Annotated in this window: 201 protein-coding genes, 9 tRNA genes, 6 rRNA genes and 1 pseudogene (1 of these 217 cut by a window edge); 86 read left to right on the forward strand and 131 right to left on the reverse strand. The window is 52.7% G+C overall.

Annotated elements, in window-relative coordinates; translation table 11 throughout:
* Positions 1-95 precede the first annotated feature (95 nt).
* Positions 96-1,496 carry a Si-specific NAD(P)(+) transhydrogenase gene (sthA, locus tag HV311_RS23790; protein ID WP_016155291.1) on the forward strand — a complete coding sequence of 467 codons (1,401 nt, stop codon included), beginning with the start codon at positions 96-98 and terminating at the stop codon, positions 1,494-1,496.
* Here the strand turns inward: sthA and oxyR are convergent.
* Positions 1,479-2,396, reverse strand: a complete 918-nt coding sequence (oxyR, locus tag HV311_RS23795; RefSeq protein WP_003028858.1) for a DNA-binding transcriptional regulator OxyR — start codon at positions 2,394-2,396, stop codon at positions 1,479-1,481. The genes sthA and oxyR overlap by 18 nt on opposite strands.
* A gap of 482 nt (positions 2,397-2,878) precedes the next feature.
* On the opposite strand from oxyR, the gene HV311_RS23800 reads away from it, so the two are divergent.
* Entirely contained in the window at positions 2,879-5,323 is a 2,445-nt protein-coding gene (locus tag HV311_RS23800) for a glycosyl hydrolase family 18 protein (protein ID WP_137379705.1), read from the forward strand.
* 55 nt (positions 5,324-5,378) lie between these two features.
* Here HV311_RS23800 and argH read toward each other — a convergent pair whose 3' ends face one another.
* The 3 genes from argH to argC all read right to left on the reverse strand — a co-directional run bounded on the left by argH (position 5,379) and on the right by argC (position 8,657).
* Positions 5,379-6,752 (reverse strand): argininosuccinate lyase, encoded by a 1,374-nt coding sequence (gene argH, locus HV311_RS23805; protein ID WP_049040576.1) that lies wholly within the window; start codon positions 6,750-6,752, stop codon positions 5,379-5,381.
* A 116-nt stretch (positions 6,753-6,868) separates the two neighbouring features.
* Entirely contained in the window at positions 6,869-7,642 is a 774-nt protein-coding gene (gene argB, locus HV311_RS23810; RefSeq protein WP_016155288.1) for an acetylglutamate kinase, read from the reverse strand.
* Between the two features lie 10 nt (positions 7,643-7,652).
* Positions 7,653-8,657 (reverse strand): N-acetyl-gamma-glutamyl-phosphate reductase, encoded by a 1,005-nt coding sequence (gene argC, locus HV311_RS23815; RefSeq protein ID WP_016155287.1) that lies wholly within the window; start codon positions 8,655-8,657, stop codon positions 7,653-7,655.
* Between the two features lie 155 nt (positions 8,658-8,812).
* Between argC and argE the strand changes: the two genes are divergently transcribed.
* The 4 genes from argE (at position 8,813) to HV311_RS23835 (ending at position 15,848) form a co-directional block, all read left to right on the forward strand.
* Positions 8,813-9,964 carry an acetylornithine deacetylase gene (gene argE, locus HV311_RS23820; RefSeq protein WP_016155286.1) on the forward strand — a complete coding sequence of 384 codons (1,152 nt, stop codon included), beginning with the start codon at positions 8,813-8,815 and terminating at the stop codon, positions 9,962-9,964.
* 342 nt (positions 9,965-10,306) lie between these two features.
* Positions 10,307-12,958 carry a phosphoenolpyruvate carboxylase gene (gene ppc / locus HV311_RS23825; RefSeq protein WP_016157932.1) on the forward strand — a complete coding sequence of 884 codons (2,652 nt, stop codon included), beginning with the start codon at positions 10,307-10,309 and terminating at the stop codon, positions 12,956-12,958.
* Positions 12,959-13,167: 209 nt separating this feature from the next.
* Complete coding sequence (locus HV311_RS23830; protein WP_047497602.1) at positions 13,168-14,901, forward strand: phosphoethanolamine transferase CptA; 1,734 nt, start codon at positions 13,168-13,170, stop codon at positions 14,899-14,901.
* An 86-nt stretch (positions 14,902-14,987) separates the two neighbouring features.
* Positions 14,988-15,848, forward strand: coding sequence for a helix-turn-helix transcriptional regulator (locus tag HV311_RS23835; protein ID WP_032947284.1), 861 nt, complete (start codon positions 14,988-14,990; stop codon positions 15,846-15,848).
* Here HV311_RS23835 and HV311_RS23840 read toward each other — a convergent pair.
* The 5 genes from HV311_RS23840 to HV311_RS23860 all read right to left on the reverse strand — a co-directional run bounded on the left by HV311_RS23840 (position 15,835) and on the right by HV311_RS23860 (position 20,852).
* Positions 15,835-16,191, reverse strand: coding sequence for a PTS fructose-like transporter subunit IIB (locus HV311_RS23840; RefSeq protein WP_016155282.1), 357 nt, complete (start codon positions 16,189-16,191; stop codon positions 15,835-15,837). The genes HV311_RS23835 and HV311_RS23840 overlap by 14 nt on opposite strands.
* 1 nt (position 16,192) lies before the next feature.
* Positions 16,193-17,071 carry a [formate-C-acetyltransferase]-activating enzyme gene (locus HV311_RS23845; protein ID WP_046276410.1) on the reverse strand — a complete coding sequence of 293 codons (879 nt, stop codon included), beginning with the start codon at positions 17,069-17,071 and terminating at the stop codon, positions 16,193-16,195.
* Entirely contained in the window at positions 17,037-19,334 is a 2,298-nt protein-coding gene (locus tag HV311_RS23850) for a formate C-acetyltransferase (RefSeq protein WP_053388898.1), read from the reverse strand. Before HV311_RS23850 ends, HV311_RS23845 begins: the two co-directional genes overlap by 35 nt.
* Before the next feature lie 103 nt (positions 19,335-19,437).
* Positions 19,438-19,758: a PTS fructose-like transporter subunit IIB gene (locus HV311_RS23855; RefSeq protein WP_016155279.1), complete on the reverse strand. Its 321-nt coding sequence runs from the start codon at positions 19,756-19,758 to the stop codon at positions 19,438-19,440.
* A 14-nt stretch (positions 19,759-19,772) separates the two neighbouring features.
* On the reverse strand, positions 19,773-20,852 hold the full coding sequence (locus HV311_RS23860; RefSeq protein WP_191220541.1) for a PTS fructose transporter subunit EIIC: 1,080 nt from the start codon (positions 20,850-20,852) through the stop codon (positions 19,773-19,775).
* Positions 20,853-21,160: 308 nt separating this feature from the next.
* Between HV311_RS23860 and ptsP the strand changes: the two genes are divergently transcribed.
* From ptsP to gldA, 3 genes are read left to right on the forward strand one after another with little or no spacing between them, the layout of a single operon-like run.
* Entirely contained in the window at positions 21,161-23,662 is a 2,502-nt protein-coding gene (gene ptsP / locus HV311_RS23865) for a phosphoenolpyruvate--protein phosphotransferase (RefSeq protein ID WP_191221220.1), read from the forward strand.
* A gap of 15 nt (positions 23,663-23,677) precedes the next feature.
* Positions 23,678-24,340, forward strand: coding sequence for a fructose-6-phosphate aldolase (gene fsa / locus HV311_RS23870; RefSeq protein ID WP_019077903.1), 663 nt, complete (start codon positions 23,678-23,680; stop codon positions 24,338-24,340).
* Positions 24,341-24,352: 12 nt separating this feature from the next.
* Positions 24,353-25,456 carry a bifunctional L-1,2-propanediol dehydrogenase/glycerol dehydrogenase gene (gene gldA, locus HV311_RS23875; RefSeq protein ID WP_016155275.1) on the forward strand — a complete coding sequence of 368 codons (1,104 nt, stop codon included), beginning with the start codon at positions 24,353-24,355 and terminating at the stop codon, positions 25,454-25,456.
* 84 nt (positions 25,457-25,540) lie between these two features.
* Here the strand turns inward: gldA and katG are convergent, their stop codons facing one another.
* The 3 genes from katG to HV311_RS23890 form a co-directional block, all read right to left on the reverse strand.
* Positions 25,541-27,721 (reverse strand): catalase/peroxidase HPI, encoded by a 2,181-nt coding sequence (gene katG / locus HV311_RS23880; protein ID WP_016155274.1) that lies wholly within the window; start codon positions 27,719-27,721, stop codon positions 25,541-25,543.
* A gap of 168 nt (positions 27,722-27,889) precedes the next feature.
* Positions 27,890-28,777: a methylenetetrahydrofolate reductase gene (gene metF, locus HV311_RS23885; protein WP_016155273.1), complete on the reverse strand. Its 888-nt coding sequence runs from the start codon at positions 28,775-28,777 to the stop codon at positions 27,890-27,892.
* 157 nt (positions 28,778-28,934) lie between these two features.
* The gene (locus tag HV311_RS23890) at positions 28,935-29,843 is read right to left on the reverse strand and encodes a LysR family transcriptional regulator (protein ID WP_191220542.1); all 909 of its coding nucleotides are present in this window, start codon (positions 29,841-29,843) and stop codon (positions 28,935-28,937) included.
* A gap of 88 nt (positions 29,844-29,931) precedes the next feature.
* Between HV311_RS23890 and HV311_RS23895 the strand changes: the two genes are divergently transcribed.
* The gene (locus HV311_RS23895; RefSeq protein WP_191220543.1) at positions 29,932-30,309 is read left to right on the forward strand and encodes a carboxymuconolactone decarboxylase family protein; all 378 of its coding nucleotides are present in this window, start codon (positions 29,932-29,934) and stop codon (positions 30,307-30,309) included.
* A gap of 37 nt (positions 30,310-30,346) precedes the next feature.
* On the opposite strand, the gene HV311_RS23900 is transcribed toward HV311_RS23895, so the two are convergent.
* On the reverse strand, positions 30,347-31,903 hold the full coding sequence (locus HV311_RS23900) for a bifunctional metallophosphatase/5'-nucleotidase (RefSeq protein ID WP_137351777.1): 1,557 nt from the start codon (positions 31,901-31,903) through the stop codon (positions 30,347-30,349).
* A gap of 133 nt (positions 31,904-32,036) precedes the next feature.
* Here HV311_RS23900 and HV311_RS23905 point away from each other — a divergent pair, with 133 nt between their 5' ends.
* Positions 32,037-33,212: a cytoplasmic protein gene (locus HV311_RS23905; protein ID WP_191220544.1), complete on the forward strand. Its 1,176-nt coding sequence runs from the start codon at positions 32,037-32,039 to the stop codon at positions 33,210-33,212.
* Here the strand turns inward: HV311_RS23905 and metL are convergent.
* Together metL and metB are read right to left on the reverse strand one after the other, a co-directional pair.
* Positions 33,187-35,619 carry a bifunctional aspartate kinase/homoserine dehydrogenase II gene (gene metL / locus HV311_RS23910; protein ID WP_191220545.1) on the reverse strand — a complete coding sequence of 811 codons (2,433 nt, stop codon included), beginning with the start codon at positions 35,617-35,619 and terminating at the stop codon, positions 33,187-33,189. The genes HV311_RS23905 and metL overlap by 26 nt on opposite strands.
* Before the next feature lie 2 nt (positions 35,620-35,621).
* On the reverse strand, positions 35,622-36,782 hold the full coding sequence (gene metB, locus HV311_RS23915) for a cystathionine gamma-synthase (protein WP_016155267.1): 1,161 nt from the start codon (positions 36,780-36,782) through the stop codon (positions 35,622-35,624).
* Positions 36,783-37,047: 265 nt separating this feature from the next.
* Between metB and metJ the strand changes: the two genes are divergently transcribed.
* Positions 37,048-37,365 (forward strand): met regulon transcriptional regulator MetJ, encoded by a 318-nt coding sequence (gene metJ / locus HV311_RS23920; protein ID WP_003825168.1) that lies wholly within the window; start codon positions 37,048-37,050, stop codon positions 37,363-37,365.
* A gap of 53 nt (positions 37,366-37,418) precedes the next feature.
* Here the strand turns inward: metJ and HV311_RS23925 are convergent, their stop codons facing one another.
* The 3 genes from HV311_RS23925 to rpmE form a co-directional block, all read right to left on the reverse strand.
* Complete coding sequence (locus HV311_RS23925; RefSeq protein ID WP_131347343.1) at positions 37,419-38,843, reverse strand: MFS transporter; 1,425 nt, start codon at positions 38,841-38,843, stop codon at positions 37,419-37,421.
* Between the two features lie 87 nt (positions 38,844-38,930).
* Complete coding sequence (locus HV311_RS23930) at positions 38,931-39,611, reverse strand: oligogalacturonate-specific porin KdgM family protein (protein WP_047497584.1); 681 nt, start codon at positions 39,609-39,611, stop codon at positions 38,931-38,933.
* Between the two features lie 339 nt (positions 39,612-39,950).
* The gene (rpmE, locus tag HV311_RS23935; RefSeq protein ID WP_008787040.1) at positions 39,951-40,163 is read right to left on the reverse strand and encodes a 50S ribosomal protein L31; all 213 of its coding nucleotides are present in this window, start codon (positions 40,161-40,163) and stop codon (positions 39,951-39,953) included.
* Between the two features lie 257 nt (positions 40,164-40,420).
* Here rpmE and priA point away from each other — a divergent pair, with 257 nt between their 5' ends.
* From priA to rraA, 7 genes are all read left to right on the forward strand, one after another.
* A complete protein-coding gene (priA, locus tag HV311_RS23940) occupies positions 40,421-42,619 on the forward strand; it encodes a primosomal protein N' (RefSeq protein WP_016155264.1) in 2,199 nt (732 codons plus the stop codon).
* 156 nt (positions 42,620-42,775) lie between these two features.
* A complete protein-coding gene (gene cytR / locus HV311_RS23945; RefSeq protein ID WP_191220546.1) occupies positions 42,776-43,801 on the forward strand; it encodes a DNA-binding transcriptional regulator CytR in 1,026 nt (341 codons plus the stop codon).
* Between the two features lie 93 nt (positions 43,802-43,894).
* On the forward strand, positions 43,895-44,869 hold the full coding sequence (ftsN, locus tag HV311_RS23950) for a cell division protein FtsN (RefSeq protein ID WP_072034356.1): 975 nt from the start codon (positions 43,895-43,897) through the stop codon (positions 44,867-44,869).
* A gap of 91 nt (positions 44,870-44,960) precedes the next feature.
* Complete coding sequence (gene hslV, locus HV311_RS23955; RefSeq protein WP_003028805.1) at positions 44,961-45,491, forward strand: ATP-dependent protease subunit HslV; 531 nt, start codon at positions 44,961-44,963, stop codon at positions 45,489-45,491.
* A 9-nt stretch (positions 45,492-45,500) separates the two neighbouring features.
* Positions 45,501-46,832, forward strand: a complete 1,332-nt coding sequence (gene hslU, locus HV311_RS23960) for an HslU--HslV peptidase ATPase subunit (protein WP_003028803.1) — start codon at positions 45,501-45,503, stop codon at positions 46,830-46,832.
* Between the two features lie 67 nt (positions 46,833-46,899).
* Positions 46,900-47,829 (forward strand): 1,4-dihydroxy-2-naphthoate polyprenyltransferase, encoded by a 930-nt coding sequence (gene menA, locus HV311_RS23965; protein ID WP_016157915.1) that lies wholly within the window; start codon positions 46,900-46,902, stop codon positions 47,827-47,829.
* Positions 47,830-47,921: 92 nt separating this feature from the next.
* Complete coding sequence (gene rraA / locus HV311_RS23970; protein ID WP_008787034.1) at positions 47,922-48,407, forward strand: ribonuclease E activity regulator RraA; 486 nt, start codon at positions 47,922-47,924, stop codon at positions 48,405-48,407.
* A 42-nt stretch (positions 48,408-48,449) separates the two neighbouring features.
* Here the strand turns inward: rraA and HV311_RS23975 are convergent, their stop codons facing one another.
* The 3 genes from HV311_RS23975 to zapB form a co-directional block, all read right to left on the reverse strand.
* On the reverse strand, positions 48,450-48,839 hold the full coding sequence (locus tag HV311_RS23975) for a hypothetical protein (protein WP_094761942.1): 390 nt from the start codon (positions 48,837-48,839) through the stop codon (positions 48,450-48,452).
* Between the two features lie 43 nt (positions 48,840-48,882).
* Positions 48,883-49,260, reverse strand: coding sequence for a hypothetical protein (locus HV311_RS23980; RefSeq protein ID WP_223307973.1), 378 nt, complete (start codon positions 49,258-49,260; stop codon positions 48,883-48,885).
* Positions 49,261-49,352: 92 nt separating this feature from the next.
* On the reverse strand, positions 49,353-49,598 hold the full coding sequence (gene zapB / locus HV311_RS23985) for a septal ring assembly protein ZapB (protein WP_019077914.1): 246 nt from the start codon (positions 49,596-49,598) through the stop codon (positions 49,353-49,355).
* 428 nt (positions 49,599-50,026) lie between these two features.
* On the opposite strand from zapB, the gene HV311_RS23990 reads away from it, so the two are divergent.
* From HV311_RS23990 to fpr, 4 genes are all read left to right on the forward strand, one after another.
* Positions 50,027-50,872: an MIP/aquaporin family protein gene (locus HV311_RS23990; RefSeq protein WP_016155255.1), complete on the forward strand. Its 846-nt coding sequence runs from the start codon at positions 50,027-50,029 to the stop codon at positions 50,870-50,872.
* Positions 50,873-50,894: 22 nt separating this feature from the next.
* Positions 50,895-52,403 (forward strand): glycerol kinase GlpK, encoded by a 1,509-nt coding sequence (gene glpK, locus HV311_RS23995; protein WP_016155254.1) that lies wholly within the window; start codon positions 50,895-50,897, stop codon positions 52,401-52,403.
* Positions 52,404-52,538: 135 nt separating this feature from the next.
* On the forward strand, positions 52,539-53,549 hold the full coding sequence (gene glpX, locus HV311_RS24000) for a class II fructose-bisphosphatase (RefSeq protein WP_016155253.1): 1,011 nt from the start codon (positions 52,539-52,541) through the stop codon (positions 53,547-53,549).
* A 95-nt stretch (positions 53,550-53,644) separates the two neighbouring features.
* Positions 53,645-54,391 carry a ferredoxin--NADP(+) reductase gene (gene fpr / locus HV311_RS24005; RefSeq protein ID WP_016157907.1) on the forward strand — a complete coding sequence of 249 codons (747 nt, stop codon included), beginning with the start codon at positions 53,645-53,647 and terminating at the stop codon, positions 54,389-54,391.
* Positions 54,392-54,429: 38 nt separating this feature from the next.
* On the opposite strand, the gene HV311_RS24010 is transcribed toward fpr, so the two are convergent.
* Positions 54,430-54,861 carry a DUF805 domain-containing protein gene (locus HV311_RS24010; protein WP_191220547.1) on the reverse strand — a complete coding sequence of 144 codons (432 nt, stop codon included), beginning with the start codon at positions 54,859-54,861 and terminating at the stop codon, positions 54,430-54,432.
* A gap of 100 nt (positions 54,862-54,961) precedes the next feature.
* Here HV311_RS24010 and HV311_RS24015 point away from each other — a divergent pair, with 100 nt between their 5' ends.
* Both HV311_RS24015 and tpiA read left to right on the forward strand, forming a co-directional pair.
* Positions 54,962-55,558, forward strand: coding sequence for a YiiQ family protein (locus HV311_RS24015; protein WP_016155250.1), 597 nt, complete (start codon positions 54,962-54,964; stop codon positions 55,556-55,558).
* 111 nt (positions 55,559-55,669) lie between these two features.
* Positions 55,670-56,437 carry a triose-phosphate isomerase gene (tpiA, locus tag HV311_RS24020; RefSeq protein WP_003028783.1) on the forward strand — a complete coding sequence of 256 codons (768 nt, stop codon included), beginning with the start codon at positions 55,670-55,672 and terminating at the stop codon, positions 56,435-56,437.
* 81 nt (positions 56,438-56,518) lie between these two features.
* Here the strand turns inward: tpiA and HV311_RS24025 are convergent, their stop codons facing one another.
* The 6 genes from HV311_RS24025 to cpxP all read right to left on the reverse strand — a co-directional run bounded on the left by HV311_RS24025 (position 56,519) and on the right by cpxP (position 62,645).
* The gene (locus HV311_RS24025; protein ID WP_191220548.1) at positions 56,519-57,823 is read right to left on the reverse strand and encodes an SLC13 family permease; all 1,305 of its coding nucleotides are present in this window, start codon (positions 57,821-57,823) and stop codon (positions 56,519-56,521) included.
* 73 nt (positions 57,824-57,896) lie between these two features.
* Positions 57,897-58,646, reverse strand: coding sequence for a CDP-diacylglycerol diphosphatase (locus tag HV311_RS24030; protein ID WP_019077918.1), 750 nt, complete (start codon positions 58,644-58,646; stop codon positions 57,897-57,899).
* A gap of 104 nt (positions 58,647-58,750) precedes the next feature.
* Positions 58,751-59,740 (reverse strand): sulfate/thiosulfate ABC transporter substrate-binding protein Sbp, encoded by a 990-nt coding sequence (gene sbp / locus HV311_RS24035; protein ID WP_016155247.1) that lies wholly within the window; start codon positions 59,738-59,740, stop codon positions 58,751-58,753.
* A gap of 206 nt (positions 59,741-59,946) precedes the next feature.
* Complete coding sequence (gene pfkA, locus HV311_RS24040; protein ID WP_003028778.1) at positions 59,947-60,909, reverse strand: 6-phosphofructokinase; 963 nt, start codon at positions 60,907-60,909, stop codon at positions 59,947-59,949.
* Between the two features lie 185 nt (positions 60,910-61,094).
* Positions 61,095-61,997: a CDF family cation-efflux transporter FieF gene (fieF, locus tag HV311_RS24045; RefSeq protein WP_016155246.1), complete on the reverse strand. Its 903-nt coding sequence runs from the start codon at positions 61,995-61,997 to the stop codon at positions 61,095-61,097.
* 147 nt (positions 61,998-62,144) lie between these two features.
* Positions 62,145-62,645, reverse strand: a complete 501-nt coding sequence (gene cpxP / locus HV311_RS24050) for a cell-envelope stress modulator CpxP (RefSeq protein ID WP_016155211.1) — start codon at positions 62,643-62,645, stop codon at positions 62,145-62,147.
* A 150-nt stretch (positions 62,646-62,795) separates the two neighbouring features.
* Here cpxP and cpxR point away from each other — a divergent pair, with 150 nt between their 5' ends.
* Both cpxR and cpxA read left to right on the forward strand, forming a co-directional pair.
* On the forward strand, positions 62,796-63,494 hold the full coding sequence (cpxR, locus tag HV311_RS24055) for an envelope stress response regulator transcription factor CpxR (RefSeq protein WP_006686193.1): 699 nt from the start codon (positions 62,796-62,798) through the stop codon (positions 63,492-63,494).
* Positions 63,491-64,864 (forward strand): envelope stress sensor histidine kinase CpxA, encoded by a 1,374-nt coding sequence (gene cpxA / locus HV311_RS24060; protein ID WP_016155210.1) that lies wholly within the window; start codon positions 63,491-63,493, stop codon positions 64,862-64,864. The genes cpxR and cpxA overlap by 4 nt, the downstream gene beginning before the upstream one ends.
* Before the next feature lie 40 nt (positions 64,865-64,904).
* Here cpxA and HV311_RS24065 read toward each other — a convergent pair whose 3' ends face one another.
* From HV311_RS24065 to yiiM, 4 genes are all read right to left on the reverse strand, one after another.
* The gene (locus HV311_RS24065) at positions 64,905-66,155 is read right to left on the reverse strand and encodes an MFS transporter (RefSeq protein ID WP_029139693.1); all 1,251 of its coding nucleotides are present in this window, start codon (positions 66,153-66,155) and stop codon (positions 64,905-64,907) included.
* A 118-nt stretch (positions 66,156-66,273) separates the two neighbouring features.
* Positions 66,274-67,230, reverse strand: a complete 957-nt coding sequence (locus HV311_RS24070; RefSeq protein WP_169330456.1) for a sugar phosphate isomerase/epimerase family protein — start codon at positions 67,228-67,230, stop codon at positions 66,274-66,276.
* 8 nt (positions 67,231-67,238) lie between these two features.
* Complete coding sequence (locus HV311_RS24075) at positions 67,239-67,943, reverse strand: GntR family transcriptional regulator (RefSeq protein WP_019077919.1); 705 nt, start codon at positions 67,941-67,943, stop codon at positions 67,239-67,241.
* A 229-nt stretch (positions 67,944-68,172) separates the two neighbouring features.
* A complete protein-coding gene (gene yiiM, locus HV311_RS24080) occupies positions 68,173-68,847 on the reverse strand; it encodes a 6-hydroxyaminopurine reductase (RefSeq protein WP_191220549.1) in 675 nt (224 codons plus the stop codon).
* 152 nt (positions 68,848-68,999) lie between these two features.
* Between yiiM and HV311_RS24085 the strand changes: the two genes are divergently transcribed.
* Entirely contained in the window at positions 69,000-69,896 is an 897-nt protein-coding gene (locus HV311_RS24085; RefSeq protein WP_016155205.1) for a dihydrodipicolinate synthase family protein, read from the forward strand.
* Positions 69,897-69,937: 41 nt separating this feature from the next.
* Here the strand turns inward: HV311_RS24085 and kdgT are convergent, their stop codons facing one another.
* Positions 69,938-70,921 (reverse strand): 2-keto-3-deoxygluconate transporter, encoded by a 984-nt coding sequence (kdgT, locus tag HV311_RS24090; RefSeq protein ID WP_016155204.1) that lies wholly within the window; start codon positions 70,919-70,921, stop codon positions 69,938-69,940.
* Positions 70,922-71,156: 235 nt separating this feature from the next.
* Positions 71,157-71,777 (reverse strand): superoxide dismutase [Mn], encoded by a 621-nt coding sequence (sodA, locus tag HV311_RS24095; RefSeq protein ID WP_181633038.1) that lies wholly within the window; start codon positions 71,775-71,777, stop codon positions 71,157-71,159.
* A 255-nt stretch (positions 71,778-72,032) separates the two neighbouring features.
* On the opposite strand from sodA, the gene HV311_RS24100 reads away from it, so the two are divergent.
* Together HV311_RS24100 and rhaT are read left to right on the forward strand one after the other, a co-directional pair.
* Positions 72,033-73,454: an L-fucose/L-arabinose isomerase family protein gene (locus tag HV311_RS24100; RefSeq protein WP_191220550.1), complete on the forward strand. Its 1,422-nt coding sequence runs from the start codon at positions 72,033-72,035 to the stop codon at positions 73,452-73,454.
* A 201-nt stretch (positions 73,455-73,655) separates the two neighbouring features.
* Positions 73,656-74,690, forward strand: coding sequence for an L-rhamnose/proton symporter RhaT (gene rhaT / locus HV311_RS24105; RefSeq protein ID WP_016157897.1), 1,035 nt, complete (start codon positions 73,656-73,658; stop codon positions 74,688-74,690).
* Here rhaT and rhaR read toward each other — a convergent pair.
* Both rhaR and rhaS read right to left on the reverse strand, forming a co-directional pair.
* Complete coding sequence (gene rhaR / locus HV311_RS24110) at positions 74,687-75,535, reverse strand: HTH-type transcriptional activator RhaR (RefSeq protein ID WP_016155201.1); 849 nt, start codon at positions 75,533-75,535, stop codon at positions 74,687-74,689. The genes rhaT and rhaR overlap by 4 nt on opposite strands.
* Before the next feature lie 105 nt (positions 75,536-75,640).
* Entirely contained in the window at positions 75,641-76,489 is an 849-nt protein-coding gene (gene rhaS / locus HV311_RS24115; protein ID WP_016157890.1) for an HTH-type transcriptional activator RhaS, read from the reverse strand.
* 300 nt (positions 76,490-76,789) lie between these two features.
* Between rhaS and rhaB the strand changes: the two genes are divergently transcribed.
* The 5 genes from rhaB to rhaM all read left to right on the forward strand — a co-directional run bounded on the left by rhaB (position 76,790) and on the right by rhaM (position 82,072).
* Positions 76,790-78,259 carry a rhamnulokinase gene (gene rhaB, locus HV311_RS24120; RefSeq protein WP_016155199.1) on the forward strand — a complete coding sequence of 490 codons (1,470 nt, stop codon included), beginning with the start codon at positions 76,790-76,792 and terminating at the stop codon, positions 78,257-78,259.
* Entirely contained in the window at positions 78,256-79,515 is a 1,260-nt protein-coding gene (gene rhaA, locus HV311_RS24125) for an L-rhamnose isomerase (RefSeq protein ID WP_019077926.1), read from the forward strand. The genes rhaB and rhaA overlap by 4 nt, the downstream gene beginning before the upstream one ends.
* Before the next feature lie 143 nt (positions 79,516-79,658).
* Positions 79,659-80,486, forward strand: coding sequence for a rhamnulose-1-phosphate aldolase (gene rhaD / locus HV311_RS24130; RefSeq protein WP_016155197.1), 828 nt, complete (start codon positions 79,659-79,661; stop codon positions 80,484-80,486).
* A gap of 126 nt (positions 80,487-80,612) precedes the next feature.
* On the forward strand, positions 80,613-81,761 hold the full coding sequence (gene fucO, locus HV311_RS24135; RefSeq protein ID WP_047415603.1) for a lactaldehyde reductase: 1,149 nt from the start codon (positions 80,613-80,615) through the stop codon (positions 81,759-81,761).
* Positions 81,758-82,072 (forward strand): L-rhamnose mutarotase, encoded by a 315-nt coding sequence (gene rhaM / locus HV311_RS24140; protein WP_191220551.1) that lies wholly within the window; start codon positions 81,758-81,760, stop codon positions 82,070-82,072. Before fucO ends, rhaM begins: the two co-directional genes overlap by 4 nt.
* Positions 82,073-82,363: 291 nt before the next feature.
* On the opposite strand, the gene HV311_RS24145 is transcribed toward rhaM, so the two are convergent.
* Together HV311_RS24145 and HV311_RS24150 are read right to left on the reverse strand one after the other, a co-directional pair.
* Positions 82,364-83,761: a carbohydrate porin gene (locus HV311_RS24145; RefSeq protein WP_191220552.1), complete on the reverse strand. Its 1,398-nt coding sequence runs from the start codon at positions 83,759-83,761 to the stop codon at positions 82,364-82,366.
* Positions 83,762-84,097: 336 nt separating this feature from the next.
* Positions 84,098-84,646: a helix-turn-helix domain-containing protein gene (locus HV311_RS24150; protein WP_016155192.1), complete on the reverse strand. Its 549-nt coding sequence runs from the start codon at positions 84,644-84,646 to the stop codon at positions 84,098-84,100.
* A gap of 101 nt (positions 84,647-84,747) precedes the next feature.
* Between HV311_RS24150 and HV311_RS24155 the strand changes: the two genes are divergently transcribed.
* The 6 genes from HV311_RS24155 to HV311_RS24180 all read left to right on the forward strand — a co-directional run bounded on the left by HV311_RS24155 (position 84,748) and on the right by HV311_RS24180 (position 90,620).
* Positions 84,748-85,407, forward strand: coding sequence for an AzlC family ABC transporter permease (locus HV311_RS24155; protein ID WP_016155191.1), 660 nt, complete (start codon positions 84,748-84,750; stop codon positions 85,405-85,407).
* Complete coding sequence (locus HV311_RS24160; protein ID WP_016157884.1) at positions 85,407-85,730, forward strand: AzlD domain-containing protein; 324 nt, start codon at positions 85,407-85,409, stop codon at positions 85,728-85,730. Before HV311_RS24155 ends, HV311_RS24160 begins: the two co-directional genes overlap by 1 nt.
* 182 nt (positions 85,731-85,912) lie before the next feature.
* A complete protein-coding gene (locus tag HV311_RS24165; RefSeq protein ID WP_016157883.1) occupies positions 85,913-86,359 on the forward strand; it encodes a PTS fructose transporter subunit IIA in 447 nt (148 codons plus the stop codon).
* 10 nt (positions 86,360-86,369) lie between these two features.
* Positions 86,370-87,815: a PTS fructose-like transporter subunit IIBC gene (locus tag HV311_RS24170; protein ID WP_047357775.1), complete on the forward strand. Its 1,446-nt coding sequence runs from the start codon at positions 86,370-86,372 to the stop codon at positions 87,813-87,815.
* On the forward strand, positions 87,805-88,875 hold the full coding sequence (locus tag HV311_RS24175) for an aminopeptidase (RefSeq protein WP_191220553.1): 1,071 nt from the start codon (positions 87,805-87,807) through the stop codon (positions 88,873-88,875). The genes HV311_RS24170 and HV311_RS24175 overlap by 11 nt, the downstream gene beginning before the upstream one ends.
* Complete coding sequence (locus HV311_RS24180) at positions 88,875-90,620, forward strand: putative frv operon regulatory protein (protein ID WP_104651897.1); 1,746 nt, start codon at positions 88,875-88,877, stop codon at positions 90,618-90,620. Before HV311_RS24175 ends, HV311_RS24180 begins: the two co-directional genes overlap by 1 nt.
* Positions 90,621-90,676: 56 nt before the next feature.
* On the opposite strand, the gene HV311_RS24185 is transcribed toward HV311_RS24180, so the two are convergent.
* Complete coding sequence (locus HV311_RS24185; protein WP_003825262.1) at positions 90,677-90,889, reverse strand: DUF1471 domain-containing protein; 213 nt, start codon at positions 90,887-90,889, stop codon at positions 90,677-90,679.
* Positions 90,890-91,017: 128 nt separating this feature from the next.
* Positions 91,018-91,854: a formate dehydrogenase accessory sulfurtransferase FdhD gene (fdhD, locus tag HV311_RS24190; protein WP_049040549.1), complete on the reverse strand. Its 837-nt coding sequence runs from the start codon at positions 91,852-91,854 to the stop codon at positions 91,018-91,020.
* A gap of 194 nt (positions 91,855-92,048) precedes the next feature.
* Here fdhD and fdnG point away from each other — a divergent pair, with 194 nt between their 5' ends.
* From fdnG to fdhE, 4 genes are read left to right on the forward strand one after another with little or no spacing between them, the layout of a single operon-like run.
* Positions 92,049-95,099 carry a formate dehydrogenase-N subunit alpha gene (gene fdnG, locus HV311_RS24195; RefSeq protein WP_087121869.1) on the forward strand — a complete coding sequence of 1,017 codons (3,051 nt, stop codon included), beginning with the start codon at positions 92,049-92,051 and terminating at the stop codon, positions 95,097-95,099.
* Positions 95,100-95,111: 12 nt separating this feature from the next.
* A complete protein-coding gene (fdoH, locus tag HV311_RS24200) occupies positions 95,112-96,014 on the forward strand; it encodes a formate dehydrogenase O subunit beta (protein WP_003028691.1) in 903 nt (300 codons plus the stop codon).
* Positions 96,011-96,646, forward strand: a complete 636-nt coding sequence (gene fdoI / locus HV311_RS24205) for a formate dehydrogenase cytochrome b556 subunit (protein ID WP_003028686.1) — start codon at positions 96,011-96,013, stop codon at positions 96,644-96,646. The genes fdoH and fdoI overlap by 4 nt, the downstream gene beginning before the upstream one ends.
* Complete coding sequence (fdhE, locus tag HV311_RS24210) at positions 96,643-97,572, forward strand: formate dehydrogenase accessory protein FdhE (RefSeq protein WP_003028685.1); 930 nt, start codon at positions 96,643-96,645, stop codon at positions 97,570-97,572. The genes fdoI and fdhE overlap by 4 nt, the downstream gene beginning before the upstream one ends.
* Positions 97,573-97,608: 36 nt before the next feature.
* Here fdhE and HV311_RS24215 read toward each other — a convergent pair whose 3' ends face one another.
* Positions 97,609-97,983 (reverse strand): type II toxin-antitoxin system VapC family toxin, encoded by a 375-nt coding sequence (locus HV311_RS24215; RefSeq protein WP_016155182.1) that lies wholly within the window; start codon positions 97,981-97,983, stop codon positions 97,609-97,611.
* Positions 97,983-98,225 carry a CopG family transcriptional regulator gene (locus HV311_RS24220; RefSeq protein WP_016155181.1) on the reverse strand — a complete coding sequence of 81 codons (243 nt, stop codon included), beginning with the start codon at positions 98,223-98,225 and terminating at the stop codon, positions 97,983-97,985. The genes HV311_RS24215 and HV311_RS24220 overlap by 1 nt, the downstream gene beginning before the upstream one ends.
* A 204-nt stretch (positions 98,226-98,429) precedes the next feature.
* Here HV311_RS24220 and HV311_RS24225 point away from each other — a divergent pair, with 204 nt between their 5' ends.
* The 3 genes from HV311_RS24225 to HV311_RS24235 all read left to right on the forward strand — a co-directional run bounded on the left by HV311_RS24225 (position 98,430) and on the right by HV311_RS24235 (position 99,925).
* A complete protein-coding gene (locus HV311_RS24225) occupies positions 98,430-99,338 on the forward strand; it encodes an alpha/beta hydrolase (protein ID WP_181626727.1) in 909 nt (302 codons plus the stop codon).
* Between the two features lie 64 nt (positions 99,339-99,402).
* Positions 99,403-99,645, forward strand: a complete 243-nt coding sequence (locus tag HV311_RS24230) for a type II toxin-antitoxin system ParD family antitoxin (protein ID WP_016155179.1) — start codon at positions 99,403-99,405, stop codon at positions 99,643-99,645.
* Entirely contained in the window at positions 99,638-99,925 is a 288-nt protein-coding gene (locus HV311_RS24235) for a type II toxin-antitoxin system RelE/ParE family toxin (protein ID WP_181626728.1), read from the forward strand. Before HV311_RS24230 ends, HV311_RS24235 begins: the two co-directional genes overlap by 8 nt.
* A 5-nt stretch (positions 99,926-99,930) precedes the next feature.
* On the opposite strand, the gene fabY is transcribed toward HV311_RS24235, so the two are convergent.
* The 6 genes from fabY to HV311_RS24265 form a co-directional block, all read right to left on the reverse strand.
* The gene (gene fabY / locus HV311_RS24240) at positions 99,931-100,872 is read right to left on the reverse strand and encodes a fatty acid biosynthesis protein FabY (RefSeq protein WP_003825286.1); all 942 of its coding nucleotides are present in this window, start codon (positions 100,870-100,872) and stop codon (positions 99,931-99,933) included.
* A 44-nt stretch (positions 100,873-100,916) separates the two neighbouring features.
* Complete coding sequence (gene dtd, locus HV311_RS24245; RefSeq protein WP_003028671.1) at positions 100,917-101,354, reverse strand: D-aminoacyl-tRNA deacylase; 438 nt, start codon at positions 101,352-101,354, stop codon at positions 100,917-100,919.
* Positions 101,351-102,223: a virulence factor BrkB family protein gene (locus HV311_RS24250; RefSeq protein WP_019077938.1), complete on the reverse strand. Its 873-nt coding sequence runs from the start codon at positions 102,221-102,223 to the stop codon at positions 101,351-101,353. The genes dtd and HV311_RS24250 overlap by 4 nt, the downstream gene beginning before the upstream one ends.
* The gene (gene yihX, locus HV311_RS24255) at positions 102,217-102,816 is read right to left on the reverse strand and encodes a glucose-1-phosphatase (RefSeq protein WP_016157873.1); all 600 of its coding nucleotides are present in this window, start codon (positions 102,814-102,816) and stop codon (positions 102,217-102,219) included. Before yihX ends, HV311_RS24250 begins: the two co-directional genes overlap by 7 nt.
* 104 nt (positions 102,817-102,920) lie before the next feature.
* Positions 102,921-103,724, reverse strand: coding sequence for a DeoR/GlpR family DNA-binding transcription regulator (locus HV311_RS24260; RefSeq protein ID WP_016155173.1), 804 nt, complete (start codon positions 103,722-103,724; stop codon positions 102,921-102,923).
* Positions 103,725-103,757: 33 nt separating this feature from the next.
* On the reverse strand, positions 103,758-104,654 hold the full coding sequence (locus tag HV311_RS24265; protein ID WP_104651901.1) for a sugar kinase: 897 nt from the start codon (positions 104,652-104,654) through the stop codon (positions 103,758-103,760).
* A gap of 166 nt (positions 104,655-104,820) precedes the next feature.
* On the opposite strand from HV311_RS24265, the gene yihU reads away from it, so the two are divergent.
* The 8 genes from yihU to ompL all read left to right on the forward strand — a co-directional run bounded on the left by yihU (position 104,821) and on the right by ompL (position 114,498).
* Positions 104,821-105,711, forward strand: coding sequence for a sulfolactaldehyde 3-reductase (yihU, locus tag HV311_RS24270; protein ID WP_103928801.1), 891 nt, complete (start codon positions 104,821-104,823; stop codon positions 105,709-105,711).
* Between the two features lie 19 nt (positions 105,712-105,730).
* A complete protein-coding gene (yihT, locus tag HV311_RS24275) occupies positions 105,731-106,606 on the forward strand; it encodes a sulfofructosephosphate aldolase (RefSeq protein WP_049282318.1) in 876 nt (291 codons plus the stop codon).
* A gap of 12 nt (positions 106,607-106,618) precedes the next feature.
* Entirely contained in the window at positions 106,619-107,860 is a 1,242-nt protein-coding gene (gene yihS, locus HV311_RS24280; protein WP_016155169.1) for a sulfoquinovose isomerase, read from the forward strand.
* Between the two features lie 18 nt (positions 107,861-107,878).
* The gene (locus HV311_RS24285; RefSeq protein ID WP_191220554.1) at positions 107,879-108,754 is read left to right on the forward strand and encodes an aldose-1-epimerase; all 876 of its coding nucleotides are present in this window, start codon (positions 107,879-107,881) and stop codon (positions 108,752-108,754) included.
* Between the two features lie 52 nt (positions 108,755-108,806).
* Positions 108,807-110,843 carry an alpha-glucosidase gene (locus HV311_RS24290; RefSeq protein WP_191220555.1) on the forward strand — a complete coding sequence of 679 codons (2,037 nt, stop codon included), beginning with the start codon at positions 108,807-108,809 and terminating at the stop codon, positions 110,841-110,843.
* Positions 110,844-110,888: 45 nt separating this feature from the next.
* A complete protein-coding gene (locus HV311_RS24295; RefSeq protein WP_016155166.1) occupies positions 110,889-112,271 on the forward strand; it encodes an MFS transporter in 1,383 nt (460 codons plus the stop codon).
* A 46-nt stretch (positions 112,272-112,317) separates the two neighbouring features.
* Positions 112,318-113,739: an MFS transporter gene (locus HV311_RS24300; protein WP_169330468.1), complete on the forward strand. Its 1,422-nt coding sequence runs from the start codon at positions 112,318-112,320 to the stop codon at positions 113,737-113,739.
* Positions 113,740-113,805: 66 nt separating this feature from the next.
* Positions 113,806-114,498, forward strand: coding sequence for a porin OmpL (gene ompL / locus HV311_RS24305; protein ID WP_191220556.1), 693 nt, complete (start codon positions 113,806-113,808; stop codon positions 114,496-114,498).
* A 69-nt stretch (positions 114,499-114,567) separates the two neighbouring features.
* Here the strand turns inward: ompL and typA are convergent, their stop codons facing one another.
* Positions 114,568-116,391, reverse strand: coding sequence for a ribosome-dependent GTPase TypA (gene typA, locus HV311_RS24310; RefSeq protein WP_008786988.1), 1,824 nt, complete (start codon positions 116,389-116,391; stop codon positions 114,568-114,570).
* A 380-nt stretch (positions 116,392-116,771) separates the two neighbouring features.
* On the opposite strand from typA, the gene glnA reads away from it, so the two are divergent.
* The 4 genes from glnA to HV311_RS24330 all read left to right on the forward strand — a co-directional run bounded on the left by glnA (position 116,772) and on the right by HV311_RS24330 (position 121,078).
* Positions 116,772-118,181: a glutamate--ammonia ligase gene (gene glnA / locus HV311_RS24315; RefSeq protein ID WP_003028638.1), complete on the forward strand. Its 1,410-nt coding sequence runs from the start codon at positions 116,772-116,774 to the stop codon at positions 118,179-118,181.
* Positions 118,182-118,384: 203 nt separating this feature from the next.
* A complete protein-coding gene (gene glnL, locus HV311_RS24320) occupies positions 118,385-119,434 on the forward strand; it encodes a nitrogen regulation protein NR(II) (protein WP_016155163.1) in 1,050 nt (349 codons plus the stop codon).
* Positions 119,435-119,445: 11 nt separating this feature from the next.
* Positions 119,446-120,855 (forward strand): nitrogen regulation protein NR(I), encoded by a 1,410-nt coding sequence (glnG, locus tag HV311_RS24325; RefSeq protein ID WP_047357802.1) that lies wholly within the window; start codon positions 119,446-119,448, stop codon positions 120,853-120,855.
* 112 nt (positions 120,856-120,967) lie between these two features.
* On the forward strand, positions 120,968-121,078 hold the full coding sequence (locus HV311_RS24330; RefSeq protein ID WP_003028631.1) for a YshB family small membrane protein: 111 nt from the start codon (positions 120,968-120,970) through the stop codon (positions 121,076-121,078).
* Positions 121,079-121,165: 87 nt separating this feature from the next.
* Here HV311_RS24330 and hemN read toward each other — a convergent pair whose 3' ends face one another.
* From hemN to HV311_RS24345, 3 genes and pseudogenes are all read right to left on the reverse strand, one after another.
* On the reverse strand, positions 121,166-122,539 hold the full coding sequence (gene hemN / locus HV311_RS24335; RefSeq protein WP_080861134.1) for an oxygen-independent coproporphyrinogen III oxidase: 1,374 nt from the start codon (positions 122,537-122,539) through the stop codon (positions 121,166-121,168).
* A 188-nt stretch (positions 122,540-122,727) separates the two neighbouring features.
* The gene (yihI, locus tag HV311_RS24340) at positions 122,728-123,237 is read right to left on the reverse strand and encodes a Der GTPase-activating protein YihI (protein ID WP_019077947.1); all 510 of its coding nucleotides are present in this window, start codon (positions 123,235-123,237) and stop codon (positions 122,728-122,730) included.
* 105 nt (positions 123,238-123,342) lie between these two features.
* Positions 123,343-123,591, reverse strand: a pseudogene (locus HV311_RS24345) (hypothetical protein).
* 209 nt (positions 123,592-123,800) lie between these two features.
* Between HV311_RS24345 and yihA the strand changes: the two are divergent.
* Positions 123,801-124,433 (forward strand): ribosome biogenesis GTP-binding protein YihA/YsxC, encoded by a 633-nt coding sequence (gene yihA / locus HV311_RS24350; protein ID WP_005121851.1) that lies wholly within the window; start codon positions 123,801-123,803, stop codon positions 124,431-124,433.
* A 119-nt stretch (positions 124,434-124,552) separates the two neighbouring features.
* Here the strand turns inward: yihA and HV311_RS28350 are convergent, their stop codons facing one another.
* The 3 genes from HV311_RS28350 to HV311_RS28125 form a co-directional block, all read right to left on the reverse strand.
* Entirely contained in the window at positions 124,553-124,600 is a 48-nt protein-coding gene (locus HV311_RS28350; protein ID WP_071892919.1) for a spot 42 RNA, inhibition of DNA synthesis, read from the reverse strand.
* A gap of 166 nt (positions 124,601-124,766) precedes the next feature.
* Complete coding sequence (gene polA / locus HV311_RS24355) at positions 124,767-127,553, reverse strand: DNA polymerase I (RefSeq protein ID WP_049282323.1); 2,787 nt, start codon at positions 127,551-127,553, stop codon at positions 124,767-124,769.
* A gap of 215 nt (positions 127,554-127,768) precedes the next feature.
* Positions 127,769-128,104 (reverse strand): hypothetical protein, encoded by a 336-nt coding sequence (locus HV311_RS28125; RefSeq protein WP_223870189.1) that lies wholly within the window; start codon positions 128,102-128,104, stop codon positions 127,769-127,771.
* Between HV311_RS28125 and HV311_RS24360 the strand changes: the two genes are divergently transcribed.
* Positions 127,998-128,858, forward strand: a complete 861-nt coding sequence (locus HV311_RS24360; protein WP_243428990.1) for an acyltransferase — start codon at positions 127,998-128,000, stop codon at positions 128,856-128,858. The two genes, HV311_RS28125 and HV311_RS24360, sit on opposite strands and share 107 nt — an antisense overlap.
* Positions 128,859-128,871: 13 nt before the next feature.
* Here the strand turns inward: HV311_RS24360 and dsbA are convergent, their stop codons facing one another.
* From dsbA to HV311_RS24375, 3 genes are all read right to left on the reverse strand, one after another.
* Complete coding sequence (gene dsbA / locus HV311_RS24365) at positions 128,872-129,495, reverse strand: thiol:disulfide interchange protein DsbA (protein WP_016155156.1); 624 nt, start codon at positions 129,493-129,495, stop codon at positions 128,872-128,874.
* A 16-nt stretch (positions 129,496-129,511) separates the two neighbouring features.
* Complete coding sequence (locus HV311_RS24370) at positions 129,512-130,498, reverse strand: serine/threonine protein kinase (RefSeq protein WP_103848140.1); 987 nt, start codon at positions 130,496-130,498, stop codon at positions 129,512-129,514.
* A gap of 76 nt (positions 130,499-130,574) precedes the next feature.
* On the reverse strand, positions 130,575-130,844 hold the full coding sequence (locus HV311_RS24375) for a YihD family protein (protein WP_003028616.1): 270 nt from the start codon (positions 130,842-130,844) through the stop codon (positions 130,575-130,577).
* A gap of 126 nt (positions 130,845-130,970) precedes the next feature.
* Here HV311_RS24375 and mobA point away from each other — a divergent pair, with 126 nt between their 5' ends.
* Together mobA and mobB are read left to right on the forward strand one after the other, a co-directional pair.
* The gene (gene mobA / locus HV311_RS24380) at positions 130,971-131,498 is read left to right on the forward strand and encodes a molybdenum cofactor guanylyltransferase MobA (protein ID WP_233619727.1); all 528 of its coding nucleotides are present in this window, start codon (positions 130,971-130,973) and stop codon (positions 131,496-131,498) included.
* On the forward strand, positions 131,480-131,998 hold the full coding sequence (mobB, locus tag HV311_RS24385) for a molybdopterin-guanine dinucleotide biosynthesis protein MobB (protein ID WP_191220557.1): 519 nt from the start codon (positions 131,480-131,482) through the stop codon (positions 131,996-131,998). The genes mobA and mobB overlap by 19 nt, the downstream gene beginning before the upstream one ends.
* 121 nt (positions 131,999-132,119) lie before the next feature.
* Here the strand turns inward: mobB and rrf (HV311_RS24390) are convergent.
* From rrf (HV311_RS24390) to pepQ, 9 genes are all read right to left on the reverse strand, one after another.
* A 5S ribosomal RNA gene (gene rrf / locus HV311_RS24390) occupies positions 132,120-132,235 on the reverse strand.
* Positions 132,236-132,330: 95 nt separating this feature from the next.
* Positions 132,331-135,237: ribosomal RNA gene (locus tag HV311_RS24395) — 23S ribosomal RNA — on the reverse strand.
* Positions 135,238-135,445: 208 nt separating this feature from the next.
* Positions 135,446-135,521, reverse strand: a tRNA-Ala gene (locus tag HV311_RS24400).
* Between the two features lie 108 nt (positions 135,522-135,629).
* Positions 135,630-135,706, reverse strand: a tRNA-Ile gene (locus HV311_RS24405).
* 71 nt (positions 135,707-135,777) lie between these two features.
* Positions 135,778-137,319, reverse strand: a 16S ribosomal RNA gene (locus HV311_RS24410).
* The 16S, 23S and 5S rRNA genes sit together here with 2 tRNA genes alongside, the layout of an rRNA operon.
* Before the next feature lie 374 nt (positions 137,320-137,693).
* On the reverse strand, positions 137,694-138,239 hold the full coding sequence (gene hemG / locus HV311_RS24415) for a menaquinone-dependent protoporphyrinogen IX dehydrogenase (RefSeq protein ID WP_016155152.1): 546 nt from the start codon (positions 138,237-138,239) through the stop codon (positions 137,694-137,696).
* Between the two features lie 11 nt (positions 138,240-138,250).
* Positions 138,251-139,702, reverse strand: a complete 1,452-nt coding sequence (trkH, locus tag HV311_RS24420) for a Trk system potassium transporter TrkH (protein WP_003017848.1) — start codon at positions 139,700-139,702, stop codon at positions 138,251-138,253.
* Positions 139,703-139,740: 38 nt separating this feature from the next.
* Positions 139,741-140,355: an IMPACT family protein gene (locus tag HV311_RS24425; RefSeq protein ID WP_047358737.1), complete on the reverse strand. Its 615-nt coding sequence runs from the start codon at positions 140,353-140,355 to the stop codon at positions 139,741-139,743.
* On the reverse strand, positions 140,355-141,686 hold the full coding sequence (gene pepQ / locus HV311_RS24430; RefSeq protein ID WP_016155150.1) for a Xaa-Pro dipeptidase: 1,332 nt from the start codon (positions 141,684-141,686) through the stop codon (positions 140,355-140,357). Before pepQ ends, HV311_RS24425 begins: the two co-directional genes overlap by 1 nt.
* A 189-nt stretch (positions 141,687-141,875) precedes the next feature.
* On the opposite strand from pepQ, the gene fadB reads away from it, so the two are divergent.
* Complete coding sequence (gene fadB, locus HV311_RS24435; protein ID WP_191220558.1) at positions 141,876-144,065, forward strand: fatty acid oxidation complex subunit alpha FadB; 2,190 nt, start codon at positions 141,876-141,878, stop codon at positions 144,063-144,065.
* 9 nt (positions 144,066-144,074) lie between these two features.
* Positions 144,075-145,238, forward strand: a complete 1,164-nt coding sequence (gene fadA / locus HV311_RS24440; RefSeq protein WP_016155148.1) for an acetyl-CoA C-acyltransferase FadA — start codon at positions 144,075-144,077, stop codon at positions 145,236-145,238.
* A 213-nt stretch (positions 145,239-145,451) separates the two neighbouring features.
* On the opposite strand, the gene HV311_RS24445 is transcribed toward fadA, so the two are convergent.
* The 4 genes from HV311_RS24445 to ubiD all read right to left on the reverse strand — a co-directional run bounded on the left by HV311_RS24445 (position 145,452) and on the right by ubiD (position 149,823).
* Positions 145,452-146,432: a LacI family DNA-binding transcriptional regulator gene (locus HV311_RS24445; RefSeq protein ID WP_016155147.1), complete on the reverse strand. Its 981-nt coding sequence runs from the start codon at positions 146,430-146,432 to the stop codon at positions 145,452-145,454.
* 7 nt (positions 146,433-146,439) lie between these two features.
* A complete protein-coding gene (locus tag HV311_RS24450) occupies positions 146,440-147,354 on the reverse strand; it encodes an ROK family protein (RefSeq protein WP_191220559.1) in 915 nt (304 codons plus the stop codon).
* A gap of 233 nt (positions 147,355-147,587) precedes the next feature.
* A complete protein-coding gene (fre, locus tag HV311_RS24455; protein WP_191220560.1) occupies positions 147,588-148,289 on the reverse strand; it encodes an NAD(P)H-flavin reductase in 702 nt (233 codons plus the stop codon).
* A 40-nt stretch (positions 148,290-148,329) separates the two neighbouring features.
* Positions 148,330-149,823, reverse strand: coding sequence for a 4-hydroxy-3-polyprenylbenzoate decarboxylase (gene ubiD, locus HV311_RS24460; protein ID WP_016155145.1), 1,494 nt, complete (start codon positions 149,821-149,823; stop codon positions 148,330-148,332).
* A gap of 204 nt (positions 149,824-150,027) precedes the next feature.
* On the opposite strand from ubiD, the gene rfaH reads away from it, so the two are divergent.
* A complete protein-coding gene (gene rfaH / locus HV311_RS24465; protein ID WP_047358740.1) occupies positions 150,028-150,516 on the forward strand; it encodes a transcription/translation regulatory transformer protein RfaH in 489 nt (162 codons plus the stop codon).
* A 5-nt stretch (positions 150,517-150,521) separates the two neighbouring features.
* Here the strand turns inward: rfaH and tatD are convergent, their stop codons facing one another.
* The 9 genes from tatD to udp form a co-directional block, all read right to left on the reverse strand.
* Positions 150,522-151,304, reverse strand: coding sequence for a 3'-5' ssDNA/RNA exonuclease TatD (tatD, locus tag HV311_RS24470; RefSeq protein WP_191220561.1), 783 nt, complete (start codon positions 151,302-151,304; stop codon positions 150,522-150,524).
* A gap of 41 nt (positions 151,305-151,345) precedes the next feature.
* Positions 151,346-152,137, reverse strand: a complete 792-nt coding sequence (tatC, locus tag HV311_RS24475; RefSeq protein WP_016155142.1) for a Sec-independent protein translocase subunit TatC — start codon at positions 152,135-152,137, stop codon at positions 151,346-151,348.
* Between the two features lie 2 nt (positions 152,138-152,139).
* Complete coding sequence (gene tatB, locus HV311_RS24480; RefSeq protein WP_016155141.1) at positions 152,140-152,688, reverse strand: Sec-independent protein translocase protein TatB; 549 nt, start codon at positions 152,686-152,688, stop codon at positions 152,140-152,142.
* A gap of 3 nt (positions 152,689-152,691) precedes the next feature.
* Positions 152,692-152,946: a Sec-independent protein translocase subunit TatA gene (gene tatA / locus HV311_RS24485; RefSeq protein WP_003017888.1), complete on the reverse strand. Its 255-nt coding sequence runs from the start codon at positions 152,944-152,946 to the stop codon at positions 152,692-152,694.
* Positions 152,947-153,024: 78 nt separating this feature from the next.
* Entirely contained in the window at positions 153,025-154,665 is a 1,641-nt protein-coding gene (ubiB, locus tag HV311_RS24490; protein ID WP_191220562.1) for a ubiquinone biosynthesis regulatory protein kinase UbiB, read from the reverse strand.
* On the reverse strand, positions 154,662-155,267 hold the full coding sequence (ubiJ, locus tag HV311_RS24495) for a ubiquinone biosynthesis protein UbiJ (protein WP_080860406.1): 606 nt from the start codon (positions 155,265-155,267) through the stop codon (positions 154,662-154,664). The genes ubiB and ubiJ overlap by 4 nt, the downstream gene beginning before the upstream one ends.
* A 13-nt stretch (positions 155,268-155,280) precedes the next feature.
* Positions 155,281-156,036 (reverse strand): bifunctional demethylmenaquinone methyltransferase/2-methoxy-6-polyprenyl-1,4-benzoquinol methylase UbiE, encoded by a 756-nt coding sequence (gene ubiE / locus HV311_RS24500; RefSeq protein ID WP_003017897.1) that lies wholly within the window; start codon positions 156,034-156,036, stop codon positions 155,281-155,283.
* A 94-nt stretch (positions 156,037-156,130) separates the two neighbouring features.
* The gene (gene rmuC / locus HV311_RS24505) at positions 156,131-157,561 is read right to left on the reverse strand and encodes a DNA recombination protein RmuC (RefSeq protein WP_019078423.1); all 1,431 of its coding nucleotides are present in this window, start codon (positions 157,559-157,561) and stop codon (positions 156,131-156,133) included.
* 140 nt (positions 157,562-157,701) lie between these two features.
* Positions 157,702-158,463: a uridine phosphorylase gene (gene udp, locus HV311_RS24510; protein ID WP_006686084.1), complete on the reverse strand. Its 762-nt coding sequence runs from the start codon at positions 158,461-158,463 to the stop codon at positions 157,702-157,704.
* A 265-nt stretch (positions 158,464-158,728) separates the two neighbouring features.
* On the opposite strand from udp, the gene HV311_RS24515 reads away from it, so the two are divergent.
* On the forward strand, positions 158,729-159,535 hold the full coding sequence (locus tag HV311_RS24515; protein WP_191220563.1) for a dienelactone hydrolase family protein: 807 nt from the start codon (positions 158,729-158,731) through the stop codon (positions 159,533-159,535).
* 102 nt (positions 159,536-159,637) lie between these two features.
* On the opposite strand, the gene metE is transcribed toward HV311_RS24515, so the two are convergent.
* A complete protein-coding gene (gene metE, locus HV311_RS24520) occupies positions 159,638-161,899 on the reverse strand; it encodes a 5-methyltetrahydropteroyltriglutamate--homocysteine S-methyltransferase (protein WP_047499558.1) in 2,262 nt (753 codons plus the stop codon).
* Positions 161,900-162,133: 234 nt separating this feature from the next.
* Between metE and metR the strand changes: the two genes are divergently transcribed.
* Positions 162,134-163,087 carry an HTH-type transcriptional regulator MetR gene (gene metR / locus HV311_RS24525; protein WP_191220564.1) on the forward strand — a complete coding sequence of 318 codons (954 nt, stop codon included), beginning with the start codon at positions 162,134-162,136 and terminating at the stop codon, positions 163,085-163,087.
* On the opposite strand, the gene HV311_RS24530 is transcribed toward metR, so the two are convergent.
* The 3 genes from HV311_RS24530 to pldB form a co-directional block, all read right to left on the reverse strand.
* Positions 162,975-163,874, reverse strand: coding sequence for a carboxylate/amino acid/amine transporter (locus HV311_RS24530; protein ID WP_047358745.1), 900 nt, complete (start codon positions 163,872-163,874; stop codon positions 162,975-162,977). The two genes, metR and HV311_RS24530, sit on opposite strands and share 113 nt — an antisense overlap.
* Positions 163,875-163,954: 80 nt before the next feature.
* Positions 163,955-164,755, reverse strand: a complete 801-nt coding sequence (gene yigL, locus HV311_RS24535; RefSeq protein WP_008787091.1) for a sugar/pyridoxal phosphate phosphatase YigL — start codon at positions 164,753-164,755, stop codon at positions 163,955-163,957.
* Positions 164,756-164,770: 15 nt separating this feature from the next.
* Positions 164,771-165,787, reverse strand: a complete 1,017-nt coding sequence (pldB, locus tag HV311_RS24540) for a lysophospholipase L2 (protein ID WP_003017911.1) — start codon at positions 165,785-165,787, stop codon at positions 164,771-164,773.
* Positions 165,788-165,897: 110 nt separating this feature from the next.
* Between pldB and rhtB the strand changes: the two genes are divergently transcribed.
* Entirely contained in the window at positions 165,898-166,518 is a 621-nt protein-coding gene (gene rhtB, locus HV311_RS24545) for a homoserine/homoserine lactone efflux protein (protein ID WP_191220565.1), read from the forward strand.
* Positions 166,519-166,562: 44 nt separating this feature from the next.
* Here rhtB and rhtC read toward each other — a convergent pair whose 3' ends face one another.
* The 3 genes from rhtC to pldA form a co-directional block, all read right to left on the reverse strand.
* The gene (gene rhtC / locus HV311_RS24550) at positions 166,563-167,183 is read right to left on the reverse strand and encodes a threonine export protein RhtC (RefSeq protein ID WP_016155134.1); all 621 of its coding nucleotides are present in this window, start codon (positions 167,181-167,183) and stop codon (positions 166,563-166,565) included.
* 64 nt (positions 167,184-167,247) lie between these two features.
* Entirely contained in the window at positions 167,248-169,077 is a 1,830-nt protein-coding gene (gene recQ / locus HV311_RS24555) for an ATP-dependent DNA helicase RecQ (protein ID WP_191220566.1), read from the reverse strand.
* Between the two features lie 88 nt (positions 169,078-169,165).
* Positions 169,166-170,035, reverse strand: a complete 870-nt coding sequence (pldA, locus tag HV311_RS24560; RefSeq protein WP_016157849.1) for a phospholipase A — start codon at positions 170,033-170,035, stop codon at positions 169,166-169,168.
* A 165-nt stretch (positions 170,036-170,200) separates the two neighbouring features.
* Here pldA and yigI point away from each other — a divergent pair, with 165 nt between their 5' ends.
* Entirely contained in the window at positions 170,201-170,668 is a 468-nt protein-coding gene (gene yigI, locus HV311_RS24565; protein ID WP_003017917.1) for an acyl-CoA thioesterase YigI, read from the forward strand.
* 51 nt (positions 170,669-170,719) lie between these two features.
* Complete coding sequence (rarD, locus tag HV311_RS24570; protein ID WP_016155131.1) at positions 170,720-171,613, forward strand: EamA family transporter RarD; 894 nt, start codon at positions 170,720-170,722, stop codon at positions 171,611-171,613.
* Positions 171,614-171,654: 41 nt separating this feature from the next.
* On the opposite strand, the gene corA is transcribed toward rarD, so the two are convergent.
* The 8 genes from corA to lptM all read right to left on the reverse strand — a co-directional run bounded on the left by corA (position 171,655) and on the right by lptM (position 178,728).
* Positions 171,655-172,605 (reverse strand): magnesium/cobalt transporter CorA, encoded by a 951-nt coding sequence (gene corA, locus HV311_RS24575; RefSeq protein ID WP_003017920.1) that lies wholly within the window; start codon positions 172,603-172,605, stop codon positions 171,655-171,657.
* A gap of 154 nt (positions 172,606-172,759) precedes the next feature.
* Positions 172,760-172,816: a YsgD/CorL family protein gene (gene ysgD, locus HV311_RS27905; protein ID WP_212723238.1), complete on the reverse strand. Its 57-nt coding sequence runs from the start codon at positions 172,814-172,816 to the stop codon at positions 172,760-172,762.
* A 265-nt stretch (positions 172,817-173,081) separates the two neighbouring features.
* Entirely contained in the window at positions 173,082-175,244 is a 2,163-nt protein-coding gene (uvrD, locus tag HV311_RS24580; protein ID WP_003828957.1) for a DNA helicase II, read from the reverse strand.
* 88 nt (positions 175,245-175,332) lie between these two features.
* Positions 175,333-176,049 (reverse strand): 5-amino-6-(5-phospho-D-ribitylamino)uracil phosphatase YigB, encoded by a 717-nt coding sequence (yigB, locus tag HV311_RS24585; protein ID WP_016155129.1) that lies wholly within the window; start codon positions 176,047-176,049, stop codon positions 175,333-175,335.
* On the reverse strand, positions 176,049-176,951 hold the full coding sequence (gene xerC / locus HV311_RS24590; RefSeq protein WP_049040600.1) for a tyrosine recombinase XerC: 903 nt from the start codon (positions 176,949-176,951) through the stop codon (positions 176,049-176,051). Before xerC ends, yigB begins: the two co-directional genes overlap by 1 nt.
* Positions 176,948-177,655, reverse strand: coding sequence for a DUF484 domain-containing protein (locus HV311_RS24595; RefSeq protein ID WP_032932189.1), 708 nt, complete (start codon positions 177,653-177,655; stop codon positions 176,948-176,950). The genes xerC and HV311_RS24595 overlap by 4 nt, the downstream gene beginning before the upstream one ends.
* On the reverse strand, positions 177,652-178,476 hold the full coding sequence (dapF, locus tag HV311_RS24600) for a diaminopimelate epimerase (protein ID WP_016155126.1): 825 nt from the start codon (positions 178,474-178,476) through the stop codon (positions 177,652-177,654). The genes HV311_RS24595 and dapF overlap by 4 nt, the downstream gene beginning before the upstream one ends.
* Positions 178,477-178,524: 48 nt before the next feature.
* Entirely contained in the window at positions 178,525-178,728 is a 204-nt protein-coding gene (gene lptM / locus HV311_RS24605; RefSeq protein ID WP_003017937.1) for an LPS translocon maturation chaperone LptM, read from the reverse strand.
* A 138-nt stretch (positions 178,729-178,866) separates the two neighbouring features.
* Between lptM and cyaY the strand changes: the two genes are divergently transcribed.
* Positions 178,867-179,187, forward strand: coding sequence for an iron donor protein CyaY (gene cyaY, locus HV311_RS24610; protein WP_003828967.1), 321 nt, complete (start codon positions 178,867-178,869; stop codon positions 179,185-179,187).
* Between the two features lie 40 nt (positions 179,188-179,227).
* On the opposite strand, the gene cyaA is transcribed toward cyaY, so the two are convergent.
* On the reverse strand, positions 179,228-181,774 hold the full coding sequence (gene cyaA / locus HV311_RS24615; RefSeq protein ID WP_047499563.1) for a class I adenylate cyclase: 2,547 nt from the start codon (positions 181,772-181,774) through the stop codon (positions 179,228-179,230).
* Between the two features lie 395 nt (positions 181,775-182,169).
* On the opposite strand from cyaA, the gene hemC reads away from it, so the two are divergent.
* The 4 genes from hemC to hemY are packed head-to-tail and all read left to right on the forward strand — an operon-like array spanning position 182,170 to position 186,247.
* Entirely contained in the window at positions 182,170-183,111 is a 942-nt protein-coding gene (gene hemC / locus HV311_RS24620) for a hydroxymethylbilane synthase (RefSeq protein ID WP_191220567.1), read from the forward strand.
* The gene (gene hemD, locus HV311_RS24625; protein WP_016155122.1) at positions 183,108-183,848 is read left to right on the forward strand and encodes a uroporphyrinogen-III synthase; all 741 of its coding nucleotides are present in this window, start codon (positions 183,108-183,110) and stop codon (positions 183,846-183,848) included. Before hemC ends, hemD begins: the two co-directional genes overlap by 4 nt.
* A 21-nt stretch (positions 183,849-183,869) precedes the next feature.
* On the forward strand, positions 183,870-185,045 hold the full coding sequence (gene hemX, locus HV311_RS24630) for a uroporphyrinogen-III C-methyltransferase (RefSeq protein WP_080860387.1): 1,176 nt from the start codon (positions 183,870-183,872) through the stop codon (positions 185,043-185,045).
* 2 nt (positions 185,046-185,047) lie between these two features.
* Positions 185,048-186,247: a protoheme IX biogenesis protein HemY gene (gene hemY, locus HV311_RS24635; protein ID WP_016155120.1), complete on the forward strand. Its 1,200-nt coding sequence runs from the start codon at positions 185,048-185,050 to the stop codon at positions 186,245-186,247.
* Positions 186,248-186,706: 459 nt separating this feature from the next.
* On the opposite strand, the gene HV311_RS24640 is transcribed toward hemY, so the two are convergent.
* The 18 genes from HV311_RS24640 to trxA form a co-directional block, all read right to left on the reverse strand.
* A tRNA-Pro gene (locus HV311_RS24640) sits at positions 186,707-186,783 on the reverse strand.
* Between the two features lie 41 nt (positions 186,784-186,824).
* Positions 186,825-186,910, reverse strand: a tRNA-Leu gene (locus HV311_RS24645).
* A gap of 20 nt (positions 186,911-186,930) precedes the next feature.
* A tRNA-His gene (locus tag HV311_RS24650) sits at positions 186,931-187,006 on the reverse strand.
* Between the two features lie 56 nt (positions 187,007-187,062).
* Positions 187,063-187,139 (reverse strand) — tRNA-Arg (locus HV311_RS24655).
* 102 nt (positions 187,140-187,241) lie between these two features.
* A complete protein-coding gene (gene thrP / locus HV311_RS24660) occupies positions 187,242-188,627 on the reverse strand; it encodes a bifunctional threonine/serine APC transporter ThrP (RefSeq protein ID WP_016155119.1) in 1,386 nt (461 codons plus the stop codon).
* Between the two features lie 278 nt (positions 188,628-188,905).
* On the reverse strand, positions 188,906-189,646 hold the full coding sequence (gene wecG, locus HV311_RS24665; protein WP_101701053.1) for a lipopolysaccharide N-acetylmannosaminouronosyltransferase: 741 nt from the start codon (positions 189,644-189,646) through the stop codon (positions 188,906-188,908).
* Positions 189,646-191,001, reverse strand: a complete 1,356-nt coding sequence (gene wzyE / locus HV311_RS24670) for an ECA oligosaccharide polymerase (protein ID WP_016155117.1) — start codon at positions 190,999-191,001, stop codon at positions 189,646-189,648. Before wzyE ends, wecG begins: the two co-directional genes overlap by 1 nt.
* Positions 190,998-192,077 (reverse strand): TDP-N-acetylfucosamine:lipid II N-acetylfucosaminyltransferase, encoded by a 1,080-nt coding sequence (locus HV311_RS24675; protein WP_191220568.1) that lies wholly within the window; start codon positions 192,075-192,077, stop codon positions 190,998-191,000. The genes wzyE and HV311_RS24675 overlap by 4 nt, the downstream gene beginning before the upstream one ends.
* Positions 192,074-193,324 carry a lipid III flippase WzxE gene (gene wzxE / locus HV311_RS24680; RefSeq protein WP_019078442.1) on the reverse strand — a complete coding sequence of 417 codons (1,251 nt, stop codon included), beginning with the start codon at positions 193,322-193,324 and terminating at the stop codon, positions 192,074-192,076. The genes HV311_RS24675 and wzxE overlap by 4 nt, the downstream gene beginning before the upstream one ends.
* A 1-nt stretch (position 193,325) precedes the next feature.
* On the reverse strand, positions 193,326-194,456 hold the full coding sequence (gene rffA / locus HV311_RS24685; RefSeq protein WP_191220569.1) for a dTDP-4-amino-4,6-dideoxygalactose transaminase: 1,131 nt from the start codon (positions 194,454-194,456) through the stop codon (positions 193,326-193,328).
* 4 nt (positions 194,457-194,460) lie between these two features.
* Entirely contained in the window at positions 194,461-195,138 is a 678-nt protein-coding gene (rffC, locus tag HV311_RS24690) for a dTDP-4-amino-4,6-dideoxy-D-galactose acyltransferase (protein ID WP_191220570.1), read from the reverse strand.
* Positions 195,135-196,397 (reverse strand): UDP-N-acetyl-D-mannosamine dehydrogenase, encoded by a 1,263-nt coding sequence (wecC, locus tag HV311_RS24695; RefSeq protein WP_191220571.1) that lies wholly within the window; start codon positions 196,395-196,397, stop codon positions 195,135-195,137. Before wecC ends, rffC begins: the two co-directional genes overlap by 4 nt.
* Positions 196,394-197,524, reverse strand: coding sequence for a non-hydrolyzing UDP-N-acetylglucosamine 2-epimerase (gene wecB / locus HV311_RS24700; RefSeq protein ID WP_029139774.1), 1,131 nt, complete (start codon positions 197,522-197,524; stop codon positions 196,394-196,396). Before wecB ends, wecC begins: the two co-directional genes overlap by 4 nt.
* Before the next feature lie 55 nt (positions 197,525-197,579).
* A complete protein-coding gene (gene wzzE, locus HV311_RS24705; RefSeq protein ID WP_016155108.1) occupies positions 197,580-198,626 on the reverse strand; it encodes an ECA polysaccharide chain length modulation protein in 1,047 nt (348 codons plus the stop codon).
* A 12-nt stretch (positions 198,627-198,638) separates the two neighbouring features.
* Positions 198,639-199,742 carry a UDP-N-acetylglucosamine--undecaprenyl-phosphate N-acetylglucosaminephosphotransferase gene (gene wecA / locus HV311_RS24710; RefSeq protein ID WP_016155107.1) on the reverse strand — a complete coding sequence of 368 codons (1,104 nt, stop codon included), beginning with the start codon at positions 199,740-199,742 and terminating at the stop codon, positions 198,639-198,641.
* A 239-nt stretch (positions 199,743-199,981) separates the two neighbouring features.
* Positions 199,982-201,241, reverse strand: coding sequence for a transcription termination factor Rho (rho, locus tag HV311_RS24715; protein ID WP_002437993.1), 1,260 nt, complete (start codon positions 201,239-201,241; stop codon positions 199,982-199,984).
* Between the two features lie 87 nt (positions 201,242-201,328).
* Entirely contained in the window at positions 201,329-201,448 is a 120-nt protein-coding gene (locus HV311_RS24720; protein WP_191221221.1) for a rho operon leader peptide, read from the reverse strand.
* Positions 201,449-201,578: 130 nt separating this feature from the next.
* A complete protein-coding gene (gene trxA, locus HV311_RS24725; RefSeq protein WP_001280776.1) occupies positions 201,579-201,908 on the reverse strand; it encodes a thioredoxin TrxA in 330 nt (109 codons plus the stop codon).
* 143 nt (positions 201,909-202,051) lie between these two features.
* Between trxA and rhlB the strand changes: the two genes are divergently transcribed.
* Together rhlB and gppA are read left to right on the forward strand one after the other, a co-directional pair.
* Entirely contained in the window at positions 202,052-203,320 is a 1,269-nt protein-coding gene (gene rhlB, locus HV311_RS24730; protein ID WP_003829013.1) for an ATP-dependent RNA helicase RhlB, read from the forward strand.
* Positions 203,321-203,328: 8 nt separating this feature from the next.
* Positions 203,329-204,813, forward strand: a complete 1,485-nt coding sequence (gene gppA, locus HV311_RS24735) for a guanosine-5'-triphosphate,3'-diphosphate diphosphatase (RefSeq protein WP_191220572.1) — start codon at positions 203,329-203,331, stop codon at positions 204,811-204,813.
* A 47-nt stretch (positions 204,814-204,860) separates the two neighbouring features.
* Here the strand turns inward: gppA and rep are convergent, their stop codons facing one another.
* Entirely contained in the window at positions 204,861-206,882 is a 2,022-nt protein-coding gene (gene rep / locus HV311_RS24740) for a DNA helicase Rep (protein WP_181546981.1), read from the reverse strand.
* Between the two features lie 145 nt (positions 206,883-207,027).
* On the opposite strand from rep, the gene ppiC reads away from it, so the two are divergent.
* Positions 207,028-207,309 (forward strand): peptidylprolyl isomerase PpiC, encoded by a 282-nt coding sequence (gene ppiC, locus HV311_RS24745; RefSeq protein WP_191220573.1) that lies wholly within the window; start codon positions 207,028-207,030, stop codon positions 207,307-207,309.
* A 54-nt stretch (positions 207,310-207,363) separates the two neighbouring features.
* Here the strand turns inward: ppiC and ilvC are convergent, their stop codons facing one another.
* The gene (ilvC, locus tag HV311_RS24750) at positions 207,364-208,839 is read right to left on the reverse strand and encodes a ketol-acid reductoisomerase (RefSeq protein ID WP_003844614.1); all 1,476 of its coding nucleotides are present in this window, start codon (positions 208,837-208,839) and stop codon (positions 207,364-207,366) included.
* A 152-nt stretch (positions 208,840-208,991) separates the two neighbouring features.
* Here ilvC and ilvY point away from each other — a divergent pair, with 152 nt between their 5' ends.
* Both ilvY and fabV read left to right on the forward strand, forming a co-directional pair.
* The gene (gene ilvY / locus HV311_RS24755) at positions 208,992-209,894 is read left to right on the forward strand and encodes an HTH-type transcriptional activator IlvY (protein ID WP_016155102.1); all 903 of its coding nucleotides are present in this window, start codon (positions 208,992-208,994) and stop codon (positions 209,892-209,894) included.
* Positions 209,895-210,069: 175 nt separating this feature from the next.
* The gene (fabV, locus tag HV311_RS24760; RefSeq protein WP_016155101.1) at positions 210,070-211,263 is read left to right on the forward strand and encodes an enoyl-ACP reductase FabV; all 1,194 of its coding nucleotides are present in this window, start codon (positions 210,070-210,072) and stop codon (positions 211,261-211,263) included.
* 63 nt (positions 211,264-211,326) lie between these two features.
* On the opposite strand, the gene ilvA is transcribed toward fabV, so the two are convergent.
* From ilvA to ilvL, 6 genes are all read right to left on the reverse strand, one after another.
* Positions 211,327-212,871, reverse strand: a complete 1,545-nt coding sequence (gene ilvA, locus HV311_RS24765) for a threonine ammonia-lyase, biosynthetic (protein ID WP_016157833.1) — start codon at positions 212,869-212,871, stop codon at positions 211,327-211,329.
* A gap of 5 nt (positions 212,872-212,876) precedes the next feature.
* Entirely contained in the window at positions 212,877-214,727 is a 1,851-nt protein-coding gene (ilvD, locus tag HV311_RS24770) for a dihydroxy-acid dehydratase (RefSeq protein WP_191220574.1), read from the reverse strand.
* Between the two features lie 157 nt (positions 214,728-214,884).
* The gene (locus HV311_RS24775; RefSeq protein WP_003829030.1) at positions 214,885-215,814 is read right to left on the reverse strand and encodes a branched-chain amino acid transaminase; all 930 of its coding nucleotides are present in this window, start codon (positions 215,812-215,814) and stop codon (positions 214,885-214,887) included.
* A gap of 17 nt (positions 215,815-215,831) precedes the next feature.
* The gene (gene ilvM / locus HV311_RS24780) at positions 215,832-216,095 is read right to left on the reverse strand and encodes an acetolactate synthase 2 small subunit (protein ID WP_003018017.1); all 264 of its coding nucleotides are present in this window, start codon (positions 216,093-216,095) and stop codon (positions 215,832-215,834) included.
* The gene (gene ilvG, locus HV311_RS24785) at positions 216,092-217,738 is read right to left on the reverse strand and encodes an acetolactate synthase 2 catalytic subunit (RefSeq protein WP_016157831.1); all 1,647 of its coding nucleotides are present in this window, start codon (positions 217,736-217,738) and stop codon (positions 216,092-216,094) included. Before ilvG ends, ilvM begins: the two co-directional genes overlap by 4 nt.
* Before the next feature lie 139 nt (positions 217,739-217,877).
* Positions 217,878-217,976, reverse strand: a complete 99-nt coding sequence (gene ilvL, locus HV311_RS24790; protein ID WP_001311244.1) for an ilv operon leader peptide — start codon at positions 217,974-217,976, stop codon at positions 217,878-217,880.
* 353 nt (positions 217,977-218,329) lie between these two features.
* Here ilvL and HV311_RS24795 point away from each other — a divergent pair, with 353 nt between their 5' ends.
* Positions 218,330-219,850, forward strand: a complete 1,521-nt coding sequence (locus HV311_RS24795; RefSeq protein ID WP_142418359.1) for a YifB family Mg chelatase-like AAA ATPase — start codon at positions 218,330-218,332, stop codon at positions 219,848-219,850.
* A 25-nt stretch (positions 219,851-219,875) separates the two neighbouring features.
* Here the strand turns inward: HV311_RS24795 and maoP are convergent, their stop codons facing one another.
* Positions 219,876-220,214, reverse strand: a complete 339-nt coding sequence (gene maoP, locus HV311_RS24800) for a macrodomain Ori organization protein MaoP (protein ID WP_003018025.1) — start codon at positions 220,212-220,214, stop codon at positions 219,876-219,878.
* A 106-nt stretch (positions 220,215-220,320) separates the two neighbouring features.
* Between maoP and hdfR the strand changes: the two genes are divergently transcribed.
* The gene (gene hdfR, locus HV311_RS24805) at positions 220,321-221,166 is read left to right on the forward strand and encodes an HTH-type transcriptional regulator HdfR (RefSeq protein ID WP_191220575.1); all 846 of its coding nucleotides are present in this window, start codon (positions 220,321-220,323) and stop codon (positions 221,164-221,166) included.
* Positions 221,167-221,266: 100 nt separating this feature from the next.
* On the opposite strand, the gene HV311_RS24810 is transcribed toward hdfR, so the two are convergent.
* The 6 genes from HV311_RS24810 to HV311_RS24835 all read right to left on the reverse strand — a co-directional run bounded on the left by HV311_RS24810 (position 221,267) and on the right by HV311_RS24835 (position 226,566).
* A tRNA-Trp gene (locus HV311_RS24810) sits at positions 221,267-221,342 on the reverse strand.
* Positions 221,343-221,394: 52 nt separating this feature from the next.
* A tRNA-Asp gene (locus HV311_RS24815) sits at positions 221,395-221,471 on the reverse strand.
* A gap of 55 nt (positions 221,472-221,526) precedes the next feature.
* A 5S ribosomal RNA gene (gene rrf, locus HV311_RS24820) occupies positions 221,527-221,642 on the reverse strand.
* 95 nt (positions 221,643-221,737) lie between these two features.
* Positions 221,738-224,644: ribosomal RNA gene (locus HV311_RS24825) — 23S ribosomal RNA — on the reverse strand.
* A 219-nt stretch (positions 224,645-224,863) separates the two neighbouring features.
* A tRNA-Glu gene (locus HV311_RS24830) sits at positions 224,864-224,939 on the reverse strand.
* A gap of 85 nt (positions 224,940-225,024) precedes the next feature.
* Positions 225,025-226,566: ribosomal RNA gene (locus tag HV311_RS24835) — 16S ribosomal RNA — on the reverse strand.
* Between the two features lie 477 nt (positions 226,567-227,043).
* On the opposite strand from HV311_RS24835, the gene HV311_RS24840 reads away from it, so the two are divergent.
* Both HV311_RS24840 and mdtD read left to right on the forward strand, forming a co-directional pair.
* On the forward strand, positions 227,044-227,748 hold the full coding sequence (locus HV311_RS24840; protein WP_016157828.1) for a FadR/GntR family transcriptional regulator: 705 nt from the start codon (positions 227,044-227,046) through the stop codon (positions 227,746-227,748).
* A 1-nt stretch (position 227,749) separates the two neighbouring features.
* A complete protein-coding gene (gene mdtD, locus HV311_RS24845; RefSeq protein WP_191220576.1) occupies positions 227,750-229,177 on the forward strand; it encodes a multidrug transporter subunit MdtD in 1,428 nt (475 codons plus the stop codon).
* On the opposite strand, the gene rbsR is transcribed toward mdtD, so the two are convergent.
* Both rbsR and rbsK read right to left on the reverse strand, forming a co-directional pair.
* Positions 229,143-230,135, reverse strand: coding sequence for a ribose operon transcriptional repressor RbsR (rbsR, locus tag HV311_RS24850; protein ID WP_016155093.1), 993 nt, complete (start codon positions 230,133-230,135; stop codon positions 229,143-229,145). The two genes, mdtD and rbsR, sit on opposite strands and share 35 nt — an antisense overlap.
* A gap of 3 nt (positions 230,136-230,138) precedes the next feature.
* Positions 230,139-230,686: the 3' portion of a ribokinase gene (rbsK, locus tag HV311_RS24855; RefSeq protein ID WP_016157826.1), read on the reverse strand. It continues 382 nt past the right edge of the window; 548 of the gene's 930 nt are visible here — the last part of the coding sequence; its start codon lies beyond the right edge, outside the window; the stop codon is at positions 230,139-230,141.

Genomic DNA, 230,686 nt, shown 5'->3' on the forward strand with positions numbered 1-230,686 from the left:
TCGAGTTCGCAAAAAAGCACAACGATAATTGGGTTATCCCGACAACGATGTTACTATTCTGTTGCTTTTATGTATAAGAACAGGTAAGCCTGACCATGTCACATTCCTACGATTACGATGCAATAGTAATAGGTTCCGGTCCCGGCGGCGAAGGCGCTGCAATGGGTCTGGTTAAGCAAGGAGCGCGCGTCGCGGTGATTGAGCGCTATCATAACGTCGGCGGAGGCTGTACCCACTGGGGGACCATCCCGTCGAAAGCCCTCCGCCACGCCGTCAGCCGTATTATTGAATTCAATCAGAACCCACTTTACAGCGACCACTCCCGACTCCTTCGTTCTTCTTTCGCCGATATTCTCAACCACGCTGATAACGTTATTAATCAGCAAACGCGTATGCGGCAAGGATTTTACGAGCGCAACCACTGTGAAATTTTGCAGGGAAATGCCCGTTTTGTTGATGAACACACACTCGCCCTTGAATGCCACGACGGCACGGTGGAAACGCTGACCGCGGATAAGTTCATCATCGCCTGTGGTTCACGCCCCTATCATCCGGTGGATGTCGACTTTTCCCATCCCCGGGTTTATGACAGCGACTCTATCCTGAGCCTGCACCATGAACCCCGCCATGTTTTGATTTATGGCGCGGGAGTAATTGGCTGCGAATATGCGTCGATCTTCCGTGGAATGGACGTCAAAGTCGATTTAATCAACACCCGCGATCGTCTGCTTGCGTTCCTCGATCAAGAGATGTCCGACTCGCTCTCTTACCACTTCTGGAACAGCGGTGTGGTCATTCGCCACAACGAAGAGTACGAGAAGATTGAAGGTTGCGATGACGGCGTCATCATGCATCTGAAATCCGGTAAGAAACTGAAAGCCGACTGCCTGTTGTACGCCAATGGCCGTACCGGTAATACCGATTCGCTGGCGCTGGAAAATATTGGGCTGAAAACCGACAGCCGCGGGCAGTTGAAGGTCAACAGCATGTACCAGACGGCGCTGCCGCACGTGTATGCCGTAGGAGATGTGATCGGCTATCCGAGTCTGGCATCGGCGGCCTACGATCAGGGACGCATTGCCGCCCAGGCATTGGTAAAAGGCGAAGCTACCGCGCATCTGATCGAAGATATCCCGACCGGGATTTATACCATTCCGGAAATCAGCTCCGTCGGTAAAACCGAGCAGCAGCTCACGGCCATGAAAGTTCCATACGAGGTTGGCCGCGCCCAGTTTAAACATCTGGCACGTGCGCAAATCGTGGGTATGAGTGTCGGAACGCTGAAGATCCTGTTCCATCGCGAAACAAAAGAGATTCTGGGGATCCACTGCTTTGGGGAACGCGCGGCCGAAATTATTCACATCGGTCAGGCGATAATGGAGCAAAAAGGTGGTGGTAACACCATCGAATACTTCGTTAACACCACCTTTAACTACCCAACCATGGCGGAAGCCTATCGGGTAGCAGCGCTAAATGGCTTAAACCGCCTGTTTTAACGCACTGTCGAAATGGCCATCCATTGACCCACGGATGGCCTCTGCCAGCTGTTCATAACGGCTGCGCAGCGGCGAACCTGGACGATACACCAAGCCAATCGTACGGCGCGGTTCAGGCTTGATGCAGGGCAGATAGACAACGCCATCACGCTTACGCTCCGGCGGCACGGCCAGCGCAGGCAGTAAGGTAATACCGCTGCCTGCCGCCACCATGTTACGCAGCGTTTCCAGACTGGTCGCCCGGAAATGGGTATCCTCATCGGCACCCGCTTCAAAGCAGAAGCCCATCGCCTGATCGCGCAGGCAGTGGCCATCCTCTAGCATCAGCAGTTTCTCACCCGCCAGATCGGACATCGGCACACAGTCGCGGTTTGCCCATGGGTGATCTTCATAGATCGCCAGCAGCATAGGCTCATCAAATAACGGTACTTCGATGAACGCCTCACTCTCTTTCACCAGCGCCAGAATGACGCAGTCGAGCTTACCGCTATCCAGTTGCGCCAACAGCTGATGCGTCTGTGCCTCATGGAGATACATTTCCAGTTTTGGGAAGGTCTGGTGCAACATAGGAATAATATGCGGCAGCAGGTATGGCCCCACCGTTGGGATCAAACCAATATGCAGCGGTCCAGACATTGTCTCGCCTTGTTGGCTTGCCATCTCCTTGAGCACTTTGACCTCGCGCAGCACGGTGCGCGCCTGATCCACCAGCAGTAAACCTGCCTGAGTGAACAGTACTTTGCGACTCGTACGCTCCAGCAGCATGACGCCAAGCTCATCTTCCAGCTTGCGGATCTGTCCGCTCAGCGTTGGCTGACTAACGTGACAGGAGTCTGCCGCTCGTCGGAAGTGACGATGTTCGGCTAGCGCCACCAGGTATTCAAGATCACGAATATTCATTATTCATCCTCCATCGCCACGATAGTTCGTAGCGATAGGTAGAATAGCAACGAACGATTATCCCTATCAAGCTTTCTGTTTAATAATGCACCACAGAAACGGAACGGTACCCCTTTAACCCTTGAAGCTACTGTCCGTTTTGAGAGTTTCTCTCATACTCGAAATAACTAAAGCCAACGTGAACTTTTGCGGACCTTGAGTCCGCATTTTTTTTGCGCCCGGCGCGAATACATTCAAAAAAATATATACAAAATATAAATTACATATTCTAATCCGATTATTTAAATTAAAACCATATTAAATTAAAATAATCAAAAACATTTTGTATCATTTATATATTTGACGCCCTGTCAGGTTCATAAATAATAACCGCGCGATATTCAATATATGGCAAATCGCAAGAACACTCGTTTCTTCGCCACTCTAATTATTTAGAGTATATCCACCCATATTTTTCTAATATTTATCGAATGGAATCTTTTATGAAACTCAATACTATTTCGCGATATTTTCTCGCGGCAGGCCTGATGTCGTGCGCCGCAAACGCATTCGCTCTGGAAGCCTGGAGCGGTCAGGCAGGTGGAAACACCATTGAAGTTATTTTTGACAGTAAAGTTTATAGTAACCGCTGGTATGTAAATGCCGATAATTGCCCACAGGGCGCGTCCGCTGAAAACTGGGATAATCCGTGGGGTTATGTGCGCGATGCCACAAAAGCGGAAATAGACCAATACGGCAACCCAACGACCTGTGATGCGGGCAGCGCCACGCCGGTCGCCCACGACGCCTTCAGCGCCGAAAAAGATTATGCCGAAGATGATATTGTCGTTTATAAGGATGTGACATATGAAGCGGCAATCCCTGTTCCGGCTTATTCCTTTACCCCAGGTGCCGACAATCCGTGGAAACTCTATACGCCAGTCCCCGACTGGCGTTCCAGCCAGGTTTACAACAAAGGGGATGAGGTCAAAGTTGACGGCCAGTCTTATGAAGCACTGTACTATACCGTTGGCGAAAATCCTTCCATTGCAGGTAACCAGAACCCGACCGGCACCAATGGCCGCCCGTGGAAACCGTTAGGCCCAACGGTCGAATTCACCCAGGAACAATTTAGGAATGCCCCTCAGCTCAACTCCATTGCGCTTTACGAACCCGGCAAACTGGTGTACTACAAGGGAATGCCTTTTGTCGCTCAGACGAAAGTCAAAGGCGTTATGCCGTATGATAAAAACCCATGGGCAATTTATACCAACTGGACTGGCACCAAAGAGCGCGTAGGGACGCCGAAGAATCCGTGGCCTGCCCACGTTTATGCACCATACGTCGACTTTAGCCTGAACAGCATTCCGGATCTGGCGAAACTGGCGAAAGAGCAAAACATTACCCACTTCACCATGGCGTTTGTCGTCGCGAAAAGTGGCGAGCAGTGCATCCCAACCTGGGGTACGGCCTATAATCTGCAGGATTACTCACAGTACAGCAAAATAAAAGCGCTGCGTGAAGCCGGTGGCGATGTGATGGTTTCCATTGGCGGAGCGAATAACTCCCCGCTGGCGGCTGCCTGTAAAAATGTGAAAGACCTGCAAAAACTCTACTACGACATTGTTGATAACCTGAACCTGAACGTGCTGGATTTTGACATCGAAGGCACATGGGTGGCCGATCAGGATTCCATCGATCGCCGCAACCAGGCAGTAAAAGAGGTTCAGGCTCAGTGGAAAGAGGAAGGTCGCAAAGTCGGTATCTGGTACACCCTGCCGATTCTGCCGACCGGTCTGACGGCTGAAGGTCTGTATGTGCTGGAAAATGCGCGCCATGTCGGCGTTGAGCTGGCTGGTATTAACGTAATGACCATGGACTACGGTAATGCCGTCTGCCAGTCAGACGGTACCGAAGGGCAGAACATCCACGGTAAATGCGCCACGTCCGCCATCGACAACATGTTCACCCAGTTGAAAAAAATCTGGCCAGAGAAATCTGACAAAGAGATCAACGCCATGATGGGCACCACCCCGATGATCGGTTACAACGATGTACAGGGCGAAGTGTTCTATCTGTCCGATGCGAAACTGGTGATGGACGACGCGAAAAAACGCAACCTCGGCATGATTGGCGCGTGGTCGATGACGCGCGATCAGCCGGGCGTGGCGAAGCAGGTCAGCCCGGAGCACAGCGGCATGACCGCACAGCAGGCACCGATGTACGCATACAGCCAGGTATTTGCGCCGTTTACGCATGATAATTCCGCAGATGAAGCGTCTACCGATCTTGCCGGTGATGTGAAAGCGGTTTATATCGATGTTTTTGATGGTCAGCAGCGCATCAATGTAAATTTCGATACCAGCAAGCTGAGCGGCAGTAACAGTTACTCGGTAGATGTGGATGGTAAATATGCCTTCTCTACCTCTGGCAACAGTGTCTACTACAGCTACCGTTCTAACTACGGTACGCAAAGCACGGTACGGACCGGTGGCATGTCCTACATGTTAGCGCCAGGAAAAGTGATCACCGTTAAACGTACCAATCCGAATCCTGAAGTCCTGGCACAGCTCACTGTGACGAGGGATATGCAGGAAGGTAACAATCCGGTCAAGGATGCCGGTGAAGTGAAATCGTTGACGGTTAAAAAAATCAACGGCGTACCGAATGTGGTTGTTGATTTTGACGCCAAAGCGCTGGGCTGGAAAGCAGCGAACGGTTCTGCGTGGGTCGTGAAAGTGATGGGCGACGCGAAAAACGGTAACTACATCTTCAGTTGTGACAACGGTAAATGCTATTACAGCTCTGTCAAAGCAGCAGGAGATATCACCACGGTAACGTCTGATGAAAGAGACATCTCCGAAGGTGAAACCATTGTCGTTGAACGTGTTACACCGAATCCGGCAACCGTCGCCAAACTGGTTGTTACGAAAGATATGCTGAAATAATCCTTTTCGCATAAAGTCAGAACCCCGTCAGCTCACAGCGACGGGGTTCTTTTTTTTACACCAGCCGCGCCTTCGCGTAGTCGATCGCCTGCGCCACCTGCTGTGGCGACACGCCGCCTTTCGCCGCACGTTTATCCAGGCACGATTGCAACGAGAGGATTGGATAAACGTCATCGCCAATCACCTGACTGAACTTTTGTAAGTCAGCAAGCGACAGCGCTTCCAGCGGTTTGCCCTGACGAATCGCCTCGACCACCGTCTCACCCACAATATGGTGTGCTTCGCGGAACGGGACGCCTTTTGCTACCAGATAATCCGCCAACTCGGTGGCGTTAGCATAACCCTGCTGCGCCGCTTCCTGACAACGCGGACGTTTCACCTGAATGCCATCCAGCACCAGCGCAGCCATATGCAGACAGTCCAGCCAGGTGTCGAGCGCATCGAACAGCCCTTCTTTGTCTTCCTGCATATCTTTGTTGTATGCCAGCGGGAGACCTTTTAAGGTCATCATCATGCCGGTCAGCGCACCCTGCACGCGACCGCATTTGCCACGGATCAGCTCCAGCGCATCCGGGTTTTTCTTCTGCGGCATCAGAGATGAACCCGAAGTTACACGATCGGACAGCTCGACAAAGCCCGCTTCGCCGGTATTAAAGAAAATCAGGTCTTCAGCAAAACGCGACAGGTGCACCATGCCGATAGAAGCGTTGGAGAGTAACTCCAACACGTGGTCACGGTCAGAAACACTGTCCAGACTGTTACGCGTCGCCGAGGCAAAGCCCAGCCAACCGGCCAGCTGCTCGCGATCGATTTCATACGCCGTACCCGCCAGCGCGCCGCAGCCCAGTGGACTGACGTCCAGGCGCTTGAGCGAATCCTGCAGACGACTCTCGTCACGCGCCAACATTTCGACATAGGCCAGACACCAATGAGCAAACGTCACCGGCTGCGCACGTTGCAGGTGGGTGTAACCCGGCATAACGGCGTCCTGGTTATTCTCTGCCGTCACCACCAGCGCACTTTGCAGCTGACGGTTGGCCGACAGTAATTCAATAACCGTGTCTTTACACCACAGTTTAAGATCGGTCGCGACCTGGTCATTACGGCTACGTCCGGTATGCAGTTTTTTACCAAGCTGGCCGACTTTATCAATCAGCTTACCTTCCACCCAGCTATGAATATCTTCGGCATCGCTTTGCAGGATCTGCTGCGGATTAACGCGAACCTCTTCCAGCAGAGTGTTCAGCGCCTCTTCCAATTGCAGCTGTTCATCGGCAGTTAGTACGCCGACCGTTACCAGCGCTTTAGACCAGGCCACAGAGCCGACAATATCCTGTTCTGCCAGGCGGTAGTCAAAACGCAACGAGTCGTTGAACTGTTTGAACCGCTGATCTGCTGCCTGTGTAAAACGCCCACCCCAAAGTGCCATAACTTGCTTCCTTAATATCTTGAATATCAACGCCGGATGGCGCTTAGCTTATCCGGCGTACAGGTTCGGTTCACGTAGGCCCGATAAGGCATAACCGCCATCGGGTACAAAATAGTTTACGCTAAAATCCGCGTGCCAATTGGCATGCCGTTAAACAGCGCCGGAAGTTGCTCGGCATGACGCCAGGAGGCAATATCCACAGGGCGACCCAGCGTGCGCGCGGCATCCAACGCCGCATTGACCTTCACGATCATGCCGTCAGTAATAATACCTTGTTCAATCAGTTGTTCCGCTTTCGCGGCGGTCATTTCGGCAATACGCTGGCCTTTTCCATCCAGAATACCGCTTACGTCAGAGAGCAGGATCAGATCCGCACCCAGCGTTGCCGCCAGCGCCGTTGCCGCCTGATCGGCATTAACGTTCATCAGCAGTCCGTCTTCAGTAACGCCAATGGAGCTAACTACCGGCAGAAAACCGCCTTCCAGCAGTGTGTTAATCAGCTTAGGCGAACCCGGCTGCGCCAGTCCAACATGACCCAGCGCTTTATCGAGCGGCGTCACTTTTACGCTGTCGCCATCACCAAGATACAGACCCACTGATGCGATGTGGTGCTTTTTCGCCCAGGCCAGTAAGGTTTTATTCGCTGTTCCCGCCAGGGCGCCGGTAATAATGTCAATTTGATCGGCTGGCGTGACGCGCAGACCATTTTTCTTTTTCACCGGCAGGTTCAGCTGCTTCATCAGATCGTCAACCACGCAGCCGCCACCGTGCACAATGACCAGCGGTCGCTGATGCGACTCACGATAATTCACCAGTGCGGTAAACAGACGCTCCAGCGCCTCTTCGCTATCCAGTAAAACGCCGCCCAGCTTGATAATTAATGGATTCATCGTTGCACCCTTAAATAAGAGACTGCGTTTCAGCAAAGCCAAAACGAATATTTGCGCACTGCATCGCCTGTGCCGCCGCGCCTTTCAATAAGTTGTCTTCAGTTGCCACCACGATCAGGTGCTCACCCTGTACGGCAAACCCGATATCACAGAACGGTAAGCCAACCACGTTCTTCAGCGCCGGAACGCCTTTGTCATACAGACGCACCAGTGGCTTATCGCCATACGCCTGTTGCAACGTTTGAGCCACTTGCGCATGGGTTACGCCCGCTTGCAAACGGCAGGTGATGGTTTCCAGAATTCCGCGTGGGAAGTTGCCCAGATGCGGGGTGAAGATCACCTCCGCACCAAGGTGAGTAGCGATTTCCGGCTGATGGCGATGGGTAAACACGCCATACGGCTGCAGGCTCACCTCACAAAAGCTGTTGGAAATAGCCGCCTTACGTCCCGCGCCGCTCACGCCGCTGGTGGCGTTAATTACCGGCCACTGGCTGAGATCCAGCAGCCCGGCATCAATCAGTGGTTTCAGTGACAGCTGCGCCGCCGTCGGGTAGCAACCCGGCACGGCAATCAGATTCGCGTCTTTCAGTTGGTCTGCGCTCCACTCCGCCAGTCCATAAACCGCCTGCTCCAGCAGGTCGGGATGCTGATGGGTAAAGCCGTAATATTTTTCATAGAACGCGCCGTCGTTTACGCGAAACGCGCCCGAGAGGTCAAACACCACGCATCCTGCCTGCAAAAACTGCGGGGCCAGGTCATGGCTCACCTCATGTGCCGTTGCGAGGAACACAACGTCCACCCCTGCGCTAAACTCGCTGATATCTGACATTGGCTGTAACGGTAAATCGACAATGCCTTTCAACTGCGGATGCAAATCGGAGATTAATTTTCCTGCATCATTGCTTTGCGCTGAGACGGTCAAAGCGGTTATGGTCATATCAGGATGGCGATTTACATAGGTCACAAGCTCTGCGCCGGCATAGCCACTGGCGCCCACAATCAGCGTATTCAACATCGGGGCTGCTCACCTTCTTAGATTCTGTTGCCAGATATAAGCCTTTATCACCTCACCTTACACTTGGTGGGTTTTATTACGCTCAACGTTAATGTATTTTTATTCACAAATACTGCATGAATATTGATACTATCATGACCCGAGGTGTGTCAACAATGAAAAACAATTTACCGCCATTTATCGAGATATACCGCGCTCTGATTGCCATGCCGTCGATTAGCGCCACCGAAGAAGCGCTCGACCAAAGTAATGCAGGTTTAATCACTCTGCTGGCGGGCTGGTTCAAAGATTTAGGCTTTAATGTGGAGGTCCAGCCGGTTCCCGACACGCGCAATAAATTCAATATGCTGGCAAGCATTGGACAGGGAGCCGGTGGTTTGTTGTTGGCGGGCCATACCGATACCGTCCCCTTTGACGACGGACGCTGGACACGCGATCCGTTCACCCTGACCGAGCATGACAATAAGCTCTACGGTCTGGGTACGGCGGATATGAAAGGCTTCTTCGCCTTTATCCTCGACGCGCTGCGTGACGTCGACGTCACTCAACTGAAAAAGCCCCTGTACATTCTGGCCACTGCCGATGAAGAGACCAGCATGGCGGGAGCGCGTTATTTCTCTGAAACCACCGCTTTACGCCCGGACTGCGCGATCATTGGCGAACCCACTTCTTTGCAACCTGTCCGCGCGCACAAAGGTCATATCTCTAATGCGATTCGCATTTTGGGACAATCGGGTCACTCGAGCGATCCGGCTCGTGGCGTGAATGCCATTGAACTGATGCATGATGCCATCGGCCATATCATGAATCTGCGCGATGACCTGAAAGAGCGCTATCACCATGATGCTTTTACCGTCCCGTATCCGACGTTAAATTTGGGTCACATCCACGGCGGCGACGCTGCTAACCGAATCTGCGCCTGCTGCGAGCTGCATATGGATATTCGCCCACTGCCCGGCATGACGCTTAACGATCTCAATGGCTTACTTAACGACGCGCTGGCCCCGGTCAGCGAGCGCTGGCCGGGTCGCCTGACGGTGTCGGAGCTGCATCCGCCAATTCCAGGCTATGAGTGCCCACCGGATCATCAACTGGTACAAGTGGTTGAGAAACTGCTGGGCGCACAGACTGAGGTGGTGAACTACTGCACCGAAGCGCCGTTTATCCAGACGCTTTGCCCGACGCTGGTGTTAGGGCCTGGCTCCATTAATCAGGCGCATCAGCCAGATGAGTATCTGGAAACTCGTTTTATTAAGCCAACCCGCGAATTGATCACCCAGGTTGTGCATCATTTCTGCTGGCATTAACCGCTTATCGCCTCGCTAACCCTTTAGTGGTAAGCGAGGTAATTTATTAACATTTCCATAAGCAAAGCTTATTTGATTCGATGTGAATTAAATAACGTAAATTCCCGTCATTTTTCGTTTGCTGAACCGATTTCGCAGTAATTGACGTCACGACTTTTACGTGGCTTTATAAAAGACGGCTAACATACAAAGTCCGAGAGATTTCGTGTCACAGCAAGGCGGCAAGCGAGCTCATACCAGGAGCTTACATAAGTAAGTGACCGGGTGGGCAAGCGCAGCCAACGCCGATGTCGCGCGAAAGATACAGGACGCATAAATTAAAGATGGGGTGTCTGGGTTAATATGAACGAACAATATTCCGCGTTGCGTAGTAATGTCAGTATGCTCGGCAAAGTGCTGGGGGAGACCATCAAGGATGCGCTGGGAGAGAACATTCTTGACCGCGTAGAAACAATCCGTAAGTTGTCCAAATCATCCCGCGCCGGCAATGAAGTCAATCGCCAGGAGCTGCTCACTACGCTGCAAAACCTGTCTAACGACGAGCTGCTGCCGGTTGCCCGCGCGTTTAGCCAGTTTCTGAACCTGGCCAACACCGCCGAGCAGTACCACAGCATTTCGCCAAAAGGCGAAGCAGCCAGCAACCCGGAAGTGATTGCTCGCACTCTACGTAAACTGAAAGAGCAGCCCAACCTCGATGAAGCCACCATCAAAAAAGCCGTCGAATCTCTCTCCCTGGAGCTGGTTCTCACTGCCCACCCGACCGAGATCACCCGCCGTACGCTGATCCATAAAATGGGTGAAGTGAACGCCTGTCTCAAGCAACTTGATAACAAAGACCTCGTCGATTACGAGCGCCATCAGCTGATGCGCCGTCTGCGCCAGTTGATTGCCCAGTCCTGGCATACGGATGAAATCCGCAAGCTGCGCCCAAGCCCGGTTGATGAAGCCAAATGGGGCTTCGCGGTGGTTGAAAATAGCCTGTGGGAAGGCGTACCAAACTATCTGCGCGAGCTGAACGAACAACTGGAAGAGCATCTGGGCTATAAGCTGCCCGTTGATTTTGTCCCGGTTCGCTTTACCTCCTGGATGGGCGGCGACCGCGATGGCAACCCGAACGTAACGGCGGATATCACCCGTCACGTGCTGCTACTCAGCCGCTGGAAAGCGACCGATCTGTTCCTGAAAGACATTCAGTTTCTGATTTCTGAGCTGTCGATGGTGGATGCCACACCGGAACTGTTGGCGCTGGTGGGCGAAGAAGGCGCAGCAGAACCTTACCGTTATCTGATGAAAACCCTGCGTTCACGTCTGATGGCAACCCAGGCCTGGCTGGAAGCCCGTCTGAAAGGCGAGAAATTACCGAAACCTGCGGGACTTCTCACCCAAAACGAACAGCTCTGGGACCCGCTATATGCGTGCTATCAGTCTCTGCAGGCCTGTGGCATGGGCATTATCGCCAATGGCGAATTGCTCGACACCCTACGCCGCGTGAAATGTTTCGGCGTACCGCTGGTACGTATTGATATTCGTCAGGAAAGCACCCGTCATACTGAAGCCCTTGGCGAACTGACCCGTTATCTGGGCATTGGCGACTACGAAAACTGGTCGGAAGCGGATAAACAGGCTTTCCTGATCCGCGAGCTGAACTCCAAGCGTCCGCTGCTCCCACGTAACTGGGAGCCGAGCAACGACACCCGCGAAGTGCTCGACACCTGCCGGGTCATTGCCGAAGCCCCGTATGGCTCTATTGCCGCCTATGTTATCTCAATGGCGAAAACGCCATCGGATGTACTGGCCGTACATCTGCTACTGAAAGAAGCCGGTATCGGTTTTGCTATGCCGGTTGCCCCGCTGTTTGAAACGCTGGACGACCTCAACAACGCCGATGACGTCATGTCCCAACTCCTGAACATTGACTGGTACCGTGGCTTTATTCAGGGCAAACAGATGGTCATGATTGGCTACTCTGACTCCGCAAAAGATGCAGGCGTGATGGCGGCCTCCTGGGCGCAATATCAGGCGCAGGACGCGTTGATCAAAACCTGCGAAAAAGCCGGTATCGAACTGACGCTGTTCCACGGTCGCGGTGGCTCCATTGGTCGCGGTGGCGCGCCTGCGCATGCGGCGCTGCTTTCTCAACCACCAGGCAGCCTGAAAGGCGGTCTGCGCGTGACAGAACAAGGGGAGATGATCCGCTTTAAGTACGGCCTGCCGGAAGTGACCATCAGCAGCCTGTCGCTGTATACCGCAGCAATTCTGGAAGCCAACCTGTTACCGCCGCCAGAGCCGAAAGATAACTGGCGTCATATCATGGATGAGCTTTCTGATATTTCTTGTGAGCTATATCGTGGATATGTACGTGAAAACAAAGACTTCGTCCCTTACTTCCGCTCCGCAACGCCAGAGCAGGAACTGGGTAAATTACCGCTCGGTTCACGTCCGGCAAAACGCCGCCCAACCGGCGGGGTAGAGTCTCTGCGCGCCATTCCGTGGATTTTTGCCTGGACGCAGAACCGCCTGATGCTCCCGGCGTGGCTGGGTGCAGGCACCGCACTGCAAAAAGTGGTTGAAGACGGTAAGCAAAGCGAACTCGAAGCAATGTGCCGCGACTGGCCATTCTTCTCCACACGTCTTGGCATGCTGGAAATGGTTTTCGCCAAAGCAGATCTGTGGCTGGCAGAATACTACGATCAGCGCCTGGTCAAAAAAGAGCTGTGGCCGCTGGGTGAAGAGCTGCGTCAGCGCCTGGAAGCCGATATCGATGTCGTGCTGGCGATTGCCAACGACTCACATTTGATGGCCGACCTGCCGTGGATTGCCGAGTCCATTCAGTTAAGAAATATTTATACTGACCCGCTGAATGTCTTACAGGCTGAGCTGTTACACCGCTCACGCCTGGCGGAAGAGCAAGGCAATGCACCGGATCCGCGCGTTGAACAAGCGCTGATGGTGACAATCGCTGGTGTCGCAGCCGGCATGCGTAATACAGGCTAACGTCCCCCCTCGTCGCCTTCGTGCTATTGTACGAAGGCGACAACAAAAACTGCTGTCATAACCGCTTCTTTTTCAATATATTCCCGCCTGAATATATTCACATTGTGAATATATCAACAGCAAAACACGATCCTAAGATCGTGATGCTTAAGTTCCTCTTAATATTAAGTCGCTACTCTTGGCGCTACGATTAAAGACAGGCTCACATTATGCAATCCTTACAACTCCAGTCTAAACCTAAATTTAGCTGGAAAGCCCTGGGTTGGGCGCTCCTCTATTTTTGGTTTTTTTCCACTTTACTCCAGGTCGTTATTTGTTTAACCGGATATAGCGGAACTAATGGATTACGCGACTCCTTGCTATTCAGTTCGCTGTGGTTGATCCCGGTATTTTTATTTCCAAACCGTATCCGTATTATTGCTGCCGTCATTGGCATGGTGCTATGGGCGGCCTCGCTGGCTGCTCTGAGCTATTACGTCATCTACGGACAAGAGTTCTCGCAAAGCGTTCTGTATGTGATGTTTGAAACCAATGCGAACGAAGCCAGCGAATATCTCAGCCAGTATTTCAGCCTAAAAATTGTTCTTATCGCCCTGGCCTATACGGCTATCGCTATTCTGCTGTGGACGCGTCTGCGCCCTGTTCATATTCCATCGCCCTGGCGCTATCTGGTGTCGTTTGCGTTGTTATACGGTTTGATTCTGCATCCGATAGCCGTTAACACTTTCATCAAACACAAGCCGTTTGAAAAAACGGTAAATGGTCTCGCCTCACGTATGGAGCCCGCCGCACCGTGGCAATTCATCTCCGGGTATTATCAGTACCGTCAGCAGTTGACCTCACTCAATAGCCTGCTGAATGAGAACAATGCCCTACCGCCGCTGGCTAACTTCAAAGATAACTCCGGCGATGCCCCACGTACGCTGGTGCTGGTCATTGGCGAGTCAACGCAGCGTGGTCGCATGAGCCTGTATGGTTACCCGCGCGAAACGACGCCAGAACTGGATGCCTTGCATAAATCCGATCCTAACTTCACCGTATTCAATAATGTCGTGACCTCACGTCCGTACACCATTGAAATCCTGCAACAGGCGCTGACCTTCGCCAACGAGAAGAATCCGGACCTGTACCTGACTCAACCGTCTCTGATGAATATGATGAAACAGGCAGGTTATAAAACCTTCTGGATCACCAATCAGCAGACGATGACGGCTCGCAACACCATGCTGACCGTGTTCTCTAAGCAGACGGATAAGCAGTTCTATATGAATCAGCAGCGTACGCAAAGTGCGCGCGAATATGACAGCAATGTGCTGGCGCCATTTAAAGAAGTACTGGCCGACCCGGCACCAAAAAAGTTCATCATCGTGCACCTGCTGGGTACGCATATTAAGTACAAATTCCGCTATCCGGATGGTCAGGGTAAATTCGATAACAATGTCGACCATGTTCCCCCCGGCCTGGATGATGATGAGCTGGAAGCATACAACGATTACGACAGCGCGAATGTCTACAATGACCATATCATTGCCAGTCTGATCAAAGACTATAAAGCGACAGATCCGAACGGCTTCCTGCTCTACTTCTCCGATCACGGGGAGGAGGTATACGATACGCCACCGCATAAAACGCAGGGTCGTAATGAAGACAACCCGACGCGCCATATGTATACGGTACCGTTCCTGCTGTGGACCTCTGAAAAATGGCAGGCTGCACACCCGCGTGACTTCTCACAGGATGTGAATCGTAAATACAGCAGCTCAGAGCTTATCCACACCTGGTCTGATTTAGCGGGATTCACCTACGACGGTTTCGATCCGACCCGATCCATTACCAGCCCGCAGTTCAAAGAGACGACCCGCTGGATTGGCAATCCGTACAAAAAGAATGCCCTGATTGATTACGATAGCCTGCCGTACGGCGATCAAATCGGTAATCAGTAATACTCGTATCGGCCACTCTTAAAGAGTGGCCTTTTTTTATGATGGCGGTTACTGTTTCCCCTGTCTGCTGCCTGCAAGGGATTAACATGTATCACGACGTCAGCCATCTTCTCTCCCGCCTGATTAACGGCCCCACGCCGCTGCGCCAGGTTTATTTTGCCAGCACCAGTAGCTCAACGCCGGAGTTGGCGTATCAGGTCGATTTTCCCCGGCTGGAAATTGTGCTGGAAGGTGAGTTCACCGATAACGGAGTTGCTGGCGCATCCGCGACGTTACTGCCTTGCGATGTGCTATTCGTTCCGGCTGGCGGCTGGAACTTTCCGCAGTGGCTCACACCGGTCACCACGCTCAGCATTCTGTTCGGCAAACAGCAACTGGGTTTCAGCATCGTCCAGTGGGACGGCAAGCAGTATCAAAATCTTACCCGCCAGCACGTTGCGCGACGTGGGCCACGAATTGGCTCTTTCCTGCTGCAAACGCTCAATGAAATGCAGATGCAACCGCAGGAGCAACAAACCGCCAGGCTAATCGTTGCGAGCTTACTGAGCCACTGCCGCGATCTGCTGGGCAGCCAGATCCAGACCGCATCACGCAGTCAGGCGCTTTTCGAAGCCATTCGCGACTATATTGATGAACGCTACGCTTCGCCGCTCACCCGAGAATCCGTCGCGCAGGCGTTTTACATCTCACCCAATTACCTCTCCCACCTGTTTCAAAAAACGGGCGCTATCGGGTTTAACGAATACCTGAATCACACGCGACTGGAACACGCGAAAACGCTGCTGAAGGGTTATGAGCTGAAGATCAAAGAAGTGGCGCATACCTGTGGGTTTGTTGACAGCAACTATTTCTGCCGCCTGTTTCGCAAAAATACCGAACGTTCGCCGTCAGAATATCGTCGGCAATACCACAGCCAACTGACGGAGATAAAAGCTAATCCAAAGTAAGATGTGTGTGCTGTGGTGCAGAAAGCAGCTTTCGCACGGCGCTCATCACCCGCTGCGGCTCACGCAGAAATGCGCTAATGCCCGACTGGACGTATCGGCTCTGCGTAAATCGCTCTGCTCCTGCCAGTTCAATATCGGTAATGAGCAACACCGCATCAGCACGGTTAATATCCTCTTCCGTCAGGCGATTTTCGGTACCCAACGCGCCCTGAGTTTCAATCTTGATGCTCCATTTCTCCTGCTGGCAGAGTTTCTCCAGCCGTTCAGCGGCCATATAAGTATGGGCCACGCCGCTTACGCACGCGGTGACAGCAACCAGATATCGTACAGGTGCGATGGCCATACTATCCTCCTACTGTTACCTGAAATCCGGCGCATTCTGCCATCTTACGTATAAAACCTATCTCTTGCGCCGACGGGACGGGCACTTCTTTCATCGACCAGGGTAATCCGAGCAGGTTGTATTTCGGTTCGCCATATTGATGAAACGGTAGCAGGTGTACCTGCTTTATGCCTAATGATGACAACAGCGTCAACGCCTGCTGCGTGTTCTCTACATTCATCGTAAAGCCCGGAATCAGCGGCAGGCGAGGAATGACATTAACCCCTTCAGCGACCATTAGTCGTAAATTCGCCAGCACGCGCGGCAGGTTCATATTAATGGTCTCACGCGCCAAATGGACATCCATAATTTTGAGGTCAAACAGCACCTCATCGCACTCTCTTGCCAGCGATAACAAACGACTGGCTGGCGCATCGCCAGCCGTTTCAATCGCGCAGCGAACATCCCAGCGCCGCAGACGTTGCAGGAATCGTACGGCAAAGGGCGCTTGCATCAGCACTTCACCACCGGAAAGCGTCACCCCCCCGCCAGAGGTGCGAAAGAAAATATCATCTTTCATCACTTCACGTTCCAGCTCGTCCAGCGAGATATCACGACCGATACGTTCAAACGCACCGGAGGGACACTCATCAGCATCACGTAGACAGGGTGTACAGTGCAGGCATTTACTCTCCCGCCGTACTGTTTCAATTCGTGGGGAGAGAGATTCAGGGTTGGCGCACCACGGGCAGGTATGCGGACAACCTTTAAAGAAGACTACCGTACGAATACCTTGTCCATCATTCAGTGAGTAACGCTGAATATTAAATATACGCGCGACGTCCTCGCCACGTGGGTCAATAACCTCACAGCTGATGCGCGGTGCGGCGAATGATGTCATCCTGGATCTCCTTCGACAGCTCGACAAAGAAGGCGCTGTAACCCGCCACGCGCACCACCAGCCCGGCGAAATCTTGTGGGCGCAGCTGCGCTTCTCGCAATGTGTCGGCATTCACCACGTTAAACTGGATGTGCTGGAGCTTGAGCTGGGTAAATGCCCGCAGAAAATCCGCCAGCTTGCGTAAACCAGCCTCACCTTCCAGTGTGGCTGGCGTAAACTTCACGTTCAGCAAAGTCCCATTGGAAAGCAACGTGTTATCCAGCTTGCTGACCGATTTCAATACCGCCGTCGGCCCTTGCATATCCTGCCCCAGCATCGGCGACAGCCCTCCGTCCGCCAACTGTTCCCCGGCGAAGCGACCATCTGGTGTCGCTCCGACGACCGAACCCAGCGGCACGTGCGCAGAGACAGTATATGAACCCGGCGTAAATTGCCCGCCGCGTGGATTCTGGTATTTCTCTACCTCTTTGCAGTAATGACGCAGCAGTTCGGCGCTGATGTTATCTACATCATCAATATCGTTGCCGTATTTTTCGAAGCGGTTAATCAGCCTGGCGCGAATTTTCTCGCCTTCCGGGGTAGCAAAGTTGTCTTTTAGCACCGATAAAAGTTCGTCAAAAGTTAAGCGCTGTTGTTCAAATACCAGTCCATTGAGCGCATGCAGCGAATCACTCAGGTTCGCAATGCCGATCCCCTGTACGCCGGAGAAGTTATAACGCGCGCCGCCGTCGGTAATATCACACCCTTTATCCAGGCAATCGCTAATAAACGAGGAGAGCAGCGGCACCGGCGCCCAGTCGCGATGACCGATATCGCAGATATTACTGCCTTCGACCATCAACGTAATGTAGTGGCTGATTTTGGCACGAATATGCTTCAACAGGTCTTCGTACGTCAGCGCGCGATTGCCTTCGTTCTCATGCAGGCAGATTTCCATTACTTTCAGCAGATTAAACATGGCGATGTCGTGCAAACCGTATGTTCTGCCTGGAATAGACAGCTCGACACAGCCGACTACCGCGTAATCTCGCGCATCTTCCAGCGAGACGCCACGGTTAAGAAATGCAGGCACCACCACTTCATCATTAAAGATTTGCGGGATGCCGGTCCCGAGGCGAATGGTCTGTGCCGTTTTCATCAGGAACGGCGTATCGATCAACGCGTTCGTGCGCACACCGAGATTTGGTTGCGGCAGTTGTACGCTCTGATAAGCATCAAGACAGAGAAACGACAGTACGTTTACCGCACTACGACCATTTTCCGTCAATCCCCCAAGCAGTGCGGTGTAACCCGTTGGGAAGCCAGCGAAATAACGCGCGCTGCTGGTGGATCGCAGCAGTACAATGTCATTGCATTTCACCCATAGCGATTCAAGGATTTCTTTTAAGAATGCAGGATCTTCTCCCTGCGTCAGCGAGGTCTGATAAAACGGCAGCATATACTGGTCGAAGCGTCCGAGTGAGAGCGAACTGGCGTTGGACTCATATTGCAAAATAATGTTCATGTACCAGAACAGCTGACATGCTTGCCAGAAGGTTTGCGGCTTATGCTGGGCGTTATGCCGGGAGTTTTCCGCAATCGTCAGCAATTCCTGACGTCGCTGCGCATCCGGGCAGTTTTCCGCCATTTGTTCTGCCAGCAGGGCGTAACGCAGAATGTGGCTTTGCGAAGCCTCAAGCAGCAACAGAGCAGCCTGATAAAAGTGGTTATCCGGCTGCTGCAGACAATGCGCCCGCATCTGCGCTACCAGTTCGCCAAGCCCGAGATTCAACAGGCGCGGATAATCAATAATGATATGCCCCTGACCTTTATCCGTCTGGTTAACGCTAAAAATCTGCGTACGGACAGCGGCTTTTACCTCATCGGTCATCTGACCGTTGATGAAATCTTTCATCGACCGCTTTTCCCAGTACGGATACAGCACATCGCGATAGAGATGTTTATCCTCTTCGCTGATGTCAAAACGGTCCTGCGGACGGGTTGGAAACTGCTCCAGCTCGTTGAGCAGCCAGTAAGGATCCATTTCCGGCGACATTATGCCCGCCCGCGGTTTAACGGTACGGTTCCCGGCTATCAGTTCCTCATCACGAATCGATATTTCAACGTGCTCAAGAATATATGCGGTGGCTTTCGCCCGCCGCAGAATAACCGGCTCTCCCTCCGTCTGCTGGTGGCTGGCGGTATATAGCAGCGCACGCTCAAGCGAAATTTCGCGGTTATTCTGAAACAGAGCGTTTTTTAAACGTTGGATACGGTTAGTCATGAGGAACTCCTGTAGAAAAACTGATGCCAGATGGCGCTGTGCTTATCTGGCCTACGTATCAGTAGGCCGGATAAGTCGAAACCACCCTCCGGCAAACAAACCGTTATGCGGTTTGCGCAAGGTGTGCGCCAATCTTGTTCATGATTGCGTCGGCACGTTTCACTGCATCGCTGATGTTGACACGAACGATAGTTTTGCCCGCAAAACGCTCTTCAAACTTAATACCAATGTCTTTGGTCAGAATGACCATGTCGGCTTCTGCCACATCCGCCGCGGTCAGTTCGTTTTCCAGACCGATCGACCCCTGAGTCTCAACCTTTACTTCCCACCCCTTGGCTTTAGCGGCGCTTTCCAGCGCTTCGGCGGCCATATAGGTGTGGGCAACGCCAGAAGGACATGCAGTTACTGCGATAATCTTGGTCATGACTCATTCCTCACTTAATTCATTTCAAAATCTAAATCCAGGTCGTCTTCTTTCTGGTCGACCTGAGACACTTTTTTCCGCGCCAGACTTTTCAGTACGTTAACGCACACAGCGGTCACTACAGCCCCCACGGCAACCGCCGCGATATAACCCATTTTTCCTTCCACGACCGGCAGAACAATCAGCCCGCCCCAGCCGGCATAACACTGCGCACCAAACAGCGCGGCGGTTACCGTGCCGCAGGCCGAACCCACCATAATGGATGGGATAACGCGCAGCGGATCGGCGGCAGCAAAAGGAATTGCGCCTTCCGTTACGCCAACGCAGCCCATCACCAGCGCGGCTTTACCGGCTTCACGTTCTTCAGAAGAGAAATTCTTACGACCAATCAGCGTCGCCAAACCTAAGCCCAGCGGCGGCACGCAGATCCCTACCGCGGCGATTGCCACCACGGTATAAACACCCTGTGCCACGCAAATCAGCATGAAGGCGTAGGCAACTTTGTTAATCGGCCCACCCATATCGAAGGCCAACATCAGTCCCATAATTACCGCCAGCAGCATGATGCTGCCCTGCTGCATACCCTGCAGCCACTCGGTCAGGCTAGTGGTTAACGCACCAACGGGTTCTCCCAGGCCCCACATCATGATGCCTGCGGTGATAAAGGTGCCGACAATAGGAATAACGAAGATAGGCATTACCGATCGCAACACCTTATGTACGGGGATCTTCTTCAGATAATGGACGACGATACCGCCAATAATCCCGGCAATTAGCGCGCCGAAAAAACCTGCGCCGAAGCTGTTTCCCACCCATGCGCCAATCGCACAAGGAGCGAGAGCAGAACGTTCAGCAATGGAATAACCAATGTAAGCGGCAAGGAATGGCACCATCAACGTCAGCCCTGCGACACCAATATCAAACAGTTTCTTGAGATTAGGATCGGTCGCCGCATCCGGTACCGCGCCCTTGCCATACAACATGACGGAGACCGCCAGCAAAATTCCACCCGCGACTACGAAGGGGATCATATGCGAAACACCCGTCATCAGGTGCTGACGGGTGTTTTTCAGGATTTGTACCAACTCTTTCATAAGTCGCTCCCAGGCTGCCTAAAGCCCATATCCATAAACTTGTTGCGGAAAACAATAGGCAATCCGACGCGGCGCAAACAGTGGATAAAAAGGCCATTTGCTGGACTTTTGTAATGTCAGCGCAAAAATGCGATCCGCCTCATAACTTGTAGTTTCTCGGAATTTATAGAGGACATGCTGACTTGTGAGGGATATCTCACTTTGATGGTTACATTACATTTATCCAGTTTTTGGCAGATTTGTCAGATGGCAGGTTCAGGCATTGCCCTTTTATCCTGTAGCGAGAAATCGTTATGGGAGATGAGGCTATGGCCCTGATTGTGGAATTTACCTGTGAGCTGCCCAATGGCGTACATGCGCGCCCGGCAAGTCACATAGAAACGCAGTGCAACACCTTTACTTCGCACATTGAGTGGCACAACCTGCGTACCGAACGTAGGGGTAACGCCAAGAGCGCATTGGCGCTGATTGGCACCGATACTCTGGCAGGTGATAGCTGCCAGTTGCTGATTTCCGGTGCAGATGAACAGGCAGCCCACAAGCATTTAACCCAATGGTTACGTAATGAATTTCCACACTGCGATGCACCGCTAGCGGAAGCCAAAAGCAACGAGCTGGAGCCACTTCCTGCATCCCTCACCAATCTAAACCCACAGCTTTTTCGCGCTCGCACCGTCTGCAGCGGCAGTGCGGAAGGCGTTCTGAGTCTGCTCTCTTCGCTGGATCTCAACGCACTTAACAATCTCCCGTCCGCTAAAGATATTGAAACCGAGCAGGCGACACTGGATAACGGCTTAACGCTGCTGATGAAGAATATTGCGTTTCGGTTACTCGACAGCGACGGCGCAACCAGTGCGATTCTGGAAGCACACCGCTCGCTGGCAAGCGACCTCTCACTGCGTCAGCACTTGCTCGCTGGAGTATCTCGCGGGTTAAGCTGCGCCCAGGCGATTGTCGAAAGTGTCGGACATTTTTGTGATGAATTCGCCCGCTCCAGCAGCCCTTATTTACAGGAACGTGCGCTGGATGTGCGCGATGTCTGCTTCCAGCTTCTGCAGCAAATTTATGGAGAGCAGCGTTTCCCTGCGCCGGGAAAACTAACCCAGCCTACAGTCTGTATGGCGAACGAGCTCACACCGAGCCAGTTCCTCGAACTGGACAAAACATTGCTGAAAGGCTTGCTGTTAAAAAGCGGCGGTACCACTTCACACACGGTGATTCTCGCCCGGTCATTCAACATTCCTACGCTGGTTGGCGTGGATATTGAATCCTTAATGCCATGGCTGCAGCAAACGGTTTATATCGATGGTAACGCAGGAGCGGTCATTGTTGCCCCTGATGAATCCGTCGTACGTTACTACCAGCAGGAAGCCCGTATCCAGGATGCCATTCGAGAACAACAACGTATCTGGCTGACCCAGGAGGCGCGCACGGGTGATGGCATCCGCATGGAAGTCGCCGCCAACATCGCCCATTCCGTGGAAGCGCAAGCAGCCTTTGGCAACGGTGCGGAAGCGGTTGGCCTGTTCCGCACGGAAATGCTGTATATGGACCGTACCTGCGCCCCGGATGAGAACGAACTATACAACATTTTCTGCCAGGCGCTGGAGCCCGCGCAGGGACGCAGCATCATTGTGCGCACCATGGATATCGGTGGTGATAAACCCGTTGATTACCTGAATATTCCTGCCGAAGCCAACCCGTTCCTTGGTTATCGCGCGGTGCGTATCTATGAAGAATACGCCGCTTTGTTTACCACACAACTGCGATCGATCCTGCGCGCATCAGCGCACGGTAGCCTGAAAATCATGATCCCAATGATCTCCTCTATGGAAGAGATCCTGTGGGTCAAAGAGAAGCTGGCCGAAGCTAAACAGCAACTGCGTACTGAACACATCCCGTTTGATGAGAAGATCCCGCTCGGTATCATGCTGGAGGTTCCGTCGGTGATGTTCATCATCGATCAATGCTGCGAAGAAATTGATTTCTTTAGTATTGGCAGTAATGACCTGACGCAATACCTGCTGGCGGTCGACCGCGACAACGCCAAAGTTACCCGCCATTACAACAGCCTGAATCCAGCCTTCTTGCGCGCACTGGATTACGCCGTACAGGCGGTACATCGTCAGGGGAAATGGATTGGCCTGTGCGGCGAACTTGGCGCTAAAGGTTCAGTACTACCGCTGCTTGTGGGACTGGGTCTGGACGAGATCAGCATGAGCGCTCCCTCCATTCCCGCCGCCAAAGCGCGGATGGCGCAACTTGACAGCCGCGCCTGCCGTCAGTTGCTGAATCAAGCAATGGCGTGTCGAACGTCGCTGGAGGTCGAACATCTGCTGGCCCAGTTCCGCATGACTCAACAGGATACCCCTCTGGTTACCGCCGAGTGCATCACGCTGGATAGCGACTGGCGTAGTAAAGAGGAGGTCATCAAAGGGATGACCGACAACCTCCTGCTGGCAGGTCGTTGCCGCTATCCGCGTAAACTGGAAGCCGATCTGTGGGCGCGCGAAGCGGTCTTCTCTACCGGATTAGGTTTTAGCTTCGCCATTCCACACAGCAAATCAGAACATATTGAGCAGTCCACTATTAGCGTAGCGCGCCTGCAAGCGCCGGTACGTTGGGGTGATGATGATGCGCAGTTCATTATTATGCTGACGCTCAACAAACACGCCGCTGGCGACCAGCATATGCGTATTTTCTCGCGTCTGGCACGGCGCATTATGCATGAAGAATTCCGTAACTCGCTGGTTAACGCCGCCTCTGCCGACGCTATCGCCAGCCTGCTGCAACATGAACTTGAACTTTAAAGAGGGTGTTTTTGTATGGAACTTTACCTTGATACTGCCAACGTCGCGGAAGTCGAACGTCTGGCACGCATCTTCCCTATCGCGGGTGTCACCACCAACCCAAGCATTGTGGCAGCAAACAAAGAATCCATCTGGGATGTGCTGCCGCGCCTGCAAAACGCCATTGGCGAAGAGGGCATTCTGTTTGCCCAAACCATGAGCCGCGACGCACAAGGCATGGTGGAGGAAGCCAAACGTCTGAGCAACGCGGTCCCCGGTCTGGTGGTAAAAATCCCGGTGACATCCGAAGGTCTGGCCGCGATCAAGATGCTGAAAAAAGAGGGCATCACCACGCTGGGAACCGCCGTGTACAGTGCCTCTCAGGGGCTGCTGGCAGCGCTGGCGGGGGCGAAATATATCGCACCTTACGTTAACCGTATTGACGCGCAGGGCGGCGACGGAATTCGCACGGTACAAGAACTGCAAACGTTACTGGAACTGCATGCGCCCAACAGCATGGTACTGGCAGCCAGCTTTAAAACCCCTCGTCAGGCGCTGGATTGCTTACTGGCAGGATGCGAAGCAATCACCCTGCCATTAGACGTAGCGCAACAAATGCTCAATACCCCTGCGGTAGAGTCAGCAATAGAGAAGTTTGAACATGACTGGAACAATACATTTGGTCACATCAACCTGTGAGGGAAATAAAGTATGGATCGCATTATTCAATCACCTGGTAAGTACATCCAGGGTGCCGATGTTATTACCCGTCTTGGCAACTACCTCAAACCACTGGCAGAGCGCTGGCTGGTCGTTGGGGACAAGTTTGTCTTAGGCTTTGCCCAGGGCGCACTGGAAAAAAGCTTCCAGGATGCCGGACTGGCGCTGGAGATTGCACCGTTTGGCGGCGAGTGTTCACAAAACGAAATCGACCGTCTGCGCGGCGTGGCAGAAAAAGCGCAATGTGGCGCAGTACTTGGTATTGGCGGCGGTAAAACGCTGGATACCGCCAAAGCGCTGGCGCACTTTATGGGCGTGCCTGTCGCCATTGCGCCAACCATCGCCTCTACCGATGCACCGTGCAGCGCGCTGTCCGTTATTTACACCGATGCCGGTGAATTCGATCGCTATTTGCTGCTGCCCAATAACCCGGACAGGGTCATTGTTGATACCAAAATTGTCGCGGGCGCACCGGCGCGTCTGTTAGCCGCGGGCATCGGCGATGCGTTGGCGACCTGGTTCGAAGCGCGCGCCTGTTCACGCAGCGGCGCAACCACCATGGCGGGCGGTCAGTGCACTCAGGCGGCGCTGGCGCTGGCTGAGCTGTGCTTTAATACGCTGATAGAAGAAGGTGAAAAAGCGATGCTGGCTGCCGAGCAGCACGTGGTAACGCCTGCGCTGGAGCGCGTTATTGAAGCCAACACCTATCTGAGCGGCGTCGGTTTTGAAAGCGGCGGTCTGGCGGCGGCGCACGCCATCCATAACGGTCTGACGGCAATCCCGGATGCGCATCACTATTACCACGGCGAGAAAGTGGCTTTCGGCACGCTGACGCAACTGGTCCTGGAAAATGCGCCGGTCGATGAAATTGAAACCGTTGCGGCGCTGTGTCATTCCGTTGGCCTGCCGATTACCCTGGCGCAACTGGACATCAAACAGGATATTCCGGCGAAAATGCGCATTGTGGCTGAAGCTGCCTGTGCCGAAGGCGAAACCATCCACAACATGCCTGGCGGCGCAACGCCGGACCAGGTGTATGCCGCCCTGCTGGTGGCTGACCAGTACGGTCAACGTTACCTGCAAGAGTGGGAATAACCGGCCAATAAAAATCCCCGCAATTGCGGGGATTTTTTGTTCATACTATGCCGGACCCGCACAAGCGACATCCGGCATGGTCTGTTACAGCAGATCGAAACGATCCAGGTTCATCACTTTCACCCATGCGGCAACGAAATCTCTCACGAACTTCTCGTGAGCATCGCTGCAGGCATAAACTTCAGCCACTGCGCGCAGTACAGAGTTAGAACCAAACACCAGATCGGCGCGAGTTGCGGTGTATTTTACTTCGCCGCTCGAACGGTCACGACCTTCAAACAGCTCTTGTGACTCATCAACCGCCTTCCACTCATGACGCATATCCAGCAGATTGACGAAGAAGTCAGTGCTGAGTACGCCAGGGCGATCGGTAAAGACGCCGTGCTGGCTACCATCAAAGTTGGTGCCCAGTACGCGCATACCGCCCACCAGCACGGTCATTTCCGGTGCGGTTAGCGTCAACTGCTGCGCTTTGTCGATCAGCAGCGACTCGGTGGTCGACACGTCAGGACGAGCGCGGTAGTTACGGAAACCATCGGCAATCGGCTCAAGCAGTTCAAACATCTCAATATCCGTTTGATCCTGACGCGCATCCACACGACCCGGCGCAAAAGGTACCTTGATGCTGACACCCGCAGCGCTAGCCGCCTGCTCGATACCGACAACACCGGCCAGCACGATAATATCGGCCAACGAGGCAGTATGGGCAGACTTATAAATACCTTCCAGCACAGGCAGAACGCGTGCCGCAGTGGCATTCACATCCCAGCCGCGTTGTGGGTCCAGCGCCAGACGCGCACCGTTAGCGCCGCCACGTTTATCCCCGCCACGGAAAGTCGATGCCGAAGCCCACGCTACCGATACCAGTTCGCCCACGGACAGTCCGGAAGCAGCGATGGTCGCCTTCAGCTTCAGGATATCTTCTTCGCTTGGGTTGAAGAACGCATGCGGCAGCGGGTCTTGCCAAATCAGATCTTCTTTTGGCACTTCCGGGCCAATGTAACGCGATTTTGGCCCCATATCGCGGTGCGTCAGTTTAAACCACGCACGGGCAAACGCTTCGTTGAACGCTTGCGGATCGTTCAGGAAACGGCGAGAGATCTTTTCGAACTCAGGATCGAAACGCAGCGTCAGGTCGGTAACCAGCATCGTCGGCTTGCGTTTTTTCGACGGATCAAACGGATCGGGAATAATTTCTGGCGCGTCAACCGCTTCAAACTGAATCGCGCCTGCCGGACTGCGAGTCTGCACCCACTCATATTTGAACAGGTTCTCGAAGAAATAATTGCTCCATTGGGTAGGCGTCTGCGTCCACACCACTTCCAGACCGGAAGTAATTGCATCCGCGCCCGCGCCACTACCGTAGCTGCTGGCCCAGCCCAGGCCCTGCGCTTCAATCGGTGCGGATTCTGGATCGGCGCCAACGTGCGATGCCGCTGCTGCGCCGTGGGTTTTGCCCAACGTATGACCGCCGCCAATCAGCGCCACGGTTTCTTCGTCGTTCATCCCCATGTTACCGAAGGTCGCGCGAATAGCCGCTGCCGCAGAAAGCGGTTCGCCGCTATGGTCCGGCCCTTCCGGGTTCACATAAATAAGGCCCATTTCGGTGGCGCCCAGCGGCGCTTTTGCCAGCTCTTCCGGGTGACGGTGAGTCAGCCAGGCTTTTTCATCACCCCAGTTTACGTCGAGATCCGGTTCCCAGACATCTTCACGACCGGCACCAAAGCCAAAGGTACGGAAACCTGAGTTTTCCAGCGCCACGTTACCCGCGAGGATAAACAGGTCGGCCCAGGAAATTTTCTGACCATATTTCTGCTTGATTGGCCACAGCAGACGACGCGCTTTATCCAGGCTGACGTTGTCCGGCCAGGAGTTCAGTGGTGCAAAACGCTGCTGTCCGCGACCCGCTCCACCGCGTCCATCGATAGAGCGATAGGTTCCCGCGCCGTGCCATGCCATGCGGATAAACAATCCGGCATAGGTTCCCCAGTCAGCGGGCCACCACGGTTGAGATTCGGACAGAAGGGCTCTGAGATCCCCTTTCAGGGCAGAATAGTCGAGTTTACTAAACTCTTTGCGGTAGTCGAAGTCCTCACCCAGCGGGTTCGAACGGTTGGAATGTTGGTTTAAAAGATCAACGCGGAGTTGATTTGGCCACCAGTCGCGGTTATTCGTTCCTGCTCCCGCGCTCTGATCGTGACCGCCTTGATGAAAAGGACACTTACCGGCAGTTGATGCGTTTTGGCTATCGTCGGACATGCTCATCTATATGCTCCCTTTACAGTGTTCTGACTACGATATACACCACCAGAGATAAGATATAGTCGAAATAACCCACAGATTCGATAGCTAATTCCTTTTATATTTTAAGTTGCAGAGATGTAGATCAAAATGATCAACAAAAAGCCCTCCGTAGAGGGCTGGGGCATCTGTTTAGTTAGGTCTTACACCCAGTGTGTGACAAATAGCGTAGCTCATCTCGGCACGGTTGAGGGTATAGAAGTGAAAATCTTTCACCCCTTCGCGACTGAGAATTTTCACCATATCCATGGCGATATTCGCGCCCACCAGCTTGCGGGTTTCCGCGTCATCATCAAGACCATCAAACATGGTCGACATCCACGCAGGAATGCGGACGTTGGTCATGTCAGCAAATTTTTTCGCCTGCTTAAAGTTAGATACCGGCAGGATGCCCGGAATAATTTCCACATCGATTCCCGCAGACACGCAGCGATCGCGAAAGCGCAGATAGCTTTCTACATCGAAGAAAAACTGGGTGATCGCGCGGTTTGCACCGGCATCAACCTTACGCTTCAGGTTCAGCAAATCCGCCTGAGCGCTTTTCGCTTCCGGGTGCACTTCCGGGTAAGCCGCAACGGAGATATCGAAGTCTGCAACGTCTTTCAGCAGAGTCACCAGGTCGGAAGCATACATATCCGGTTTACCGCTTCCCGGCGGCAGATCACCGCGCAGGGCAACAATATGACGAATACCGTTATGCCAGTAGTCCTGAGCAATGGTACGCAGCTCATCACGGGTCGCATCAATGCATGTCAGGTGCGGGACCGCTTCAAGACCAGTGCGATCCTTAATGCCTTTAATAATGCTATGCGTACGGTCGCGCTCACCAGAGTTTGCACCGTAAGTAACTGAAACAAACTTCGGCTTCAGGCTGCTCAGGCGATCGATGGAGTTCCACAGGGTTTGCTCCATTTCACTGGTGCGCGGCGGGAAAAACTCAAACGAAACGTTAATCTGACCCTGCACTTCTGCCAGGCTCTGATTCAGGGCTTCCCGCTGGTTGGCGTGAAAAAAGCTCATACCTTACCTCATCAATCTTTTGTCGTTATATGTTGTGTTGTGAACTGCTATACGTTTAGACGTCTAGATGTAAAAATGACGGAAAAGCATGCTGGCGTCAACACAAAAATCATCGTTAAAGGTGAGGAATACTCAGCCAACGTGAAAAAAATTCACATCAGCTTGAAATGGTGAGAGATTGCGTCGCGACCGTCTGTAGCCACTCTACTTTTGTTACGTTCTCAGGCAGCGTCGCTAACCCCATGCTAAGCCGCAATTCTGTATCAGTAAGCGGAAGGAAGATCACGCCCTGACGCTGGATAGCGGAAAAGGAGGCCGGAACCAGGCTCAGACCGTCACCCTGCGCGATCCGTGCCAGCAGCACATCATGTTCCATCGGCTCCTCAATAAGGGCAGGAGAGTAACCGGCACGACGAAAAATGTGTCGAGTGTAATCAAAAAAAGCAGGGTTACGTTCACGTTTGAACCAGAACAGCGGTCGGTGGTTCAGCGACGTTAACGAGAGCGAAGGCAGAGCCGCCTCTGGCCAGAGCGCGGGTAATGCGGCAATCATCGATTCTTGCCAGCCGAGCGGCGTGACGCTAAGACCCGAATTCTCAAGCGGTAGCGCCACCAGCGCTGCATCCAGTTTTCCCCGACGCACCTGACGCGCCAGTTCAGGCGAACCATGACGGACAATATGTAGCTTCTGTACACGCGTAGCAAGCTGCGACTCAAGCGCCGCAAAAACGCCCTGCTCAAACGCCGTACTTAGCCCTAAGCGCAGAGATTGCTCTCCCGTCTTCGCTATCTGACTCAACGCCGCCCAGGTTTTATCCTGTAGCGCCAATAGCGGGCGCACGATTTCAAGTACGCGCTGGCCGTCCTCCGTCAGCGTAAGTCCACGGGTATGACGGACAAAAAGCGTCACCCCCAGGCGCTCTTCAAGCTGGCGAATGTGGCGACTCAGCGGCGGCTGCGACATAAATAAACGCAGCGCCGCTCGACTCATGTTGTTCTCTTCCGCCACCACGGAAAAATAGCGTAGAAGGCGGATATCCAGAGAGTGCAAAGGCGATGTTGTCATACCGAAAAGGTATCACGGAAACGGTATTACCCCAATCATTCCGCACGCTCTATCCTCATGCCGTACACGAACTCACGAGGTGATTATCATGGATTCAGAACGCTATTTAACCGGTCAGAGAATGCTGCAACAGGTTGATGGAAAAGGCGGAGATGCGGTAGTCGAAAGTCTGCAGGATATTGCGCCAGACTTCGCCCAATACCTGATTGAATTTCCTTTTGGCGACATCTATTCAAGGCCGGGGCTGGATTTACGCAGTAGAGAAATTGCCACCGTCGCCGCGCTCACCGCCATGGGTAACGCCGCACCGCAGCTTAAGGTACACATCGCCGCCGCGCTGCACGTTGGCTTAACGCAGGAAGAGATTATTGAAGTGATGATGCAGATGGCTGTTTATGCGGGATTCCCGGCAACACTCAACGGTTTGTTCGCTGCAAAAGAGGTGTTTGCCTCCCACAGAGGTTAAAACAAAGGCCAGCGGAATATCTGCTGGCCTGACCTCACTACGGTTTCACATCTTCCACACGCATGCCTTTGAGTTGCTCATCCGTCAGCGTATTTCCCGCTTTGAAATAATCAACGACCGCATTAGAGACATAGTAACCGCCGGATGTGTTACGCGCTTTACCTTCAGTAAATGTCGTGAAACCATCACCGCCGTCCGCCAGGAAGCTATTGGTGGCAATGTGATAAACCGTGGCATCCTCAATGGGTTTGCCGTTTAACGTCAATACGCTAACCCGCTGACCAACCGGTTTACTGCTGTCATACTTCATCTCCAGTCCTTTGGACACCTGCAATACACCGTTGCTTAAACCCGCGCCGTGCTCCATCAGGCTACGTAACTGCTTCCCGGTGAGATCCATGGTTGCCAGCTCATTCGGGAACGGGAAGGTGCTAATGACTGCGCCCATGGTGATGACTCCAGCAGGGATTTCATTCCGGATGCCGCCCGAGTTAGTGAGCGCTAACTGGGTATCTTTACCCGCCGCAACCAGCAACGCATCTGCCGCCAGATTTCCCAGCGAAGAAGATTCACCGTAAGCACGCGTCAGCTCAACCGGCGCGTTGGCAACCGTCTGCTGCACCACTTTATCGAGCTTTTTATTCCAGCCATCAATGACCTGTTTCGTCTGCGGGTCTGGCTGCCACTCATCAGCAAAAATGGTTTTCAGCTCGAAGTTCTTCACGGTAAATTGATGCGGTTTTTGCTGGTAATCCAGCACCAGTTTACCCACATCAATGCCGCCGCTGTCGGTAGACAGAATCAGGGTGTTACCTACTTTAATCGGCTCCGGCGTGCCCACATGCGCATGACCGGTGATCAGGATGTCCAGCCCCTGCACCTGGCCTGCGGTCTGGATGTCTTTATCCAGCGCACGGCGTACATCGGTGCCCCCCAGACTGGACTGACGCGCTGGCGTGCCTTCATGGATCAGCGCCACGGTGAGATCGACTTTGCCTTTCAGCTCATCAATATAGCGTTGCAACCACTTCACTTCATCCCGCGCCTCGATCCCGACACGTGTCGCAGCGGAAACCGTATCATCAAAAGCAAACACGCCGTGCAGGCCAATCACGCCAATCTTCACGCCATCTTTTTCAATAATGGTGTAAGGCTTATCCCAGAACATTTTGCTGCTGTTTTGGTAAAAGATGTTGCCCTGCACGATCGGAAACTTTGCCTGGCTCAGCTGCAGCAGCGTATTGTCCCAACCGTGATCGAATTCATGATTACCCATGGTGACAGCGTCAAAATTCATGGTGTTCATGATATCGATAATCGCCTTCCCCTTGGTCAGGCTGCTGATATATGGCCCGGTAAAATAGTCGCCAGCATCCAAAAACCAGGTGGCGCTATTTTTCGCTTTCTCCTGCTTCACCATCGCCGAGATATTGGCCCAACCGCCAATATCTCGTGTGCCATTGGCAATCCATGGCACTTTATAAGGTTCGACATGGGCATGGAGATCGTTGGTATAAATAATCGTGACATCTTTGGCACTCGCCCAGAGCGGCAAAGATACCAGAACACCGACAGCAAGCATTTTTAGCTTCATAACCAATCCCTTTCAGTCATATAAAGATTCGCTACGTTACGTTCTGAAAGGTTTTTTTATGTGAGAAAACTCACATCCATCGGTGATAGTTGCAGGCCAAAATCAATGACCATTAAAAATCGTTGGTAACAGGATGACGTCACTGTTCACTATCAATTGTTGCAAATCCTTTGGCTGCAAAAATCTGGGGCTGGCGAGTTCAGCTGATTACAGCTGGCCAGAATATCGGCTGGGTTATGCCGCACTGCATTGTCGGGCATGCGGCAGCCTTCCACCGCTGTTTGATGAGGAACAGTTCCGTTGCTGGTTGTCGGCATATTTAGCGGATTTTGCCGCTAATCGTGGTCAGTTTTGCCCATGTTGCTACCAACGAGAAATCATCCGCTATGGGCATAATCCCCAGGGCAGCCAGCGCGTCCAGTGCCGAAACTGCAAAAAAGTGTGGACACCAAAGCAGGCGCCTCCCACCAGCATCGTTTTGCCAGAACAAATAGCGACGATTCCCTTGCTCGTCCCTTTTCAGGGCGTTAGAGCAGGCCAGCAACTCTATGTATTACTCTCTTTTGACGCTATTCGCGGCAATGTTCTGCATATTTCCAGCAACTTCACGCCGCACACTGCCGGCATATCATTGCTTTACCGCTGGCGTGGCACCGCTGAGCCAACAGTCATTCACGACGATATCATTGAGCGAGTGAGTCAGCGGGAAACCCAGTTTTTACGCCGCAGCCAGTTTGATGAAATCCAGTACGGCAGCGCCATACTCAAACGGAACGCCAGCGGCGCGATTTTACGCCCGGTCATTACTGCCCATGGGCATTTCCGCCTGCTGAGCCATCTGTGGCCAGAGGTAAAAACCCATATTATTGCCCACGAATGCTTCCTGCGCGGCGCAGCGATTACCGCATGGGCGGAACAGTTTCGCCATCATCGCGCCTCGCTGTGGTTTATTGATGAAGAAATGAATAGCGATCAGCGCACGCTGCCCTGGCAATTGCTGGGTAAAACGTATCAGGGATGGTGGCGAAATCAGTGGCAAATCTGGCAACGAGGCGATATGCGTAAAATGGTGTGTTTGTTAACGCAGGGGCGGGTTGAAGAAAGCGCGTCAATAACCCTGGCGGCAAGCCATCATTTTCTCGCCTGGTTGCGGCAACAGACAGAATTTCAGCAAAGTACCCGTTACTCTGCCCATTCGGTGTTTCAGGCGATAAGGTCGCTGGCAGATAAATACAACGCCCTCATTGAGGGCGATGTTTACACATGTTATCCGGCAACAAAAACTACAGCAGTTGCGCCAGGCGGTTGATATCAGACTGAATCGCCCCGGCGGTCACGTCGCGGCCCGCCCCCGGTCCACGAATGACCAGCGGGTTATCACGATACCAACGGCTTTCAATGGCGAACACGTTATCGCACGGCAGTAGTGCCGCCAGCGGGTGCTCAGGGCGTACCGCTTCAACGCCAACGCGTGCCTTACCGTTAGCGTCAAAACGCGCCACATAGCGTAGCACCAATCCCATTTCACGTGCCGCTTCCAGGCGTTGCACCATCTGCTCGTTCAGCTCATCGCCATTTTCAAAGAAATGGTCAATAGAACCTGCTTCACAGTGCGCAGGCACCAGCGACTCTACGCGCACCTGGTCCGGTTCAATGTCGTAACCCGCTTCACGCGCCAGAATCACCAGCTTGCGCATCACATCTTTGCCGGAAAGATCCACGCGCGGATCAGGTTCAGTCAGACCCTGCTGCCACGCCTGATCCACCAGATCGGTGAACGGGACCGTGCCATCAAATTGCAGGAACAACCACGACAACGTGCCGGAGAAGATCCCACTGATCGACAGAATAGTATCTCCGCTATCAATCAGATCGCGCACGGTATGGTTGATCGGCAAGCCTGCGCCGACGGTGGCGTTATACAGCCAGTGACGACCGGTTTTTTCAAAGGCGTCATGAATCTGGCGGTAATTATTACTGCTGCTCGCCCCCGCCAGCTTGTTGGCGCTGATAACGTGGAAGCCATGACTGGCGAAATCCAGATACTGCTCCGCCAACTGCTCGCTGGCAGTGACGTCCAGCACCACTAAATCATCATACGGGTGGGCACGCATCCACAGGAACAATGACTCTTCATCCTGTTCTACCGCCTCGTCATCGAAGAAGGCCAACGCGCGACTGGCATCCAGCCCTTCGTAATTCAGCAGGCTACGGCGACTATCAACCACTCCTGCCAGCACGAACTCTAATCCGGTACGCGCCGAGAGCGTGCTCTGCTCGCGGGCAAACAGCTCCAGCCAGCGCGACCCAATGTTACCTTTGCCGAACAGCACCAGACCAATGCGTTTTTCCGCGCGGAAGGTTGACTGGTGCAGACCCTGAATCAGGCTCTCCGTTGGCCCGGTACGCAATACGGCGACCAGGCTAATGCCCTCTTCCGACTGCCAGGTGAATTCGACCGGCTGACCTTTCAGCTGTTGCCAAAAGCGATGGCAGTGCAGCGGGTTACGGGTGACGCCCGCCCCAACCATCGCCACCAGCGCCAGCCCCTGGCGCAGACGCAGTTCGCCCGGCAGGCCAGCTTCATCCAGAATTTTCAGTGCGCCATCAGCGACTTCGGAGGTATAGCAAAATTGCAGCAACTGGCGGTCAGGATGCACACCCACTGCCAGCGGACGCACCTGGGTGCGTTTTAAAATCTGATCAATCTCTTTATAGGCCAGTTTAAAGTCCTGGCCAGTGGGAACCTGAAACTCAATCAGGCAAACGTCGTCATGGCTGGTCACAATACGTGCCCCGGTACCGGAAGCCAGCACGCGTTCAATACGCGTCGATCCCTGCTCCGGCGTATAGCTACAACGCAACTGGAGATCGATATCGCTGCCGGAAACCGGCTGGAGGGTGCGGGCATGGAGAACCGGAGCCGCCAGACGCGCCAGCTCGCTGGCTTCATCCAGACGCAGCAGCGGCAGCAGACAGGCATCTTTTACTTTACGCGGATCCGCGCTGTAAACCCCGGCCACATCGCTCCAGATGGTTACGCGGGAAACCCCCGCCAACGCGCCAACCTGCGTCGCCGAGTAGTCAGAGCCGTTACGCCCCAGCAGTACCGTCTCACCGGCGTTGCTGCGGCTAATGAAACCGGTAACGACCAGGCGTTTGCCCGGATGCTGCGCCAGCAGTTGCTGCAGCAATGGGTAAGAAAGACCTTCATCCACCTGCGGCTGAGCGCCGCGCTCGGCACGTAAAAAATCGCGCGCATCCAGCCAGGCTGACTTCAGCCCCTGTTGGTTAAGGACGGCAGACATCAAACGCGCCGACCACACCTCGCCATGCCCGACGACTTCAGCATAGACGGCATCATTCACGCCGCTGTCGAGTAACCCAGCCAGACGCTCCAGATCGTGAATAAACGCGCCGATCAGCCCATCCGCCACCTCAGGAGGTAACAAACCGCTGATAAGCTCACTCTGATAACGACGTAACGCCTGTTGAACCTGATGCGCAGACAGACGATCGGTCTGGCTTAATTTTAGCCAGCTAATCAACTGGTTAGTGGTACTGCCTGCGGCTGAAACAACCATCATGTCATCAGGCTGCGAGTACTCCGCCATAATGCCTGCGACACGCAGATAACATTTCACATCAGCCAGACTACTACCACCAAATTTGTGCAGTTGACGACCCTTCGTCCCTGCCTGCGCAATCACACTCATGTTTACCCCTTGTTTGCAGCCCGGAAGCCATTTTCCAGGTCGGCAATTAAATCTTCGCCATCTTCAATACCGGTGGAGATACGCAACAGCGTTTCCGAAATTCCGGCAGCAGCGCGCGCTTCTGGCGCCATTCCCGCGTGTGTCATGGTTGCGGCATGGGAGATCAGACTTTCAACGCCCCCTAACGATTCCGCCAGCGTAAACAATGACAACCCGCCGAGGAAGCGACGCAGCGTTTGCTCATCACCATCCAGCTCAAAACTCAACATCGCGCCAAACCCTTTTTGCTGACGCGCGGCAATCTCATGGCCCTGATTATCCGGCAATGACGGGTGATACAATTTTTTCACCAGCGGCTGAGTTTGCAGATAATCCACAATCGCCTGAGCATTACGTTGCGCCACCTCCATACGAGGTGACAAAGTACGCAGGCCGCGCAACAGCAGATAACTATCAAACGCGCCGCCGGTCACACCAATATTATTCGCCCACCATGCCAGTTCAGTGACCATTTCAGGATCTTTTGCTATCACCACACCAGCCACTACGTCGGAGTGACCGTTTAAATATTTCGTGCATGAATGCAACACCAGATCGGCGCCTAATGCCAGTGGATTTTGCAGTGCCGGGCTTAAAAAAGTGTTGTCCACCACGCTGACCGCACCAGCCTCGCGCGCCAGCTGGCAGATTTTCGCGATATCCACCACGCGCAGCAGCGGGTTGCTTGGGCTTTCTACCAGCACCAGCTTCGGTTTTTCTGCCAGTGCCGCCTGCAACGCCTGCTCATCTCCTTGATCGACAAACAGTACGCGATAACAGCCACGCTTTGCCAGGCTGTCAAACAGACGATAGCTTCCGCCGTAGCAGTCGTGCGGTGCGACCAGCAGATCGCCAGGCTTGAGGAATACCGTAGTCACCAGATGAATCGCCGACATGCCGGTATTGGTCAGTACTGCCCCCGCCCCACCTTCCAGTTCCGCCAGCGCACGCTGAACGACATCACGCGTTGGGTTACCGCGACGCGAATAGTCATGGGCGCGAGGCTCATTAAAACCGGTAAAGTTATAGGTGCTGGAGAGGTGGATCGGCGGGACAACGCAACCGTACTGTTCGTCGTCATTTAACCCGCTACGCACTGCGATGGTGGCCTGTTTACGCGTCATATTGAGGAGATCCTGGCTGAGTCGGTGAAAAGTCAGACACCAGAGTAATCATAGTTACGATAGCCGTCAATACATCTGGACATCTAAACTTCTTTGCGTATAGATTGAGCAAACCGGAAATAGCCGTTAAAATTATATGCATTAGCGTACATCTGCGTCGGCTTACTTCGTGTCAGGGCCACGCCACTACGATAAACTACGCGCAATTATGGTCCGGGCTCAGGTTCTGGCCTCAATATTAATGACAAAGAGGATTAGGTATCTCATGGCTGAATGGAGCGGCGAATATATCAGCCCATACGCTGAGCACGGTAAGAAGAGTGAGCAAGTCAAAAAAATTACGGTTTCCATTCCTCTGAAGGTGTTAAAAATCCTTACCGATGAACGCACGCGTCGTCAGGTTAACAACCTGCGTCACGCCACCAACAGCGAACTGCTGTGTGAAGCGTTTCTGCATGCTTTTACCGGGCAACCATTACCCAACGATGACGACCTGCGTAAAGAGCGCAGCGATGAAATCCCGGAAGAAGCAAAGGTAATCATGCGTGAACTGGGTATCAACCCGGAAACGTGGGAATACTGATTTTTCAAGACAGATGAGAAAAGGCGGGATTACTCCCGCCGCTTCTCACTACGTTACTTACTGATACCATTAAGCTTATTCAATGTTTCTTCCATTTTGAGCGTCTCTTTACGGTTCAATGGATAGAAATAAATCAGAATGACCGCTGCCAAAAACAGGCATAAAGCCGGTAACAGATTCGCCATCGTATAGATGTTTTCCTGCACAATGCTGGTTTGCACAGCGCCGCCCGTTGACGAAGATTGATAACCAATGATGGCCAGCATAAAGCCGCCAATAGCCCCAGCGCACGCCTGGCCAACCTTGCGGGCGAAGAAGTTCACGCCATAGACGGTCCCATCTTCACGATCTCCGGTGACATACTGGTGATAATCACACACATCGGTCATAAACGCCCAAATCATCAGGTTGAATAACCCGGCTCCCAGCGTCGCCAGGAACAGGAAAACCAAATAAACCTTCGCGTCGGTAATGTGGGTGAAGTACATAATCACATACATGGCTACCGCAAAGAGCAGCGCGCCTACGCTGGCTTCTTTCTTACCAAAGCGCTTCGTGAGCCAGGATGCTGAGGGTGCCAGCAAAACCAGAGAGCCAAAGGTGAAGAGCAATGCAACGGACATGGCCTCTTTGTTATGGAAATAGTCATTAAACAGGTAAGTCATGTTGGTACCAGACAACCCCTGATTAATCACAATCAGCAGATCCACAACCACTAAAACAATTAGCGCTTTATTGCGTATCAGCCCCTTTAGCAGCACAGAAACCGGCATGCTCTCTTTTCTTTCCACCCGCACGCGTTCCGTCGTTAACTGACAGGTCAACGTTAAAAAGATAAACCCCAGCACAGAACAACCAATGGCAATCCAGAAGAAATGCTGCCCAGAGATCACCTGGCTTCCGTCCACCAGAGTGGTGTACATCAGGATCGGAATAAAAAAGCCGGTTGTCCCGCCACCGATGGCGGACCCAACGCTGCGCCAGGTTGACAGCGATACGCGATCTTCCGGATTCGAGCTAATCGCCGCAGACATGGCGCCATACGGAATACTCACTGTCGATAACAGCGAACCGTAAATAAAATAGGAACAGCAGATGTAGATAATTTTCGCCGTATAAGAAAAATCATGCACAAACGGCAGGAACAGAACGACCGCAATGATGCAAAACGGGTACTTCATGCGGCGCACCCAGGGGTTAAATCGCCCATGAGCCGTCAGTTTAGAGGTATCACATAAGCGCCCTACGCCAACGTCGACAAACGCATCAAAGAGTTTGGTCACAAAATAGAGTGAACCAACAATAACACCGGAAATACCGAGTACGTTGGTGTAATAAATCATTAAAAAACTATTTACCAGTCCAAGAATAAAACAGGTTCCGAGGTCACCACATAAATAACCGAATTTATCTCTTAATCCGAAAGGCCTGACGGCAATATTTTGATTGCTTCCGATCATTGTTCCATCATTAGACATGATGTTAACTCCTTAGACACATTATTCACGCAAACTATGCGTATACCGATGCTCAGCGTAATAAATCGATACGAAGTGTATTAACGGTCAGAAGTTATAACCGAGACCAACGCGATAGCGGGTCTGACGATCGTCTGTGGTTGTGGTGTTATACCCCGAGGAAACGTTACCCACCTCAACAAATGGAACCCATGAGCCTATTTTATACGCCACACGGAAGTTATATTCGTAATCGTCTTTTCGGTTGTTATATAAATCTTCGCTATCGGCAATTTTATAAATACCGTTCAGCTCAAACATCCAGTCATTGATGTTATAACCGAGCCATGCTTCCGGACGATAGACCATGCGGTCATCCTTGCCGTCAGTGTTTCTGCGCATGTACTCCTGACGATAGCGGAACGCGGTCCACCAATGGTCATTGATGTTATACTGCACGCGAATATAAGGCTTATAAATCGCGATGTTATCGCCCGTTTCGAGCGCAATACCCGTCTGCCAGACAAGGTCATTCCAGGTGAACTGGTAGCTTGCCGTATACTCGTTGCCATTACTTTCCATATTATTCCACGCATCATTAGATTGCGTATTTTCGGAACGTGAAATGGCCTCGACTGCGACACCAAAACCAGTAGCAAAACGATGCGACATATAAACACGGTCGTAATTACGACCATCATCATAATATTCATGTCGATAATCAACATAACCCGCTTGCGCGGCCGCAGAGAATAATGAAATCAGTAATAACGCGGATTTAAATTTCATGACCATCCCTCTTCACACTAAATCTAGGAAATTGCCCATCTCGCTCCGTCCATAAATGAAGAAACGATGAAGGAATAAGAATAATTTTATATTTCCACGAAAGTGTATTTTAGAAAGAAGGAAGAAACCTTTGGTATTTTGCCAAAGATTGGCATAAGTGGCAAAAACAAGAAGATAAAAAGGACGCAGATCACCAGTTGAAACATTTTATCGTAAAAATAAAAACGCTGTTTTATTTATTGAATAAAAGACATTATTCAATACATCAATACGAATTTCAGTCTGCAGGCGCAGATACAAAAAAAGCGCCATAAGGCGCTTTTTTCTGACAGCTGAAACTTACTTGCTGCCTGGGATGCTGAAACGCTTGTTGAAGCGATCAACACGGCCACCGGTAGCAACATCACGCTGCTTGCCAGTATAGAACGGGTGGCACTGACCGCACACGTCCAGGTTCAGATCGTGACCGACGGTAGAGCGGATTTTCATGACGTTACCGCAAGAGCAGTTTGCAGTAATTTCTTCGTATTTCGGGTGAATATCTTTTTTCATGGGAAAACCTCGGTTTAAGGCCGCGTCGCTCTTCCAGCCCTAACGCCAGACACCACGCGATGTTAATTATTCCCCGTCACCTTTCACGCTGCATCAACAGCCTGAAACTCTCGGGTAATGGTCATTGTTTGACGCAATCAATTTGCATCAAAGGCGGCGAATCATACAGAAATTAACCTGCTCATGCAAACTGATCCGCATTCTACCCTTCACTAATGTGTATACTAACCCGCCAGATTTCAAGTCAGGATGATTCAATGCCCGTTGCGCACGTTGCCTTACCCGTTCCGCTACCTCGCACCTTTGACTACCTTCTGCCAGAAGGCATGAGCGCCAAAGCTGGGTGTCGTGTACGCGTGCCCTTTGGCAAGCAACAGGAGCGCGTGGGCATCGTTTTATCCGTCAGCGAGCACAGCGAACTGCCGCTGAGCGAATTGAAAGCCGTTCTCGAAGTGCTGGACAGCGAGCCGGTTTATTCGACCTCCGTCTGGCGTCTGCTGCTGTGGGCGGCTGACTATTACCATCACCCTATCGGCGACGTACTGTTTCATGCCCTGCCGATTCTGCTGCGCCAGGGACGCCCGGCGACAAACGCGCCCATATGGTACTGGTTTGCCACTGAAGAAGGTCAGGTTATTGATCTCAACAGCCTGAAGCGCTCTCCCAAGCAACAGCAGGCGCTGGCTGCGCTACGCCAGGGAAAAATCTGGCGCGACCAGGTGGCTGAGCTCGAATTTAATGACGCCGCATTACAGGCGCTGCGGAAAAAAGGGTTGTGCGATCTGGCGAGTGAAACGCCTGGTTTTAGCGACTGGCGTACCCACTACGCGGTTTCCGGTGAGCGTCTTCGACTGAACACCGAGCAAGCCACCGCCGTCGGAGCAATTCACAGCGCCGCGGACAGTTTTAGCGCCTGGCTATTAGCGGGCGTGACGGGCTCAGGCAAAACAGAGGTCTATCTAAGCGTACTGGAAAATGTCCTGGCCCAGGGCAAGCAGGCGCTGGTGATGGTGCCGGAGATTGGCCTGACGCCGCAAACTATTGCCCGTTTTCGCGAACGCTTCAATGCGCCAGTCGAAGTCCTGCACTCCGGTTTGAACGACAGCGAACGTCTTTCGGCCTGGTTGAAAGCAAAAAATGGCGAAGCGGCGATTGTTATCGGCACGCGCTCGTCGCTGTTTACACCGTTTAAAAATCTCGGCGTGATTGTCATCGACGAAGAGCACGACAGCTCTTATAAACAGCAGGAAGGCTGGCGCTATCATGCGCGCGATCTCGCGGTTTATCGCGCCCACAGCGAGCAAATCCCGATTATTCTCGGCTCAGCCACTCCGGCTCTGGAAACGCTGTGCAACGTGCGACAGAAAAAATATCGCATGCTGCGCCTGACGCGCCGTGCCGGAAATGCGCGCCCCGCCACTCAGCACGTGCTGGATCTCAAAGGTCAGCAGGTGCAGGCCGGACTCGCCCCTGCGCTTATCACCCGTATGCGTCAGCACCTGCAGGCGGATAACCAGGTGATTCTGTTTTTGAACCGCCGGGGCTTTGCTCCTGCGCTGCTGTGCCATGACTGCGGCTGGATTGCCGAATGTCCGCGCTGCGATCACTACTACACGCTGCATCAGGCACAGCACCATTTACGCTGCCACCACTGCGACAGCCAGCGCCCAATACCACGTCAGTGCCCTTCCTGCGGCTCAACGCATATGGTTCCGGTTGGACTCGGCACCGAACAGCTTGAGCAGGCTCTGGCCCCTTTTTTCCCCGGCGTGCCAATCTCACGCATCGATCGCGACACCACCAGCCGTAAAGGGTCGCTGGAGCAGCATCTGGCGGAAGTACATCGCGGCGGCGCACGAATTCTGATCGGCACGCAAATGCTGGCCAAGGGCCACCACTTCCCGGACGTCACCCTGGTGGCGCTTCTGGACGTTGACGGCGCGCTGTTCTCTGCAGATTTCCGGTCGGCAGAACGCTTCGCCCAGCTTTACACGCAGGTCTCCGGGCGAGCAGGACGCGCCGGGAAACAGGGCGAAGTGGTGCTACAAACGCACCATCCTGAACATCCGCTGCTGCAAACTTTGCTGTACAAAGGTTATGACGCGTTTGCCGAGCAGGCGCTGGCCGAGCGACAAACGCTCCAGCTTCCACCGTGGACCAGCCATGTGATCGTGCGGGCAGAAGATCATAACAACCAGCATGCGCCTATGTTCTTACAACAGTTGCGAAATCTGATCCAGGCCAGTCCGCTTGCCGATGACAAACTGTGGGTGCTCGGCCCGGTTCCCGCCCTGGCACCCAAGCGCGGCGGTCGCTATCGCTGGCAAATTTTGTTGCAACATCCGTCGCGAATTCGCCTGCAGCATATCGTCAGCGGCACGCTGGCGCTGATCAATACGTTACCCGATGCACGTAAGGTTAAATGGGTGCTGGATGTCGATCCCATCGAGGGATAATCCCTCACGATGCGAGGCGGATCGTAAAATTAAAGATCCATCACACTTTTTATGAAAATTCTGTAACCGCTTCCATTAACTATCTGATAAAAATGTTTCAGATGAAGGCTATTCAAGGACGAGTCTGTGCCAGCAGCTCTCTGGCGAGGAGAAAGAGTGAAACCGAATAAGCAGGTTGCCGCCGCTACGATGAAAGATGTTGCTCTGAAGGCGAAAGTCTCAACGGCAACCGTATCCCGCGCATTAATGAACCCGGACAAAGTCTCGCAGTCAACCCGTAACAAGGTTGAACAGGCAGCGCTGGAAGTGGGATATTTACCCCAATCAATGGGACGCAACGTTAAGCGTAATGAATCACGTACCATTCTGGTGATTGTGCCGGATATCTGCGATCCGTTTTTTAGCGAAGTGATTCGCGGCATAGAAGTGACCGCCGCTGAGCAGGGATATCTGGTGCTTATCGGCGACTGCGCCCACCAGAATCAGCAGGAAAAGACCTTCCTCAACCTCATTATCACCAAACAGATCGATGGCATGGTGCTGCTCAGTTCGCGCCTGCCGTTTGATGCCAGCGTGGAAGAGCAGCGCAACTTGCCGCCTATGGTCATGTCCAACGAGTTCGCGCCAGAGCTGGAACTCCCCACCGTGCACATTGATAACCTCACCGCCGCCTTCAACGCGATGAACTATCTGCTGGAATTGGGGCATAAACGCATTGGCTGTATCGCCGGACCAGAGGATATGCCGCTGTGCCATTACCGTCTGCAAGGTTACGTTCAGGCATTGCGCCGCAGTGGAATTACGGTCGATCCGCATTTCATCGCGCGCGGTGACTTTACCTATGAAGCGGGAGCCAATGCGCTTAAGCAGCTCCTTGAGCTTCCACAGCCACCTACTGCGGTCATTTGCCACAGCGATGTCATGGCGCTGGGGGCACTCTCTTACGCCAAACGTCAGGGTCTGAAGGTACCTGACGATTTATCCATCATTGGCTTTGATAATATTTCGCTCACGGAATTTTGTGATCCACCCCTGACAACCGTCGCACAGCCGCGTTTCGATATCGGACGTGAAGCTATGCTGTTACTGCTCGATCAATTACAAGGTCAGAACGTCAGCAGTGGCTCACGTTTACTGGACTGCGAGCTTATTATTCGGGGCACTACCCGGGCACTGACGTAAAGTAAAGTGCTTTCGGACTCCCCTGTCTGGTCAAAGGCCCGCCGCTTAAGTAACATGGCGGGCTGACGAACGAATAAATACAGCGAAACGATAGTGGCACAACGAGATTATGTACGTCGCGGCCAACCGGCACCTTCGCGGCGCAAGAAGAGCACATCACGGAAAAAACAACGCAATACGCCTGCGGTATCGCCCGCTATGGTTGCTATTGCTGCAGCCGTACTCGTGACCTTTATCGGTGGTCTGTACTTCATTACGCATCACAAGAAAGAAGAGTCCGAAACGCTGCAAAACCAGAAAGTCACCGGTAATGGCATCCCGCCAAAACCGGAAGAGCGCTGGCGATACATCAAAGAGCTGGAAAGCCGTCAGCCTGGCGTACGTGCGCCTACCGAACCGTCTGCAGGCGGCGAGGTACTGAACGCCGATCAGCTTACCAATGAGCAGCGCCAGTTGTTGGCGCAAATGCAGGCCGATATGCGCCAACAGCCAACGCAGCTCAACGAAGTACCATGGAACGAACAAACTGCTGAACAACGCCAGCAAACGCTGCAGCGTCAGCGTCAGGTGCAACAGCAGCAGTGGAATAACACCCAACAGCAGGCTCAACAGCCGCGCCAACGGGTAACGGAACAGCCGTACCAGCAGCAGCAAACGCGTACTGCGCAAGCCGCACCGGTACAGCAGCCGAAGGCGCAGCCAAAACCGGCGGCACAACAGCCGTATCAGGATCTACTGCAAACACCTGCGCATACCACCGCCGCTCAGCCGAAAACGCAGCCGGCCGCGCCGATAACAAATGAAACGCAGCCGCCAAAACAAACGGCGGAGAAAAAAGATGAACGCCGCTGGATGGTACAGTGCGGCTCATTTAAAGGCGCTGAGCAGGCAGAAACCGTGCGCGCGCAGTTGGCTTTTGAAGGCTTCAACTCACGTATTACCACCAATAACGGCTGGAATCGCGTGGTCATTGGTCCGGTCAAAGGCAAAGAGAATGCCGACAACACCATCAGCCGCCTGAAAGTTGCTGGTCACACAAACTGCATTCGACTCGCCACTGGGGGTTGAAACCCCCAAAATCCCCCCCATCTATACTTGCATTACGCCCCGCATACTGCGCGGGGCCTGTGTTTTGCATTTGTAACCAAGGGGTCTGCTCGTGACAACAATAGTAAGCGTACGCCGTAACGGCCATGTGGTAATCGCCGGTGATGGTCAGGCCACACTGGGTAACACCGTAATGAAAGGCAACGTGAAGAAAGTCCGCCGTCTGTACAACGACAAAGTCATCGCGGGCTTTGCGGGCGGTACTGCGGATGCATTCACGCTGTTTGAACTGTTTGAACGCAAGCTGGAAATGCACCAGGGTCACCTGGTGAAAGCTGCCGTTGAACTGGCAAAAGACTGGCGTACCGACCGTATGCTGCGCAAACTCGAAGCGCTGCTGGCCGTTGCGGATGAAACTGCATCACTCATCATCACCGGTAACGGCGACGTCATCCAGCCAGAAAACGATCTGATTGCCATCGGCTCCGGCGGTCCCTACGCCCAGGCTGCTGCACGCGCTCTGCTGGAAAACACCGAGCTTGGCGCACGCGAGATTGCTGAGAAAGCGTTGGATATTGCAGGGGATATCTGCATTTATACCAACCACTTCCATACCATCGAAGAATTGAACTCCAAAGCGTAAGGATCCCCCATGTCTGAAATGACCCCACGCGAAATTGTCAGCGAACTGAACAAACACATCATCGGCCAGGACAACGCTAAGCGTTCCGTGGCGATTGCCCTGCGTAACCGCTGGCGCCGCATGCAGCTCAACGAAGAGCTGCGCCATGAAGTTACGCCGAAAAACATTCTGATGATTGGCCCAACCGGCGTCGGTAAAACCGAAATCGCCCGTCGTCTGGCAAAACTGGCCAACGCACCGTTCATCAAAGTTGAAGCAACGAAATTCACCGAAGTCGGCTATGTTGGTAAAGAAGTTGACTCTATCATCCGTGATCTGACCGATGCTGCCATCAAAATGGTCCGCGTTCAGGCCATCGAGAAAAACCGCTTCCGTGCCGAAGAGATGGCGGAAGAGCGCATTCTCGACGTGCTGATCCCACCGGCTAAAAATAACTGGGGACAGTCAGAGCAGCCGCAGGAACCTTCTGCAGCGCGTCAGGCGTTCCGTAAAAAACTGCGTGAAGGCCAGCTGGATGATAAAGAGATCGAAATCGATCTCGCGGCCGCACCGATGGGCGTTGAAATCATGGCGCCTCCGGGAATGGAAGAGATGACCAGCCAGCTACAGTCCATGTTCCAGAACCTGGGCGGTCAGAAGCAAAAACCGCGTAAGCTGAAAATCAAAGACGCGATGAAGCTGCTGATTGAAGAAGAAGCGGCCAAACTGGTGAATCCGGAAGAGCTGAAACAGGAAGCTATCGACGCCGTTGAGCAACACGGAATCGTGTTTATCGACGAAATCGACAAAATCTGTAAGCGCGGCGAATCCTCCGGCCCGGACGTGTCCCGTGAAGGCGTACAGCGTGACCTGCTGCCGCTGGTTGAAGGCTGCACGGTCTCCACCAAACACGGTATGGTGAAAACAGACCACATTCTGTTTATCGCCTCTGGCGCATTCCAGGTAGCGAAACCGTCTGACCTGATCCCGGAACTGCAGGGTCGTCTGCCGATTCGTGTCGAGCTGCAGGCGCTGACCACCAGCGATTTTGAGCGTATCCTTACCGAACCGAATGCCTCCATCACCGTCCAGTACAAAGCGCTGATGGCGACCGAAGGTGTGGACATCAACTTCACCGAATCGGGCATTAAACGCATTGCCGAAGCGGCCTGGCAGGTCAATGAAACCACCGAAAACATCGGTGCACGTCGTCTGCATACCGTTCTCGAGCGTCTGATGGAAGATATTTCCTATGATGCGAGCGATTTAAACGGCCAAAGCATCACAATTGATGCCGAATATGTGAGCAAACATCTGGATGCGCTGGTCGCAGATGAAGATCTGAGCCGTTTTATCCTATAATCGCGTTCAATGCATTTTCATCACTGTTGATGGGGCTGATAAAGCCCCATTTTTATTGGCGCTAAATATGACTGAACAACAAAAAATTAGCCGCTCACAAGCCTGGCTGGAAAGTTTACGACCTAAGACCTTACCGCTCGCCTTCGCGGCGATCATCGTCGGTACGGCATTAGCATGGTGGCAAGGATACTTCGATCCGCTGGTTGCTCTGTTGGCATTGATTACGGCAGGACTGCTGCAAATTCTGTCCAACCTCGCTAACGACTATGGCGATGCCGTCAAAGGCAGCGACAAGCCCGACCGCATTGGACCGCTGCGCGGTATGCAAAAAGGGGTTATCACCCAACAGCAGATGAAGCGTGCGCTGATCGTCACCGTGGTGTTGATCTGTCTGTCGGGTCTGGCCCTGGTTGCTGTGGCCTGTCACACGCTGGCGGATTTTGTCGGTTTCCTGGTACTTGGGGGCCTGTCGATTATCGCGGCGATCACCTACACCGTGGGTAATCGCCCTTACGGATATATCGGTCTGGGCGATATTTCCGTGCTGGTATTCTTTGGCTGGCTTAGCGTGATGGGAAGCTGGTATCTGCAGGCGCATACGCTGATTCCGGCGCTGATTCTGCCTGCCACCGCCTGTGGCCTGCTGGCAACTGCCGTGCTCAACGTCAACAACCTGCGCGATATCAACAGCGACAGAGAGAACGGCAAGAACACGCTGGTAGTACGTTTAGGTGCCGTCAATGCCCGCCGCTACCATGCCTGCCTGCTGATGGGGACGCTGGTTTGTCTGGCGCTGTTTAACCTGTTTTCGCTACAAAGTCTGTGGGGATGGCTGTTTATCCTTGCCGCTCCGCTGCTTTTCAAACAGGCGCGTTACGTGATGCGCGAAATGGATCCTGCGGCAATGCGTCCGATGCTGGAACGCACCGTAAAAGCGGCGCTATTAACTAACTTGCTGTTTGTCGTTGGAATTTTCTTAAGTCAGTGGTCTCTTTAACTGACAAATATCAATTAACAATTGATGATTTTGCCAACAGTACACATAGCGCGATATACTAAAAATTCTCGCAGCAACTGAACGTTAAGCCTATGAAATACGATACATCCGAGCTTTGTGACATCTATCAGGAAGATGTCAACGTCGTGGAACCGCTGTTCTCTAACTTTGGAGGACGGTCGTCGTTTGGCGGACAAATCATCACGGTAAAATGTTTCGAGGACAACGGGTTGCTGTACGATCTGCTCGAACAAAATGGCCGTGGTCGCATTCTGCTGGTCGATGGCGGCGGTTCTGTCCGTCGTGCGCTGGTCGATGCCGAACTGGCACGACTGGCCGTACAGAATGAATGGGAAGGTCTGGTCATCTACGGCTCAGTCCGCCAGGTAGACGATCTGGAAGAACTGGATATCGGCATTCAGGCGATTGCCGCAATTCCGGTAGGTGCTTCAGGAGAAGGTATTGGGGAAAGCGATGTGCGCGTCAACTTTGGCGGCGTGACATTCTTCTCGGGCGACCACCTGTACGCCGACAACACCGGGATAATCCTCTCCGAAGACCCGCTCGATATCGAGTAAGTGAAAAAGGCCATCAGCAAGTTTGATGGCCTTTTATTTTCTTCATTCATCCGATTTGTAGTGAATGACCTTAACATCATAATTCCCAGCTCTTGCTTCAACAACGACACTCATCATCTCGCGACTTGCAGGATAAGATTCAACGTATGCGTTTAATTTTTCTTCTGCTCTGTGAATATCATTCTTAGGTATCCCCGTAAAAACTATTTCACTGCGTTGAAGATGGCTACCCTCATCTGTATGGCTTACAAAAAACCAGTCGCTGGATACCCTTGGAACCTGTTTAATCAATTTCGGCGTTAATAACTGATAAATTAATAAATCATGCTGCGTATAACATTTTTTTGTAAAGACACTCACCATGAAATAACAATAAAGCAGCGCAAAAAAAAGCATAGATGCAATAATAACACCTAATCGTCGAAACGTCATATACGGCGTTCCCGAACATAATTTGGATTCACAACTGGTTTTATTACATCCATAAATAAGTGTAAGGCCAAAAATCCTGTAAGGATTCGAAACGATGTGACGTACTCAAGAATATAGATAAAGCAATACCTTGCAGAATTCGCTCCTGCAATCCTCGTCGCACCATGAATCTACGATATATACCAGTATTAATATTTAGACCGTGAATGCTTTTAGACATACTTTGATGGTAATTTACTTCATAAAATTCACTATCACCACCACGAGGTCTTGTCATTTCAAACCATAATTTTTCAGCGCCTGCCGGATTAGCGTGGCCTAAATCAATCCACCCTAGATTATCTGTATAGATAAGACCATATCTAATATCTCTGGTGATAAATCGATCCGAATTATCAATAATATCGTTTCTTTTTGTCATATCGTATTCTTTGAAATTTGAGAATTACGATATCCTAAAGTCTACATAGTAAAAAGGCATCCATTATGGATGCCTTTTTAAAGAAATCAGAATTAGACTTCTTCCATACGCCCCAACAGGGCATGCAGACGATCCTGCCAGCCGTTCTGCTGTTCTTTCAGGTTGTTGTTCTCACGCTCCAGCTCTTCACGCTGCTGCTGTGCAGACTGAACTTCCTGCGACAGTGAGTTGTTCTTTTCTTTCAGCTCTTCGATTTCCATCTGCAACAGCGTGATGGTATCAATCGCCTGCTGTACTTTTGCTTCCAGTTTCTCAAACACTTCTAATGACATCGTCATACCTCTCCTGAATTGCAAGGCGTTGATGGATAAAAATCCTCGTCCCGATAACCGGCGACGCCTTAATAAAAACGAGCGCACTCTACTTAACACCGATTGTATGAAGCCGCGTCATCCCTGTCCAGCGGCATCCCGCGCAGATTGCGGTTTGCAACACTTTTCGTCTTTCTCCTGGTGACATTACTATCATAACTCTTAAGTGTTAACGAATTGATCATTGAAATGATTCAGCTCACACTATTTTTGTATAACAAATACCGCGAAATGGCGCGATAACGCTCATTTTGTTGATGGAGTACACACATTTCAATTTCGATATTTCTCGTTTTTGAGCGTTAACGATAAATTAACAGTGTGCCTACCGGCTCCGGGGATGTCAGTGACCTTCTCGCATACAATAAACATTAAACTCTCTTCAGGATCCGATTATGAGTCAAACATCAACCTTAAAAGGCCAGTGCATTGCTGAATTCCTCGGTACCGGGTTGTTGATTTTCTTCGGTGTGGGATGTGTCGCTGCACTCAAAGTTGCTGGGGCTACTTTTGGTCAGTGGGAAATCAGTATCATCTGGGGTCTGGGGGTAGCGATGGCTATCTATCTGACCGCAGGCGTTTCTGGTGCACACCTGAATCCAGCGGTAACCATCGCACTCTGGCTGTTCGCCTGTTTTGATAAACGCAAAGTTGCTCCTTTTATTATTTCGCAAATTGCCGGCGCCTTTTGCGCAGCGGCACTGGTTTACGGGCTTTATTACAATCTTTTCATCGATTTCGAACAAACTAACCATATCGTGCGCGGCAGTACCGAGAGCCTGGGTCTGGCAGGTACTTTCTCGACCTATCCGAACCCGCATATCAATTTTGTGCAGGCCTTCGCGGTTGAAATGGTCATTACCGCTATTCTAATGGGGCTGATTCTGGCTCTGACCGACGATGGTAACGGTGTACCTCGTGGTCCGCTGGCACCACTGCTGATCGGCTTGTTGATTGCCGTTATTGGTGCTTCCATGGGTCCGCTGACAGGTTTTGCGATGAACCCGGCACGTGACTTCGGACCGAAACTCTTCGCCTGGATGGCCGGATGGGGTGAGATTGCCTTCACGGGTGGTCGTGATATCCCTTACTTCCTGGTCCCGGTGTTTGGCCCGATTACCGGCGCGATTTTAGGCGCATGGGCATATCGCAAACTGATTGGTCGCCATTTACCGTGCGATGTCTGCGCGATTGAAGAGAAAGACGTTGCGACCAACACTCAACAAAAAGCTTCGCAGTAATGTGACTACGGGACAAATAATCATGACTGAAAAAAAATATATCGTTGCGCTCGACCAGGGCACCACCAGCTCCCGCGCGGTCGTAATGGACCACGATGCGAATATCGTTAGCGTTTCACAGCGCGAATTCGAGCAAATCTACCCGAAAGCAGGTTGGGTAGAACATGACCCAATGGAAATTTGGGCGACCCAAAGCTCCACGCTGGTAGAAGTTCTGGCGAAAGCCGATATCAGTTCCGATGAAATTGCAGCGATCGGTATTACCAACCAGCGTGAAACCACCATCGTCTGGGAGCGTGAGACCGGTAAACCTATCTATAACGCAATTGTGTGGCAGTGTCGTCGTACCGCGGATATCTGCGAAAAGCTCAAGCGCGACGGAATGGAAGAGTACATCCGTAATAACACGGGTCTGGTAATTGACCCGTACTTTTCCGGTACTAAAGTGAAGTGGATCCTCGACCACGTGGAAGGCTCACGTGAGCGCGCTCGTCGCGGCGAACTGCTGTTCGGTACGGTAGACACCTGGCTTATCTGGAAAATGACGCAGGGACGCGTACACGTAACGGATTACACCAACGCCTCTCGTACCATGCTGTTCAACATCCACTCCCTGGACTGGGATGACACGATGCTGGATGCGCTGGATATTCCGCGTGCAATGCTGCCAGAAGTGCGTCGTTCTTCTGAAGTGTACGGCCAGACCAACATCGGTGGTAAAGGCGGCATTCGTATTCCTATCTCCGGTATTGCCGGTGACCAGCAGGCCGCTCTGTTTGGCCAGCTGTGCGTGAAGGAAGGGATGGCGAAAAACACTTACGGTACCGGCTGCTTCATGCTGATGAACACTGGCGAGAAAGCCGTTAAGTCCGAAAATGGACTACTGACCACCATCGCCTGTGGACCGACCGGGGAAGTGAACTACGCGCTGGAAGGTGCGGTATTTATGGCTGGCGCATCCATCCAGTGGCTGCGCGATGAAATGAAACTCATCAGCGATGCATTCGACTCTGAATATTTCGCCACCAAAGTGAAAGATACCAACGGCGTGTACGTCGTTCCGGCATTTACAGGCCTTGGCGCACCGTACTGGGACCCGTATGCACGCGGAGCCATCTTCGGCCTGACCCGTGGCGTAAACTCCAACCACATCATCCGCGCAACGCTTGAGTCTATCGCTTACCAGACCCGTGACGTACTGGAAGCGATGCAGGCTGATTCCGGTATTCGCCTGCACGCCCTGCGCGTTGATGGCGGTGCGGTCGCCAACAACTTCCTGATGCAGTTCCAGTCCGATATTCTCGGCACGCGTGTTGAGCGCCCGGAAGTCCGCGAAGTCACCGCATTGGGTGCGGCTTACCTTGCCGGTCTGGCAGTAGGTTTCTGGCAGAATCTGGATGAACTGCAGGAGAAAGCGGTCATCGAGCGTGAATTCCGCCCGGGCATCGAAACCACCGAGCGTAATTTCCGTTACAGCGGCTGGAAAAAAGCGGTCAAACGCGCCATGGCGTGGGAAGATCACGACGAGTAATTCGTCATTGCCGGATGGCACCTTTACCTTGTCCGGCAATATCTTCGTGCGGGGGCAACCCCGCACACACATCAATAATCTAGCCCCCTCCCCTGTGCTACACTTCGCGCCATTCCTTTCAGCTACGAGTTTGCAATGAGACGAGAACTTGCCATTGAATTTTCACGCGTGACCGAAGCGGCCGCGCTGGCTGGCTATAAATGGCTGGGCCGCGGCGATAAAAATACCGCTGATGGCGCGGCGGTGAACGCCATGCGTATTATGCTCAACCAGGTCAACATCGACGGCACCATCGTGATTGGCGAGGGTGAGATTGATGAAGCGCCGATGCTGTTTATCGGCGAGAAAGTCGGAACCGGCCACGGTGATGCGGTCGACATCGCCGTCGATCCTATCGAAGGCACGCGTATGACGGCAATGGGCCAGGCGAATGCGCTGGCGGTGCTGGCTGTAGGCGATAAAGGCTGTTTCCTGAACGCGCCAGACATGTACATGGAAAAGCTGATTGTCGGCCCTGGCGCAAAAGGGTCCATCGACCTGAACCTGTCACTGGAAACCAACCTACGAAACATTGCAGCCGCGCTGAACAAACCACTGAGTGACCTGACCGTCACCATCCTGGCAAAACCACGCCATGACGAGGTTATTGCAGAGATGGCGAAACTGGGCGTGCGCGTCTTCGCCATTCCTGACGGCGACGTTGCGGCCTCGATTCTGACCTGTATGCCAGACAGCGAAGTTGACGTGCTGTACGGTATTGGCGGCGCTCCGGAAGGCGTGGTTTCCGCGGCCGTCATCCGCGCGCTGGACGGCGACATGCAGGGCCGCCTGCTGGCGCGCCATGACGTCAAAGGCGATAGCGAAGAGAACCGTCGTATTGGCGAACAGGAACTGGCCCGCTGCACCGCGATGGGCATTGAAGCGGGCAAAGCGCTGCGTCTGGATGAAATGGCGCGCAGCGACAACGTCATTTTCTCCGCTACCGGCATCACCAAAGGCGATCTGCTGGAAGGGATTAGCCGTAAAGGCAATATCGCAACCACCGAAACGCTGTTGATCCGCGGCAAATCACGCACGATCCGCCGCATTCAGTCGATTCACTACCTCGATCGCAAAGATCCCGATGTGCAGGCGCACATCCTGTAATTGATTTGATCAATAGAGCCTTCCAGCCCATCCGGGCTGGAAATCTTTCGTCCAACGAACGAAGATAAGGCAATCAAAGCAGACAGGAGAAAACCATGGCAGATTGGGTAACAGGCAAAGTCACAAAGGTGCAGAACTGGACCGATGCCCTGTTTAGTTTGACCGTGCGAGCTCCGGTTCTTCCTTTCACTGCAGGTCAGTTCACCAAGCTTGGCCTTGAGATCGACGGTGAGCGCGTCCAGCGCGCCTATTCCTACGTGAATGCGCCCGATAACCCCGACTTAGAATTTTATCTGGTGACGGTTCCCGACGGCAAACTCAGCCCTCAACTGGCGGCGCTAAAGCCTGGCGATGAAGTTCAGGTGGTGAGTGAGGCCGCTGGTTTCTTCGTGCTGGATGAAGTCCCTGATTGCGAAACGCTATGGATGCTGGCAACCGGCACGGCTATCGGCCCGTATTTGTCGATTCTGCAACTAGGCAAAGATCTGGGTCGCTTTAAAAATCTGGTGCTGGTCCACGCCGCACGCTATGCCGCCGATTTGAGCTACCTGCCATTGATGCAGGCGCTGGAAAAGCGCTACGAAGGTAAATTACGCATCCAGACGGTTGTTAGCCGTGAGACAGCCGTAGATTCGCTGACCGGGCGTGTACCGGCGCTGATTGAAAGCGGTGAACTGGAAAAGGCGGTAGGGCTGCCAATGGATAAAGAAACCAGCCATGTGATGTTGTGCGGAAATCCACAAATGGTACGCGACACGCAGCAACTGCTGAAAGAGACCCGGCAGATGACCAAACACCTGCGCCGTCGACCGGGCCATATGACTGCTGAACACTACTGGTGAGGGTTGCCGGGAGGCGCTTGCGCTTCTCCGGTCGACAACTACTGGCGCTCGGCTTTGTACTTTACGTCCTGCGTATCCTTACCATATTTATTTTCGTCCTGGGTGCCAATGAACGCGCCCAGATCGATGAGCATGCCGACCAGAATGAGCGTCGGAACAAAGCGACCAACCGCCCATTGCCAGACGCCGGGTAACACCGCCCAATTTCCGGCCAGCAGCATCCACGCCAAAATCATCAGCAGCGCCCACGCTCCAGAACGTCCCCGATCGTGCAGGCGTTTTACCGTCACTGCCGCCGTCGGCCATAGCAGACAAACCAGACAAAATGCCGCAGTCTGAATATCGAGTAATTGCTTGCTCGCCAGCGAGAACAGAACCAGCATTCCGACGATCCACAGACCTATCCAAATCCAGAAATCACGGCGCCCGATGCGCCCTTTAAATGAGAATAACCACTGCTGTATGGTCATGTAAGTTCCTTTATTATTACCTTCCAGAACAGTTTACCCTTTTGACAAGCCCGACAGTTACCGTTTTAATCGTGAGCAGTCATAACGAAAGGTACGATTGATGAAGCAAGGATTTACACTGTTTTTATTATTGTTTTCAGCCTTCACCGCGAGCGTTGCGGCACGGGCGGAAGAGCCATCGACGGCAACCACGGCCCCCTATTTACTGGCGGGTGCGCCGACCTTTGACCTGTCGATTAGCCAGTTTCGCGAAAACTTTAATACGCAGAATCCGAAGCTTATCCTGAATGAGTTCCGCGCCATCGACAGCAGCCGCGATCGGGCAAACCTCACCCGCGCGGCCAGTAAAATCAATGAAAACCTGTATGCGTCCTCCGCCCTTGAGCGCGGCACGCTAAAAATCAAAAGTATGCAGATAACCTGGTTGCCGATTCAGGGACCAGAACAAAAGGCGGCCAAAGCGAAAGCGCTGGAATACATGACCGCCGTCATTCGTACCGTCGCGCCGCTACTGACGAAAGAGCAGAGCCAGAAAAAGCTGCAAAAACTGCTCGCTGCCGGCAAAGGTAAACACTATTACGCCGAAACAGAAGGCGCAATTCGCTATGTTGTGGCAGATAACGGTGAAAAAGGGCTGACCTTCGCTGTTGAACCGATTAAGCTGGCACTATCAGAAAGTCTTGAGAAGGCGAATTGATGACAAAAAGCAAAGCCTTTCCGCAGACGAATCTCTATACTGTTTCACAGACCATGCTGCCCTGACGGGCGGCCATATTCCTTAATTCGCTGACAAGCGTGGAGAAATGAAATGCGACATCCTTTAGTGATGGGTAACTGGAAACTGAACGGCAGCCGCCACATGGTAAACGAACTGGTTGCTAATCTGCGTAAAGAACTGGCTGGCGTTGCTGGCTGTGCAGTAGCAATTGCTCCGCCGGAAATGTATATCGACCTGGCGAAACACGCCGCCGCCGGTAGCCACATTATCCTGGGCGCGCAGAACGTTGACCTGAACCTGTCTGGCGCATTTACCGGTGAAACAAGCGCTGAAATGCTGAAAGATATCGGCGCGCAGTACATCATTATCGGTCACTCTGAACGTCGTACTTACCACAAAGAGTCTGACGAGCTGATCGCTAAAAAATTCGCCGTGCTGAAAGAACAAGGTCTGACTCCGGTTCTGTGCATCGGTGAAACCGAAGCAGAAAACGAAGCGGGCAAAACTGAAGAAGTCTGTGCACGTCAGATCGACGCCGTTCTGAAAACTCAGGGCGCGGCAGCATTCGAAGGCGTCGTTATCGCTTACGAACCAGTATGGGCTATCGGTACCGGTAAATCTGCTACTCCTGCTCAGGCTCAGGCTGTTCACAAATTCATTCGTGACCACATTGCTAAAGCTGACGCGAAAATCGCTGAACAAGTTATCATCCAGTACGGCGGTTCCGTAAACGCAGCGAACGCAGCAGAACTGTTCGCTCAGCCGGATATCGATGGCGCGTTGGTTGGCGGTGCTTCTCTGAAAGCAGATGCCTTCGCGGTCATCGTTAAAGCAGCAGAAGCGGCTAAACAGGCGTAATGCTGTTGAGGCGGGTAGCGCTTCGCTGACCCGACCTCCAAGACTGTAGGCCCGGTAAGCGTTAGCGCTACCGGGCTTTTTTTACAACTTACCCAACACGCTAAACCACAGATAATCCAGCGGCAGAAGAAGCAGATATGTTGCCGTCGCCAGCGCGATACACAGCAGCATCCCCGCCCTCGCAGGCACTTTCCCAAGCGCCATCGCCACCACAATCGGCGAAGCCTGATACGGCAGTAGCGGTGTGGAATACCCCAATACCTGAATCATAATTACCGACAGCAGCGGGAACCCAGTCGCATCGGCAAAACTTTGCGCCAGAGTGGTATACAGCGCCGGAACGCCGTTCGCCGTCATAATAAAATTGAGTGCGGTGGTAATGCCGGTCAGCGCGAGAAAGCTGGTAAATGGTTTTTCCGCATCCAGCGGCATCACCTGTAACAGCACCTCGCCCACTGCATTGCCAATGCCGGTCTGGGTAACGGTAATTGCCAACCCCAGAATCCCCGCCACGTAAATGCAGGTCCTGATATTTACCCCGGAGGAAAACTCGTCGCCATTGATAAAACCCACCCGTGGTAGCAGCGTGATAACCGCCGCCGCCAGCCCGGTCCACGCAGGCCCTATACCGTGCCAGCTTTCACTTACCCACAGCAGCAGCACCACTGCTAGCATCCAGGCCAGGCGTTTTTCATCCCGGCTCATTGGTTCCGCTGGCGTGAGATCGCGCGGTGCGTGGGGCTTGCCAGGGAACAGCCAGCAGATAAGCATGATGAGCACCGCGCCTTTAAGCCAGCCCAGAACCGGCGTATGCAGCAGCAAATAGGGAAGATAATTGAGGTGGATGCCGTAAGAGCCTTCCGCCGCGCCGCTCATTACCAGATTTGGCACGTTAGCGGGTAAAATCGTCGCGGAAAGCTGGAACGTCCCAAACCCGACGGCCAGCGCCAGACCATACCAGGCGCGCGTACCCTCGTTAATTCCGGCACGCTTCGCCATTGCAGCAACAATCGGCATCAGCAGCGCAATACGCCCCATATTGGACGGCATCACAAACGCCAGCGCGTAACTGAGCAGCACCACGCTCGCCACCATTAACGGCCAGGAATCGGTCAATCGCGATGACAGCGCTCTCGCCGCCCTGTCCGCCAGCCCCGTTTTGCGAATCGCGATACCCAGCACAAAACCACTAAAGACCAGCCAGAATGCCGAAGACGCAAACCCGCCAAAGATCACATCCGCAGGTGCGATTTTGGCAACCATTGCCACGGCAAAGAACAGCAGCGCCGTTATAAACTCCGGCAGTAGCGACGTCGCCCAGAGCAGGATAGTAATGCCAACCACCAGAGAGGGGATAAACAGAGGGTGTGTAAGCCAGAGCGACATGCCTGTCTCCTGTTGTTTTTTTCAACAAGAATACGGGGACAGACATGCGGAGTAAATGCCAGATTAGGTGGGGTTAACGCAGAATATCACATTGATGATCCTGAATTTCCTCAGCGGAGGCGAGATTGAGCGACAACAGATTGCGCTGGGTCGCCAGCAGGACAAAGGACTCATCGCTCTGACGCACCATCGCCAGCGCATAGCTGCCCATGTGCTCACGCGCATCCGGCACCTCTTCTGCCAGCATCATAAACGGGCTGCGTTGCGCCAGTTCATTTTCCGTGACGCGACGCGCCAGATATTCATGACCGCGCAGCCCACCCGGTAATGGCAGCCAACGAGTGCTGATTTTCGCCAGATTGTCATCCAGCTGTTTTCTGACATCGGTTCGCAGGCAGGAGATATGAATATGCAGATGATTTTGCGTACGCCCGCTACGCGAGTTAATGGTCAGCGATACCGCTTTGTCAGGGATTTCCTGACCGTATTTTTGGCTCATAAAGCTGCGCGCCTGCCAGGCCAGCCAGAAAAAGTTCGGCGTACCTGATTTCAGCAGCAACGGGCTTTCCGTTCCGTTGATACGCCAGGTCGGCATCAACAGGTATTGCAGTGGGCCGTTACGATCTTTGAACACCACATATCCGGCATCCGGCTTCACTTCGGCGCACGGCGTGGGATCCTGCTGCTGCAACTGGTGCGGCAGGCATTGCTGAAGAACAATCTGGCGTAATGCGTCCGGGTTACCGGTGAATTTCCAGTACCCGATACCTGCAGCAGCGGCGACTACAATCACCGCCAGTAAAAGATAGCCTGCTTTTTTCATTACGCGTTCCCTGTATCTCATTGAAGGGCAAGAGTAACGCAAAACCATGACAAATAAAAAACCCGGTCGCGTTATGCCACCGGGTCGGTAAATCACAGACTTATTTAGCGCTTGCTGATCTGGTCAAACGTACCACCGTTAGAGAAGTGCTCTTTCTGCGCTTTCGTCCAGCCGCCAAACTCTTCGTCGATGGTGAACAGTTTCAGCTTCGGAAATGCATTTTCGTATTTCTTCGCAACGTCTGCATCACGCGGACGATAGTAGTTTTTCGCTGCAATTTCCTGACCTTCCGGAGAATAGAGATATTTCAGGTAGGCTTCCGCCACCGTTTTGGTGTCTTTCTTTTCCACGACTTTGTCGACCACGGAAACGGTCGGTTCCGCGAGGATAGATTCACTCGGCGTCACTATCTCGAATTTGTCTTTGCCCAGCTCGTTTGTCGCCAGCAGGGCTTCGTTTTCCCAGGCGATCAGCACATCACCGATACCGCGTTCAACGAAGGTATTGGTTGAGCCACGCGCACCGGAGTCCAGCACTTCAACATTCTTATACAGGGCCTTCACGAAGTCTTGTGCCTTGGCCTGATCGTTGTTGTTGTGGTGCAAGGCGTAGCCCCATGCCGCCAGATAGTTCCAGCGTGCGCCACCTGAGCTTTTCGGGTTTGGTGTAATGACCGACACGCCTGGTTTGATCAGATCGTTCCAGTCATGAATTTGTTTGGGGTTGCCTTTGCGGACCAGGAAAACGATGGTGGAGGTGTATGGCGCGGAGTTATCCGGCAGACGCTTAATCCAGTTTTTATCGATACGACCACGTTCAGCAATGGCATCCACATCGTAAGCCAGCGCCAGCGTCACGACATCGGCTTCAATGCCGTTAATGACGGAGGTCGCTTGTTTACCCGAACCGCCGTGCGACTGGCGGATCACGACGTTGTCGCCCGTTTCCTGCTTCCAGTGCGCGCTGAAGGCCTTATTGTACTGCTCGTACAGTTCACGCGTTGGATCGTACGATACGTTAAGTAACTGAATATCCTTTGCCAGAACGCTGGTCGATGCCAGCAATAATGTTAACCCTACGCCCCATTTGTTCATCGCCCAGCTCTCTTATGTGGTGTTGTGATGAGCAAAGCGTGCCAGAAAGGTATCCAAACATTAAAGAATAAAAAAAGATTTGCTATAACTTGGGGGAATAAATGCGGGGAATTGTGCCGAATGGTGGTTAGCGGCTCATCAGGCCTACAAGTCTTTACAACCTGTAGGCCTGATGCGCTTAGCGCCATCAGGCGCGGAAAAAACAATCAGTACAGTTTTTTCGCGCAGTCCAGCCAGTCACCTTTGAACGGACGCTTCATGTTTTCAATCGCGTCGATGATGTCGTGGTGAACCAGTTGCTCGTTCTGAATACCTACACAGCGACCGCCGTGACCTGCCAACAGCAGTTCAATGGCATATGCGCCCATACGGGACGCCAGGATACGGTCGTAAGGCACCGGAGAACCACCACGCTGGATGTGACCCAGTACGGTTGAGCGCGTTTCACGACCCGTTTCTTTCTCGATGTAATGCGCCAGTTCGTCAACGTCACACATGTGCTCAGTGATCGCCACAATCGCGTGTTTTTTACCTTTCGCGATGCCTGCTTTGATTTCAGCAACCAGATCGTCACGACTGAATTCCACTTCCGGAACCACCACGAACTCACAGCCGCCAGCAATGGCAGCCGCCAGGGTCAGATCGCCACAGTAGCGGCCCATCACTTCAACGATGGAAATACGCTGGTGAGAAGAAGAGGTATCACGCAGACGGTCAATCGCTTCGACTACGGTACCCAGAGCGGTGAAATAACCGATGGTGTAGTCGGTGCCTTTGATATCGTTGTCGATAGTGCCCGGCAGACCGATGCATGGGAAGCCCATTTCAGTCAGGCGTTTTGCCCCCATGTATGAACCGTCACCACCGATAACAACCAGTGCGTCAATGCCACGCTTTTTCAGGTTTTCGATAGCCACGGCACGCACGTTTTCGTCGCGGAATTCCGGGAAGCGGGCAGAACCGAGGAATGTACCGCCACGGTTGATCATGTCGGACACGCTGTAGCGGTCAAGTTGAACCATACGGTCTTCATACAAACCCAGGTAGCCATCATGGATCCCCATGACTTCCAGCCCTTCCGTCAACGCTGCACGTACAACACCACGGATTGCTGCGTTCATGCCCGGCGCATCACCGCCGCTTGTCAACACACCGATTTTCTTAATCATGACTACCTCTGAACTTTGGAATGCAAAATGAAATCTGCTGCCGGAAGTCGATTCCGCATATCGAAACGATCCAACGAATATGCAGATAGTATAACAATCACTTCCTGCTGAATTGATTCAGGTCAGGCCAAATGGTGGTAATTTATACACAAAATGCTGGCCCGGTTCACTTTTTTTACAACGAATTATAAAAGCTCAAACATCTTGCCTTCCTTGGGTACGACCGAACAGGGATCCTGATGAATGATGACATCCGATCCCGGGAAACGCCGTAAAATTGCCTGCTCTACCTGTTCAGCCACTAAATGCGCCTGAACGAGCGGCAGATTATCTTCCATTTCCAAATGAATCTGAATAAAGCGGGTCGGCCCTGACTGCCGCGTGCGAAGATCGTGAGCGCCGCTGACTCCAGGCCATGACGTCACAATATCAATAATTTCCTGACGTTCTTCATCGGGTAAAGCGCGATCCAGCAAAGACTGTACCGCCTCATAACCCATGCGTAATGCACTATATAAAATATAGATGCCAATCCCGAGCGCAAACAAGGCATCTGCGCGATGCCAGCCGTACCATGCCAGCCCAAGCGCCACGAGAATCGCACCGTTCATCATAACATCAGACTGATAATGAAGCATATCCGCCCTAACGGCCTGACTTTGCGTGCGCTTCACCACCCAGCGCTGAAACGAGACCAGAATGATTGTACACACTAACGCAATGATGGTGACAACCACCCCGACGCCAGGATCTTTCATTGGCGTGGGTTGAATGAGATGCTGAATCCCGGTCAGGAATAAAAACAGCGCCGAACCGGAAATAAACATGCTTTGCGCCAGCGCCGCCAGCGATTCTGCTTTTCCGTGTCCGAACGTATGTTCATCATCGGCCGGTTGCAAAGAATAGCGCACCACCAACAGGTTGGTTAACGACGCGGCGATGTCCACCAAAGAATCCACCAGCGCAGCCAGAATACTGACCGATCCGGTGTACCACCACGCAAAAATCTTGATCAAAAGTAACAGCGATGCCATCACGGTCGCCGCGATTGCCGCCCGGCTAACCAGCCGCCCATAGGTTTGATTCATAAACACTCCTGCCAGGATATGCCGCTAGTATAACGGATGAAGTAAAACAGTCAGGCAATAACCGAGTGACAAATTTTGGGCAAAAAAAACCCCCACATCATGTGGGGGAAGACAGGGATGGTGTCTATGGCAAGGAAAACAGGGTTACTACTGGGAACGTGAGTTGCTACTACTCAATAAATTCAACGATGAGCTTTTTTTCCAGTGCGCTACGTCGCGCAGTTGCTCCATTCGTTGTTCATGTCTCTCATTTAAAACCGCTTGCTGCTCGGGCGTTAACAGGCGATACATCTGGTTGCGAACCTTGGCTATTTCAACCTGGCGGGCAACCTGTTCTTGCGCCATTCTTTCTGCCTGAGCGCGCACAGCGCGTTCATCAAATTTCTCTGCGGTGACAAGGCGATGCATTGTCTCCATTTCGCTAACATTAACAGGAGGCTGTTCGTGTCTTGCCTGCTGCATTAAATCTCGCATCTGTTGACGTTGATGTTCGGTTAAACTGATACCGTCGAACATGTGGCTCTGAACGCTGCGTTGCGCGGAGCCTTCACCCAGGTGCCAGTGATCGCCTGTGACGACTTCAGCTGCATGGCTTAAAGTACTCAGTGCCAGCGTTGAGGCCATGACGGCAGCGGTAACTTTGCCCATCACTTGCTCCCAAAATCTTTTCTGTCGCGATTCAACGAGAGACAGTTTACGATTCGGGCTGCAAACATGCGTCAGGGGGTGTAAAACAACGTAAAGTCATAGATTAGCGACGCCTGATGACGTAATTTCTGCCTCGGAGGTACGTAAACAATGAATAAAATCCTGTTAGTTGATGATGACCGAGAGCTGACTTCCCTGTTAAAGGAGTTGCTCGAAATGGAAGGTTTCGATGTGCTGGTTGCCTATGATGGGGAACAGGCGCTTGAGCTTCTGGATGACAGCATCGATTTACTTTTGCTCGACGTCATGATGCCGAAGAAAAATGGCATTGATACGCTGAAAGCACTTCGTCAGACACACCAGACACCCGTAATCATGCTGACCGCTCGCGGCAGCGAATTGGATCGCGTACTTGGCCTTGAGCTGGGCGCGGACGACTATTTACCCAAACCGTTTAACGACCGTGAACTGGTCGCGCGCATCCGCGCTATTTTGCGTCGCTCACACTGGAGCGAACAGCAGCAGAACAGCGACAACGGTTCGCCCACTCTGGAAGTGGATGCGTTAAGCCTTAATCCGGGTCGCCAGGAAGCCAGCTTTGACGGGCAAACCCTGGAGTTAACCGGCACCGAATTCACCCTGCTCTATTTGCTGGCACAGCATCTCGGTCAGGTGGTTTCGCGTGAACACCTGAGCCAGGAAGTGCTGGGCAAACGCCTGACACCTTTCGATCGCGCGATCGACATGCATATCTCGAACCTGCGTCGTAAGCTGCCAGAACGTAAAGACGGACACCCGTGGTTTAAAACCCTGCGCGGTCGCGGCTACCTGATGGTCTCCGCTTCATGATAGGGAGCTTAACCGCACGCATCTTTGCCATCTTCTGGTTGACGCTGGCACTGGTGTTGATGTTGGTACTGATGTTACCCAAGCTTGATTCACGCCAGATGACCGAGCTACTGGACAGCGAGCAGCGCCAGGGGTTGATGATTGAGCAACACGTTGAAGCTGAACTGGCGAACGATCCACCCAACGATTTGATGTGGTGGCGTCGCTTGTTTCGGGCGATAGACAAGTGGGCGCCGCCAGGACAGCGGTTATTGCTTGTTACGACGGAAGGACGCGTGATCGGCGCAGAACGCAACGAAATGCAGATCATTCGTAACTTTATTGGTCAGGCCGATAACGCCGACCATCCGCAAAAGAAAAAATACGGTCGCGTTGAGATGGTCGGGCCTTTCTCCGTCAGAGACGGCGAAGATAACTACCAGCTGTATCTCATTCGACCTGCCAGCAGCTCACAATCTGACTTTATCAATCTGTTGTTCGACCGACCGCTGTTGTTGCTGATTGTCACCATGTTAGTCAGCTCTCCGCTACTGCTCTGGCTTGCCTGGAGCCTGGCGAAACCGGCGCGTAAGTTGAAAAACGCGGCAGATGAAGTGGCCCAGGGCAACCTGCGTCAGCATCCGGAACTGGAAGCCGGTCCGCAGGAATTTCTGGCGGCAGGCGCCAGCTTTAACCAGATGGTGACGGCGCTGGAGCGAATGATGACCTCGCAGCAACGCCTGCTGTCGGACATCTCTCACGAGTTGAGAACGCCGTTGACGCGTCTGCAGTTGGGCACCGCGCTGCTGCGCCGTCGTAGCGGTGAAAGCAAAGAGCTGGAGCGTATTGAAACAGAAGCGCATCGGCTGGACAGCATGATCAACGACCTGCTGGTGATGTCACGCAATCAGCAGAAAAACGCGCTGGTCAGTGAAACGGTGAAAGCCAATCAGCTGTGGGGCGAAGTGCTGGATAACGCCGCCTTTGAAGCCGAGCAGATGGGTAAATCACTCACGGTGAATTTCCCGCCGGGCCCGTGGCCGCTGTACGGCAACCCAAATGCGCTGGAAAGCGCGCTGGAAAACATTGTGCGCAATGCCCTGCGTTATTCACACACGCAGATTGAAGTTGGCTTCGCGGTGGATATCGACGGGATTACCATCACCGTAGACGACGATGGCCCGGGCGTTAGCCCTGAAGACAGAGAACAGATTTTCCGTCCGTTCTATCGTACCGATGAGGCGCGCGATCGCGAGTCTGGCGGAACAGGTCTGGGTCTGGCGATTGTTGAAACCGCAATCCAACAGCATCGTGGCTGGGTGAAGGCCGAAGACAGCCCGCTGGGTGGTTTGCGGCTGGTAATTTGGTTGCCGCTGTATAAACGCGCTTAACAGGCTTCCCCGGTAACATCGTACCGGGGAAGTTCTCACATTATGCTGCCACAGTCGCAGCCGCTAGCTTTTGCTTTTTAATCCGCTTCACCAGAATGGTCGAACAGATAAAGCCCATTAAGCTGAACGCAATCATCACGCTAAAGACATAGTTATAGCCCGTGATGCCGCTATTGGTATCCAGTAAATAACCGTATAACGTATACGCAAACATGGCGGGCATATAACCGATGATACAGCCAAATGCCATCGCCGAACCGGCATATTCACGCGGGGTACCAATCTCATCCATTGGTGCAAAGAAAATGGCGCGCTGTGAGAAAATAATCGCCCCAAATCCTAGCGTCGCCGCCATACCGATATACACATTCATCGTTTGATGTGGCAACAGCATAAAAACAACCATAGCAGCAGCAGAGATCAGAAACGTCCACTTCAGGTAAACCGTAGGTGATTTAGCAACCTTATCCGCCAGCAGCCCACCAATCGGCCCTCCCACCATTTTCAATGCATACTGGTTGATGATGCCGTACGCGCCGACGAGCGCTACCGGCAGCATGTAGATATCTTTTAAGAATGGGATGAAGTAAGTCAGGCCACAGTACGCGGCGTAAACGAAGAAAATCCCTAAAGAAGCCAGCCAGACGTTAGGGCAGGACAACACATGTTTGATACCCTTTAAGACTTCCATGTTGGCACTGGTTTTCTCGCCGCCTTTCACTTTGTCATCATCGACAATAAAGTAAGTGAGAACGCCCGCAGCCAGCGTAATTAGCGTATAAAACAGCAGTCCAGCCTGCATCCCCGCTTTACCTTCACCAAACTGGACGAAAACAAACAGAGCGCCAGAAGCGACGATAACATCCACCACGCCGCGTCCTGCTTCTAAAAAGCCAAACATGCGCCCTTGTTCTTCTTGCGTACCTAGCAGACGCACAGCTTTCAGTAACACCGGCCAATAAACCACATCGGCAAAGAACGCCATTGCGGCAAAGCAAATAAGATAACCGGTAAATGACGGTAGCGTCGCCAAATATAAACCGCATAGCCCAACACCAATCAGACCAAATGGTAATAATATTTTCTTGGAATAACGGTCTGCGATATAGAGCGACAGAAAAAGCCCGGTTGTCTGAACAATCGTATAAACGGTAAAACTTAAACCAATTTGCGTATTGGTTAAACCCCAGTCACTTTGCATTGGCACATAGAAAACGTCTTTCATACTTGAAAGTTTGAATATTGTGCCGCCGCCTAAAATTAAAAAACAGAGCCTTGCCCATTTGTTCATGAACATAATTAAACCCTCATTGCTTGTTGAGAGAAATATTTAAATTAAATCATATAACTAATAAATTAAGAGAGTTATTTTCATAACCCTTTTCGCATTTAATAATATTTAAAGAAGTTTATTTATTACTTGTGAACTTGTCGCATAAATCACGGATATACTTTATTTGAGCAAGAGCATGTTCTTTTTCCTGCGCCAGTCGCGCATCAATCATGTCACTGTCGGGCAGCGGCGTATAGCTTGCATCGCGCCATGGGATCCAGGGATTATCACCTTCATCATCAAAACGAAATGCCGGGGCATAATATTCAACTTCCTCTTCCAGACCAAAAGCATTTACTTGCGGTTTATCCTCACCTAAAAGTAATAATGCCTTAAGCATCTCTTCCATTGGTAAATCACCGTATCCTGAACGACAAGCCTCATGCCCCCAGCCTTTACCTTCTTTAATAATTTTTGCGTCTTTGATATGCACCTGAGTGATTAGAGGGGACATAACTTCTAACGCAGAAAGCGGCTGCTCATTGGCGTTAATCATGTTGCCAAAATCAAACAGAATAGAGAGATTCTTCATTCCACTATTATTAACCAGCGTCACCAGTTCATGGCCTTGCAGATCTTCATGCTGTTCGATAGTAAAGCTTAGTCCGCAATCGTCATACTGAGACAACCACGCAATATCATTGGCAATCTTTGCCATGACATCGTTGAGATGTCCTTCATAGCGGGGGTAGAAACGTACTGAAGTTGCGCCAGTTGTCACAGCAATACGGATCGCATCCGTCAATGTCGCCTTGTCCGATGCGCTCGTTTCAATATGTACATCGAGGTTATATTTTTTGGCCTTTTCTTTAAAATCGTGCAACTGCCGATCGTTTAGTTTCTGCAGCGATTGGGACTCACCATCCTCAACATGTATTTTCACTCCCTTTAATTGTTGCTGATGCGCAATATCCAGAAGATCGCCCGGAAGGACTCTCTCATAGCGCATATTCAGATGAAAGGCATAAGCATGTAGGTACAGTGGTATATTTCTCGCACGTTCAGCGAGAAGTTCTTGGTTGCATTTTCCCATTATTTTTCTCATTCATCACGAATAACAAGTTCCACAGATTCAAGTCGCCAGTATTCAAAATCAACCTGAACCACTTTTTTGTCTCGGGTAGCCCGATGTTTTTCTACTAAAATTCCATAAGTATTAGGCGCAACGCCCAACTCTTTGCAGGCCACTTCTGGCATATTGACCGGTTTAAAAATCATTTCTTTGATATTTAAAGCATGACCAAACGCATCTTCCCAGACGCTGGCAAAAGACTGATTGCCCAATTTGTTAATGAATCCTGGCGCAACATCAGCATCAATATAGGACTCATGGTAAAACACTTTATGCGAATCAAGACCACACCAACCGGTAACTAAATAGCGATCACCGGAGGAGAGAAAAACATCATCAACATGGTGCGGAACCGTCGCAATCGTTTCTTTGGTTAAATAACCCCAAAAAGGCTTGCGCCCCTGAGCACAGGCTTCAGCATTAAAGCTGGAAAGTGATTTGGGATTATAAATAAATCGCTTCGATGAAATAAACCAACCACTGCGGTTCTTTCGGAAGATACGCGCATCGATCTCAAGCTCAATCAGAACCTGACGTAAGGTCATGCGCTTCGCATCCAGCAACTCACATAACTCTCTCTCCGAAGGCAATTTAGAGCCCGCTGGCAAATTATTCTCGTTTAACCAGCTTTCAAAGCGCTCTCTAAGCACATCAACATTGTTTTTCTTTTTCATCTTACTCATCTGGTTTAAACCAATTTAAAGCTAAGATATTTGAGTGCAGGAAATACTCAAGTTTTTTTTCAACGCAGAGTTTCTTTTTGTGGGCCAGGTATCAAGAATGGACTGAAAACATGGCGTGACAGGCAGGTTTTTTTAACCTGCCTTAGTATGCAGAGATAAGAACCACGAGAGAGGCAAATCAGGTGTTACCACCTGATTTAATTGCATGGTCAGAATGTCTTTATTTTCCCCACAAACGTCGGGAATTGTCTTCGATCTTGCCGCTTAAACGACGCTTTTGCATCGTTCTGGTCCAGCTTTTCGATAACCCGGCAGCCGAGAGTAAACGGTGATATTGTGAGTCATCAAACGGCATATGCCAGGCAATGGCAATCGCCTCCCGCACGCTGACGTCGCTGACGCGTGAAGCCAGGATCAACGGCGCGTCCGCCGACACCTGACCTGGAGCGATGACGCTGCACAGCCAGCCCGTCTTGCCTGCCTCCTGCATCTGGCTGGCCATATCGCTGATGCCAAAATGGAAATTCAGCTTAAAACACGGCGAGCGCGGCTGCGTGACCTGAATCAGCGCATCTCCCCACAGGAAAATGTCGCCAATGAATACATTCTCTTCCGTTAGCCCCTGAGTAGAGAGATTCTCGCCAAACGCGGGCGCGACAAAGCGCTCTGCCTGCTCCGGAAACTCTTGTCTCCAGTGCTGATAGTGTTCACGCGGATAGTGGCACAGCGCGCGATCCGGCCCACCGTGAATTTTCGTTTCCGCCTGTTCATCACCCGTCAGCCCCAGTTCGGTCAGCGTCAGCTCGCCGTCAACCTGGACCTTAGCAATCGCGCTGGGACGGCTTCCCGTGTAGTCCCGAACCTTGCCTGTAAAAACATCGACCGGATATCGCATCTGTTCCCTCTCCCGATAAATTTCCCCCATTACACCACATTTATTTTACCCCAGTCGCTCAAAATGAGAGCACGGTTCACATGAAACTTAGGGACACATGCTATCAATGTAATCTGGTTTTGAAACATCATTTCAAATAAGGAGTCAACAACGTGACTGGTCAATCGCAATTTGCTGGCGTCTGGTGTCCTTCCATTACGCCAATGGATAATGACGGCAAGATCGATCTTAACGGTCTGAGCCAGCATCTCAAACGCCTTACCGAGGCCAAAATCGACGTGATTTTGCTGATGGGTAGCATCGGGGAATTTGCCTCCTTTACGCTCGAAGAAAAGCTGTTACTGATCCGCGAGGCCCGCGCTATGAGCTCGCTGAAGATGGTCGCCAACGTCTCATCCACCTGCCAGAATGATGTGCTGTTGATGGCGCAGGAAGCGTATCGCGCCGATTACGATGCCGTGATGATCCTGCCGCCTTACTACTATGGGCAAACGGCAAAACAGCTGCTGAGCTACTTCCGTCAGTTGGGGCAGAAGCTCAGCGGCAAATGGTTTGCCTATAACTTTCCAGCGCGCACTGGCTGCGATTTAACGCCCGAACTGGTTGCCACCCTCGCCGCCGAGTTCCCCAACTTCGCAGGCATTAAAGATACCGTCGACTGCCAGTCCCATACTCGCAGTATGATCCAGACCACCCGCGCCGTACGGGAGGATTTTGCCGTGTTGTCCGGCTATGACGAATACTACATTCCTAACCTGCTGGCAGGCGGCGCGGGGGTGATTTCAGGATTAAACAACGTCATGCCTGAACTGTTTGTCAGCGCACGGGAAGCATTTAAACAGGGCGACCTGACAGCACTTCGCGACATTCAGGACCAGATTGGCACCTACATGTCCATCTACGCCATCGGCGAAGATTTCGTCACCACCATCAAAACCGTGGTATCGCGTAAGTTTGGCTATTGCACCGGCGTGTCACGAAATGCCGGCGGAGAGTTGAACGAGGGTGAGTGTCGGACCATCGATGAGGTATTTGTCGTCAAAGCGTAAATCGTTAAGCCGGATGGAACAGACCATCCGGCAAAAGAGGCTTACTTCACGGCGCTACGAATATCAATTTCCGCCGCCCTGGCTTTTACTCTTTTCGACCAGATGGAAGTGATAATCGGCACCAGAATGGAGGTCACAATCACCGACGTGGCGACAAGGGAAGTTGCTGCCGGCGCCATCGGTTTAAATGCCGGAACCATTTCAGCAATCAGCACTGGCGTAGCGACCGCCGCACCAGCTGAGCTGGAGGCCGCAATCCCCGCTGTGCCATCGCCGCCGCCAATCAGTTTATCGGCGATAATCAATGGAATACCGGTAATGATAATTACCGCCACGCCCAGCAAAATACCCAGTACACCGGTCTGCGCAATCACGCTCAAATCAATGGTGTTACCAAGCGCGAAGGCAAAGAAAGGAATCAACGTCTGCACCGCTTTGCTGAAGAATTCCCGCAGCTCAGGGTCCAGATTCCCCAGCGCAAAGCCAATCAGGAACGGTAATACGGCCCCGACAAACACGTGTGGTTCAAACGAAGCGATCCCGGCGGTTCCCAGAATCACCATAGTCATCAGCGGGCCAGACTCCAGCGACATTAGGACAAACGCCCCGGCCTCTTCTTTGGTGCCGTACTGCTGCATAATCGAGGCATACAGCCCGCCGTTGGTCATATCCATGGCGGCCACCAGCGCCAGCGTAGACAAGCCGGCGAAGAAACCAACTTCTACACCATGTTCCGGCAGAATACGTGAAGCAATCGCCGCGACCACCCACGCTACCAGGATCTTGGTTATGACCAGCGTACCCGATTTACGCAGTACGGTACCGGTAGCGCTTAGCTTGATCGACGCCCCCATACAAAAGAACCAGACCGCCAGAATAGGCACCGTACCGGTGATCATACCGTTGGTAAAGGAGCCGAAGTATTTCCCGGCGCCGGGGGAAAAGGTGTGACACAACGCGCCCAGAAAAAGCGGCACCAGCATCATGCCGCCTGGGATTTTCTCTATCGTTCGTTTGATCTGCATTTCCATCACCTGTAGACATAAAAATGGGGCAATTTTTATGGGCGATTGCATCTTGCTTATGAGATGCGCCCGTCTTGATGAAACGAAGATAGACATTCATAGAGACTATAAAAGTGATCTCACTCGCATAATAAAACCTTGTTTCAATTTAATTGGATCATTGTTTTTATATTGATTTTGATCACAAAAAAACCCCCACAAGCATCGCTTGCAGGGGCTTATCAAAGCGTAGAACTTATTTTTTCGCTGCGAAACGCGCGGCAGCTTCGTCCCAGTTCACCACGTTCCAGAACTCTTTGATGTAGTCCGGACGGCGGTTCTGGAATTTCAGGTAGTAAGCGTGTTCCCAAACGTCCAGGCCCACGATCGGGAAGCCGGAAGCGCCAGAGATAGCTTCACCCATCAGCGGGGAATCCTGGTTAGCAGTGGAAACAACAGCCAGTTTGTCACCTTTCAGAACCAGCCACGCCCAGCCGGAACCAAAACGGGTTGCTGCAGCTTTTTCAAATTCAGCTTTGAAGTTGTCCACGGAGCCGAAGTCACGTTCGATAGCCGTTTTCAGGTCGCCCTGCAGCGTAGTACCGGTTTTCAGACCTTTCCAGAACAGGCTGTGGTTAGCGTGGCCGCCCGCGTTGTTACGCAGTACGGTTTTCTTGTCTGCTGGCAGTTGATCCAGTTTGGTGATCAGCTCTTCAACAGGCAGGCTCGCGAATTCAGGCAAGCTTTCCAGCGCAGCGTTCGCGTTGTTTACGTAAGCCTGGTGGTGTTTGGTATGGTGGATTTCCATCGTCTGCTTATCAAAGTGCGGTTCAAGGGCATCATAAGCGTACGGCAGGGATGGCAGTGTATAACTCATAATCATCTCCAGTATTGTCGGGCGGCCAGTGTTAACGCCGCGTAAGCAGTTGGGTCATTATAGTTAATTAAATGATATTGAAAATGATTATCAATGCCGTACTTTTTACATGGCTATTATGAGGTAAAAGTGTGAGCATCACTGGGAAAATCAGGCTGATTTTGCCAATCTGAGTAGAAAATAGGCAGCGACATGAAGGACATGGGAGATAAAGCACGACATAGTCTGAAAATTATCTCACAAGGAAATATTGCTATGTCTGTCAACATCGCCCTTTTTGGTATCGGCCTCGACACATACTGGCCCCAGTTTACAGGCCTGGAGTCACGTCTTCAGGGCTATCTGCAATCAATTGATGATCGCCTGACGGCGCAACAAGCCAGCGTGATTAATGGCGGCCTGATTGATAACGTCGATAAAGCCGATGCCCTTATCAGACGGTTGCAGCAACAGCCGGTCGATGCTGTCTGTCTTTACATCAGCACCTATGCGCTCAGCTCAACGGTGCTACCGCTTGTGCAGAGTATCAATAAACCGGTCATTATTCTGGCCCTACAGCCAGAGCCAGGGCTGCCTTATTCAACAATCCGTCAAATTCCCGATCGTGGAGGTCGTACTGGAGAGTGGCTGGCGCACTGTCAGGCCTGCAGCGCACCCGAACTGGCAAACGTGTTTAACCGTGCAAATATCCGCTTTCAGTTGATTGTTGGCGCATTACAGGGCGATGAGTATGTCTGGCAACAAACGGCGCAGTGGCTACAGGCACTTAACGCTCGTCAAATGCTGGCAAATTGTCAGGTCGGCGTCCTCGGGCACTATTATGACGGCATGGTAGACGTTTACAGCAATATGACGAACTTGTCCGCCAAAATGGGCGTACGCTTTAAGCCATTGGAAATGTGTGAGTTGGCGGAATATCGCGAGCAGGTCAGCGAGGCAGACCTCAACGCCAAACGACAGGAAATGCACCGTGTACTTCAGTTGGATGCGGCATGCGAACCTGCAGAGCTCAACCGCGCACTCACCACTGCCTGCGCCATGGATAAACTAATTGCCCAGAATAAACTCGGTGCACTAGCCTATTACTATGAAGGCCGTAACGGCAACGCTTACGAGAACATCATCACCTCAATCATTCTCGGCAACACGCTGCTTACCCACCGTGGTATTCCCGTAGCGGGAGAATATGAAATCAAAAATGTGCTGGCGATGAAAATTCAGCAACTTCTGGGGGCTGGCGGTTCATTCTCAGAACCATATGGCATTGAATTTAATGATGATGCTGTTTTGTGGGGACATGACGGTCCGGCACACCCGCTGATGGCGGATGGTCCGGTGAGTCTGGTGCCGCTGCCGGTTTATCATGGTAAACCCGGTAAAGGTGTATCTATCCAGATGACCGTAAAATCAGGTCCGGTGACCTTTCTTTCGGTAATTGAAGATGCCGAAAACGGGGTGCGTTTACAGTATGCCGAAGGTGAAGCTGTACCAGGTGAAGTCCTGGATATAGGCAACACCAATAGCCGCTATCGCTTCCCGTTATCAGCTCGCGAGTTCACCACGCAATGGTGTATGGGCGGCCCAGCTCATCATTGCAGCATTGGCCTGGGACACCATGGCGAGGCACTGGAAAAACTCGCCTGGCTACTGGGTATTCAGGCAGTAAGAATTTGCTAATCCTCTATATTTCCGCCCTTCTCAAAAAAGAGGGGCGGAGCCGCATTTGTGATCAATATCCCTTTCATCCCCTGAATTTTGCCAGCATTACTGATCACACGGCAGCATGCTGAAGGTTAATCTATTGCTCACTCTTTAGACTTTTGAACATCAAAACGGGTGTTTTCATCCTGCCAAATCGATAATTCAAAAGGAAACAGAATGGGTAACGCAATTACGATGGGGATAATATGGCATCTTATCGGTGCCGCTAGTGCCGCTTGTTTCTATGCCCCTTTTAAAAAGGTACAACACTGGTCCTGGGAAACCATGTGGTCTATAGGTGGTTTTGTTTCATGGCTGATCCTTCCCTGGCTCGTCAGCGCGATCCTTCTGCCGGACTTCTGGGCCTATTACAGTTCATTCAGTGCGTCCACCCTGCTGCCGGTATTTTTATTCGGTGCCATGTGGGGGATTGGTAATATCAACTATGGCCTGACTATGCGCTATCTCGGTATGTCGATGGGGATCGGGATCGCTATCGGCATTACGCTAATTGTTGGTACCTTAATGACGCCAATCATTGCCGGTAAATTTGACGTGCTCATTGGCACACCAGGCGGACGTATGACCCTGCTCGGCGTGCTGGTCGCCCTGATCGGAGTGGCGATTGTCACCCGCGCCGGACAGTTAAAAGAGCGCAAGATGGGCATCAAAGCCGAAGAGTTCAATCTGAAAAAAGGTCTGATACTGGCGGTGATGTGCGGCTTTTTCTCCGCGGGGATGTCCTTTGCCATGGATGCGGCTAAACCAATGCACGAAGCCGCTGCAACACTCGGTATCGACCCGCTGTATGTCGCCCTGCCAAGCTATGTAGTCATCATGGGCGGTGGTGCGGTGATCAATCTGGGATACTGCTTCATTCGTCTGGCAAAAATGAAAAACCTGTCAGTAAAGGCCGACTTCTCTTTAGCAAAACCGCTGATTATCAGCAATATCCTGTTTTCGGCGCTTGCTGGCCTGATGTGGTATCTCCAGTTCTTCTTTTACGCCTGGGGCCATGCCAAAATTCCAGCACAGTATGACTACATGAGCTGGATGCTGCACATGAGCTTCTACGTCCTGTGCGGCGGTATCGTGGGCCTGATCATGAAAGAGTGGAGCAATGCAGGGAGACGTCCGGTCAGCGTGCTAAGTCTTGGCTGCGTAGTGATCATTGTCGCAGCAAACATTGTTGGTCTGGGAATGGCCAGCTAATCATGTTGGGTACTGAGATGACGCCACTGGCTCGGCGTCATCCCGGTTTCGCGCGTGAATACCACCGAAAAGTAGTTACTATCCTCAAAGCCGCAGCGCATGGAAATCTCACTAATCATCAACCGACTATGCTTGAGCAGATACTGTGCATGGCACACCCGCACCTGGCGCTGATACTGGTTGATAGTCATCCCGGTCTGGCTACGGAACTGCTGGCGCAAAACGCGTTCGCTGCACCGTTCACGCTCGCAAAACGTATCCAGTTCGAACGCATGCTCATGGCTACCGGCTAACGCGGTGATCAGTTTATCCAGCAGCGTTTCACTTGACGTCGCCGGGAGCGTATCCGTGGCATAACGATGACGTTTAAGGTGAGTTACCAGTTGACCAAACAGCAGCTCAGCCATGGTAAAGGCCTGCGCATCGCGCTGATTACTTTCATGCTCAAGCTGGCTTATCACCTGTCTGGCCTGGGTCATGCCAACGCTGCCAAGTCGCCAGTGCGGCTGCCTCGGCGTACCGTCAAATCCGGGGATCGCCCCTTGCCAGTCAACATTCAGCGTTAACCGCTCCGGGCAGTAGATGATATTTTGCAACACAAGGTCGTTAACGGAGGTGTAGGAGTGTTTATCTTCGGCGCGAATATAAAACAGATCGCCACGGGTTATCCGGTACGGACGATCGTTAAGGACATGCAGACCATTGCCGCGCCAGACCAGAACCAGCTCGCAAAACTCGTGGGTATGCTCAGCAAAGACATCCTGCGGATAACGATCGGCCACGGCGACAGCCTGCTGCTCATGCGCAAAAAAGTCTGATTTCAAAAGAACCAGATGATTCGCCATCACATCACCTCAACCTGTACGCTTGCCGGATAAGCGCAGCGCATCCGGCATGAAAGGGTATGATTATCAGCAAACGGACGGTAAAAAACGTTGATAGCTTTCGCGTTACTGAAGGCTGCTTCCCGCTATAAGGTCACGCCCCTGACGAATATCGCGTGGCGACCACTCGAACTCACGGCGAAAAAGCGTCGAAAAGTGGTTACTGTCACCGAAACCGCAGAGATAAGCGATATCAGTCACGCTGTCATCACTGTGGCGGAGCAGATGTCGGGCTTTAATCAGTCGCAGACGGTTAAGGTAGCGCTGCGGCGTCAATCCTGTTTGCTGTTTAAGCTGGCGATGCAGAGTGCGTAAAGAGAGCGAAAACTTCTCGGCCAGCGCCTCCCAACACACCTCTTCGGCAAAGTTATCCTCCAGCCATGCCATCAAAAGGTTAAGCCGCGCATCGTTATCGGTCGCCGCTTCCATCAGGCTGCTTTTACGTAGCAGTACCAGCAACTGCATAAACAAGATCTCGCGATTTGCCGCCGTGGGCGTATCCATCTCCTCGCCGAGCGTCTCCATCTGCCCCACCAGGTGACGAACCTGCTGCAGTACGCCCTGGTTTACGCGCCAGTGGGAGGGATACTGCCCATTTTGTTCCTGAGGCAAAAGCTGATTCAGCCCGGCCAGAAATTGAAACGCATCCGGAGAGCGATACAAAACATTGGTCAGACACAGATTGTCAGTATGTTCATATAAATGCCTGTCATGATCGCGGACGAAACACACCGTACCGCCGCTGATGGTGTAAGGCTGTCCGTTAAACACATGGATCCCCGTTCCATGTTCGACCACCACAATTTCATGAAAATCATGATGATGTTCAGGAAACGCGGGCTGAGGAAGCCGCGGTTCAATAGCCACAGGCGCTTTACCTGTCGGAAAAAAATCCACGCAATGCAGTACGGTCATGACGGCTCCCCCTGATTAACGAATATGGCTGAATAGTAATTAAGGGTTCCTACCCTCACCTTAATTTTTTGACGCCAAAGTGCGTAAACACGGTTAATTCTTCAAGAAATGGCGGGAAAGATCGGGAAATGCGGAAGGCGTCACATCCGCCAAAATCCGCGCTATTAGTGGAAACTGTGAACAACATCACGTTCACCTTTGCCATGTTGCCAGCCGCTAATTGGGGCTGTCACTGTCAAGAAGGTACGCTTTATTCGGGGTTCTTAGACTGAGTGCAATAAAACTCAGAAGGACCTCGCCATGACTTTTCGCCATTGTGTCGCTGTCGATCTCGGCGCATCCAGTGGGCGCGTAATGCTCGCACGTTACGACAGTAAACACCGCACCCTGACGCTGCGTGAAATCCACCGCTTCGTTAACTGTCTGCAAAAAACGGACGGTTTTGACACCTGGGACATCGACAGCCTGGAAAACGACATTCGCCTTGGCCTGAAAAAAGTCTGTGATGAAGGCATTCGGATAGACAGCATTGGCATTGATACCTGGGGCGTGGATTACGTATTGATCGATAACGCCGGCCAACGTGTTGGTCTGCCGGTCTCTTACCGTGACAGCCGCACGACCGGCATTATGTCACAGGCGATGGCGCAGCCAGGTAAAGGTGAAATCTACCGCCGTAGCGGCATTCAGTTTCTGCCGTTTAACACTTTGTATCAGCTACGTGCGCTGGTTGAACAGCAGCCAGAACTGCTTGCGCAGGTGGCACATGCCCTGCTGATCCCCGACTACTTCAGCTTTCGCCTGACCGGCAAATTGAACTGGGAATACACCAACGCCACCACCACCCAGTTAGTCAATATCAACACCGACGACTGGGATGACACGCTGCTGGCGTGGACCGGGGCAGACAAAGCCTGGTTTGGTCGCCCGACGCATCCGGGGAACGTCATTGGTCACTGGATTTGCCCGCAGAAAAACCAAATTCCGGTTGTGGCCGTCGCCAGTCACGACACCGCCAGCGCGGTCATCGCTTCACCGCTGGCCGATAAAAATAGTGCGTATCTCTCTTCCGGTACCTGGTCGCTGATGGGCTTTGAGAGCAGAACGCCGTATACCAACGATGCGGCGCTGGCGGCGAACATCACCAACGAAGGGGGCGCGGAAGGGCGCTACCGCGTACTGAAAAACATCATGGGACTGTGGCTGCTCCAGCGCGTTTTAAAAGAGCGCCAGATTACCGACCTGCCAACGCTTATTGCCCAAACGCAAGCGCTGCCGGCCTGCCAATTCCTGATTAACCCGAACGACGATCGCTTTATCAACCCCGACGATATGAGCGCGGAAATTCAGGCGGCCTGTCGTGAATCGGGTCAACCCGTTCCCCAGCAAAACGCCGAACTGGCGCGCTGTATCTTCGACAGCCTGGCATTGCTATACGCTGACATTCTGCAAGAACTGGCACAACTGCGTGGTGCAGCATTTAGCCAACTGCACATCGTTGGCGGCGGCTGCCAGAACGCCCTACTGAACCAGCTGTGCGCGGATGCCTGCGGTATTCGCGTGATGTCCGGGCCGATTGAGGCCTCCACGCTCGGCAATATTGGCATCCAGTTGATGACGCTGGACGAGCTTAACAACGTCGATGATTTCCGTCAGGTGGTGCGTGCCAACTACGACCTGACCACCTTCATTCCAAATCCTGAAAGTGAAATTGCCCGCTACCAGGCGCAGTTTCCATCACTACGACAGACAAAGGAGCTTTGCGCATGACCACTCAACTTGAACAAGCCTGGGAACTGGCAAAACTGCGTTTCGCCGCGGTAGGCATTGATGTCGAGGCGGCCTTACGCCAGCTCGATCGTCTGCCGGTCTCCATGCACTGCTGGCAAGGCGATGATGTCGCCGGTTTCGAGAATCCGGAAGGCTCGCTCACAGGCGGTATTCAGGCTACCGGCAACTATCCGGGCAAAGCGCGTAACGCCACCGAACTGCGCGCCGATCTGGAGCAGGCGCTGAGCCTGATCCCTGGTCCAAAACGTCTGAATTTGCACGCGATCTATCTGGAGTCCGATACGCCGGTTGCCCGCGACCAAATCAAACCTGAACATTTTAAAAACTGGGTTGAGTGGGCGAAAGCAAACCAGTTAGGGCTGGATTTCAACCCCTCCTGCTTCTCTCACCCGCTGAGCGCCGACGGCTTCACGCTGGCCCACGCCGATGACACCATTCGCCAGTTTTGGATTGACCACTGCAAAGCCAGCCGTCGCGTCTCAGCGTATTTTGGCGAGCAGTTGGGTACGCCATCGGTGATGAATATCTGGATCCCGGATGGCATGAAAGACATTACCGTTGACCGGTTAGCGCCGCGCCAACGTCTGCTTGAAGCACTGGATGAAGTGATCAGCGAAAAACTCGACCCGGCGCACCATATCGACGCCGTCGAGAGCAAGCTGTTTGGCATCGGCGCCGAAAGCTACACCGTGGGCTCCAACGAGTTCTATATGGGTTACGCCACCAGCCGTCAGACCGCGCTGTGCCTGGATGCGGGTCACTTCCATCCGACTGAAGTGATTTCCGACAAAATCTCCGCCGCCATGCTGTACGTACCGCGTCTGCTGCTGCACGTCAGCCGTCCGGTGCGCTGGGACAGCGATCACGTGGTGCTGCTGGATGATGAAACGCAGGCGATTGCCAGCGAGATCGTTCGCCACAACCTGTTCGACCGCGTACACATCGGCCTCGACTTCTTCGACGCCTCTATTAACCGCATCGCCGCGTGGGTTATCGGCACCCGCAATATGAAAAAAGCCCTGCTGCGCGCGCTGTTAGAACCGACCGAACAACTGCGTCAGCTTGAAGCCAGCGGCGACTACACCGCACGTCTGGCCTTGCTGGAAGAGCAAAAATCGCTGCCGTGGCAGGCCGTGTGGGAGATGTACTGCCAGCGTCACGACACGCCAGCAGGAAGTCAGTGGCTGGACAGCGTGCGCGCCTATGAGAAAGAGATTTTGAGCAAACGTAGCTAACCGTGACACCAGGCTTACAGGCCGGATAAGACGCCCCACGTCGCTATCCGGCAATGAATGAAAGACGATTGCCGGATGGATCTTCACTTATCCGGCCTACGTAAGACCCGATAACGATCGGGCAATCAACAGGATCACCGAATATGCAAAACATGACTAATTCCTGGTTCGTCCAGGGGATGATCAAAGCCACTTCCGACGCGTGGCTGAAAGGCTGGGACGAACGTAACGGCGGCAACCTGACGCTGCGTCTGGATGAGGCTGATATTGCGCCATTTAGCGCCGATTTCCACGAAAAACCGCGCTATATCGCGCTAAGTCAGCCAATGCCTTTGCTGGCGAACACGCCGTTTATCGTCACCGGTTCCGGTAAATTTTTCCGTAACGTTCAGCTCGATCCCGCGGCAAATTTGGGCGTGGTGAAAGTAGACAGCGACGGCGCGGGCTACCACATCCTTTGGGGCCTGACCCACGAAGCGGTGCCAACCTCCGAGTTGCCGGCTCACTTCCTCTCCCATTGCGAGCGTATTAAAGCGACGAACGGCAAAGACCGCGTGATCATGCACTGCCATGCTACCAACCTGATCGCCCTGACCTACGTGCTGGAAAACAACACCCCGCTGATTACCCGCAAACTGTGGGAAGGCAGCACCGAGTGTCTGGTGGTGTTCCCGGATGGCGTCGGCATTCTGCCGTGGATGGTGCCGGGTACGGATGAAATCGGCCAGGCAACCGCCGAGGAAATGCAGAAACACTCGCTGGTACTGTGGCCGTTCCACGGCGTGTTCGGCAGCGGCCCCTCCCTCGACGAAGCATTTGGCTTGATAGATACCGCAGAAAAATCCGCCGAAGTTTTAGTCAAAATATATTCGATGGGCGGTATGAAGCAGACCATCACACGTGAAGAGCTGGTAGCACTGGCTAAACGCTTTGGCGTGACTCCGCTGGCCAGCGCCGTAGAGCTGTACTGATACCTGCCAACTCAACGCCGGATGCGGCTTCGCTTTATCCGGCCTACATGACGATGCACGTTTCACCGTCGGCCCGATAAGCGTAATGCCATCGGGCACCAGGGATTTTTTTTAAGGAGAATAGTGATGAGCTTTATGTTGGCACTGCCAAAAATTAGCCTGCATGGCGCCGGCGCGATTGCCGATATGGTGAATCTCGTGGCGAATAAACAATGGGGCAAAGCGCTGATCGTCACCGATGGTCAACTGGTGAAGCTGGGCCTGCTGGATAGCCTGTTTGCCGCACTGGATGAACATCAAATGTCTTACCACCTGTTTGATGAGGTGTTCCCGAATCCGACAGAAGAGCTGGTACAGAAAGGTTTTACGGCATATCAGGGGGCAGAATGTGACTACATTATCGCCTTCGGCGGCGGCAGCCCGATCGATACCGCCAAAGCGGTGAAGATCCTGACCGCCAACCCTGGCCCTTCTACCGCTTACTCCGGCGTGGGCAAAGTGAAAAATGCGGGCGTGCCGCTGGTTGCCATCAATACCACTGCTGGTACAGCAGCAGAGATGACCAGCAACGCGGTCATTATCGACTCTGCCCGCAAGGTCAAAGAGGTGATCATCGACCCGAACATCATCCCGGATATCGCCGTGGATGACGCCAGCGTGATGCTGGAAATCCCAGCCTCCGTTACCGCCGCAACCGGCATGGACGCCCTGACTCACGCGGTGGAAGCCTATGTTTCCGTTGGCGCGCATCCGCTCACCGACGCCAACGCCCTGGAAGCAATTCGCCTGATCAACCTGTGGCTGCCGAAAGCGGTCGACGATGGTTATAACCTCGAAGCCCGCGAACAAATGGCGTTTGGTCAGTACCTCGCAGGGATGGCGTTTAACAGCGCCGGTCTTGGACTGGTTCATGCGCTGGCACACCAGCCAGGCGCGACCCACAACCTGCCGCACGGCGTCTGCAACGCCATCCTGCTGCCGATCATCGAAAACTTTAACCGCCCTAACGCCGTGGCGCGTTTTGCCCGAGTGGCGCAGGCGATGGGAGTGGACACCCGCGGGATGAGCGACGAAGCGGCAAGCATGGAGGCCATCACCGCGATTCGTGCCCTGAGCAAGCGTGTAGGTATTCCGGCTGGTTTTAGTTCCCTTGGCGTGACGAAAGAGGATATTGAAGGCTGGCTGGATAAAGCGTTGGCCGATCCATGCGCGCCGTGTAACCCGCGCACTGCCAGCCGCGATGAGGTCCGCGAGCTGTATCTGGAGGCGTTATGATCCGCAAGGCCTTTGTGATGCAGGTGAATGCCGACGCGCACGTTGAGTATCAACGTCGGCACAATCCCATCTGGCCAGAACTGGAAGCGGTGCTGAAAGAGCACGGTGCCCATCACTACGCGATTTATCTCGATCAGGAACGCAACCTGCTGTTCGCCACCGTCGAGATTGAGTCAGAGGCGCGCTGGAACGCCGTTGCCAGCACCGATGTTTGCCAGCGTTGGTGGAAGCATATGCGTGATGTAATGCCGGCAAACCCGGACAACAGCCCGGTCAGCGCTGAGCTAAAAGAAGTGTTTTATCTGCCTTAACCGCTCTGTTTCCTCCCCTGACGGGGGAGGAAACTTTTTTCTCCCGTTAGCAGCATTGCGTTCGTTTTGTCATCCACGCCATTTCCCCACGACCCGGCACCTGCTCAGGCTTGCCAATGCTGAAAGTCTCCGGCGTCACCAAACTGGAAGATGGGACGGCATTTAACTACTCGTGTAGCTACAACCGCGCCGACAAGTTCAAAATCAAAAATAACTGGGTGGGGAAATAAAAGCCTGATGACCAGGCTATAAGAAAAAAGCGCCTGAATCCAGGCGCCTGAGAACGGAAAATCAGAAGAAGTATTTGAAGCGGAGACGCGCGCCGTAACGGTCGTCGTCGTCGGTATAATTCTCCGGATTGCTGTTATCGCTGTTAATCATCGAATAATAAGCGCCGAGATAAATATTAAAGTTCTGCATATCCATCACGTTCGGAATTAAATAAGACGCGTGAATGGTATGAATATCGTAAGTGCCCTCATTGTAGAACCAGTCATTATCATCGTGATCGATCAGACCGTTAAATTCGTCGATCTTGTTATGAGCATAGATATAGCCCAGTTCAAAGCGCTTCCACAGAACGTTGGCCGCCGCCGTAAAGTCTTTTTCGTTATCCGCATCGAGATAAGCGGTATTCAGGTTAAACACCAGGCCATTTTCCGGATCGGCTTTCAGACCGTTCCAGGTCATCGTCATACCGTAACCGGTACGATCGGACTGATCGACAAAGTTGCCCTGAGCATCGGTATATCCATAGGCGTTATTGATAACGTTCGATTCCATGGCCGCAGAAATCGTCAGCGCATCCACCGGTGTCCAGGCGACGACCGGGCGCAGATAAGCCACGTTTTTCTCCTGCGACATTTCACGACCATGATAGCGGCTATCCTGATAAAGCGAGGTACCATCTTCCAGCAGGGTATTTAACTCGAAATACCAGTTATCGAGCTGTTTGCTCATCAGGAAGCTGCCGCCGGAATCTGAACGGCCACGACCTTCTTTCATCATGTAGATGTAGCCGCTACCGTCATCATACAAATCGTTGGCGGTATGCCCTGAATGCTCAACAAAGGTATCCTGATTCAGCGGGAACATATCGTAAGCTTCGAAACGACCGACTTTTACTTTCCAGTCATTTTCCTGACCGAAGAAGAAAGCGGCGACATCAAGATTGACCGAACCCGTCATGTCAGCCAGCGGTTGCGCTGAAAAACCGGCGAAATAGCCGTTATCCAGCTTACGCATACCGTCAAAGCCCAGCAGGATACGTCCGTTCAGATCCCAGCGTTCATTGGTTGGGTCGCCCACATTCGAATTGGTTGCCGCCAGCACGCCTTTGTTGCTTTCCGCATCCATGTTGAATTCCACGTCGCCGTAGATTTTCAGATCGCCATAGCCGGAGAGCACCAGGTTAGGGGTGGTGGCGTTCTTTTTGGTCTCTTGTGCGGGCGTAGTGCCGTTGACTGGCGTATTTCCCTGAGCAACTTTAATTTCCTGGATCTCCGCAGCCTGCTGTACCTGCAATTGCTGCACCTGATTTTCCGCTTTTGCCGCGCGGTTTTCCGCAGCTTCCAGCCGAGCCTCCAGTTGTTCGAGCCGCTGTTCCAGAGTCATTTTTTGCGTTTTAGCAAAGCCATTATTTGCCACTAATAATAGACCTATTGCTAAAGCTAACGTCGATTTCTTCATTATTTGCTTTCCTTGAAATAAAGATCGTCCAACGTCTTCCGACCGGAAGACGCGCAACATGCAAATCCAAAAAATATTTTTATAGGTAATACGATACCGATGACTGAAATAAATTCAGAACATTAAAACGTGGCACCAGTGCAGGCTAATATTTATTATCATACTGATTTTATTATGTGTAACGTAGATATAATTAAGAATGTGAGGGATATAACAATAGTGCTGAAATTAACGAAAAATAATAAAAACAATTTTATATGAATAACAATAAAATATAATTAAAAATAATAAAGGCGCGAACGACAATCGCCGCGCCTTTATTTAATAAGCGTTCAATTAACTCTGCTCAGAAACCAGAATCGCCTGAGTGTCAGGCTCCAGTGCTTTAAAGATATGCGCTTGATCGGCAGGGTAACAAATATAATCGCCCTCACCTAACTCCTCCGGCGCTTCCGTCAATCCCACCATCGCCTTACCCTGCGTTACGATAATATGTTCAACCGATCCCGGTGGATGCGGTTGTGAAATACGATCCGCGCCCGGCTGCGTCAGCAGCAGATAGATATCCCGCCGCGCACCCGGTGGGCAGGCGGCCAGTAAAATGGCCTGATAGTGGGCCTGCTCAGCCACGACTTTTGTCCCTTCGCCGCGGCGAATCACCTGCGTTTTTTGCTCCTGCGGTTCCAGCAGGCGCGCAAAGGGAATATCTAACGCCACACACAGCGACCAGAGCGTTTCCAGGCTAGGATTTCCATTGCCCGCTTCCAATTGCGAGAGTGTCGATTTTGCAATCCCCGCGCGACGGGCAATCTCCGCCAGCGACAAACCGGTGCGCTGACGTTCACGCACCAGACTTTTCGCGATCATACTGATGGGCTGGGTCATTCACGACTCCATGTTTTTTATATCGAACGAATTGTTCGACTTGTAAAGCCAATTGGTCGCGTTCATTATAATGGAAACTCGTTCGATATGGCTAAAACGGTATGAAACATTATTTTTCCAGTCTCAAAGGCGACACGATAAAAGCAATATTTTTAGTCTGTCTGGCCGTCGGTGTAGTCGGCATGTCATACGGCTCGCTGGCGATGGCCTACGGCTTCCCGCTGTGGGTACCGTTTGTACTCTCTATTACTGTGCTGGCGGGCGCGTCCGAGTTTATGTTTATCGGCATTATCGCCAGCGGTGGTAATCCACTGGCGGCTGCGGCTGCGGGTTTACTGGTTAACGCCCGACACGTGCCGTTCGGCGTCACCGTGCGCGATCTGGTGGGCACCCGAGCTGCCAGTTTCCTCGGCTGTCATATTATGAACGACGAAAGCGTAGTCTTTGGCCTGTCGCAAAAAACGCCTGAGCAACGTAAAGCCGCCTACTGGCTGTGCGGTCTGGGCGTCGCAATTTTCTGGCCTGTTGGCACCCTGATCGGCGCAGGCGTCGGCAAACTGCTCCCTGCCCCGGAAACCATCGGTCTGGATGCCGTCTTCCCTGCCATTCTGCTGGCTCTGGTCGTCCCGGCATTCAAAAACCGCACTACGCTGATTCGTGCCTGTAGCGGCGCCACGTTGTCGCTTGCCGCCATTCCCTTTGCGCCGGTCGGTTTACCGGTTTTGCTCTCACTCTTTGGCTTACTGACGAGGAAAAAATAATGGGCAACATGACGCTGTTTATCGTCGGTATCGCCATGTTATCTGTGGGAACGTATTTAATGCGTTTAGGGGGAGCTAAGCTTGGAAGCCGTTTAGCGTTCTCAGAACGCTCGCAGGCGCTGCTTTCCGACGCCGCAACGGTATTACTGTTCTCTGTTGCGCTGGCGACCACCTTTTACGAAGGCGAACACTTTGCCGGGATGGCGCGCGTACTCGGCGTGGCTTTTGCGGTATTTCTCGCCTGGCGTAAGATGCCGCTGATCGTGGTGATCGTTGCCGCCGCAGTGGTAACCGCGCTGTTACGAATGGTGGGCATACACTAAGAATATAATTACCCTGGCGAAATATTCATCAGGGTAATCACCTGTAGCGTTATGTGTTTTACCCCACAAAACCAGGCGCTAACTCTGCCTCAAATTGTCACTTCCCGCTGACATATTGCTGCTCATCTCTTCACCATCTCACCGTTAAAATCAAATCAAACAGTTTTTAACGGAGTCCCACCATGACAGCCCTTACAGCTAACTGCATTGACCTGAATATTCAGGGGAATAGCGTTTATGCCATCCTCAAGCAACTGGCGAATATGGCGCTTCAAAATGGCTACGTCTCTGACCGCAGCGCCTTCCTGCAAACGCTGCTGATACGCGAAAAGCTGCATTCCACCGGCTTTGGTTCGGGCATTGCCGTCCCACACGGTAAAAGCGTCTGTATCACACGCCCCTTCGTCTTGTTCGCACGCAAATCAGAAAAAGTGGACTGGAAAGCCAGCGACGGCGAGGACGTTAACTGCTGGATCTGCCTCGGCGTGCCACAAACGGGCGAGGACGATCAGGTCAAAATTATCGGCACCCTGTGCCGCAAAATTATCCATCAAGATTTCATCAACCAACTGAAGCAAGGCGACACCGACCAGGTGCTCGCCCTGCTCAATCAGACCTTAACCTCATAAGGAAGCGGCTATGGAGTCATCCTTGCGTTTAGTGGCGATTACCAACTGTCCGGCGGGTATCGCCCACACTTATATGGTGGCAGAAGCGCTGGAGCAAAAAGCGCGCTCGCTCGGCCATACGATTAAAGTCGAAACCCAGGGCTCAAGCGGCGTCGAAAACCGACTGACCAGTGAAGAAATTGCCGCTGCCGATTACGTTATTCTGGCTACAGGTCGCGGCCTGAGCGGTGAAGACCGGGCGCGTTTCGCCGGGAAAAAAGTCTATGAAATAGCCATTTCCCAGGCGCTGAAAAATATCGACCTGATTTTTACGCAGTTACCGACTCATTCACAACTTTTTGCCACTGATAGCAGCGTGAAGCTGGGAAAACAGGAGGTCCAGCACGGTAGCGTGATGAGCCACCTGATGGCTGGCGTTTCCGCCGCGCTGCCGTTTGTTATTGGCGGCGGTATTCTGGTTGCCATCGCTAATATGCTGGTGCAGTTCGGTTTGCCCTATGCCGATATGTCGAAAGGTGCGCCGTCGTTCACCTGGGTTGTTGAATCCATCGGCTATCTGGGCTTCACCTTTATGATCCCCATTATGGGGGCATACATCGCGTGGTCGATTGCCGATAAGCCCGCTTTTGCCCCGGCGTTTCTGGTGTGTTACCTGGCGAACGATAAAGGTCTACTCGGCACCCAGTCCGGCGCGGGGTTTCTCGGCGCGGTCGTACTCGGGCTGGCAATTGGCTACTTTGTGCTTTGGTTTCGCAAGGTTCGGCTCGGCAAAGCGTTGCAGCCGCTGCTCGGCTCCATGCTGATCCCGTTTGTCACTTTGCTGGTGTTTGGCGTCCTGACTTATTACGTCATCGGCCCGGTGATGTCCGACATCATGGGAGGCCTGCTGCACTTCCTGAACACCATTCCACCATCAATGAAAATGGGCGCAGCCTTCCTCGTTGGCGCAATGCTGGCATTTGATATGGGCGGGCCAATCAATAAAACGGCCTGGTTCTTCTGCTTCTCACTGCTGGAAAAACATATCTATGACTGGTACGCCATCGTCGGCGTGGTGGCGCTGATGCCGCCCGTCGCGGCAGGTATCGCTACCTATTTAGCGCCAAAACTGTTTACCCAGCAGGAGAAGGCCGCCGCCAGCAGTGCGATTGTGGTGGGGGCCACCGTCGCTACCGAACCGGCAATCCCCTATGCGCTGGCCGCGCCGCTGCCGATGATTACCGCCAATACGCTCTCCGGTGGTATTACCGGCATGCTGGTCATCGCCTTTGGAATCAAACGTCTCGCGCCAGGTTTAGGTATCTTTGATCCGCTGATTGGCCTGATGTCTCCGGTGGGGTCATTTTATCTGGTGCTGGCTATCGGTCTGGCACTGAACATTTCGTTAATTATCATCCTGAAAGGATTGTGGCTGAAACGTAAAGCCGCACAGCAGGAGCTTGCCCATGAACATTGAGTTACTTCAGCAGTTATGCGAAGCCAGCGCCGTCAGCGGTGATGAGCACGAAGTTCGCACTCTTCTCATTAATGCGCTGGATTCCAGCGTCGATGAAATCACTTTTGACGGCCTCGGCAGCTTTGTCGCACGCAAAGGCAACCGTGGGCCGAAGGTTGCCATCGTCGGTCACATGGATGAAGTGGGCTTTATGGTCACACATATCGACGAAAGCGGCTTTTTGCGCTTCACCACAATTGGCGGTTGGTGGAGCCAGTCGATGCTGAACCACCGGGTCGCCATCCGTACCCGCAAGGGCGTTAAAATCCCTGGCATAATCGGCTCCGTAGCACCGCACGCCTTAACGGAAAAGCAGAAACAGCAACCTCTGACATTTGACGAAATGTTCATCGATATTGGTGCCAACAGCCGCGAAGAAGTAGAAAACCGCGGAATTGCGATCGGTGATTTCGTTAGCCCGGAAGCCAATTTCGCTCGCTGGGGCGAAGATAAGATCGTCGGCAAAGCGCTGGATAATCGCGTCGGCTGCGCCCTGATGGCCGAGCTTTTACAAACCGTGAATAACCCTGAAATTACCCTGTACGGCGTGGGCAGCGTGGAAGAAGAAGTGGGTCTACGCGGGGCGCAAACCTCAGCGGAGCATATCAAGCCCGATGTGGTGATCGTGCTGGATACTGCGGTTGCGGGCGATGTGCCCGGAATCGACGGCATTAAATACCCACTCAAGCTTGGCGAGGGCCCAGGGTTGATGCTGTTCGATAAGCGCTATTTCCCTAATCAGCAGTTGGTTGCCACATTAAAAGCGTGTGCAGAAAACAGCGGTGCGTCATTGCAGTTTTGCACCATGAAAACCGGGGCGACGGACGGTGGACGCTATAACGTTATGGGCGGCGGTCGTCCGGTGGCGGCACTATGCCTGCCGACTCGCTATCTCCACGCCAACAGCGGCATGATTTCCGCATCGGATTACGACGCGCTGTTTACGCTGGTGCGCGAACTGCTCATCTCGCTGTCGACCGAAAAGGTCCGCGCGTTTACTGACTTTCGCCGGGAGAGTTAATGCTTTCGGAACGCCAGTTAAAATTGGTGGATCTTCTTGAACAGCAGCCGTGTTTGCTGGGCGACCTGGCGCGGCAAACTGGCGTTTCAGGCAGAACCATCCTGCGCGATATTGACTACCTCAATTTTACCCTCAGCGGTAAGGCCCGCATTCAGCCCGGCGGCAGTGCGGGCTATCAGTTGGAAATTGTCGACAGACGCGGTTATTTTCAGCTTCTGCAACGCCATGATAATGATGACCGGTTGCTGGCCTTTCTTCTGCTCAATACCTTTACACCGCGTGTACAGCTGGCTTCGGCGCTCAATTTACCTGAAACCTGGGTGGCCGATCGTCTCCCACGGTTGAAGCAGCGCTATGAGCGGGCCTTTTGTCTTGCCAGCCGCCCGGGCGTCGGTCATTTCATTGATGAACCAGAAGAAAAGCGCATTATCCTGTTGGCGAATCTGCTTAAAAAAGATCCCCTCTTAATTCCACTGCCGGGTATTACCCGGGACAACATCGACAGGCTCAATGCAGCATGTGAAAAACTTAATGAATTCCCGCTTATCTCGGGAGAGTACCTGGCAAGTCTGGTGCTGGCCGTCTATGCCCTGCGTAACCAGCTCTCCGGATCATGGCCGGAGTGTCGGTATGTTTCACTGAAAAATGCGGTGGAACAAGGAGGAGTCTACCTGGGCGAGAACGCCTTCAGAACACTGATCGGCCTTCTGGAAATCAGACAACGGCAGGCAATGACAATCTCTGCCGATGCGGTGACCTTGTTGTTAAAAAGCGTTCCCGGCATCGCTGCGTTGAACGTTATCGATACCCAACTGGTTGATAATATTACCGGCCACCTGCTGAGATGCGTCTCTGCCCCGGTTTGGGTACCGGAACATCGCCAGAGCAGTATGCACAACCTGAAGTCGACCTGGCCTGCCGCCTTCGATTTGAGTCTGCGTTTTATTGCCCTGTTGCGTGAAAAACTGGATATCCCACTGTTCGATAGCGACCTCATCGGGCTTTACTTCGCCTGCGCCCTGGAGCGCCATCAAAACGAGCGCCAGCCGGTCATTTTGTTATCCGACCAGAATGCTATCGCCACCATCAACCAACAGGCCATTGAGCGAGATGTTCTGAATTGTCGGGTGATCATTGCGCGAAATACGAGTGAAGTCAGCGCCATCAGTGAAGAAATCACCCCACTGTTAATCATCAACAATAGTCACTATTTACTTGATGAATCTATAAAAAATACCTTAACCATCAAGAATATCATCACCGCAGCGGGTACCGAGCAGATTAAACACTTCCTCGCGACGGCCTTTATCCGCCAGCAGCCCGAACGTTTCTTTTTACAGCCGGGCAGCTTCCATTACGCCAATATGAAGGCCGAAAGCTGGCAGAGTATCATCGGCCGGATCTGCGGCCAGCTTGTGGCACAGAGCCATATCACCGAGGACGAAGCGCTGCGCATTTGCGCCCGGGAGCATGAAGGTGAAAACCTGATCGTGAATCGCCTGGCGATTCCTCATTGCTGGAGCGAACAGGAGCGCCGCTTTCGTGGTTTCTTTATTACCCTCGCACACCCTATTCTGGTGAATAACGAACCGGTCAGCCATGTCCTGATCGCCTGTGCCGCCGCCGAGGCGCGGCATGAGCTAAAAATCTTCAGTTATTTATCCAGCGTGCTGAGCAGCCATCCGGCAGAAACTATTGCGGGATTGAAAGACTATAACGCGTTTATCGCATTGCTCAGGCAGTGAATGCCGGAAATGAAAAAAGCGCCTCAAGGGCGCTCTTTCGACAGTACTGAGGTATTTTATTTCAGCAGTTCAGCGGTCATGTGCACGCGGTTGCCGGTGTATGCCTGAGTGATTTTATAATCGCTGGCACCTGCACGTTCAGCCTGAGCGGCAATTTTTGCTTCAGCGCTTTCCAGTGTAGAACCGGTTGCGGTAACTGTCTGAGCAGCGAAAGAACCGAAAGAAGTAGCCAGAGCGATAACTGCGACAAAAGTTTTGATGCTTTTCATGATATAAACCCTTTAACTTAGTTGTTTGATTAAGGCACCGTGCCTTGATGTGATAAATAATAGCCATCTCATCGCACAACTAAAAGCGGAAGGATTTGCCAGTCTTATTCAAATTAATTGAATACTGGTTACTCAGTTATCAGACGCTCGGGATGTGTATAAATCGTCGCCCGGCCCGGTTTGCAAAAACCCACCAGCGTCAGGTTACAGCGTTCGGCAACTTCCACAGCGAGCGTTGTCGCCGCAGAAACAGCAAACAGGATTTCCACGCCGCACATTGCCGACTTCTGCACCATCTCGTAGCTGGCGCGGCTGGAGACTAATACCGCGCCCTGCTGCCAGGTTTCCCCTTCGATCGCACGTCGTCCCAGCAGTTTATCCAGCGCAACATGACGTCCAACATCTTCATGCCCACCCGCCAGATGACCTGACGGCTGTACCCAGGCAGCCGCGTGCGTGCAGCCTGTCAGTTGCCCAACAGGCTGGAAATCAGGGAGATGCCTTAAGGCGTTATCGAGATGCGCCAGATTGAATGTCTGGGTAAACGGCAGCGGCTGGACCGGTTTGCCAATATCATTAAGTTGCTCCACGCCACAAACACCGCAGCCAGTCCGACCGGCCAGTGCGCGACGACGCTCTTTCAGCCCCATAAAGCGCCGGCTGGACAGCTCAACCTGCACTTCTAATCCGTTGCAGGAAGGCACCACGTCCATCCCGTAAATATCTTGCGAGGACTCAATAATGCCTTCAGAAAGTGAAAAACCCATCGCGAAGTGCTCAAGATCTTTCGGGGATGCCATCATCACCACGTGTGAAATCCCGTTGTATACCAGCGCCACAGGCACTTCTTCAGCTACCTCATCTGGCTGAGGATGTTGCAAGTCCTCGCGCTTCCAGAGGGTCAACTGACGAGATCCTGTCGGAGATGTCACATTCTTGATGTTTTCTTGAATAATCTTATTCACTTTCTTTTAACCGTATTGGAACACGCATACCAACATTGTGGTATTCTTTACAAACCCCTCCTGGACGGAGGGAAATTCACCCAATTCTGGACCTTTGCGGTCCCGTCCGCAAAGAAAAATAACAACCACTTCCCTCGCGTTCGCGTTATAGGAAAACGAAGGGAACGTGACAATGTCGAAACAAGGAGCGAACCATGCAGGTCAGCAGAAGGCAGTTCTTTAAGATCTGCGCTGGCGGTATGGCAGGCACCACGGCAGCGGCACTGGGCTTTGCACCCGGCGTAGCGCTAGCGGAAACACGGCAATATAAATTGCTGCGCACCCGCGAAACCCGTAACACCTGCACTTACTGTTCCGTTGGCTGTGGACTGTTAATGTACAGTCTCGGTGACGGAGCAAAAAACGCCAAAGCATCCATCTTCCATATAGAAGGGGACCCGGATCACCCGGTGAACCGTGGCGCACTGTGTCCGAAAGGGGCAGGACTTGTGGACTTCATCCACTCTGAAAGCCGCCTGAAATTCCCGGAATACCGCGCACCTGGCTCTGATAAGTGGCAACAGATTAGCTGGGATGAGGCATTTGACCGCATCGCTAAGCTGATGAAAGAAGATCGCGACGCTAACTACGTTGCACAAAACGCCGAAGGCGTAACCGTTAACCGCTGGCTTTCCACCGGGATGCTGTGTGCTTCCGCTTCCAGTAACGAAACCGGCTATTTAACACAAAAATTCTCCCGCGCGCTTGGTATGCTCGCGGTCGACAACCAGGCACGCGTCTGACACGGACCAACGGTAGCAAGTCTTGCTCCAACATTTGGTCGCGGTGCGATGACCAACCACTGGGTCGACATTAAAAACGCCAACCTCGTTGTGGTGATGGGCGGTAACGCCGCTGAAGCTCACCCGGTCGGGTTCCGCTGGGCGATGGAAGCCAAAATTCACAACGGCGCGAAGCTGATTGTTATCGATCCGCGCTTTACGCGAACCGCGGCGGTGGCTGATTTCTATGCTCCGATTCGTTCCGGTACTGACATTGCTTTCCTGTCAGGCGTTTTGCTATACCTGCTGAACAACGAAAAATTCAACCGCGAATACACTGAAGCCTATACCAACGCCAGCCTGATCGTGCGTGAGGATTACGGTTTCGAAGATGGCCTGTTTACCGGCTACGACGCGGACAAACGCAAGTATGACAAAACCAGTTGGAACTACGAACTGGATGAAAAAGGCTTCGCCAAACGCGATGTCACCCTGCAACACCCGCGCTGCGTATGGAACCTGCTGAAACAGCACGTCTCCCGCTACACGCCGGACGTCGTAGAAAATATCTGCGGTACACCAAAGGCCGACTTCCTGAAGGTCTGTGAGTACATCGCAGAAACAAGCCGCCCAGATAAAACCGCGTCGTTCCTGTACGCACTGGGCTGGACGCAACACTCCGTTGGTGCGCAGAACATCCGTACCATGGCGATGATCCAGTTGCTGCTGGGCAATATGGGGATGGCAGGCGGCGGCGTTAACGCACTGCGCGGACACTCTAACATTCAGGGTCTGACCGACTTAGGTCTGCTGTCACAAAGCCTGCCGGGCTACATGACGCTGCCAAGCGAGAAACAAACTGACCTGCAAACTTACCTTGCCGCCAACACGCCAAAACCGTTGCTGGAAGGCCAGGTGAACTACTGGGGCAACTACCCGAAATTCTTCGTTTCGATGATGAAAGCCTTCTTTGGCGATAAAGCGACAGCGGAAAACAGCTGGGGCTTCGACTGGCTGCCGAAGTGGGATAAAGGGTACGACGTCCTGCAGTACTTCGAGATGATGAACCAGGGCAAAGTGAATGGCTATATCTGCCAGGGCTTTAACCCGGTCGCATCATTCCCGAATAAAAACAAGGTTGTGGCTTCACTGTCCAAACTGAAGTTCCTGGTCACCATCGACCCGCTCAATACAGAGACCTCCACCTTCTGGCAGAACCACGGTGAGTCGAACGATGTTGACCCGTCGAAAATCCAGACTGAAGTATTCCGTCTGCCGTCCACCTGCTTCGCCGAAGAGAACGGTTCTATCGTCAACTCCGGTCGCTGGCTGCAGTGGCACTGGAAAGGTGCGGATGCCCCGGGGATTGCCGTTACCGATGGTGAAATCCTCGCCGGTATCTTCCTGCGTCTGCGCAAGATGTATGCCGAGCAGGGTGGCGCGAACCCGGAACAGGTACTGAGCATGACCTGGAACTACTCCACCCCACACGAACCGGCTTCGGAAGAAGTGGCGATGGAGAGCAACGGTAAAGCCCTGGCCGACATTACCGACCCGGCCACCGGTGCCGTTATCGTCAAGAAAGGCCAACAGCTTAGCTCGTTCGCCCAACTGCGTGACGACGGTACCACCTCCAGCGGCTGCTGGATTTTTGCCGGTAGCTGGACGCCGGAAGGCAACCAGATGGCACGTCGCGATAACGCCGATCCGTCAGGCCTTGGCAATACGCTGGGCTGGGCATGGGCGTGGCCGCTCAACCGCCGCATTCTGTATAACCGCGCCTCCGCTGACCCGCAGGGGAATCCGTGGGATCCAAAACGTCAGATTCTGAAATGGGACGGGGCGAAATGGAGCGGGATGGATATTCCTGACTACAGTGCCGCCGCGCCGGGCAGCAACGTTGGGCCGTTCATCATGCAGCCGGAAGGGATGGGACGCCTGTTTGCTATCGATAAGATGGCAGAAGGTCCGTTCCCGGAACACTACGAGCCGTTTGAAACGCCGCTGGGGACTAACCCGCTGCACCCGAACGTTATCTCTAACCCTGCCGCACGTATCTTTAAAGGTGACGCGGAAGCACTGGGTAAAGCGGATAAGTTCCCGTACGTCGGTACGACCTACCGTCTGACCGAGCACTTCCACTACTGGACTAAGCATGCGCTGCTTAACGCTATCGCCCAGCCGGAGCAGTTTGTGGAAATTGGCGAGAAGCTGGCGAATAAGCTCGGTATCTCTCATGGCGATACCGTCAAAGTCTCCTCTAACCGTGGCTATATTAAAGCCAAAGCGGTGGTGACCAAACGTATTCGCACGTTGAAGGCCAACGGTCAGGATATCGACACTATCGGAATCCCGATTCACTGGGGCTACGAAGGTGTGGCGAAAAAAGGCTTTATCGCTAACACGTTAACGCCATTCGTCGGTGATGCGAACACGCAGACGCCGGAATTTAAGTCCTTCCTCGTGAACGTGGAAAAGGTGTAACGGAGACGACCTATGGCTTATCAATCGCAAGACATCATTCGTCGTTCCGCCACTAACGGTTTCACCCCCGCGCCTCAGGCGCGGGACCATCAGGAAGAGGTGGCGAAGCTTATCGACGTCACCACCTGTATCGGCTGTAAAGCGTGTCAGGTGGCGTGTTCTGAATGGAACGACATCCGTGATGAAGTGGGCAACAACGTTGGGGTGTACGACAACCCGGCTGATTTGACCGCTAAATCCTGGACGGTAATGCGCTTCTCGGAAGTGGAACAAAACGACAAACTGGAGTGGCTAATCCGCAAGGATGGCTGTATGCACTGCGCCGATCCGGGCTGCCTGAAAGCGTGTCCGGCCGAAGGAGCAATCATTCAGTATGCCAACGGTATCGTCGACTTCCAGTCCGAGCAGTGCATCGGCTGTGGCTACTGTATCGCGGGCTGCCCGTTCGACGTGCCGCGCCTCAACCCGGAAGACAATCGCGTTTACAAATGTACGCTGTGCGTTGACCGTGTAGTGGTCGGACAAGAACCAGCCTGCGTGAAAACGTGTCCAACCGGCGCTATTCATTTCGGCACTAAAGAGTCGATGAAAACGCTGGCCGGTGAGCGCGTGGCGGAGCTGAAAACGCGTGGTTACGAAAACGCGGGTCTGTACGATCCGGCAGGCGTTGGCGGTACGCACGTGATGTACGTATTGCACCATGCGGACAAGCCGAATCTGTACCACGGTCTGCCGGAGAACCCGGAAATCAGCGCCACCGTGAAGTTCTGGAAAGGCATCTGGAAACCTCTCGCAGCCGTCGGCTTTGCAGCGACATTTGCGGCCAGTATCTTCCACTACGTCGGCGTAGGCCCGAACCGTGCGGAAGAGGAAGAAGACAATCTGCATGAAGAAAAAGACGAGGTGCGCAAATGAAACGACGTGACACCATCGTGCGCTACACGGCGCCGGAACGCATCAACCACTGGATCACCGCCTTCTGTTTCATTCTGGCGGCAGTGAGCGGGATGGGTTTTCTCTTCCCGTCTTTTAACTGGCTGATGCACATCATGGGCACGCCGCAACTGGCGCGAATTGTGCACCCGTTTGTCGGCGTGATCATGTTTGCCTCGTTTATCATCATGTTTTTCCGTTACTGGCACCACAATCTAATCAATCGGGATGATATCTTTTGGGCGAAGAATATTCGTAAGATTGTCGTCAACGAGGAAGTAGGTGACACGGGACGTTATAACTTCGGCCAGAAATGCGTATTCTGGGCGGCGATTATCTTCCTGGTCCTGTTGCTGGTGAGCGGAGTGGTCATCTGGCGTCCGTATTTTGCGCCTGCTTTCTCAATCCCGGTGATCCGATTCGCGTTAATGCTGCATTCATTTGCCGCAGTAGCGTTAATTGTGGTTATCATGGTGCACATTTACGCCGCCCTTTGGGTGAAAGGCACCATTACCGCGATGGTGGAAGGATGGGTTACCAGCTCATGGGCGAAGAAACATCACCCGCGCTGGTACCGTGAAGTCCGCCAGAAACAGGAAAAGTCATCTGAATGAGTATTCGCATAATCCCGCAAGATGAGCTGGAGAAGAGCGAGAAACGCACGGCGGATATGATTCCGCCGTTATTATTCCCCAGACTCAAAAATTTGTATAACCGCCGCGCTGAACGTCTGCGCGAGCTGGCCGAGAACAACCCGCTGGGTGATTACCTGCGTTTTGCCGCGCTGATCGCTCACGCGCAGGAAGTGGTGTTGTACGACCATCCGCTGCAGATGGATCTGACCGCTCGCATCAAAGAAGCGAACGATCAGGGCAAACCGCCACTGGATATCCACGTTCTGCCACGCGACAAGCACTGGCAAAAACTGCTGCAATCGCTAATTGCTGAGCTGAAGCCGGAAATGAGCGGCCCTGCGCTGGCCGTGATCGAGAATCTGGAAAAAGCCTCGGAGCAGGAGCTGGAACTGATGGCCAGCGCGCTGTTTGCCTCCGATTTCGCCTCCGTCAGCAGCGACAAAGCACCGTTCATTTGGGCTGCCCTGTCGCTCTACTGGGCGCAGATGGCGAGCCTGATCCCCGGCAAAGCCCGTGCGGAATACGGCGAACAGCGTCAGTACTGCCCGGTGTGTGGTTCAATGCCGGTCTCCAGCATGGTGCAAATCGGTACCACTCAGGGGCTGCGCTATTTGCACTGCAACCTGTGCGAAACCGAGTGGCACGTGGTGCGCGTGAAGTGCAGCAACTGCGAGCAGAGCCGTGATTTGAACTACTGGTCGCTGGATAACGAACAGGCGGCAATTAAAGCTGAAAGCTGCGGCGATTGCGGAACTTACCTGAAGATTCTCTATCAGGAAAAAGACCCGAAAGTCGAGGCCGTAGCCGACGATCTCGCTTCACTGATGCTGGACGCACACATGGAGCAAGAGGGCTTTGCCCGCAGCTCCATCAACCCGTTCCTGTTCCCGGGTGAAGGGGAGTAAGTTCTTCGCACTACCGGGCGGCGCAGGTCGCCCGGGTTATAACGTATACGGTGTGACCACGCCGGATATGCCTGCAAAATCCCTGGTATTACGCGTAACCAGTGTAAGACGATGAATCTGCGCAGTGGCCAAAATGATGGCATCCGGCAATTTCATCCCATATTCCTGCCTGATACTCACGCTTCGTTCAGCAATATCCTGTGAAACACCGATCACATTAAAAGCGCCTAGCGCAACGCGTGTGCGAGATTCCTGATGATATTTTTTTGCTCCCACCATCAACTCCATCCATGTAATGAGGCTGATTGCGTTCTGCGGCGGCCATGTTTCTATCGCTAGTTTTGCTTCACTTCGCCCGCTAAACAGGTCGATGAGGATGTTGGTATCAAAAAGCGCAGATCCTGTGACCATTACCATTCCTCACGGAGTTTACGCTGATAATCAACGCCATCTTCCTCACAACCTTGCCATAGCCCAAGAGCACGTGAAATTGTCGTTTCAGCTTGATCCTGCCTCTCAAGATACTGTTCAACAGCCTCCCGCAAAAGCTCGGCCCGCGGCAGATTACGCTGCACCTTGAGATCATCAAGACGTTTGATCACTTCGTCTGATAAATCGAGTAAAATTCTGCCCATATCCATCCCAGCCATCATACTCACATATACCTCCAGTATATCATTGGCGATTAATTTCCACACAACATACACCCGAGAAAAGCGAGAAAATAGCCTTCACGCGAACGATTTTTACTTTTGAGAGCCGCTTTCCAGAATCGTACACCCGTCACTTTTCCCATTCTCATTCGTGGCTATCCAGGTTATAAAACTGTATATCCATACAGATAAGGAAAATAATAAATGGCACTGGAAAGCGGGATTGCACAGCTGGTTGAGGCATTTATCGCGGCGGGACGCCCTTCTTCGCGCGAGCAAAATATTGATGACCGGAGAGCAGGCTACATTGCCAGCACGGTACTGGCAGGAGAAACTGAAACCCGCGTACAGGTTGAAGATATTGAACTCGATGCAATGACATTTCGCGTTGTTTCGCCGCGGGACGCCACGGGAAATCTCCCCTGCGTTATCTATTATCACGGTGGCTGCTTTGTCAGTGGTGGATTCGCGACGCATGATAACCAGCTAAGGCAGCTCGCCTGGTACAGCGGCTGTCGAGTCATTGCGGTGCAGTATCGCCTTGCGCCAGAGCATACTTTCCCGGCTGCACATAACGACGCTGAAACGGGAGCCAATATTATCTGGAAGTATGCCCAGAAACTGGGTGTCGACCGCGGCAGAATTACGCTTGCTGGCGACAGCGCGGGCGGGCATCTGGCGCTGGTCACTGCACTGCGCCTGAAAGCTGCCAATCAATGGCAACCTGCGCAGCTTATGCTGATTTACCCGATGCTGGACGCAACCGCCAGGTTTGAGAGCTACGACCGAAATGGGCAGGATTACATTATCACGCGTGACACGTTGCTTTCGGGCTACGAGATGTATTTGCCGCAAACCGACCTGCGGCATCCCGAAGCCAGCCCAGTCTGGCGTGAAGACTTCAACGGTCTGCCGCCCACGCACATCATTACAGCCGAATTCGACCCACTGCGCGATGAGGGTGAGGCCCTGTATCAACGGATCCTGGAGCAGGGCGTGGAGTGTACCTGCCAACGCTATCTTGGCGTTATCCACGGATTTTTCCAGCTGGCAGGAGTGAGCCAGGCGGCACGAAATGTTATGCGAGATGTGGCCTGGCGGCTTGGCCGTTAGGGTTGTTTATGTTTTCGTCCACGGGTGCTATCTTGTGTGAATAGATAACACAAAGGACAAACTTATGCCCAGAACTACCAGCATTACAATCGGCGAGCATCTCGATCGTTTTATTAACGAAATGATTGAAAGTGGGCGCTATGGCTCCACCAGCGAAGTTGTTCGTTCGGCATTGCGTTTGCTGGAGGAACAAGAATTGCGAAATAATGCATTACGCGACGCGCTGGAGGATGGGATACACAGTGGCACAAGCGACCTGACTCTACAGGAGGTCGCGCTCAGGAAGAAGCGCAGTCTGAATGTATAAACTCTCTAATCGGGCAGTCGAAGACTTTGAATCTATCTATGAATACACCTGGAGAAAATTCGGTTATCAACATGCAGATAAATACACGACTGAGATGGAGCAGCTTTTTTTACTATTAGAGAAAAACCCTTTGATGGGTCGCAACAGCTCTGAAATTAAGGAAGGCACCCGTCAATACAACCACCGCCAACATGCAATTTTTTATCAAAATGCGGATTATGGCATTTTCATAATCCGCATTTTACATCAGCAAATGAACCCAATATTGCATTTTAACTAGAGAAACTACTCTTCCTCATTCCCGCCCTCTTCATATGCGCCAAACGGTTTCGCGGGTAGCACAATGTAGGTACCTTCAAACACGACGCCCGGCGTGTCATCGCCAAACACCCCGACCTGCATCTGAACGCGCGCCTTACGGCCTCTTGCCAGACGGTCCAGGTCACCGCTCAGCGAGCCCAGATCGGCAATAGCGGTAGGTTTCCCGGTAATTGGCCTGCTGTATCGGATATGCGCGTCGGCGAGGATTATCGTCCCCCCCAGATGACGCTCGCGCAGCATCAGCCAGATAAGCCCCCAGCCCGTTAACGTCGCCAGTGAAAACAGGCTTCCGGCAAACAGCGTATGGTGCGGGTTCTGATTGCCAGTCTCTGGCATCGTCGTAATAAATTTCTGCCCGGTGTACTGCTGAATGCGCACGCCCATTTTCTCACTCAATGGAATATGTTCGTACCAGGCTTGCTGTAGCTGTCCGCACCAGTCCCCGCGATGGAGAATGTCGTCCAGCGTTGCGATGGGCTTAATCATCAAAAAATGGCGCACCGGCGTGGTTTGCGGCGTGGTAATTTCGCCCTGACTCACAAACCCCAGTTTAGCGAAAAATTCGACCGCATCTTCACGGGCGCTACAGGTTACGCGCTTTACCCCTTCCTGACGCGCCACAGACTCCAGGGTCATCGCCATCAGCGTGCCCAACCCTTTCTCCTGCACAGAGGGGTCAACGGCCATAAAGCGTATGGAGGCTTCGTTATCCGCATTGATATACAAACGCCCAACCGCGACCAGATTTCCCTCTTCGTCCACCACCATCTGGTGATGCGCCATCGCGTCCCAGGCATCCCGTTCGGAGCCTTTGGGCTGGTGCAACGGTTTACGCAACATCTCCCAGCGAAACTGGTAGTAACGCTCCAACTCTTCTTCTGTTTGCGGTACTCGAAGGTGATACATAGTCGTATTCTCTCTTGTTGCCCGCGGCCACACCGGTAGCTGGTTCATACTTGTAACCAGAACGTCACGGGGCCATCATTAACCAGTGAAACCTGCATATCCGCAGCGAACCGACCGGTTTGCGTATTCATTTCCTGTTGGCGGCAACGCTCAACAAAGTATTCATACAGCGCTTCTGCCCGCTCGGGCGCAGCGCCTTTCGAAAACCCCGGGCGCATGCCACGTTCGGTATCTGCCGCCAGCGTGAACTGTGAAACCACCAGCACACTGCCACCTGATTGCTGCACGTTGAGGTTCATTTTTCCTTCGGCATCGCTAAAGATTCGATAGCCGAGTACGCGCTCGCACAGACGGTTCGCTTTCTGTTCGTCATCATCCCTTTCGACACCTAACAGGACCAAAAGTCCTGGGCCAATTTCACCCGTCACCTCGCCCTCCACGGTGACGCTGGCACGGGTTACGCGCTGAATTAATGCAATCATGGTTGATCTGCTTCTTCTTGTTCTGCGGCTTGTTTAAGTTTGCGGTATTCCCCGAGAGTGACAGTTATTTCCGCGCCTAGCAAGACGATACACCACGTCCAGTATACCCAGACAAATAAAATGGGGATCACCGCCAGGACACCGTAAATGAGCTGATACGACGGAAACATCGTGATGTAGAGCGCAAATCCTTTCTTTCCGGCCTCGAACAACACGGCGGCCACAAAGGCGCCAATAACCGCATCACGATTGGGCACGCGCGTAGTCGGTACAATGCTGTAAAGCAGCCAGAACGAGAGCCAGGAAAGCACCAGAGGGAAAATACGCAAGACGTCATCAATCACCGAGTTGAGATCGCTGGCCCAGCGCAATGACAACAAATAAGAGCTGATCGCCAGACTGGCCCCCGCCAGCAGCGGTCCCAGCGTTAAAATCATCCAGTAAACGGCGAAAGAGTAAACTTTGGGACGAGTGCGCTTACTGCGCCAGATAGTATTCAGAGCATTATCAATGGCGTACATCAGCAATAACGCCGTGACAATCAGCCCACATGCCCCAACGGCCGTCATTTTGTTCGAGTTGGCGACAAACTGTTCGATATAACGCTGGATGACGTCTCCCGTCGCCGGGATAAAGTTTGCGAAAATAAAATGACGTAGCTGGGCACTGACGTCGGAAAACATCGGAAATGCGGCGAAAAGAGCAAACACAACGGCGATAAGCGGCACTAATGAGAGCAGTGAAACGTAGGCAAGATTCCCTGCCAGCGTCGTCATGTTGTCCTCATCAATCCGCTGCCATAGTAGCTTCAGCCAGGCCCGTACAGGACGCGTATGGTGCCTGGCTTGTTGCTGAACATTTTTTAGCATAACAACTTCGCGAAATAGTCAGGAATGGTCGTTTTATCGACGACCTGGATACTGGTAATCCCTAACCGGTTAGCTCCTTCAATATTATCGGCGTTGTCGTCAAAAAAGACCGCATCGTCCGCAGAAAAACCTTCAGACTGCAGGACATGCTGGTAAATCCGCGCTTCCGGTTTTCGCATGCCCAGATCCTGGGAAAGATAAATATGGTCAGCAGCCTGACGAATTTCAGGATATTCATCCGGCCAAAATGTTGTGTGCAGACGGTTAGTATTCGACAAGACGACCACCCGATGCCCCTGCTCACGCAGTTTATGCATGATGTCGATGACTTCAGGGCGCAATGCCACAAAAACGGCCTGCCAGCCGTGAGAGAACTGCTCGTAACTTAGCGGCAGCGCCATGTCATGACATAGCGCCTCGGCAAAGGCTTCATCCGTTATTTCACCTCGCTCATGCTGGTGAAAAGCCTCCCCCATGGTGAAACTTTGCTTCAGCGAGGCCAGCGGTACACGGCTCAGATCGCTCCATGTGCCCAACACGCGGTTGAAGTCGATATCGACAATCACATTACCTAAATCAAAGATATAGAGCATGCCCTTCTCCTTATTCGCCGTGGATGAATAACTGTAGCGGGAAAGGAGAAGTTTGACTATGTGAGAGTGATGGCTTCGAACTTATCGAGCCATCATCTGAGGAATTACACGGCCAAAGCATCATCTTGTGAAGGACTCACCTGCACAATTTCAACCTGTTGTGACTGGAGTAAATTATGCAATGCGGGACCTGGGTATTCATCGGTAAACAGCGCGGTCACCTGAGAGACGTTACCAATTTCTACCGCGGCAGAAGCCGTATATTTCGTATGATCCGCTGCCAGCAGAATGTGTCTTGAGTGCGACATCATCGTTTTCACTACGCTGGCTTCATTGACATCAAACTCCAGCAGCGCGCCATCACTTTCGATCGCGCCAACGCTGGTTACCAGGTAGTCGGCCCGAAAATCAGCGACAAATGCCGAGGCAGAAGGACCAATGATGCCACTGTTGTGCGGGCGTAACGTTCCCCCCGGCACCATGACTTCAAAACGTGGATTGTTATAAAGAATGTGCGCCACACGCAGACTGTTGGTGATAATGCGCAAATGATTATGGTTTAACAGCGAGCGGGCCACCTGCTCAACGGTGGTGCCAATGGTAATAAACACCGTTGACCCATCGGGAATGTAGTCCGCCACCGCTTCCGCGATGGCTTTTTTCTCCTCCGTCCAGGAGACTTCACGCTGCTCAAACGCCGTATTCACCACGCTGGAGGCTCTGCCCGCGCCACCATGATGACGCGTAATTAATCCCTGCTCGCTGAGTTTACGAATATCACGACGCACGGTCTGCGTGGACACGTCCAGCAGGCTGGCCAGCTCGTCGATATTCATATAACCGCGCTCGCTAATCAGCATAAGCAGTTGATCGTGTCGCGGGTTACCGGTCAGTTCGGTAAGACTCATGAAATTTCCTCGAAAAACCATTGCCCTGGCATTTTATACAAAAAGTGACAGAAAAGATCGGGTTTGATCACAGTCAGGGATTCCGGCCCTTCCTCCCGGACGCGTACATTTTAGCGCAGCAACTCCGCTGGCGAACCTGACGGCCTCTTCCGGGAGGTCGCCGCCGGCCAGGCTAAACGCGAGCGCACCGTGGAAAACATCCCCCGCCCCCGTTGTGTCAACAACGTCGACTTTAAATCCAGATTGATGCTGCAACGTATTATTTTTTATCCAGTCGCAGCCTGCACTGCCCCGCGTTACATACACGTGACCATTTGTGAGCGTTTGTGCTTGTTTCAGTCCGGCTTCAGGATCGTTTATCCCGGTTAAACGCGCCAGACCGGGTTCAGAAAACGCAGCATGATCGCTTAATGCCACCAACTCGCGGATATCTTGTGGCGTTACGTCACCATCCAGTACCGTCATCACTCCCGCCCGACGTGCCAATGTGAACGCCTGCCTGGCCCCTTCGTGCCAGCGAACATCCGCCAACACCACATCCCACTGGGTAAAATCGATCTCATTGAGCCAGTCAGCATCATGCAGTAAATCCGGGCTGGGATAGTTAACGATAATCCGTTCCCCTTGCGCATCAACCATAATTGCCGATTGTGAAGACTTCGCCCCCGCGTAGCGCCGGGAATAGCGGGTATTTACCCCCAGGGACTCCAGCTCCGCCAGCAAGCTATTTCCGGTGTCGTCATCGCCCACACGGCCAATAAAGTCCACCTGCGCGCCCAGCTTCGCTGCAGCCACTGCGGCCGTTGCAGCAGGCCCGCCGCCCACTTCCGTATAACGCTTCGCCACATACTTACCTCCTTCAGTCGGTAAACCTTCCACGTAATAGATGCGATCCATCACGGCAATACCTACACAAGCAATACGAATCATGGTCGTTCCTTAGGCGTTTCAAGATGGGATCATTTTAATTTCACAAAATGTTTAAAAAGTGACGGCTGTCAATTTTTTGACCATAAATTACAAATACGATCAAAAACAGACAGAAACAAACGACCTTAAATGACAAAAAATGACATCCACGTCTCAGGAGAACGTTATGGCAGTTATAGCATTTATCGGATTAGGTCAGATGGGTTCACCCATGGCGAGCAACTTGCTGAAGCAGGGTCATCAACTCAGCGTCTTTGACGTTAACCCGGATGCCGTTCAGCGCCTGGTGGAAAAAGGAGCACAGCCTGCCAGTAGCCCGGCTCAGGCAGCAAAAGGTGCAGAATTTGTCATCACCATGCTGCCAAACGGCGATCTGGTGCGCAGCGTATTGTTCGGCGAGCAGGGTATTTGCGAAAGCCTCTCCCAGCAGGCGTTAGTAATTGATATGTCGACTATTCACCCACTGCAAACCGATAAACTCATCGCCGATATGCGTGCCCAAGGCTTCGATATGATGGATTGCCCGGTTGGACGCACCTCCGATCACGCCATAGCGGGAACGCTGTTGCTGCTGGCAGGTGGAACGGCACAGCAGGTAGAACGCGCCACACCGGTTCTGATGGCGATGGGTAATGAATTGATCAATGCAGGTGGTCCCGGCATGGGGATCCGCGTGAAGCTCATCAACAACTACATGAGTATCGCGCTAAACGCCCTCTCTGCCGAAGCCGCCGTGTTGTGCGAGGCACTTGGTCTCTCCTTCGATGTGGCTTTGCAAGTCATGAGCGGCACCCCCGCCGGAAAAGGCCACTTTACTACCTCCTGGCCGAACAAAGTGCTGAAAGGCGATCTTTCCCCGGCTTTCATGATCGATTTAGCTCACAAGGATCTTGGCATCGCCCTGGACGTTGCCAACCAATTGCACGTGCCGATGCCGCTCGGCGCCGCTTCCCGCGAAGTCTATAACCAGGCACGCGCCGCTGGCCGTGGCCGGGAAGACTGGACCGCAATACTCGAGCAGGTTCGGGCATCTGCCGGACTGAATTCCCAACTTTGATAAGTAAAAGGACTGAACAATGACCAAGTACACCCTGAAAGATATCACCCGAGCTTCCGGCGGGTTTGCCATGCTGGCGGTCGATCAGCGCGAAGCCATGCGCTTAATGTTTGCCGCCGCGGGTGCAAAATCCCCGGTCAATGACAGCGTGCTGACTGATTTCAAAGTCAATGCGGCGAAGATCCTTTCCCCCTATGCCTCCGCCATTCTGGTCGATCAGCAGTTCTGCTACCGCCAGGTTGTAGAGCAAAACGCGGTCGCCAAAAGCTGCGCCATGATTGTGGCCGCTGATGAGTTCATTCCGGGTAACGGTATTCCGGTCGATAGCGTGGTGATTGATAAAAAAATCAACCCGCAGACTGTGAAGCAAGATGGTGCCAAGGCCCTCAAACTGCTGGTGCTGTGGCGTAGCGATGAAGATGCCCAACAACGTCTTGATATGGTGGGAGAATTCAATGAACTGTGCCATTCCAATGGCCTGCTGAGCATCATCGAGCCGGTTGTTCGCCCACCACGTCGTGGCGATAAGTTCGATCGTGAACAAGCCATTATCGATGCCGCGAAAGAACTGGGTGATAGCGGTGCCGATCTCTACAAGGTCGAAATGCCTCTGTACGGCAAAGGAACCCAACAAGAGCTGCTTAGCGCCTCTCAGCGCCTGAATGAAAACATCAACATGCCGTGGGTCATTCTCTCCTCCGGTGTGGATGAAAAACTGTTCCCACGCGCGGTCAGCGTAGCAATGACCGCTGGCGCATCCGGCTTCCTGGCCGGACGTGCGGTCTGGTCATCCGTGGTTGGCCTGCCGGATACCGAACTGATGCTGCGTGATGTTTCCGCACCTAAGTTGCAGCGTCTGGGCGATATCGTCGATGAAATGATGGCCCGGCGCTAAGAGGATCTCAGAATGAAATGGTTTAACACCCTAAGCCACAACCGCTGGCTGGAGCAGGAAACAGACCGCATCTTTAACTTTGGTAAGAACGCTGCGGTACCTACCGGATTTGGCTGGCTGGGAAACAGTGGTCAGGTCAGAGCAGATATGGGGACACATCTGTGGATCACCGCCCGCATGCTGCACGTCTACTCCGTTGCCGCGTCAATGGGTAGGCCTGGCGCATACCAACTCGTCGATCACGGCATTAAAGCGCTGAACGGTGCGCTACGCGACACACGCTACGGCGGTTGGTACGCCTGCGTAAATGACGAAGGCGTGATGGACGCCTCCAAGCAGGGTTATCAGCATTTCTTCGTCTTGCTCGGCGCGGCAAGCGCGGTCACTACCGGTCATCCACAGGCCAGACAATTGTTGGATGATGCCATCGAGGTGATTGAAAAGTACTTCTGGAGCGAAGACGAGCAGATGTGCCTGGAGTCCTGGGACGAAGCCTTCAGCCAGACGGAAGATTACCGTGGCGGTAACGCCAACATGCACGCGGTCGAGGCTTTCCTGATCGTTTATGACGTTACCCATGACCGTAAATGGCTCGATCGCGCACTGCGAATTGCTTCGGTGATTATTCACGACGTGGCCCGCAGCGGGGAGTATCGCGTCAACGAGCACTTCGATTCACAGTGGAACCCAATTCGTGATTACAACAAGGATAACCCTGCTCACCGTTTCCGCGCATACGGCGGCACGCCGGGCCACTGGATCGAATGGGGCCGTCTGATGCTGCATCTGCATGCCGCGTTGGAAGCCCGCTTCGAAACGCCTCCCGCCTGGCTGCTGGAAGATGCCAAAGGCTTGTTCCACGCCACCATCCGTGATGCCTGGGCACCGGACGGTGCGGATGGTTTTGTCTATTCGGTGGACTGGGACGGTAAACCAATCGTTCGCGAAAGAGTGCGTTGGCCGATAGTCGAAGCCATGGGTACCGCCTATGCCTTGTATACCCTCACCGGCGACAGCCAGTACGAAGCCTGGTACCAGAAGTGGTGGGATTACTGCATCACCTATCTGATGGACTACGAGACCGGTTCATGGTGGCAGGAGTTGGACACCGATAACAAAGTGACCACCAAAGTCTGGGACGGTAAGCAGGACATTTATCACCTGCTGCACTGCCTGGTAATCCCGCGTCTACCGCTGGCTCCGGGCCTTGCTCCGGCGGTTGCTGCCGGTCTTCTGGATATCAACGCCAAATAAGTCACAAGGATAGCAGCCATGCATAGTGGTGGAAAAACCATTCATCTTCAGGCCGGACACTACCAGGCGAAAATCGTCACGGTTGGCGCTGGGCTGGCAGAATTGATGCATCGTGGGCGTCACATCGTTATTCCACATAAGCCGGAAGAGATGCCGCAGGCGCATTTAGGAAAAGTGTTAGTCCCATGGCCAAACCGCGTTGCAGACGGCTGCTATCAACATAACGGCAAGACCTTCCAGCTTGCCATTAACGACCCTGTTTCGCATACCGCCATTCATGGGCTGTTGGCCTGGCGAGACTGGCAGATTAACCAGCAGTCGGCATCGGAAGTGTCGCTGATGATTTTTCTGCCGCCCTCTTATGGTTATCCCTTTTCGTTACTGGTTGAAACAACATATCGCCTTGATGCAATAAGCGGTCTGCACATTTTTATTACTACGCTGAATATTGGTGATGAATCAGCGCCTTATGGTTCTGGCGCTCATCCCTATTTGACCTGTGATCTTGAGAAGATAGATAGCTGTACACTCACTCTTCCGACAGATGAGGTCTTTGACATTGATACCCTGGAAACGCATCGCGTTGAGAATACCGCGCTGAATTTCACCACGCCGCGCCCTGTCGCTGCAACGCAGATCGATCACACCTTTAAAACCCCTGTGTCCGGGCGTGAATGGGAAGTCAGCATGTTCAGTGCAACGAAAAATATGACGACGTACTTACGTTGCGACCAGCCGTGGCTACAGATTTACAGCGGCGAGAAATTACACCGTCTGGGGCTTGCCGTAGAACCCATGACCTGCCCGCCAGATGCCTTTAATTCAGGCATCAGTCTTATCTCTCTGGCACCCGGCGAGATGCATCGGATGCATTTTTTAATCGGTGCCGAATAACCCTATCCCAAAACAAAAATTACCGAATGGCCCTACACCTACGGAGACGAACATGAATTCGCTACAACAACGGTCAACCGCTTTAGAACTAACGACGTTACAGAATGGCTTTACGCTGACATACCACCAGCGCCTGATTTTACGTCACAGCACAGAAACCCCCTGCCTGTGGATCGGCGCTGGCGTTGCCGATATTGATATGTTCCGCGGCAACTTCAGCATTAAAGACAAACTCAATGAGAAGATTGCCCTGACCGACGCCACGGTCAACGAGTCGCCTGACGGCTGGCAGGTGCATTTCAGTCGCGGTAACACCATCAACGCCACGCTGCACATCTCCACCGATGAACAGGGTCGCCTGAAGCTGGATCTGCACAACGATGATCTCAGCCATAACCGCATCTGGCTGCGTCTGGCTGCCAACCCGGACGATCATATTTACGGCTGCGGTGAACAGTTCTCTTATTTCGACTTACGCGGTAAACCGTTCCCACTGTGGACCAGCGAACAGGGCGTGGGCCGTAACAAAAATAGCTATGTCACCTGGCAGGCAGACTGCAAAGAAAATGCTGGTGGTGACTACTACTGGACCTTTTTCCCGCAGCCGACCTTCGTCAGCACGCAGAAGTACTACTGCCACGTTGATAACAGCTGCTATATGAATTTCGACTTCAGCGCGCCGGAGTATCACGAACTGGCATTGTGGGAGGACAAAACCACCCTACGATTTGAATGCGCTGACACCTACATCTCTTTACTGGAAAAACTGACCGCGCTGTTAGGACGCCAGCCGGAGCTGCCGGACTGGATCTACGATGGCGTCACGCTCGGTATTCAAGGCGGTACTGAGGTTTGCCAGAACAAACTGGACACCATGCGTAACGCAGGCGTGAAAGTAAACGGCATCTGGGCGCAGGACTGGTCCGGGATCCGCATGACCTCCTTTGGCAAACGCGTGATGTGGAACTGGAAGTGGAACAGCGACAACTATCCTCAGTTGGATAGCCGTATTAAGCAGTGGAAAGAAGAAGGCGTGCAATTCCTCTCCTACATCAACCCGTACGTCGCCAGCGATAAAGATCTCTGCGCCGAAGCGGCTGCGCACGGTTATCTGGCGAAAGATGCCTCTGGCGCTGACTATCTGGTTGAGTTTGGCGAGTTTTACGGCGGCGTGGTGGACCTGACCAACCCTGAAGCCTACGCCTGGTTCAAAGAAGTCATCAAAAAGAACATGATTGAGCTGGGATGCGGCGGTTGGATGGCCGACTTTGGCGAATACCTGCCAACCGACACTTACCTGCACAATGGCATTAGCGCTGAAATTATGCATAACGCCTGGCCTGCGCTGTGGGCGAAATGTAACTACGAAGCGTTACAGGAGACTGGCAAGCTCGGCGAGATCCTGTTCTTTATGCGTGCGGGTTACACCGGCAGCCAGAAATACTCCACCATGATGTGGGCAGGCGATCAGAACGTTGACTGGAGCCTTGACGACGGTCTGGCCTCGGTCGTGCCTGCTGCGCTGTCACTGGCGATGAGCGGCCATGGTCTGCACCACAGCGATATCGGCGGCTACACCACCCTATTTGAAATGAAACGCAGCAAAGAGCTGCTGCTGCGCTGGTGTGACTTTAGCGCCTTCACGCCGATGATGCGCACCCACGAAGGTAACCGCCCTGGCGATAACTGGCAGTTTGATGGTGATGCTGAAACCATCGCTCACTTTGCTCGTATGACCACCGTCTTTACCACCCTTAAACCGTATCTGAAACAGGCGGTCGCGCAAAACAGCGCTACCGGTCTGCCGGTGATGCGCCCGCTATTCCTACATTACGAAGACGATGCGCGGACCTACACCCTGAAATATCAGTACCTGCTGGGACAGGATGTGCTGGTTGCGCCGGTTCACGAACAAGGCCAGCAAAACTGGACTCTGTATCTGCCGGAGGATAGCTGGGTCAACATCTGGACCGGGGAAACTTACCAGGGCGGTGAAATTACCGTGGATGCGCCTATTGGCAAGCCTCCGGTGTTTTATCGCGCGAAGAGTGAATGGGCGTCACTGTTTGCCACTTTACGCAACATCTAATGCGGCTCGCCCGTGGGGAAACTCGCGGGCACATGGAGAATAATAATGAGTCAGACTTCCTCTAATCCGGCAACCCTACGCTTGCCGTTCAAAGAAAAACTCGCCTATGGGATGGGTGATTTAGGCTCCAATATCCTGCTGGATATTGGTACGCTCTATTTACTCAAGTTTTATACCGATGTCCTTGGTTTACCTGGAACTTATGGCGGTATCATTTTCCTCATCGCCAAGTTTTTTACCGCGTTTACCGATATGGGCACCGGGATTATGCTTGATTCCCGCCGCAAAATCGGCCCGAAGGGAAAATTCCGTCCGTTCGTTCTTTATGCCGCATTTCCGGTTACCTTGCTGGCGATTGCAAACTTTGTCGGTACACCGTTTGAAGTAACCGGTAAAACGGTCATGGCAACGGTGCTGTTTATGCTGTACGGATTGTTTTTCAGCATGATGAACTGCTCCTATGGTGCGATGGTTCCCGCGATTACGAAAAATCCTGACGAACGCGCGTCGCTTGCCGCCTGGCGGCAAGGTGGCGCAACCCTTGGTCTGTTGCTGTGTACCGTCGGTTTTGTTCCCGTAATGAATCTGATCGAAGGCAACTCGCAGCTGGGTTATATCTTCGCCGCCACGTTGTTTTCTCTGTTTGGCCTGCTGTTTATGTGGCTCTGCTATGCCGGGGTAAAAGAACGCTACGTGGAAGTGAAACCCGTTGATGCCGCGCAAAAACCGGGATTGCTGCAATCCTTTCGCGCCATCGCCGGTAACCGCCCGCTGTTTATTCTGTGCATTGCCAACCTTTGCACGCTTGGCGCGTTTAACGTCAAGCTGGCGATTCAGGTCTACTACACCCAGTACGTTCTTAATGACCCGATCCTCCTTTCCTGGATGGGCTTTTTTAGCATGGGCTGTATCTTCATCGGCGTCTTCTTGATGCCTGGCATGGTCAGACGTTTCGGCAAGAAAAAAGTCTACATCGGCGGTTTGCTGATTTGGGTGGCGGGCGATCTGCTTAACTACTTCTTTGGCGGCGGCTCCGTCAGCTTTGTCGCGTTCTCTTGTCTGGCGTTCTTCGGCTCAGCATTCGTCAACAGCCTGAACTGGGCGCTGGTATCGGACACGGTGGAGTACGGCGAGTGGCGCACCGGTGTGCGATCGGAAGGGACTGTCTACACCGGATTCACCTTCTTCCGTAAAGTGTCACAAGCGCTGGCAGGATTCTTCCCGGGATGGATGCTGACGCAAATCGGCTACGTCCCCAATGTGGTGCAATCTGCAAGTACGGTCGAAGGATTGCGTCAGTTGATCTTTATTTATCCCTGCGCCTTGGCGGTGATCACCATTGTAGCTATGGGCTGTTTCTACAACCTTAACGAGAAGATGTATGTCCGCATCGTTGAAGAGATAGAAGCGCGTAAACAACCCGTTTGATAATAATAATGAATAGCGCTCTACGGGGCGCTATTGAGGAGCGATTATGTCTTTTCATGATCCGCTAACGCTAAAACTGAGCCTGCGTGAAAAATTCGCCTACGGAGTGGGTGACTTCGGCTCAAATTTGATGCTGTGTATCGGCACGCTGTATCTGCTTAAATTTTATACCGATGAACTAGGGATGCCGGCGTATTACGGTGGGATTATCTTTTTGGTGGCGAAGTTCTTCACCGCTTTCACTGATATGTTGACCGGTGTGTTGCTGGACTCAAGGCGTAATATTGGCGCAAAAGGGAAATTCAGGCCCTTTATTTTGTATGCATCATTTCCTGTTGCTGTCGTTGCCAGCGCGCAGTTTTTAGCGACAGATTTTACGCTAACGGTGAAAACCGGACTGGCGACAGTGTTGTTTATGCTGTTCGGGCTGTTCTATAGCCTGATGAACTGCTCCTACGGCGCGATGGTGCCCGCGATCACGAAAAACCCGCATGAACGAGCTCAGCTCGCCGCCTGGCGTCAGGGCGGCGCTACCGTAGGCCTGTTACTGTGTACTGTTGGCTTTATGCCTATTCAGGCGCTATTTGTTAGTTCACCTTCGCTGGGTTATCTGATTGCCGCACTGATCTTCTCCGTCTGCGGACTGTTCAGTATGTGGTGGTGCTTTAGCGGTGTGAAGGAACGCTATATCGAAATCGTGCCGGATCACCATAAGCCCAGCATTCTCAAGTCGTTCTGCGCCATTTTCCGTAACCCTCCACTGCTGGTGCTGTGTGTCGCCAATCTGTGCACGTTGGCGGCATTCAACATCAAGCTGGCGATCCAGGTGTATTACACCCAGTACGTGCTCAACGATATTCATCTGCTGTCGTGGATGGGTTTCTTCAGCATGGGATGCATTCTGGTTGGGGTACTGCTGGTTCCCGCGGCTGTAAAACGCTTCGGTAAAAAGCAGGTTTACCTCGGTGGCCTGGCGCTATGGGCTATCGGTGATGTGCTGAACTTTTTCTGGGGCAGTACGTCATTTTTATTCGTCACGTTCTCTTGCATGGCCTTCTTCGGAACCGCTTTTGTTAACAGTCTAAACTGGGCACTGGTTCCGGATACGGTCGATTATGGCGAATGGAAAACGGGGATCCGTGCAGAAGGTTCGGTGTATACGGGTTATACCTTTTCTCGCAAAATTTCTGCTGCGCTCGCAGGCTTTCTACCGGGCATCATGCTGACGCAAATCGGTTATATCCCCAATATAGTCCAGAGCGATGCCACACTGCTCGGTTTGCGTCAGCTTATTTTCCTCTGGCCTTGCGGACTTGCAATTATTGCAGCACTCACGATGGGCTTCTTTTATAAGCTCAACGAAACTCGTTTTGCTTTTATTATTGAGGAAATCAGCCAACGGAAGAAAAACAACATTCAACCGGACTCTATTACTAATAAAAAGAACACCTCTGCTGTAAACGTATAAAAATAATTGCCGCCTATTCCATCCCAATGGATGGCGGCCTCCCTACGCGTAAAAAATGGATTTATCATGAAAAAATTAACGACAATAATTCTCTTAACCTCTGTGGTATCAACCTCTGCTTTCGCTGGAGCTTATGTAGAAAACCGCGAAGCATATAACCTGGCATCCGATCAAATGGAAGTCATGCTGCGCGTTGGCTATAACTCCGATATGGGCGCAGGTATCATGCTCACGAATACCTACACTATGCAACGCAAGGATGAGTTAAAACACGGCTATAACGAAATAGAGGGTTGGTACCCGTTATTTAAACCAACAGATAAATTAACAATCCAGCCTGGAGGGTTAATAAACGATAAGAGTATTGGCTCAGGCGGTGCTGTTTATCTGGATGTTAACTATAAATTTACACCGTGGTTTAATCTTACCGTGCGTAATCGATATAACCATAATAACTACAGTTCAACCGACCTAAACGGTGAGCTGGATAATAATGATACCTATGAAATAGGCAACTACTGGAACTTTACCATTACCGATAAATTTTCCTATACCTTTGAACCGCACTATTTTATACGAGTCAATGACTTCAATAGCAGCAATGGAAAAGATCATCACTGGGAAATTACCAATACCTTTAAGTATCGTATCAATGAACACTGGTTACCCTACCTTGAATTACGCTGGTTAGATCGCAATGTTGAACCCTATCATCGCGAACAAAACCAGATTCGTGTTGGGGCAAAGTATTTCTTCTAATTCTCCTGATGATAAAAAAAGCCGCTGAAATCAGCGGCTTTTTTATGCTTACCTGAGAAAGAGCGTTAATTACTCTTCTTTCGCGCCACGCATTGCACGGCGACGATCGTTTTCAGTCAGGTGACGCTTACGGATACGGATAGAGGTTGGGGTAACTTCTACCAGTTCGTCGTCATCGATGAATTCCAGAGCCTGCTCCAGAGTCATCTTAACCGGCGGAACCAGAACCGTTGCTTCGTCAGTACCGGACGCACGCATGTTGGTCAGTTTCTTACCGGTCAGGCAGTTTACTGTCAGGTCGTTAGAGCGGCTGTGAATACCGATGATCTGGCCTTCGTAAACTTCAGCACCGTGACCCAGGAACAGCTTACCGCGATCCTGCAGGCTGAACAGTGCGAACGCAACTGCTTTACCCTGGCCGTTGGAGATCAGTACGCCGTTCTGACGCTGACCCACATCACCCGCACGAACATCGTCGTAGTGGCTGAAGGTGGAGTACAGCAGACCGGTACCGGAAGTCATGGTCATGAATTCTGAACGGAAGCCGATCAGACCACGGCTTGGGATCACGTAGTCAAGACGTACGCGGCCTTTGCCATCTGGATTCATGTTTTTCAGGTCGCCTTTACGCTCACCCAGAGCCTGCATGACAGAACCCTGATGCTGCTCTTCTACGTCCAGCGTTACGTTTTCGAACGGCTCTTGTTTACGGCCGTCGATTTCGCGGAAGATTACTTTCGGACGGGAAACCGCCATTTCGAAACCTTCACGACGCATGTTCTCGATCAGAACAGACAGGTGCAGCTCACCACGACCGGATACACGGAACGCATCCGCATCTTCGGTTTCTTCGACGCGCAGCGCAACGTTGTGCACCAGCTCTTTGTTCAGGCGGTCAAGGATCTGACGAGAGGTAACATATTTACCTTCTTTACCACAGAACGGGGAGGTGTTTACGCAGAAGAACATGGTTACGGTCGGTTCATCAACGGACAGAGCCGGCAGCGCTTCGACGTTCTGCGGGTCGCAGATGGTGTCGGAGATGTTCAGTTCGCCCAGACCGGTGATCGCGATGATATCGCCCGCTTCGGCAATATCACTCTCGATACGTTCCAGACCCAGATGGGTCAGAACTTTACCGACTTTACCGTTACGGGTTTTGCCTTCGCTATCAATGATAGTGATCTGCTGGTTCGGTTTAACTTTACCGCGTTTGATACGGCCGATGCCGATTACGCCAACGTAGTTGTTGTAGTCCAGCTGAGAGATTTGCATCTGCAGCGGGCCATCAAGGTCTACGCTTGGAGCCGGAACACGATCAACGATGGTCTGATACAGCGGAGTCATGTCTTCAGCCATATCTTCGTGATCCAGACCTGCGATACCGTTCAGCGCGGAAGCGTAAACGATCGGGAAGTCCAGCTGCTCGTCGGTAGCGTCGAGGTTAACGAACAGGTCAAATACCTGATCAACAACCCAGTCAGGACGCGCGCCAGGGCGGTCAACTTTGTTGATAACAACAATTGGCTTCAGGCCATGGGCAAAGGCTTTTTTGGTCACGAAGCGCGTCTGCGGCATCGGACCATCCATTGCATCCACCACCAGCAGCACGGAGTCGACCATGGACATTACACGTTCAACTTCACCACCGAAGTCGGCGTGCCCTGGGGTATCAACGATGTTGATACGGTAGTCATTCCATTTGATAGCGGTGTTTTTAGCGAGGATGGTAATCCCACGCTCTTTCTCCAAATCGTTGGAGTCCATCACGCGCTCTTGGGTTTCAGCACGTGCATCGAACGTACCGGATTGTTGGAGCAGCTTGTCTACCAGGGTCGTTTTACCATGGTCTACGTGCGCGATGATGGCGATGTTACGCAAATTTTCGATCACAACTTTGCCTCAGGCATTTTAGAAATAGCGCGTTATTGTACACGGATTAATCGCAGTACAAAACAGGATCACAAACATCCTCCGCAAACAAGTATTGCAGAGTTTCTTTGTGATCACATTCACGGAGCGTTAAAAGGGGTAATCTGACATGCTTTGCACCAATATGGTGCTTAATGTTCACATTAAAGCACTATAATGGTGCAATACAACCTTCATGGTGCAGCCCCTTTGCACGATAGTGCGCATGATAACGCCTTTTAGGGGCAATTTAAAAGTTGGCACAGATTTCGCTTTATATTTTTTACGGCGACACGGCCAATTTTTTGCAGAATTGAAGACTTCGTTACCACGACGACCATGACCAATCCGGGAGAGTAAGTATGTCCGCTGAACACGTTTTGACGATGCTGAACGAACACGAAGTGAAGTTTGTTGATTTACGCTTCACTGATACCAAAGGTAAAGAACAGCACGTCACTATTCCTGCTCATCAGGTAAATGCCGAATTCTTTGAAGAAGGCAAAATGTTTGACGGCTCCTCAATCGGTGGCTGGAAAGGCATTAACGAATCAGACATGGTTCTGATGCCAGATGCGTCTACTGCACTCATCGACCCGTTCTATGAAGAGTCCACCCTGATCATCCGTTGCGATATCCTGGAACCAGGTACGCTGCAGGGCTACGACCGCGACCCGCGCTCCATCGCTAAACGCGCTGAAGAGTATCTGCGTTCTACCGGCATCGCAGACACCGTTCTGTTCGGGCCTGAGCCAGAGTTCTTCCTGTTTGACGACATCCGTTTCGGCGCGTCCATTTCCGGTTCCCACGTGGCTATCGATGACATCGAAGGCGCATGGAACTCTTCCACCAAATACGAAGGTGGTAACAAAGGTCACCGTCCTGGCGTGAAAGGCGGTTACTTCCCAGTTCCTCCGGTAGATTCTTCTCAGGACATCCGTTCTACCATGTGTCTGATCATGGAAGAAATGGGCCTGGTTGTTGAAGCGCATCACCACGAAGTGGCGACCGCAGGTCAGAACGAAATCGCGACCCGCTTTAACACCATGACCAAAAAAGCGGACGAAATTCAGATCTACAAATATGTGGTTCACAACGTCGCTCACCGTTTCGGTAAAACCGCGACCTTTATGCCAAAACCTATGTTTGGCGATAACGGTTCCGGTATGCACTGCCACATGTCCCTGTCCAAGAACGGCGTAAACCTGTTCTCTGGCGACAAATATGCGGGTCTGTCTGAGCAGGCGCTGTTCTACATCGGCGGCGTAATCAAACACGCTAAAGCGATCAACGCCCTGGCTAACCCAACCACCAACTCTTACAAGCGTCTGGTCCCAGGCTACGAAGCGCCGGTAATGCTGGCTTACTCTGCCCGTAACCGTTCTGCTTCTATCCGTATTCCGGTAGTGGCTTCTCCGAAAGCGCGTCGTATCGAAGTGCGTTTCCCGGACCCGGCTGCTAACCCGTACCTGTGCTTCGCAGCACTGCTGATGGCGGGCCTTGACGGTATTAAGAACAAGATCCACCCGGGCGAAGCCATGGATAAAAACCTGTACGACCTGCCGCCGGAAGAAGCGAAAGAGATCCCACAGGTTGCTGGTTCTCTGGAAGAAGCACTGAAAGAACTGGATCTGGACCGCGAGTTCCTGACTGCAGGCGGCGTGTTCACCAATGAAGCGATCGATGCGTACATTACGCTGCGTCGCGAAGAAGATGACCGGGTGCGTATGACTCCGCACCCGGTAGAGTTTGAGCTGTACTACAGCGTTTAATTAGTACCAATACTCCGTAGATTTCTTGTTGCGACCCACGCGGCTGTAGCAAGAAAAATATAGAGTCTTTAAGTTGCCGTGGAACTTTTAGCCCATCCCAGGATGGGCTTTTTTCTCCACTAACAACCTGCTTCCTCGCGCTTTTTTGATGTAAAAAGCTATAATGCACTGAATTGGTGCAACACTTTTCAGGAGACTGCTGAATGGCAACCGGCACGCTGCCCGATGCTGGGCAGATCCTCAATTCTTTAATCAACAGCATCTTACTCGTCGACGATGAGCTGGCGGTACATTACGCCAACCCGGCGGCACAACAGCTGCTCGCCCAAAGCTCCCGCAAACTGTTTGGTACCCCACTTCCGGATCTGTTGAGTTATTTCTCCTTAAACATCGGGCTGATGCGAGAGAGCCTGGAAGCAGGCCAGGGCTTTACGGATAACGAAGTGACGCTGGTGATAGATAGCCACTCACACATCCTCTCTGTGACCGCTCAGAGGCTGCCTGATGGCCTTATCCTGCTGGAGATGGCGCCAATGGATAACCAGCGCCGTCTGAGCCAGGAACAACTCCAGCACGCCCAGCAGATTGCTGCCCGCGATCTGGTGCGCGGCCTGGCGCACGAAATTAAAAACCCGCTGGGTGGATTACGCGGCGCGGCGCAACTACTCAGTAAAGCGCTTCCGGACCCGGCGCTGACCGAATATACCAAAGTAATTATTGAGCAGGCCGACCGCCTGCGTAATCTGGTCGACCGTCTGCTGGGACCGCAACAGCCGGGAATGCACGTCACAGAAAGTATTCACAAAGTGGCGGAGCGCGTGGTGGCGCTGGTCTCGATGGAGCTGCCGGAAAACGTCACGCTGATTCGTGATTACGACCCGAGTCTGCCTGAATTACTGCACGACCCGGACCAGATCGAGCAGGTTTTGCTGAACATCGTGCGCAATGCTTTGCAGGCGCTGGGACCGGAAGGCGGCGAGATTATTCTGCGTACCCGCACCGCGTTTCAGCTCACGCTGCACGGTATGCGTTATCGCCTGGCGGCGCGGATTGATGTTGAGGATAACGGCCCGGGAATTCCCTCGCATTTGCAGGACACGCTGTTCTACCCAATGGTCAGCGGTCGCGAAGGCGGTACCGGCCTTGGATTATCCATCGCCCGTAATTTGATTGATCAACATTCCGGCAAAATTGAATTTACCAGTTGGCCGGGTCATACCGAGTTCTCGGTTTACCTGCCTATCAGGAAATAAAGGTGACGTTTATGCAACGAGGAATAGTCTGGGTAGTTGATGACGATAGTTCCATCCGTTGGGTGCTTGAACGTGCGCTCGCAGGGGCAGGACTAAGCTGCACTACATTTGAGAGTGGTAAAGAGGTACTGGACGCGCTGGCCAGCAAAACGCCGGACGTACTGCTGTCGGATATCCGTATGCCAGGCATGGACGGCCTGACGCTGTTAAAACAGATCAAACAGCGGCATCCGATGCTTCCGGTCATCATAATGACCGCACACTCCGATCTGGATGCTGCCGTCAGCGCCTACCAGCAAGGGGCGTTTGATTATCTGCCCAAACCTTTTGATATTGATGAAGCCGTGGCGCTGGTCGAACGCGCCATCAGCCATTATCAGGAACAGCAGCAGCCGCGTAATATTCAAATCAACGGCCCAACAACCGACATCATCGGCGAAGCACCGGCAATGCAAGACGTCTTTCGCATTATTGGTCGCCTGTCCCGTTCTTCAATCAGCGTATTGATTAACGGAGAGTCCGGGACCGGTAAAGAGCTGGTCGCCCATGCGTTGCACCGTCATAGTCCGCGCGTCAAAGCACCGTTTATCGCGCTGAACATGGCTGCTATTCCGAAAGATTTGATCGAGTCTGAGCTGTTTGGCCATGAAAAAGGGGCGTTTACCGGGGCGAATACGATTCGTCAGGGGCGCTTTGAACAGGCAGACGGCGGCACGCTGTTCCTCGATGAAATTGGCGATATGCCGCTGGACGTGCAGACACGTTTATTGCGCGTATTAGCCGATGGACAGTTTTACCGCGTTGGCGGTTATGCGCCTGTGAAGGTGGACGTACGTATTATCGCCGCCACGCACCAGAACCTGGAACTGCGGGTGCAGGAAGGCAAATTCCGTGAGGACTTATTCCATCGCCTGAACGTCATCCGGGTGCATCTGCCGCCACTGCGCGAACGTCGGGAAGATATCCCACGCCTGGCGCGTCATTTCCTGCAGGAGGCCGCCCGCGAACTCGGAGTAGAAGCCAAGCAATTACACACTGAAACCGAGGCGGCGCTCACCCGTCTGTCATGGCCGGGAAACGTGCGTCAGCTTGAGAATACCTGTCGCTGGTTAACCGTAATGGCCGCCGGACAGGAAGTACTCATTCAGGACTTACCGACCGAACTGTTTGAAACCACCGTGCCTGACGCACCGTCCCATATGCAGCCAGACAGCTGGGCAACCCTGTTGGCACAGTGGGCGGATCGGGCATTACGTTCCGGTCATCAAAACCTGCTTTCAGAGGCTCAACCGGAGATGGAGCGCACGCTGTTGACCACCGCGCTACGCCATACCCAGGGGCATAAACAGGAAGCGGCACGGCTGCTCGGTTGGGGCCGTAATACCTTGACGCGAAAGTTAAAAGAACTCGGAATGGAGTGACGATCGGTCACTGTGTAAAGATTGATAATTGAGCGCAAATTGCTGCTATTTTGCGCTTTACTGTTCCGATGAGTTAAGTATGATCGTGCCCGGCAAACGGGGGGAAGTCATCATGCTGGAATCAATGATAAATCTGCTATCGAGCGGTGCGGTTGAAAGCCATACGCCACAAACTGCGGTTGCCGCCGTGCTGTGTGCGGCGCTGGTTGGGCTGTTCAGCTAGCGGGTTTGTCGGGTGGCGCTTCGCTTACCCGACCTACGTATTGAGATTTCGTAGGCCCGGTAAGCGAAGCGCCACCGGGCAACCCGGCTAAATAACGCGCGAGAACTGCTGCAAACGCGCTTTTTGGCGCAGATATGCATCGAAGCACATGCAAATATTACGAATCAGCAGACGCCCCTTCGACGTAACCTGAATCCCCTTCTCATCCACATCCACCAGCCCATCTTTCGCCAGCGGCGCCAGCAGTTTCAGGTCTTCGGCAAAATAGTCAGCGAAGTTCAGACCCCATTGCTGTTCCACGGCGGCATAGTCGAGGCGGAAATTGCAGATCAGGAGCTTAATAACATCCCGACGAATGCAGTCGTCGCGGGTCAGGGCAATTCCGCGCCACAGCGCATTCCCCTGCTCGTCTACCTGCTGGTAATAGTGCTTCAGCTCTTTCTGATTCTGCGCGTAGTTGTCGCCAATCATACTGATGGCCGATACGCCCATCCCCAGCAGATCGGTATCCCCCTGGGTGGTATAGCCCTGGAAATTGCGATGCAAAACGCCCTCGCGTTGAGCAATGGCCAGTTCGTCATCCGGGCGGGCAAAGTGATCCATGCCAATGAACTGATAGCCAGTTTCGGTCAGTGAAGAGATGGTCTCCTGCAGGATATCCAGCTTCTGCTGCGCGCTGGGCAGGTCGGCATCTTTAATCTTGCGCTGGGCAGCAAACAGCGTCGGCAGGTGCGCGTAGTTAAAGACGCTCAGACGGTCTGGATTCAGCTCAGCCACGCGTTTCAGGGTAAAGGCGAAGCTCTCTGGCGTCTGTTTTGGCAGGCCATAAATCAGATCGATATTCGTTGAGGTAAAGCCAATCTCCCGCGCATGATTCAGCAGCGCAAAGATAAACTCCTCATCCTGCTCACGGTTCACCAGGCGCTGGACTTCTTTGTTGAAGTCCTGCACTCCCATGCTCAAACGGTTAAAACCTTCAGCGCGTAAATGATCAAGGACATCCAGCTCGATTTCACGCGGATCCACTTCGATCGAGATTTCGGCATCGTCGTTAAAGTTGAAATTGCCACGCAGCAGTGACATCAAACGGCTGATTTGCGCTTTATTCAGATACGTTGGCGTGCCGCCGCCCCAGTGCAGCTGGCTGACATGGCGTCCGGCGAACAGCGGTGCGCGATGGATAATTTCTTGTTCCAGGGCATCGAGATATTGATCTGCTTTATGCTGCTGGCGAGTCACAATCTTGTTGCAGCCACAGAAGTAGCACAGTTTGTGGCAGAACGGGATGTGAACGTACAGCGAGAGCGGACGCTCAGGATAACGCGCCACGGCCTTTAGAAATGCTTCTGTGCCGTAGTCTTCAGAAAACTCCAGCGCGGTCGGGTACGAGGTATATCGTGGCCCGGAATAGTTATATTTCTGGATCAGGGCCAGGTCCCAGTCTATTAACTGCTCTGACATGCTCACTCCTTCCGATGGCGTCTCTGGCGGGTACGGCGTACCGGCTTAACCCCAGTGCGGGTGATAAGCCGGTTGCGCAGCCACTTCTGTCGCCGCGACAACCGCTGTAGTTTAACGAATAACCACACCAGATAACATATAACCGGAAGGGTTATAAGCAGGACGGGAAGACCCACGGTGTAAAACCGTTAGTTGCCGCCTTTCAGCAGACGCATCATGTCTTCCTGCTTTTCTTCCTCTTCCTCTTCTTCCTCGTCATCGTAAGAAAGACCCAGCTTTTGCATCAGCTCATCGATGCGGTCCAGCTTGGCATCAACCCAGGTCTGATCTTCCGCGCTCAGGGTTTCTCCTGCTTCAAGACGCTCCAGCAGCGCATCCAGGCGCTCATCCGTTTCCAGTAAATCCAACTCAGCCTGTGGTGAAAGCATAGGTTTCTCACTCTTCGGTTTGTGCTGTTTGGTGACTTTTTCGGTCACGCCCAATGGAATGGGGTTTTTGCTGCCAATACGAGGATCTTTTTGCTTATTTTGGTTTCCGCCACCAGATGCGCCTTCGCTACCGGACGCACGGCTACCCGCCGCATGACCACGGTGTTTTTTCTGGCGCTTACGGTCGCGAGCTTCCTGATTAATTTCTTCGCGTGTTTTACGACGCGCTTTTGCAGGACCTTTACCGCGTGGTGTAGAAGTTGGTTTCATCATGATTCGTCTTTGGCTGTTTTATTCAGTATATAATTGCGCCGGAATCTAGCAGAAATAAAGAAAAAAGGCGACAGAGTAATCTGTCGCCTTTTTTCCTGACTCTCAACCCTTACGGGCTCTACAATCCTTGTTGGCTATCAACACACCCTGTTTTTCCCTTAGCCTGAAACATTCCGTGTTGTTTCCATTTCCTTTTACTAACGTCTCCAGACGTTTGTCTCCCTGACAATCCTGTGTCTTCGCCTCCTGGCGCTCCTGACCCTCATCCTGAGTCGACTATCCTGTCAGCTTCCTCGCTATGGGCGCTACTTTACCGCTTTGGTTTAAACGTACAAGTAACCTGGGTAACAATTTCGGACTTTAAGAATAGTGCCTTATCTTAACTATATGATTTATTTTAGTTACGTCATTTTTTACTCTGTCATCTCGTATAGAAACTATCGGCAATGTCTCACAAAGTGCGAGGTTTTTACTTACATAGCCTACGCGTCGAAAAACCAGCCTTTTGCTGGGGTTCAGGTATAATCGCTGCAAAGCCCTGATTGATGGAGAGGACTGCTTTGACTAACTTGAATTATCAACAGACGCACTTTGTGATGAGTGCGCCTGATATTCGCCACTTACCTTCCGATACCGGTATCGAAGTGGCTTTTGCTGGCCGTTCCAACGCAGGCAAATCCAGTGCGCTAAATACCCTGACGAATCAAAAGAGTCTGGCGCGTACATCTAAAACGCCGGGTCGTACTCAGCTCATCAACTTGTTTGAAGTCGTTGACGGCAAACGCCTGGTCGATTTGCCAGGATACGGTTATGCCGAAGTTCCGGAAGAGATGAAGCGCAAATGGCAGCGCGCGCTGGCTGAATATCTGGAAAAACGTCAGAGCCTGCAAGGTCTGGTGGTATTGATGGATATTCGTCACCCACTAAAAGACCTCGACCAGCAGATGATCCTGTGGGCGGTTGAGAGCAACGTTCAGGTTCTGGTACTGCTGACTAAAGCAGACAAGCTGGCCAGCGGTGCGCGCAAAGCCCAGTTGAATATGGTACGTGAAGCCGTACTGGCATTTAACGGTGATGTACAGGTAGAAGCATTTTCATCACTGAAAAAACTAGGCGTGGACAAACTTCGGCAGAAGCTGGATAGCTGGTTTAGTGAACTGGCGCCGATTGAAGAGATGCAGGACGGGGAGTAACCCACCGATATGCCGGATAGCGCCGCTGCGCGTCTTATCCGGCCTACAGCCTGTACGAAACTTTTCTTTCGCACAATAAAAAACGCCCCAGTCATTACTGACTGGGGCGGCTAAAATATTCAGCCAAATCCGATTACGTGAAGTAAAAGGTCTGAAAGATAGAACATCTTACCTCTGTACCCTACGTGAATAACTTTACTCTTTTTTGAGCAGCTCAGAAAGCACTTTTTGTAATTTTTTTTCATTCCTTACATAGGGAATTCTAATGGACATCACAAAAAGTTCTATCTTATGTTGCTTAGTTACGAAAAAGGGGCGTTATTCAGTAAACCCTTAGTGCGCCTGATCCCAGTTTTCGCCACTACCGACTTCCACCAGCAACGGCACATCAATCTGGGTCTCGTTTTCCATCAGTTGATGGATCTTTTTAGAGACGCTTTCGAGGTCATCTTTATGCACTTCAAACACCAGTTCATCGTGTACCTGCATGATCATGCGCACACGTGGTTGCTCGGTTTGCAGCCACCCGTCCACCGCAATCATGGCTCGTTTGATAATGTCTGCGGCAGTACCCTGCATCGGGGCGTTAATTGCCGCGCGCTCTGCACCAGCGCGACGAGCGCCATTACTGGATTTAATATCCGGTAAATAGAGACGACGCCCTTCCAGCGTTTCGACATAACCTTGCTCTTTTGCCTGTGCACGGGTGCGTTCCATATATTCCAGCACGCCAGGGTAGCGTTCGAAGTAGAGGTCCATGTACTTCTGTGCTTCTCTACGTGGAATATTCAACTGGCGCGCCAAACCAAAGGCACTCATCCCGTAGATCAAACCGAAGTTGATGGCTTTCGCGCTGCGGCGTTGTTCACCAGTCACGGAATCCAGCGGTAAGCCAAAGACTTCCGCCGCCGTTGCGCGGTGAATATCTTTCCCTTCGGCAAATGCGGTAAGCAGACCTTTATCACGCGAGAGATGCGCCATGATACGCAGCTCAATCTGTGAGTAGTCGGCGGAGACAATCACGTAGTCTTCTGGCGCAATAAACGCCTGACGAATACGACGACCTTCGTCATTACGTACCGGGATGTTCTGCAGGTTTGGATCCGTAGATGATAAGCGCCCGGTAGCGGTCACCGCCTGGTGATAGGAGGTGTGAACGCGCCCGGTTTTCTTGTTAATCATCAACGGAAGCTTATCCGTATAGGTCGACTTCAGTTTTGCTAAGCCGCGATATTCCAGGATCACTTTCGGCAATGGGTAATCGAGCGCGAGCTCTTCCAGTACCTCTTCCGACGTTGATGGCGCGCCGCCAGGGGTTTTCTTCAGCGGCTTAATACCCTGCTTTTCAAACAGGATAGTTTGCAGTTGCTTGGTGGAAGAGAGGTTAAACGCTTCTCCGGCGATCTCGTGCGCTTTTTGCTCCAGCTCGTTCAAACGCAGCGTCAGCTCTTCTGAATGTTTGTGCAGAACAGCCGGATCGATTTTCACACCATTGCGCTCAACGCGAGACAAAACAGGAACCAGCGGCATATCGATATTTTCAAAGACGTTCAGCGGTCCTTTATGCTGCTGCAATTCTGGCCACATTTTGAGATGGAGCTGTAGCGTAACGTCGGCGTCTTCCGCAGCGTAACGTCCGGCTTCTTCCAGCGCTATCTGGTTAAAGGTCAGCTGGTTTTTGCCCTTTCCGGCGATCTCTTCAAAGGTGATGGTTTTATGTTTCAGCCAGCGGTCCGACAGGCTGTCCATATCGTGTCGGCCAGCGACGCTGTTAAGAATGTAGGATTCGAGCATGGTGTCAAAGGTGATACCACGCAGTTCGATGCCATAGTTCGCCAGGATACCGCGATCATACTTCAGGTTTTGCCCGACTTTATGCGCGTTCTCATCTTCCAGCAGCGGCTTCAGCAATGCCAGCGCGCGGTCGCGAGCGATCTGATCGGGGGCGTCCAGGTAATCGTGGGCAACAGGAACATATGCAGCCACACCCGGTTCAATGGCAAAAGACAGGCCAACCAGATTCGCAGAGATGTTGTCCAGGCTGTCAGTTTCAGTATCGAAGGCAAAGACAGGCGCTTTTTTCAGCTTCGCAATCCACTCTTCCAGAGTCGCTTCATCCAGAATTGTCACATAGTTATCATACGAGAGAACCGTGGCCGGCCCCTCAGGCGTTTCATCGACGGCGATAGTTTCCTGTGGTTTTGCCGCCGGCTTCGTTCCTTTCGCCTGTAGCCATTTACCCGCTTCAACGTCAGTAACCCAACGCTTGAATTCATACTGTTTAAACAGGCCAAGTAGTTCATCCGCTGCCGGCTGACGTACTTCCAACTGCTCGCAGGTCAACTCCAGTTCAACATCCGTTTTGATGGTAGCTAATTGATAAGAGAGGTACGCTACCTCTTTATTCTGCTCAAGTTTGCCCGCCATAGTTTTCGCACCACGGAAAGTCAGCCCCGCGATTTTGTCTGATTCAGCATAGAGGGTATCCAGCCCCCCCAGCCCCTGCAGCAGAGCCTGCGCGGTTTTTTCACCTACGCCAGGAACGCCTGGGATGTTATCTGAGGAATCCCCCATCAGCGCCAGGAAATCGATGATCAGTTCTGGTGGAACACCATATTTATTCACCACTTCATCCGGGCCGAGGATCGTATTGGTCATGGTGTTGATCAGGGTGATATTCGGCGTCACCAACTGAGCCATATCTTTATCACCAGTGCTAATCAGCACCGGACGCCCCACCTTCTCTGCTTCCCGCGCCAGCGTACCAATGACATCGTCTGCTTCCACGCCCGAAACGGCCAGCAGTGGCAACCCCATCGCTTTTACCATCGCATGCAGAGGCTCAATCTGCGCACGCAGATCGTCCGGCATGGGTGGGCGGTGTGACTTGTAGTGTTCGAATAACTCATCACGGAAGGTTTTACCCTTAGCGTCGAATACCACCGCAGCATGGGTCGGCTGATATTGCAGAATCAAGCTACGCAGCATGTTGAGGACACCATACATCGCGCCAGTAGGTTCTCCTGCACTGTTGGTCAGCGGCGGGAACGCATGGTATGCGCGATACAGGTAAGAGGAGCCATCTACAAGGATAAGTGGGTTTTCTGGGATCTGAACCATAATGTCCGTGCCTGTTTATCAGATTATGGGTAAAGGATGCCACAGACAGGATGAAAACATGAGTTTTTCGCCGCATTTGTCGAAAAACTTTTGTAGATCTTCTGCTTTGATCGCAAAGAAGACTGTGGATAACTTTGTGAATAAATAATTTTCAGCTCTTTAAATATAGCAATAAAATTAACACATCATTTTATTTATACATATATTTCAGACACTTAAATAAATACGTAGCATTTTATTCCATTTATACAGCTTATATCCTGATGTGGATAGATATTCCCTTTTTTTCTATTCAGGGAAGATCCATCATTTGGTTCGTTTTCTGATAAAATCAGCCCCTTGCGCCTCTTTAGCGCACTATCTATGGCTAACCTTTTGAATAATTTAATTATGACGAGAATACTCGCTGCGATAACGCTGTTGCTGAGTATCGTATTGACCATATTGGTCACGATTTTTTGTTCTGTGCCGATCATCCTTGCCGGAGTTGTAAAACTCCTTTTGCCCGTTCCCGTTGTCTGGCGCAAGGTTTCTGTCTTCTGTAATTTCATGATGTACTGCTGGTGTGAAGGTCTGGCGCTACTGCTACACCTCAATCCGCGACTGAAGTGGGATGTCGAGGGACTGGAAGGTCTTAGCAAGAAAAACTGGTATCTGCTCATTTGTAACCATTACAGCTGGGCTGACATCGTTGTGCTTTGCGTTCTGTTCCGTAAGCACATCCCCATGAATAAATATTTCCTCAAGCAACAACTGGCCTGGGTGCCCTTTATTGGCCTGGCCTGCTGGGCACTGGATATGCCGTTTATGAAACGCTATTCGCGAGGCTACCTGCTCCGTCATCCAGAACGGCGCGGTAAAGATGTCGAAACAACGCGTCGTTCCTGCGAGAAGTTTCGCGTACACCCGACAACTATTGTGAATTTTGTCGAAGGTTCACGTTTTACCAAAGAGAAATGTGAGCAAACCCGCTCTCCTTATCAAAACTTGCTCCCTCCAAAGGCGGCCGGTATTGCGATGGCATTGAACGTACTGGGGTCACAGTTCGATAAAATGTTGAACGTCACGTTGTGCTATCCGGAAAATAGCAGCCGACCGTTCTACGATATGCTGAGCGGTAAGCTAACGCGTATTGTCGTGCGGGTAAATCTGGAGCCAATTCATGAAGGGTTGCACGGTGATTACGTGAACGATAAGGGATTCAAGCGTCGGTTTCAGCTATGGCTTAATACGCTGTGGAGTGAGAAAGACGCGCAGCTCGACGCGATTAAAGCTTCAAATGAAAAAGCCGGTCAGCACAAGTGACCGGCTTTTGCTTTTACTTCTGACCAACCAGATACTTCACAGTATCCGCATACTGTTGTACAAAGATATCCATGCTGCTGGTATCCATGCCCTGCGGATTTACCTGATATTTGCCATTCACGAACATTGCCGGAACGCCCTGCAGCTGTAAATCAGCCGCCGCTTTTTCCTGCTGCGCCACGAGTGATTTCACCACGAAGCTGTTCCATGCCGCATCATAGTCTTCACCTTTAATACCCGCGTCGACAAACACTTTACGGATATCAGCTACAGACTGAACGGTCTGGGTTTTCTGAACACCTTCAAACAACGGAACGGTTACTTGATCTTCAACGCCCAGCGCCATAGCAACGGCCCAAGCTTGCGTCAGATCTTTGCCCAAAGGCCCCAGAAACTCGACGTGGTACTTGGTCATCTTGGTGCCTTCAGGCAGTTTTTTCTTCACGTTATCAGAGACGTGAAGAACTTCTTCAAACTGATAGCAGTGCGGGCAGTAGAAGGAGAAGAACTCCAACACTTGCGGTTCACCCGCAACAGGCTTTTCCAGAGTGATGTATTGTTTGCCATCCTGGAACTGCGCTGCAGATGCGCTAAAAGCTAAAACCATACCAGCCAGCGCCAGCCATAATTTTTTCATGTTCAAATTTCTCCGATTAATACATTGGCGTTAATTGTAAGGGGGGCTCTTGCAGAATTTTTGCCTGCTCAATAAAGGTCGCGGTCTGACGATGCCAGTAATCTTCCCCGGTTAACCACGGGAAGTTTTTTGGAAACGCAGGGTCAGCCCAACGTCGAATTAGCCAGGCAAGATAATAAACTAAACGCATAGCGCGTAAAGGTTCTATCAGTCCGATTTCAGAGGTGTCGAACTCACTAAACTCTTCATAAGCCTCGATAATGGTTTCAAGCTGCATGCGTTGTTCAGCTTTATCGCCATTGAGGAGCATCCATAAATCCTGAACAGCCGGGCCATTGCGGGCATCATCTAAATCGACAAACATCGGACCATCGCGCCACAGAATATTACCGGCATGACAATCACCGTGCAGACGTAGCGTGGTAAAACGTGCATGCCAGCGTTCGGTTACGACCGCGATAAGCGCATCCGTTGCCTTCAGGAAAGCCGCTTTTTGCCCTGATGGGATCAACTGTGCGTGTTCAAAAAGCTTACGCGGCTCAGTCAGGTATTCTTCAAGGCCAATCGTCGGGCGAAAGGCAAAAGTACGCTTGCATCCGGTCTGATGCATACGTCCCAGATAGCGCCCCACCGCCTCCATCTGATCGATATTGTCGGCCTCAAACTGCCGCCCGCCGACGCTGGGGAAGATCGCATAATGGAAACCCTGATGGCTTAACAGCGTTTGGCCGCTTAGTATCAGCGGTGCAGCTACCGGGACTTCATCGCTTACCAGTTCCAGAGCAAACTGGTGCTCTTCCTGGATCTGATCGACAGACCAACGTTCAGGGCGATAAAACTTAACGACAAAGCGTCGACGGTCTTCGTCCTGGAATTGATAGACACGGTTTTCATAGCTGTTAAGCGGGGTAAGCCCGGAGTCCACCCGGATCCCCTGCTCAAACAGTGCATCCATGATGGTATCCGGGTGTAGCGTCTGGAAATTAAAAGCGTTGTCGTTCATCCCATCATCCGGAAAATACTACGAATGATTCAGGATATCATTTCGCAGCGCTTTCGGTGGTGGCGATTACAAGCTTTTACTCTTTAATGACGCCACGTGCGCGGAGTAGTGCGGTTTTAAAATCTTCTTCATAATCTTTCTGAATACCTGGGATGACGGCGTCTTTCGCCGAGTCACGCATTTTCAGGTGATAGATCAGAATGTCATCAGTTAAATCCGCCAGTTCGCCGTCAAAACCTGACTCTTGCGCCAGTTTCTGTAAAAATTGCATCAGGTTAAGATCGGGTTCCTTCTGCCAGGCCGGCTGGAGGAGTTCAATAACTTCATTCAGACGTTTACATTTCATGGTTGTGCTCCTTAGGCTCAATACAGATACGTTAGCAGGGTCAATCCCACATTAAAAGAGGCGATATCAGTGATTCTGGATAGTGCAATAACAGGGGTTGTGCTGGCAGGCGGTAAGGCCAGACGGATGGGCGGAACCGATAAAGGTCTGCTTGAGCTGGACGGTAAACCTCTTTGGCGGCACGTAGCCGATACCCTCGCTTTACAGGTCGAAACCGTGGTGGTTAATGCCAATCGCCACCGGGATATTTACCAACAAAGCGGCCTGAAAGTTATCCCTGATTCATTGGCCGGTTTCCCTGGCCCACTGGCCGGGATGCTATCGGTATTCCTGCAGCAAACGGGGGAGTGGTTTCTGTTCTGCCCGTGCGATATGCCCTATATTCCTCACGATCTGGTCAAACGTTTGAAGGAGCAGCGCAAAGCTGCACCGGTTGTCTGGGTGCATGATGGCGAAAGAGATCATCCGACCATTGCGCTAATGCACCGCACCATGCAACCCTTGCTACAGGATTATCTTCAGTCCGGTGAAAGACGCGTTATGGTCTTTATGCGCCAGGCTGGCGGTCATGCTGTCGATTTCAGCGATCATAAAGATGCGTTCGTGAACGTGAACACCCCTGAAGAACTTGCAAAATGGCAGGACAAATCATGATCCCATTACTCGCTATAGCAGCATGGAGCGGAACGGGAAAAACTACGCTGCTTAAAAAATTGATCCCGGAGCTACGTGCCAGAGGCATTCGTCCCGGATTGATTAAGCATACTCATCACAATATGGATGTTGATAAGCCCGGCAAAGATAGCTATGAGCTACGCAAAGCCGGTGCAGCGCAAACCCTGGTCGCCAGCCAGCAGCGTTGGGCATTAATGGTAGAAACCCCGGAAGAGCCTGAACTGGATTTAGCATACCTGGTAAGCAGGATGGATGCTTCTACACTGGATATGGTGTTGGTTGAGGGCTTTAAGCATGAACCTGTTGCTAAGATCGTTCTTTTTCGCGACGGTTGCGGGCACAGTCCAGAGGACCTGGCGTTAGACAACTATGTTATCGCGGTTGCCAGTGATATTCCGCTTGCGGTGGATGTTCCATTTTTAGATATCAACGATATACAGCAAGTTGCCGATTTTGTTACGCAATGGATAAGAAGATAGCTGCTGTGTCGTGATACGCCTTTGTAGGCCGGATAAGGCGGGAGGTCATATCCGGCAGTTCTCACTCCCTGCAGACGCAAAAAAGCCCATCCGGCAGGATGGGCTTCTTCACTTGTTTGATGCCTGGCAGTTCCCTACTCTCGCATGGGGAGACCCCACACTACCATCGGCGCTACGGCGTTTCACTTCTGAGTTCGGCATGGGGTCAGGTGGGACCACCGCGCTACAGCCGCCAGGCAAATTCTGTTTATCAACACGCTTTTCGCATGTCGATGTAATCTGTAATCAAGCTGAATATCGTGTCTCTTTCGCCAAAACATCTTCGGCGTTGTAAGGTTAAGCCTCACGGTTCATTAGTATCGGTTAGCTCAACGTATCGCTACGCTTACACACCCGACCTATCAACGTCGTCGTCTTCAACGTTCCTTCAGGACCCTTAAAGGGTCAGGGAGAACTCATCTCGGGGCAAGTTTCGTGCTTAGATGCTTTCAGCACTTATCTCTTCCGCATTTAGCTACCGGGCAATGCCATTGGCATGACAACCCGAACACCAGTGATGCGTCCACTCCGGTCCTCTCGTACTAGGAGCAGCCCCCCTCAATTCTCCAGCGCCCACGGCAGATAGGGACCGAACTGTCTCACGACGTTCTAAACCCAGCTCGCGTACCACTTTAAATGGCGAACAGCCATACCCTTGGGACCTACTTCAGCCCCAGGATGTGATGAGCCGACATCGAGGTGCCAAACACCGCCGTCGATATGAACTCTTGGGCGGTATCAGCCTGTTATCCCCGGAGTACCTTTTATCCGTTGAGCGATGGCCCTTCCATTCAGAACCACCGGATCACTAAGACCTGCTTTCGCACCTGCTCGAGCCGTCACTCTCGCAGTCAAGCTAGCTTATGCCTTTGCACTAACCTCCTGATGTCCGACCAGGATTAGCTAACCTTCGTGCTCCTCCGTTACTCTTTAGGAGGAGACCGCCCCAGTCAAACTACCCACCAGACACTGTCCGCAACCCGGATTACGGGTCTACGTTAGAACACCAGCCATTAAAGGGTGGTATTTCAAGGTTGGCTCCATGCAGACTGGCGTCCACACTTCAAAGCCTCCCACCTATCCTACACATCAAGGACCAGTGTTCAGTGTCAAGCTATAGTAAAGGTTCACGGGGTCTTTCCGTCTTGCCGCGGGTACACTGCATCTTCACAGCGAGTTCAATTTCACTGAGTCTCGGGTGGAGACAGCCTGGCCATCATTACGCCATTCGTGCAGGTCGGAACTTACCCGACAAGGAATTTCGCTACCTTAGGACCGTTATAGTTACGGCCGCCGTTTACCGGGGCTTCGATCAAGAGCTTCTCCTTACGGATAACCCCATCAATTAACCTTCCGGCACCGGGCAGGCGTCACACCGTATACGTCCACTTTCGTGTTTGCACAGTGCTGTGTTTTTAATAAACAGTTGCAGCCAGCTGGTATCTTCGACTGATTTCAGCTCCATGAGTAAATCACTTCACCTACATATCAGCGTGCCTTCTCCCGAAGTTACGGCACCATTTTGCCTAGTTCCTTCACCCGAGTTCTCTCAAGCGCCTTGGTATTCTCTACCTGACCACCTGTGTCGGTTTGGGGTACGATTTCGTGTTACCTGATGCTTAGAGGCTTTTCCTGGAAGCAGGGCATTTGTTACTTCAGCACCGTAGTGCCTCGTCATCACACCTCAGCGTTAACAAGACTCCGGATTTACCTGGAATCTCCGCCTACATGCTTAAACCGGGACAACCGTCGCCCGGCTAACATAGCCTTCTCCGTCCCCCCCTCGCAGTAACACCAAGTACAGGAATATTAACCTGTTTCCCATCGACTACGCCTTTCGGCCTCGCCTTAGGGGTCGACTCACCCTGCCCCGATTAACGTTGGACAGGAACCCTTGGTCTTCCGGCGTGCGGGTTTTTCACCCGCATTATCGTTACTTATGTCAGCATTCGCACTTCTGATACCTCCAGCATGCCTCACAGCACACCTTCAACGGCTTACAGAACGCTCCCCTACCCAACAACACATAGTGTCGCTGCCGCAGCTTCGGTGCATGGTTTAGCCCCGTTACATCTTCCGCGCAGGCCGACTCGACCAGTGAGCTATTACGCTTTCTTTAAATGATGGCTGCTTCTAAGCCAACATCCTGGCTGTCTGTGCCTTCCCACATCGTTTCCCACTTAACCATGACTTTGGGACCTTAGCTGGCGGTCTGGGTTGTTTCCCTCTTCACGACGGACGTTAGCACCCGCCGTGTGTCTCCCGTGATAACATTCTTCGGTATTCGCAGTTTGCATCGGGTTGGTAAGTCGGGATGACCCCCTAGCCGAAACAGTGCTCTACCCCCGAAGATGAGTTCACGAGGCGCTACCTAAATAGCTTTCGGGGAGAACCAGCTATCTCCCGGTTTGATTGGCCTTTCACCCCCAGCCACAAGTCATCCGCTAATTTTTCAACATTAGTCGGTTCGGTCCTCCAGTTAGTGTTACCCAACCTTCAACCTGCCCATGGCTAGATCACCGGGTTTCGGGTCTATACCCTGCAACTTAACGCCCAGTTAAGACTCGGTTTCCCTTCGGCTCCCCTATTCGGTTAACCTTGCTACAGAATATAAGTCGCTGACCCATTATACAAAAGGTACGCAGTCACCCCATAAAGAGGCTCCCACTGCTTGTACGTACACGGTTTCAGGTTCTTTTTCACTCCCCTCGCCGGGGTTCTTTTCGCCTTTCCCTCACGGTACTGGTTCACTATCGGTCAGTCAGGAGTATTTAGCCTTGGAGGATGGTCCCCCCATATTCAGACAGGATACCACGTGTCCCGCCCTACTCTTCGAGTTCACAACACATGCACTTTTGTGTACGGGGCTATCACCCTGTATCGCCGGACTTTCCAGACCGTTCCACTACCACACATGCTGATTCAGACTCTGGGCTGCTCCCCGTTCGCTCGCCGCTACTGGGGGAATCTCGGTTGATTTCTTTTCCTCGGGGTACTTAGATGTTTCAGTTCCCCCGGTTCGCTTCATTACGCTATGTATTCACGTAATGATAGTGTGACGAATCACACTGGGTTTCCCCATTCGGAAATCGCCGGTTATAACGGTTCATATCACCTTACCGACGCTTATCGCAGATTAGCACGTCCTTCATCGCCTCTGACTGCCAGGGCATCCACCGTGTACGCTTAGTCGCTTAACCTCACAACCCGAAGATGTTTCGTAAAACACTTCAGTGTTGCGAAAATTTGAGAGACTCGGACACACCGCTTTTCATTTCTTGTTTACGGAGAAATGAAACAGTGTGTCGTTTCAATTTTCAGCTTGATCCAGATTTTTAAAGAGCAAAACTTCGCAGTGAACCTTTTCAGGTACACTCTGAAGTTTTCTTGTGTTTTTGCAGTAAAGGATGGTGGAGCTATGCGGGATCGAACCGCAGACCTCCTGCGTGCAAAGCAGGCGCTCTCCCAGCTGAGCTATAGCCCCATCGTAGTTAAATCTCGTTTAACCTTAATTTCTGTTGAGGCAAGGCGTGGTGACGCGAAGCATACTGAAGTATGTGAGCGTCGCCGCAACGCAGCATCAGCAGAAATTTGGTAGGCCTGAGTGGACTTGAACCACCGACCTCACCCTTATCAGGGGTGCGCTCTAACCACCTGAGCTACAAGCCTGCAGAGATTTTCTTACTGCTAATTTTCATCAGACAATCTGTGTGAGCACTACAAAGAACGTTTCTTTAAGGTAAGGAGGTGATCCAACCGCAGGTTCCCCTACGGTTACCTTGTTACGACTTCACCCCAGTCATGAATCACAAAGTGGTAAGCGCCCTCCCGAAGGTTAAGCTACCTACTTCTTTTGCAACCCACTCCCATGGTGTGACGGGCGGTGTGTACAAGGCCCGGGAACGTATTCACCGTGGCATTCTGATCCACGATTACTAGCGATTCCGACTTCATGGAGTCGAGTTGCAGACTCCAATCCGGACTACGACATACTTTATGAGGTCCGCTTGCTCTCGCGAGGTCGCTTCTCTTTGTATATGCCATTGTAGCACGTGTGTAGCCCTACTCGTAAGGGCCATGATGACTTGACGTCATCCCCACCTTCCTCCAGTTTATCACTGGCAGTCTCCTTTGAGTTCCCGACCGAATCGCTGGCAACAAAGGATAAGGGTTGCGCTCGTTGCGGGACTTAACCCAACATTTCACAACACGAGCTGACGACAGCCATGCAGCACCTGTCTCAGAGTTCCCGAAGGCACCAAAGCATCTCTGCTAAGTTCTCTGGATGTCAAGAGTAGGTAAGGTTCTTCGCGTTGCATCGAATTAAACCACATGCTCCACCGCTTGTGCGGGCCCCCGTCAATTCATTTGAGTTTTAACCTTGCGGCCGTACTCCCCAGGCGGTCGACTTAACGCGTTAGCTCCGGAAGCCACGCCTCAAGGGCACAACCTCCAAGTCGACATCGTTTACGGCGTGGACTACCAGGGTATCTAATCCTGTTTGCTCCCCACGCTTTCGCACCTGAGCGTCAGTCTTTGTCCAGGGGGCCGCCTTCGCCACCGGTATTCCTCCAGATCTCTACGCATTTCACCGCTACACCTGGAATTCTACCCCCCTCTACAAGACTCTAGCCTGCCAGTTTCGGATGCAGTTCCCAGGTTGAGCCCGGGGATTTCACATCCGACTTGACAGACCGCCTGCGTGCGCTTTACGCCCAGTAATTCCGATTAACGCTTGCACCCTCCGTATTACCGCGGCTGCTGGCACGGAGTTAGCCGGTGCTTCTTCTGCGAGTAACGTCAATTGCTGCGGTTATTAACCACAACACCTTCCTCCTCGCTGAAAGTACTTTACAACCCGAAGGCCTTCTTCATACACGCGGCATGGCTGCATCAGGCTTGCGCCCATTGTGCAATATTCCCCACTGCTGCCTCCCGTAGGAGTCTGGACCGTGTCTCAGTTCCAGTGTGGCTGGTCATCCTCTCAGACCAGCTAGGGATCGTCGCCTAGGTGAGCCGTTACCCCACCTACTAGCTAATCCCATCTGGGCACATCCGATGGCAAGAGGCCCGAAGGTCCCCCTCTTTGGTCTTGCGACGTTATGCGGTATTAGCTACCGTTTCCAGTAGTTATCCCCCTCCATCGGGCAGTTTCCCAGACATTACTCACCCGTCCGCCACTCGTCACCCAAGGAGCAAGCTCCTCTGTGCTACCGTTCGACTTGCATGTGTTAGGCCTGCCGCCAGCGTTCAATCTGAGCCATGATCAAACTCTTCAATTTAAGTTTGATGCTCGTGAATTAAACTTCGTAATGAATTACGTGTTCACTCAGAGACTTGGTATTCATTTTTCGTCTTGCGACGTTAAGAATCCGTATCTTCGAGTGCCCACACAGATTGTCTGATAAATTGTTAAAGAGCAGTTGCGACGCGCTTTAGCGCTCTGTCGCGAGGTCCCGTATATTACGTTTTCCTCATTCAGAGTCAAGCATTTATTTTTGCTTTTCTCTGCGAGATTCTCAGTGGAACCCCGCTGACCCGGCGGTTTGTAATCCGTTGTTCCGTGTCAGTGGAGGCGCATTATAGGGAGTTATTTCAGGCTGACAAGGGGAAATTTAAAATAATCTTCCGAGTGCGTATTTTTTATTCTTTGTGCTTATTTTGACAACGTTTTGTGGGTTAATTGGGCGATTTCCCGCGCGAAATCCGCGACCTGTTCCCAATCGGTATACACCACTTCTTTATTGGTATCTGTTTCACCGCCTGACATCTTCATTATCAGTTGGATCATAACGCGGTCATACCAGCGATAGCGGGGATACAGCAAAGCGCCAGCAATAACCGCACTGCGATCAGGCCGCCACGGCGAACTCATCAGGAACTTACGCGCATAGCTGTTAGTTTGCGGCGTGCGTTTCTCCGGTTTACGGGCAACCAGGTTTACGGAGTAGAAGGCACTCGGCATCGCGTTCAGCCGCGTGGCATGCTTTTTCACAAACTCCTGAAAAGCTGCATGGTAATGACCATAACGAATCGAGGCGCCAATCACCACGCTGTCATAATTTTGCCAGTCAGGCTCCGCGGTACGATGCAAATTAACGACATCCGCCCAAACGCCCAGCTCTTTGAGTTCAGAAGCCAGATACTCGGCGATTTCACGCGTTTGTCCGTCCCGGGAAGAAAAAAGAATCAGTGTTTTCACGTGTTACTCCATTATTCACGCCAGAAAGTAGGGGTAAAGAGTACCAGCAGGGTAAAGACCTCCAGACGACCAAACAGCATATTGGCAATCAGGATCCACTTCGCCACGGGGTTCATACTGGCAAAGTTGTCGGCGACAACCCCCAGCCCTGGCCCCAGGTTATTCAGCGTCGCCACAACAGAGGCAAACGCGGAGAAGTCATCAACACCGGTCGCAATAATCGCCAGCATACTGATAATAAAGACCAGCGCATAGGCAGAGAAGAATCCCCACACAGCTTCAAGGATTCGCTCCGGCAAAGCACGGTTACCCAGCTTGATACTGTAAACCGCATTCGGGTGGACCAGTCGTTTCAATTCGCGGTTACCCTGCTTAAACAGCAACAGGATTCGAATCACCTTCAAGCCGCCGCCCGTCGACCCGGCACAGCCGCCAATAAAAGCAGAACACAGCAATAGCACCGGCAGGAACAACGGCCAGCGGGCAATACTGTCCGTAGTGAATCCGGCGGTCGTCGCCATTGATACCACCTGAAAAAAAGCCTGGTTGATGGTCGTGAGTGCCGAACCGTAGGTATTGTGTATCCACAGCACCAGCGTACAGACAGCCACCAGCGTCAGCTGCACCCCAATGAACATGCGGAATTCTGGATCGCGCCAGTAGACCTTCAGGCTGCGACCGCTGAGTAAAGAGAAGTGCAGACCATAGTTACAACCGGAGATCAGCAAGAAGATAGCAATAATGGTGTTAATCGTGGGACTGTCGAAATACCCCACGCTGGCATCGTGTGTGGAAAAGCCGCCGATGGCTATCGTAGCAAAGCTGTGCCCAATAGCGTCAAACGCGGGCATCCCGGCAAACCATAGCGCCAGCGCACACGCCACCGTCAGCAATACATAGATAAGCCACAGCGTTTTCGCCGTTTCGGCAATACGCGGACGCATTTTGTTATCTTTCAGCGGGCCCGGCATTTCTGCCCGGTAGAGCTGCATCCCACCGACGCCAAGAATAGGCAGAATAGCCACCGCCAGCACGATGATCCCCATCCCGCCGAACCATTGCAGCATCTGTCGATAAAAGAGGATAGCGTGTGGCAATGAATCCAGCCCCACCAGCGTTGTCGCCCCCGTGGTGGTTAATCCGGAGAAGGATTCAAAAAAAGCGTCGGTTATCGTGAGGTTAGGGCTTTCCGCAAAGATGAACGGTAGCGCACCCACGCTACCCAGCACGGTCCAGAACAAAACGACAATCAGAAACCCTTCGCGCGATTTCAGCTCGCCCTTCTCTTTACGGTTTGGCCACCACAGCATGGAGCCGATCGCCAGAGCAACGAAGAAAGTTTGAGTAAACGCACGCCCTGCCCCATCGCGGTAGATGAGCGCTACCAGTCCGGGGATAATCATTGTCCCCGAGAATAAGATGACCAGTAGTCCAACGATTCGGGTGATGGCGCGAAAATGCATCTCTGCCGCTTCCTTAGTTCTTTAAAATGAGGTGGGGATTATTCTTCAATCGCTAACAATTGCAATGAACCACGACTAAAATCCGCCAGTTTTGCCGAAAATTCATCCACTTTGGCATAAGGAAGCGCCACCCTGAGCCGAACAAAAGCCTGGTAATCACTGGCAACAACTTTACCGTCAAACTGCCCCAGCAAAGCTTCAATGCCTGCCAGCTGACCGTACTCACACTGCAAAGTATATTCGGTTAATGGCGTCTTGCGCTGCGTCGTTAACTGACGCAACGCCTGATTCACGCCGCCACCGTAGGCTTTCACTAGCCCACCCGTACCCAGAAGGATACCGCCGTAGTAGCGCACCACCACCGCGGTAATCTCACCGATGCCACTCCCCATCAGCTGCGCGAGCATCGGTTTGCCTGCCGTACCAGCCGGTTCGCCATCGTCTGAAAATCCCAGCTGCTGCGAGTCATTGGGCGCGCCCGCCACCCACGCCACACAGTGGTGGCGGGCGTCCGGGTGTTCCATTTTGACTGACTCAACAAACGCTTTCGCCGCGTCTACGCCGTCCGTATGGGCGAGCAGCGTAATGAAGCGGCTTTTTTTGATCTCTTCAACGACGCTTACCGGCGCCGCAGGGATTAACCAACTGTCCATTACGCCAGTTTTAAATCCCGTGTCATGTTTTCGATATTGTTCTCGTGGACCACCACGTTATCTTCAATACGAATACCGCCGAACGGTTTCAGGGCTTCAATTTTCTGCCAGTTGAAGTGTTTGCTGAACTGCCCTTCACGCCACGGCGCCAACAGCGATTCAATGAAGTAGATGCCCGGTTCGATGGTCAGGACCATGCCCGGTTGCAGCACGCGGGTGCAACGCAGGTAAGGATACTTCGACGGCGCGGCCAGATGCGTACCGCTGTCATCCTGCATAAAGCCAGCGACATCGTGTACCTGCAGGCCCAGCGGGTGACCAATGCCATGCGGCATAAACGGCCCGGTAAGATCGTTTTCCACCATCGCCTCTTCACTCATATCGGTGATGATTTGATGCTTACGCAGCAGCTTCGCGATGCGCTGATGGAACTGAATGTGATAATCCACGTAGCTGGTGCCCGCTTTCATAGTGGCAATCAGCGCCAGTTGCTCGTCATTCACATCCTTCACCAGATGCGCATAGTCGTTGTCGCTTTTCGCCGACCACGTACGCGTCAGGTCTGCTGCATAGCCGTTGTATTCCGCACCGGCGTCCAGCAGGAAACTGCGGATTTCAGACGGAGCCTGATGATCCAGCCTGGTGTAATGCAGAACCGAAGCATGCTCGTTAAGCGCCACGATGTTGCTGTACGGCACGTCGGTGTCGCGATGACCGGTAGCAGTCAGGTAAGCGAGGTTGATGTCAAACTCGCTCATCCCGGAACGGAACGCTTCTTCCGCGGCACGGTGTCCATTCACCGCCATTTTCTGTGCTTCGCGCATACAGGCCAGTTCGTAATCTGTTTTGTAAGCACGATAATAATGCAGGTAGTCAATAACCCCTTTCGGGTTGATATTGCTGGCCGCGATATCCAGTTGCAGCGCGCGTTCCGGAACCGGACCGATGTAACCGATATTGCCGCGAGCAGCAGGCAGTTGGCTACCGATACCATCAGCTTTTGGCAGCGCGATGATCTCAATTTCTTCCGTCCAGAAAGAGGTCGGCAGCGGCTCAACGTTGTGCCAGTAATCGACCGGCAGGTAGAACCACAATTTCGGCTTATTCACGCCATCCACCAGCAACCAGCAGTTAGGAACCTGCGTTACAGGCACCCAGGCTTTGAATTGCGGATTGACCTTAAACGGATAGGGATGATCGTCGAGAAAGACGTTAACAAGTTCTCCTGAGTGAATAAGTAACGCATCCAGCTTGAAGCGCTCCAGCGCGTCGCGCGTCCGTTCTTGTAGGGTAACGATATGATTTTTATAGAGTGCGGCCAGTGATTCCATTTTCTATCCTTCTGTTTTTTTGACCTCAAGTGTCCGCATCTTAGCACATCGTTTTGTGAGTGCGTGATTTCTACCGAGCGTGATCAAATCGTCATTTCTTTAATCATTCATTTGCATTTTATTAACATAAAACACACACTTCGATTCATCTGGTATGACCAGATCACCTTGCGGATTCAGGAGACTGACATGCTTTACAAAGGCGACACCCTGTACCTCGACTGGCTGGAAGATGGCATCGCCGAACTGGTGTTCGATGCCCCAGGTTCAGTCAATAAACTCGACACGGCCACCGTTGCCAGCCTGGGCCATGCGCTTGACGTGCTGGAAAAACAACCGAATTTAAAAGGGCTGCTGCTGCGTTCTAACAAAGCAGCCTTTATTGTTGGTGCCGACATCACCGAATTCCTTTCACTGTTCCTCGTGCCTGAAGAGCAACTGAGCCAGTGGCTGCATTTTGCCAACAGCGTGTTTAATCGCCTGGAAGATCTGCCTGTTCCGACTCTCTCAGCGGTTAACGGCTATGCGCTGGGCGGTGGCTGCGAGTGTGTCCTGGCGACCGATTATCGTCTGGCTACGCCGGACCTGCGCATCGGCCTGCCAGAAACCAAGCTGGGCATTATGCCAGGCTTTGGCGGCTCCGTGCGTATGCCACGTATGCTGGGTGCGGACAGCGCGCTGGAAATTATTGCTGCGGGTAAAGATGTGGGTGCTGAGCAGGCGCTAAAAATCGGTCTGGTCGATGGCGTAGTGAAGCAAGACAAACTGCTTGATGGCGCGATCGCGGTATTACGTCAGGCGATTAACGGCGACCTCGACTGGAAAGCCAAACGTCAGCCGAAGCTGGAACCGTTGAAACTCAGCAAAATTGAAGCGGCAATGAGCTTTACCATCGCCAAAGGTATGGTGGCGCAGACGGCAGGTAAGCATTATCCCGCACCGATTACCGCGGTAAAAACCATTGAAGCAGCGGCCCGTTTTGGCCGTGAAGAAGCGCTGAATCTGGAAAATAAAAGCTTTGTTCCACTGGCGCACACCAATGAAGCCCGCGCACTGGTTGGAATTTTCCTTAACGATCAGTTCGTGAAAGCCAAAGCCAAAAAGCTCACCAAAAATGTTGAAGCGCCAAAGCAAGCGGCTGTGCTGGGCGCAGGCATTATGGGCGGCGGCATCGCTTACCAGTCGGCCTGGAAAGGCGTGCCGGTTGTCATGAAAGATATCAACGACAAATCATTAACGCTGGGCATGACCGAAGCGGCCAAGCTACTGAACAAACAGCTGGAGCGCGGCAAAATTGACGGTCTGAAAATGGCGGGCGTTATTTCCACCATTCATCCCACCCTCGACTATAGCGGTTTCGAACGCGTGGACGTGGTAGTTGAAGCGGTCGTAGAAAACCCAAAAGTGAAAAAAGCGGTACTGGCGGAAACCGAAGATCAGGTTCGCCCGGACACCGTACTGGCTTCGAATACTTCCACCATCCCAATCAACGAACTGGCCAGCGCGCTTAAGCGTCCGGAAAACTTCTGTGGGATGCACTTCTTTAACCCGGTGCACCGTATGCCGCTGGTTGAGATCATTCGCGGCGAGAAAAGCTCGGATGAAACCATCGCTAAGGTTGTCGCCTGGGCAAGCCAGATGGGCAAAACGCCGATTGTGGTTAATGACTGCCCTGGTTTCTTCGTTAACCGCGTGCTGTTCCCCTATTTTGCCGGTTTCAGTCAGCTGCTGCGCGACGGGGCGGATTTCCGCAAAGTCGACAAAGTGATGGAAAAACAGTTTGGTTGGCCGATGGGCCCGGCTTATCTGCTGGACGTGGTAGGTATTGATACCGCGCACCACGCGCAGGCGGTGATGTCCGCAGGCTTCCCTCAGCGTATGCAGAAAGATTATCGCGATGCGATAGACGCCCTGTTTGATGCTAACCGTTTCGGGCAGAAAAACGGTCTCGGATTCTGGCGTTATAAAGAAGACAACAAGGGCAAACCGAAGAAAGAAGAAGATACCACCGTTGACGATCTGCTGGCAGAGGTCAGCCAGCCGAAACGCGACTTCAGCGATGAAGAGATTATCGCCCGCATGATGATCCCTATGGTCAACGAAGTAGTGCGTTGTCTGGAAGAAGGCATTATCGCCAGCCCGGCAGAAGCCGATATGGCGCTGGTGTATGGCCTGGGCTTCCCTCCGTTCCACGGCGGTGCGTTCCGCTGGCTGGATACGCTCGGCAGCGCGAAGTATCTCGATATGGCTCAGCAGTATCAGCACCTTGGTCCGCTGTATGAAGTTCCGGCCGGTCTGCGTGATAAAGCGCGCCATAACGAACCGTATTATCCCCAGGTTGAGCCAGCCCGCCCGGTTGGCAGCCTGAAAACGGCTTAAGGAGTCACAATGGAACAGGTTGTAATTGTTGATGCGATCCGTACCCCGATGGGCCGTTCGAAAGGGGGCGCGTTTCGGAACGTGCGGGCAGAAGATCTCTCTGCACATTTAATGCGTAGCCTGCTGGCGCGTAATCCGGCGCTGGAGCCAACCGCGCTTGATGACATTTACTGGGGCTGTGTGCAACAAACGCTGGAGCAGGGTTTCAATATCGCCCGTAATGCCGCGCTGCTAGCGGAAGTTCCGCACTCCGTTCCGGCCGTCACGGTCAATCGCCTGTGCGGTTCGTCCATGCAGGCGCTGCACGATGCGGCACGCATGATCATGACTGGTGATGCTCAGGCGTGCCTGATTGGCGGCGTTGAGCATATGGGCCATGTGCCAATGAGCCACGGCGTTGATTTCCACCCGGGTATGAGCCGCAACGTGGCGAAAGCCGCAGGGATGATGGGCCTGACCGCGGAAATGCTCTCCCGCATGCACGGCATCAGCCGTGAAATGCAGGACGCTTTCGCCGCACGTTCACACGCTCGCGCCTGGGCTGCAACACAGTCTGGCGCTTTTAAAAACGAAATCATCCCGACCGGCGGTCATGATGCCGACGGCGTGCTGAAGCAGTTTAACTACGATGAAGTGATCCGCCCGGAAACGACCGTTGAAGCGCTCTCCACCCTGCGCCCGGCGTTCGATCCGGTGAACGGAACGGTGACTGCCGGTACCTCCTCAGCGCTCTCCGACGGCGCAGCGGCGATGCTGGTAATGAGCGAAAGCCGCGCCCGTCAGCTGGGTCTGACGCCGCGTGCCCGTATTCGTTCGATGGCTGTTGTCGGCTGCGATCCGTCAATCATGGGTTACGGCCCGGTTCCGGCCTCAAAGCTGGCGCTGAAAAAAGCGGGGCTCTCCACCAGCGACATCGGCTTGTTTGAGATGAACGAAGCCTTTGCCGCTCAGATCTTGCCGTGTATTAAAGATCTGGGGCTGATGGAGCAGATCGATGAGAAGATCAACCTCAATGGCGGGGCGATCGCCTTGGGTCACCCGCTGGGCTGTTCTGGGGCGCGTATCAGCACCACCCTGCTCAACCTGATGGAACGCAAAGACGTGCAGTTTGGTCTGGCGACGATGTGTATCGGGTTAGGTCAGGGTATCGCAACGGTATTTGAGCGAGTTTAATCAAAGCATGCCGGGGGCGCTTCGCTTGCCCGGCCTACGAAATGTTATCTCAAAGCCATTGGTGCCAGAACAAGGCGGCAAGCGAATGAATCCCGATGAGCTTACGTATAGTAAGTGATTCGGGTGAATGAGCGAAGCCAACACAGTTATGGTGCCAATGGCGAAGAGAGAAAGTTTAGTTGCCGTTCTTCCCGCCTGTCAGGGGCGGGTTTTTTATTTCCCTGAACTACCACGCACCACTAACTGCACCGGCAGCAGCAGATTCTCTTCCTGATTTTCTTCCAGCAGTAAACGCAGCGCTTCACGCCCCAGCTGTTTTTTATCAACCGCAATGGTAGTCAGCGGCGGATGTGACCAGGCCGCAGCATCGATATCATCAAATCCCACCAGCGCAAGATCTTCCGGGATACGTATACCCTGCTGCGCACACACCTGCTGAACAACCATCGCTGCCGCGTCGTTATAGGCAAAAATGGCATCGGGCGGCTCTGGCAGTCTGAGTAGCTCATTAACCGCATCCACCAGAGATTGCTCGGTATCCAGCAGCGGCGGCGCAACGACGTCATACTCTGGCGGCATTAGCAAACGGGCTTCATACAATGCCTGACGGTAGCCCTTTTCACGCTGACGGATGCTGTAGTGCGCGAGCGTACTGGCAAGAAAAGCAATGCGGCTGCGGCCTTGCGCAATCAGATGTTGCGTGGCCAGATAGCCGCCCAGGGTATTGTCAGGATTCACGCAAGGCAGTCCAGGCGCCCAGAGATCCACCAGCACCAGCGGCAATTTCATCTGTTGTAGCAGCCCAAGCAACTCAGGTTCAAAAAATCCCGCGCAGATTAGCGCATCAGGCTGGTGCAGCATTACCTGCTCACTCACTGCATCGCCTGGACCTATAGAGAGAAAGCTCAGCGCAACCCCCTTTTCGCGACACAGATCTTCTATCCCCAGCAGCAGTTGAGAGTAAAACGGTAAAGCTCGGCTGATATTGTGCTGGCGATGCAGTAAAAACAGGACACGTTTGATTTTGTCTGCGCGCAGGCGTGAAAAATCATAACCCTGCTGCTGCGCCACTGAAATAATGCGCTGTCGGGTCTCTTCACGCAGCCCCGGTTGCCCTTTTAGCGCGCGGGAAACAGCGCCAACCGAGACGCCACAAGCGTCGGCAATGTCTCTGATACGTACAGGTTTCGTCATTTCACTCTCATGGATTTACTATGGCTTGTTGTGCCCCCAGCCAGGCTGCGCCGCGTACGCCGCTGCTGTCGCCGTGGCGGGCCTGAACGATCGGTGTGCGGCACTGTTTACCAAACACGTACTGCGCCACTCGCGCCTGTAAGCCTGAGTACAGTAAATTGATATTGGATACCCCGCCCCCCAGCACGATAACATCGGGATCGAGCATATTCACCACACTCGCCAACGCGCGAGCCAGTTGATCGCAATAGCGTTCCCACAACAAACAGGCGTCTGCATCACCCGATGCTACCCGTTGCATAATTTGTGGCACACCCATATGTTGCGCGGTGTGATTCATATACTGGCGCTCCAGGCCACTACCCGAAATAAAGCTCTCAATACAGTTCAACTGTCCGCAATAGCATGTCACTTCAGCCCCGTCCCGAGATCCGTGGTAGCGCGGCAAGGCATTATGCCCCCACTCTCCAGCACAGGCGTTAGGGCCGGAGATCAACCGGTTCTCGATGCATAGACCACCGCCGCATCCGGTACCGAGGATCACGCCAAATACCACGCTATGCCCACGCCCACTACCGTCCATCGCTTCTGACAGGGTAAAGCAGTTGGCATCATTGGTAACGGGCACTGGCATTCCTAATGCACGCTCGAGATCTTGCGCAAAGGCCTGCTGATTCAGCACCAGAATGTTGGAATTCTTAATCAAACCTTCGCTATCCACCGCACCTGGCACCCCGATGCCAACCGATAAAGGCTGATTAATGGCCTGCATAGCCCTGGCTATCATCTCCGTCACGGCCTGGAAAAAATCACCGTAACGCTGCTTTGGTGTCGCACATCGTTCGCGGTAAACAATTTCACCCGCGTTATCAATCACCACCGCTTCGATTTTAGTCCCGCCGATATCCAGTCCGAGCCTCATGGTTTTTCCTCGTTTGCATCTCACAATGTGATGCGGTTTAGCTTGCCTATTTTGTTTACTAAACACATGGAGAGCTGTCACAAAAACTCAATTTATGTTTGAGTGACGGACATATTATGTTTACTAAAAAATAATTATGATGAGAAAGAGAGGCAATGACGCCGGGCCTGCGCCCTGCTAGTTGGAAGACAGATGATTGATGGATGCGCCGGAAGGGCTCCGGCGCACAGCGCTTAAATGAACGCGAAAGCGTCGCCAAACAGGCGATCTTCACGCGCACTGCGTTCATTACAGAACAGATCGCGCGCGATTTTGGCCATTTCAAAACGACCGGCAATGTAGATATCGTGCTCAGCCAGGGTACCGTAATCCTGCAATACCGCCGGTAACACGGTTCCCGTACGACCACGCCAGCCGTCTTCTGGCTGTTCCACCACTGGCTCAACGCGCAGATTCGGGTGATTAACAGACAACGCTTCCAGTTCGGAGAGATCGTAGAGATGCTTCTCTTCGCGCCCACCCCAGTAAATGGTGATATCACGGTTTGGATTACGCGCCAGCGCAGTAAGCAGAATGGAACGCACGTAAGAGAACCCTGTACCACCGGCAATCAGGATCAGCGGGCGCTCGTCTTCATCACGCAGCCAGGCTTCGCCATGCGGAATGTCGACCTTGATTTCCCGGTCTTTCAGAATGCGGTCCATCACAGCCATGGCATAAAGATTTAGCTCAGAGGCGCCAACGTGCAGCTCAATGAATCCTTGCTCGTCCGGCGTGGATGCCATGGAGAACGGACGCTTATCCCTTTCGTCCATCACGACCATTAAATACTGGCCAGCACGAAAGGAAAACGCCGCGTCTGGCACTAAACGAACGCGATATACGGTATCAGTGATAGCTTCTACCGAGGTCACTTTACAGCTTAAGGTTGTCATGCGCTCTCTCTGTCGGATCAATAGGCAAAATGATCGCGCCTCAGGCGCTTTTGCCGTCATTAAAGATGGCCAGTTCATCCCAAATTGCGTCAATACGCGCAGTTACTTCAGGATCTTTTTTAATCGGGCGTCCCCATTCGCGTTGGGTTTCGCCCGGCCATTTATTTGTGGCATCCAGCCCCATTTTTGAACCCAGGCCGGAAACCGGCGAGGCAAAGTCCAGGTAATCAATTGGCGTATTCTCTACCAGTACCGTATCCCGAGCCGGGTCCATACGGGTAGTAATTGCCCAAATCACATCATTCCAGTCGCGTGCATTGACATCATCATCGCAGACAATAACAAATTTGGTGTACATAAACTGGCGCAAAAACGACCAAACACCCATCATGACGCGTTTGGCATGACCAGCGTACTGTTTTTTCATCGTCACCACGGCCAGACGATATGAACAGCCTTCCGGAGGCAGGTAAAAATCGACGATTTCCGGGAACTGCTTTTGCAGAATAGGAACGAAAACTTCGTTCAGCGCCACGCCAAGCACCGCGGGCTCATCAGGCGGACGTCCGGTATAAGTAGAGTGATAAATCGCCTCTTCACGCTGGGTAATGTGCGTGACGGTAAAGACCGGAAAGCTATCTACTTCGTTGTAGTAACCGGTATGATCGCCATACGGTCCTTCCGGGGCCAGCTCACCCGGTTCGATATACCCTTCCAGCACGATTTCAGCACTGGCGGGCACTTCCAGATCGTTGGAAATACATTTGACCACTTCGGTCTTGGTGCCACGTAACAGCCCGGCAAATGCGTACTCGGATAATGTATCAGGGACGGGCGTCACGGCCCCCAGAATGGTCGCAGGATCTGCCCCCAACGCCACCGAAACCGGGAAGCGTTCGCCAGGATGCGCCGCACACCACTCCTGGTAATCGAGTGCGCCGCCGCGGTGGGACAGCCAGCGCATAATGAGCTTGTTTTTGCCAATCAGCTGCTGGCGATAAATACCCAGATTCTGCCGCTCTTTATGTGGGCCACGCGTTACGGTTAGCCCCCAGGTAATCAGCGGTGCGGCATCTTCCGGCCAACAGGTCATAATCGGAATACGGTTTAAATCGACGTCATCACCGGAGTAGATTTTTTGCTGACAAGGCGCACCGCGCAACCGCTTAGTCGGCATGTTCAGCACCTGCTTAAACTGCGGCAGCTTATCAAACAGATCGCGGAATCCTTTCGGTGGCTCCGGCTCTTTCAAAAACGCCAACAGTTTACCGACTTCCCGTAGTGCCGAGACATCTTCCTGCCCCATCCCCATCGCAACACGCTTCGGTGTGCCAAACAGGTTACACAGCACCGGCATTGAATAGCCTTTAGGATTCTCAAACAGTAACGCAGGCCCGCCAGCACGCAGAGTGCGATCGGCAATTTCAGTAATTTCCAGGTGGGGATCCACCTCAAGCGAAATGCGTTTGAGCTCGCCCTGCTGTTCAAGCAGCGTCAGGAAGTCGCGTAAATCGTGATATTTCATGGCGTCCATTGTGGCCTCTTCGTAAGCGCTTCATTATACGGCGTTCATCATTGTGATGCTGTATTTTTGTTAAATTAGCGTGAACTCTGGCGATACATATAAGCCCTGGGAGTATATACCCGTTGGGTTTCAGCCTGCTTTGAGGCGGGTATAATTAACTTAACTCATGGCTTTTGCTATGCTAGCGCTCAGAACAAGCGAATAAGAGTTATTATGCAATCCTGGTATTTACTGTACTGCAAACGTGGGCAACTTCAGCGAGCCCAGGAACACCTGGAAAGACAGGCGGTGAACTGCCTGACGCCTATGATCACCCTGGAAAAAATGGTGCGCGGTAAACGTACCACAGTCAGTGAACCACTATTCCCTAATTACATGTTTGTCGAGTTCGACCCGGAAGTGATCCACACCACCACGATCAACGCCACACGTGGTGTCAGCCATTTCGTTCGTTTTGGAGCGACGCCTGCGACCGTCCCATCCCCCGTAATTCACCAGCTTTCTATCTACAAGCCTGAAGGTATTGTTGACCCGCAAACCCCTCAGCCAGGGGACAGCGTGATTATTACTGAAGGGGCGTTTGAGGGACTGAAAGCGATCTTCACTGAACCGGATGGCGAAGCGCGTTCCATGCTGCTGCTTAACCTCTTGAATAAAGAGATTAAGCAGAGCGTGAAAAATACCGGTTTTCGAAAAATATAAGTCGTTTAGAAGGTCACTTCGAACAGCGTTCTGACGTTGGTATCAATGGTTGCTGACAGCCATTGAGGATCTTCCCCACGCCAGTGAGCAATTCGCTCAAGAATATGCGGCAGGTGCGCCGGTTCATTGCGACGTGACGTCGGTTTAGGCGTTAAGTCGCGAGGGAGTAGATAAGGTGCATCGGTTTCTATCAGCAGTCTTTCCACCGGAATAAACGGCAGCAGCTCCCGCAGTTCCATCCCCCGGCGTTCATCACAGACCCACCCGGTGATACCGATATAAAGCCCTCGGTCCACGCAGTCCTGCATCTCCTGGCGCGAACCAGTGAAACAGTGCAGCACCGCGCCTGGGAGGCTGTCCAGCCACGGCTCCAGCAACGTCAGAAAACGCGCATGCGCATCCCGACAATGCATGAAAATCGGCATCTGCAGTTCAGCAGCAATGCGTAGTTGCGCTTCAAAAGCACGTTCCTGCTCCTGCGGCGTGGAGAAATTGCGATTGAAATCCAGGCCGCACTCACCAATAGCGACTACCTTCGACTGGTTTGCCAGCGTGATAATCTCGTCTTCCGTTGAGGATTGCCATTGGCTGCTGTCATGCGGGTGCACGCCAGCCGTGGACCAGCACTGCGGATAATGCTGCGCCAGCTTTAACGCCTGCTGGCTTTCGTGAAGGTTTGTGCCGGTCAGAAGCATACCGTTTACGCCCGCAGCAAAGGCGCGCGCCACGACCTCATCCCGGTCTTTCGCAAATTGTGAACTGGTTAAATTAACGCCAATATCAAACATGCTTCCTCCCATATGAAAACCGCCCTGACGGGCGGTTGAATTTATTCTTCAGTTTTCTCGGTGGCTTCGGCTTCTTTTGCTTCTTCAGCCTCGTTGTCCTCATCTCGCGTACGTCGCTTACCGACATAGAAACGAGAGAAGAAAACACCCACCTCGAACAGGCAGTACATCGGTATCGCCAACAACGTTTGCGAGAAGACGTCTGGCGGAGTCAGTAGCATCCCGACGACAAAAGCACCCACCACAACATAAGGACGTTTTTTGCGTAAATCATCTGGCGTCGTAATGCCCATCCAGCATAGCAGCACGATGGCGACAGGCACCTCAAAAGAGACACCGAAAGCCATAAATAGCGCCATTACAAAGCTGAGATAGCTGGCAATGTCCGTTGATACCTGCACGCCTTGCGGAGCCGTGTTGGCCAGAAAACCAAACGCTAACGGGAAGACAACAAAATAGGCGAATGCCATGCCGATGTAGAACAACAACGAACTGGAGACCAGCAGCGGAACAACCAGACGACGTTCATGTTTATACAACGCTGGCGCAATAAATGCCCACACCTGGTAGAGGATCACTGGCGCTGACAGGATCAGCGATACCATGAAGGTCAACTTGATTGGGGTAAAGAACGGCGAAGCCACATCGGTGGCGATCATCGTTGCACCCTGCGGCATCTGTTTAATCAACGGCGCCGCGACCATATGGTAAATGTCGTTGGCAAAGTAAACCAACGCCAGAAAGATCACGATTACCGCAATGATGCAGTTCAGGAGTCGCTTACGCAGCTCAATAAGATGCGTGATGAGCGGTTGGGTATCTTCTACAGCCATGTTTACGGTTTATCACTCGACGAGGGGGAGGATTCGGCAACAGGTGCGACAGCTTTCTTTTCTGCATCCATTAACGTAGCGGAAGTGTTTTCCGTTGGCTCTGGCGTTTTAGCACCCGTGGATTCCGGTTTTTGCTCCGGCGAACTGGCCTGGTTTTCAGCGGCAGCAGGGGTGACCCCTTCTCGCTGCGCTTCAGCTTCTTTCACCACCGGATTATGGATAGTGTGCGCTTCATCGCTCTCTTTCTCAGGATCGTGCACACTGTAAGAACGCTTCATCGACTCTGCCGCTTCACGCAGCTCATCCATTGAGGCTTTCAACTCCGGGGTCAGATTTGTCAGGCTCGCTTTCTCTACTTTCTTCAGGCTGTCCTGAAACTCCTGAAGCTTAAGCTCCTGGGTCAGTTCATTCTGAACAGTAGTTGCCAGGGAACGCAAAGCACGAACCCAGCCAGCAACCGTTTTTACCGCTACAGGTAAACGTTGCGGCCCCAGGACGATGAGGCCGATCACGAACACCAATAACAGTTCGCTAAAACCGATATCAAACACGGATTATACCTGCTCTTTATCTTGGCTTTTGGCGTCTTCTTTTTTCACTTCGCCCTGCTTATCGGTAATGGATTTAGCAGTAAAATCAGCGTCCTGGCTGGTTTTATCTTGCTTTGGCTCATCATCACCCATTGCTTTTTTGAAGCCTTTAATCGACGCGCCAAGATCGGAACCGATGGAGCCGAGTTTCTTGGTGCCAAATAGCAGTACAACGATGACGGCAATGATCAACAACTGCCAAATACTGATACCACCCATACATGTTCCTCTGTCATAGATGATGAATTAATAAGGCCGTAGTATACGTTACACGACCTGCCTAGGGCGATGAAAAATTCAGCGCATTTTGCGCCAGCCGATCAACCAGGCTAAGACACCGCCGGCCATTAACCAGCCCGGCATAAGCCCCCACTCAGGACGGCTTACCAGCAGGAATGTTCCACTGAGCAATAATGTTGCACCAATGCCCAATAAATAACGGGATTGTCCCTGACGTACATGATTCGCGTGAAGCTCGCGGGCAATCTTATCAACACTGTGCTGTAAATATTTGCCCTGGCGCAAACTGTCATACACCAGTTCAGGTATTTCTGGCATTTTTTCGACCCAGAACGGTGCTTTTTCTTTAAATGCCCTAACAAGCGCCGGAATACCGACCTGATCTTTGATCCAGGATTCGAGGAAAGGCTTGGCCGTTTTCCACAAATCTAACTGCGGGTAGAGCTGTCGTCCGACACCTTCAACGTACAGCAGAGTCTTCTGTAGCAATACCAGTTGAGGCTGAACTTCCATATTGAATCGGCGCGCTGTGTTGAACAGATTTAACAGCACATGGCCAAAGGAAATCTCCGCCAGCGGTTTTTCGAAAATCGGCTCGCACACGGTACGAATGGCAAATTCAAACTCTTCTACGTTGGTATCCGGCGGAACCCAGCCAGAATCCACATGCAGTTCAGCAACTTTACGGTAGTCGCGGTTAAAGAACGCGATGAAGTTTTCAGCAAGATAACGCTTATCTTCTTTGTTTAAAGAACCCACAATCCCACAATCAATACCAATGTATTTCGGGTTTTCGGGATGCTCATAACTCACGAAAATGTTCCCAGGGTGCATATCCGCATGGAAAAAGCTGTCGCGGAATACCTGAGTAAAGAAGACCTGAACACCGCGTTCGGCCAGCAGCTTCATATTGGTGCCGTTCTTCTCAAGCGAGGTGACATCTGAAACGGGAATACCGTAAATGCGCTCCATCACCATCATGTTCTGACTGCAATAGTCAGAGTACACTTCCGGGATGTACAGCATTGGGCTGTCTTCAAAATTACGTCGCAGCTGAATCGCGTTCGCCGACTCGCGCAGCAGATTCAGCTCATCAATCAATGTTTTTTCATATTCACGGACCACTTCTGTTGGTCGCAGGCGGCGGCCGTCTGGCATCAGGCGAGGTACCCAACGAGCAAGCCGGTAGATCAGTTTTAAATCCGCTTTGATTACCGGCAGTATGTCCGGGCGGATAACTTTGATCACCACCTCTTTCCCATTCGATTTCAGTCGCGCGGTGTGAACCTGAGCAATAGACGCGGATGCCAGCGGAGTGATCTCAAAATCATCAAACCATTCTTCGACGGGCAGCCCACCCATCGCCTCTTCGATTTGTTCTTTCGCTCTTTGCCCATCGAATGGGGCTACCCGATCCTGCAATAACGCTAGCTGATCGGCGATGTGCGGCGGGAAAAGATCACGGCGGGTAGAGAGCATTTGCCCGAACTTGATCCACACCGGGCCGAGCTCCTGTAAAGCCAGTCTCAGCCGTTCTCCCAGCGGTTTGTCTTTATGTCGGTTGGGCATCCAGAACAGCGTGTAACGCCACAACCGGAGCGGCAGCGTGATACGCAATTTGGGGATGAGTTCATCAAGACCGTAGCTTAAAAAAGTGCGAATGATGAAATAAAGGCGCCGTACTTCACCTGGCGTCATTTGGCCTCCAGTTTTTCCAGCCGTTTGGCCAGAGATTCGACCGCACGCTCAACGGCTGCCGTTTCTTCTGCAAACCATGCAACCTCAAGCGGACCTGGAGCCATACGCCACTCTTCGGTGATCGCTTCGGCAACATAGCGCTGCTGGCGTTGAATGTTGTGGCACAGGAACTTCGCTCCACCACGCAAAACTTTGCTGACCCCTTCCGCGACGATATCGCCGGTATAAGGTGCTAACAGTTCTGCGGGATCAAACTCCGCCAGATCGGCCAACGCGACAAAATTCTGTACCACCTGGATATCGCCCTGAACCTCCAGCTCACCACTGCGGATAAGCGTGGTGAGTTGCTGCCGGTCGCGTAATTTCGGTAACACGCTGGCATGTGTGATTACGGTGCAATCGGCTTCGCCTTCCCATGCCCCCAGCACATCGACCTGGCGCTCACTAAACACCAGCACTAACGGTGTTGAAAATCCTTTGAGCTCAACACGCAGCACTTTGCTCTGTAAACGCGTTCTGGCTGACTTGAGCGCAGGAGAACGATACAGAAAGGTGTTAAGCAAATTTTCAACGCCGGCGGTCACTAAGGGTTTTAAAGGCATCCCCAATCTCCTGTCAGAACTTGTAACCACGATGCAGCGCCACGACACCTGCCGTCAGGTTGTAGTAATCAACGCTTTCGAACCCGGCATCTTGCATCATTGCTTTTAAGGTGTCCTGATCGGGATGCATGCGGATGGACTCCGCCAAATAGCGATAACTGTCTGCATCGCTTGCCACCATAGAACCAATGCGCGGCAAAACGTGGAAAGAGTATGCGTCGTAGGCTTTGCTCAGCGGTTCGATAATCGGCTTGGAGAACTCTAGCACCAGTAGACGTCCGCCCGGCTTCAACACGCGATACATAGATCGTAATGCTTTATCTTTATCCGTTACGTTGCGCAGACCGAAAGAGATGGTGATGCAGTCAAACGTATTGTCTGGGAAAGGTAATGCTTCCGCATTCGCCTGAACGTACTCAACGTTACCCACGACGCCGATATTACGCAGCTTTTCGCGACCCATTTTGAGCATTGAGTCGTTGATATCCGCCAGCACAACTTTGCCAGTTTCGCCTACCATGCGAGAGAATTTCGCCGTCAGATCGCCCGTACCGCCCGCTAAATCGAGAACGGTTTGCCCGCGACGCACGCCACTGCAGTCAATGGTGAAGCGCTTCCACAAACGATGAATGCCAAATGACATTAAGTCATTCATAACGTCATATTTAGACGCCACAGAATGAAAAACGTGGGCCACCATGTCAGCTTTCTGCTCTTTAGCGACGGTCTGAAAGCCAAAGTGCGTCGTTTCTTGTGAATTATCCACCATCTCAGTGCCTGCTCATCCAAAAAATGTTCAAGAAGTGTAACAGATTGGGCCAATTTGCCCTACCCTTCTGCCCGGTTCAACTACCCCAAACGGACTAGTTTGATTGCTGGTTTACCGCTTCATCATCAGGGTAAGGTTCATCCTGCTGCGTTTCAGGGACCGAACGCAAGCGGTACTCTTCATCCTGCGTAGTGGCTTGTTCAGCCAGTTCAGGATTAATCTCGCGCTTAATTTCCACGCCTAAACTGCGAAACGCTTCTGCCTGCGACAGGACGTTTCCACGGCCTGAAGAGAGTTTTTTCATCGCCTGTCGGTAGTTATCCTGAGCTTTATCCAGGCTTTGGCCAATTGCCGACATATCATCCACAAACAATCGCATCTTGTCATAAAGTTTGCTGGCCCGATCGGCAATCTGTTGCGCATTACGACTCTGATGCTCGTAGCGCCACAAGTTGGCAATCGTGCGCAATGCCACCAACAACGTGGTAGGGCTAACCAGCATAATGTTATTTTTAAGGGCTTCGGTAATCAGTTCAGGCTGTCTATCGAGCGCCAGTAAAAAAGCAGGCTCAACGGGGATAAACATCAGCACATAGTCAAGTGTGCGCAGCCCAGGAAGCTGCTGATAGTCTTTGCGCCCCAGCAGACGGATATGGTTTCGTACCGAGGCGATGTGCTCCTGCAACGCGCTCTCGCGGGTGTATTCATCTTCTGCATTAAAATAGCGTTCATAGGCGACCAGCGTCATTTTCGCGTCGATCACCACATCTTTGCCCTGCGGTAACCGGACGATGACATCTGGCTGCATCCGCGAACGGGCATCGTTCTCAATGCTGACCTGGGTTTCGTATTCATAGCCTTCGCGCAGACCGGAAGCCTCAAGCACCCGCGTGAGTACGACCTCGCCCCAGTTGCCCTGCGTTTTGTTATCGCCTTTTAATGCCCGCGTCAGGTTTACCGCTTCCTGCGCCATCTGCGCGTTCAGTTGCTGCAGATTACGAATTTCGTGCGCCAGAGTATGGCGTTCTTGCGCCTCTTTACCAAAGCTATCCTGAACCTGGCGTCGAAAACCGTCCAGTTGTTCGCGAAGCGGTGTAAGCAGGCTGTTCAGGCTTTGGCGATTTTGCTCGTCTACACGACGGTTGCTGTGCTCGAAAATACGGTTCGCCAGATTTTCAAACTGTTCGCTCAGACGCTGTTCGCTGTTGATCATCTGGCGGATTTTATCTTCCGCATGCTGCTGCGTCGCTTCCAGTCGGGTAGTGACTTCTCGAAGATCGGCTTCCAGAGAGGTGTTGATGCTGTGCAGACTGCGCAATTCGTTATTGAGTAGTTCGCACTCGTCACGCCAGTGGGCTTCCTGTGAGAGCTGCTGGCGGGCGGCGCTTAGCGCAATATCCAGTTCGCGTCGTTCTTCGATGAGGTCGGCACGGATCCGATCGGCATGCGCTTTTGTTGCCAGCCATCCCACCAGCAGCCCTGCGGCTAACGCCAGCACGGCACTCATCATAATTGAAATATCCACAACGCCCCCTTACAGCAACGACTTACCCGCACAAAATAGAATTGTGCTGTATAAACGTCCAGTTTAAAAGGAATTTCCTGCGAGGCACTACGCAAAATAAAAAGGCCGAACGCGTCGGCCTTTTTGAATAGACGGGAGAATTACAGTAAACGACGCGCAGCTTCCACCACGATTTTCACCGCGTGGCTTTCTGTTTGTTTCATCGTTTCCGCATTAGGGATCTCTTGCTGAGTACGGTTCACGATAACCCCCGCGACCATACCAGCACGCAGACCCTGGCTTGCGCACATGGTGAGCAGCGTAGCAGATTCCATTTCGTAGTTCATGACGCCCATAGACTGCCACTCTTCCATTGAGCCTTTGAAACGGCTCACTACGCGACCAGAGAAGGTGTCATAACGCTCCTGGCCCGGATAGAAGGTATCAGAAGACGCGGTAACGCCTACGTGGGTGGTGGCGCCTATAGATTTCGCCGCTTCCACCAGCGCGGTGGTGCACTCGAAGTCCGCGACAGCCGGGAATTCCATTGGCGCGAAGTGCAGGCTTGCACCGTCCAGACGGACAGACGCTGTGGTGACCAGTACATCACCTACATTGATATGTGGCTGGATGGCGCCAGTCGTACCGATACGCAGGAAGGTACGAATGCCCAGCTGTGCCAGTTCTTCTACGGCAATAGAGGTTGACGGACCGCCGATACCGGTAGAGCAAACGATCACGGCTTTACCATCCAGCTCAGCACGCCAGGTAGTGAACTCGCGATGAGATGCCAGCTTAACCGGCTTATCCATCAGCGCGGCGATCTTTTCCACACGCTCCGGGTCGCCAGGGACGATAGCGAGCTGAGCCCCTTGTAAATCGTTCTTAGTGAGGCCGAGATGAAAAACATCAGACTTAGACATAAAAACTCCTCTGTGAATCGGTTTTGTCAGAAGAAGCAAAAACACACTTTACCGAAGGCATGAACATATTTTCGTGACAGTCATCACTATGATGTAAATCAATTGCATTCCATTACCATAAAATAGTGACCCGAATCACATAAATGATGCGATGTAAGGAAGCCCTGCACAAAAGATAGACCGTTTAAGGCAATGTGGTTCGTTGCATGTGTCTATAGTTAACAATGCGCTTTTTGGCTGAATATTTAAGGGTACGGAGAATACCATGACAACACGACAATCTGGCTTTGCACCTGCTGTATCTCCACCGACGTCTACCACGGTTCACACTCCGGATAACGCCATTATCGCCGGTGTAACGTCCATACCTTCACAAGGCGATGATATGCCAGCGTATCACGCACGACCAAAACAGTCCGATGGCCCGCTGCCTGTGGTCATTGTCGTGCAGGAGATTTTTGGCATTCATGAACACATTCGTGACGTTTGCCGCCGTCTGGCTCTGGAAGGGTATCTGGCTATCGCACCAGAGCTCTATTTTCGTGAAGGCGATCCCAATGACTTTGCCGATATCCCCACGTTGCTCAGCAGCCTTGTCGCCAAAGTGCATGACTCTCAGGTATTGGCCGATCTGGATCACGTCGCCAGTTGGGCTTCTCGTAACGGAGGAGATGCCCACCAGTTGATGATCACCGGATTTTGCTGGGGTGGACGCATCACCTGGCTGTATGCAGCTCATAATCCGCAGTTAAAAGCGGCGGTAGCGTGGTATGGCAAACTGGTGGGCGATAAAACCCTCAACTCACCGAAACATCCTGTTGATATCGCGACCGATCTTAACGCCCCCGTTCTGGGACTTTATGGCGGCCAGGACACCAGTATTCCGCAAGATACTGTTGAAACAATGCGTCAGGCGCTGCGCGCCGCCAATGCAAAAGCGGAAATCGTGGTCTATCCCGATGCCGGACATGCGTTTAACGCCGATTATCGTCCGAGCTATCACGAAGAGTCCGCGAAAGATGGCTGGCTGAGAATGCTGGAGTGGTTCACACAATATGGCGGGAAGAAATAAACGTTAATTGCCCGGCGGCGACTACACCTTACCGGGCCTACAACTCTTGCTATTTCCTGTAAGCCGGGTAAGCGCTTGCGCTTCCCGGCCACCGGCACGGAATTACGCCTGACGCAGGTTCTGCGCGGCTTTGACCATGTTCGCCAGCGCGGCGCGGGTTTCCGGCCAGCCGCGCGTTTTCAGGCCGCAGTCCGGGTTGACCCACAGACGCTCGGCCGGAATACGCTGCTCGGCTTTCTTCAGCAGGGCTTCAATCCACTCCACGCTCGGGACGTTCGGCGAGTGAATATCGTATACGCCCGGCCCGATTTCGTTCGGATAGTCGAACTCTTCAAACGATTCCAGCAACTCCATATCAGAGCGTGAAGTCTCAATGGTGATCACGTCCGCGTCCAGCGCCGCAATGGAGTCCATAATGTCGTTGAACTCGCAGTAACACATGTGGGTGTGGATCTGGGTTTCATCCTTCGCCACCGCCGCGTTAATGCGGAAGGCTTCCACGCCCCACTCCAGATACGCCGCCCAGTCGCTGCGGCGCAGTGGCAGACCTTCGCGCAGTGCCGGTTCGTCAATCTGGATAATGCCAATACCCGCCGCTTCCAGATCCGCTACCTCATCACGCAGCGCCAGCGCAATCTGCTTAGCGATGGTTTCACGCGTCACGTCTTCACGCGGGAATGACCAGCAGAGAATGGTCACCGGACCGGTCAACATGCCTTTTACCGGTTTGTCGGTCAGCGACTGGGCATACTTCGCCCACTCCACGGTGATCGCTTCCGGGCGGCTAACATCGCCAATGACCACCGGCGGCTTCACGCAGCGAGAGCCGTAGCTCTGCACCCAACCATTCTGAGTAAAGACGAATCCGTCCAGGTGCTCGCCAAAATATTCCACCATGTCGTTACGTTCGGCTTCACCGTGCACCAGCACGTCGAGCCCCAGACGTTCCTGTTCAACAATCGCCTGTTTGATATGTTCCGCGATACCGGTGCGGTAGTTACCGGCATCCAGGTTGCCCTTTTTGAAGTCCAGACGCAGGCCGCGAATTTCCGTGGTTTGCGGGAATGAGCCGATAGTGGTGGTCGGCCATGCCGGCAGATTAAAGCGGGCACGCTGCGCTTCGGCGCGAACCGGGTAAGCGTTGGCACGTTGGCTGTCCTGGGCGGTGATCGCCGCCAGACGTTTTTCCACTGCGGCGTTGTGTACGCGGGTAGAGTGACGACGAGCCTGGATCGGTGCGCTCCACGCCACAATTGCCGCCGTATCACCGCTGTTCAACGCATCACGCAGCAGCGCCAGCTCGCCGCATTTTTGTAGGGCGAAGGCAAACCAGCTCTTCACTTCTGCATCAAGGCGGGTTTCCACGCTGAGATCGATTGGGCTGTGCAGCAAGGAGCAGGAAGAAGCTACCCACAAGTCACGTTTCCCGACGATATCTTTAATTTGCGCGTATTTTTCGCTGAGATCGGCACGCCAGACGTTGCGACCGTTCACCAGCCCCGCTGACAGCAACCAGTCGGCAGGCAGACGCTTGTGCAGCTCGGCCACATCATCTTTACCGTGCACGAAGTCAACGTGCAGCCCCTGCACCGGCAGCGCGGTAATGGTATCCAGGTTTGGCGTTACGCCTTCGAAGTAGGTGGTCAGCAGCAGCTTTACCTGACCCGTCAGCGCGTCATAAGCCGGTTTGAAGGCGTTCAGCCAAACCTGAGGCAGCTCCAGCACCAGAGCCGGTTCATCAATCTGCACCCACTCAATACCGCGTTTCGCCAGCTCAGCCAGCACCTGCTGGTAAACCGGCAGAATATCGTTCAACAGGCTCAGGCGGTCAAACTGTTCGCCCTTCACTTTCCCCAGCCACAGGTAAGTTACCGGTCCCAGCAGCACAGGTTTCACCTTGTGACCGAGCGCCAACGCTTCATCCACTTCATCTAACAGTTGGGTCCAGGTCAGTTTGAACTGCTGACCTTTGGTAAACTCTGGCACCATGTAGTGATAGTTGGTGTTAAACCATTTGGTCATTTCTGCCGCCGCCGCGGGCTCCCCGGTTGGTGCGCGGCCACGGCCAATGCGGAATAAGGTATCGATATCGACCGAGCCGTCTTTATTTTGATGACGAGCCGGAACGTTGCCGAGCAGCAGGCTGGTGGTCAGCACGTGATCGTACCAGGCAAAATCGCCCACCGGCAGCAGGTCAACGCCCGCCTGCTTCTGCTGATCCCAGTGACGGGCACGCAGCTCGCGGCCAACGGTTAGCAAATCTTCACGGGAAGAATTTCCCGCCCAGTAGCTTTCTTGCGCTTTTTTCAGCTCGCGACGCAGGCCAACGCGAGGGAAACCGAGGGTGTGATTAAGTATTGTCATTTTTCTTCCTCTAATTATATGTAAATCCTATTGATTTTTAATTTAGGGAAGGTGGCAAGTTTATTCATCCCAGGAGCTTACTGAAGTAAGTGACCGGGGTGGAAAAACGCAGCCAACGCACCATAAATTTAAAAGACGAAGGATTTTAGCCATCCAGATGTTTACACATCCATAATTGACAGTTACTGTATATTCCTCAAGCGCAATTTGTTCATGCCGAAGTGAAGGACTTTCATGATCGAGATTAAACACCTGAAAACGCTCCAGGCGTTGCGGAATAGTGGTTCGCTGGCGGCCGCAGCGGCGACGTTGCATCAGACCCAATCCGCCCTCTCTCACCAGTTCAGCGATCTGGAACAGCGCCTTGGCTTTCGACTTTTTATCCGTAAAAGCCAGCCTCTGCGCTTTACGCCGCAAGGCGAAATTTTGCTGCAGTTAGCAAATCAGGTGTTGCCGCAAATTGGTCGTGCGCTGCAGGCCTGCAACGAACCGCAGCAAACCCGGCTGCGGATCGCTATTGAATGCCACAGCTGTATTCAATGGCTGACGCCCGCGCTGGAGAATTTTCGTGCCAACTGGCCGCAGGTGGAGATGGACTTTAAATCCGGCGTGACGTTCGATCCGCAACCAGCGCTACAGCAGGATGAGCTGGATCTGGTGCTGACATCCGACATTCTGCCGCGTAGCGGACTGCACTACTCGCCGATGTTCGATTTTGAAGTCCGCCTGGTACTGGCGCCGGACCATCCGCTGGCCAGCAAGACGCAGATCACGCCGGAGGATTTAGCCAGTGAGACGCTGCTTATTTACCCGGTGCAACGGAGTCGACTGGATGTCTGGCGGCATTTCTTGCAGCCTGCGGGCGTTAGTCCGTCGCTGAAGAGCGTGGATAACACCCTGCTGCTGATTCAGATGGTTGCAGCCAGAATGGGTATTGCAGCTTTACCGCACTGGGTGGTGGAGAGTTTTGAACGCCAGGGCCTGGTGGTGACCAAAACCCTGGGTGATGGATTGTGGAGCCGGCTGTACGCCGCCGTGCGCGATGGCGAGCAGCGACAGCCGGTCACGGAAGCGTTTATTCGCTCAGTGCGGAATCACGCCTGCGATCACCTGCCGTTTGTACGGAGTGCGGAACGACCCACTTTCGATGTACCCACAGTGAAGCCACTATCACAGCCGCACCAATGATGAAGCTTGGCCAGTGAGGCTGTTGATGCCAGATAGCCAGGTTAACCAGCAGCCCGGCCGGCACATGCATATTGTTCATGATGCCCAGCGTCCCCGCATCCACCTGGGTCGCGCCGTAGTTCCACATAAAGTAACCAATGCCGGACGCTGCCACGCCAAGAAAGACCAGAATTCCCCACTGTAGCGTGGTTGCAGGCATTTTCTGCGCATTCCCCAGCATGAACCAGGCCACGACCGCCACCATAAAGGCCCCCATGTAAAACCAGGCAAAGGCGTTGTGCTGCGGCATTGGCCGCGTTTCCATCAGACGCTTGTAGCCCACCATGCCAATAGCAAAGCTGATATTGGACAACTGCACCAGCAGCAGGCCGGTCCAGAAGTGGCTGGTCACCTGATCGTAACGAATGATCCCCGCACCAACCACCGCCAGCAACGCACTGAAGGCGTAGCTCCAGCGCAGACGACGTCCGCTCATCAGGTCATAAATCAGCGTAATGTAGAGCGGCGTCAGCACGGTAAAGAGCAGCAGTTCTGATACCGTCAGGTACAGATAGGCGTGAAAACTCAGCATATACATAATGCCAAGCTGCATGGCGCCCACCAGCATATACAGCGCGATGGTTTTTACGCTATGTCCACGGGTACGTAAAAACGGCAGGAACACCAGCGCCGCCAGCCCAACGCGCACCAGCACCGCAAAATAGCTATCGACATGACCGGCAAGGTACTCGCCAAACAGGCTAAAGGAAAAGGCCCACAGAATTGTGGTAATGATGAGTAACGCCACAATGGATGTCTCTTAACAAAAGGTACGCCCATTGTAGCGAAGTTTTAAGTTGACATCTGGTCAACTAACGAACAAAAACATTACTGCAAAAACAGCTCACGCAGATAATGCGGCACGGCATCGTCGGCATTAAGACCAATGACTTCCAGTTCCGGATGCAGATCCTTCAGGCGCTGGTGAGCATTGCCCATAATGCAGCCTTTACCTGCCATGGAGAGCATTTCCGCATCGTTCATTCCGTCGCCAAAAGCGATGCAATCTTTCAGGCTGTAGCCCATCGCTTTCGCTACCGCTTCAAGCGCATGACCTTTCGATACGCCGCCAGCCATGACTTCCAGGCAGGTAAGCGTAGAGAAACTGACGTTGACGCGGTCGCCCCAGCGGGCGTTAATCGCCTGCTCCAGCGGCAGCAGCCTTTCGTGAGAATCGGTGGTGAAAAACACCTTACTCACGCCTTCCGGCTCCAGTAGCGCAGGTTCAAACAGTGAATAGTTAAACACTGCTTCTTTGAAGAAGCGCATTTCGTCCGGGCGATGGCGGTTCATAAACCACTCATCATCACGATAAACGTTGGTCACGATGTCCGGGTTTGCATTCACTACGCCAAACAGGTCGCTGGCAATGTCGCGATCCAGGTTATGCGAAAACACCAGATTCCCGTCAGAATCATGCACACGCGCGCCGTTGGACGTGATCATGTAGGTTTTAATGCCGAGGTTATCGCGAATTTGCCCCACATCAACATGATGACGGCCAGTCGCAAACACGAAGTTAACGCCACGAGCGGTCAATAACTTCAGCGTCTCTTTGGCATAAGGGGACAGAGTATGGTCGGGAGAAAGCAGCGTACCGTCTAAATCAGACGCAACAACCTGATACATAAGAAAATTAAACCTCTAGGCAAAGCGGGTTCCGCTGGATGAGTTATGCTTGTCGAAAAATTCGACAATAGCGTTAAGCGCGACTGAGCGCATTGCGTCCTTTTCAAAAAGGATCTCATGGTACGCGCCTTTGATGACCAGCGGCTGCCCCCCTTCTACGGGATGACCCGCTGCGGCGCGGAGTTCACAAAAACGATCGTGCATGCGGTTATCTACCACACGCTCTTCTTCGGCCTGAATCAGCAGCGTCGGCGTCGCGTCGTCTCCTGCTCCAGCCAGAACCTGTTCGCCTGCCAGAATACCTTCACGTACCCAGTGGTAGGTGGGGCCGCCAACGCGCAGCCGTGGCTCATCCGCATAGAAGCGTAGATTGCGCCGATAGCGCTGTCGACTATGGGTTAACGCATTCATACCGAATGGCAGCGCCCGCCAGCGCCCGGTCCCCATCGCATAACCTTCGCGGATCCGCGGATGCCCTTCAGCCCAGTCCAGAATGTGGCGTACCATCCAGTCGGGAAAGCGCATCACAATACCAAACATCGGCGCGCAAAGCGCGATGGCATCACACTGATTCGGGTGGCGCTGCAAGAATAACGTGGCTATCGCACCGCCCATTGAATGCGCCAGTATATAGCGCTTTCTCCACGGACCGGGTAGCACTTCCTGCTGCCAGAAGGCGGTTAAATCGTCGACATAGTCATTAAAGTTATCGACATGACCGCGATGCGGGTCCGAAAGCATACGCCCGGAACGCCCCTGGCCACGGTGATCGATAATGAGGACGTCAAAACCAGAATGAAACAGGTCATACGCCAGTTCAGCGTATTTCACGTAGCTTTCAATGCGTCCAGGACAGACGACGATGACGCGATCGTTTTTTTCTGCGTGAAAACGCACAAAATGGACGGGGATATCATCCACGCCCGTAAATTCCGCTTCTTCCCGCTGACGCCAGAAATCTGTCAGTGGCCCCATGGAAAAAGCAGCAAACGCGTTTTCTCTTGTTTCCCAGTCTTTTTGCTGCTGAAACATCGGGTATCCAGCCTCGCTGACCAAGTAAAATCGTTTTTTTCGCCGTCGCTGACACAACCTAACGGCAGTAGCGTATTGTGGCATAAAAATAGACAATCCGGGAGTTTCTCATGACCTTTGAATGGTGGTTCGCCTACCTGTTGACCTCTATTATTTTGAGCTTGTCTCCAGGCTCTGGCGCAATCAACACCATGACCACCGCCATCAGTCACGGTTATCGCGGCGCCAGCGCGTCGATTGCTGGTTTGCAGACCGGACTTGGCATTCATATCGTTCTGGTTGGCGTAGGACTGGGAACGCTATTTTCACGTTCGGTTATCGCATTTGAGGTGCTGAAGTGGGCGGGGGCGGCCTATCTGATTTGGCTGGGTATTCAGCAATGGCGGGCGGCAGGTGCTATCGATCTAAACACCATGGCGAATACGCAATCGCGCAGCCGCCTGTTCAAACGCGCGGTCTTTGTTAATCTGACCAACCCCAAGAGCATCGTTTTCCTTGCCGCCCTGTTCCCGCAGTTTATCCTGCCACAGGAACCGCAGTTAATGCAGTATGTGGTGCTTGGCGTCACGACCATCGTGGTCGATATCATTGTGATGCTCGGTTACGCGACGCTGGCCACGCGCATTGCTGGCTGGATTAAAGGGCCAAAGCAAATGAAAGCGTTAAACAAAGTGTTTGGCTCGCTGTTTATGCTGATAGGCGCCTTGTTAGCCTCGGCACGGCATGCCTGATGAAGGTGCCGGAGGCGCTTGCGCTTATCCGGCCCGGAAGGAACTTAGCGCGAAATAATCAGGTGGATACCGAAGCCCGCAAACAGCGCACCGGCAAAACCATCAATCCACTTCGCCAGACGCTGATAGCCACGACGCATTTTCGGCAGTGCAAACAGGCTGGCGACTACGGTAAACCACGCCAGCGTTTCCACGATGATCAGGGCAAAGATCCCCCAGCGTGCGCCCGTTCCCACGTTATCGCCAACAAACAATGAGAACACGGAGCCAAAATAGATAATGGCTTTAGGGTTCGCCAGGTTGGTCAGCAGCCCCTTCAAAAAGCTGCGTCCGCTCTGCGCCAGCTCAACCTGCGGAGTGGGAGTCGCAACATCCTGTTTTTTAAACGCGCCGCGTAGCATCTGATATCCCATCCAGCACAGATACAGCCCCCCGCCCACCATAATAATGGTGTGCAGCCAGGCCATTTTTTCGATAATCAGATGTAGGCCGAGCAGCGCTACGCCAGCCCAGACCATGACGCCACAGGTAATACCCAGCACGCCCATCATAGCTTCTTTGCGCGAACGGCTAACCGCTGTTTGAGAAACAAAGAAAAAGTCGGGACCAGGGCTCATCAGCGCAACGATATGCACCAACGCAACGGTGAAAAATAGCGTTAACATAAAAATGACTCGCGGGGGAAATAGTTCAGTGAGTCACCATCCTGGCACTTTTTTGCCTGGCTGACTACTCTTCGTCGTCACCATCAACGTGCGCGCGAATAAGCGCCATAAACTCTTTGCCAAAACGCTCAAGTTTACGCATCCCCACGCCATTAACGCTCAGCATTTCGCTCGGTGAAACCGGCATCTGCTCAGCCATTTCAATCAGCGTGGCATCGTTGAACACCACATACGGCGGGATATTCTCTTCATCAGCAATGGCTTTACGCAGCTTCCGCAATTTGGCGAACAGTTTGCGATCGTAGTTGCCACCGAAGGATTTCTGCATCGCTCGCGGTTTCAGCGCCACAATACGCGGTACCGCAAGCTGTAGCACAACATCACCACGCAGTACCGGACGCGCGGCTTCGGTTAGCTGTAACGCGGAGTGATGAGCAATATTCTGCGTCACCAGCCCAAGATGAATAAGCTGGCGGATAACGCTTACCCAATGTTCGTGGCTTTGCTCACGACCAATGCCATAGACAGGCAGCTTGTCATGGGCCAGCTCGCGAATTCGCTGGTTATTCGCTCCGCGCAGAACCTCCACGACATAACCCATACCAAAGCGTTGATTAACACGGTAGATAGTCGACAGCGCTTTGCGCGCATCCATGAGTCCGTCGTACTGTTTTGGCGGGTCGAGACAGATGTCGCAGTTACCACACGGCTCCTGACGCCCCTCGCCAAAATAGTTCAACAGCACCAGACGACGACAGGTTTGCGCCTCGGCAAACGCCCCCATCGCATTGAGCTTATGCCGTTCGATATCCAGCAGTTGTCCGGCGGGTTTCTCTTCGAGGCAACGGCGCAGCCATGCCATATCAGCCGGATCGTAAAACAGCATTGCTTCCGCAGGCAGGCCGTCACGCCCGGCGCGGCCGGTTTCCTGGTAATAGGACTCGATGTTGCGCGGAATATCGAAATGCACCACGAAGCGTACGTTGGGTTTGTTGATTCCCATGCCAAACGCCACGGTCGCTACGACGATTTGCAGGTCATCACGCTGGAATTTCTCCTGCACTTCTGCACGTACAGCGTTTTCCAGCCCGGCATGATAAGCCCCGGCGCTAATGCCTCGGCTTTGCAGACGCGCGGCGGTGTCTTCTACTTTAGCGCGACTGTTACAGTAGATAATACCGGACTTACCGCGCTGCTCTTGCACGTAGCGCATCAGTTGATCGAGCGGCTTAAACTTCTCCATCAACATGTAGCGAATATTCGGGCGATCAAAGCTGCTGATCTGAATTAACGGGTCGTTGAGCCCCAGCAGACGCACAATATCCAGCCGGGTTGTCTCGTCCGCGGTCGCGGTCAGCGCGACAAACGGCAGAGTTGGGAAACGCTGACGCAACTGCCCCAGCGCGGCGTATTCCGGGCGGAAATCATGCCCCCACTGCGAAATACAGTGCGCTTCATCAACCGCCAGCAGCACCGGGTTCCAGTGCGCCAGATTTTCAAGGAAGTTATCCAGCATCAGGCGTTCGGGCGCAATGTACAGTAAGCGAATCTGCCCGCTACGACAGCCTGCCATCACCTCAAGCTGCTGCTCACGACTTTGGGTGGAGTTCAGACACGCGGCCGCCACGCCGTTGGCAAGCAGTTGATCGACCTGATCTTTCATCAGAGAAATCAGCGGAGAAACAACAACGGTGAGGCCGTTAAGCAATAATGCGGGAATTTGATAGCACAGGGATTTTCCGCCACCGGTCGGCATAACGACCAGGCAGTCGCGACCAGCGATCACGGTATCAATGATTTCTTCCTGACCAGGGCGAAACTGTTGGTAGCCAAAGGTTTCCTGCAAAACCTGTTTAGCGCCCATTTCCAGATTCAACACTTCCGCCTGCGCCACATTAACCCCATTAGCCTGAAATAAAAACAGGCGCTATTTTCAGCGCCTGAGAGAGAAACTGCAATGATTAAAATACTCTCAATACCTGTCAGAAGATATCGTTAAGCATTACACCCACGCCAACACGGGTCTGATTGAAGTTGTAGTCAATCAGTGATTCGCCGTAGCCGCTGTAGACCTGGGTATAAAGACGCACATGCTTGGTAATGGGATAACTGGCCCCCAGCTCTGCGCCGCCGTAGCCGGTATTCCAGTTGTACTGGCCTTTCACACTGATCACCGCGTCACCCAGGTGATAACCCATTTTCAACTGATAGTAGCCCATATATTTGGTGATATCAGGGTTATCGTCAGTGCTGCCGATAACGTACCACGGCTTAACTTCCACCAGCCAGTTACCGTTTTCAGCCATCAGCCGGGTGTAAAGGCGGTTCCAGCTACGTGAGGTGGGGTCGGATCGACCATTGGAGTCATGGTTATAGCCCATTTCGACATCGCGGAGCGTCCAACCGGCAAAACGATAGTCGGTGGCGAAACCGAGGAACAATTGCGGTTCATAGTTGGTTTCGCGAAACGGCGCAGACTCTTCACTGTTCGAAAGCTGCCACCAGGACTTCTGGGTATAGGAACCGCCGAGTACCGAGTTCGGGCCTAATATTCCGCGCCAGAGCGGAAACGCCAGGCTTAGCTGAAACTTAACCTCATCTTTGCGCGCATTTTCGGACCAGCTATAGCTGCTGATCGCCTCTTTGTTCATGTCGCTGGTATTGGTGTAGATGAGATAGTTGGTCTCATAAGGATAAAGCGTGAAAGGGTTGTCATGCTCCTGCAGCATGTTGGCGATGATACTGCCGCGAACCGCCGGTGCATCATGAATCTCTTTCACTGTCGCTTCCTGCGCATACGCGGTCAACGGCAGCATGACTGCTGGTAGTAACCATCCCAGAATCGCCCGCATCGGTAATGTTCTCCTGAACCAAAATATTGATGAATTGTATAATTATCTGGCAAGTATTCTACATACTTAGCGAGTTCCTCGTTAGTTATCCCGTCCTAAAGTAGAAAACAACAAATAATAAGCATAATATCAACATTTTATTAACTATTGAGATGTAGGGATTGTATGTCTGCCGTACTTACTGCTGAGGAAGCGCTGAAGTTAGTGGGTGAAATGTTTGTCTATCACATGCCGTTTAACCGGGCGCTGGGTCTGGAGCTTGAACGCTATGAGAAAGAATTTGCGCAATTAGCCTTTAATAATCAACCGATGATGGTCGGCAACTGGGCGCAAAGCATTCTGCATGGCGGCGTGATCGCGTCGGCGCTGGACGTTGCCGCCGGGCTGGTGTGCGTTGGCAGTACGCTGACCCGCCATGAGACGATCAGCGAGGACGAACTGCGTCAGAGAATGTCACGCATGGGAACAATCGATTTGCGCGTCGATTACCTGCGCCCAGGGAGAGGAAATCGCTTTACCGCCACCAGCAGCCTGCTGCGGGCGGGGAATAAAGTCGCCGTTGCGCGCGTGGAACTGCATAACGAAGAACAGCTTTATATTGCCAGCGCAACCGCCACTTATATGGTGGGGTAAGTGCTCAAAAAAAGGTAAACTGCTGTTACATTTCTGAAATGAGTTTTCCCGATGGATGCTAAACAAACGCGGCAGGGCGTGTTACTCGCTCTTGCTGCTTATTTTATTTGGGGTATCGCTCCTGCCTACTTCAAGCTGATTTACTATGTCCCGGCGGATGAGATCCTGACGCACCGCGTCATCTGGTCATTTTTCTTTATGGTGGTACTGATGAGCATCAGCCGCCAGTGGTCAGGCATCAAAACGCTGCTACAAACGCCAAAGAAGATCTTCCTGCTGGCGCTCTCTGCAGTGCTCATCGGTGGAAACTGGCTGCTGTTCATTTGGGCGGTCAATAATCATCATATGCTGGAAGCCAGCCTGGGCTATTTTATTAACCCGCTGGTGAATATTGTGCTGGGAATGCTTTTCCTCGGCGAGCGCTTTCGTCGCATGCAGTGGCTGGCGGTACTGTTAGCCGCCTGCGGCGTACTGGTACAGCTGTGGACCTTCGGATCGCTGCCAATCATCGCGTTGGGCCTGGCGTTCAGTTTTGCTTTCTATGGTCTGGTACGCAAGAAGATTGCCGTCGAAGCACAAACCGGCATGCTGATCGAAACCCTGTGGCTTTTACCCGTTGCGGCCATCTATCTGTTTGGCATTGCGGACAGCCCAACCAGCCATATGGGGCAAAACCCCATGTCGCTCAATCTGCTGCTGATTGCTGCAGGTGTCGTGACCACCATTCCGCTGCTGTGCTTTACCGGCGCGGCGACCCGCCTGCGTCTGTCCACGCTGGGTTTCTTCCAGTATATCGGACCCACGCTAATGTTCCTGCTGGCCGTCACTTTCTACGGTGAAGTTCCGGGAGCGGATAAAATGGTCACGTTTGCGTTTATCTGGGTGGCGCTGGCAGTTTTCGTGATGGATGCGATTTATACGCAACGACGGGTACGTCGGAGCTGAAGAAGTGCCGGATAAGGCGTAACCGCCATCCGGCACAGCCATTACAGCCAGTTCTTGCGCTTAAAGTACAGATACGGTGCCAGACCCGCGAGCATCATAAAGACAATCGCCCCTGGGTAACCGAAGCTCCAGTGCAGTTCCGGCATGAACTCAAAGTTCATCCCGTAGCTGGAAGCCACCAGCGTCGGCGGCAGGAACACCACAGAGACCACCGAGAAGATCTTGATGATGCGGTTCTGCTCGATATTGATAAAGCCCATCGCCGCCTGCATCAGGAAGTTAACTTTCTGGAACAGTGATTCGTTGTGCGGCAGCAGGGATTCGATATCGCGCAGAATCTCGCGCGCCTGTTCCAGCTGACTCCCCGGCAAACGCGCTTTACGCACCAGGAAGTTCAGTGCGCGCTGGGTATCCATCAGACACAGGCGGACCTTCCAGCCAATATCTTCCAGTTCCGCCAGCGTCGAAAGCGCTTCGTCATATTCATCACCCTGACGCCCTTCCATGATCACACGGCTGAGTTTTTCCAGGTCGCTGTAGATATTTTCGATCTCATCCGCCAACTGTTCAATTTTAGTTTCGAACAGGTCGAGCAGCAGCTCGTAAGCGTTGCCATCCACCATCGCCTGATTACGCGCACGCATGCGGTACAGGCGAAATGCCGGCAGCTCGCGCTCGCGCAGAGTAAACAGGCGACCTTCGCGAATGGTAAATGCGACGGTTGAGTTACCCGCGTGATCGTCGGCATCTTCATAGAAGAAGAAGGAGTGAATGTGCAGACCGTCTTCGTCTTCAAAAAAACGCGCAGATGCTTCGATGTCTTCCAGTTCAGGGCGCGTAGCCAGATTCTGGCCCAAGTCCTTTTGCACACGGTTTCGTTCTTCGTCATCCGGCTCGACTAAATCGACCCAAACCGAACTGGCCAGGTGCTCGATTTCGTCTGCCTCAAGGCGAGTTAAACGATTGTTTTCCAGTTGAAATGCGCTCAGCATGACCGGGACTCCCAATGCAAAAAATTATCGGACAGTTCGGAGGGCACACAGAAACAAATTGGGTTTCAGACCATTAAACAGCCTGACTCAGCGCGACGGGAAAAAACAGAAGGTCGCTGACAACCGCGAAGGCTATCAGCAAAAAGGGATAGCCTTAGGAGTTGATCCTGGATGACAGGATAATGAGCCAGTATCTACTGGGTGTGTCCAAGGCGAATGTCCTCTTAGCGTAATCGTGCGCGCATGTTACGCCAGCAAAATTTTGACGTCAACACGCAACAGATGGCGAAAAAGTAATAATTTCCCCTTATACAAAAAGGTTAGCAGAGGGGAATTATTTATCTATGATTTCAGAATATTAACCGACAGATAGCGGGATGGCGGCTTCGCCTTGTCCGGCCTGGAAATCAAAATGTTACCCGGTCTGTTGGCCGGATAAGACGCGCCAGCGTCGCCATCCGGCAAAGCCAAACCGATCAAACCGTTTCCAGTCTGGCGTAGGCTGCAACCAGCCATTTGATCCCTTGCCCCTGGAACGCGACCTGCAAACGACTGTGCTCGCCGCTTCCTTCCAGATTAACGATGGTGCCCTCACCAAACTTAGCGTGGCGCACGCGCTGGCCGAGCTTGTAGCCGGTATCATTTTCCGCCATTGGCGTGCCCATCCGCTGATGGCTCACCGGTCGGCTAACCGTGGCGCGCAGGCGAACCTCTTCAACGCACGCTTCCGGCAGTTCGCCGATAAAGCGCGACGGACGGTGGTAAACCTCTTTGCCGTACAGACGACGCGTTTCGGCGTAGGTCAGCGTCAGCTTTTGCATCGCGCGAGTCACGCCTACGTAAGCCAGGCGGCGCTCTTCTTCGAGGCGCCCACCTTCGTCCAGCGACATCTGGCTGGGGAACATGCCTTCTTCCATACCCACGATAAATACCTGGGGGAACTCCAGACCTTTCGCCGAGTGCAGCGTCATCAGTTGTACCGCATCCTGCCAGGTATCCGCCTGCCCTTCGCCTGCTTCCAGCGCGGCGTGTGACAGGAACGCCTGTAGCGGCATTAAGTCTTCGTCTTCTTCGTTGTAGCTGAACTGGCGCGTTGCCGTCACCAGTTCGTCTAAGTTTTCGATACGCGTCTGACCCTTCTCGCCTTTTTCCTGCTCGTACATCATGCGCAGGCCGGAGTCTTTAATCACCCGGTCAGTCTGCACGTGCAGCGGCATATCGGCGGTCTCCTGCGCCAGCGCATCGATCAGCTCCATAAAACGCTGTAAGGCGCTGGCGGCGCGACCCGCGAGGGCTTTTTCCTGCAACAGCTCACGACAGGCCTGCCACAACGTAAGCTGGCGGTCACGGGAGGTCTGACGCACGACATCTAATGTACGATCGCCAATCCCGCGGGTTGGCGTATTCACCACGCGTTCGAATGCAGCGTCGTCATTGCGGTTAGCGATCAGGCGAAGGTAGGAGAGCGCATCTTTGATTTCCTGGCGTTCGAAGAAGCGCATCCCACCATAGATACGGTACGGCATGCTGGCTTGTAACAACGCCTCTTCCAGCACGCGCGACTGGGCGTTACTGCGATACAGAATGGCGCACTGTTCCAGCGCACCGCCATTGTCCTGCCAGGTTTTGATACGATTGACCACAAAACGCGCTTCATCGAGTTCGTTGAACGCGCAGTACAGTGAAATTGGTTCGCCGTCGACGCCATCGGTCCACAGCTTTTTACCCAAACGCCCGTTGTTGTTTTCAATCAGGGCGTTGGCCGCGCTGAGGATGTTGTTGGTCGAGCGGTAGTTCTGCTCCAGGCGAATGGTTTCTGCGCCCGGGAAATCCGTGAGGAAGCGCTGGATGTTTTCCACTTGCGCCCCGCGCCAGCCGTAGATCGACTGGTCATCATCGCCAACGATCATCACTTTGCCGGTATCGCCCGCCAGCAGGCGGATCCAGGCGTACTGAATGTTGTTGGTATCCTGGAATTCGTCCACCAGGATATTGGTAAAGCGTTCGCGGTAGTGCTGCAGGATATGCGGCTTGTTGAGCCACAGTTCATGGGCGCGCAGCAACAGCTCGGCAAAATCCACCAGCCCCGCGCGGTCACACGCTTCCTGATAGGCCTGATACACTTTCTGCCAGGTTTGCTCTACCGGGTTGCCATAGCTCTGCAGATGGTGCGGGCGCAGCCCTTCGTCTTTCTGGCTATTGATAAACCACATCGCCTGACGCGGCGGCCACTGCTTCTCATCAAGATTCATCGCCTTGATCAAACGCTTGAGCAAACGCAATTGGTCTTCGCTGTCGAGGATCTGGAAATCCTGCGGCAGGTTCGCATCCATATGGTGCGCGCGCAGCAGACGGTGCGCCAAACCGTGGAATGTACCCACCCACATACCGCCCTGGCTGGTTCCCATGATCTGGCCAATACGGTGGCGCATTTCCGCCGCCGCTTTGTTGGTAAAGGTCACCGCCATAATGGAGTATGGCGAGTTGTTCTCTACCGTCAGTAACCAGGCGATACGGTGCACCAGCACGCGAGTTTTACCACTCCCCGCGCCGGCCAAAACCAGCATGTTGCTGCGTGGCGCGGCCACCGCTTCACGCTGTTTATCATTAAGGCTGTCGAGCAGGTAAGAAACGTCCATTGGCACCGCCGCGTAAAAGTAGGTAAGGCGGATAAGCGTAGCGCCATCCGCCAAAAAGCTGGGTATATATACAGAGTTCTGCTGGTGATTATATCAGCGAGGTCAGAGATGCCAACTGTGAAATTTCGATATGCGGCAGCAAACGGCTGTCTGCGGTTTGCATCAGGTCGGCATTTTCCGGTTTGATCCAGCAGGCCTGCATACCGCAACGGATGGCCCCCGCCACGTCTGTCGTCAGGTCATCGCCCACATGCAGAATCTCAGCCACAGGCATTTTCAGTTTATCTGCCGCCAGCGCGTACATGTCGCTGAACGGTTTTGATCGCCCGTCGGGACCGGCGCGCAGCACAAACTCAAAGTAATCGCCCAGGCCGAACAGTTCTGGCTGTGCGTTACCGTTGGTGATCGCCACCAGCGGCCATTTGCGGGCCAGCGCCTTCAGCGTGTCATGCGTCGCCTGCGGGACGTCAATGCGGCTACGCCATTTGGCGAAATTCATCATCGCCGCATTTGCCCCCATTCTGGCTTCTGCTTCTGACAATCCCGCCTCCAGCATAGCGCGCTCTACGGCGCGGTGACGCCATTGGGTAACGTCGTGGTAGATTTCCGGCTCGGCGTCGCGAACGGCCTGACGTAAGCGCTGTAGGTCGCTGTTTTGCAGCGAATTCAACGCCGGATGGTAATTCTGTACAAACGCGAGCGCTTCCTGCTCGGTGCGTGTGATAACGGGACGGTTATCGTAAAGGGTGTCATCAAGGTCAAAGGTGAGCGCAGAAATACGCCCCAGAGGCCGGTAAAAACGCATTATTTCCCCCGTTTGGCGCGTGGATGCGCCGCATCGTACACTGAAGCCAGGTGTTGAAAATCAAGATGGGTATAGATTTGGGTAGTGGAGAGATTAGCATGCCCCAATAACTCCTGTACCCCGCGCAGATCGCCGCTCGACTCCAGCATATGCGTCGCAAAAGAGTGGCGCAATTTGTGGGGATGTACGTGGCTGTTCAGCCCCTGTTTGATCCCCCACTCCGCAAAGCGTTTTTGCACATTACGCGCAGAAATGCGTTTGCCCAGTTTTGACAGGAATAACGCATCGTCATCGCAGCCAAATAGCCCCCGCAGGTCCAGCCAGTGCTCAATCCACGCCACGGCATTGCGGCCAATTGGCAGGCGACGTTCTTTACTGCCCTTCCCCATCACCCATACTTCGCCGGTGTCGAGATCGAGATGTTTAATATCCAGCCCAACCAGTTCAGACAAACGCAGCCCTGCGCCGTACATCACTTCTAACATTGCCCGGTCGCGCACGGCGAGGGGATCGTTGAGGTCGATATCCAGCAGACGATTAACGTCGTCGACATCGATATTTTTAGGTAGATGACGCGGTGCTTTCGGCGCGGAAACACTTTTTGCGGGATTGGCTTTCAGCTCGCCCTGATTAACCAGCCAGTCAAAGAAACTGCGCAATGCGGAGAGACGCAGCGCCAGGCTCGCTGGCCCCAGCCCTTTACGACGGCTGCGCACGGCAAAACTGCGTACCATCGAAGCGTCACATTGTTGCCAGCTTTGCAGACCGGTCTCTCCGGCTAACGCAATGATGGCATCAAGCTGACGCTGATAATTCAGCAATGTGATCGGGCTAAGCTGGCGCTCAACGCCCAGATAGCGTAAAAATCGCGCCACATCCTGAGAAAGGGGTGAATCGGTCATACGCGTTCAATCCAGCGCTCCAGCAGCTCCGGCAACATCAGCGAGATTTCCTGCAGTAATTGCGTACCTTGCCCCTGCTGGTAATGATTAACGTCGCGACTACTGAACAGCATCACGCCCAGGGATCCATCTTGCCCCAACATCGACATCGCCACCGAGCCTACCGCTTTCGCCTCGGGCATCATGACCAGAAGTTCCGGGCCATTGAGCGGTCCAAGATAGTGCAGTGACTGGCCCAGACGCTGAATACGCAGCGGTTCAAAAGCCTGACGGCTTAATGCCAGATGAGTGAATTTTGATGGCGCACCAAGTCGCCAGCGATCCGGGAACAGACGAACCGTCGCCCCAGCCAGCCCTAACTCACGCGCCCAGCGATGAAATCGCATCAGCATGTCGTCAAGACTGCTGGCCGATACCAGCCGGGCTTGCAGATTTAACAGACGATAGAACAGGCTTTCATTGGCGTTGGCTTGTTCCATCAACAACGCCATATTCTCTTCCAGCACGTTAATATGATTACGTGCCCGCGCCATATGCCATTCCACTAAAGAGACCGTGCCCCGCACCGGGTGTGGAACACGCATCGCTTCAACTGCCTGGGCATTACGGATAAAAAACTCAGGATTACGTTGCAGGTAATCGACGACCGCCCGGTCGTCCAGCTCCATGAGCGTTTCCTGTAGTTCTTCCCCTGGTTGCTTCATAAGTGAATAAATCCGTCGTAGACATGTGCCGCCGGGCCAGTCATATACAGCGGATGACCCGGACCTTTCCAGGCGATATCAAGTCGACCGCCCGGTAATTCCACCCTCACTTCTTCTGCCAGCAGGCCCTGCTGGATACCAACCGCAACAGCGGCGCACGCACCGCTGCCGCAGGCCTGCGTTTCACCCGCGCCGCGCTCATAGACGCGCAGCCGGATGTGCTCGCGCTTTACCACCTGCATAAATCCGATATTGGCGCGTTCAGGAAAGCGTTCGTGACTTTCCAGAACCGGCCCCAACGTTTCTACCGTGGCCGTATCAACATCATCAACCTGAATTACGCAGTGCGGGTTCCCCATTGAAACCACGCCGCACAATACTGTCTGTTCAGCCACGCGCATAATATAGGTCTTCTCTGCTTTGTTGGCGCGAAACGGAACCTGCGCGGGTTCAAAATTGGGTTCACCCATATTCACCCGTACCAGCTCGTCGTCGGTTACGGTTAATACCATACGACCATTAGCGGTACTGACGCGAATATCACGCTTATTGGTCAGCCCTTTCAGGCGAACAAAGCGGGCAAAACAGCGAGCGCCATTGCCACACTGTGACACTTCACTACCGTCGGCATTAAAAATACGGTAGTGGAAATCCAGCTCCGGATCATACGGAGGTTCAACCACCAACAGTTGATCAAATCCAACGCCGAGATGCCTGTCGGACAAGCGGCGGATCAGCTCTGGTGAGAAAAAGACATTCTGCGTTACCGCGTCGACGACCATAAAATCGTTGCCAAGGCCATGCATTTTAGAGAATTGCATCATTCACTCCGTTCACGCGGGTACAGAAATATACATCTATTCCTGACGTCAGTAATTCACCTGAGAAGGCCCGTCACTAATCCCACGATCGTTTTTCTCTGGCGTGGTGGATTGCGATTGCGGCTGAACGCTCTTGGTCGGAGGCGGCGCGGTTTTATCTGCTGGCGGGAAATAGAGCGGGCCTTTTAGCCCACAGCCCGTCAGGCTGAACAGAGTAAAAATGACAGCGAGTGGCTTTAACACGTTTTTCATTATCGATTGCCTGTAAAGTTCATGCTTTCTGTTTTCTATCATCGCAGGAGAAGGCGTAAAAGCAAGAGTTAGCCTGTAATCTGCAACGCGTTTTGTTTCAGGTTATACTGCCGTCATCACGAAAAACAGGATAAGAAAATGAACGACAGTGAATTTCATCGCCTTGCTGACACCCTGTGGATGACCATTGAAGAGCGTCTGGATGACTGGGACGGCGACAGCGATATCGATTGTGAGATCAACGGCGGCGTGCTGACCATCAGCTTCGAAAACGGCAGCAAAATTATTATTAACCGTCAGGAGCCGCTGCATCAGGTGTGGCTGGCGACCAAACAGGGCGGCTACCACTTTGACCTGAAAGGCGACGAGTGGATCTGCGATCGTAGCGGCGAAACGTTCTGGGATCTGCTAGAACAGGCGGCGACACAGCAGGCGGGTGAAGAGGTGAGCTTCCGTTAAGTTTTATTGCCGGATACGCTTCGCTTATCCGGCATCATGCTCACGAGAAATACTGCTGTAACTGCGGAGTGTCGTTTTCCTGACTGACGGGCGGCACGGCGCTAATCGGCTGGGTACGGAACGGGATCACCTGCGCGCGCCCGTCGGTTTTCACAATCTGATAGAACTGCGGCAGGTTAAAGTTGATGAAGCTGGAGCCGTAGGTAAAGCGATCGTGCGACGACGAGTAGAAACGGCTGACATCGCGTACCAGCTCCTCTTTGCTGCCTTCGCAGTGGTGATACACCTCAGCCCGATTACTCTCATCCAGAATGTAGATATTAAAGCCCTGCTCATCACCCGTTTCTTCGAAAAAGAACTGAATGATCCCTTCGCTGGCAAAACCGTCAACCACTGACGGGAGTTTCACATGATTGGTCTCAACCTGAACGGAAAGCCCGTGCAGTTTGTTATGTGAAATCGCGCCATAAAATTCAATCGCGTTTTCCAGCTTCTGTACCGAAACGTTCAGGCGCTCGAAGAACAGACCCCACGTCTGACCGGAAACGCGCAGCGCTTTGAAGCGTCCGGTTTCCTGACGGGTGCTGGAGAGGCGCAACTCAATGCACTCAGAAACCAGCTGCTGCACGCGGGTGCGAATTAAACCGCGCAGATGCTGGCTATAGCAGAAGACCTCGACGCTATCCGGCGGCGCGGCATCCTGGTGCATTTTACCCAGAATCGTTTTTAACGCTTCAATCATCGCCTGCTCACCATTGAAGTGCAGCGTACGCACTTCATTCCACGAGTTGCGGTACAACAGGTCGACGCTACCCACCAGGCAATTTTGTTCTTCACCAAAGCTGAAGACGTCCAGCTTACGGAAATCAAAATGAACCACCTGATTGCGAAATGCTGCCGTCGGGTCATATTCAAGGTTAACAATAATCGCCAGGTGGCGAATCTCGCACGGGCTATAGAGCGCCTTCGGCGTTGGCGCTGGCAGTCGCAGCGGGAAGTGATGCGACACGTCGGCGACCATTTCTTGCAGCTTCGGCAAATCAACAATGCCGTTGCCCTTAATAAATAAATGCGTACGCGAGGTCAGCAGGCCGTTGAACCAGGCCCACGCCACCAGTTTATTGAGGTAGCGGTTATATTCCAGCGGCTGATGGCTGATGATCGAGTCCATGTTAGGCGCGCGGTTATAGAGATACCAACCCGAACGGTTGGCACGGCCCGGCGGCACATGGATAAAGGTCAGATTCGGTTCCGAGAGATCCGGAGATATCTGCGGGTTCACCAGCGTTACTTTACCTGGCAATGCTTCAAACGCGGCATACAGCTTACGGGTCAGCACGCCGATATCCTGCGGGCTGGCGCTCACGCTGAGGTTATTTCGGCGGGCAAAACGGATCAGGTTACGATAGCTCTGCATCATCGCATCGAGCAGTTCGTTATGCGCTTCGCGTACCTGGTCAATCTTCCAGTTAGCGCGGTTATCCAGCATGGTCAGACGGGCGTCATCCCAGCCCCACTCTTTCACTAACTGACTTAATACTTCACGACGCCAGCCCACGCAGGCGCGCTCGCGGCTCAGTTTCTCACACACTTTTAAGTAGAAACATCGACGCACTAAATCCAGACGAGTCGGGTCTTCGATCGCCGTGAGGTACTCGGTAACGCGCTCCAGCATCATGCAGTAAGGGTCGAGACCAAAAGAGACGATCTCGCCATCGTGCAGGCGCTGTTTGATATCTTTCGCCAACAGGCGTGGATTGGGGTATTCCCAGGAATAAGCTTCCAGCAGCAGCGTTTTCAATACCGCTTTGTACGGGGAGTCGATACTCTTGTACAGCTGCCAGAGGCTGGCGCCAAAGTACTCTTCGGCGGAGAGCGAACTGAGTCCGCCGAGATCCAGCCATTCGTTTGGCGTTAATACCCCCTGTGCGTAAAGCGTCATGACGTAATCGTCGTAATGCTCTTCTTCGTCGCCCGGCACCATATTCCACAGAATACGTTTACCCGCGAGACGCACAGCGGTGCGATAGAATTCATCAAGCAGCAGGATATGCTGCGTCGAGCCACAGTCTTCACCACCCAAACTGCCGCTTTCATTGTGGCGGAAACGGTTTTCATCAATCAGGAAGAAGCTGACTTCCACGCCCAGCGAGGCGGCCCAACTTTCCAGCAGGCTACATTTACGCTGCAGCAGTTGGCGCTCTTCGCTATCCAGCCAGGATTGATGGCAGACCCAAATATCAAGGTCAGAGGAACAGCTTTGCCCTACCGAAGAGGTGCTGCCCATTGAGTAAACGCCGGTGATAGGCAGTTCGCCCTTGGGAGGATCCTGCGGTGACATACCGCGGTACAGTTCCAGTTCGTTCAGGTAGTGGCGTTGGGTTTCATCAGGCGTGTAAAGGCATATGCCTTTGGGAACGTTACCATCAAGGTAACCCGGCATCAGCGGATGGTGGTAGTGCAATAATGTCGGCAGCAGACTGTATACCTGCTGGAAGGCAGGTCCCATGGCAGCAAGCGCGCGATCCACACGCAGTTGATTTATGGCATCCAGTCTCTGTTTCAGAGTCTCAATATAGAGGTACAAGACGTATCGCCTGATGTTGCTATCCGTCATGTTGTCGGTTGCTGCGGCACAAGCGCTCACAATAATCGTCATCAATTCGGATAAACCGTATGTCAAAAATAACCGTTACCTGTTTTTTCGCCCATATTTTTTTATGCTGTACAGCCGAAAAAATGGTCTAAAACGTGATCAATTTAACACCTTGCTCATTGACCGTAAAGAAAGATGCGCTACATACAAGTGTAGCACCGTTCGTTACGTGTAAATTCCTTCATACGGTCGGGAGGTTTCTCGTCATTATTCACTGCCAGTGATGATGCAGCGCCTTTTCCTCTCACTCACGTTTGAGCGTAACGCTGACATCCCTTTGATAAGGATGTTAGGATGGTCAATGATTGATAATGACGGTAACAAGCATGTTAGACAATGTTTTGAGAATTGCCACACGCCAAAGCCCCCTTGCGCTCTGGCAGGCACATTATGTCAAAGACGCCTTAATGGCAAACCACCCCGGTCTGATCGTGGAACTGGTTCCGATGGTAACCCGTGGCGATGTGATCCTTGATACCCCGCTGGCGAAAGTCGGGGGGAAAGGGTTGTTTGTTAAAGAGCTGGAAGTCGCGCTGCTGGAAAAACGCGCCGATATCGCCGTGCATTCCATGAAGGATGTGCCGGTTGAATTCCCTGACGGTCTTGGACTGGTCACCATTTGCGAGCGAGAAGATCCGCGTGATGCTTTCGTCTCAAATAAGTACAACACGCTGGATGAACTACCGGCAGGCAGCATCGTCGGGACATCCAGTTTGCGTCGCCAGTGCCAGTTGGCAAAGCGTCGCCCGGATCTCGTCATCCGTTCACTGCGCGGTAACGTAGGTACGCGTCTGAGCAAACTGGATAACGGCGATTATGACGCCATTATTCTGGCGGTCGCCGGATTAAAACGTTTAGGTCTTGAGTCGCGAGTCCGCACCGCTCTGCCGCCGGAAGTCTCCCTACCCGCTGTCGGGCAAGGCGCAGTTGGCATAGAATGTCGACTGGATGATATGCGCACTCAGGCGCTGTTAGCGCCGCTCAACCATGAAGAGACGGCGCTGCGCGTCAAAGCCGAACGCGCCATGAATACCCGCCTGGAAGGGGGATGTCAGGTCCCTATCGGCAGTTATGCAGAACTCATTAATGGTGAGATTTGGCTGCGGGCGCTGGTCGGCGCGCCTGACGGTTCGCAGATGGTATGCGGAGAACGTCGCGGCGCCGCGCAGGAAGCTGAACAGATGGGCATCTCTCTGGCTGAAGAGCTGCTGGAGAACGGCGCGCGCGTCATTCTGGCTGAAGTTTACAACGGAGAAGCCCCCGCATGAGTATTCTGGTCACCCGCCCGTCTCCCGCAGGGGAAGAGTTAGTGAGCCGTCTGCGCACACTGGGGCAGGTGGCCTGGAGCTTTCCGCTCATCGAGTTTTCACCCGGTCGGGAACTGGCAACGCTTGCTTCCCGACTGTCGGCGCTGACGGAAAACGATCTGGTCTTCGCCCTCTCGCAGCACGCCGTCACCTTTGCAGATGCCGAGCTTCAGCAACAGGGGAAAAGCTGGCCCTCCCTTCCGCGTTATTTTGCCATTGGTCGCACAACGGCGCTGGCGCTGCATACCGTTAGCGGTTTCAATATTCACTACCCTCTGGATCGGGAAATTAGCGAAGTCTTGCTACAATTACCTGAATTACAAAATATTGCGGGAAAACGCGCGCTGATATTACGCGGCAATGGTGGCCGTGAGCTGATAGGTGAAACCCTGACAGCACGCGGAGCTGATGTCGATTTTTGTGAATGTTATCAACGCAGTGCAAAATATTACGATGGTGCAGAAGAAGCGATGCGCTGGCAATCTCGTGGTGTGACCACGGTGGTTGTCACCAGCGGAGAGATGCTACAACAGCTCTGGTCGCTCATTCCGCAGTGGTATCGTGAGCACTGGTTACTACGCTGTCGGCTGCTGGTCGTCAGTGAGCGTCTGGCGCACCTCGCCCGGGAACTGGGCTGGCAAGATATTAAGGTCGCTGATAACGCCGACAACGATGCGCTACTACGCGCATTACAATAACTCTCATAATGGGATGCCATAATGACGGAACAAGAAAAATCCTCCGCCGTGGTTGAAGAGACCAGGGAGGCCGTGGAAACCACGTCACAGCCAGTCAATACTGAAAAAAAGAGTAAGAACAGCACGGCGCTGATTCTGAGCGCTGTGGCGATTGCAATTGCGCTGGCTGCAGGCGTTGGGCTGTACGGTTGGGGGAAACAGCAGGCAACAACGCAGACAGCAACCAGCGATGCGCTGGCGAACCAGCTTACAGCGTTGCAAAAAGCGCAAGAAAGCCAAAAAGCTGAGCTGGAAGGCATTATTAAGCAGCAGGCAACGCAGCTGGATGAAGCCGCTCGCCAGCAGGCCGCGCTGGTCAAACAGCTTGACGAAGTCCAGCAAAAAGTCGCCACTATCTCCGGCAGCGATGCCGGGACATGGCTGCTGGCGCAGGCTGATTTTCTGGTGAAACTGGCCGGTCGCAAATTATGGAGCGATCAGGACGTTACTACCGCCGCGGCGCTGCTGAAAAGCGCTGACGCCAGCCTGGCGGATATGAATGACCCAAGCCTGATTACCGCCCGTCGCGCGATTACCGACGATATCGCGAGCCTCTCCGCGGTGACTCAGGTCGACTATGACGGCATTATCCTGAAAGTGAATCAGCTATCTAACCAGATCGATAACCTGCGTCTGGCCGACAACGACACCGACGATTCGCCGATGGATTCCGACAGCAGCGAGCTTTCCAGCTCGATCAGCGAATGGCGCGTCAATCTGCAAAAAAGCTGGCAGAACTTTATGGACAGCTTTATCACCGTTCGCCGTCGTGATGAAACCGCCGTCCCGCTGCTGGCACCAAACCAGGACGTGTACTTACGGGAAAACATCCGTTCCCGCTTGTTAGTAGCCGCCCAGGCCGTGCCACGTCATCAGGAGGAAACATATCGCCAGGCGCTGGAAAACGTCTCCACCTGGGTGCGCGCCTACTACGACACCGACGATGCAGCCACCAAAGCTTTCCTTGAAGAGGTAGACCAACTGAGCCAACAAAGCATCAGCATGGACGTACCGGAAACGCTGCAGAGCCAGGCGCTTCTCGACAAGCTCATGCAGACCCGCGTACGTAATTTACTGGCACAGCCTGCCACAGCGCCGGTTGCAGCAACTCCTGCGCCTTCAGCTGAAACTCCGGCAACTGCGCCGCAAGGAGAATAATGATGCTAAAAGTATTATTGCTCTTTGTGCTGTTGATCGCCGGGATCGTTGTCGGTCCAATGATTGCCGGTCATCAGGGCTACGTGCTGATCCAGACGGATAATTACAATATCGAAACCAGCGTGACGGGTCTGGTGATCATTCTGATCGTCGCAATGGTCGTCCTGTTTGCGATTGAATGGCTGCTGCGCCGAATTTTCCGCACTGGCGCGCATACCCGCGGATGGTTTGTCGGTCGGAAGCGTCGTCGCGCCCGTAAGCAGACCGAGCAGGCGCTGCTCAAGCTGGCAGAAGGCGATTATCAGCAGGTTGAAAAGCTGATGTCGAAAAACGCCGATCATGCAGAACAGCCGGTAGTGAATTACCTGCTGGCGGCAGAAGCTGCTCAACAGCGCGGTGACGAAGCTCGTGCCAACCAACACCTTGAGCGTGCTGCCGAACTGGCCGGAAATGATACGATCCCGGTAGAAATCACTCGCGTTCGCCTGCAGCTGGCGCGTAATGAAAATCACGCCGCGCGCCACAGCGTAGATAAACTGCTGGAAGTGACGCCACGTCATCCGGAAGTGCTGCGTCTGGCTGAACAGGCCTACATTCGTACCGGTGCATGGAGTTCGTTACTGGATATCATTCCATCCATGGCAAAAGCGCACGTGGGTGATGACGAGCACCGCGCGATGCTGGAACAGCAGGCATGGGTTGGTCTGATGGATCAGGTTCGCGCCGATCAGGGCAGCGAGGGGCTACGTGCATGGTGGAAAAACCAGAACCGTAAAACCCGTCACCAGGTTGCCCTGCAGGTGGCAATGGCTGAACATCTGATTGAGTGTGACGATCACGATACGGCGCAGCAGGTCATCATTGATGGTCTTAAACGCCAGTATGACGACCGCCTAGTGCTGCCGATCCCGCGTCTGAAAACCAACAACCCGGAACAGATAGAAAAAGTGTTGCGCCAGCAGATTAAAGCCGTCGGCGATCGCCCATTACTGTGGAGCACGCTGGGCCAGTCGCTAATGAAGCACGGCGAATGGCAGGAAGCCACGTTCGCCTTCCGTGCCGCTCTCAAACAGCGTCCAGATGCCTATGACTACGCCTGGCTTGCTGACGCGCTGGACAGACTGCATCAGCCGGAAGAAGCCGCCACCATGCGTCGTGATGGCCTGATGTTGACGCTGCAGAACAACAATCCCCCGCAGTAATTCCCTCTTGCCCGGTGACGCTTCGCTTACCGGGCCTACCGTTATTTCATATACACCAAATCATTCGAGATGCTTCGAGGCGACTTGAAGGATGAGGTGTATATGCATAAAAAAACGCCCGCTCTTTTGGAGCAGGCGTTAAACAGGTCTGTATGACAACATAAATGGGTGCTTCACTCAACGTTATGTCCATGGTGTTTGATGAGGCCAGAGCGACATCTGTCTGTGGACGATAAGCACCGTAAACGGCTCTGCATCATTCCTGAGTTTATGAGGCCAGATGGCGAACATAAGAGATGGAATGAGCATCTACCCGTATATTATTGCACAAGGCATGCCACGATTGCACTGCAAAAACAATGGAACCGGACTTTTTAAGACATCAGGAAATTCGGGGAAATAAAGGCTGAGAAGGGAAAATCAGAAAACAAAAAACCCCGCCGAAGCGGGGTTCAAAATTGGTCGGCGAGAGAGGATTCGAACCTCCGACCCACTGGTCCCAAACCAGTTGCGCTACCAAGCTGCGCTACTCGCCGTTTTACTGCTTTTTGAATTTTTAGTTCAATTCTTTAAGTCGTGGTGCGAGGGGGGGGACTCGAACCCCCACATCCTAAGGACACTAACACCTGAAGCTAGCGCGTCTACCAATTCCGCCACCTTCGCATTTCACAACTTTAAATTAATGGGGTGGCTAATGGGATTCGAACCCACGACAACTGGAATCACAATCCAGGGCTCTACCAACTGAGCTATAGCCACCACTGCAAATCTTTTACGCGGTATTAAAACCACCGCAGCTCCGGCACCTTACTAAATGGTGCGCCCGACAGGATTCGAACCTGAGACCTCTGCCTCCGGAGGGCAGCGCTCTATCCAGCTGAGCTACGGGCGCTTAGCGCCGTTGCGGGGCTGGATATTACGGAGGTCTCGGTCTGCTGTCTAGTGCTTTTTTAAAATAAATTATCGTTTGGTCATGGTTTGTGCGTTTTGTCGCTTATTCCTGCAATTTTTGGGCTGTGCCATGACGATTCAGGCCAAAAACCTTATAAATGAGCGTCACGGCCAGTAAGAAGATAATGCCAACAAACAGCGACATTCGGGTATCTTCATTAAAGTACATGCCGATTAATACGCAAATCAGGAACGCCATCGTCAAATAGTTCGCCCACGGGAACAGAATCGAGCGGAAAGGATGACTGGCGATCGCCGCTTTATGCGCCTGACGGAAACGTATCTGGCTTATCAGAATAACAAACCACGGCACCATCCCCGGCAGCACGCTGGCGCTATAGACATAAACGAACACACGCTGCGGGTTGGGAATGATGTAGTTCAGGCACGAACCAACCAGCAGGATCGCGATAGAAATAGCCACGCCGGCAACCGGCACGCCCTGGCGCGAAACTTTTCCAACAGCGGCAGGTAGCTGGCGATTCTTTGCCAGCGCGTAAAGCATACGCCCACAGCTGTACATCCCACTGTTACAGCCCGACAGCGCCGCCGTCAGGACCACAAAGTTAATAATCCCTGCCGCGGCGGTAATACCAATCTTGGCAAAGGTGAGAACAAACGGGCTACCGTTACTGCCAATCTCATTCCACGGGAAAATAGTGACGATAACAAAAATCGCACCGACGTAGAAAATCAGAATACGCCACAGCACTTTCCCTACTGCACTCCGCAGCGTGACCTGCGGATTCTTCGCTTCACCCGCAGTAATGCCGATCAGCTCCACGCCCTGGTAAGAAGCCACGACAATACACAATGCCGTCAGGAAGCCCTTCCAACCACCAGCAAAGAAGCCGCCGTGCTCAGTCAGGTTGCCAAAGCCGATCGCCTGACCGCCATTGCCAAAACCGAAGAAAATCACCCCTAATCCAATGACGATCATCACAATGATGGTGGTCACTTTAATCATGGCAAACCAGAACTCAATTTCACCATACAGGCGAACCGCGGCGAGATTTGCCAACGCAACCAGTCCGACAGCAATCAGTGCGGGTATCCATTGTGCCATTTCCGGGAACCAGAACTGGACGTACACCCCGATGGCGGTAATCTCTGATATCCCCACCGCCATCCACATAAACCAGTATGACCAGGCGGTGAGATAACCAAAGAAGGGGCTCATATAACGATGGGCGTAAACAGCAAATGAACCGGCAACCGGCTCGAGGAATAACATCTCCCCCATAGAACGCATAATGAAAAAGACGAACAGCCCGGCGACGATGTATGCCAGCAGAACCGAAGGTCCCGCCCATTTCAGGGTACTGGCGGCCCCCATAAATAGCCCGACGCCAATAGTCCCCCCAAGGGCAATTAATTCGATGTGACGAGCCTCCAGCCCACGCTGTAGCTCAGGTTTGTTCTCGGCCATAAATCCTCTTGTTGTGTTTGCATACTGTCCGGTATTACCGGTTCTCGTTATGGGTACATCTTGTTATGCCATAACAGGCCATACGGCACCGACCGCTTAACGGTTGGCGTCAAAAACACCACGGCACTGCAATGATTGTTGCGAATGGTTTCCTAAAATCGCTTAAATGGCAATTAAAGCATTCAAAAAATAAATAGATTGTGTGAGAAAGCAGCGATTATGTTGTGAATAAGTAGCGTAATTAGCAGATCACGCTACTTATCAAAGGCGAGAGGGTGTCAGAGGTTGCCGGTATAGTGCCAGCGGAGATAGCGTAATAAGCGAAGTTGACGAGTGATACGGCTTGGCTGCGACAATAAGCGATACAGCCACTCCAGCCCCAGACTCTGCCAGATTCGCGGCGCACGCTTAACGTGACCGGTAAAGACGTCGTAGGTACCACCGACGCCCATATACAGCGCTTCAGGGTGAATCTTCCGGCAGTCACGCATAAAGATCTCTTGTTTCGGCGAGCCCATCGCCACCGTCACAATCTGCGCACCGCTGTCGTGGATACGTTCAAACAACGCCTGACGCTGGTCCGGGGTAAAATAACCGTCCTGACTGCCTACAATGTTCACGCGCCACTGGGCACGCAGTTTGGCTTCCGTTTGCGCCAGAACTTCAGGCTTGCCACCAATCAGGAAGACTGGCGTTCCTTCCTGCCCGGCTCGCGCCATAAGCGCTTCCCAAAGATCAGCCCCTGCCACGCGTGAAACCTGCGCCTGCGGGAATTTTTTGCGCACTGAGCGCACCACGCTAATCCCATCCGCATATTTGAAGTCAGCGGCGTTGATCAGATCCCGCACTTCAGGGTTATCTTCTGCCGTCAGCATCTTCTCAGCGTTGATTGCCACCAGCGTTCCTGACCTGAGATGTCCCTCGGCAAACAGGTAATTTAGCGCATGCTGCATATCGCGCCAGCCAATCAATTGTAGCCCGCGCAGCGAGTAGAGTGGCGCAGTTGTGTTATCTGTCATTACGATCCTTCAATCTGTGTCCGGGGCAGCGATTTGATTCGTTTATGGATGAGTCCCGCACTATCGAATAGCCAAAACAGCAGTTTTGCCACCAGCAGACACACGCCGAAAATCACGAGGAAAAAGACCACTCGCGAGACAAACGAATCCAGCCCTTCACGTGCCAACACGATCATATTGAAAATAGCGCCAAAACAGAAACTGTGCAGAATCGCCGCCTTGTAGCGATTGGTTTCGCGGTTGCCTAACTCATACAGCCAGTCAAACCATTTGATGATGAGTCCAACGACAATCGCGCCTAACGGGATAAACAGCGCCCCGCCCATCACCACCAGTGAACCAATTAACGTCGGCGAAATCGCCAGACCTGAGTGGTTGTTCAACACTTCCCAGGTAAAGTAGTTCGCTGAGTTGAGGACAATACTCGGCCGCCCAGGCCACAGCCAGGAAGGGATAAAGACGTAGAAGTCACGGACAATCGGCGCCAGCCCCTGAAACTCAATATTGTGGTAATTTTGCAGCAACAGCGCCAGATTCTCCCACGGCGAGAAGGTGTCGCGCGTGAGGTACAGGAAGGTATAGAACGCCTCGTCGCCGCTAACGTTCATCCCATAGCGCTTCAGCGCCAGCCAGAACATCCCGACGATACCCAGCACGCCCGCGGCGGCCAGCATCCACAGCGAAATCCAGCCGCGAATGATGCCGATAAACAAGAAGATGGCAAACGCAATGATGATATTGGCGCGCGTCCCGCCAACAATCATATAGGTCAGCAAACCAAACGCGACGGTACTCACCAGGAAGAATAACCACGCTTTGCTGTCCTGACGCAGGAAATAGACCACCAGCATTGCCGGAATGAAGAAGTAGAAGAAACGCTTCAGAGCGACGCCAGAGACTTCACTGGAAAAAATTTGGCTGTAGGATTGCAGTCTGAACAGCAGAAATCCGTTGTGCATAAAGAAGACGCCCACGCTCACCAATGCAATCGCCATCAGGATAACCCAGGTCAAATGCGCTTCAACGCGATTGATGGTAAATAGCGGCCTGCGTGGCTTATCCTCGACTCGCTTGCGAAGGCGGGTTTTATACGTCACGTAGTAGACGGCATAGAAACAGGCGGCTGACAGCAAGGCCTGCAGCAGGATCTCCGGCGGAGCAACTGCCACATCAAAACGGAACACCAGTATGCTGGTCAACGGGAACCCGAAGAAGAACGTCAGCAAAAAAAGCAGCGAGAAGAAAACATTGAAGTTAAAACGCACGCGGCGGAATTCAAACCAGGTCAGCGTGGCGATAAACAAGGTGGAGAGCAGCCATACCACCAGCAGACCGCTAAATTGCATCAGGCTCATATGGTTTCTCCTGAAGCAATGCGCAGCGCGTTGTGCCACGGCTGCAGATAATTCGGGCTAAAGAAGGTGATTGAATTTTTATCTACCGATGCCAACTGGCGCTGCGCTTCGCGTACGACGCCTTCATTGAGCTCATCAGTGGTAAATAACACCGGGAGATTCTGTTCCACCATATCCTGCCAGAAGGGATTTTCACGGTTGAGCACGCACGGGATACCGGCTTGAATCAGCAAACACAGGGTACCGATCCCCTGCTGACGGGCAAAAATAAAGTAACCCAAATCACACTGACGTAATAATGTCAGATAGGCATCAAATTCCAGCTTTTCACTTAAAATTTGCAGATTCTCAGCGCTAAACAATGCCAGACCGGCCTGACGAACCTCGTCGATATAAGCCGCATTATTGGCGGGGTACCCCATCGGTACAATCACATTCACCGTGTCGCCGAACTGCTGATGGACGGCGCGGAGCGCGGCAATATGCTCATTGCTGCGATCGCCAGAGTTGCCAACCAGCACCGTCATCTTGCCGCTGCGCTGACACGCGTTGCTCATATTATTGAACGAGGGATCCATCCGCGTTGGGAAATAGAGCAACTCGCCACGCACGCGCGGATGCTGTTCGGCGAAATAGCTCAAATCACCCCGCGTGGCAAATACGCAGCCCACGCGATTCTGCGCCATACGGCGAATGGGGTAAAACAGGCGAAATTTCAGTCCACTAGAGACTTCATATAAATCCGCGCCCCAGATATGCCAATAAAACTGCTCCGGTTTAATTCCCCCGCTCAGCAGCGCTAACCACAGGCTGGTGTTGAACTGACCGTGGAAGAAAAAACGCTGTTGGCGATCCGCTTTTGCTTTCGCGATAACCGCTTCAGCCAGCGCCTTTTTCCCACCATAGAAGCTTAGCGATAACGCCGGGCAGTTCTCACTGAATCCGGCATCCTGACCTGCAACCATAAACGTGCGCGCGTGCTCGCTCGTCGCGGCCAGCGAGTCGTTGAAAAACCGCAGCACGGTTTGGTTATGGTGAGGGATATCCGATCCCAGAACGTGAATCAGTACAGTCATACCCGCCTACGCCAGAGTAAAAACACGCCACAACAAAGAGAGAAATAGACAATGTACGTTGCCATGTAAGCCTGTGCCGCGCCCAGCGCACCATGTGCAGGGATCAGCCAATGTGCAAACGCCGTCAATAACATGAACTGGCTAATTTCTGCCAAGATATAAAACCGCAGCGACGCTTTCGCGATCACCAGATAACCGAAAACATAGGCGCCGACTTTCAGCACATCACCGACCAGTTGCCAGGCGAACAGGTCGCGCATGGCGGTGAATTTAGCGGAGAAAAGCAGCCAGATAGCAAAATCGCGCAGTAGCCAGACGGTAAAGCTTGCGGCAGCAACCGCCGGCAGCACGAATTTCAACGACTTGATCACTTCGCGTGTAATGTCGCGCTTTTCAGTCAAACGCGACAACGTCGGCAGCAAGTAAACGCTGAATGAGGCGGTGATAAATTGCAGATAAGCATCGGAGATACTGCTCACCCCCTGCCAGATCCCCACATCATCCCAGCTGTACTGCGCCGCCAACAGGTTTCGCATCATCACGTATGCCACTGGCAGCGTTACGGAGGTAATCAGCGCCATCAGCGTAAACTTGCTTAACTGCCCTGCCAGACCGTTATCCCACGAGGGTTTCAGGTAATGCAGGGGGATAGTCCCACGCTTAATCAGCATTATAGCGGCAGGGATAACGACCAGCGCAGGTACCAGCGCCAGGCCCAGCAAGGCGCCTTCATACCCTCCCAGGCGATAACAGCCATAATAAGCCGCTACACCCACCAGGCTCCCCACAATCAACGACAGCGCGTTACCCGCCGCATCGCGGAAGCCCTTCATCAGCGCCAGCAGCAGGTTCGCCCAGGCAATGCCCATCTGCACCAGCGCAACCAGTCGAACCAGCCCCTGATAATGAGTATGACCAAATAATCCCTGACTGATAGGTGCGGCCGCCAGCAAAAAAATCACCGCCATCAGCGTAGAGAATCCCAGCACCATCGCGGAAGATGTACCGACCACCTTACGGAGCCGGGCCGGATCGTCATGATGCTGCGCAACGTATTTCGTGACGCCATTGAAAATGCCGGCCCCCGCCAACACGCCAAGCACAGTGACCATCTGGCGGAAGTTACCCGCCTGCCCCACGCCTGCCGGGCCAAACGACACCGCCAGCAACTTCACAACCAGCAAACCTGCACCAATTTTTACCAGCGTACTGGCCGCCGTCCATAAGGACGCTTTTGCAAGCGACATATCAGGCGAAGTAGTTGAGTAAGGTCGTAATGACTGTTCGCTGGTTCACCGGCGACAGATTGTAGAACAGCGGTAAACGCAGCAGGCGTTCGCTCTCTTTGGTGGTGTAACGATCAACACCGGCAAACACGCCGAATTTATCGCCAGCCGGGCAATCATGCAGCGGGATATAGTGGAACACCGCCATAATTTCAGCTTCTTTCAGGAAGTTAATCAACGCCGTGCGATCGTCGATATCGCGCAGTTTGATGTAAAACATATGGGCATTCTGTACGCAACCCTCCGGTATCGAAGGCAGCTCAATACGCCCGACACGCGCCAGCGGTTCCAGGGCATCGTAATACTTTTGCCACAGCGCCAGACGCTGCTGGTTAATACGATCAGCCGCTTCCAACTGCGCCCACAGATAAGCCGCCTGCAGATCGGACATCAAATAGCTGGAACCGATATCACGCCAGGTATACTTGTCTACCTGGCCGCGGAAAAACTGACTACGGTTAGTCCCTTTTTCACGGATGATTTCTGCACGCTCGACTAATTTTTTATCATTAATCAGCGTCGCTCCACCTTCCCCGCCTGCGGTATAGTTTTTGGTCTCATGGAAGCTAAAGCAGCCGATGTGACCAATCGTACCCAGCGCACGCCCCTTGTAGGTCGACATGACGCCCTGGGCGGCATCTTCCACCACATACAGGTTATGTTTAGTGGCCAGCCCCATGATGGTATCCATTTCGCAGGCCACGCCCGCGTAATGTACCGGCACAATAGCGCGGGTTTTATCGGTGATCGCCGCTTCAATCAGCGTTTCGTCAATGTTCATGGTATCCGGGCGGATATCAACAAAGACAATTTTCGCGCCGCGCAACACGAAGGCATTGGCCGTAGAGACAAACGTGTAGCTCGGCATAATGACTTCATCGCCAGGCTGGATGTCCAGCAACAATGCCGCCATCTCAAGCGATGCGGTGCAGGAAGGCGTCAGCAGCACTTTCTCACTGCCAAAATGCTGCTCCAGCCACTGCTGACAGCGACGGGTAAAGCCACCGTCACCACACAGTTTGCCGCTATTCATCGCAGACTGCATGTAATCGAGTTCAGTTCCCACCACCGGCGGTGCATTAAATGGAATCATCGTGTCACCTGTATAACCAATACGCGGTGCTTTCCACATTCGCACCACTGTGTATATAACGTTTAAGCGCGGCGGTGTTGCCCATTTGGGTCGCCACGCGCAATGTTGTTTTACCGCGGGCCTGTGCCCAACAAAGCGCGGCCTGCATCAGTTCTGCACCCGCACCACGCCCGGCCAGCAGGCCAATTCTCGCCTCGGTCGCATTCAGTTCACGCAGCGAGACATAGCCACGAATCTCACCAGTCGGTTTACGAAAAACGAGGCACTGATGATCAAACGTCCCCAGCACCGCGTTTTCAATCCACTGTGCGTAGAAACGCGCGCTGGCATCTTCGGCATACCACGGGGCGCGAAAACGGCTTTGCGCAAATGCCTGTCCTGCCAGATGGCGTAATACCGGGATATCCGTAGGTTGCGCGACCTGCGCACCGGGGTCGCCGCTGGCACACGTCACCGGCAGTACAAAATCGACTTCACCTTCTACCAGTGAGAAACCCAAATGCTGCAGAGCATCTAATTCATGGCTATTTGCGGCAAGTATTTTTGCTTGTACACGCGACCAGGGCAGCAACGCATCCGCAGTTAGAACCGGCGCGCGTTGGTCAAAACGGACAATGGCGCTATTCACGCCAAAGAACGTATTTTCCCAGCTAAGCGGCTCAATACTGGCGCGGATTTTCACCGCCAGACCCCTTTGGTATCAACGATGTACTGCTGTTGAACCGCATCGCCTTTGATGGCTTTAAATTCATTATGGTCAACTAACATGACCAACACATCAGCATGTGCCAGAGCATCGTCCAGCGTCGCCAGTTGGCAAAGACCATCCAGTTTTTTCGGCAGTTGATGGATGTTCGGTTCCACCACCAGCATTTCGCCTTTGTGCCATTGCGCAATATTCTGCGCAATTCCCATCGCCGGGCTTTCACGCAAATCGTCAATATTGGGTTTGAATGCCAGACCAAAACAGGCAATTTTCACTTCGCTAGCCCGTTTGTTGGTATCTGCCAGACAGTCGGCTACGGCAGCCTTTACCCGATCGACCACCCAATGCGGTTTACCATCGTTTACCTCACGCGCGGTGCGGATCAATTTCGCCTGCTGCGGGTTCTGCGCCACGATAAACCACGGATCGACCGCGATACAGTGTCCACCTACGCCAGGGCCGGGCTGCAAAATATTCACGCGTGGATGCCGGTTTGCCAGGCGAATCAGTTCCCAGACGTTGATCCCCTGATCGGCGCAAATCAGCGACAGTTCATTGGCGAAGGCGATATTGACATCGCGAAAGCTATTTTCCGTCAGCTTACACATTTCTGCGGTGCGGGCGTTGGTCACCACACATTCGCCTTCGAGAAAGATGTTGTACAGCTCGCTGGCGCGCGCGGAACAGACGGAGGTCATTCCTCCAATCACCCGATCGTTTTTAATCAGTTCGACCATTACCTGACCCGGCAGTACGCGCTCTGGGCAATAAGCAATGTTAACGTCCGCCTGTTCACCGACCTGCTGCGGGAAAGTCAGGTCAGCCCGCATTTCTGCAAGCCATGCGGCCATCTGTTCAGTTGCCCCGACAGGTGAAGTGGATTCCAGAATCACCAATGCGCCTTTTTTCAAAACTGGCGCAATAGATTTCGCCGCGGCTTCTACGTAGACCATATCGGGTTCATGATCTCCCTTGAACGGGGTAGGCACCGCAATCAGATACGCATCAGCATCTACGGGTGTCGCGCTCGCACGTAAAAACCCATTTTCGACCGCCGTTTTCACCACCGCCCCCAGATCGGGCTCAACGATGTGAATTTCACCGCGATTAATGGTATCCACCGCATGTTGATTTATATCTACGCCAATTACGTGTTTTTGACGGGAAGCAAAGGCAGCCGCCGTTGGCAGTCCGATATAACCCAGCCCAATGACAGAAATGGTCGTAAAACTCATAGCGATATCCGATTATTTTTTAATGCATCTAAAATGCGGTCACATGCCAGCCCGTCTCCATACGGATTATGGGCGCGGCTCATGATCTGATATTCATTGTCGTCATGCAGCAAACGCGTGACTTCTTCAACAATCCGCTGTGGGTCTGTACCTACCAGACGTACAGTCCCTGCGGTAATAGCTTCCGGGCGCTCCGTTGTTTCACGCATCACCAGCACAGGTTTCCCCAGAGACGGCGCTTCTTCCTGAATCCCGCCGGAATCAGTAAGGATCAGCCAGGCGTGATTCATCAGCCATACGAATGGCAGGTAGTCCTGCGGTTCAATCAACACCACGTTTTCAACGTGACCCAGGATGCGATTGACCGGCTCACTGACGTTAGGGTTCAGGTGTACCGGATAGACAATCTGCACATTTTGGTTAGACGCGGCTATTTCCGCCAGGGCATGACAGATTTGCTCAAAACCGCGACCGAAGCTTTCCCGACGATGACCGGTCACCAGGATCATCTTTTTATCAGCATCCAGGAAAGGATAACGTTCGGCTAGATCCGCACGCAGCGTCTCATTTCCCAGTACGCGATCCCGAACCCAGATCAACGCGTCAATAACCGTATTACCCGTGACGAAAATACGATCATCAGGGATAGCTTCTCGTAACAGATTTTGCCGCGAGTTTTCTGTTGGGGCAAAATGATACATTGCCAGACGCCCGGTCAGCGTACGATTAGCCTCTTCCGGCCATGGTGAATAGAGATCGCCTGTACGTAAACCAGCCTCTACATGCCCCACCGGGATGCGCTGATAGAACGCGGCCAGACTGGTAGCAATCGTGGTTGTGGTATCACCATGAACCAACACCACATCGGGTTTGAATTCAGCCAAAATAGGCTTTAACCCTTCCAGGATGCGGCAGGTTATTTCTGTTAGTCCCTGACCTGGCTGCATAATATTGAGATCGTAGTCAGGTACAATGGAAAAAAGATTCAACACCTGATCGAGCATCTCCCGATGCTGCGCCGTAACGCAAACTTTCGCCTCAAAATCAGGATCTTTTTCCAGCGCATGAACCAGAGGAGCCATCTTAATGGCCTCCGGTCGCGTACCAAATACAGTCAGTACTTTCACATCGATTCTCTTCGGATTGGCAGTGAGAGCCCAGCCCCTCACTGCAACGGCATTGCTAAATCGTACGGCGACGGGTTAACGCGACACCAGCACCGATCAGAGCCCCAACGATACCCCACATAATCATCAGGAAGGCGCGACGAGGGCTGTCACGTTTTACCGGCTCTTCCGGCGTTCTCAAATAACGATAGGTCTGAAAACGCGGATCTAAAGTTGGTCCAACGTTCAGGGTGTTCAGCATTGCCCTGTTCTGGAAATAGTCCAGATCGAAATCCGGACCAATTGACTGCAGATTCTCGAGTCGCGCCTGCAACATAGGACGTCCGAGTAAGAACAATTCTGAATCCGGTAATTCATCAGCTGGAACATCTGTGGAAGTACGCGAAATATTATGCTGCTCAGCAATTTTAAGCGCTTGTTCAATGCTGTGGACGCGGCGAGAGAAAATGGATTTTGCCACTTCTTCCTGACGTTTGACCTGCGCTTTCATCTGCACAGTGCGTGCAGCCCATGCGCCTTTTAACTCATCGTTCAGATGACGTGCCGCGCGTTGGCTGGCAAACGCGACGTACTGGCGCAGCAAATTGTTGGCATCAGGAGCCGTCTCGGCAATCAACTTCACGCTGTCATTGGTATTACGTAGCGCATCGCCAGGTAAAAACTGAATGTTATTGATCAGTTCATCCAGCATCGCCGCATCGGCTTTGCTATTACCGACCATACGCTGCTTATAGTAATCAGTCTGCTGCCAGAATTCTCGGCGTGTATCCCAGGAGGCAAGCTGCATAATGAATTCTTTATAGGCCTCATCCATTACTGACGGTTGGTCCGTGGACGCAAGACTGGCCTTAATATCCAGGTTGCGTAAAAACTGTTGTTGAGAGTAAAAGCCACCCAACATATTGACCGTTGGCCTGTCAGTAATCGCCGTGGCGCTCCACTCCTGACGCGCAAAAAACGTATAGGCGAGAGCCGCTATCGCGAAGGCGAGAGCCATACCGACGATCCACACCTTCCCTGACCACAAGGTACGAAACAACCCACGGATATCCAGTTCATTTTCAGCGCTCACGGCGTCTTCCCCCGGTAATGGTTGTCTCATCGCATCCTCAATTTACTTGGTTAAGTTTGGTTTGCCTTCACGAATTCTTCGCAATCTACGCTTCACTCGCTTGATAAATCTCGCTACCTTCCAGGCACGCTTGATACAGTAACCGTAGAGGCCAAAGGCCAGTAAAAAAAGCAACAACATGGCCCATTCAGGAACTAAGCGAAAATATTCAGCCAACACGCCGATAGACGCCAGTACCGCCGCAGCCAGCGTAATCAGAACAAATGCTTGTCGGGAAGTAAACCCTGCCCGCATCACCAAATGATGTATGTGTTGACGATCCGCGGAGAAAGGGCTCATGCCTTTTCGCAAACGTCGGTACATGATTGCCACCATATCCATCAATGGAATGGCAATAATCCACAGTGCAGTTACCGGGCTAATGGGGTGAGTTTTGCCCTGCGTAGTCTCCAGCAGAATCCAAATAATGGTGAAGCCAATCAGTGTACTGCCCGCGTCACCCATAAAAACTTTATAGCGACGTCCAAGGATGCCCAGATTTAGCAGGATATAAGGCAGAATGGCGGCGATCATGGCAAAACACCAGATAGCCAGACTCGTCTGACCATCAAACCACAAAATGAATCCCATCGCCGCAAATGAAACGCTGGACAACCCACCTAGCAGACCATCAATCCCATCCACCATATTGAAGGCGTTTATTGCCGCCCAGACGGCAAACAGCGTGAGTAAATAGCCGAACGGACCGAGCACCATCTCCCAGGGACCAAAAATATACCCAAGGCTAAGAAGATAGAGTTTGCCAACCGACATCATAATAATGCCGATCGCGGCCTGGATAATCGCACGGATTTTCACACTGATATCAAAGCGATCGTCTAACGCGCCGACCAAAACTAATACACCAGCACAGGCCAGAAAGAGAGAAGCATGCGGGATGTAGTAGTCAGCAATGGCAAACGTAAAACATACACCTGCGTAAGCCGAAATCCCTCCAACCAACGGAATCAATCCCTGATGCCGTTTACGGAAGTTGGGTTTATCCACTAAACCAATCTTTTTTGCGACCTTGCGGGCAAAGAAAAGAAACAGTGTTGTGAATAAGAAAATACTGATGAGATCAGTGCTTACTGTCAGTAAATTCACAATGCATGCTCTCAGAGAATATTAATAGCAGAAGTATAACCACGAAGACCTATATTCAGAAGGGAAACCCGACTTCATACCCAATGGTTTTGTATAATTATCAACCACAAGAAACAGATTACGAATCTTTTTCTACTTGTTGGTACTTCATACCGTATTATCGTTATTGTGTCGTTAAGATTACAGCCACAAAAGCAAAACGCCACGTAAAAACGTGGCGTTTTCGGATGAGACCTGAATTACGAACGTTTCATCATGTCGAAGAAGTCGTCGTTAGTCTTGGTCATCGCCAGCTTGTTAATGAGGAATTCCATGGCATCAATTTCACCCATCGGATGGATGATTTTGCGCAGGATCCACATTTTCTGCAGCTCTTCCTGAGTGGTGAGCAGCTCTTCTTTACGGGTACCGGAACGGTTGTAGTCGATAGCCGGGAAGACGCGTTTTTCAGCAATCTTACGAGAGAGATGCAGTTCCATGTTGCCGGTACCTTTAAACTCTTCGTAGATAACTTCATCCATTTTAGAGCCGGTATCGATCAGCGCAGTTGCGATGATGGTCAGGCTACCGCCCTCTTCCACGTTACGCGCCGCACCGAAGAAACGCTTCGGACGATGCAAGGCATTGGCATCAACACCACCGGTCAGAACTTTACCGGAAGCCGGAACCACGGTGTTGTAAGCACGCGCCAGACGGGTAATGGAATCGAGCAGAATGATAACGTCTTTCTTGTGTTCAACCAGACGTTTCGCCTTCTCGATAACCATTTCCGCAACCTGAACGTGGCGGGAGGCTGGTTCGTCAAAGGTAGACGCAACCACTTCACCTTTCACCAGACGCTGCATCTCGGTAACTTCTTCCGGACGTTCGTCAATCAGCAGCACCATCAGCACGCAGTCCGGATGGTTGTAAGCAATGCTCTGCGCGATGTTCTGCAGCAGCATGGTTTTACCTGCTTTCGGCGGAGCAACAATCAGACCACGTTGGCCACGACCGATCGGTGATGCCAAATCCAGTACACGCGCCGTTAAGTCTTCAGTAGAACCGTTACCACGTTCCATACGCAGACGAGAGTTTGCGTGCAGCGGAGTTAAGTTCTCAAAGAGGATTTTGTTACGGGCATTTTCTGGTTTGTCGTAGTTAACTTCGTTAACTTTCAACAGCGCAAAGTAGCGTTCACCTTCTTTCGGCGGGCGAATCTTACCAGAGATGGTATCACCAGTGCGGAGGTTGAAACGGCGGATTTGGCTGGGAGAAACGTAGATGTCATCAGGACCGGCGAGGTAGGAGCTGTCTGCAGAGCGGAGGAAACCAAATCCATCCTGCAATATCTCCAGCACACCGTCACCAAAGATATCTTCGCCACTCTTTGCGTGCTGCTTCAGGATGGCAAAAATAATGTCCTGCTTGCGCATACGAGCCAGGTTTTCAAGGCCCATATTTTCGCCGAGAGTGATCAGCTCAGAAACCGGCGTATTCTTTAATTCGGTAAGATTCATAATGGTGTGAGTTCTTAAACTTGGGGTAAATCTCGAACTTAATGTTGTGAATGGTATGGCAGGGTCATCCATGCCTGTTTACGGCCATCAACTCATGTCTGTTCGCTGTCTGGTCACAGGAAAGTACGCAGAACTGAAACGACAAGACGGATTGAATGACAAGCCAGGAATCTGTCCACTTCTCGCGCGAGAAACAACGGGAAGTATTGGATATAACTAGATTCAAACTTAATAAGGTATGTTTAATACGAAGTCAACACTAACTTAGCACGACTCAAGTCGGGCGTCCAGTCATCCGAATCATTTCGAAGTATGGTCGCCCGATCATGAGACTTCCTTACGCTAAATTAGCGTCGAGGAATTCTTTCAACTGACCTTTGGATAGTGCGCCGACTTTAGTCGCCGCAACTTCGCCGTTTTTAAACAGCAGCAGGGTCGGGATGCCACGGATACCATACTTCGGCGCGGTGCCTGGGTTTTGGTCAATGTTCAGTTTAGCAACCGTCAATTTGCCCTGATATTCGTCAGCGATTTCATCCAGAATTGGAGCGATCATTTTGCACGGACCGCACCACTCTGCCCAGAAATCAACGAGGATAGCTCCGTCCGCTTTGAGTACATCCGTGTCAAAACTGTCGTCAGTCAGGTGAATAATTTTATCGCTCATATTAACTCCACAGGAATAAGCCTGGTGCGTTGGTGTACTCTTAATCAACGACGTGTTGATGTAGCATTAACCAACTAAAGGTTGACTTTATTTCACCGGATACGCTTTCGTAAAGCAATAGTAAGCTGATATTCTACCACACTATGAGCAAAACACATTTAACAGAACAGAAGTTTTCCGACTTCGCCCTGCACCCAAAGGTGATAGAAGCCCTTGAAAATAAAGGCTTTCATAACTGCACGCCCATTCAGGCCCTCGCGCTGCCGCTAACGCTGGCAGGTCGTGATGTTGCAGGGCAGGCGCAAACCGGTACCGGAAAAACGATGGCGTTCCTGACGTCAACGTTTCATTATCTTCTCTCTCATCCCGCGATTGCCGATCGCAAGGTGAACCAACCGCGTGCGTTAATTATGGCGCCAACGCGTGAGTTAGCCGTGCAGATCCACGCTGACGCCGAGCCGCTGGCACAGACCACCGGTTTGAAATTAGGCCTGGCTTATGGCGGCGACGGTTATGACAAACAGCTGAAAGTGCTGGAAAGCGGCGTCGATATTCTTATCGGCACGACCGGTCGTCTCATCGACTATGCAAAACAGAACCACATTAACCTGGGCGCGATTCAGGTCGTGGTGCTGGATGAAGCCGATCGTATGTACGATCTGGGCTTTATCAAAGATATCCGTTGGCTGTTCCGTCGTATGCCGCCAACCACCCAACGTCTGAACATGCTGTTTTCTGCAACCCTCTCTTACCGCGTTCGCGAACTGGCGTTCGAACAGATGAATAACGCCGAGTACGTTGAAGTCGAACCGGAACAGAAGACAGGTCACCGTATTAAAGAAGAGCTCTTCTATCCTTCCAACGAAGAGAAAATGCGTTTGCTGCAAACGCTGATTGAAGAAGAGTGGCCAGATCGCGCCATCGTCTTTGCTAACACCAAGCATCGTTGTGAAGATATCTGGGGTAGTCTTGCCGCTGACGGTCATCGCGTCGGTCTGCTGACCGGTGACGTGGCGCAGAAAAAACGTCTGCGTATCCTTGATGAGTTCACCCGTGGCGATCTCGACATTCTCGTTGCGACGGATGTCGCCGCGCGTGGTCTGCATATCCCAGCCGTAACGCACGTATTTAACTATGACCTGCCGGATGACTGTGAAGATTACGTTCACCGTATCGGTCGTACCGGTCGCGCCGGAGCAAGCGGTCACTCTATCAGCCTGGCCTGTGAAGAATACGCGCTGAATTTACCAGCAATCGAGACCTATATCGGTCACTCGATCCCGGTCAGCAAGTACAACCCGGATGCGCTGATGACCGATCTGCCGAAGCCGTTACGCTTAACGCGTCCGCGCACAGGCAATGGCCCACGCCGTACCGGTGGTGCTCCGCGTAATCGTCGTCGTTCAGGTTAACGTTAGATATGCTCACAACCACTTCGCTGTACGCCGCAATTGATTTAGGCTCGAATAGTTTTCATATGCTGGTTGTACGCGAGGTGGCGGGAAGCATTCAGACGCTCACGCGTATTAAACGCAAGGTGCGTCTGGCCGCTGGCCTCAACAGCGACAACGTTCTTTCCGCTGAAGCTATGGAGCGCGGCTGGCAATGCCTGCGCCTGTTTGCTGAACGTCTGCAGGATATCCCTCAGCCGCAAATCCGCGTGGTCGCCACGGCAACATTACGCATCGCGGTAAACGCCGATGAGTTTATCGCCAAAGCGCAAGAGATCCTCGGCTGTCCTGTCCAGGTCATCAGCGGTGAAGAAGAAGCGCGGCTGATTTATCAAGGTGTTGCCCACACCACCGGCGGCGCCGATCAGCGTCTGGTCGTTGATATTGGCGGAGCCAGCACTGAACTGGTTACCGGCTCCGGCGCGCAAACCACCTCTCTGTTCAGCCTGTCAATGGGCTGCGTCACCTGGCTCGAAAGGTATTTCACCAATCGTAATCTGGCACAGGAAAACTTTGACGAAGCAGAGAAAGCGGCTCGCGAAGTTCTGCGCCCGGTCGCCGACAAACTGCGTTTTCATGGCTGGAAAGTTTGCGTTGGCGCCTCTGGCACCGTCCAGGCGTTACAGGAAATCATGATGGCGCAAGGCATGGATGAGCGCATTACGTTGGCCAAGCTTCAGCAGCTTAAACAGCGCGCCATTCATTGTGGTCGTCTGGAAGAACTGGAAATAGAAGGGTTAACGCTCGAACGCGCACTGGTTTTTCCCAGCGGACTGGCCATTCTGATCGCCATTTTCACCGAACTGAATATTCAATGCATGACTCTGGCCGGCGGCGCACTACGCGAAGGTATGGTCTACGGCATGCTGCACTTGCCGGTTGATCAGGACATTCGCAGCCGTACGCTGCGTAATATTCAGCGTCGATTTATGGTCGACACCGATCAGGCGAATCGCGTCACGCAATTGGCTGTACATTTACTCGAACAGGTTAAAGATGAGTGGCATCTTGGAGCCATTAGTCGTGAACTGCTGCAAAGTGCCTGTCAGTTGCATGAAATAGGACTGAGCGTAGAGTATAAGCAGGCGCCGCTGCATGCCGCCTGGCTGGTACGTAATCTCGATCTCCCGGGCTTTACTCCCGCGCAGAAAAAACTGTTAGCCACGCTGTTGCTCAACCAAACTAATCCGGTCGATCTCTCTTCACTCCACCAGCAAAACGCTGTGCCACCACGCATCGCAGAGCACCTTTGCCGTTTGCTACGCCTGGCGATCATTTTCGCCGCTCGCCGTCGCGACGATTTAGTGCCACATATCACCCTGCAAGCTCAGGATGAGAATCTGACGTTAACGCTACCGGAAGGCTGGCTGGAACATCATCCATTAGGTACAGAGTTAATCGATCAGGAAATACAGTGGCAAAGCTATGTCCACTGGCCGCTGGAAGTGCATTAGATGCTGGCTGCCGGATAGCGCTTACGCTTATCCGGCCTACAAAATACCTATTTCTCTTTGGCTTTCGCCATCATTGCCCGAATGTTAGCAATGCTGGCCTGCCCTTTTTGCATCCGCTCCTCGGCACTCACCACTTTACGCTCCTGTTCCCAGATAACGTCATCTTGTGGTAGTTCCAACAGGAAACGGCTCGGTTCAGGTCGTACCAGTTCACCGTACTGACGGCGCTCTTTACACAGCGTGAAGATAAGTTCTTTCTGCGCACGTGTAATCCCGACGTAAGCCAGACGACGCTCTTCGTCGATGTTATCTTCATCGATGCTGCTCTGGTGCGGCAAAAATCCTTCTTCCATTCCCACCATAAATACGTACGGGAACTCCAGTCCTTTTGAAGCATGCAGCGTCATCAACTGCACCTGATCCAACTCCTCTTCGCTCTCTCCGCGCTCCATCATGTCGCGCAGGGTAAAGCGGGTTACGACCTGAGTCAGGGTCATTGGCTCTTCCAGCTCACTACCTTCCAGCATCTCCGTCATCCAGCTGAACAGCGTGTTGACGTTTTTCATACGCATTTCGGCCGCTTTCGGGCTCGGCGAGGTTTCATACAGCCAGGATTCGTAATCAATGCCGTGGATCAGATCGCGTACGGCGGCAACCGGCTCGCGCTCCGCCAGACGTTGAATTTCACCCAGCCAGTGCGTAAAGCGGGTCAGAGAATCATATCCACGCCCGGTTAGCATCTGGCTAAGTCCCATATCAAAGCTGGCGGTAAACAGGCTTTTATTACGCGTCATCGCCCATTCCCCCAACTTTTGCAGCGTGGCCGGACCGATTTCACGCTTTGGCGTATTTACGATGCGCAAAAATGCACTGTCATCATCCGGGTTGCTGAGCACGCGCAGATAGGCCAGCAGATCTTTAATCTCCGGACGTGAGAAGAACGACGTCCCGCCGGAAATTTTGTACGGGATGCGGTTTTGCATCAGAAACTTTTCGAACACTCGCGACTGATGATTACCGCGATACAGGATGGCGTAGTCTTTATACTGCGTCTTGTTCACAAAGTGATGGGCAATCAGTTCCCCGGTCACGCGTTCCGCTTCGTGCTCTTCATTATTCGCACTCAACACCTTCAGCTCAGCGCCGTAGCCCAGCTCAGAAAAGAGCCGTTTTTCAAAGACGTGTGGGTTGTTAGCAATAAGGATGTTCGCCGCCTTCAGGATACGCCCTGATGAGCGATAGTTTTGCTCCAGCTTCACCACCTGCAGCGCCGGAAAATCTTTGCTTAACAGTACCAGGTTCTGCGGACGTGCACCGCGCCAGGAGTAGATCGACTGATCGTCATCACCCACGACGGTAAAGCGCGCGCGTTTCCCCACCAGCAACTTCACCAACTCGTACTGGCTGGTGTTGGTATCCTGATATTCATCCACCAGCAGGTAGCGGATTCGGTTTTGCCAACGCTCACGTACTTCTTCATTGCGCTGCAACAGCAGCGTGGGGAGCAGGATCAGATCGTCAAAATCGAGGACGTTACACGCCTTCATATGCGCGTCATACAGACCATAGCAGTGGGCAAAAATACGATCGCGTTCACCCTTTGCACTGGCTGCCGCCTGCGCTGGGGTCATCAGATCGTTTTTCCAGTTGGAGATCGTTGAAATCAACTGTTGAAGGATAAGTTTATCGTCTTCAATTAGCCCTTCGGTCAATTCCTTAAGCAGGGCCACCTGGTCAGTATCATCAAATAACGAGAAGTTCGACTTCATCCCTAGCGCTGCGTATTCACGCTTAATGACATCCAGTCCCAGAGTGTGGAAAGTAGAGATCATCAACCCGCGCGCTTCTTTACGACCCAACGTTTGCGCCACACGCTCTTTCATCTCGCGCGCAGCCTTATTGGTAAAGGTTACTGCCGCAATATGTCGTGCCTGATAGCCACATTCACGGATCAGATGTGCGATTTTGTTAGTGATAACACGCGTCTTACCGGAACCCGCTCCCGCCAGCACCAGGCAAGGTCCGGTGACGAATTCGACGGCTTGTTGTTGTCCGGGGTTCAAACGCATAGAGGATTGCTCAATCTGTAAACACGGGGATGTGGATTGTAGCAGAAAGTGACGCCAGGGGGATCGGTCATAGCCCATCGCCGAAGACCATGGATTACATGCTACTATTGCGCCCTGATTTATCACTCAACTCAGAGCACAAACCATGGCAAAAACAGCATCAGCAGTGCATATCCTTGTTAAAGAAGAGAAACTGGCTCTCGATCTTCTGGAACAAATCAAAAATGGCGCCGATTTTGGTAAACTGGCGAAGAAACACTCTATCTGCCCGTCGGGCAAACGCGGCGGCGATTTAGGCGAATTCCGTCAGGGCCAGATGGTTCCGGCGTTTGATAAAGTGGTGTTCTCCTGCCCGGTGCTGGAGCCAACCGTCCCACTGCACACTCAGTTCGGTTACCACATCATTAAAGTGCTGTACCGTAACTAATAGAAAGCCCGGTGTGTTAAAACACCGGGCTTTTTTTTGCCAAATTGCAGCCTCTTAGCCAGCTACAGCAATGCGTTTCATATCAGTCATATAGCCACGCAATTTCTGGCCCACTTTCTCGATAGCATGGCTGCGAATAGCATCGTTTACGTCGCGCAGCTGCGCGTTGTCTACCGCACCTTCGGCAATCGCTTTGCCCAGATCCCCGGTTTGCAGGGTGGTCATGAACTCTTTCAGCAGCGGTACGCATGCGTAAGAGAACAGGTAGTTACCGTATTCTGCGGTATCGGAAATGACAACGTTCATTTCGTACAGGCGCTTACGGGCGATGGTGTTCGCGATCAGCGGCAGTTCGTGCAGTGATTCGTAGTAAGCAGACTCTTCGATGATGCCGGAATCCACCATGGTTTCAAACGCCAGCTCAACGCCAGCCTTCACCATCGCGATCATCAGCACGCCTTTATCGAAGTACTCCTGCTCGCCAATTTTACCTTCAAACTGCGGCGCGGTTTCGAACGCGGTTTTGCCGGTCTCTTCACGCCAGGTCAGCAGTTTCTTATCGTCGTTGGCCCAGTCAGCCATCATGCCTGAAGAGAATTCGCCGGAGATGATGTCATCCATGTGTTTCTGGAACAGCGGCGCCATGATCTCTTTCAGCTGTTCGGACAGCGCATAAGCACGCAGTTTCGCTGGGTTAGACAGACGATCCATCATCAGGGTGATACCGCCCTGCTTCAGCGCTTCGGTGATGGTTTCCCAGCCGAACTGAATCAGTTTTTCGGCGTAAGCCGGGTCAGTACCTTCTTCCACCAGCTTGTCGAAGCACAGCAGAGAGCCTGCCTGCAGCATACCGCACAGAATTGTCTGCTCGCCCATCAGGTCAGATTTCACTTCCGCAACGAAGGACGATTCCAGCACGCCTGCACGGTGACCGCCAGTGGCCGCAGCCCATGCTTTGGCAATCGCCATGCCTTCGCCTTTCGGATCGTTTTCCGGGTGAACGGCGATCAGGGTTGGAACACCAAAACCACGTTTGTACTCTTCACGCACTTCGGTACCCGGACACTTCGGCGCAACCATCACCACAGTGATATCTTTACGGATCTGCTCGCCCACTTCGACGATGTTGAAACCGTGGGAGTAGCCCAGCGCCGCGCCATCTTTCATCAGCGGCTGTACGGAACGTACAACGTCGGAGTGCTGTTTGTCCGGCGTCAGGTTAACCACCAGATCCGCCTGCGGGATCAGCTCTTCGTAGGTACCTACTTTGAAGCCATTTTCGGTCGCTTTGCGCCACGAAGCGCGCTTCTCAGCAATCGCTTCTTTACGCAGGGCGTAGGAGATATCCAGACCGGAGTCGCGCATGTTCAGGCCTTGGTTCAGCCCCTGAGCACCGCACCCGACGATGACCACTTTTTTACCCTGAAGGTAGCTTGCGCCATCGGCGAATTCGTCGCGCCCCATAAAGCGACATTTGCCCAGCTGCGCCAGCTGCTGACGCAGGTTCAGTGTATTAAAGTAGTTAGCCATGGTGATACCTCGTGATGTTGTACTGTCTTATTGTTCGGTTCGCGTTTCAGCGAGAATGAACCCACATTACAACAGGAAATTTATTGCGGAAATTGATATATTCACAACATCACATTGCAATATCTGCAACGTAGAAAATCGGAGGCTCGTCCGTGGATTTACGCGATCTGAAAATGTTCCTGCATCTGGCGGAAAGCCGCCACTTTGGCCGCAGTGCGCGGGCGATGCACGTCAGCCCCTCCACACTCTCACGCCAGATCCAACGGCTGGAAGAAGATCTCGGCCAGGCGCTGTTTGTGCGCGATAACCGTACGGTCACGCTGACCGAAGCAGGCGAAGAGCTGCGAGTGTTTGCCCAGCAGACGCTGTTGCAGTATCAACAATTGCGCCACACCCTCGATCAGCAGGGACCGTCGTTGTCGGGCGAGCTGCATATCTTCTGCTCGGTTACCGCCGCCTACAGCCACCTGCCGCCAATTCTCGACCGCTTTCGCGCCGAGCACCCCTCGGTTGAAATTAAGCTCACCACCGGCGATGCCGCTGACGCAATGGACAAAGTGGTCACCGGAGAGGCCGATCTGGCAATAGCAGGTAAGCCGGAGACGCTGCCCGGCGCAGTAGCATTCTCGATGCTGGAGAATTTAACGGTAGTGTTGATCGCACCAGCATTGCCTTGCCCGGTGCGCAACCAAGTTTCGGTCGATAAGCCGGACTGGTCGACGGTGCCGTTTATCATGGCCGACCAGGGGCCGGTACGCCGCCGCATCGAGTTGTGGTTCCGCCGTCACAAAATCAGCAACCCATCGATTTACGCCACGGTCGGGGGGCACGAAGCGATGGTCTCGATGGTGGCGCTGGGCTGCGGCGTGGCTCTGCTGCCGGAAGTGGTGCTGGAAAACAGCCCGGAGCCGGTACGGAATCGCGTGATGATTTTAGAACGCAGCGACGAAAAAACACCGTTCGAGCTGGGCGTCTGCGCGCCGAAAAAACGGCTGCATGAGCCGCTCATAGACGCGTTCTGGAAGATTGTTCTGGAGCGCAAATCCGCCGAGTAGCACCAGCGTCAGGCCTAAAATCAGTGGTAGATTCAGTATTGGCGCTCCTTTTCTGTATAATGTCCCGTGCCATAATAGATGTGGGGGGCTTGTTAACCATCACGTTTAGCAAGCCAGAACAGACGGTGTCATTGCGCACTTGACAGCGAAAATACAAACTTAATTAGCCATCATTATGATAATCAAACCAAAAATTCGTGGATTCATCTGTACAACGACCCATCCGACTGGCTGCAAAGTCAATGTGGAAAAACAGATCGATTATGTGAAGAAAAACGGGAAAATCGCTAACGGCCCTTCCCGCGTGCTGGTCATCGGTGCTTCCACCGGTTACGGCCTTGCTTCCAGAATTTCCGCCGCGTTTGGCAGCGGAGCCGCCACTATCGGCGTATTTTTCGAAAAACCAGGCACGGAAACCAAGCCAGGTTCCGCGGGCTGGTATAACTCTGCAGCCTTCGATGAGGCCGCAAAACGTGAAGGTCTGTATTCCAAAAGTATCAATGGCGACGCGTTCTCCGACGAGTGTCGCGACGAAGTTATCAAACTGATCAAAGAAGACCTGGGTCAGATTGACCTGGTGGTTTATTCACTGGCATCTCCGGTACGTAAAATGCCGAAAACCGGTGAAATCGTCCGTTCTGCTCTGAAGCCAATCGGTGAGGTTTATACCTCTAAAGCGATCGATACCAACAAAGATCAGATCATAACCGCCAGCATTGAACCGGCAACCGAAGAAGAAGTTCAGAACACTGTCACCGTTATGGGCGGCGAAGACTGGGAACTGTGGATGGGCGCGCTGAGCGAAGCAGGCGTGCTGGCTGACGGCGTGAAAACCGTTGCCTACTCCTACATCGGTACTGACCTGACCTGGCCAATCTACTGGCACGGCGCGCTGGGCAAAGCAAAAGAAGATCTCGACCGCGCGGCAGGCGCGCTGCGTAATCAACTGGCTCCGCTGAACGGTTCCGCTAACGTTGCTGTACTGAAATCCGTTATCACGCAGGCCTCTTCTGCGATTCCGGTGATGCCGCTGTACATCTCCATGGTCTTCAAGCTGATGAAAGAACAGGGCATTCATGAAGGCTGCATCGAACAGATCAACCGTCTGATGACTACCAGCCTGTACGGCGATAAAGTGGCGCTTGATGACAACCAGCGTATCCGTATGGATGACTGGGAACTGCGTGAGGACATTCAGCAGGCATGCCGCGATCTGTGGCCGCTGATCACCACCGAAAACCTGGCGCAAAAAACGGACTATGCAGGATATAAGCAGGAATTCCTGAATCTGTTCGGTTTTGGTCTCGACGAAGTGGATTACGATGCGGATGTAAACACCGAAGTCGAATTCGAAGTCATCACGCTGTAATCTGCTGATACAGTTGCAAAAAGGGTTCATGGTTTTACATGAACCCTTTTTTAATGGCTGCTGCTAACCCGCCAGGAAGAACCTGAACGCCGGGTTATGCGTTTCATCATGACAGTCATAACCCAGTTCGTTCAGTCGCGTTTCGAAATCAGGTTCGTGCTCACCCAACTCAAACGCCGCCAGTACGCGACCATAATCGGTTCCGTGACTACGATAGTGGAACAACGAAATATTCCAGTGCGTCCCCAGGGTATGCAGGAATTTGAGCAACGCCCCCGGAGATTCCGGGAATTCGAAGCTGTACAGCCGCTCCTGCAAGGGTTTCGACGGGCGCCCACCGACCATGTAGCGCACGTGCAGCTTCGCCATTTCGTCGTCGGACAAATCCACCACGCTGTAGCCACCCTCGTTAAGCAACTGGAGGATTTCCTTACGCTCTTCCAGCCCACGGCTCAGACGGACGCCAACAAAAATACAGGCGTCTTTCGCATCAGCAAATCGGTAGTTAAACTCGGTAACCGAGCGTCCTCCCAACAGCTGGCAAAACTTCAGGAAGCTGCCCTTTTCTTCCGGAATAGTTACTGCCAGCAACGCTTCGCGCTGTTCGCCCAGCTCGCAACGTTCGGAAACATAACGTAGGCCATGGAAGTTAACGTTAGCGCCGGAAAGGATATGCGCCAGACGTTCGCCGCGAATGTTGTGCTGGGCAATGTACTTTTTCATCCCCGCCAGCGCCAGCGCACCGGATGGTTCCGCCACCGCGCGCACATCCTCGAACAGATCTTTCATTGCCGCACAGATAGCGTCGCTATCGACAGTGATGATGTCGTCGAGATACTCCTGGCACAAACGGAAGGTTTCGTCGCCGATACGTTTCACCGCCACGCCTTCAGCAAAGAGGCCAACACGCGGAAGATCGACCGGTTGACCGGCATCCAGCGCCGCTTTCAGGCAGGCTGAGTCTTCAGCTTCAACGGCAATCACTTTGATCTGCGGCATCAGTTGTTTGATCAGCACCGCCACGCCTGCCGCTAATCCGCCACCGCCCACCGGCACGAATACACGATCAAGGTGGGCATCCTGCTGCAATAACTCCAGTGCCAGCGTGCCCTGCCCGGCAATCACCATCGGATGGTCGAACGGAGGAACCCAGGTAAAACCCTGCTGCTGCGACAGCTCAATCGCTTTGGCTTTGGCTTCATCAAAATTCGCGCCGTGTAGCAGTACTTCACCACCGAAACCGCGAACGGCATCGACTTTGATATCGGCGGTAGCCGTAGGCATGACAATCAGCGCCTTCACGCCTAATCGCGCAGAAGAGAAAGCTACGCCCTGAGCATGATTACCTGCCGATGCGGTGATTACGCCATGCGCTTTTTGCTCTTCGGTCAGACCGGCCATCATGGCATAGGCACCGCGCAGCTTGAAGCTGTGAACGGGTTGACGGTCTTCGCGCTTCACCAGAATCACGTTATCGAGGCGCGAAGAGAGTTTTTCCATTTTTTGTAGCGGTGTGACCTGCGCCGCTTCGTATACCGGCGCACGCAGCACTGCTCTGAGATACTCGGCGCCTTCTGGAGCGCCGGAGAGGGGTTGAGAATCCGCCATGGTCATTATCCCCCTAGTTTCGACTTATCGCGCACCGCACCTTTGTCGGCGCTGGTTGCCAGGCTGGCGTAAGCGCGCAGCGCAAAGGAGACCTGACGCTGACGATCTTTTGGCGTCCAGGCTTTGTCACCACGAGCTTCTTGCGCTTCACGGCGCGCAGCGATTTCCGCATCGCTCAGTTGCAGTTGAATGCCTCGATTCGGGATATCGATAGCAATCATGTCGCCATCTTCGATAATTGCGATATTACCGCCGCTGGCCGCTTCAGGAGAAACGTGACCAATGGAAAGCCCCGAAGTACCGCCAGAGAAACGACCGTCGGTAATCAGCGCGCAGGCCTTACCGAGACCCATCGATTTCAGGAAGGTGGTTGGGTAGAGCATTTCCTGCATGCCTGGCCCGCCCTTCGGCCCTTCGTAGCGAATCACCACCACGTCGCCGGCAACCACTTTACCGCCGAGGATAGCTTCAACCGCATCGTCCTGGCTTTCATACACTTTTGCCGGGCCGGTGAATTTCAGGATGCTGTCATCCACACCAGCAGTTTTTACGATACAGCCGTTTTCCGCGAAGTTACCGTACAGGACTGCCAGGCCGCCGTCTTTGCTGTAAGCATGTTCCAACGAGCGAATGCAACCTTCTGCGCGGTCATCATCCAGGGTGTCCCAACGACAATCCTGCGAGAACGCCTGGGTGGTACGGATGCCAGCCGGACCTGCGCGGAACATTTTTTTCACCGCGTCGTCTTTGGTCAGCATAACGTCATAACTATCGAGCGTTTGCGGCAGAGTCAGCCCCAGCACGTTTTTCACGTCGCGGTTCAGTAGCCCGGCGCGATCCAGCTCACCTAAAATGCCCAGTACGCCGCCCGCGCGGTGCACGTCTTCCATATGGTATTTCTGCGTACTCGGCGCAACTTTACACAGCTGCGGGACTTTGCGGGACAACTTATCAATATCACTCATGGTGAAGTCGATTTCCGCTTCCTGCGCGGCCGCCAGCAGGTGCAGAACGGTGTTGGTGGAGCCGCCCATCGCGATATCCAGCGTCATGGCGTTCTCAAACGCCGCCTTGCTGGCAATGTTGCGCGGCAGGGCTGAAGCGTCATCCTGCTCGTAGTAGCGTTTGGTCAACTCGACTATGCGTTTACCTGCGCTGAGGAACAGCTCTTTACGGTCGGCATGAGTCGCCAACAGCGAACCGTTACCCGGCTGCGACAGACCCAGCGCTTCGGTCAGACAGTTCATCGAGTTGGCGGTGAACATCCCGGAGCACGAGCCGCAGGTCGGACAGGCCGAACGTTCAACCTGCTCGCTCTGCGAGTCGGAGACTTTCGGGTCTGCGCCCTGAATCATCGCATCAACCAGATCAAGCTTGATGATTTGGTCAGAGAGCTTGGTTTTCCCGGCTTCCATTGGGCCGCCGGAAACAAAGATCACCGGAATATTCAGCCGCAGAGAGGCCATTAACATCCCGGGGGTGATTTTATCGCAGTTAGAGATGCAGACCATCGCATCGGCGCAGTGGGCGTTAACCATATATTCCACTGAATCGGCGATCAGCTCACGCGACGGCAGTGAATAAAGCATGCCGCCATGACCCATGGCGATACCATCATCCACGGCGATGGTGTTGAACTCTTTCGCCACGCCGCCTGAGGCTTCGATTTGTTCGGCAACCAGCTTACCGAGATCGCGCAGGTGGACGTGGCCCGGCACAAACTGGGTAAAGGAGTTCACCACAGCGATAATCGGTTTACCGAAGTCATCATCGGTCATCCCGGTGGCGCGCCACAGTGCGCGGGCACCCGCCATATTGCGGCCGTGGGTGGTGGTAGCAGAACGATACTTAGGCATGCTTGATTAACTCCCGTCTGTCTTTCCCCTGTATATTTCACGCCGCAGCTGAGGGCTGCCTCGCTCCCCCCAGTCACCTACTAAAGTAAGCTCCTGGGGACTCGCTGCGTTGCCGTCTTCCTGCAACGTGAACTATTTTGGGGAAATATTAATTTTGTTATTGGTTTACTGAATCCAACCAGCCGTATTTATCTTCCGTTTCACCGGTGAAGAGGCCAAAGAAGGCCTGCTGGATGCGTTTGGTGACCGGACCGCAGCGGCCTTCGCCCACCTGAATACCATCGACGCTGCGTACTGGGGTGATTTCGGCCGCGGTACCGGACATGAACACTTCGTCGGCCAGGTACAGCGATTCACGAGACAGCACCTGCTCACGCACTTCGATATCGAGATCTTTCGCCAGCTTAATGATCGCGTCACGGGTGATACCCGGCAGCGCAGAAGAGGTAAACGGCGGGGTAAACAGAATGCCATCTTTTACTTCAAACAGGTTTTCGCCCGCGCCTTCGGAGATGTAGCCATTCACATCCAGCGCAATGCCTTCCTGGTAGCCATGACGACGCGCTTCACTACCCACCAGCAGCGAAGACAGATAGTTACCACCTGCTTTAGCAGCGGTAGGAATCGTGTTCGGCGCAACGCGGTTCCAGGAAGAAACCATCGCGTCGATCCCCTGCTCCAGCGCTTCAGCACCGAGGTAAGCCCCCCATGGGAACGCGGCGATTATCACATCAGTGGTGTATCCCGCAGGCGGGTTAACGCCCATCCCTACGTCGCCAACAAACACCAGCGGACGGATATAGGCGCTGGTCAGGTTGTTTTTACGAATCACCTCACGGCAAGCTTCCATCAGCTCATCAACGCTCTGAGAAACGGGAAAACGATAGATCTTGGCTGAATCACGCAGACGCTGCATATGTTCGCGATGACGGAACACTACCGGCCCTTTGTGAGAATCGTAGCAACGGATCCCTTCAAATACAGAAGTACCGTAGTGCAGCGCGTGGGACATCACGTGGACCTTCGCGTCTTCCCAACGAATCATCTCGCCATTAGACCAAATGTAATCAGCTTTTTTCGTCGTCATTTTTCTTCCTTTTGCGCTCAGGCGCGGATTTGTTGTGATGTGGTTGTGCTCTGGCAGATAGCAACATGTGCAACATCTACCAGTTTACTTAACTGACTAAACAGTAAGTCGACCGACCGGGGGCTGGCAACGGTCAATTCGATATTTATATTCTGCGCATCGCTGGCGGCTTCCATATTCATGGAGCACACCTGAAAACCACGATGGCGTACCACGCGTAAAACACGTTCTAACGTTTCCGGATTGAAACGAGCCTCAACGGCGACCTGATGTTGCATCATGATAATTTCTCCAGCATTTCTGAGTTACTGGCGCCAGGTGGCACCAGAGGCCAGACATTCTCAAGTTCGTCGATTGAGACATGAAGCAAGTATGGCCCCTCGCTGTTCAGCATGGTGTCGAGTGCCGCTTCAACCTGGTCTTTACGGGTGATGTGTTGACCAGGAATGCCGAAGGCTCTGGCCAACATGAGGAAATCGGGGTTATCGGTAAGGGTGGTTTCGCTATAACGTTCCTGGAAAAACAGCTGCTGCCATTGTCGCACCATGCCTAACCGCTGGTTGTCGAGTAAAACTATCTTCAGCGGCAACTGCTTGCGTTTTACGGTGCCCAATTCCTGTACATTCATCATGAAGGAACCGTCACCGGAGATACAGATTACCGTATCATTCGGGCGAGCAACCTGCGCGCCAACCGCTGCTGGCAGGCCAAAGCCCATCGTCCCCAGACCGCTCGACGTGATGAAGTTTTCAGGGCGAGTGTAGGTCATATGCTGTGCCGACCACATCTGATGCTGGCCAACATCCGTTGTCACTACGCTATCCGCAGGTTTGCGATCGGATAACTGCTTTAACAACAGTGGCGCATAGATAGCTTCCCCCGGATGGTCGTAGCGCCAGGTATGTTCTGCGCGCAGTTCAGCGCTGTGCTGACGCCATTCGTCAATCTTCATCAGTTGCTGTAATGCTGGCAGCAGAGAATTTAAATCACCCTGCAGCGCCACGTGTGCCTGGCGCAGTTTGTTCATTTCAGCTGGATCGATATCCATGTGGATTACGCTGGCGTTCGGTGCGAAGGTATTCAGCTTGCCAGTCACCCGGTCATCAAAACGTGCGCCAACCGCAATCAGTAAATCGCACTCTTGCACCGCGAAATTCGCGGCTTTAGTACCGTGCATTCCCAACATGCCCAAATAGTACGGGTAGTCAGCATCTACTGCGCCCAGACCTTTCAGCGTGCAGGCGACCGGCATTTGGGTTATCGCGATAAATTCACGCAGGGCCGGGACCGCCTGCGCCATACCTACGCCACCACCTACGTACAGGATGGGCTTTTGCGCCTGCGCCAGCATTTTACGTGCCTGCTCAACGTCAGCGTGCGGAAACGTCTCTACGTTTTCGACGGTCGTAAAATATGGCTCCAGCGTACCGCTGGCTAATTGGATGTCTTTCGGGATATCAACCAGAACTGGACCCGGACGACCGGAATTCGCCACGGCGAAAGCCTCAGCCATGATACGCGGCAGTTCTTCGAGTGACTGGACCAGGAAGCTGTGTTTGGTGCAGGACAGAGACATCCCCAGCACGTCCACTTCCTGGAACGCATCCGTTCCGATGAAAGGTGATGCCACCTGACCGGTGATCGCCACCACTGGAACAGAATCTAACAGCGCATCGGCAAGGCCCGTGATCAGGTTGGTTGCGCCTGGGCCGGAAGTAGCGATACAAACGCCGGTTTTACCGGTCGCGCGGGCATAGCCAATCGCCGCCATTGCCGCACCCTGCTCGTGTCGGCACAACAGGTGCTCTACGCCGCCGTCATACAACGCATCGTAAACCGGCATAATTGCGCCACCAGGATAACCAAAGACGGTTTGAACCCCTTGTGCACGCAACGCATGTACCACCCACTGTGCCCCATTCATAGTTACATCCCCGCCGTAAATCTTGAGAAACAGAATTTTATGCTACCGTTCACTTTCTGCTCCTCGTGTATGTTTTTAAGGTCAAAAAAAACCCCCGGACCTTTCGGTGCGGGGGTCTTAGTTCGTTAAGGCTTGTTTTCTAAGCCTTTCCTCGTCCAAGTGCAGCCCCGCACGGTGGGATAATAATCACCACCACGCTAATCACGACCAGGCTAATCACTCGTAGAAGGGCTGTCATTTTTGTATTTTCTTGCATCTTGTTCGAAGGAATACCTAAAGAGTTACCATAGAATTTGCAAATGACACAAGATATTTTTTTATTCGTTTTTCTGACGTCGTTAACGGTTTAGATAAATACCGTTGTTTTTTATACAAAAAAATCAAAAATGAAAATATTTCACGCTTCAGGCGATCCTCGGTAACCCGATCCCCAATACAAACACCATTCAAAAGCATTTGCGGGCGTCATTCCAAGCTTAATGCAAGCAGTTATACGTTACGCAAAAATACGGGAACCAGCATCTAAAAACCGTAATTATATGAAATCTTGCCGCGATGTATTACGACATAATACTTTTATCAGGAGGAATTATGTCACTATCGATTGTTCACACACGCGCCGCGCTAGGCGTGAATGCGCCAGCCATTACCATCGAGGTACATATCAGCAACGGCCTGCCTGGTTTAACCATGGTGGGGCTGCCCGAAACGACGGTGAAAGAGGCTCGCGATCGGGTACGCAGTGCGATTATTAATAGCGGTTATGAATTCCCGACAAAGAAGATAACTATAAACCTCGCTCCGGCCGATCTCCCGAAAGAAGGGGGGCGATATGATTTACCTATCGCGGTTGCGCTTCTGGCCGCCTCTGAGCAGCTTACACCCCACAATCTCGACACCTACGAGCTGGTAGGTGAATTAGCGCTTACAGGCGCGCTACGCGGCGTTCCCGGCGCGATATCAAGCGCAACCGAGGCCATTCGTGCAGGCAGGCGAATTATTGTCGCAAAAGAGAATGCCGCTGAAGTTGGACTGATACACGGCGAAGGATGCCTGATCGCCGATCACCTGCAGACCGTATGCGCATTTCTCGAAGGTAAGCATGATTTAGACAGGCCATCATCCGCAGATTTTACGCCTAACGCATTAGCTGATGATCTGAGCGATGTTATCGGCCAGGAACAGGGTAAACGCGGGCTGGAGCTTACCGCAGCAGGCGGCCACAACCTCTTGCTCATCGGCCCGCCTGGTACGGGAAAGACTATGCTAGCCAGTCGACTCAGAGGGCTGCTCCCTCCACTTAGCAACGATGAAGCGCTGGAAAGTGCCGCGATACTCAGTCTGATCCATTCCGACACGATACAAAAACAGTGGAAGCAACGCCCTTTTCGCTCGCCACATCACAGTGCTTCATTAACCGCCATGGTCGGTGGAGGCTCTATTCCTGCGCCAGGAGAGATCTCTTTAGCGCACAACGGCATACTGTTTCTGGATGAACTACCCGAGTTTGAGCGGCGCACGCTGGATGCACTGCGCGAACCCATCGAGTCCGGGCAGATCCATCTATCTCGCACCAGAGCAAAAATAACCTATCCCGCACGCTTTCAACTCATAGCTGCGATGAATCCAAGCCCGACGGGCCATTATCAGGGGAACCATAACCGCTGTACCCCAGAACAGACGCTGCGCTACCTAAATCGATTGTCAGGTCCATTTCTTGACCGCTTCGACCTCTCCCTCGAAATTCCCTTACCGCCGCCCGGTATACTCAGCCAGAGCGCGATGAAAGGGGAAAATAGCGCAACGGTGAAGCAACGTGTTATGGCAGCGCGAGAGCGTCAGTATCAGCGGCAAAATAAGTTAAACGCACATCTGGACAGTCAGGATATCCATAAATACTGCCTACTGCGTAGCGACGATGCACAGTGGCTTGAAGAAACGCTCGCGCATCTCGGATTGTCTATCCGCGCCTGGCTACGCCTGATTAAGGTCGCTCGAACGATTGCGGATATCGAACAATGTGATCACATCTCTCGCCAGCATTTACAGGAGGCCGTTGGGTACCGAGCGATAGACAGGTTACTCATTCATCTGCAGAAATTACTGACATAAAAAAAGGGCTTTCGCCCTTTTTTTATTAATCATCAGATTCGGTGTAGTCTTCTGCGCCTTCCACCTGAGGTTTCCCACCCGATAAGGTGTGGAAACGTTTTGGACGCTTAATACGCGTCATGTATTTAGACCACACACGTTCAGCTTCGGTAACCGGCTCACGTTCACCACGGCATACCGCAACAAACAGTTTTTCTTCTTCAGTTACCGGCTCACGCTTGCCCAGATCCAGCTCGTTGAAAGCATAACCGTGACGCTCAAGCAGTTGTGCTTCTTTAATGGTGAAATCACCATGACGGGAGAATCCGCGGGGATAATATTTATTATCGAAATATCGATTAGTCGTCGTAAAGCTTTCCGCCATCCTGCACGCTCCTAATTCTTTGGCCGAGCTATTTATGGCGCGGAGTATTAGTTACGCTTGACAGAGCGTCAAACAAAAGATTTAAATCATAACGACAAATAATTTTATGGAGCGAGTTGTGGATACGGAATTGTTAAAAACTTTCCTGGAAGTTAGCCGGACACGCCACTTTGGCAGGGCTGCTGAAGCGCTCTACCTGACCCAATCAGCGGTTAGTTTCCGGATCAGACAACTGGAAAATCAATTGGGTGTAAACCTGTTCACCCGACACAGAAACAATATCCGTTTAACCGCTGCAGGTGAAAAATTATTGCCTTACGCCGAAACGTTGATGAATACGTGGCAGGCAGCACGTAAGGAAGTCGCGAATACCTCGCGGCATAACGAGTTTTCTATCGGTGCCAGCGCATCTCTCTGGGAGTGCATGCTTAATGACTGGTTGAGGCGTTTGTATCAATCTCAGGAGCCACAACCCAGCCTGCAGTTTGAAGCGAGGATCGCTCAACGCCAATCGTTAGTAAAACAGCTTCATGAACGACAGCTTGATCTACTGATTACTACCGAAACACCCAAAATGGACGAATTTAGCAGCCAACTGTTGGGATATTTCACGCTGGCGCTCTATTGCAGTTCTCCGTCGCAAACCAAAGATGAGCTGAATTATTTACGCCTGGAATGGGGACCCGATTTTCAACAACACGAAGCGGGACTAATAGCGGGAGATGAAGTGCCGGTACTCACCACCAGTTCGGCAGAATTGGCCAGGCAGCAACTTTCAGTGATTAAGGGCTTTAGCTGGCTTCCCGTCAACTGGGCCAAAACCAAAAGCGATCTCCATACGGTTACCGACAGTACAACGCTTTCACGTCCTTTATATGCAGTTTGGCTGCAAAACAGCGATAAAAATGGACTAATTTACGATCTGCTGAGAACGAATATTTTGGAAAATTAAAGAAAATATAGGCAAGGATGCCAGGAGTAAAACAGCAGGAAGGCATAATTCAAATTGCAGGTAAAAAAAAATCCTTAGCAAAAATGCTAAGGATTGTTTCTGGCAGGGGCGGAGAGACTCGAACTCGCGACACCCGGTTTTGGAGACCGGTGCTCTACCAACTGAGCTACGCCCCTAAATTTTCTTATCATTAAGCCTGCTTGGTAGCAGGCTTAATTTTCTAATAAGTGGCGGAACGGACGGGACTCGAACCCGCGACCCCCTGCGTGACAGGCAGGTATTCTAACCAACTGAACTACCGCTCCACCGAATTTCTTTGTCACTACCCGGATTATTCATCCCGGTTTACTGCAATTTGATGCCTGGCAGTTCCCTACTCTCGCATGGGGAGACCCCACACTACCATCGGCGCTACGGCGTTTCACTTCTGAGTTCGGCATGGGGTCAGGTGGGACCACCGCGCTACAGCCGCCAGGCAAATTCTGTTTATCAACACGCTTTTCGCATGTCGATGTAATCTGTAATCAAGCTGAATATCGTGTCTCTTTCGCCAAAACATCTTCGGCGTTGTAAGGTTAAGCCTCACGGTTCATTAGTATCGGTTAGCTCAACGTATCGCTACGCTTACACACCCGACCTATCAACGTCGTCGTCTTCAACGTTCCTTCAGGACCCTTAAAGGGTCAGGGAGAACTCATCTCGGGGCAAGTTTCGTGCTTAGATGCTTTCAGCACTTATCTCTTCCGCATTTAGCTACCGGGCAATGCCATTGGCATGACAACCCGAACACCAGTGATGCGTCCACTCCGGTCCTCTCGTACTAGGAGCAGCCCCCCTCAATTCTCCAGCGCCCACGGCAGATAGGGACCGAACTGTCTCACGACGTTCTAAACCCAGCTCGCGTACCACTTTAAATGGCGAACAGCCATACCCTTGGGACCTACTTCAGCCCCAGGATGTGATGAGCCGACATCGAGGTGCCAAACACCGCCGTCGATATGAACTCTTGGGCGGTATCAGCCTGTTATCCCCGGAGTACCTTTTATCCGTTGAGCGATGGCCCTTCCATTCAGAACCACCGGATCACTAAGACCTGCTTTCGCACCTGCTCGAGCCGTCACTCTCGCAGTCAAGCTAGCTTATGCCTTTGCACTAACCTCCTGATGTCCGACCAGGATTAGCTAACCTTCGTGCTCCTCCGTTACTCTTTAGGAGGAGACCGCCCCAGTCAAACTACCCACCAGACACTGTCCGCAACCCGGATTACGGGTCTACGTTAGAACACCAGCCATTAAAGGGTGGTATTTCAAGGTTGGCTCCATGCAGACTGGCGTCCACACTTCAAAGCCTCCCACCTATCCTACACATCAAGGACCAGTGTTCAGTGTCAAGCTATAGTAAAGGTTCACGGGGTCTTTCCGTCTTGCCGCGGGTACACTGCATCTTCACAGCGAGTTCAATTTCACTGAGTCTCGGGTGGAGACAGCCTGGCCATCATTACGCCATTCGTGCAGGTCGGAACTTACCCGACAAGGAATTTCGCTACCTTAGGACCGTTATAGTTACGGCCGCCGTTTACCGGGGCTTCGATCAAGAGCTTCTCCTTACGGATAACCCCATCAATTAACCTTCCGGCACCGGGCAGGCGTCACACCGTATACGTCCACTTTCGTGTTTGCACAGTGCTGTGTTTTTAATAAACAGTTGCAGCCAGCTGGTATCTTCGACTGATTTCAGCTCCATGAGTAAATCACTTCACCTACATATCAGCGTGCCTTCTCCCGAAGTTACGGCACCATTTTGCCTAGTTCCTTCACCCGAGTTCTCTCAAGCGCCTTGGTATTCTCTACCTGACCACCTGTGTCGGTTTGGGGTACGATTTCGTGTTACCTGATGCTTAGAGGCTTTTCCTGGAAGCAGGGCATTTGTTACTTCAGCACCGTAGTGCCTCGTCATCACACCTCAGCGTTAACAAGACTCCGGATTTACCTGGAATCTCCGCCTACATGCTTAAACCGGGACAACCGTCGCCCGGCTAACATAGCCTTCTCCGTCCCCCCCTCGCAGTAACACCAAGTACAGGAATATTAACCTGTTTCCCATCGACTACGCCTTTCGGCCTCGCCTTAGGGGTCGACTCACCCTGCCCCGATTAACGTTGGACAGGAACCCTTGGTCTTCCGGCGTGCGGGTTTTTCACCCGCATTATCGTTACTTATGTCAGCATTCGCACTTCTGATACCTCCAGCATGCCTCACAGCACACCTTCAACGGCTTACAGAACGCTCCCCTACCCAACAACACATAGTGTCGCTGCCGCAGCTTCGGTGCATGGTTTAGCCCCGTTACATCTTCCGCGCAGGCCGACTCGACCAGTGAGCTATTACGCTTTCTTTAAATGATGGCTGCTTCTAAGCCAACATCCTGGCTGTCTGTGCCTTCCCACATCGTTTCCCACTTAACCATGACTTTGGGACCTTAGCTGGCGGTCTGGGTTGTTTCCCTCTTCACGACGGACGTTAGCACCCGCCGTGTGTCTCCCGTGATAACATTCTTCGGTATTCGCAGTTTGCATCGGGTTGGTAAGTCGGGATGACCCCCTAGCCGAAACAGTGCTCTACCCCCGAAGATGAGTTCACGAGGCGCTACCTAAATAGCTTTCGGGGAGAACCAGCTATCTCCCGGTTTGATTGGCCTTTCACCCCCAGCCACAAGTCATCCGCTAATTTTTCAACATTAGTCGGTTCGGTCCTCCAGTTAGTGTTACCCAACCTTCAACCTGCCCATGGCTAGATCACCGGGTTTCGGGTCTATACCCTGCAACTTAACGCCCAGTTAAGACTCGGTTTCCCTTCGGCTCCCCTATTCGGTTAACCTTGCTACAGAATATAAGTCGCTGACCCATTATACAAAAGGTACGCAGTCACCCCATAAAGAGGCTCCCACTGCTTGTACGTACACGGTTTCAGGTTCTTTTTCACTCCCCTCGCCGGGGTTCTTTTCGCCTTTCCCTCACGGTACTGGTTCACTATCGGTCAGTCAGGAGTATTTAGCCTTGGAGGATGGTCCCCCCATATTCAGACAGGATACCACGTGTCCCGCCCTACTCTTCGAGTTCACAACACATGCACTTTTGTGTACGGGGCTATCACCCTGTATCGCCGGACTTTCCAGACCGTTCCACTACCACACATGCTGATTCAGACTCTGGGCTGCTCCCCGTTCGCTCGCCGCTACTGGGGGAATCTCGGTTGATTTCTTTTCCTCGGGGTACTTAGATGTTTCAGTTCCCCCGGTTCGCTTCATTACGCTATGTATTCACGCAATGATAGTGTGACGAATCACACTGGGTTTCCCCATTCGGAAATCGCCGGTTATAACGGTTCATATCACCTTACCGACGCTTATCGCAGATTAGCACGTCCTTCATCGCCTCTGACTGCCAGGGCATCCACCGTGTACGCTTAGTCGCTTAACCTCACAACCCGAAGATGTTTCGTAAAACACTTCAGTGTTGCGAAAATTTGAGAGACTCGAACACACCGCTTTTCATTTCTTATTACGGAGAAATGAAACAGTGTGTCGTTTCAATTTTCAGCTTGATCCAGATTTTTAAAGAGCAAATATCTCAAACGAGACTCGAAAGTCTGTTTTGAGATACTTCGGTCGGCGACTTTCACTCACACATACCAGCAAGTGGCGTCCCCTAGGGGATTCGAACCCCTGTTACCGCCGTGAAAGGGCGGTGTCCTGGGCCTCTAGACGAAGGGGACACTGAAGTCTCAATCGCAAGACGCCTTGCTATTTACTTTTCATCAGACAATCTGTGTGAGCACTACAAAGGTCGGTTCTTTAAGGTAAGGAGGTGATCCAACCGCAGGTTCCCCTACGGTTACCTTGTTACGACTTCACCCCAGTCATGAATCACAAAGTGGTAAGCGCCCTCCCGAAGGTTAAGCTACCTACTTCTTTTGCAACCCACTCCCATGGTGTGACGGGCGGTGTGTACAAGGCCCGGGAACGTATTCACCGTGGCATTCTGATCCACGATTACTAGCGATTCCGACTTCATGGAGTCGAGTTGCAGACTCCAATCCGGACTACGACATACTTTATGAGGTCCGCTTGCTCTCGCGAGGTCGCTTCTCTTTGTATATGCCATTGTAGCACGTGTGTAGCCCTACTCGTAAGGGCCATGATGACTTGACGTCATCCCCACCTTCCTCCAGTTTATCACTGGCAGTCTCCTTTGAGTTCCCGACCGAATCGCTGGCAACAAAGGATAAGGGTTGCGCTCGTTGCGGGACTTAACCCAACATTTCACAACACGAGCTGACGACAGCCATGCAGCACCTGTCTCAGAGTTCCCGAAGGCACCAAAGCATCTCTGCTAAGTTCTCTGGATGTCAAGAGTAGGTAAGGTTCTTCGCGTTGCATCGAATTAAACCACATGCTCCACCGCTTGTGCGGGCCCCCGTCAATTCATTTGAGTTTTAACCTTGCGGCCGTACTCCCCAGGCGGTCGACTTAACGCGTTAGCTCCGGAAGCCACGCCTCAAGGGCACAACCTCCAAGTCGACATCGTTTACGGCGTGGACTACCAGGGTATCTAATCCTGTTTGCTCCCCACGCTTTCGCACCTGAGCGTCAGTCTTTGTCCAGGGGGCCGCCTTCGCCACCGGTATTCCTCCAGATCTCTACGCATTTCACCGCTACACCTGGAATTCTACCCCCCTCTACAAGACTCTAGCCTGCCAGTTTCGGATGCAGTTCCCAGGTTGAGCCCGGGGATTTCACATCCGACTTGACAGACCGCCTGCGTGCGCTTTACGCCCAGTAATTCCGATTAACGCTTGCACCCTCCGTATTACCGCGGCTGCTGGCACGGAGTTAGCCGGTGCTTCTTCTGCGAGTAACGTCAATTGCTGCGGTTATTAACCACAACACCTTCCTCCTCGCTGAAAGTACTTTACAACCCGAAGGCCTTCTTCATACACGCGGCATGGCTGCATCAGGCTTGCGCCCATTGTGCAATATTCCCCACTGCTGCCTCCCGTAGGAGTCTGGACCGTGTCTCAGTTCCAGTGTGGCTGGTCATCCTCTCAGACCAGCTAGGGATCGTCGCCTAGGTGAGCCGTTACCCCACCTACTAGCTAATCCCATCTGGGCACATCCGATGGCAAGAGGCCCGAAGGTCCCCCTCTTTGGTCTTGCGACGTTATGCGGTATTAGCTACCGTTTCCAGTAGTTATCCCCCTCCATCGGGCAGTTTCCCAGACATTACTCACCCGTCCGCCACTCGTCACCCAAGGAGCAAGCTCCTCTGTGCTACCGTTCGACTTGCATGTGTTAGGCCTGCCGCCAGCGTTCAATCTGAGCCATGATCAAACTCTTCAATTTAAGTTTGATGCTCGTGAATTAAACTTCGTAATGAATTACGTGTTCACTCAGAGACTTGGTATTCATTTTTCGTCTTGCGACGTTAAGAATCCGTATCTTCGAGTGCCCACACAGATTGTCTGATAAATTGTTAAAGAGCAGTTGCGACGCGCTTTAGCGCTCTGTCGCGAGGTCCCGTATATTACGTTCTCCTCATTCAGAGTCAAGCATTTATTTTTGCTTTTCTCTGCGAGATTCTCAGTGGAACCCCGCTGACCCGGCGGTTTGTAATCCGTTGTTCCGTGTCAGTGGAGGCGCATTATAGGGAGTTATTTCAGGCTGACAAGGGGAAATTTAAAATAACTTTCCGAGTGCGTGTTTTTTCAGCAAAACCACCATTAACATGCCATAAAATAAGCAAATTGCCGTTTTTGCAGCCGCAATAACACTTCCAGGTGGCATACTAATGAATAAGAAATAAAGTAAGGAAAACCATTCATGCCGTTAAATGCCCAACAGCTAGCCGCACAGAAAAACCTGTCCTACGTTCTGGCCGAAAAGCTGGCTCAGCGAATATTAAAAGGTGAATACGCACCGGGCGCTATATTGCCTGGCGAAATAGAGCTGGGTGATCAGTTTGGCGTGAGTCGTACCGCGGTAAGAGAAGCGGTAAAGACGTTAACGGCAAAAGGTATGGTATTACCGCGCCCGCGTATTGGTACACGCGTCATGCCGCAGGCAAACTGGAACTTCCTCGACCAGGAGCTGCTCACCTGGTGGATGACAGAAGATAATTTCTCTCAGGTCATTAAACATTTTCTGGTGATGCGTATCAGCCTGGAGCCTCAGGCGTGTTTACTGGCGGCGACTATAGGTACGGCAGAACAGAAAGCGCATCTCAACACGCTGATGGAAGAAATGGTCGAGCTGAAAAGAAACTTCAGACGCGAGCGTTGGATTGAGGTTGATATCGCCTGGCATGAACACATCTATGAAATGAGTGCGAACCCGTTCCTTATCTCCTTTGCATCACTCTTCCATTCCGTTTACCAGACCTACTTTACCTCTATTACCTATAACGACGTGGTCAAACTGGATTTACACCAGGCCATTGTCGACGCAATAGATGAGAGCGATGGCGATCGCGCCTTCGCTGCCTGTCAGGCATTGCTGATAGCACCGAACGTGCTACCGGATAAATAATATGTCAGAAAAGAAATCACGCAGTATGGCCGGGCTACCGTGGATAGCAGCCATGGCCTTTTTTATGCAGGCACTAGACGCCACGATCCTCAATACCGCCTTACCCGCAATAGCACACAGCCTTAACCGCTCTCCGCTCGCCATGCAGTCGGCCATTATCAGCTACACCCTGACGGTCGCGATGCTGATCCCGGTGAGTGGATGGCTGGCAGACAGGTTCGGTACGCGGCGCGTCTTTATGATAGCTGTTAGCCTGTTTACGCTGGGTTCGCTGGCCTGTGCGCTGTCCAGCTCCCTAAGCGAACTGGTGATTTTCCGCGTCATTCAGGGCATCGGTGGCGCCATGATGATGCCCGTTGCCCGTCTGGCATTATTGCGTGCTTACCCCCGCAGCGAACTGCTTCCCGTGCTTAACTTCGTAACCATGCCTGGACTTGTGGGGCCGATTTTAGGTCCGGTATTGGGCGGTGTACTGGTCACGTGGGCCAGTTGGCACTGGATCTTCCTGATTAATATTCCAATTGGGGTTGCCGGTATCTTCTATGCCCGCAAATATATGCCGAACTTCACCACGCCGCGCCGCAGTTTTGATATGACCGGTTTCTTTCTGTTTGGTTTGAGCCTGGTGTTGTTTTCCAGCGGGGTAGAGCTGTTCGGTGAGAAGCTTGTCGAGACCTGGATAGCGCTCAGCATTATTCTTGCCAGCATTCTGTTACTGCTCGCCTACATTCGCCACGCGCGTCGTCACCCAACGCCGCTAATATCGCTTCCTATATTTAAGACCCGAACTTTTTCCGTCGGGATCGCCGGAAACCTTGCCACTCGTCTGGGTACAGGGTGCGTGCCCTTCTTAATGCCGCTAATGTTGCAGGTAGGCTTTGGATACCCGGCGCTGATAGCCGGTTGCATGATGGCGCCAACGGCGCTGGGATCAATACTGGCGAAATCAATGGTGACGCAGGTGCTGCGCCGGCTCGGCTACAGAACCACACTGGTGGGTGTTACGATATTTATCGGCCTGATGATTGCGCAGTTCGCATTGCAATCTCCCGCCATGCCGGTCTGGATGTTGATCCTGCCGTTGTTCATTTTAGGTATGGCGATGTCCACCCAGTTTACCTCCATGAATACCATCACTCTGGCAGACCTGACCGATGAAAACGCCAGCAGCGGCAACAGTGTGCTGGCCGTTACTCAGCAGTTATCAATCAGTTTAGGGGTCGCCATCAGCGCTGCCGTTCTGCGTATCTATGAAGGTATGGAAGGAACCAATACGGTCGAGCAGTTCCACTACACCTTTATGACGATGGGCGCTATCACGGTAGTGTCTGCGCTGATGTTCATGCTGCTAAAAGCAAAAGATGGACGTAATCTGATTAAAGAGCGACATAATCCTAAACCGACCCCCGCTCCATCAAAACAGGAGTAAGTTGCAGGCGCTGTTGCTGTAATGCGGGCTGCGCCATCCGGTGGATTAATACATCGATGGCCAGTTCGCCCAGTTCATCTTTTGGTTGATGGATGGTCGTCAGCGGCGGCGTCATATAGCGCGCTAGCTCGATATCATCATAACCCACCACCGCCATATCCTGCGGAATGCGCAATCCCGATTGGTACAGAGCCTGATACGCGCCAACCGCCATGGCATCATTGCCGGTAAAAACGGCCTGCGGTCGCTGTTTATGCGACAGCAACGTTTGCATAGCTTCAAAGCCGCCGCCGAACTCAAAGTCACCGGTAATCTCGTAACCTTCCGGGACAGGCAACCCCGCCCGCTTCATTGCCGCCCGATACCCTTCCAGACGTAAACGCGCTGGAGTTTTATCCAGCGGCCCGGTGATGCAGGCAATGCGCGTAAAACCTTTTTCGATAAGATGTTGAGTGGCTAAATCCCCGCCCAACAGGGAGTTATCCTGGATCAGATCGCTTTCACCATCAAAAGGCGACCAGTCCATCATGACGGTCGGTATAGAAGGATAGCGTTGCATGATCTCCCTGGAAGGTTGATGTGTTTCCGTGCAGAGCAGCAGCAAGCCGTCCACCCGTTTTTGCATTAACGTTTCCAGATTACGGTTCATGCGCTGTTCATCACCTTCAGTGTTGCACAGCACCAGGCTGTAGCCGCGTTCAAAACAACTACGTTCAACGCCGCGCACCAGCTCGGAATAAAAGGGGTTGGTACTGGCAGTGATTAACATGCCAATAGTGTGGGTCTGGTTTAACTTGAGACTACGCGCCAGCGCTGAGGGCGCGTAGTTAAGCTCTTTAATCGCCGCTTCAACTTTGTCAGTGACAGACTCACTGACAAAGCGATCTTTATTAATGACGTGAGAAACCGTCGACGTGGAAACCCCCGCCAGGCGGGCGACGTCCTTCATTGTAGCCAAGCGTTACCTCTGTTGACTTAAAAACGCTTCTATTTCTTCGCGCCATGGAACGGAAGGCTGTGCACCCTTACGGGTGACCGCAATCGCCGCAGCGGCATGTGCAAATCGGATAGCTTCAGGCAGCGGAGTCTCTTCCAGTAACGCTGTAATTAACGCGCCGTTAAAGGTATCCCCAGCGGCGATGGTATCAACGGCATCCACTTTAAACCCAGGCACACGCTGACCTTCACCATTTACGCTGGCCCACACCCCGCGACTGCCTAGGGTAATCAGTACAGTATGGATCCCCTTCGCGTGCAATGCCTGCGCAGCTTTGGCCGCGTCTTCATCGTTTTCAACCCGGATCCCCGTGAGCTTTTCAGCCTCGGTTTCATTAGGGGTAATAATATCCACCAGCGCCAGCAGTTCGTCAGAAAGTTCACGTGCCGGGGCCGGGTTAAGGGCTACCGTGGTCTTATTTTGATGTGCAATCTTTGCCGCAGCCAGTACGCTTTCGATCGGCGACTCTAACTGCATCAGTAAGGCGGACGCCTGGGCAATACGCTCATGCT

This window comes from Citrobacter sp. RHBSTW-00881, from assembly GCF_013728515.1.
GTDB lineage: Bacteria > Pseudomonadota > Gammaproteobacteria > Enterobacterales > Enterobacteriaceae > Citrobacter > Citrobacter braakii.

Bases quoted from the DNA above. Each gene is read 5' to 3' on its own strand.
- rhtC (WP_016155134.1), bottom strand. From the start codon at position 167,183: ATGTTAACGCTATTTTTCACCGTTGCGTTGGTGCATATCGTTGCGCTG.
- ilvM (WP_003018017.1), bottom strand. From the start codon at position 216,095: ATGATGCAACATCAGGTCGCCGTTGAGGCTCGTTTCAATCCGGAAACG.
- HV311_RS24070 (WP_169330456.1), bottom strand. From the start codon at position 67,230: ATGGGAAAATGCAACCAAGAACTTCTCGCTGAACGTGCGAGAAATATA.
- HV311_RS24150 (WP_016155192.1), bottom strand. From the start codon at position 84,646: ATGACCCAGCCCATCAGTATGATCGCGAAAAGTCTGGTGCGTGAACGT.
- rffA (WP_191220569.1), bottom strand. From the start codon at position 194,456: ATGATTCCATTTAATGCACCGCCGGTGGTGGGAACTGAACTCGATTAC.
- polA (WP_049282323.1), bottom strand. From the start codon at position 127,553: ATGGTTCAGATCCCAGAAAACCCACTTATCCTTGTAGATGGCTCCTCT.
- wzyE (WP_016155117.1), bottom strand. From the start codon at position 191,001: ATGAGCCTGATGCAATTTAGCGGTCTGCTGGTGGTATGGCTGCTCTCC.
- HV311_RS24030 (WP_019077918.1), bottom strand. From the start codon at position 58,646: ATGAAAAAAGCAGGCTATCTTTTACTGGCGGTGATTGTAGTCGCCGCT.
- rhaT (WP_016157897.1), top strand. From the start codon at position 73,656: ATGGGTAACGCAATTACGATGGGGATAATATGGCATCTTATCGGTGCC.
- gldA (WP_016155275.1), top strand. From the start codon at position 24,353: ATGGATCGCATTATTCAATCACCTGGTAAGTACATCCAGGGTGCCGAT.
- yihS (WP_016155169.1), top strand. From the start codon at position 106,619: ATGAAATGGTTTAACACCCTAAGCCACAACCGCTGGCTGGAGCAGGAA.
- yihX (WP_016157873.1), bottom strand. From the start codon at position 102,816: ATGCTCTATATCTTTGATTTAGGTAATGTGATTGTCGATATCGACTTC.
- ilvD (WP_191220574.1), bottom strand. From the start codon at position 214,727: ATGCCTAAGTATCGTTCTGCTACCACCACCCACGGCCGCAATATGGCG.
- HV311_RS24795 (WP_142418359.1), top strand. From the start codon at position 218,330: ATGTCACTATCGATTGTTCACACACGCGCCGCGCTAGGCGTGAATGCG.
- rhlB (WP_003829013.1), top strand. From the start codon at position 202,052: ATGAGCAAAACACATTTAACAGAACAGAAGTTTTCCGACTTCGCCCTG.
- ilvC (WP_003844614.1), bottom strand. From the start codon at position 208,839: ATGGCTAACTACTTTAATACACTGAACCTGCGTCAGCAGCTGGCGCAG.
- ompL (WP_191220556.1), top strand. From the start codon at position 113,806: ATGAAAAAATTAACGACAATAATTCTCTTAACCTCTGTGGTATCAACC.
- HV311_RS23860 (WP_191220541.1), bottom strand. From the start codon at position 20,852: ATGAAAGAGTTGGTACAAATCCTGAAAAACACCCGTCAGCACCTGATG.
- wecG (WP_101701053.1), bottom strand. From the start codon at position 189,646: ATGACAGATAACACAACTGCGCCACTCTACTCGCTGCGCGGGCTACAA.
- HV311_RS24025 (WP_191220548.1), bottom strand. From the start codon at position 57,823: ATGTCGCTCTGGCTTACACACCCTCTGTTTATCCCCTCTCTGGTGGTT.
- rhaD (WP_016155197.1), top strand. From the start codon at position 79,659: ATGCAAAACATGACTAATTCCTGGTTCGTCCAGGGGATGATCAAAGCC.
- hemY (WP_016155120.1), top strand. From the start codon at position 185,048: ATGCTAAAAGTATTATTGCTCTTTGTGCTGTTGATCGCCGGGATCGTT.
- tatA (WP_003017888.1), bottom strand. From the start codon at position 152,946: ATGGGTGGTATCAGTATTTGGCAGTTGTTGATCATTGCCGTCATCGTT.
- hdfR (WP_191220575.1), top strand. From the start codon at position 220,321: ATGGAGCGAGTTGTGGATACGGAATTGTTAAAAACTTTCCTGGAAGTT.
- glpX (WP_016155253.1), top strand. From the start codon at position 52,539: ATGAGACGAGAACTTGCCATTGAATTTTCACGCGTGACCGAAGCGGCC.
- mobB (WP_191220557.1), top strand. From the start codon at position 131,480: ATGGCAGGACAAATCATGATCCCATTACTCGCTATAGCAGCATGGAGC.
- fucO (WP_047415603.1), top strand. From the start codon at position 80,613: ATGAGCTTTATGTTGGCACTGCCAAAAATTAGCCTGCATGGCGCCGGC.
- HV311_RS23850 (WP_053388898.1), bottom strand. From the start codon at position 19,334: ATGACTAACCGTATCCAACGTTTAAAAAACGCTCTGTTTCAGAATAAC.
- argE (WP_016155286.1), top strand. From the start codon at position 8,813: ATGAAAAACAATTTACCGCCATTTATCGAGATATACCGCGCTCTGATT.
- tatC (WP_016155142.1), bottom strand. From the start codon at position 152,137: ATGGCTGTAGAAGATACCCAACCGCTCATCACGCATCTTATTGAGCTG.
- HV311_RS24065 (WP_029139693.1), bottom strand. From the start codon at position 66,155: ATGAACAAATGGGCAAGGCTCTGTTTTTTAATTTTAGGCGGCGGCACA.
- sthA (WP_016155291.1), top strand. From the start codon at position 96: ATGTCACATTCCTACGATTACGATGCAATAGTAATAGGTTCCGGTCCC.
- trkH (WP_003017848.1), bottom strand. From the start codon at position 139,702: ATGCATTTTCGCGCCATCACCCGAATCGTTGGACTACTGGTCATCTTA.
- HV311_RS24285 (WP_191220554.1), top strand. From the start codon at position 107,879: ATGCATAGTGGTGGAAAAACCATTCATCTTCAGGCCGGACACTACCAG.
- HV311_RS24250 (WP_019077938.1), bottom strand. From the start codon at position 102,223: ATGCTAAAAAATGTTCAGCAACAAGCCAGGCACCATACGCGTCCTGTA.
- glnA (WP_003028638.1), top strand. From the start codon at position 116,772: ATGTCCGCTGAACACGTTTTGACGATGCTGAACGAACACGAAGTGAAG.
- wzxE (WP_019078442.1), bottom strand. From the start codon at position 193,324: ATGTCGCTTGCAAAAGCGTCCTTATGGACGGCGGCCAGTACGCTGGTA.
- mdtD (WP_191220576.1), top strand. From the start codon at position 227,750: ATGTCAGAAAAGAAATCACGCAGTATGGCCGGGCTACCGTGGATAGCA.
- hemD (WP_016155122.1), top strand. From the start codon at position 183,108: ATGAGTATTCTGGTCACCCGCCCGTCTCCCGCAGGGGAAGAGTTAGTG.
- HV311_RS24370 (WP_103848140.1), bottom strand. From the start codon at position 130,498: ATGAACGACAACGCTTTTAATTTCCAGACGCTACACCCGGATACCATC.
- fdoI (WP_003028686.1), top strand. From the start codon at position 96,011: ATGAAACGACGTGACACCATCGTGCGCTACACGGCGCCGGAACGCATC.
- HV311_RS24220 (WP_016155181.1), bottom strand. From the start codon at position 98,225: ATGATGGCTGGGATGGATATGGGCAGAATTTTACTCGATTTATCAGAC.
- corA (WP_003017920.1), bottom strand. From the start codon at position 172,605: ATGCTGAGCGCATTTCAACTGGAAAACAATCGTTTAACTCGCCTTGAG.
- dapF (WP_016155126.1), bottom strand. From the start codon at position 178,476: ATGCAATTCTCTAAAATGCATGGCCTTGGCAACGATTTTATGGTCGTC.
- yiiM (WP_191220549.1), bottom strand. From the start codon at position 68,847: ATGCGATATCCGGTCGATGTTTTTACAGGCAAGGTTCGGGACTACACG.
- pepQ (WP_016155150.1), bottom strand. From the start codon at position 141,686: ATGGAATCACTGGCCGCACTCTATAAAAATCATATCGTTACCCTACAA.
- HV311_RS23800 (WP_137379705.1), top strand. From the start codon at position 2,879: ATGAAACTCAATACTATTTCGCGATATTTTCTCGCGGCAGGCCTGATG.
- ilvA (WP_016157833.1), bottom strand. From the start codon at position 212,871: ATGGCGGATTCTCAACCCCTCTCCGGCGCTCCAGAAGGCGCCGAGTAT.
- rhtB (WP_191220565.1), top strand. From the start codon at position 165,898: ATGACCTTTGAATGGTGGTTCGCCTACCTGTTGACCTCTATTATTTTG.
- cpxR (WP_006686193.1), top strand. From the start codon at position 62,796: ATGAATAAAATCCTGTTAGTTGATGATGACCGAGAGCTGACTTCCCTG.
- HV311_RS23930 (WP_047497584.1), bottom strand. From the start codon at position 39,611: ATGAAATTTAAATCCGCGTTATTACTGATTTCATTATTCTCTGCGGCC.
- hemN (WP_080861134.1), bottom strand. From the start codon at position 122,539: ATGTCAGAGCAGTTAATAGACTGGGACCTGGCCCTGATCCAGAAATAT.
- menA (WP_016157915.1), top strand. From the start codon at position 46,900: ATGACTGAACAACAAAAAATTAGCCGCTCACAAGCCTGGCTGGAAAGT.
- rhaB (WP_016155199.1), top strand. From the start codon at position 76,790: ATGACTTTTCGCCATTGTGTCGCTGTCGATCTCGGCGCATCCAGTGGG.
- HV311_RS28125 (WP_223870189.1), bottom strand. From the start codon at position 128,104: ATGAAATTACAGAAGACAGAAACCTTGCGCCAGACAACGGGAACGGGC.
- HV311_RS23855 (WP_016155279.1), bottom strand. From the start codon at position 19,758: ATGACCAAGATTATCGCAGTAACTGCATGTCCTTCTGGCGTTGCCCAC.
- ppiC (WP_191220573.1), top strand. From the start codon at position 207,028: ATGGCAAAAACAGCATCAGCAGTGCATATCCTTGTTAAAGAAGAGAAA.
- udp (WP_006686084.1), bottom strand. From the start codon at position 158,463: ATGTCTAAGTCTGATGTTTTTCATCTCGGCCTCACTAAGAACGATTTA.
- HV311_RS23895 (WP_191220543.1), top strand. From the start codon at position 29,932: ATGGATTCAGAACGCTATTTAACCGGTCAGAGAATGCTGCAACAGGTT.
- cyaY (WP_003828967.1), top strand. From the start codon at position 178,867: ATGAACGACAGTGAATTTCATCGCCTTGCTGACACCCTGTGGATGACC.
- fadB (WP_191220558.1), top strand. From the start codon at position 141,876: ATGCTTTACAAAGGCGACACCCTGTACCTCGACTGGCTGGAAGATGGC.
- yigI (WP_003017917.1), top strand. From the start codon at position 170,201: ATGTCTGCCGTACTTACTGCTGAGGAAGCGCTGAAGTTAGTGGGTGAA.
- ilvG (WP_016157831.1), bottom strand. From the start codon at position 217,738: ATGAATGGGGCACAGTGGGTGGTACATGCGTTGCGTGCACAAGGGGTT.
- HV311_RS24230 (WP_016155179.1), top strand. From the start codon at position 99,403: ATGCCCAGAACTACCAGCATTACAATCGGCGAGCATCTCGATCGTTTT.
- HV311_RS24100 (WP_191220550.1), top strand. From the start codon at position 72,033: ATGTCTGTCAACATCGCCCTTTTTGGTATCGGCCTCGACACATACTGG.
- HV311_RS24425 (WP_047358737.1), bottom strand. From the start codon at position 140,355: ATGGACAGTTGGTTAATCCCTGCGGCGCCGGTAAGCGTCGTTGAAGAG.
- tpiA (WP_003028783.1), top strand. From the start codon at position 55,670: ATGCGACATCCTTTAGTGATGGGTAACTGGAAACTGAACGGCAGCCGC.
- wecC (WP_191220571.1), bottom strand. From the start codon at position 196,397: ATGAGTTTTACGACCATTTCTGTCATTGGGCTGGGTTATATCGGACTG.
- HV311_RS23990 (WP_016155255.1), top strand. From the start codon at position 50,027: ATGAGTCAAACATCAACCTTAAAAGGCCAGTGCATTGCTGAATTCCTC.
- wzzE (WP_016155108.1), bottom strand. From the start codon at position 198,626: ATGAGACAACCATTACCGGGGGAAGACGCCGTGAGCGCTGAAAATGAA.
- HV311_RS24215 (WP_016155182.1), bottom strand. From the start codon at position 97,983: ATGGTCACAGGATCTGCGCTTTTTGATACCAACATCCTCATCGACCTG.
- HV311_RS24145 (WP_191220552.1), bottom strand. From the start codon at position 83,761: ATGAAGAAATCGACGTTAGCTTTAGCAATAGGTCTATTATTAGTGGCA.
- yigL (WP_008787091.1), bottom strand. From the start codon at position 164,755: ATGTATCAGGTTGTTGCGTCTGATTTAGACGGTACGCTGCTTTCTCCC.
- HV311_RS23835 (WP_032947284.1), top strand. From the start codon at position 14,988: ATGTATCACGACGTCAGCCATCTTCTCTCCCGCCTGATTAACGGCCCC.
- rhaS (WP_016157890.1), bottom strand. From the start codon at position 76,489: ATGACCGTACTGCATTGCGTGGATTTTTTTCCGACAGGTAAAGCGCCT.
- HV311_RS24160 (WP_016157884.1), top strand. From the start codon at position 85,407: ATGGGCAACATGACGCTGTTTATCGTCGGTATCGCCATGTTATCTGTG.
- hemX (WP_080860387.1), top strand. From the start codon at position 183,870: ATGACGGAACAAGAAAAATCCTCCGCCGTGGTTGAAGAGACCAGGGAG.
- cpxP (WP_016155211.1), bottom strand. From the start codon at position 62,645: ATGGGCAAAGTTACCGCTGCCGTCATGGCCTCAACGCTGGCACTGAGT.
- trxA (WP_001280776.1), bottom strand. From the start codon at position 201,908: ATGAGCGATAAAATTATTCACCTGACTGACGACAGTTTTGACACGGAT.
- sbp (WP_016155247.1), bottom strand. From the start codon at position 59,740: ATGAACAAATGGGGCGTAGGGTTAACATTATTGCTGGCATCGACCAGC.
- fabV (WP_016155101.1), top strand. From the start codon at position 210,070: ATGATAATCAAACCAAAAATTCGTGGATTCATCTGTACAACGACCCAT.
- yihI (WP_019077947.1), bottom strand. From the start codon at position 123,237: ATGAAACCAACTTCTACACCACGCGGTAAAGGTCCTGCAAAAGCGCGT.
- HV311_RS23905 (WP_191220544.1), top strand. From the start codon at position 32,037: ATGACGTCACTGTTCACTATCAATTGTTGCAAATCCTTTGGCTGCAAA.
- HV311_RS24175 (WP_191220553.1), top strand. From the start codon at position 87,805: ATGAACATTGAGTTACTTCAGCAGTTATGCGAAGCCAGCGCCGTCAGC.
- HV311_RS24155 (WP_016155191.1), top strand. From the start codon at position 84,748: ATGAAACATTATTTTTCCAGTCTCAAAGGCGACACGATAAAAGCAATA.
- HV311_RS24675 (WP_191220568.1), bottom strand. From the start codon at position 192,077: ATGACTGTACTGATTCACGTTCTGGGATCGGATATCCCTCACCATAAC.
- HV311_RS24445 (WP_016155147.1), bottom strand. From the start codon at position 146,432: ATGACGAAACCTGTACGTATCAGAGACATTGCCGACGCTTGTGGCGTC.
- fieF (WP_016155246.1), bottom strand. From the start codon at position 61,997: ATGAATCAAACCTATGGGCGGCTGGTTAGCCGGGCGGCAATCGCGGCG.
- ubiJ (WP_080860406.1), bottom strand. From the start codon at position 155,267: ATGCCTTTAAAACCCTTAGTGACCGCCGGCGTTGAAAATTTGCTTAAC.
- priA (WP_016155264.1), top strand. From the start codon at position 40,421: ATGCCCGTTGCGCACGTTGCCTTACCCGTTCCGCTACCTCGCACCTTT.
- HV311_RS24185 (WP_003825262.1), bottom strand. From the start codon at position 90,889: ATGAAAAGCATCAAAACTTTTGTCGCAGTTATCGCTCTGGCTACTTCT.
- metJ (WP_003825168.1), top strand. From the start codon at position 37,048: ATGGCTGAATGGAGCGGCGAATATATCAGCCCATACGCTGAGCACGGT.
- HV311_RS24010 (WP_191220547.1), bottom strand. From the start codon at position 54,861: ATGACCATACAGCAGTGGTTATTCTCATTTAAAGGGCGCATCGGGCGC.
- kdgT (WP_016155204.1), bottom strand. From the start codon at position 70,921: ATGCAGATCAAACGAACGATAGAGAAAATCCCAGGCGGCATGATGCTG.
- HV311_RS24515 (WP_191220563.1), top strand. From the start codon at position 158,729: ATGACAACACGACAATCTGGCTTTGCACCTGCTGTATCTCCACCGACG.
- argH (WP_049040576.1), bottom strand. From the start codon at position 6,752: ATGGCACTTTGGGGTGGGCGTTTTACACAGGCAGCAGATCAGCGGTTC.
- ppc (WP_016157932.1), top strand. From the start codon at position 10,307: ATGAACGAACAATATTCCGCGTTGCGTAGTAATGTCAGTATGCTCGGC.
- hslU (WP_003028803.1), top strand. From the start codon at position 45,501: ATGTCTGAAATGACCCCACGCGAAATTGTCAGCGAACTGAACAAACAC.
- HV311_RS24375 (WP_003028616.1), bottom strand. From the start codon at position 130,844: ATGAAATGTAAACGTCTGAATGAAGTTATTGAACTCCTCCAGCCGGCC.
- HV311_RS24225 (WP_181626727.1), top strand. From the start codon at position 98,430: ATGGCACTGGAAAGCGGGATTGCACAGCTGGTTGAGGCATTTATCGCG.
- fdhE (WP_003028685.1), top strand. From the start codon at position 96,643: ATGAGTATTCGCATAATCCCGCAAGATGAGCTGGAGAAGAGCGAGAAA.
- rraA (WP_008787034.1), top strand. From the start codon at position 47,922: ATGAAATACGATACATCCGAGCTTTGTGACATCTATCAGGAAGATGTC.
- metL (WP_191220545.1), bottom strand. From the start codon at position 35,619: ATGAGTGTGATTGCGCAGGCAGGGACGAAGGGTCGTCAACTGCACAAA.
- HV311_RS24260 (WP_016155173.1), bottom strand. From the start codon at position 103,724: ATGAGTCTTACCGAACTGACCGGTAACCCGCGACACGATCAACTGCTT.
- fsa (WP_019077903.1), top strand. From the start codon at position 23,678: ATGGAACTTTACCTTGATACTGCCAACGTCGCGGAAGTCGAACGTCTG.
- HV311_RS23890 (WP_191220542.1), bottom strand. From the start codon at position 29,843: ATGACAACATCGCCTTTGCACTCTCTGGATATCCGCCTTCTACGCTAT.
- pldA (WP_016157849.1), bottom strand. From the start codon at position 170,035: ATGCGGGCGATTCTGGGATGGTTACTACCAGCAGTCATGCTGCCGTTG.
- yigB (WP_016155129.1), bottom strand. From the start codon at position 176,049: ATGCGTTTTTACCGGCCTCTGGGGCGTATTTCTGCGCTCACCTTTGAC.
- ubiB (WP_191220562.1), bottom strand. From the start codon at position 154,665: ATGACGCCAGGTGAAGTACGGCGCCTTTATTTCATCATTCGCACTTTT.
- HV311_RS24290 (WP_191220555.1), top strand. From the start codon at position 108,807: ATGAATTCGCTACAACAACGGTCAACCGCTTTAGAACTAACGACGTTA.
- HV311_RS24775 (WP_003829030.1), bottom strand. From the start codon at position 215,814: ATGACGACGAAAAAAGCTGATTACATTTGGTCTAATGGCGAGATGATT.
- glnL (WP_016155163.1), top strand. From the start codon at position 118,385: ATGGCAACCGGCACGCTGCCCGATGCTGGGCAGATCCTCAATTCTTTA.
- fre (WP_191220560.1), bottom strand. From the start codon at position 148,289: ATGACAACCTTAAGCTGTAAAGTGACCTCGGTAGAAGCTATCACTGAT.
- rhaA (WP_019077926.1), top strand. From the start codon at position 78,256: ATGACCACTCAACTTGAACAAGCCTGGGAACTGGCAAAACTGCGTTTC.
- rarD (WP_016155131.1), top strand. From the start codon at position 170,720: ATGGATGCTAAACAAACGCGGCAGGGCGTGTTACTCGCTCTTGCTGCT.
- fpr (WP_016157907.1), top strand. From the start codon at position 53,645: ATGGCAGATTGGGTAACAGGCAAAGTCACAAAGGTGCAGAACTGGACC.
- metF (WP_016155273.1), bottom strand. From the start codon at position 28,777: ATGAGCTTTTTTCACGCCAACCAGCGGGAAGCCCTGAATCAGAGCCTG.
- dtd (WP_003028671.1), bottom strand. From the start codon at position 101,354: ATGATTGCATTAATTCAGCGCGTAACCCGTGCCAGCGTCACCGTGGAG.
- HV311_RS24075 (WP_019077919.1), bottom strand. From the start codon at position 67,943: ATGAAAAAGAAAAACAATGTTGATGTGCTTAGAGAGCGCTTTGAAAGC.
- metE (WP_047499558.1), bottom strand. From the start codon at position 161,899: ATGACAATACTTAATCACACCCTCGGTTTCCCTCGCGTTGGCCTGCGT.
- argC (WP_016155287.1), bottom strand. From the start codon at position 8,657: ATGTTGAATACGCTGATTGTGGGCGCCAGTGGCTATGCCGGCGCAGAG.
- fadA (WP_016155148.1), top strand. From the start codon at position 144,075: ATGGAACAGGTTGTAATTGTTGATGCGATCCGTACCCCGATGGGCCGT.
- HV311_RS23840 (WP_016155282.1), bottom strand. From the start codon at position 16,191: ATGGCCATCGCACCTGTACGATATCTGGTTGCTGTCACCGCGTGCGTA.
- xerC (WP_049040600.1), bottom strand. From the start codon at position 176,951: ATGACCGATTCACCCCTTTCTCAGGATGTGGCGCGATTTTTACGCTAT.
- HV311_RS24595 (WP_032932189.1), bottom strand. From the start codon at position 177,655: ATGAAGCAACCAGGGGAAGAACTACAGGAAACGCTCATGGAGCTGGAC.
- glpK (WP_016155254.1), top strand. From the start codon at position 50,895: ATGACTGAAAAAAAATATATCGTTGCGCTCGACCAGGGCACCACCAGC.
- HV311_RS24450 (WP_191220559.1), bottom strand. From the start codon at position 147,354: ATGAGGCTCGGACTGGATATCGGCGGGACTAAAATCGAAGCGGTGGTG.
- HV311_RS24295 (WP_016155166.1), top strand. From the start codon at position 110,889: ATGAGTCAGACTTCCTCTAATCCGGCAACCCTACGCTTGCCGTTCAAA.
- yihU (WP_103928801.1), top strand. From the start codon at position 104,821: ATGGCAGTTATAGCATTTATCGGATTAGGTCAGATGGGTTCACCCATG.
- maoP (WP_003018025.1), bottom strand. From the start codon at position 220,214: ATGGCGGAAAGCTTTACGACGACTAATCGATATTTCGATAATAAATAT.
- HV311_RS24165 (WP_016157883.1), top strand. From the start codon at position 85,913: ATGACAGCCCTTACAGCTAACTGCATTGACCTGAATATTCAGGGGAAT.
- mobA (WP_233619727.1), top strand. From the start codon at position 130,971: ATGGGCGGAACCGATAAAGGTCTGCTTGAGCTGGACGGTAAACCTCTT.
- gppA (WP_191220572.1), top strand. From the start codon at position 203,329: ATGCTCACAACCACTTCGCTGTACGCCGCAATTGATTTAGGCTCGAAT.
- HV311_RS24170 (WP_047357775.1), top strand. From the start codon at position 86,370: ATGGAGTCATCCTTGCGTTTAGTGGCGATTACCAACTGTCCGGCGGGT.
- sodA (WP_181633038.1), bottom strand. From the start codon at position 71,777: ATGAGTTATACACTGCCATCCCTGCCGTACGCTTATGATGCCCTTGAA.
- hemC (WP_191220567.1), top strand. From the start codon at position 182,170: ATGTTAGACAATGTTTTGAGAATTGCCACACGCCAAAGCCCCCTTGCG.
- HV311_RS23980 (WP_223307973.1), bottom strand. From the start codon at position 49,260: ATGACAAAAAGAAACGATATTATTGATAATTCGGATCGATTTATCACC.
- cpxA (WP_016155210.1), top strand. From the start codon at position 63,491: ATGATAGGGAGCTTAACCGCACGCATCTTTGCCATCTTCTGGTTGACG.
- rho (WP_002437993.1), bottom strand. From the start codon at position 201,241: ATGAATCTTACCGAATTAAAGAATACGCCGGTTTCTGAGCTGATCACT.
- thrP (WP_016155119.1), bottom strand. From the start codon at position 188,627: ATGGCCGAGAACAAACCTGAGCTACAGCGTGGGCTGGAGGCTCGTCAC.
- pfkA (WP_003028778.1), bottom strand. From the start codon at position 60,909: ATGATTAAGAAAATCGGTGTGTTGACAAGCGGCGGTGATGCGCCGGGC.
- ubiD (WP_016155145.1), bottom strand. From the start codon at position 149,823: ATGGACGCCATGAAATATCACGATTTACGCGACTTCCTGACGCTGCTT.
- oxyR (WP_003028858.1), bottom strand. From the start codon at position 2,396: ATGAATATTCGTGATCTTGAATACCTGGTGGCGCTAGCCGAACATCGT.
- tatD (WP_191220561.1), bottom strand. From the start codon at position 151,304: ATGTTTGATATTGGCGTTAATTTAACCAGTTCACAATTTGCGAAAGAC.
- yihT (WP_049282318.1), top strand. From the start codon at position 105,731: ATGACCAAGTACACCCTGAAAGATATCACCCGAGCTTCCGGCGGGTTT.
- HV311_RS24840 (WP_016157828.1), top strand. From the start codon at position 227,044: ATGCCGTTAAATGCCCAACAGCTAGCCGCACAGAAAAACCTGTCCTAC.
- metB (WP_016155267.1), bottom strand. From the start codon at position 36,782: ATGACGCGTAAACAGGCCACCATCGCAGTGCGTAGCGGGTTAAATGAC.
- rep (WP_181546981.1), bottom strand. From the start codon at position 206,882: ATGCGTTTGAACCCCGGACAACAACAAGCCGTCGAATTCGTCACCGGA.
- HV311_RS24330 (WP_003028631.1), top strand. From the start codon at position 120,968: ATGCTGGAATCAATGATAAATCTGCTATCGAGCGGTGCGGTTGAAAGC.
- fdoH (WP_003028691.1), top strand. From the start codon at position 95,112: ATGGCTTATCAATCGCAAGACATCATTCGTCGTTCCGCCACTAACGGT.
- HV311_RS24300 (WP_169330468.1), top strand. From the start codon at position 112,318: ATGTCTTTTCATGATCCGCTAACGCTAAAACTGAGCCTGCGTGAAAAA.
- HV311_RS23925 (WP_131347343.1), bottom strand. From the start codon at position 38,843: ATGTCTAATGATGGAACAATGATCGGAAGCAATCAAAATATTGCCGTC.
- ilvL (WP_001311244.1), bottom strand. From the start codon at position 217,976: ATGACAGCCCTTCTACGAGTGATTAGCCTGGTCGTGATTAGCGTGGTG.
- HV311_RS24015 (WP_016155250.1), top strand. From the start codon at position 54,962: ATGAAGCAAGGATTTACACTGTTTTTATTATTGTTTTCAGCCTTCACC.
- ubiE (WP_003017897.1), bottom strand. From the start codon at position 156,036: ATGGTGGATAATTCACAAGAAACGACGCACTTTGGCTTTCAGACCGTC.
- rhaR (WP_016155201.1), bottom strand. From the start codon at position 75,535: ATGGCGAATCATCTGGTTCTTTTGAAATCAGACTTTTTTGCGCATGAG.
- HV311_RS23900 (WP_137351777.1), bottom strand. From the start codon at position 31,903: ATGAAGCTAAAAATGCTTGCTGTCGGTGTTCTGGTATCTTTGCCGCTC.
- argB (WP_016155288.1), bottom strand. From the start codon at position 7,642: ATGAATCCATTAATTATCAAGCTGGGCGGCGTTTTACTGGATAGCGAA.
- HV311_RS23975 (WP_094761942.1), bottom strand. From the start codon at position 48,839: ATGACGTTTCGACGATTAGGTGTTATTATTGCATCTATGCTTTTTTTT.
- dsbA (WP_016155156.1), bottom strand. From the start codon at position 129,495: ATGAAAAAATTATGGCTGGCGCTGGCTGGTATGGTTTTAGCTTTTAGC.
- HV311_RS24235 (WP_181626728.1), top strand. From the start codon at position 99,638: ATGTATAAACTCTCTAATCGGGCAGTCGAAGACTTTGAATCTATCTAT.
- glnG (WP_047357802.1), top strand. From the start codon at position 119,446: ATGCAACGAGGAATAGTCTGGGTAGTTGATGACGATAGTTCCATCCGT.
- HV311_RS23830 (WP_047497602.1), top strand. From the start codon at position 13,168: ATGCAATCCTTACAACTCCAGTCTAAACCTAAATTTAGCTGGAAAGCC.
- HV311_RS24265 (WP_104651901.1), bottom strand. From the start codon at position 104,654: ATGATTCGTATTGCTTGTGTAGGTATTGCCGTGATGGATCGCATCTAT.
- katG (WP_016155274.1), bottom strand. From the start codon at position 27,721: ATGAGCATGTCCGACGATAGCCAAAACGCATCAACTGCCGGTAAGTGT.
- rpmE (WP_008787040.1), bottom strand. From the start codon at position 40,163: ATGAAAAAAGATATTCACCCGAAATACGAAGAAATTACTGCAAACTGC.
- uvrD (WP_003828957.1), bottom strand. From the start codon at position 175,244: ATGGACGTTTCTTACCTGCTCGACAGCCTTAATGATAAACAGCGTGAA.
- HV311_RS23845 (WP_046276410.1), bottom strand. From the start codon at position 17,071: ATGACATCATTCGCCGCACCGCGCATCAGCTGTGAGGTTATTGACCCA.
- lptM (WP_003017937.1), bottom strand. From the start codon at position 178,728: ATGAAAAACGTGTTAAAGCCACTCGCTGTCATTTTTACTCTGTTCAGC.
- rhaM (WP_191220551.1), top strand. From the start codon at position 81,758: ATGATCCGCAAGGCCTTTGTGATGCAGGTGAATGCCGACGCGCACGTT.
- ptsP (WP_191221220.1), top strand. From the start codon at position 21,161: ATGGCCCTGATTGTGGAATTTACCTGTGAGCTGCCCAATGGCGTACAT.
- HV311_RS24180 (WP_104651897.1), top strand. From the start codon at position 88,875: ATGCTTTCGGAACGCCAGTTAAAATTGGTGGATCTTCTTGAACAGCAG.
- metR (WP_191220564.1), top strand. From the start codon at position 162,134: ATGATCGAGATTAAACACCTGAAAACGCTCCAGGCGTTGCGGAATAGT.
- pldB (WP_003017911.1), bottom strand. From the start codon at position 165,787: ATGTTTCAGCAGCAAAAAGACTGGGAAACAAGAGAAAACGCGTTTGCT.
- zapB (WP_019077914.1), bottom strand. From the start codon at position 49,598: ATGACGATGTCATTAGAAGTGTTTGAGAAACTGGAAGCAAAAGTACAG.
- fabY (WP_003825286.1), bottom strand. From the start codon at position 100,872: ATGTATCACCTTCGAGTACCGCAAACAGAAGAAGAGTTGGAGCGTTAC.
- rfaH (WP_047358740.1), top strand. From the start codon at position 150,028: ATGCAATCCTGGTATTTACTGTACTGCAAACGTGGGCAACTTCAGCGA.